The organism is Bacillus mesophilum (assembly GCF_008923265.1).
GTDB classification, from domain to species: domain Bacteria; phylum Bacillota; class Bacilli; order Bacillales; family Cytobacillaceae; genus Cytobacillus; species Cytobacillus mesophilum.
This window is the reverse complement of sequence record NZ_WBOT01000005.1, coordinates 1-230686: the sequence shown is the minus strand read 5'-3', so window position 1 is coordinate 230686 and position 230686 is coordinate 1. Positions and strand designations below refer to the sequence as shown.

At 36.9% G+C, this 230686-nt stretch carries 219 protein-coding genes, 2 pseudogenes and 1 riboswitch (1 of these 222 cut by a window edge); of the genes and pseudogenes, 157 read left to right on the top strand and 64 right to left on the bottom strand.

Features of this window, described 5'->3' with window-relative positions:
- On the top strand, positions 1-111 hold the 3' end of the coding sequence (locus tag F7732_RS16490; protein ID WP_151575096.1) for a putative quinol monooxygenase. The gene continues 183 nt to the left of window position 1, outside the view; 111 of the gene's 294 nt are visible here — the last part of the coding sequence; the start codon falls outside the window, past its left edge; its stop codon occupies positions 109-111.
- 51 nt (positions 112-162) lie between these two features.
- Here the strand turns inward: F7732_RS16490 and F7732_RS16485 are convergent, their stop codons facing one another.
- Both F7732_RS16485 and F7732_RS16480 read right to left on the bottom strand, forming a co-directional pair.
- On the bottom strand, positions 163-624 hold the full coding sequence (locus F7732_RS16485; RefSeq protein ID WP_161598905.1) for a DUF2628 domain-containing protein: 462 nt from the start codon (positions 622-624) through the stop codon (positions 163-165).
- Between the two features lie 308 nt (positions 625-932).
- Positions 933-1883: an arsenic resistance protein gene (locus tag F7732_RS16480; RefSeq protein ID WP_151575094.1), complete on the bottom strand. Its 951-nt coding sequence runs from the start codon at positions 1881-1883 to the stop codon at positions 933-935.
- A gap of 474 nt (positions 1884-2357) precedes the next feature.
- Between F7732_RS16480 and F7732_RS22695 the strand changes: the two genes are divergently transcribed.
- From F7732_RS22695 to F7732_RS16450, 7 genes are all read left to right on the top strand, one after another.
- Positions 2358-2519 (top strand): hypothetical protein, encoded by a 162-nt coding sequence (locus F7732_RS22695; protein WP_161598904.1) that lies wholly within the window; start codon positions 2358-2360, stop codon positions 2517-2519.
- Between the two features lie 346 nt (positions 2520-2865).
- On the top strand, positions 2866-3261 hold the full coding sequence (locus tag F7732_RS16475; protein WP_151575093.1) for a DUF4275 family protein: 396 nt from the start codon (positions 2866-2868) through the stop codon (positions 3259-3261).
- Between the two features lie 299 nt (positions 3262-3560).
- Positions 3561-4067, top strand: coding sequence for a CBO0543 family protein (locus F7732_RS16470; RefSeq protein ID WP_151575092.1), 507 nt, complete (start codon positions 3561-3563; stop codon positions 4065-4067).
- Positions 4068-4202: 135 nt separating this feature from the next.
- Positions 4203-4670, top strand: a complete 468-nt coding sequence (locus tag F7732_RS16465) for a hypothetical protein (RefSeq protein ID WP_151575091.1) — start codon at positions 4203-4205, stop codon at positions 4668-4670.
- Positions 4671-4883: 213 nt separating this feature from the next.
- Complete coding sequence (locus F7732_RS16460) at positions 4884-5066, top strand: hypothetical protein (protein ID WP_151575090.1); 183 nt, start codon at positions 4884-4886, stop codon at positions 5064-5066.
- A gap of 243 nt (positions 5067-5309) precedes the next feature.
- Positions 5310-5816, top strand: a complete 507-nt coding sequence (locus tag F7732_RS16455; RefSeq protein WP_151575089.1) for a DUF1648 domain-containing protein — start codon at positions 5310-5312, stop codon at positions 5814-5816.
- 107 nt (positions 5817-5923) lie between these two features.
- Positions 5924-6397: an SRPBCC family protein gene (locus F7732_RS16450; RefSeq protein WP_161598903.1), complete on the top strand. Its 474-nt coding sequence runs from the start codon at positions 5924-5926 to the stop codon at positions 6395-6397.
- A gap of 64 nt (positions 6398-6461) precedes the next feature.
- Here F7732_RS16450 and F7732_RS16445 read toward each other — a convergent pair whose 3' ends face one another.
- Entirely contained in the window at positions 6462-7541 is a 1080-nt protein-coding gene (locus tag F7732_RS16445) for an aldo/keto reductase (protein WP_151575087.1), read from the bottom strand.
- 195 nt (positions 7542-7736) lie between these two features.
- Positions 7737-8483, bottom strand: coding sequence for an SDR family oxidoreductase (locus tag F7732_RS16440; protein ID WP_066448846.1), 747 nt, complete (start codon positions 8481-8483; stop codon positions 7737-7739).
- 187 nt (positions 8484-8670) lie between these two features.
- On the opposite strand from F7732_RS16440, the gene F7732_RS16435 reads away from it, so the two are divergent.
- Entirely contained in the window at positions 8671-9216 is a 546-nt protein-coding gene (locus F7732_RS16435; RefSeq protein ID WP_151575086.1) for a TetR/AcrR family transcriptional regulator, read from the top strand.
- 176 nt (positions 9217-9392) lie between these two features.
- On the opposite strand, the gene F7732_RS16430 is transcribed toward F7732_RS16435, so the two are convergent.
- The gene (locus tag F7732_RS16430; RefSeq protein ID WP_151575085.1) at positions 9393-9875 is read right to left on the bottom strand and encodes a hypothetical protein; all 483 of its coding nucleotides are present in this window, start codon (positions 9873-9875) and stop codon (positions 9393-9395) included.
- A gap of 276 nt (positions 9876-10151) precedes the next feature.
- On the opposite strand from F7732_RS16430, the gene F7732_RS16425 reads away from it, so the two are divergent.
- The 3 genes from F7732_RS16425 to F7732_RS16415 all read left to right on the top strand — a co-directional run bounded on the left by F7732_RS16425 (position 10152) and on the right by F7732_RS16415 (position 11550).
- Positions 10152-10529: an SET domain-containing protein gene (locus F7732_RS16425; RefSeq protein WP_151575084.1), complete on the top strand. Its 378-nt coding sequence runs from the start codon at positions 10152-10154 to the stop codon at positions 10527-10529.
- Positions 10530-10866: 337 nt separating this feature from the next.
- Positions 10867-11130, top strand: coding sequence for a CPCC family cysteine-rich protein (locus F7732_RS16420; RefSeq protein ID WP_151575083.1), 264 nt, complete (start codon positions 10867-10869; stop codon positions 11128-11130).
- Between the two features lie 207 nt (positions 11131-11337).
- Positions 11338-11550 carry a hypothetical protein gene (locus F7732_RS16415; RefSeq protein ID WP_066448830.1) on the top strand — a complete coding sequence of 71 codons (213 nt, stop codon included), beginning with the start codon at positions 11338-11340 and terminating at the stop codon, positions 11548-11550.
- Positions 11551-11756: 206 nt separating this feature from the next.
- Here the strand turns inward: F7732_RS16415 and F7732_RS16410 are convergent, their stop codons facing one another.
- Positions 11757-12566, bottom strand: a complete 810-nt coding sequence (locus F7732_RS16410) for an AAA family ATPase (protein WP_151575082.1) — start codon at positions 12564-12566, stop codon at positions 11757-11759.
- A 187-nt stretch (positions 12567-12753) separates the two neighbouring features.
- Here F7732_RS16410 and F7732_RS16405 point away from each other — a divergent pair, with 187 nt between their 5' ends.
- A complete protein-coding gene (locus tag F7732_RS16405) occupies positions 12754-13191 on the top strand; it encodes a YfmQ family protein (RefSeq protein WP_151575081.1) in 438 nt (145 codons plus the stop codon).
- 337 nt (positions 13192-13528) lie between these two features.
- Here F7732_RS16405 and F7732_RS16400 read toward each other — a convergent pair whose 3' ends face one another.
- Positions 13529-14668 (bottom strand): zinc-dependent alcohol dehydrogenase, encoded by a 1140-nt coding sequence (locus F7732_RS16400; RefSeq protein ID WP_151575080.1) that lies wholly within the window; start codon positions 14666-14668, stop codon positions 13529-13531.
- 655 nt (positions 14669-15323) lie between these two features.
- Here F7732_RS16400 and F7732_RS16395 point away from each other — a divergent pair.
- Positions 15324-16196 (top strand): cation diffusion facilitator family transporter, encoded by an 873-nt coding sequence (locus F7732_RS16395; protein ID WP_066448809.1) that lies wholly within the window; start codon positions 15324-15326, stop codon positions 16194-16196.
- Positions 16197-16284: 88 nt separating this feature from the next.
- Here F7732_RS16395 and F7732_RS16390 read toward each other — a convergent pair whose 3' ends face one another.
- Positions 16285-16722, bottom strand: a complete 438-nt coding sequence (locus tag F7732_RS16390; RefSeq protein WP_066448807.1) for an Rrf2 family transcriptional regulator — start codon at positions 16720-16722, stop codon at positions 16285-16287.
- Positions 16723-16907: 185 nt separating this feature from the next.
- Here F7732_RS16390 and F7732_RS16385 point away from each other — a divergent pair, with 185 nt between their 5' ends.
- Positions 16908-17771, top strand: a complete 864-nt coding sequence (locus tag F7732_RS16385) for an SDR family oxidoreductase (RefSeq protein ID WP_151575079.1) — start codon at positions 16908-16910, stop codon at positions 17769-17771.
- Between the two features lie 118 nt (positions 17772-17889).
- Here F7732_RS16385 and F7732_RS16380 read toward each other — a convergent pair whose 3' ends face one another.
- Entirely contained in the window at positions 17890-18336 is a 447-nt protein-coding gene (locus F7732_RS16380) for a hypothetical protein (protein ID WP_151575137.1), read from the bottom strand.
- 345 nt (positions 18337-18681) lie between these two features.
- Between F7732_RS16380 and F7732_RS16375 the strand changes: the two genes are divergently transcribed.
- A complete protein-coding gene (locus tag F7732_RS16375) occupies positions 18682-18891 on the top strand; it encodes a hypothetical protein (RefSeq protein ID WP_151575078.1) in 210 nt (69 codons plus the stop codon).
- A gap of 155 nt (positions 18892-19046) precedes the next feature.
- Positions 19047-19685: a DUF1349 domain-containing protein gene (locus F7732_RS16370; RefSeq protein ID WP_151575077.1), complete on the top strand. Its 639-nt coding sequence runs from the start codon at positions 19047-19049 to the stop codon at positions 19683-19685.
- Positions 19686-19790: 105 nt separating this feature from the next.
- On the opposite strand, the gene F7732_RS16365 is transcribed toward F7732_RS16370, so the two are convergent.
- The gene (locus F7732_RS16365) at positions 19791-20669 is read right to left on the bottom strand and encodes a hydroxymethylglutaryl-CoA lyase (protein WP_151575076.1); all 879 of its coding nucleotides are present in this window, start codon (positions 20667-20669) and stop codon (positions 19791-19793) included.
- On the bottom strand, positions 20666-21319 hold the full coding sequence (locus F7732_RS16360; RefSeq protein ID WP_151575075.1) for a GntR family transcriptional regulator: 654 nt from the start codon (positions 21317-21319) through the stop codon (positions 20666-20668). The genes F7732_RS16365 and F7732_RS16360 overlap by 4 nt, the downstream gene beginning before the upstream one ends.
- Positions 21320-21521: 202 nt before the next feature.
- Here F7732_RS16360 and F7732_RS16355 point away from each other — a divergent pair, with 202 nt between their 5' ends.
- From F7732_RS16355 to F7732_RS16325, 7 genes are all read left to right on the top strand, one after another.
- Entirely contained in the window at positions 21522-22724 is a 1203-nt protein-coding gene (locus F7732_RS16355) for a CaiB/BaiF CoA transferase family protein (RefSeq protein WP_151575074.1), read from the top strand.
- A 13-nt stretch (positions 22725-22737) separates the two neighbouring features.
- Entirely contained in the window at positions 22738-24162 is a 1425-nt protein-coding gene (gene leuC, locus F7732_RS16350) for a 3-isopropylmalate dehydratase large subunit (RefSeq protein WP_151575073.1), read from the top strand.
- Positions 24162-24764: a 3-isopropylmalate dehydratase small subunit gene (gene leuD / locus F7732_RS16345; RefSeq protein WP_151575072.1), complete on the top strand. Its 603-nt coding sequence runs from the start codon at positions 24162-24164 to the stop codon at positions 24762-24764. The genes leuC and leuD overlap by 1 nt, the downstream gene beginning before the upstream one ends.
- Positions 24765-24793: 29 nt before the next feature.
- On the top strand, positions 24794-25042 hold the full coding sequence (locus tag F7732_RS16340; protein WP_151575071.1) for a hypothetical protein: 249 nt from the start codon (positions 24794-24796) through the stop codon (positions 25040-25042).
- 2 nt (positions 25043-25044) lie between these two features.
- A complete protein-coding gene (locus tag F7732_RS16335) occupies positions 25045-26556 on the top strand; it encodes a sodium:solute symporter family protein (protein WP_151575070.1) in 1512 nt (503 codons plus the stop codon).
- A 69-nt stretch (positions 26557-26625) separates the two neighbouring features.
- Complete coding sequence (locus F7732_RS16330) at positions 26626-27873, top strand: MFS transporter (protein ID WP_151575069.1); 1248 nt, start codon at positions 26626-26628, stop codon at positions 27871-27873.
- 19 nt (positions 27874-27892) lie between these two features.
- A complete protein-coding gene (locus tag F7732_RS16325; RefSeq protein WP_151575068.1) occupies positions 27893-28489 on the top strand; it encodes a flavin reductase family protein in 597 nt (198 codons plus the stop codon).
- A gap of 124 nt (positions 28490-28613) precedes the next feature.
- Here the strand turns inward: F7732_RS16325 and F7732_RS16320 are convergent, their stop codons facing one another.
- From F7732_RS16320 to F7732_RS16310, 3 genes are all read right to left on the bottom strand, one after another.
- Positions 28614-29228 carry a hypothetical protein gene (locus F7732_RS16320; protein WP_151575067.1) on the bottom strand — a complete coding sequence of 205 codons (615 nt, stop codon included), beginning with the start codon at positions 29226-29228 and terminating at the stop codon, positions 28614-28616.
- Positions 29229-29519: 291 nt separating this feature from the next.
- A complete protein-coding gene (locus F7732_RS16315) occupies positions 29520-30056 on the bottom strand; it encodes a GNAT family N-acetyltransferase (protein WP_151575066.1) in 537 nt (178 codons plus the stop codon).
- A gap of 156 nt (positions 30057-30212) precedes the next feature.
- Positions 30213-31460, bottom strand: a complete 1248-nt coding sequence (locus F7732_RS16310) for an AraC family transcriptional regulator (protein ID WP_161598902.1) — start codon at positions 31458-31460, stop codon at positions 30213-30215.
- A gap of 122 nt (positions 31461-31582) precedes the next feature.
- On the opposite strand from F7732_RS16310, the gene F7732_RS16305 reads away from it, so the two are divergent.
- From F7732_RS16305 to F7732_RS16285, 6 genes are all read left to right on the top strand, one after another.
- Positions 31583-33874 (top strand): glycoside hydrolase family 3 C-terminal domain-containing protein, encoded by a 2292-nt coding sequence (locus F7732_RS16305; RefSeq protein WP_151575064.1) that lies wholly within the window; start codon positions 31583-31585, stop codon positions 33872-33874.
- A gap of 506 nt (positions 33875-34380) precedes the next feature.
- Complete coding sequence (locus F7732_RS16300) at positions 34381-35061, top strand: response regulator transcription factor (protein WP_151575063.1); 681 nt, start codon at positions 34381-34383, stop codon at positions 35059-35061.
- Between the two features lie 302 nt (positions 35062-35363).
- Positions 35364-36281 (top strand): ATP-binding cassette domain-containing protein, encoded by a 918-nt coding sequence (locus F7732_RS16295; protein ID WP_151575062.1) that lies wholly within the window; start codon positions 35364-35366, stop codon positions 36279-36281.
- Positions 36274-37023 (top strand): ABC transporter permease, encoded by a 750-nt coding sequence (locus tag F7732_RS16290; protein WP_151575061.1) that lies wholly within the window; start codon positions 36274-36276, stop codon positions 37021-37023. Before F7732_RS16295 ends, F7732_RS16290 begins: the two co-directional genes overlap by 8 nt.
- Entirely contained in the window at positions 37001-37180 is a 180-nt protein-coding gene (locus F7732_RS23125) for a hypothetical protein (protein ID WP_240056662.1), read from the top strand. The genes F7732_RS16290 and F7732_RS23125 overlap by 23 nt, the downstream gene beginning before the upstream one ends.
- Positions 37134-37958: a sensor histidine kinase gene (locus F7732_RS16285; RefSeq protein WP_240056661.1), complete on the top strand. Its 825-nt coding sequence runs from the start codon at positions 37134-37136 to the stop codon at positions 37956-37958. Before F7732_RS23125 ends, F7732_RS16285 begins: the two co-directional genes overlap by 47 nt.
- A 518-nt stretch (positions 37959-38476) precedes the next feature.
- Here F7732_RS16285 and F7732_RS16280 read toward each other — a convergent pair.
- Complete coding sequence (locus tag F7732_RS16280; RefSeq protein ID WP_151575059.1) at positions 38477-39439, bottom strand: helix-turn-helix transcriptional regulator; 963 nt, start codon at positions 39437-39439, stop codon at positions 38477-38479.
- Positions 39440-39539: 100 nt separating this feature from the next.
- On the opposite strand from F7732_RS16280, the gene F7732_RS16275 reads away from it, so the two are divergent.
- Both F7732_RS16275 and F7732_RS16270 read left to right on the top strand, forming a co-directional pair.
- Positions 39540-40019: a GyrI-like domain-containing protein gene (locus tag F7732_RS16275; protein ID WP_151575058.1), complete on the top strand. Its 480-nt coding sequence runs from the start codon at positions 39540-39542 to the stop codon at positions 40017-40019.
- Positions 40020-40378: 359 nt separating this feature from the next.
- Entirely contained in the window at positions 40379-41293 is a 915-nt protein-coding gene (locus F7732_RS16270) for an Mph(B) family macrolide 2'-phosphotransferase (RefSeq protein ID WP_151575057.1), read from the top strand.
- Positions 41294-41517: 224 nt separating this feature from the next.
- Here F7732_RS16270 and F7732_RS16265 read toward each other — a convergent pair whose 3' ends face one another.
- The 3 genes from F7732_RS16265 to F7732_RS16255 form a co-directional block, all read right to left on the bottom strand.
- A complete protein-coding gene (locus F7732_RS16265) occupies positions 41518-41991 on the bottom strand; it encodes a DMT family transporter (RefSeq protein WP_066448771.1) in 474 nt (157 codons plus the stop codon).
- A 13-nt stretch (positions 41992-42004) separates the two neighbouring features.
- Complete coding sequence (locus F7732_RS16260; RefSeq protein ID WP_066448768.1) at positions 42005-42433, bottom strand: DMT family transporter; 429 nt, start codon at positions 42431-42433, stop codon at positions 42005-42007.
- Positions 42434-42511: 78 nt separating this feature from the next.
- Entirely contained in the window at positions 42512-42826 is a 315-nt protein-coding gene (locus F7732_RS16255) for an ArsR/SmtB family transcription factor (protein WP_066448763.1), read from the bottom strand.
- Between the two features lie 226 nt (positions 42827-43052).
- On the opposite strand from F7732_RS16255, the gene F7732_RS16250 reads away from it, so the two are divergent.
- The 14 genes from F7732_RS16250 (at position 43053) to F7732_RS16180 (ending at position 53347) form a co-directional block, all read left to right on the top strand.
- On the top strand, positions 43053-43331 hold the full coding sequence (locus F7732_RS16250) for an ArsR/SmtB family transcription factor (RefSeq protein ID WP_151575136.1): 279 nt from the start codon (positions 43053-43055) through the stop codon (positions 43329-43331).
- A 60-nt stretch (positions 43332-43391) separates the two neighbouring features.
- Positions 43392-43781: a VOC family protein gene (locus F7732_RS16245; protein WP_151575056.1), complete on the top strand. Its 390-nt coding sequence runs from the start codon at positions 43392-43394 to the stop codon at positions 43779-43781.
- Between the two features lie 11 nt (positions 43782-43792).
- Positions 43793-44338: a hypothetical protein gene (locus F7732_RS16240; RefSeq protein WP_151575055.1), complete on the top strand. Its 546-nt coding sequence runs from the start codon at positions 43793-43795 to the stop codon at positions 44336-44338.
- 294 nt (positions 44339-44632) lie between these two features.
- The gene (locus F7732_RS16235) at positions 44633-44980 is read left to right on the top strand and encodes a hypothetical protein (RefSeq protein WP_151575054.1); all 348 of its coding nucleotides are present in this window, start codon (positions 44633-44635) and stop codon (positions 44978-44980) included.
- Positions 44981-45031: 51 nt separating this feature from the next.
- Positions 45032-45262, top strand: coding sequence for a hypothetical protein (locus tag F7732_RS16230; RefSeq protein ID WP_151575053.1), 231 nt, complete (start codon positions 45032-45034; stop codon positions 45260-45262).
- Positions 45263-45403: 141 nt separating this feature from the next.
- Positions 45404-45679: a hypothetical protein gene (locus F7732_RS16225; protein ID WP_151575052.1), complete on the top strand. Its 276-nt coding sequence runs from the start codon at positions 45404-45406 to the stop codon at positions 45677-45679.
- A 179-nt stretch (positions 45680-45858) separates the two neighbouring features.
- Positions 45859-46143, top strand: a complete 285-nt coding sequence (locus F7732_RS16220; RefSeq protein ID WP_151575051.1) for a hypothetical protein — start codon at positions 45859-45861, stop codon at positions 46141-46143.
- Between the two features lie 440 nt (positions 46144-46583).
- Positions 46584-47309: a D-Ala-D-Ala carboxypeptidase family metallohydrolase gene (locus F7732_RS23285; protein ID WP_205068219.1), complete on the top strand. Its 726-nt coding sequence runs from the start codon at positions 46584-46586 to the stop codon at positions 47307-47309.
- A gap of 320 nt (positions 47310-47629) precedes the next feature.
- A complete protein-coding gene (locus F7732_RS16210) occupies positions 47630-48451 on the top strand; it encodes a nucleotidyltransferase domain-containing protein (RefSeq protein WP_240056660.1) in 822 nt (273 codons plus the stop codon).
- Between the two features lie 232 nt (positions 48452-48683).
- Positions 48684-49160: an SRPBCC domain-containing protein gene (locus tag F7732_RS16205; RefSeq protein WP_151575050.1), complete on the top strand. Its 477-nt coding sequence runs from the start codon at positions 48684-48686 to the stop codon at positions 49158-49160.
- A gap of 314 nt (positions 49161-49474) precedes the next feature.
- Positions 49475-49930 (top strand): GNAT family N-acetyltransferase, encoded by a 456-nt coding sequence (locus tag F7732_RS16200; protein ID WP_151575049.1) that lies wholly within the window; start codon positions 49475-49477, stop codon positions 49928-49930.
- Between the two features lie 128 nt (positions 49931-50058).
- Complete coding sequence (locus tag F7732_RS16195; protein WP_240056659.1) at positions 50059-51699, top strand: ATP-binding protein; 1641 nt, start codon at positions 50059-50061, stop codon at positions 51697-51699.
- A 200-nt stretch (positions 51700-51899) separates the two neighbouring features.
- Positions 51900-52553 carry a pyridoxine/pyridoxamine 5'-phosphate oxidase gene (locus tag F7732_RS16185; RefSeq protein ID WP_151575048.1) on the top strand — a complete coding sequence of 218 codons (654 nt, stop codon included), beginning with the start codon at positions 51900-51902 and terminating at the stop codon, positions 52551-52553.
- A 203-nt stretch (positions 52554-52756) separates the two neighbouring features.
- Positions 52757-53347, top strand: a complete 591-nt coding sequence (locus tag F7732_RS16180) for a sugar O-acetyltransferase (RefSeq protein WP_151575047.1) — start codon at positions 52757-52759, stop codon at positions 53345-53347.
- A gap of 811 nt (positions 53348-54158) precedes the next feature.
- Here F7732_RS16180 and F7732_RS16175 read toward each other — a convergent pair.
- From F7732_RS16175 to F7732_RS16165, 3 genes are read right to left on the bottom strand one after another with little or no spacing between them, the layout of a single operon-like run.
- The gene (locus F7732_RS16175) at positions 54159-55409 is read right to left on the bottom strand and encodes an FtsW/RodA/SpoVE family cell cycle protein (RefSeq protein ID WP_151575046.1); all 1251 of its coding nucleotides are present in this window, start codon (positions 55407-55409) and stop codon (positions 54159-54161) included.
- Complete coding sequence (locus tag F7732_RS16170) at positions 55406-55837, bottom strand: PadR family transcriptional regulator (protein ID WP_151575045.1); 432 nt, start codon at positions 55835-55837, stop codon at positions 55406-55408. Before F7732_RS16170 ends, F7732_RS16175 begins: the two co-directional genes overlap by 4 nt.
- A gap of 2 nt (positions 55838-55839) precedes the next feature.
- Positions 55840-56385, bottom strand: coding sequence for a sigma-70 family RNA polymerase sigma factor (locus F7732_RS16165; protein ID WP_151575044.1), 546 nt, complete (start codon positions 56383-56385; stop codon positions 55840-55842).
- A gap of 806 nt (positions 56386-57191) precedes the next feature.
- Here F7732_RS16165 and F7732_RS16160 point away from each other — a divergent pair.
- The 5 genes from F7732_RS16160 to F7732_RS16140 all read left to right on the top strand — a co-directional run bounded on the left by F7732_RS16160 (position 57192) and on the right by F7732_RS16140 (position 61469).
- Positions 57192-57743 (top strand): TetR/AcrR family transcriptional regulator, encoded by a 552-nt coding sequence (locus F7732_RS16160; protein WP_151575043.1) that lies wholly within the window; start codon positions 57192-57194, stop codon positions 57741-57743.
- 330 nt (positions 57744-58073) lie between these two features.
- The gene (locus F7732_RS16155; RefSeq protein ID WP_151575042.1) at positions 58074-58829 is read left to right on the top strand and encodes an SDR family NAD(P)-dependent oxidoreductase; all 756 of its coding nucleotides are present in this window, start codon (positions 58074-58076) and stop codon (positions 58827-58829) included.
- A 91-nt stretch (positions 58830-58920) separates the two neighbouring features.
- Positions 58921-59955: a zinc-binding dehydrogenase gene (locus F7732_RS16150; protein WP_151575041.1), complete on the top strand. Its 1035-nt coding sequence runs from the start codon at positions 58921-58923 to the stop codon at positions 59953-59955.
- A gap of 364 nt (positions 59956-60319) precedes the next feature.
- A complete protein-coding gene (locus F7732_RS16145; RefSeq protein ID WP_151575040.1) occupies positions 60320-60784 on the top strand; it encodes a GNAT family N-acetyltransferase in 465 nt (154 codons plus the stop codon).
- Positions 60785-60869: 85 nt separating this feature from the next.
- Complete coding sequence (locus tag F7732_RS16140) at positions 60870-61469, top strand: kinase (protein ID WP_151575039.1); 600 nt, start codon at positions 60870-60872, stop codon at positions 61467-61469.
- Positions 61470-61567: 98 nt separating this feature from the next.
- Here the strand turns inward: F7732_RS16140 and F7732_RS16135 are convergent, their stop codons facing one another.
- The gene (locus F7732_RS16135) at positions 61568-61891 is read right to left on the bottom strand and encodes an ATP-binding protein (RefSeq protein ID WP_151575038.1); all 324 of its coding nucleotides are present in this window, start codon (positions 61889-61891) and stop codon (positions 61568-61570) included.
- A 576-nt stretch (positions 61892-62467) separates the two neighbouring features.
- Between F7732_RS16135 and F7732_RS16130 the strand changes: the two genes are divergently transcribed.
- From F7732_RS16130 to F7732_RS16120, 3 genes are all read left to right on the top strand, one after another.
- The gene (locus F7732_RS16130) at positions 62468-63289 is read left to right on the top strand and encodes an alpha/beta fold hydrolase (protein ID WP_151575037.1); all 822 of its coding nucleotides are present in this window, start codon (positions 62468-62470) and stop codon (positions 63287-63289) included.
- A complete protein-coding gene (locus F7732_RS16125; protein WP_151575036.1) occupies positions 63286-64734 on the top strand; it encodes a PAS domain-containing sensor histidine kinase in 1449 nt (482 codons plus the stop codon). The genes F7732_RS16130 and F7732_RS16125 overlap by 4 nt, the downstream gene beginning before the upstream one ends.
- A 706-nt stretch (positions 64735-65440) precedes the next feature.
- Entirely contained in the window at positions 65441-66418 is a 978-nt protein-coding gene (locus F7732_RS16120; RefSeq protein WP_151575035.1) for a DUF3231 family protein, read from the top strand.
- A gap of 490 nt (positions 66419-66908) precedes the next feature.
- Here the strand turns inward: F7732_RS16120 and F7732_RS16115 are convergent, their stop codons facing one another.
- Positions 66909-68141 carry an MFS transporter gene (locus F7732_RS16115; RefSeq protein WP_151575034.1) on the bottom strand — a complete coding sequence of 411 codons (1233 nt, stop codon included), beginning with the start codon at positions 68139-68141 and terminating at the stop codon, positions 66909-66911.
- A gap of 560 nt (positions 68142-68701) precedes the next feature.
- Between F7732_RS16115 and F7732_RS16110 the strand changes: the two genes are divergently transcribed.
- The 7 genes and pseudogenes from F7732_RS16110 to F7732_RS23485 all read left to right on the top strand — a co-directional run bounded on the left by F7732_RS16110 (position 68702) and on the right by F7732_RS23485 (position 74281).
- A complete protein-coding gene (locus F7732_RS16110) occupies positions 68702-68920 on the top strand; it encodes a hypothetical protein (RefSeq protein WP_151575033.1) in 219 nt (72 codons plus the stop codon).
- A 293-nt stretch (positions 68921-69213) separates the two neighbouring features.
- Complete coding sequence (locus tag F7732_RS16105; RefSeq protein ID WP_151575032.1) at positions 69214-69792, top strand: sugar O-acetyltransferase; 579 nt, start codon at positions 69214-69216, stop codon at positions 69790-69792.
- Positions 69793-70502: 710 nt separating this feature from the next.
- Positions 70503-70868 carry a cyclophilin-like fold protein gene (locus F7732_RS16100; protein ID WP_151575031.1) on the top strand — a complete coding sequence of 122 codons (366 nt, stop codon included), beginning with the start codon at positions 70503-70505 and terminating at the stop codon, positions 70866-70868.
- 173 nt (positions 70869-71041) lie between these two features.
- The gene (locus F7732_RS16095) at positions 71042-72052 is read left to right on the top strand and encodes an ROK family transcriptional regulator (RefSeq protein ID WP_151575030.1); all 1011 of its coding nucleotides are present in this window, start codon (positions 71042-71044) and stop codon (positions 72050-72052) included.
- A gap of 63 nt (positions 72053-72115) precedes the next feature.
- Positions 72116-72496: a VOC family protein gene (locus F7732_RS16090; RefSeq protein WP_151575029.1), complete on the top strand. Its 381-nt coding sequence runs from the start codon at positions 72116-72118 to the stop codon at positions 72494-72496.
- Positions 72497-72627: 131 nt separating this feature from the next.
- Positions 72628-73833: an MFS transporter gene (locus F7732_RS16085; protein WP_151575028.1), complete on the top strand. Its 1206-nt coding sequence runs from the start codon at positions 72628-72630 to the stop codon at positions 73831-73833.
- A 161-nt stretch (positions 73834-73994) separates the two neighbouring features.
- A pseudogene (locus F7732_RS23485) lies at positions 73995-74281 on the top strand (PTS glucose transporter subunit IIA).
- A 370-nt stretch (positions 74282-74651) separates the two neighbouring features.
- Here the strand turns inward: F7732_RS23485 and F7732_RS16075 are convergent.
- Positions 74652-75560 carry a LysR family transcriptional regulator gene (locus F7732_RS16075; protein ID WP_151575027.1) on the bottom strand — a complete coding sequence of 303 codons (909 nt, stop codon included), beginning with the start codon at positions 75558-75560 and terminating at the stop codon, positions 74652-74654.
- A 145-nt stretch (positions 75561-75705) separates the two neighbouring features.
- Here F7732_RS16075 and F7732_RS16070 point away from each other — a divergent pair, with 145 nt between their 5' ends.
- Positions 75706-76728 carry an alpha/beta fold hydrolase gene (locus tag F7732_RS16070; protein ID WP_151575026.1) on the top strand — a complete coding sequence of 341 codons (1023 nt, stop codon included), beginning with the start codon at positions 75706-75708 and terminating at the stop codon, positions 76726-76728.
- An 824-nt stretch (positions 76729-77552) separates the two neighbouring features.
- Here the strand turns inward: F7732_RS16070 and F7732_RS16065 are convergent.
- The gene (locus F7732_RS16065; RefSeq protein WP_151575025.1) at positions 77553-78890 is read right to left on the bottom strand and encodes an S-layer homology domain-containing protein; all 1338 of its coding nucleotides are present in this window, start codon (positions 78888-78890) and stop codon (positions 77553-77555) included.
- A 688-nt stretch (positions 78891-79578) separates the two neighbouring features.
- Between F7732_RS16065 and F7732_RS16060 the strand changes: the two are divergent.
- From F7732_RS16060 to F7732_RS16045, 4 genes and pseudogenes are all read left to right on the top strand, one after another.
- Positions 79579-80348 (top strand): annotated as a pseudogene (locus tag F7732_RS16060) (serine hydrolase).
- 279 nt (positions 80349-80627) lie between these two features.
- A complete protein-coding gene (locus F7732_RS16055) occupies positions 80628-81575 on the top strand; it encodes a D-alanyl-D-alanine carboxypeptidase family protein (RefSeq protein ID WP_151575024.1) in 948 nt (315 codons plus the stop codon).
- A 203-nt stretch (positions 81576-81778) separates the two neighbouring features.
- Positions 81779-82447, top strand: a complete 669-nt coding sequence (locus F7732_RS16050; RefSeq protein WP_151575023.1) for a DNA alkylation repair protein — start codon at positions 81779-81781, stop codon at positions 82445-82447.
- 218 nt (positions 82448-82665) lie between these two features.
- Positions 82666-82896, top strand: a complete 231-nt coding sequence (locus tag F7732_RS16045; protein WP_151575022.1) for a hypothetical protein — start codon at positions 82666-82668, stop codon at positions 82894-82896.
- Positions 82897-83013: 117 nt separating this feature from the next.
- Here F7732_RS16045 and F7732_RS16040 read toward each other — a convergent pair whose 3' ends face one another.
- On the bottom strand, positions 83014-84234 hold the full coding sequence (locus tag F7732_RS16040) for an MFS transporter (protein WP_151575021.1): 1221 nt from the start codon (positions 84232-84234) through the stop codon (positions 83014-83016).
- Between the two features lie 155 nt (positions 84235-84389).
- On the opposite strand from F7732_RS16040, the gene F7732_RS16035 reads away from it, so the two are divergent.
- The 19 genes from F7732_RS16035 (at position 84390) to F7732_RS15950 (ending at position 100323) form a co-directional block, all read left to right on the top strand.
- Positions 84390-85160 (top strand): MerR family transcriptional regulator, encoded by a 771-nt coding sequence (locus F7732_RS16035; RefSeq protein WP_151575020.1) that lies wholly within the window; start codon positions 84390-84392, stop codon positions 85158-85160.
- Between the two features lie 131 nt (positions 85161-85291).
- Entirely contained in the window at positions 85292-85963 is a 672-nt protein-coding gene (locus tag F7732_RS16030; protein ID WP_151575019.1) for an AlkZ-related protein, read from the top strand.
- A 138-nt stretch (positions 85964-86101) separates the two neighbouring features.
- Positions 86102-86599 carry a P-loop nucleotide/nucleoside kinase family protein gene (locus F7732_RS16025; protein ID WP_151575018.1) on the top strand — a complete coding sequence of 166 codons (498 nt, stop codon included), beginning with the start codon at positions 86102-86104 and terminating at the stop codon, positions 86597-86599.
- A gap of 196 nt (positions 86600-86795) precedes the next feature.
- The gene (locus F7732_RS16020; RefSeq protein WP_151575017.1) at positions 86796-87341 is read left to right on the top strand and encodes a hypothetical protein; all 546 of its coding nucleotides are present in this window, start codon (positions 86796-86798) and stop codon (positions 87339-87341) included.
- 158 nt (positions 87342-87499) lie between these two features.
- A complete protein-coding gene (locus F7732_RS22690) occupies positions 87500-87847 on the top strand; it encodes a hypothetical protein (RefSeq protein ID WP_161598901.1) in 348 nt (115 codons plus the stop codon).
- A gap of 343 nt (positions 87848-88190) precedes the next feature.
- Positions 88191-88742, top strand: a complete 552-nt coding sequence (locus F7732_RS16010) for a short-chain dehydrogenase (RefSeq protein WP_151575016.1) — start codon at positions 88191-88193, stop codon at positions 88740-88742.
- 68 nt (positions 88743-88810) lie between these two features.
- Positions 88811-89131, top strand: a complete 321-nt coding sequence (locus F7732_RS16005) for a YqfO family protein (RefSeq protein WP_151575015.1) — start codon at positions 88811-88813, stop codon at positions 89129-89131.
- A 191-nt stretch (positions 89132-89322) separates the two neighbouring features.
- A complete protein-coding gene (locus F7732_RS16000; protein WP_151575014.1) occupies positions 89323-89766 on the top strand; it encodes a GNAT family N-acetyltransferase in 444 nt (147 codons plus the stop codon).
- A gap of 262 nt (positions 89767-90028) precedes the next feature.
- Positions 90029-90466: a PH domain-containing protein gene (locus tag F7732_RS15995; protein ID WP_151575013.1), complete on the top strand. Its 438-nt coding sequence runs from the start codon at positions 90029-90031 to the stop codon at positions 90464-90466.
- A 96-nt stretch (positions 90467-90562) separates the two neighbouring features.
- Positions 90563-90934, top strand: coding sequence for a VOC family protein (locus tag F7732_RS15990; RefSeq protein ID WP_151575012.1), 372 nt, complete (start codon positions 90563-90565; stop codon positions 90932-90934).
- Between the two features lie 258 nt (positions 90935-91192).
- On the top strand, positions 91193-91813 hold the full coding sequence (locus F7732_RS15985) for a nucleotidyltransferase domain-containing protein (protein WP_151575011.1): 621 nt from the start codon (positions 91193-91195) through the stop codon (positions 91811-91813).
- Between the two features lie 110 nt (positions 91814-91923).
- The gene (locus tag F7732_RS15980) at positions 91924-92430 is read left to right on the top strand and encodes a DNA topology modulation protein (protein WP_151575010.1); all 507 of its coding nucleotides are present in this window, start codon (positions 91924-91926) and stop codon (positions 92428-92430) included.
- Positions 92431-92627: 197 nt separating this feature from the next.
- Positions 92628-92780: a hypothetical protein gene (locus tag F7732_RS22685; protein ID WP_161598900.1), complete on the top strand. Its 153-nt coding sequence runs from the start codon at positions 92628-92630 to the stop codon at positions 92778-92780.
- A 311-nt stretch (positions 92781-93091) separates the two neighbouring features.
- The gene (locus F7732_RS15975; protein ID WP_066448645.1) at positions 93092-93292 is read left to right on the top strand and encodes a cold-shock protein; all 201 of its coding nucleotides are present in this window, start codon (positions 93092-93094) and stop codon (positions 93290-93292) included.
- A 371-nt stretch (positions 93293-93663) separates the two neighbouring features.
- Positions 93664-94161 carry a hypothetical protein gene (locus F7732_RS15970; RefSeq protein ID WP_151575009.1) on the top strand — a complete coding sequence of 166 codons (498 nt, stop codon included), beginning with the start codon at positions 93664-93666 and terminating at the stop codon, positions 94159-94161.
- Between the two features lie 690 nt (positions 94162-94851).
- A complete protein-coding gene (locus F7732_RS15965; RefSeq protein ID WP_151575008.1) occupies positions 94852-95736 on the top strand; it encodes a putative selenate ABC transporter substrate-binding protein in 885 nt (294 codons plus the stop codon).
- A gap of 12 nt (positions 95737-95748) precedes the next feature.
- Entirely contained in the window at positions 95749-96504 is a 756-nt protein-coding gene (locus F7732_RS15960; RefSeq protein ID WP_151575007.1) for a phosphonate ABC transporter ATP-binding protein, read from the top strand.
- A complete protein-coding gene (locus F7732_RS15955; RefSeq protein WP_151575006.1) occupies positions 96497-98110 on the top strand; it encodes a PhnE/PtxC family ABC transporter permease in 1614 nt (537 codons plus the stop codon). Before F7732_RS15960 ends, F7732_RS15955 begins: the two co-directional genes overlap by 8 nt.
- A gap of 821 nt (positions 98111-98931) precedes the next feature.
- Positions 98932-100323, top strand: a complete 1392-nt coding sequence (locus tag F7732_RS15950; protein ID WP_240056657.1) for an MFS transporter — start codon at positions 98932-98934, stop codon at positions 100321-100323.
- Between the two features lie 677 nt (positions 100324-101000).
- On the opposite strand, the gene F7732_RS15945 is transcribed toward F7732_RS15950, so the two are convergent.
- On the bottom strand, positions 101001-101990 hold the full coding sequence (locus tag F7732_RS15945) for a DUF3231 family protein (RefSeq protein ID WP_151575004.1): 990 nt from the start codon (positions 101988-101990) through the stop codon (positions 101001-101003).
- 842 nt (positions 101991-102832) lie between these two features.
- Here F7732_RS15945 and F7732_RS15940 point away from each other — a divergent pair.
- The 8 genes from F7732_RS15940 (at position 102833) to F7732_RS15905 (ending at position 111697) form a co-directional block, all read left to right on the top strand.
- Positions 102833-103333, top strand: coding sequence for an SRPBCC family protein (locus F7732_RS15940; RefSeq protein WP_151575003.1), 501 nt, complete (start codon positions 102833-102835; stop codon positions 103331-103333).
- A 457-nt stretch (positions 103334-103790) separates the two neighbouring features.
- Positions 103791-104819: a LacI family DNA-binding transcriptional regulator gene (locus F7732_RS15935; RefSeq protein ID WP_151575002.1), complete on the top strand. Its 1029-nt coding sequence runs from the start codon at positions 103791-103793 to the stop codon at positions 104817-104819.
- A 162-nt stretch (positions 104820-104981) separates the two neighbouring features.
- Entirely contained in the window at positions 104982-106244 is a 1263-nt protein-coding gene (locus F7732_RS15930; protein WP_240056656.1) for an extracellular solute-binding protein, read from the top strand.
- Positions 106245-106360: 116 nt separating this feature from the next.
- Positions 106361-107644, top strand: coding sequence for a carbohydrate ABC transporter permease (locus F7732_RS15925; RefSeq protein ID WP_151575000.1), 1284 nt, complete (start codon positions 106361-106363; stop codon positions 107642-107644).
- Positions 107644-108486 carry a sugar ABC transporter permease gene (locus F7732_RS15920; RefSeq protein ID WP_151574999.1) on the top strand — a complete coding sequence of 281 codons (843 nt, stop codon included), beginning with the start codon at positions 107644-107646 and terminating at the stop codon, positions 108484-108486. Before F7732_RS15925 ends, F7732_RS15920 begins: the two co-directional genes overlap by 1 nt.
- A gap of 48 nt (positions 108487-108534) precedes the next feature.
- A complete protein-coding gene (locus tag F7732_RS15915; protein WP_151574998.1) occupies positions 108535-110919 on the top strand; it encodes a glycoside hydrolase family 31 protein in 2385 nt (794 codons plus the stop codon).
- A 179-nt stretch (positions 110920-111098) separates the two neighbouring features.
- Positions 111099-111323 (top strand): hypothetical protein, encoded by a 225-nt coding sequence (locus F7732_RS15910; RefSeq protein WP_151574997.1) that lies wholly within the window; start codon positions 111099-111101, stop codon positions 111321-111323.
- On the top strand, positions 111320-111697 hold the full coding sequence (locus F7732_RS15905) for a hypothetical protein (RefSeq protein ID WP_151574996.1): 378 nt from the start codon (positions 111320-111322) through the stop codon (positions 111695-111697). The genes F7732_RS15910 and F7732_RS15905 overlap by 4 nt, the downstream gene beginning before the upstream one ends.
- A 407-nt stretch (positions 111698-112104) precedes the next feature.
- Here F7732_RS15905 and F7732_RS15900 read toward each other — a convergent pair whose 3' ends face one another.
- Positions 112105-112857 (bottom strand): alpha/beta fold hydrolase, encoded by a 753-nt coding sequence (locus tag F7732_RS15900; protein WP_151574995.1) that lies wholly within the window; start codon positions 112855-112857, stop codon positions 112105-112107.
- Positions 112858-113179: 322 nt separating this feature from the next.
- On the opposite strand from F7732_RS15900, the gene F7732_RS15895 reads away from it, so the two are divergent.
- The 3 genes from F7732_RS15895 to F7732_RS15885 all read left to right on the top strand — a co-directional run bounded on the left by F7732_RS15895 (position 113180) and on the right by F7732_RS15885 (position 114483).
- Positions 113180-113710 carry a PadR family transcriptional regulator gene (locus tag F7732_RS15895; protein ID WP_151574994.1) on the top strand — a complete coding sequence of 177 codons (531 nt, stop codon included), beginning with the start codon at positions 113180-113182 and terminating at the stop codon, positions 113708-113710.
- 111 nt (positions 113711-113821) lie between these two features.
- Positions 113822-114055 (top strand): hypothetical protein, encoded by a 234-nt coding sequence (locus tag F7732_RS15890; RefSeq protein WP_151574993.1) that lies wholly within the window; start codon positions 113822-113824, stop codon positions 114053-114055.
- A 149-nt stretch (positions 114056-114204) separates the two neighbouring features.
- Positions 114205-114483, top strand: a complete 279-nt coding sequence (locus tag F7732_RS15885) for a hypothetical protein (RefSeq protein WP_151574992.1) — start codon at positions 114205-114207, stop codon at positions 114481-114483.
- Between the two features lie 394 nt (positions 114484-114877).
- Here F7732_RS15885 and F7732_RS15880 read toward each other — a convergent pair whose 3' ends face one another.
- The 5 genes from F7732_RS15880 to F7732_RS15860 form a co-directional block, all read right to left on the bottom strand.
- On the bottom strand, positions 114878-115270 hold the full coding sequence (locus F7732_RS15880; RefSeq protein ID WP_151574991.1) for a RidA family protein: 393 nt from the start codon (positions 115268-115270) through the stop codon (positions 114878-114880).
- Between the two features lie 286 nt (positions 115271-115556).
- Positions 115557-116093: an MEDS domain-containing protein gene (locus F7732_RS15875; protein ID WP_151574990.1), complete on the bottom strand. Its 537-nt coding sequence runs from the start codon at positions 116091-116093 to the stop codon at positions 115557-115559.
- A 157-nt stretch (positions 116094-116250) separates the two neighbouring features.
- Positions 116251-116670, bottom strand: coding sequence for a DUF3139 domain-containing protein (locus F7732_RS15870; RefSeq protein ID WP_151574989.1), 420 nt, complete (start codon positions 116668-116670; stop codon positions 116251-116253).
- 231 nt (positions 116671-116901) lie between these two features.
- Entirely contained in the window at positions 116902-117804 is a 903-nt protein-coding gene (locus F7732_RS15865; RefSeq protein ID WP_151574988.1) for a sulfurtransferase, read from the bottom strand.
- A 230-nt stretch (positions 117805-118034) separates the two neighbouring features.
- Positions 118035-118877, bottom strand: coding sequence for an SDR family NAD(P)-dependent oxidoreductase (locus F7732_RS15860; protein ID WP_151574987.1), 843 nt, complete (start codon positions 118875-118877; stop codon positions 118035-118037).
- 132 nt (positions 118878-119009) lie between these two features.
- On the opposite strand from F7732_RS15860, the gene F7732_RS15855 reads away from it, so the two are divergent.
- The 5 genes from F7732_RS15855 (at position 119010) to F7732_RS15835 (ending at position 121787) form a co-directional block, all read left to right on the top strand.
- Positions 119010-119375 carry a MerR family transcriptional regulator gene (locus F7732_RS15855; RefSeq protein WP_161598899.1) on the top strand — a complete coding sequence of 122 codons (366 nt, stop codon included), beginning with the start codon at positions 119010-119012 and terminating at the stop codon, positions 119373-119375.
- Between the two features lie 167 nt (positions 119376-119542).
- Positions 119543-120136, top strand: coding sequence for a DJ-1/PfpI family protein (locus F7732_RS15850; protein WP_151574985.1), 594 nt, complete (start codon positions 119543-119545; stop codon positions 120134-120136).
- A gap of 93 nt (positions 120137-120229) precedes the next feature.
- On the top strand, positions 120230-120739 hold the full coding sequence (locus tag F7732_RS15845; RefSeq protein ID WP_151574984.1) for a GNAT family N-acetyltransferase: 510 nt from the start codon (positions 120230-120232) through the stop codon (positions 120737-120739).
- 180 nt (positions 120740-120919) lie between these two features.
- Complete coding sequence (locus F7732_RS23100; RefSeq protein ID WP_338024125.1) at positions 120920-121114, top strand: DUF3953 domain-containing protein; 195 nt, start codon at positions 120920-120922, stop codon at positions 121112-121114.
- Between the two features lie 223 nt (positions 121115-121337).
- Positions 121338-121787: a GNAT family N-acetyltransferase gene (locus F7732_RS15835; protein ID WP_240056655.1), complete on the top strand. Its 450-nt coding sequence runs from the start codon at positions 121338-121340 to the stop codon at positions 121785-121787.
- 353 nt (positions 121788-122140) lie between these two features.
- Here the strand turns inward: F7732_RS15835 and F7732_RS15830 are convergent, their stop codons facing one another.
- On the bottom strand, positions 122141-122470 hold the full coding sequence (locus F7732_RS15830; protein WP_151574982.1) for a tRNA-binding protein: 330 nt from the start codon (positions 122468-122470) through the stop codon (positions 122141-122143).
- A gap of 224 nt (positions 122471-122694) precedes the next feature.
- Between F7732_RS15830 and F7732_RS15825 the strand changes: the two genes are divergently transcribed.
- From F7732_RS15825 to F7732_RS15775, 11 genes are all read left to right on the top strand, one after another.
- Positions 122695-122901 carry a DUF5316 family protein gene (locus F7732_RS15825; protein ID WP_151574981.1) on the top strand — a complete coding sequence of 69 codons (207 nt, stop codon included), beginning with the start codon at positions 122695-122697 and terminating at the stop codon, positions 122899-122901.
- Positions 122902-122946: 45 nt separating this feature from the next.
- Positions 122947-123393: a GNAT family N-acetyltransferase gene (locus F7732_RS15820; RefSeq protein WP_151574980.1), complete on the top strand. Its 447-nt coding sequence runs from the start codon at positions 122947-122949 to the stop codon at positions 123391-123393.
- 252 nt (positions 123394-123645) lie between these two features.
- Positions 123646-124644, top strand: coding sequence for a DUF3231 family protein (locus F7732_RS15815; RefSeq protein WP_151574979.1), 999 nt, complete (start codon positions 123646-123648; stop codon positions 124642-124644).
- Positions 124645-124695: 51 nt separating this feature from the next.
- Positions 124696-125142 carry a hypothetical protein gene (locus F7732_RS15810; protein ID WP_151574978.1) on the top strand — a complete coding sequence of 149 codons (447 nt, stop codon included), beginning with the start codon at positions 124696-124698 and terminating at the stop codon, positions 125140-125142.
- Positions 125143-125462: 320 nt separating this feature from the next.
- On the top strand, positions 125463-125768 hold the full coding sequence (locus F7732_RS15805) for a hypothetical protein (RefSeq protein WP_151574977.1): 306 nt from the start codon (positions 125463-125465) through the stop codon (positions 125766-125768).
- Positions 125769-125953: 185 nt separating this feature from the next.
- Positions 125954-126424 carry a peptide-methionine (S)-S-oxide reductase gene (locus F7732_RS15800; protein WP_151574976.1) on the top strand — a complete coding sequence of 157 codons (471 nt, stop codon included), beginning with the start codon at positions 125954-125956 and terminating at the stop codon, positions 126422-126424.
- Between the two features lie 21 nt (positions 126425-126445).
- Positions 126446-127480 (top strand): threonine aldolase family protein, encoded by a 1035-nt coding sequence (locus F7732_RS15795; RefSeq protein WP_151574975.1) that lies wholly within the window; start codon positions 126446-126448, stop codon positions 127478-127480.
- Positions 127481-127888: 408 nt separating this feature from the next.
- Complete coding sequence (locus F7732_RS15790; RefSeq protein ID WP_151574974.1) at positions 127889-130393, top strand: GH39 family glycosyl hydrolase; 2505 nt, start codon at positions 127889-127891, stop codon at positions 130391-130393.
- Positions 130394-130862: 469 nt separating this feature from the next.
- Positions 130863-133610: a glycoside hydrolase family 3 N-terminal domain-containing protein gene (locus tag F7732_RS15785; RefSeq protein ID WP_161598898.1), complete on the top strand. Its 2748-nt coding sequence runs from the start codon at positions 130863-130865 to the stop codon at positions 133608-133610.
- A 73-nt stretch (positions 133611-133683) separates the two neighbouring features.
- The gene (locus F7732_RS15780) at positions 133684-136017 is read left to right on the top strand and encodes a glycoside hydrolase family 3 C-terminal domain-containing protein (protein WP_151574972.1); all 2334 of its coding nucleotides are present in this window, start codon (positions 133684-133686) and stop codon (positions 136015-136017) included.
- A gap of 606 nt (positions 136018-136623) precedes the next feature.
- A complete protein-coding gene (locus F7732_RS15775) occupies positions 136624-137151 on the top strand; it encodes a ribonuclease FAU-1 family protein (protein WP_240056654.1) in 528 nt (175 codons plus the stop codon).
- A gap of 279 nt (positions 137152-137430) precedes the next feature.
- Here F7732_RS15775 and cydC read toward each other — a convergent pair whose 3' ends face one another.
- From cydC to F7732_RS15755, 4 genes are read right to left on the bottom strand one after another with little or no spacing between them, the layout of a single operon-like run.
- Entirely contained in the window at positions 137431-139161 is a 1731-nt protein-coding gene (cydC, locus tag F7732_RS15770; protein WP_151574971.1) for a thiol reductant ABC exporter subunit CydC, read from the bottom strand.
- Positions 139158-140894 (bottom strand): thiol reductant ABC exporter subunit CydD, encoded by a 1737-nt coding sequence (cydD, locus tag F7732_RS15765; protein ID WP_151574970.1) that lies wholly within the window; start codon positions 140892-140894, stop codon positions 139158-139160. Before cydD ends, cydC begins: the two co-directional genes overlap by 4 nt.
- A 15-nt stretch (positions 140895-140909) precedes the next feature.
- Positions 140910-141950 (bottom strand): cytochrome d ubiquinol oxidase subunit II, encoded by a 1041-nt coding sequence (locus F7732_RS15760; protein WP_151574969.1) that lies wholly within the window; start codon positions 141948-141950, stop codon positions 140910-140912.
- Between the two features lie 17 nt (positions 141951-141967).
- Positions 141968-143305, bottom strand: a complete 1338-nt coding sequence (locus F7732_RS15755; protein ID WP_151574968.1) for a cytochrome ubiquinol oxidase subunit I — start codon at positions 143303-143305, stop codon at positions 141968-141970.
- A 348-nt stretch (positions 143306-143653) separates the two neighbouring features.
- Here F7732_RS15755 and F7732_RS15750 point away from each other — a divergent pair, with 348 nt between their 5' ends.
- Positions 143654-144316 (top strand): HAD family hydrolase, encoded by a 663-nt coding sequence (locus F7732_RS15750; RefSeq protein ID WP_151574967.1) that lies wholly within the window; start codon positions 143654-143656, stop codon positions 144314-144316.
- 578 nt (positions 144317-144894) lie between these two features.
- Here F7732_RS15750 and F7732_RS15740 read toward each other — a convergent pair.
- The 7 genes from F7732_RS15740 to F7732_RS15710 form a co-directional block, all read right to left on the bottom strand.
- Positions 144895-145923 (bottom strand): ion channel, encoded by a 1029-nt coding sequence (locus F7732_RS15740; protein WP_151574965.1) that lies wholly within the window; start codon positions 145921-145923, stop codon positions 144895-144897.
- Positions 145924-145926: 3 nt separating this feature from the next.
- Positions 145927-147153: a glutathionylspermidine synthase family protein gene (locus tag F7732_RS15735; RefSeq protein ID WP_151574964.1), complete on the bottom strand. Its 1227-nt coding sequence runs from the start codon at positions 147151-147153 to the stop codon at positions 145927-145929.
- The gene (locus F7732_RS15730) at positions 147147-147602 is read right to left on the bottom strand and encodes an RNA helicase (RefSeq protein WP_080847954.1); all 456 of its coding nucleotides are present in this window, start codon (positions 147600-147602) and stop codon (positions 147147-147149) included. The genes F7732_RS15735 and F7732_RS15730 overlap by 7 nt, the downstream gene beginning before the upstream one ends.
- 19 nt (positions 147603-147621) lie before the next feature.
- The gene (locus F7732_RS15725; protein WP_066448522.1) at positions 147622-148020 is read right to left on the bottom strand and encodes a DUF350 domain-containing protein; all 399 of its coding nucleotides are present in this window, start codon (positions 148018-148020) and stop codon (positions 147622-147624) included.
- Between the two features lie 28 nt (positions 148021-148048).
- A complete protein-coding gene (locus tag F7732_RS15720; protein WP_151574963.1) occupies positions 148049-148384 on the bottom strand; it encodes an aminotransferase yhxA in 336 nt (111 codons plus the stop codon).
- A gap of 153 nt (positions 148385-148537) precedes the next feature.
- Positions 148538-153385, bottom strand: coding sequence for an AAA domain-containing protein (locus tag F7732_RS15715; protein WP_151574962.1), 4848 nt, complete (start codon positions 153383-153385; stop codon positions 148538-148540).
- 409 nt (positions 153386-153794) lie between these two features.
- Positions 153795-154844 carry a thermonuclease family protein gene (locus F7732_RS15710; protein WP_240056653.1) on the bottom strand — a complete coding sequence of 350 codons (1050 nt, stop codon included), beginning with the start codon at positions 154842-154844 and terminating at the stop codon, positions 153795-153797.
- 642 nt (positions 154845-155486) lie between these two features.
- Here F7732_RS15710 and F7732_RS15705 point away from each other — a divergent pair.
- From F7732_RS15705 to F7732_RS15695, 3 genes are read left to right on the top strand one after another with little or no spacing between them, the layout of a single operon-like run.
- Entirely contained in the window at positions 155487-156353 is an 867-nt protein-coding gene (locus F7732_RS15705) for a DUF4007 family protein (protein ID WP_161598897.1), read from the top strand.
- Positions 156350-159763, top strand: a complete 3414-nt coding sequence (locus F7732_RS15700) for a hypothetical protein (RefSeq protein WP_151574960.1) — start codon at positions 156350-156352, stop codon at positions 159761-159763. The genes F7732_RS15705 and F7732_RS15700 overlap by 4 nt, the downstream gene beginning before the upstream one ends.
- A gap of 14 nt (positions 159764-159777) precedes the next feature.
- On the top strand, positions 159778-160593 hold the full coding sequence (locus tag F7732_RS15695; protein ID WP_151574959.1) for a phosphoadenosine phosphosulfate reductase domain-containing protein: 816 nt from the start codon (positions 159778-159780) through the stop codon (positions 160591-160593).
- Between the two features lie 83 nt (positions 160594-160676).
- On the opposite strand, the gene F7732_RS15690 is transcribed toward F7732_RS15695, so the two are convergent.
- Positions 160677-160979, bottom strand: a complete 303-nt coding sequence (locus F7732_RS15690; RefSeq protein ID WP_151574958.1) for a hypothetical protein — start codon at positions 160977-160979, stop codon at positions 160677-160679.
- Positions 160980-161297: 318 nt separating this feature from the next.
- On the opposite strand from F7732_RS15690, the gene F7732_RS15685 reads away from it, so the two are divergent.
- The 20 genes from F7732_RS15685 to F7732_RS15595 all read left to right on the top strand — a co-directional run bounded on the left by F7732_RS15685 (position 161298) and on the right by F7732_RS15595 (position 190767).
- Entirely contained in the window at positions 161298-163115 is a 1818-nt protein-coding gene (locus F7732_RS15685; RefSeq protein ID WP_151574957.1) for a hypothetical protein, read from the top strand.
- Positions 163115-164662, top strand: a complete 1548-nt coding sequence (locus tag F7732_RS15680; RefSeq protein ID WP_151574956.1) for a methylation-associated defense system protein MAD7 family protein — start codon at positions 163115-163117, stop codon at positions 164660-164662. The genes F7732_RS15685 and F7732_RS15680 overlap by 1 nt, the downstream gene beginning before the upstream one ends.
- Positions 164662-169968 carry an FtsK/SpoIIIE domain-containing protein gene (locus F7732_RS15675; RefSeq protein WP_151574955.1) on the top strand — a complete coding sequence of 1769 codons (5307 nt, stop codon included), beginning with the start codon at positions 164662-164664 and terminating at the stop codon, positions 169966-169968. The genes F7732_RS15680 and F7732_RS15675 overlap by 1 nt, the downstream gene beginning before the upstream one ends.
- 314 nt (positions 169969-170282) lie before the next feature.
- The gene (locus tag F7732_RS15670; protein ID WP_151574954.1) at positions 170283-170783 is read left to right on the top strand and encodes a GIY-YIG nuclease family protein; all 501 of its coding nucleotides are present in this window, start codon (positions 170283-170285) and stop codon (positions 170781-170783) included.
- A gap of 13 nt (positions 170784-170796) precedes the next feature.
- Positions 170797-172047, top strand: a complete 1251-nt coding sequence (locus F7732_RS15665; RefSeq protein WP_151574953.1) for a DNA sulfur modification protein DndB — start codon at positions 170797-170799, stop codon at positions 172045-172047.
- Positions 172048-172277: 230 nt separating this feature from the next.
- On the top strand, positions 172278-173996 hold the full coding sequence (locus tag F7732_RS15660; protein ID WP_151574952.1) for an MrcB family domain-containing protein: 1719 nt from the start codon (positions 172278-172280) through the stop codon (positions 173994-173996).
- A complete protein-coding gene (locus F7732_RS15655) occupies positions 173968-176448 on the top strand; it encodes a restriction endonuclease-like protein (protein WP_151574951.1) in 2481 nt (826 codons plus the stop codon). The genes F7732_RS15660 and F7732_RS15655 overlap by 29 nt, the downstream gene beginning before the upstream one ends.
- Positions 176449-176775: 327 nt before the next feature.
- A complete protein-coding gene (locus F7732_RS22870; RefSeq protein WP_192913044.1) occupies positions 176776-178653 on the top strand; it encodes a competence protein CoiA family protein in 1878 nt (625 codons plus the stop codon).
- Positions 178654-178700: 47 nt separating this feature from the next.
- Positions 178701-179663 (top strand): HNH endonuclease, encoded by a 963-nt coding sequence (locus F7732_RS15645; protein ID WP_151574950.1) that lies wholly within the window; start codon positions 178701-178703, stop codon positions 179661-179663.
- Positions 179664-179706: 43 nt separating this feature from the next.
- Entirely contained in the window at positions 179707-181839 is a 2133-nt protein-coding gene (locus F7732_RS23095) for an AAA family ATPase (protein ID WP_240056652.1), read from the top strand.
- 78 nt (positions 181840-181917) lie between these two features.
- The gene (locus tag F7732_RS23090) at positions 181918-182295 is read left to right on the top strand and encodes a hypothetical protein (RefSeq protein ID WP_240056651.1); all 378 of its coding nucleotides are present in this window, start codon (positions 181918-181920) and stop codon (positions 182293-182295) included.
- A complete protein-coding gene (locus tag F7732_RS15635) occupies positions 182279-183604 on the top strand; it encodes an McrC family protein (RefSeq protein WP_151574949.1) in 1326 nt (441 codons plus the stop codon). The genes F7732_RS23090 and F7732_RS15635 overlap by 17 nt, the downstream gene beginning before the upstream one ends.
- A 224-nt stretch (positions 183605-183828) precedes the next feature.
- Entirely contained in the window at positions 183829-185679 is a 1851-nt protein-coding gene (locus tag F7732_RS15630) for a PDDEXK-like family protein (RefSeq protein ID WP_151574948.1), read from the top strand.
- 340 nt (positions 185680-186019) lie between these two features.
- On the top strand, positions 186020-186688 hold the full coding sequence (gene queC / locus F7732_RS15625; RefSeq protein WP_151574947.1) for a 7-cyano-7-deazaguanine synthase QueC: 669 nt from the start codon (positions 186020-186022) through the stop codon (positions 186686-186688).
- The gene (gene queD / locus F7732_RS15620) at positions 186678-187163 is read left to right on the top strand and encodes a 6-carboxytetrahydropterin synthase QueD (RefSeq protein WP_151574946.1); all 486 of its coding nucleotides are present in this window, start codon (positions 186678-186680) and stop codon (positions 187161-187163) included. The genes queC and queD overlap by 11 nt, the downstream gene beginning before the upstream one ends.
- The gene (gene queE / locus F7732_RS15615; protein WP_151574945.1) at positions 187160-187876 is read left to right on the top strand and encodes a 7-carboxy-7-deazaguanine synthase QueE; all 717 of its coding nucleotides are present in this window, start codon (positions 187160-187162) and stop codon (positions 187874-187876) included. The genes queD and queE overlap by 4 nt, the downstream gene beginning before the upstream one ends.
- A gap of 66 nt (positions 187877-187942) precedes the next feature.
- Entirely contained in the window at positions 187943-188530 is a 588-nt protein-coding gene (locus tag F7732_RS15610; RefSeq protein WP_151574944.1) for a Crp/Fnr family transcriptional regulator, read from the top strand.
- 67 nt (positions 188531-188597) lie between these two features.
- Positions 188598-189572, top strand: a complete 975-nt coding sequence (locus F7732_RS15605) for an NAD(P)-dependent alcohol dehydrogenase (protein WP_151574943.1) — start codon at positions 188598-188600, stop codon at positions 189570-189572.
- Between the two features lie 119 nt (positions 189573-189691).
- The gene (locus F7732_RS15600; RefSeq protein ID WP_151574942.1) at positions 189692-189916 is read left to right on the top strand and encodes a hypothetical protein; all 225 of its coding nucleotides are present in this window, start codon (positions 189692-189694) and stop codon (positions 189914-189916) included.
- Positions 189917-190107: 191 nt separating this feature from the next.
- Positions 190108-190767, top strand: coding sequence for a suppressor of fused domain protein (locus F7732_RS15595; protein ID WP_151574941.1), 660 nt, complete (start codon positions 190108-190110; stop codon positions 190765-190767).
- 501 nt (positions 190768-191268) lie between these two features.
- Here F7732_RS15595 and F7732_RS15590 read toward each other — a convergent pair.
- The gene (locus F7732_RS15590) at positions 191269-193896 is read right to left on the bottom strand and encodes a cation-translocating P-type ATPase (RefSeq protein ID WP_151574940.1); all 2628 of its coding nucleotides are present in this window, start codon (positions 193894-193896) and stop codon (positions 191269-191271) included.
- Between the two features lie 393 nt (positions 193897-194289).
- On the bottom strand, positions 194290-194961 hold the full coding sequence (locus F7732_RS15585) for a hypothetical protein (RefSeq protein WP_151574939.1): 672 nt from the start codon (positions 194959-194961) through the stop codon (positions 194290-194292).
- A 257-nt stretch (positions 194962-195218) separates the two neighbouring features.
- Between F7732_RS15585 and F7732_RS15580 the strand changes: the two genes are divergently transcribed.
- The 3 genes from F7732_RS15580 (at position 195219) to F7732_RS15570 (ending at position 197385) form a co-directional block, all read left to right on the top strand.
- Positions 195219-196088: a helix-turn-helix transcriptional regulator gene (locus tag F7732_RS15580; RefSeq protein ID WP_151574938.1), complete on the top strand. Its 870-nt coding sequence runs from the start codon at positions 195219-195221 to the stop codon at positions 196086-196088.
- A gap of 172 nt (positions 196089-196260) precedes the next feature.
- On the top strand, positions 196261-196458 hold the full coding sequence (locus F7732_RS15575; protein ID WP_151574937.1) for a hypothetical protein: 198 nt from the start codon (positions 196261-196263) through the stop codon (positions 196456-196458).
- Between the two features lie 75 nt (positions 196459-196533).
- On the top strand, positions 196534-197385 hold the full coding sequence (locus F7732_RS15570; RefSeq protein ID WP_192913043.1) for an aldo/keto reductase: 852 nt from the start codon (positions 196534-196536) through the stop codon (positions 197383-197385).
- Positions 197386-197422: 37 nt separating this feature from the next.
- Here the strand turns inward: F7732_RS15570 and F7732_RS15565 are convergent, their stop codons facing one another.
- Positions 197423-199609, bottom strand: a complete 2187-nt coding sequence (locus F7732_RS15565) for a diguanylate cyclase (protein ID WP_161598896.1) — start codon at positions 199607-199609, stop codon at positions 197423-197425.
- 85 nt (positions 199610-199694) lie between these two features.
- Between F7732_RS15565 and F7732_RS15560 the strand changes: the two genes are divergently transcribed.
- The 4 genes from F7732_RS15560 to F7732_RS15545 all read left to right on the top strand — a co-directional run bounded on the left by F7732_RS15560 (position 199695) and on the right by F7732_RS15545 (position 202943).
- Positions 199695-200330, top strand: a complete 636-nt coding sequence (locus tag F7732_RS15560; RefSeq protein ID WP_151574934.1) for a C40 family peptidase — start codon at positions 199695-199697, stop codon at positions 200328-200330.
- A 60-nt stretch (positions 200331-200390) separates the two neighbouring features.
- Positions 200391-200437, top strand: a riboswitch (PreQ1 riboswitch).
- A 141-nt stretch (positions 200438-200578) separates the two neighbouring features.
- Entirely contained in the window at positions 200579-201115 is a 537-nt protein-coding gene (locus F7732_RS15555) for a VUT family protein (RefSeq protein WP_151574933.1), read from the top strand.
- Between the two features lie 110 nt (positions 201116-201225).
- On the top strand, positions 201226-202224 hold the full coding sequence (locus F7732_RS15550; RefSeq protein WP_151574932.1) for a macro domain-containing protein: 999 nt from the start codon (positions 201226-201228) through the stop codon (positions 202222-202224).
- Between the two features lie 77 nt (positions 202225-202301).
- Positions 202302-202943 (top strand): vWA domain-containing protein, encoded by a 642-nt coding sequence (locus F7732_RS15545; RefSeq protein ID WP_151574931.1) that lies wholly within the window; start codon positions 202302-202304, stop codon positions 202941-202943.
- A gap of 438 nt (positions 202944-203381) precedes the next feature.
- Here F7732_RS15545 and F7732_RS15540 read toward each other — a convergent pair whose 3' ends face one another.
- Entirely contained in the window at positions 203382-204224 is an 843-nt protein-coding gene (locus F7732_RS15540; protein WP_151574930.1) for a methyl-accepting chemotaxis protein, read from the bottom strand.
- 438 nt (positions 204225-204662) lie between these two features.
- Here F7732_RS15540 and F7732_RS15535 point away from each other — a divergent pair, with 438 nt between their 5' ends.
- Entirely contained in the window at positions 204663-205313 is a 651-nt protein-coding gene (locus tag F7732_RS15535; protein ID WP_151574929.1) for a YdeI/OmpD-associated family protein, read from the top strand.
- 48 nt (positions 205314-205361) lie between these two features.
- Here F7732_RS15535 and F7732_RS15530 read toward each other — a convergent pair whose 3' ends face one another.
- Positions 205362-206558, bottom strand: a complete 1197-nt coding sequence (locus F7732_RS15530; protein ID WP_151574928.1) for a DUF2812 domain-containing protein — start codon at positions 206556-206558, stop codon at positions 205362-205364.
- The gene (locus F7732_RS15525; RefSeq protein ID WP_151574927.1) at positions 206551-206871 is read right to left on the bottom strand and encodes a PadR family transcriptional regulator; all 321 of its coding nucleotides are present in this window, start codon (positions 206869-206871) and stop codon (positions 206551-206553) included. The genes F7732_RS15530 and F7732_RS15525 overlap by 8 nt, the downstream gene beginning before the upstream one ends.
- Before the next feature lie 291 nt (positions 206872-207162).
- Between F7732_RS15525 and F7732_RS15520 the strand changes: the two genes are divergently transcribed.
- Positions 207163-207924, top strand: coding sequence for an ABC transporter ATP-binding protein (locus F7732_RS15520; protein WP_151574926.1), 762 nt, complete (start codon positions 207163-207165; stop codon positions 207922-207924).
- Positions 207921-209843 (top strand): FtsX-like permease family protein, encoded by a 1923-nt coding sequence (locus F7732_RS15515; protein WP_151574925.1) that lies wholly within the window; start codon positions 207921-207923, stop codon positions 209841-209843. Before F7732_RS15520 ends, F7732_RS15515 begins: the two co-directional genes overlap by 4 nt.
- A gap of 150 nt (positions 209844-209993) precedes the next feature.
- Here F7732_RS15515 and F7732_RS15510 read toward each other — a convergent pair whose 3' ends face one another.
- The gene (locus tag F7732_RS15510) at positions 209994-210485 is read right to left on the bottom strand and encodes a pyridoxamine 5'-phosphate oxidase family protein (protein ID WP_151574924.1); all 492 of its coding nucleotides are present in this window, start codon (positions 210483-210485) and stop codon (positions 209994-209996) included.
- Between the two features lie 132 nt (positions 210486-210617).
- On the opposite strand from F7732_RS15510, the gene F7732_RS15505 reads away from it, so the two are divergent.
- Both F7732_RS15505 and F7732_RS15500 read left to right on the top strand, forming a co-directional pair.
- On the top strand, positions 210618-211088 hold the full coding sequence (locus F7732_RS15505; RefSeq protein WP_151574923.1) for an NUDIX hydrolase: 471 nt from the start codon (positions 210618-210620) through the stop codon (positions 211086-211088).
- A 28-nt stretch (positions 211089-211116) separates the two neighbouring features.
- A complete protein-coding gene (locus F7732_RS15500) occupies positions 211117-211659 on the top strand; it encodes an NUDIX hydrolase (protein ID WP_151574922.1) in 543 nt (180 codons plus the stop codon).
- A gap of 64 nt (positions 211660-211723) precedes the next feature.
- Here the strand turns inward: F7732_RS15500 and F7732_RS15495 are convergent, their stop codons facing one another.
- Entirely contained in the window at positions 211724-212722 is a 999-nt protein-coding gene (locus F7732_RS15495; RefSeq protein ID WP_151574921.1) for a DUF3231 family protein, read from the bottom strand.
- 78 nt (positions 212723-212800) lie between these two features.
- Complete coding sequence (locus tag F7732_RS15490) at positions 212801-213514, bottom strand: hypothetical protein (RefSeq protein WP_192913045.1); 714 nt, start codon at positions 213512-213514, stop codon at positions 212801-212803.
- A gap of 256 nt (positions 213515-213770) precedes the next feature.
- On the opposite strand from F7732_RS15490, the gene F7732_RS15485 reads away from it, so the two are divergent.
- A complete protein-coding gene (locus F7732_RS15485) occupies positions 213771-214241 on the top strand; it encodes a hypothetical protein (protein WP_240056650.1) in 471 nt (156 codons plus the stop codon).
- Positions 214242-214381: 140 nt separating this feature from the next.
- Here the strand turns inward: F7732_RS15485 and F7732_RS15480 are convergent, their stop codons facing one another.
- The 3 genes from F7732_RS15480 to F7732_RS15470 form a co-directional block, all read right to left on the bottom strand.
- Positions 214382-216094, bottom strand: coding sequence for a methyl-accepting chemotaxis protein (locus F7732_RS15480; protein WP_151574919.1), 1713 nt, complete (start codon positions 216092-216094; stop codon positions 214382-214384).
- Positions 216095-216391: 297 nt separating this feature from the next.
- Positions 216392-217594, bottom strand: a complete 1203-nt coding sequence (locus F7732_RS15475) for an MFS transporter (RefSeq protein ID WP_240056649.1) — start codon at positions 217592-217594, stop codon at positions 216392-216394.
- Positions 217579-218151 carry a non-canonical purine NTP pyrophosphatase gene (locus tag F7732_RS15470; RefSeq protein ID WP_161598895.1) on the bottom strand — a complete coding sequence of 191 codons (573 nt, stop codon included), beginning with the start codon at positions 218149-218151 and terminating at the stop codon, positions 217579-217581. Before F7732_RS15470 ends, F7732_RS15475 begins: the two co-directional genes overlap by 16 nt.
- 101 nt (positions 218152-218252) lie before the next feature.
- Here F7732_RS15470 and F7732_RS15465 point away from each other — a divergent pair, with 101 nt between their 5' ends.
- On the top strand, positions 218253-219977 hold the full coding sequence (locus F7732_RS15465; RefSeq protein WP_161598894.1) for an SgrR family transcriptional regulator: 1725 nt from the start codon (positions 218253-218255) through the stop codon (positions 219975-219977).
- A gap of 29 nt (positions 219978-220006) precedes the next feature.
- On the top strand, positions 220007-220354 hold the full coding sequence (locus tag F7732_RS15460; protein WP_151574916.1) for a short-chain dehydrogenase: 348 nt from the start codon (positions 220007-220009) through the stop codon (positions 220352-220354).
- 43 nt (positions 220355-220397) lie between these two features.
- On the opposite strand, the gene F7732_RS15455 is transcribed toward F7732_RS15460, so the two are convergent.
- Entirely contained in the window at positions 220398-220658 is a 261-nt protein-coding gene (locus F7732_RS15455; RefSeq protein ID WP_151574915.1) for a hypothetical protein, read from the bottom strand.
- Between the two features lie 364 nt (positions 220659-221022).
- Between F7732_RS15455 and F7732_RS15450 the strand changes: the two genes are divergently transcribed.
- The 6 genes from F7732_RS15450 to F7732_RS15425 all read left to right on the top strand — a co-directional run bounded on the left by F7732_RS15450 (position 221023) and on the right by F7732_RS15425 (position 224307).
- Positions 221023-221523 (top strand): hypothetical protein, encoded by a 501-nt coding sequence (locus tag F7732_RS15450; RefSeq protein ID WP_151574914.1) that lies wholly within the window; start codon positions 221023-221025, stop codon positions 221521-221523.
- Between the two features lie 227 nt (positions 221524-221750).
- A complete protein-coding gene (locus tag F7732_RS15445; protein ID WP_151574913.1) occupies positions 221751-222167 on the top strand; it encodes a GNAT family N-acetyltransferase in 417 nt (138 codons plus the stop codon).
- Entirely contained in the window at positions 222164-222508 is a 345-nt protein-coding gene (locus tag F7732_RS15440; RefSeq protein ID WP_151574912.1) for a DUF6176 family protein, read from the top strand. The genes F7732_RS15445 and F7732_RS15440 overlap by 4 nt, the downstream gene beginning before the upstream one ends.
- A gap of 73 nt (positions 222509-222581) precedes the next feature.
- Positions 222582-222803 carry a hypothetical protein gene (locus tag F7732_RS15435; RefSeq protein WP_151574911.1) on the top strand — a complete coding sequence of 74 codons (222 nt, stop codon included), beginning with the start codon at positions 222582-222584 and terminating at the stop codon, positions 222801-222803.
- 168 nt (positions 222804-222971) lie between these two features.
- Positions 222972-223322 (top strand): PadR family transcriptional regulator, encoded by a 351-nt coding sequence (locus tag F7732_RS15430; protein ID WP_080847829.1) that lies wholly within the window; start codon positions 222972-222974, stop codon positions 223320-223322.
- Complete coding sequence (locus tag F7732_RS15425; RefSeq protein ID WP_151574910.1) at positions 223306-224307, top strand: HAAS signaling domain-containing protein; 1002 nt, start codon at positions 223306-223308, stop codon at positions 224305-224307. The genes F7732_RS15430 and F7732_RS15425 overlap by 17 nt, the downstream gene beginning before the upstream one ends.
- Before the next feature lie 236 nt (positions 224308-224543).
- Here F7732_RS15425 and vanT read toward each other — a convergent pair whose 3' ends face one another.
- The 5 genes from vanT to vanR all read right to left on the bottom strand — a co-directional run bounded on the left by vanT (position 224544) and on the right by vanR (position 230399).
- Entirely contained in the window at positions 224544-226658 is a 2115-nt protein-coding gene (gene vanT, locus F7732_RS23085) for a serine racemase VanT catalytic subunit (protein ID WP_151574909.1), read from the bottom strand.
- Entirely contained in the window at positions 226655-227422 is a 768-nt protein-coding gene (locus F7732_RS15415) for a D-alanyl-D-alanine carboxypeptidase family protein (RefSeq protein WP_151574908.1), read from the bottom strand. Before F7732_RS15415 ends, vanT begins: the two co-directional genes overlap by 4 nt.
- Positions 227419-228474, bottom strand: a complete 1056-nt coding sequence (gene vanG / locus F7732_RS15410; protein ID WP_151574907.1) for a D-alanine--D-serine ligase VanG — start codon at positions 228472-228474, stop codon at positions 227419-227421. Before vanG ends, F7732_RS15415 begins: the two co-directional genes overlap by 4 nt.
- Positions 228475-228607: 133 nt before the next feature.
- Positions 228608-229702 carry a vancomycin resistance histidine kinase VanS gene (gene vanS, locus F7732_RS15405; RefSeq protein WP_420837698.1) on the bottom strand — a complete coding sequence of 365 codons (1095 nt, stop codon included), beginning with the start codon at positions 229700-229702 and terminating at the stop codon, positions 228608-228610.
- Positions 229695-230399 carry a VanR-ABDEGLN family response regulator transcription factor gene (gene vanR, locus F7732_RS15400; RefSeq protein ID WP_151574906.1) on the bottom strand — a complete coding sequence of 235 codons (705 nt, stop codon included), beginning with the start codon at positions 230397-230399 and terminating at the stop codon, positions 229695-229697. The genes vanS and vanR overlap by 8 nt, the downstream gene beginning before the upstream one ends.
- Positions 230400-230686: the final 287 nt, after the last annotated feature.

The following is a 230686-nucleotide window of genomic DNA, read 5'->3' as shown; positions in this document are numbered from 1 at the left end:
GTTCAAAGCCATAATACCAGCAGCCATTTCCAAAAATTCAGCACAGCTGCTAAAGAATTACTGGCTGCTCCACTTGCAGTAAATGTTTATCAAGGCGAGAAATTAAATTAATTGTTGGTGCCTGTCCCTAAGTGCGTTAATGCGATGAGGGTCAGGCTCCGTTTATATAACGATACTATATAGAACTAAACTTGCAAGAAAATAAAGGATATAAATACCAATTGAAGTGAAAATTCCACCTGAGCTTGCTCCGCCTTTTTTACTAATTTCATTCAATTCATCATCTTCGCTATAATTTAACCTAGAAATATGAGTTATTGTCTTTTCGGCTTTATTTTTATACATTTTATTACCAAGAAATCCATAGATAAAACTTACAATCAGACCTATAATAGCGCCAATTAAATCAATGGTATCTTCATCAGCAGTTAAGTAAAATATAGAATCAGTTACTAGATATAGTGCAACTATGGCAAAAATCTGACCGAACATTTTTCTGTATCCCAGCCAAGGAACTGTAAAGAAAAAGGCTACCCAATTCCATGAATATTCCTTCTGCCATTTATCTTTATAATAATCTTCATATCGATCATGCCCAACAAACGCTTTCAGTTTTTCATTCATAAGAAATTCTCCCTTTTTGCTCATAATAATTTTATGTATTTTATATAGAGTAAAGAAATATAAGTCATTTAATTCGTTCATTATATTTTATCATACAATACAAAACATTCAGATACACTACAAAAGCAGCAATGGAAATTGGTAAAGGTTTGAATATTGAGCTTGTAGGCGCCTGTGAATTGGTTGAAGTAAGGTAATCAGGTTTAGGAAATACAGAACAGGAAATAAAGCACATGATTCCTGGGTATACGTAAAGAAAGGGCCGTCCTAGTGTAGGAAGGCCGCTTTTTTATGTGCAACTTCTGCTCTTACAATCGTGCTCTCATTCTTAACAACATCTGTGCCACAACGGCCAAAACAGGCAATTCAATTAATGGACCGATAATAAGTGCAAGAGCAATTAAAGGCTGGTCTGGAAAAGCCGTCAAGACAATCGCGAGTGCAACAGGTGAATTGCGGGCAATGATCGTCATGCTTAAGCTCACCGTATCTTCATAACTATATCGAAAGACTTTTCCAGCTGTCTGCGCTGCAATAAAATTAATGATATAAAAGAGAGCAAGCGGGATGAGCATAATCCAGATGACTTCTATATTTTTTAAGAGGTAAGATCCTTGTGATGCAAACATGGCTACAATTGCTAGACATAAAAATAAAATTTGGGTGGAGGCAAAGAATGGGATGATTTTTTTCTCTAATCTTTCTTTTTGCTTCCGAAAGAAATAGCGGGTAAGGCTTGCCAGGAAAAAAGGAATCAGTAAGACCAATACGACACTTTCCAGCATGGCCGCCATTTCAACAGTTTCCGTTGTTCCAGCGAAGATGAATAAATAGATTGGCAGCAATACAACCTGTAAAATTAAATTAACAGGAAGGACAGAGGTTGAAAGTGAGATGTTGCCTCTGGCAATGGAAGTGAAAATCAAATACCAATCTGTACAAGGAGTCACTAATAATAGGATAAAACCGAGCCAAAGAGCTGGGTGCTCCCATAAGAAAATTGCTCCTAATCCCCATGCTAAAAAGGGAGTCCAGACAAAATTTAAAATAACATCTGTACTCAGAAACTTTATATTCCTAAAAGCCTTCTTTAGCCCTTTTAATGGAATCGTTAAAAAGAGCCCAAATAACATAAACAGCAGAAAGGGCAGAATGAACGATTCTGCGTGATTTTCAAAGACAGATAACTGCCCTAATAAAAGGCCAGATCCTACAGCAATTAAAATGATAAATGTTTGAAACTTTTCGATGAAATTCATTTTATAATTCCCCTTTAAAGAATGAGGGTAGATGTGCACAACGTACCGCTCTGTATTAATTTACAACAATTAAATTTTAAATGCATTATGAATATTGAGTTTGAATGTTTAAGAATCTGCTTTCAGCTAAAAAGCATTCAATAACAGATATTGCACTGGAAGTGGGGTAAAATGAAAGCACTAAATTTCCGGTGAAATTTATGGAATATACTGGGGTTTCTCTATCAAAATATAAACAGCTGCAATGAAACAGTTTAGTTATTAATAAATAGGAAAAGGGATGATCTTGCTTATTACTTTATAGGCAAAATCATCCTTTTTTGGTTTTAAACTAAAAATGTGAGGTATTGATGATTATAAAGAACTATAATTGCTCAGTTTAAAATCTTTATTTTACAAGTTATATCCATATAAATGCTGTCAGTTGAACCTGCTATAAACACCAAATCATAATTGAAAACAGGAGGTAAAAGAATGGAGAAGACAAGGAGAAAGTCACCTAAGAAGTTTTTCGCAATTGCAGGTATACTCGGTGCCATAATCCTTACTTTATACGCAGTTGAACAAGTCTTTCATGTAGATGCAGGACTTACAGCTTTTCTTGATCTGCTGGATTCCCTTTCATGGAGAACATAGCGGAGTTTCTATTTGCCTCATTCCAAATAAAGGAGGACCATTCGTGAAGGAGGAAAAGTATAAAACCCCAAAGCACTTATCACTGTCTTTTTAATATTGGGTGCTGTTCTCCTTACTGCATATGTGATTGAACAATTGTTTCATGTAGATGCTGGACTTACTTTTTTTCTGGATTTCTTAGATAAAGAAAAAACAATTTTTGATTTTCCTTCCATTTTTTCTTTTGTTGTCTGGGGTATTATCATATAGTTAATTTGAATGTATATTTACTTGCTTAGATGGCTTTTATATTCGTCTGCAAATTAGTTCAAATGAGAGAGGAAATAAATATAGAATGACAGTTAGGATGAAGAAAAGTGAAATTCCGAAGTGGGGCAATTATTTACGGAGAATATGGCGTGAACGCTTCGCAAATTCTCTTTCTAAAGAGGAACAAGACGAAATTTGGGTTGATGATTTTCTTTGGCATATATGCAGCTGGGAGAAAGTTAGTTGCCTGAAGAAAGAGAAGGCAATAACTGCATTTTTACAACAGAAGAAGCCTAAATGCACGATCTTTTATCAATTTAACGACGATGCTTTTCTACTTGAACATGCAGACACCCTTTCAATCAATGATCTGCCATACATCCAAGATAACATGGACTATAACGACCTTTATGTGATGGATTGGAAAGGAAAATGGACCTTTGTGATGACACATGAACCAGAGTGCGGTCCATATTTTATTCAGATTAATTAAATTACATATGCAAAAAAACTCGCTCTCTTGTGAAAAGGATAGCGAGTTTTTTTTATGCTGATGCTTATGTAAAGGTTTTTAATTTAACATGCTATGTACAGTAACTTACCTGGTATTGGAATTAATTCGAAATAGCGTTTTTAAGAAGTATAACTTACTTGAAGTAGTTGGAGAATAACCTTAAGGGCGTGGGTTACGAATGTGGTTCTTATGGCTAAGTAGTATTGTATTTAACTTATTATTTTTGCTGATGCCCAAAAAGTTGACCTTCATTGAAATTTTCTCTAGGGAATGATGTAATGTATATTTTGAGTAATATTTTATATATTGCGGCGGCTTTTAAATGGGGAGATTGGAAAAATTGGAAACAATATTATCCAACCATCCTTTTTTTTATCATTGGAGATTTTTTATATAACTTTCTCCTCTATGAAAAATCAATGTGGCTATTTCATGACATCATCCTGCCTAATCATACCCTTATTACAATTTTCACAATGGTTTTGTCTTATACAGCAACAGTATTAATATACATAGGAAGGCGGCCGGCAGGGATTATAAAACGTTTATTATGGTTCTTATTATGGGTTGGAGTTTACTTACTTGTAGAATATATTAACAGCGTTTTGGGGTTTATTACATATCATAATGGCTGGAACTTCTGGTGGTCTGCCGTGTTTACTCTCATGATCTTTTTTATCCTGCCTATACACCACAAGCGCCCTTTGCTGGCTTGGCTTATTTCAATAGTATTTATTGTAACGTTGTTAAGTATCTTCGATGTGAAGCTTAGTGAATTAAAATAGAAACAGAAGTAATAACAAAAATGAGACAGATCCCATTTAGGCAGCTTTTTTATGCTTAAGAGAAAGCATAATTAAAAAACAACGAATATTCAAACTGGGTTGCGGGTTATTCTAAGAAAAAAAGGATTGCTTAATATGATTGGACTAATAGCTGCAGTTATTACATTTAACCTCATAGCTTTTAAACTAAATAAAAGGCTTACACGTAATCAAATTGTTCACATATGGACATTTACCATTGCGTTTCAACAGGCCTTTGACATTATGATCGAATTTAAATATCATGGCTATTGGTATTTTGATAAGGATATTGAATGGATTGGCCTTATTCCTCATACAATGCTTATTCCTCCAGTTAATATGATGTTTCTTAATTGGTATCCTTTTCGGAAAAAAAGAAGTAAACAAATCTTATATATAGTTATGTGGAGTATAGGGATATTGATTTATGAGTCAATTACATTACTTCCTGAACCATGGGGATATTTCAATTACGGCTGGTGGACAATATGGCATGCTGCTGTAATTGATCCCATTCTTTTCTTAATATTGCTGCAATACTACAAGTGGATAACGAAACTGGAAGGTCGGCTGCAGCCTTAACCATTTATTAAAAAATGAAATGGAAACCTATGCAGAATTCTCTTTATTAAGTTACAAAATCAACACCCATATTAACTGATTAACATCTTCATCCCATTTTATTGAAAATAAAGGAGATGTAATATAAAAAATAGTCTCTCTTTTATGAATCTTTGTTGCTTATAAATCGTATTAGAAAGTAGAGATAATAAACAATAGAAGAGGGATGCAGAGATGGAGAACAGAGAATGTCTAAAATGCGGCAGCACTGAATTTGCAGAGGGTACAGATTATATGCCTATCAAAATCAGCAAAATGTCTATGAGCGGCGGTAATAAAATCTATACATTTTGTTTAGAATGCGGCGAGGTTGATTCGATTCGTATTGAAAATACAGAGATTTTTAGAAAGAAATAGAAAATGTACATATTGAGCTCCTCCAAACGGAAGGGCTCTTTTTTTAGAGGGAAAGCCTAATAATAACTGACCAACGGAATATTAAGTTAATTTGTAAAAGAAGATAATTATTCATTCCATCTAATTTTTTATATAAATGAATGCTGTAAAGCAAAAAATGAAACCCTTTCAAAGTTCAAACGTAATTAATTATATGCCATTATAAACTGATATAATTAAGTTTTTGATTGGGGGGGTATCAGAATGTTAAATTCGGGGAAAAGGCCAAAAATCAAATTACCAAAAACAAAGAGTGAATGGGTTTGGGATATTATTGGATATACTGTCTTCTTAGGTTCAATTATCTTTTTAATTTATCATTGGAGTGAGCTTCCAGACAGGGTCCCGGCGCATTATAACGCGGTTGGGGAAGTGGATCGCTGGGGTTCAAAAATGGAACTGTTGATTTTACCGGCAATTGGTGTGTTTATGGGTGTTATGATGCAAGTGCTGGAAAAGTTTCCAGAGGTTCATAATTATCCTGAAAGATTGAACGAGAACAATGCAAAAGCATTCTATCTGGTAAGCCGGAAACTTTTAAATCAAATTAAAAATATCTGTTTTATGATTTTTGCTTTTATTTTATTTGAATCCGCATCTATTGCACTAGAGAAAAGCGATGGATTTGGAGTTTGGTTTTTGCCGATCGTACTAGTGAGTACAATGATTCCGATTGTGATCGGGTTTATAAAACAGAGTAAAATTGAATAGAACTGCATCTTATTTCCACTTCCTAAAAACAGTAGATTATGTTATTTATAGGATAATGTTATTTATAGGATAATGTTATTTATACTATTATGATTAGGAGTAAGAACGTGAGAGAAATTGAGTGTTATACATTCGAAAATGAAATTGAAGCGGACATACAGTTAGTTTTTGAATGTTTAAATGATGATGAGCATGTTTTAAAGTGGAATTCACTTATCATTGAAAATATTTCAGAAGTTCCAAAAGATGAGATCAAAGTAGGCTCTACTTATATTTCAAGACAAAAATTTGAAAAAAAGGTATTTGAAGCAAAAGCCACCTATACAAAATACACCCCCCCATATAAGGTAGCTGTTGAAACGGATACGAAAGAAGGAATCAGCAGGACTGAATATACATTGAAGGAGTTTGATGAAGGAACCATTCTTCAGGTGAGAGTTACCCTTCTTCCTTCAAATTGGTACTATAAAATATTAACAAACCTAATGAAATGGTCTTTTAAGTTTATTTATGATGACCAATTTAAGAGCTTCATTGATTATGTTTACGACGTTCAATATGAAAGAGACGTAAGAGGTTAACCCCTATTAAAGGCAAAAAGACGAGCGATCTATTCAATGATCGTTCGTCTTTTTGCCTTTATTCTTATAGATGCCGTTTTTTGCTTTCCATTAATTTATCGTAATCCTCGAAGTACACTTTCTCTGCATTGGAAGCACGATCAGCTGTGTTCATCACGCGATGCCAGAGCGGGTATAGCGGTTCAGGTGCTGTTAAGTCATTAATTTGTCTGAAATCAACATCTGTTAGCTTAACATTATACGATGCAATGTTTTCATGCAGCTGTTCTTTGTTTCTGGCAGCAATTACAACAGAATCGACATTTGGGCGATCGCGGAGCCATGCCAAAACAACTTGCGGAACGGTTGCATTGTGTTTGGAAGCTACATCCTGCAGGGCATCGACCAGATCGTAAAATAAATCGAGATCTTTAATATATGGTTCCTGCCAGCCTTCACCTTGCCGTGTTCCTGGTTCGGCTCTCTTAGTTCTCGTAATTTTTCCGGTGAGAAGCCCTGAGCCAAGCGGAGACCAAATGCTGTTTGCCATGCCGAGTTCTTTGCCTGCCGGCAGAAGTTCATACTCTGCTTCTCGTGCCTCCGGCGTATAATAGATTTGCTGGGAAATTGGCGGGATCAGCTTGTTTTCCACTGCCATTGTATGTGTTTTCGCAAGAGCCCAGCCGCTGTAATTGGACACTCCCCAATAGCGGATTTTTCCTTTTTTAATCAGATCATTCATCACTTGGATTGTTTCGGAAACGGGTACTTGTCCATCCCAGAAATGAACATAGTATAAATCAATGAAGTCTGTACCGAGCCTTTTTAAGGATGCATCAATGGACGCTTCAATCTGGCTTCTGGTTGCACCAATATCATTTGGCTGATCGTTTATCTGAAAACCTGTTTTACTGCTGATGACTAACTTATGGCGCTTATCCTTAATGGCTTTTCCTAAGACAATCTCTGAATCGCCTTTTGCATAAAGGTTTGCGGTGTCAAAATGATTTATGCCTTGATCTAGCGCGTAATCTACCATATAATTGGCTGTTTCCTGATCCATATCAGCCGCTTTTTCAAATCCGTTTGTCCCGCTGAAGGGGATCGTTCCTAAAGCATATTTTGAAACTCTTAAACCTGAATGACCGAATAGATTATAATCCATCACCATTCCTCCTCATTTATAATGGATTGCGGTGTCATTGGGACTATACCCTGGAAAAAGAGCGTATAAAACGGCAAATTCTGTTTCGGTGTTTGGATTTCTGAAAATTATCCGAATTGTGAGCAAAAGAAAAGACTATCAAAGCTTCACTCTGATAGTCCTAATTTAAGCATGTATCTAAATGTTATGATGATATTACCAAGGTTGGCTTGTTGGTCCAATGGTAAATTCATTAATGTTTGTATCTTCTGGCTGATCTATTGCAAATGCTACTACATTGGCAACTCGGTCGGCAGTAATTCCATATTGTTCATATAAAGCGGTCATTCCATCCGAAGTTGTTTTATCAGTAATCGTTTCTAACAGTTCTGTGTTGATTGCTGCAGGATAGATCGTAGCTGTTCTGATATTCGTGCCTTCCTGAGCAGATTCCATGCGCAAGACCTCCATTAGATTCCTAACCGCCCACTTTGTTGCTCCATATACTGCACCGCCTGGATAAGCTTTTAGGCCAGCGACGGATGACGTCGTAATGATGTGCCCAGACTTTTGTGATGTAAAGGCGGGCAATATGGCAGCAATCCCATTCAATACACCTTTTATATTAACATCAATCATTTTGTTCCACTCATCTGTCTTTAATTCAGAAAGCGGTGAATTAGGCATGATTCCAGCGTTTAAGAAGATAACATCGACTCCGCCAAATGTGTCTAGTGCTAATTGAATAAGCTGCTGATTATCTTCTGGATTCACAACATCTGTAACACGATAAACGGCTTGACCGCCTTTTGATTTAATTTCTTCTACTAGTTTTGCTAACTGATCTTCTCGTCTTGCCCCAAGTACAACTTTTGCACCTTTCTCAGCCAGCAGCTTAGCAGAGGCTTCTCCAATACCTGAACTTGCGCCTGTAATAATAACAACTTTGTTTTCAATTGCCATGTTTCTTTCACCCTTTCAAATAAAATATTTTAATTACAAATGATGTTTTTACGACACCTGTCAATAATTTATAATATAAGGATATAGATAACAATACTTATAAATCGTTAATTTTCTTTAATCTGTCGTATACACAACAGATGAGTTAAAATTGTCGTTTTTTAATTAATGGGGGGCATCTTTAAACATGGCAAAAGTAGATAGAAGAATTGCTAGAACACAAGAAGCAATCAAAAAGGCATTTCTTGAATTAATGGCAGAAAAAAAGTTCGATTACATTACGATTCAGGATATAGCTGATAAGGCGGACATTAACCGTGCAACAGTATATCTTCATTATCTGGATAAATATGATCTGCTGGATAAAATCATAGAAGGGCATATTAATCATATGTCTAATCTCTGTGAACTGGAAGCTGATCTCGATTGGATTGAATCAACAGTGCACTGCATGGAATATCTTGAAAGCAATTATTTATTCTTTTCGACCATGCTGGCAAGTGAAGGGGCACCCTATTTTCGAAGCCGCTTTGTTCAGCATAATATCAAAGAGTTCAAAAAAGAGTTGGATGTATTATCAGGGAAAAACATTGGCCAAAATGAAGAAATCGTTGCCGAATTTGCTGCCAATGCATATGTAGGAGTTGTTGAGTGGTGGCTGAAAAATCAAATGCCATATACACCGAAGGAAATGGCAGAAAAGTTAGGAGACCTGTTAGATCGGATTATATAGATACCTAAAGGTGGGACACTTCATTCAATAATTATGTATTCCCTTATTAAAAGAAAGAATATTATCCAAAAGTCATATAGATAGTTAAAGCTTTAATATAGGATTTAAACGGTATAGAAGTGTTCACTTTATGATTAAAAACAACACTAAGCAAGAAAAAAATGACCATAAAATGATCATCTCTGCCTAATGATTTTTAATTGAAGAGGCAATAAGAAAGCAAAAGTAATCAGATAAAAAATCAGTGTTGCATATTTAAACCAGTTATTAGTATCCATATAACCAGCGGACTCCATTCCTACTTCAATAACAAAGGAGATAGCAGTGAACAAAACCATTAAAATCCATTTGTTTCTGCTGTCTAAAAAGCATAAAAATATGCATGCCAAGGATGGCGGAATGAATGTATAAGATAAAATGTCTCCTAAACCGGGTTTATCAGGGGCACCTAAATCAATTAAGTCGAAAACTCTTAAAACGATTCCATCTGAAAGCCATGTAAAAAACGCAACGATACAAAAAATGATATATATTTCTACAATGTTCATTTTCTGTTTGGGAATGAAGCAAAGAGTTAAAAATAGAGCTATGCTTATAATAATCGGAAACCATAACCCTTTTGCCCCAAGATCGAGATTTTCCAAAGCTGTAGAAAACATGCTGATTTCTCCTTTAATTCGTCCTAGCAATAGTTTAGACAATCTGTAGAAAAAAATGCAAAGATGAATATGGTGTCAATTTTTACGCTACCTCAAGTTTAGTTTCCGTGATCGTGACAAAGAATAAGATTTTACTGAAAATACTCTTGATAAAAGTTTACACCTTGCAGAAAACTACTGAGTGTTTTGCTTTAAAAGGGAACTTTTTAGAGTTCCATCTTGAATTTAATGTTAAGATAGAAAGATCAAGTCTTAAAATGCGAGTAGGTGAACAACATGATTGAAATTAAAACATCTCCACTGAGTAATGGGGAATTCAATAGAGGGGTATTTGCTACACGTGACATTCAAAAAGGTGAGCTTTTACATGAAGCACCTGTTATTGCTTATCCGAACGACCAGCACCAGCATATCGAGAAAACATTACTCGCTGATTACGCTTTTGAGTATGGGAAAAACCATTCAGCTATCCTTTTAGGTTATGGAATGTTATTTAACCATTCTTATGAACCTAATACCTTTTATGAAATTAATTTTGAAGGTCATACATTTGATTTCTATGCTTACACAGATATTAAAAAAGGCGACGAAATTCTAATCAATTATAATGGCGATGTGGATGACAAAGATCCACTTTGGTTTAATCAGGATTAAAAGAATAGGTAAGTGAATAATCATTGCTCTTAAAACAATAATCGTGCTTAGGCTGATTTAAAGATAATAAGGGAAATGCAATCGGATGAGGTTCTCGAATGATTGAGTAAGTAGATAAAGAGAAGTCATAAATATGTAACAACTTGCTGCATATTTTCCAAAAATATCGTGGATAAACGAGGTCACTGTCAGACGAAAACAGAGTCAGCACTACTGCTGACTCTGTTTTGTTTTCATTTGTTAAATCTCAATAATGATAGGAAGAAGCATTCACTTCCTCTTTGTTTCAGTATATGCATAGTCAGGTAGTAAGACGTTTTAATCATGAGGTGAGAAAATGAGATTTACTTGTCCCTGTTGTGGGTATAAAACATTAAATGAAGAACCGCCAGGAACATTTACTATATGTGAAATTTGCTATTGGGAAGATGATAACATTCAATTTGAAGATCCAGACTATGAAGGAGGAGCGAACGTAGTATCCTTAAGACAAGGTCAACGAAATTATATAAAATTTGGAGCGAGTGACTGTAGCTACTTAAAGTCAGTTAGGATCCCAAATAGTTCAGATCTAAAAGACCCTGCTTGGAAAAAACAATAATGTATAAAAAGTGGTGCGTCTATTTCCCAATAGCATTTGTAAATCACTTTTTATATTGGAAGGAATGTAGATAGTTAAGCTGATTTTTGGCTTCTTATGATGTAACCATGATATCCTAAAAAATATCATAATGATAGATTAGTACATCCCCTTTAATGGCATTTTAAACGGGACAATCTTCAGTTGACATAAGGGAGGTTAAATGAAATGCAAAGGTTCTTATTTGAGTACGAAATAATCTCAAGCGGTATTTCCAGGGAGCATAGCATAGTAGCAAAGGATGAAGCTGATGCAAAAAATGTAGCAGTGGAGCGAATAGCGGATATGGAATTTACCGATGTTGAGGATATTAAATTAGGAAGATTAGTAAAAGCGATTGAACTAAAAGACACCTATTATGAGTGTGAAGGCTGTACTTGATCGATAGACATTGAATTTATTGTAGCAGTTAAGGCAAAAGCAGTGAATGATACACAAAAAGAGGAGGATGGCGTTATCAAAACGTATTCTCCTCTTTTTTTTGCGAACTACTTAATATATTCAAATTTAAAACAATGACTTATTGGTGGCATTTTACAATAGACCTTAAATGCAATCAAATTGCACATAAATCAACCTTCCATCATTTATTCAAATTCACTTTTCCGGTCTCTGAAAAAGTCATAGAAATACCTTACATTTTCAAGTTCCGTCCATCTATAGGTTCTTAAAAACGGAGCGTCAAGGTTATAAATTTTAGTATCTAGCGTTCCCAGCATAAAAGGCGAATGTGTCGCTATAATAAACTGGCAGTTAAAAAATCTAGCCAGTTTATTGATTTCTTCAGCTAACAGAATTTGATTGGTCGGCGAAAGAGATGTTTCAGGTTCATCGAGCAGATATAATCCATCAGGAGTAAGATACTCATCAAATATTTGCATGGATGTCTCTCCGTTAGAATACTTCTCATTGGCAAACTTCATAATCTCGATTTCTTTGTACATTTTTGAAGAGTCTTTCAGCTTTTCCAAGTTTTCCTTCGTATACCCCAATTTAGAGTGCTGGTACAGGTAGCCTTCCTTAAGAACTGCTTCCTGCTGAATCTTCTTAATCTCATATAAAATATCTTCACTTTTGATGTACTGGCTATTACGCGGAATTTGATCTGATTCTCCGTCACTCATCACTTCGCCAAGGCTGTACGAACATTCCATCAAATAATCTGTCGGGTATGTATTGTAACCATTATTCGTAAGATCTTCCGCTCCAGCAATATTTAGCTTGTTTGCCATTAAATTTAAGAGTGTAGACTTACCAGAACCGTTGCTGCCATACAATACTGTAATATTATGAAAGACAAACACTTCTCCAGTAATTTTTTTAAACACATTGTACGGATAGGCATTTGGATTCCTGGCTGTATGAGGGGAAAGTTTAAAGCTTTTTAAATAGATCATTTTGGTAAACCTTCCTTTGGGAAAATGAATAGCTATCATCATTTTACCACATTTGCCCAAATATAAAGTGGAGTGTAAATGTTTGCTTGTTCTTCAAGTTCAGGATTAATTAGTTTATAAGGTATAATAAGTATGAAAAAAATTCACATCTATCATTATATACATCAAGAAAAAGAGGCTGATATAAATGACATGGTATGTAATGGCTATCATACTTGCCGGTATCCTTAAATTCGCAACAAATCCTCCGAGTGCTTTTGTTGCATGGATCTTAAGCAAATTCGAGCTCCAGCCAAAGTTAAGTGCGAACGATGTTCATGTCACATATAACGGTAAGTTATTAGCAGAAAGAGAGAAATTGGAGTTTATAGATGGTTTTAATAAAGCTACGTTTTTAAACAAGTATTTTATGATTACGGGTAGCGAAGAGGCATTTTTAAATCCAAAGACTCATATTATTCCGTTTATTATTCAAACAAAGAGCGGAAAAAATGATATAAAATTTACTGTTTATTGTTACAAGGAACATATTGATGTAGTGAAGTTATACAAAAAGAAAGTGACTCCATACCGTGTTAGTTCTAGTACCTTACAAATATATTCTATACAGAATAGTGACTATTAACATACAATACTTGTATTTCGTCGCATAGTGCTGCAAAATGGGTCAATGAAAACTAGAATGAATTGAATGGGGAATAGGCATGAAGTGGCTAAATAGTATATGGTTCAGCAAGTTTTTTTGACATTGTGCTGGCTGTTTTTAATCTGGTTGATTATAGGGTTTGCATTTGTAGGTGGCTACATTTTTCTATTATTTACTGGTGAACTTCTAAACTTATAGTAATGTAAAGCACGTAAAAGCGCCATGCTGCAATAATCGCAGCATGGCGTTTATCTTTTATTTATCGTGTTTGATCCCGCACGCGCAGGTGCAGCAAACATAATTGCATTAAAATCAATTAAGGCTTCAGCACCACTTTAATACACTCATCTTCATGATCATTAAATGTTTTATATGCTTCACTGGCCATGTGTAATGGAAGATTGTGCGTAATGATTTCAGTCGGGTCAATCTTGCCTTCCTTTATCATGTCAAATAGCATTGGCATGTAGTGAATGACAGGAGCCTGTCCCATTTTAAGGGTAATATTTCTTTCAAACAGATTGCCGAGCGGGAAATGATTATACATGGAACCATATACACCCGTAACCTGTAGGGTGCCAAACTTTTTGATGGCCTTCATTCCGATTCGAATCGCACTTGTTGTACCGCCTGAAAGTTTTAATTTTTGCTCAACGACTTCCAGTGGATTCTTTTTCCCGTCCATTCCTACGCAATCAATAACAACATCTGCTCCGCCCTTTGTGACTTCCGCAATATATGCACCAGTATCCTCATGATCATCAAAGTTGATGACTTCGACTTGGTTCATTTTCTTGGCATGATTTAAGCGATACGCTACGTTATCCACAGCAATGACACGTTTGGCGCCTTTCATCCAGGCAAATTTTTGCGTCATTAAACCGATTGGACCGCAGCCTAAAACAACGACTGTATCTCCTTTTTTGACTCCGCCGCTTTCAACACTCCAATAAGCTGTCGGTAATACATCCGACATAAAGAGCAGGGACTCATCTTCAAGTTCAACCGATTCAGGAATCACAAACGGCACAAAGTTACCGAATGGCACACGGAGCAATTCGGCTTGTCCGCCTTGATAGCCTCCGTATCGTTCTGTAAATCCAAAGTAACCGCCAGTATCCACATGTGGATTTGTGTTGGAGTTGTCACACTGACTTTCCATATCATTGGCACAATAATGGCAGTGACCACAGGAGATATTAAAAGGAAGTACGACACGATCGCCTTTTTTCACTTTCTCCACACTCGGTCCTACTTCTTCAACAATTCCCATCGGCTCATGACCAATCACATAATCTTTGGATGCCGGAAGAGCTCCTTGATAAATATGAAGATCTGATCCACAAATAGCCGTAGACGTTACTCGAATAATGAGATCGTCACTTTTTTCAATCTTTGGATTCGCTACCTCTTTAACCTGAATATCTTTTGCACCTTGGAAAGTAACAGCTTTCATATTAAAAATTCCTCCTGATGTAAGTGATTTTTAATAAAATAGAAACTTATAACTTTTACTTCCCTTATTTGCGCAAGGTAATCAGGTTAATGTTTATTTCTTTTGTGTGTTTTAAATAATTGGGATTTGTTAGCAGTATGATTTTTTGATGGAGTTAGGGGGAGCGTATTGTCTTTCCAGCCATTTTCAATGTGATGAATAAGCGAAGAAATTTCTTTTATTTTGGAAATAGCTCAAAAAATAGCTGAAACAGAGGGAGCAATTCCGGCTATTTGATCAAAAAACGAGAAAAAAGCCGGTTTTACTGAAGTAACCGGAAAACCTCCTCTTATTTCCTCCAGAAACAGCCCCAAAATGCAAATAAGCGGAAAAGCTCCGATTATTAACCTTAACCAGATTCTAAATGAATGGAATCGAGGAACCTGTATCTGAAACCCAAAAATGGGTCGAGGAACCTGTCCCCAAAACCCAAAACCCAAAACCCCAATCATAGTTGAATCTATTAAAATAATTCAGCCTAAGCAAGAAATTTTGACCTCAACCAACTTAGTTACCTCCTCCTATCTTTTATAAAAAAGGTCAAAAAGGTTTCTCTAGACCCACACGATCATGGCTTGTTACTATATAGTTCGATGGTTGACAGGGAGTTGATTGAATGGAAGAACAAAAATATAAAGATTTGAAATTAGGGGAAAGAGGAGCAATTATTAGTATAGTTGCTTATATTGTCCTTTCTATATTCAAGCTTCTGGTAGGATACATGAGTGATTCCGCTGCTTTAAGAGCAGATGGATTGAATAATACAACAGATATCATTGCTTCGATTGCAGTGTTAATTGGGTTAAGAGTTGCACAAAGACCGCCAGATGGGAATCATACATATGGCCATTGGAAAAGTGAAGGCATTGCTAGCATGGTTGCATCGTTTATTATGATGGCTGTTGGAATTCAGGTCCTGATCGATGCGGGAACTTCTGTGTTTGAAGGGGAAAGCGAATCACCCGATATCATAGCAGCATATGTAGGTTTAGTATCCGCGGTTGTCATGTATTTTGTGTACCGCTACAATAAAAAGCTGGCCGAAAAAATAAACAGTTCCGCTGTTATGTCAGCCGCGAAAGACAATATTTCAGATGCATGGGTAAGTATCGGAACCGCAATAGGCATATTTGGCTCCCAATTAAACATGCCCTGGTTAGATCCCATTACGGCATTTATTGTGGGACTTCTTATATGCAAAACAGCTTGGGACATATTCAAGCATGCGACACATGAATTGTCTGATGGATTTGATGAAGAAAAATTGAATGTATATAAAACAGAAATTTTAAATGTAGATGGTGTCAAAGGCATTAAGGAAATAAGAGGACGAAGCTATGGAAACAATGAAGTTGTAGACGTTGAAATCCTTGTAAACTCCACATTAGACATAAAAAAGGCGCATGACATCGCAGATATTATCGAACATACCCTAATGGATAAGCATGGTGTATATAATGTGCACATTCATATAGAGCCGAATAGCTAAAGAAAATAATTCTATAGATAAAAAAAGAAGCCGTTGCAGGAATACTCAATGTATTGTTCAACGGCTTTTTCGTTTTTGTACCTGGAATCTATTGAATCTGTTCTTTACGGTCAATGTCCCTAACAACATCTTCAATCGTCACATTTTTTAATACCTTTTCCATTGCCAGCTGTGCTGCTGTGAACAATGGTTCAATCGTATTTTGAATGTTTTTGCCGACAGGACAATCAGGAAGAGGACTTTCATGCATGCTGAACAATTCATTCTCCTGTACCACATCAACTGCTTTATAAATGTCAAAAAGAGTAATATCAGATAAGCTTTTTGCAAGTTTAGCCCCAGCAATACCTGGATGGACCTCAATCAGACCAGCTTTTTTGAGCATTCCCATGATTTTTCTGATCACAGCTGGGTTCGTGTTAACACTTGCGGCTATAAATTCAGAAGAGGTTACACCTTCTTCTCTTGTCATTTCAATTAAAGTTAATATATGAATACCAACAGCAAATCTGCTACTGATGGGCATCCTCAGTCACCGCCTTCATTATCATTCATCCATTTTTATCATGTAATAAACTTAATTACAAGTTTATTATACTAAATTATTTTTAAGATCAAAATCATACCTGTTGACAATACGGTTACATGTAACTAAAATGAATACATGTAATCAAGGTTGTTACAAAGTAAATTCTATTGGAGGCAATGAACATGAAAATTTTAGTTACTGGAGCAACAGGAAAATTAGGTTCAAAGATTGTAGAATCTTTATTAAATACAGTACCTGCAAGCAATTTGGCAGTCAGTGTCCGTGATCCTGAAAAAGCAGAAGGATTCCGCACCCGTGGAGTGGAAGTTCGTCATGGAAATTTTGATCACCCTGAAACCCTCGATGAAGCCTTTAAAGGCATTGACAGATTGCTGATTATTTCAGCTGATGGTGATAATGACACAAGAATCCAGCAGCATGCAAATGCGGTTGCAGCGGCTGAACGCGCAGGAGTAAAGTTTATTGCATACACTAGTTTAGCTAATGCAACCGAAAGCAAAAATTTAATGGCACCACCACATATTGCAACAGAAGCAGCCATTGTAAAAACAGGCATTCCTTATTCATTCTTACGCAACAACTGGTATTTGGAAAACGAAATGGGAAGTATTCAAGGTGCAATGGCAGGAGCTCCATGGGTAACATCTGCTGGAGAAGGGAAGGTAGGATGGGCACTGCAGCAGGATTACGCAGAAGCTGCAGCAGCAGTACTTACTGGGAACGGTCATGAAAATACAGTATACGAACTTTCTGGTCCTCTTTTAACGCAAGAAGAATTGGTATCTGCTCTTGGGAATGTCCTAGGAAAAGAAATCCCTGTGCAGCATGTTAGTGACGAACAATATGCAGAAGCAATGAAAGGAGCAGGTGTACCTGACTTTGCTATTCCGATTGTAGTAGGAATACAGGAAAGCATTCGCAGCGGTTCATTGGCTGTGGAAAGTCATGATTTTGAAAAAGTACTTGGCCGTCCAATTACTCCAATAAATGAAGCACTGAAACAGCTTGTTAAAGCAGGTTCATAAAAAATAATTGGTCTCCATATAAAAAAGTGAAATCATTTTCGATTTCACTTTTTATATGGAAAGGGCGGAGGAGAACCTGGTCATCATGCCTATTCGCAGGATAGACCCTTTAAAGAAGTCAGACGAAACTCCTTCTTTCGGATACCTTTAGAATAATTGCCCTTAGCGTAAATCCGATCACTAAACCAGGGATTACAAAGAGCATGGGGATAAATACAGGACCAATTAAAGTGCCGAATAATTTAAATTTCGTGCAATAAAAAACTCCCACTGTTACAAAATAGGCAGAGAAAACGAATGGGAGAAAAGATAACTTTTCTTCAGCAGGCATCGCCGTTCTGTAGCCATCCCACATCGCAAAAAAGTATAAACAGGCATAAAATAAAAGCCATTGAAAATCTGTAACAGAATATGCCCGATCAAATTCTCCAATAAAGCTAAACATAATAGCAAGGTTGAAATGGCTGTTCATATTTATAATGACTTCTGAAAGAACAAAAAAGATCCCTTTAATATAATGGCCAGTTAATAATTGACTAAATCCAGGAAAGGCAATACTCCACATAATTGACTCAAATTTTCCAATATGCAACCGTACTCAACTCCACCTTTTAGATATAAGGTTAGTTTGTTTAAGGAAAAGGAAATTCATTCATAGATTATTTACTGTCAAAGGTAATCCGAGCTGAGCTTGAAGCACATAATTAAATGTTGATTATATTTAGTGCAGATTCGGATTCGTAAAATTTTGGATATATAAGGTAAGAAAGAGAATGGATAAGATCCTTCCATCTGTTTTATTGTATGACAGTACATGATATAATGAGGAGCTTAAGAAGATTAAGACTTTTCCTTATACGGATCCCATTAAAAGCTTCCGCATAACGATCAACTATAGAGGTGTAAGAAAATGAATAAACGATGGACTATTAGTAAAATTAAAGAATTTGTTGAGAAAAATTCTGAAAGTAAGCTGCTGACGACGGAATATCATGGTTTTTCGCAAAAGCTTCAATTCCAATGTGCCTGTGGGAGCCAATTTGAAAAAACATTTACGAAATTTAAAAATAACCACCAGCGCAAGTGTGATACGTGTCAGCCTCCGAAAGTGTCACGTTAGATATGTGAAATCAAAGTGCCAGTTTCTTTTTTGAGAAGTTGGTGCTTTTTTTGTTTATAAATATATTTGATGGCACAAGGAAGCCTATCTCCATTTAATAACAGAGAATGTGTGATATAGTAATGAAAATCGAGGATAAAATGGGAGGCTAGCTGATGAGCAAAAGTTGGATATTATATGAGAACTTTAACAGTGAACAACTTAGTAAAGAGCTTGAGTGGCGCTGTGAACCAAAGAATTGGTTTTTGGACAGGGATTCTTCTCAACTTGTATTAAAAACAGATTTGGAAACGGATTTTTGGCAAAAAACGCATTACGGGTTTGAGGCTGATAATGGGCATTTTCTCTTTACGAAAACCAGCAAGAATTTCAGAATGACCACAAGAGTTAAGACACTGCCAAAATCAAAGTATGACCAAGCTGGACTAATGATACGATTCTCTGAAGATATATGGGTGAAAACTTCAATAGAGTACATACCAGATGATAGAAGCAAGTTAGGAGCAGTTGTTACAAATAGAGGCTATTCTGATTGGTCTACCCAATATGTAGACGTTAAGAATACCCAAATATATTATCGCATTTCTATTATTGGTCAAAATGTCTATGTCGATTTCTCTTGGGACGGAGAAGCATGGAACCAAATTAGAATTGCACATCTAGAGATACCAGAAAACTCAACCATATTAGCAGGGGTCTATGCCTGCAGTCCTCAAGGGAAAGATCAAGAAGTACGTTTTGATTTTTTAACCATTGAAGAGCTCAATCATGAACCATCAACTGCATACCTATAAATCATTAACAAGCGCAAACACAATAAGCAGCTCCATTTAATCCTTTATAAATAGAACTGCTTATTTGTGAGTTTGCATTAAAGGCAATTTTAAATAGTGACTTCTCTAATTTGCTTTCATCAGCATCCCATCCAGCGGCCGCTCCATATGATTCTCAAGCCATTTTGCCGTATCGATTAATTGGTCCAGCTCTGTGCCTGTGCTGATCCCCATTCCATGGAACATATTGACCATGTCTTCAGTACAGGCATTGCCAACAGCTTTTGGCGCGAAAGGGCAGCCGCCAAGACCAGCGATGGAAGAGTCGAAACGGCGGACGCCCGATTGGTAGCCAGCTAAAATATTGGCGAGTCCGAGACCACGAGTGTTGTGGAAGTGAAGTCCTAGTGATAAATCTTGGCCAAACTGATTATAAAATGCAGTAACCACACTTTGGACTTGAATAGGATTGGCCATTCCAGTTGTATCCGCCAATGTAATTTCGGAGCATCCGGCGCTCAAGAACTTTTCTGCAACCGTTAACACTTTTGCTAAGGGAACTTCTCCTTCAAATGGGCAGCCGAATGCAGTTCCAAGTACACCTGAAACACCTTTTGTCGTTTCAGCGCCTTCTTGAATAACCTTTGAAAGCTCATTAACCGCTTGATCGACCGTTCTTTTAGCATTGCGAAGATTAAAAGAATCACTGGTAGTTAGGGCAACATGCAGGAAATCTACGTCTGTTTGTATCGCTCGTTCCAGTCCAGATCGGCTAAGAACGAGCCCGCCATAGCGGACATCCTCACGTTTAGGAAGAAGCTTCAGCAGTTCTTCAGCATCAGCCATTTGCGGAACAACTTTTGGATTCACGAAAGAAACGGCTTCGATATTTCGTATGCCGGCATCAATTAATCTTGTAATTAATTCTGCCTTTACTTCAGTAGACAGAAGTTTTTTTTCATTTTGCAAACCATCACGGGGACCTACTTCACAAATGTCAATCATTTTACTGCCTCCTTGATCTCATCAAAATGTTTTAATACATTGTCTCGGCCGCTAAAAATATGCTCATGCATGGCTATGCGTGCGCGTTCTGGCTCTTTATTTTGAATGGCTCGAAAGATCGTTTTATGGACCTCCAGTGATTGCCTCAGCTGAAAGTCTGTATACCAATAGAACGAACGAAAGACCATCGGAACAACAACAACTTTTGAGATATGAAAATATAAGTGTTTGTTTTTAGCTGCAGTAACAACTCCATCATGAAATTTTGTATTCATATTGACGATATTGCTTATGCTCTGTAAATCGTCTTCGATATGGCGGTGAATCGCAGCCTCATACAACTGGTTGGCTGATAGCAGAAGCTCCAGATCTTCTTCTGTCCGATTGATCGCTGCCTGGCTGGCTGCATAGCTTTCCAGCAAACTTCTTAGATCATAGATTTCCTTAATATCTTCTTTTGTAAAATTGCGGACGCCAACGCCTCTTTTAAATGGGACAACCAGTCCTTCTGCTTCTAATTGTTTAATAGCCTCCCTTATAGGAGTTCTGCTCAAATTTAATTCTCTTGCTAAGGTTTCTTCTCCTAATCGCATCCCTGGTTCATATCTGCCAAGAATAATCGATTCTTTAATTGATTTGTATGCATCCATCGTAACACCTCACAGTTATTGTATACAAAAATAAATTTAACTACAATGAATTTTCTGAATAATACTATGTAAGCGGTTAAAATTAGGTAAAAAGTAACAAATACTTCTTTTGTTGAAAAAGGTGGTTGACACTTTGTATACAAACACATAGATTTGTATATATAATTTAAAAAATTCAAAATATATTAAAAGGTGGATGAACATGGCAGACCATAAACTACCATTAGAAGATTTACGAGTGATTGAATTGGGGACACTATTGGCTGGGCCGTTTACAGGCAGATTATTAGGAGATTTTGGTGCTGAAGTGATCAAAGTCGAGCCACCCGGAAAATCAGATCCGATGCGTTATTGGGGAAAATCAAAGGATGGCGTGGGATTATGGTGGCCGATTCAATCTCGAAACAAAAAGTCGATTACGCTGAACTTGCGTGAAGAAGAGGGTCAGAAAATCCTAAAAGAATTAGTGAAGGAAGCAGACATCGTCATTGAAAATTTTCGGCCAGGAACAATGGAAAAGTGGAATCTCTCCTATGAAGCGCTCGCAGAAATCAATCCCAAGTTAGTGATGGTTCGGACGTCTGGATTCGGCCAGACAGGTCCATATAAAAATCGGGCAGGATTTGGAAGTGTTGGGGAGGCCATGGGCGGGCTTAGAAATGTAACCGGTTTCAAAGATCGTCCGCCTTCCAGAATAGGTGTCTCGGTTGGTGATACGCTTGCGGCACTTTTTGCAGCCATTGGCTGTCTAGTTGCCATTCATGAACGGAAACAATCCGGCAAAGGGCAGGTTGTCGATACTGCTTTATATGAATCCGTTTTCTCCATAATGGAGAGTATCATTCCGGACTATCTATTATCAGGCTATATCCGTGAGCGGATGGGCAATATTCTTCCAGGTGTCGCACCATCCAATATTTATTTTACAGAAGATAAAACGTATATTGTCATTGGTGCCAATGCCGATGGGGTATTCCGCCGTCTTTGTAAGGCAATGGAACAGCCGGAGCTGGCAGATGATCCGCGCTTTGCAACACATGATGCAAGAGGGGAAAATATGAAACTTTTGGATTCAATGATTGAAGAGTGGACGAAAACACTGCCTGCAAAAGAAGCGCTTGCGATACTAGAGGAAAAGGGTGTTCCATCCGGATTGATCTATACGGCCAAAGATATCATGGAAGACCCGCATTATAAAGAGAGAGAAATGATTATTTACAAGGACCATCCGGACCTTGGTGAATTCCCTATGCCAGGAATTGTACCGAAATTAAGCAGAACACCAGGTGAGGTTAAGCATGTCGGTCCTGAAGTCATGGGCAAGCATAATGTAGAAATCTATCATGAGCTGCTGGGATATAATCTGGAGCAATTAAAAGCATTGGAGGAGAAGAAGATTATTTAAGGGGGGATTTACTGTGGGAAAAACCTTATACGAAAAAATCTGGAGGAAGCATGTGGTAATCGAAGATGATGATCAGCCTTCTCTTATCTATATTGATCTCCATCTAGTACATGAAGTCACTTCACCGCAAGCATTCGAAGGATTGCGAATGCAATACCGCAAAGTACGGCGGCCGGACTTAACGTTAGCTACAATGGATCACAGCATCCCAACAAGAAATCGTTCCCTTCCGATCCAAGATGAAATTGCCAGAAAACAGGTCAAAACCCTTGTGGACAATTGCAAGGATTTCGGGATAACACTATTTGATTTAAACAGCATCTATCAGGGGATTGTACATGTGATTGCGCCAGAACAGGGTATCACGCAGCCAGGACAGACGATTGTCTGCGGAGATAGTCATACATCCACACACGGCGCATTCGGTGCTCTTGCTTTTGGAATCGGCACAAGTGAAGTTGAGCATGTTCTTGCCACACAAACATTAAAGCAATATAAAGCAAATACGCTGGCACTCCATGTGAAAGGTGAATTGCCGACAGGAACAACCGCGAAGGATTTGATTCTTTCAATCATCGGGAAATACGGTCATGATTTTGCAACTGGCTACGTCGTCGAATACCGCGGGGAAGCCATCACCAGGCTCTCAATGGAAGAGCGCATGACCGTTTGCAATATGAGCATTGAGATGGGAGCACGTGCAGGCTTGATAGCACCAGATCAAACAACTTTTACGTACTTAAAAGGAAAAAAATATGCGCCGGCTGGAGCTGAGTGGGAAGCTGCTCTGACAGAATGGAAAAAGCTATCTACTGATGAAGATGCGGTATTTGATTTAGAGATTGAATTTGATGCAGGAGAGGTAGCGCCACAGGTCACATGGGGTACGAATCCTGGTCAGGTGGCAGCCATCAGCGAAAGAGTGCCAGATCCGGAGGAACTGCCACACGAGCAGAAGCGTTCAGCAGAAAAAGCCCTGCAATATATGGACCTCCCCCCTAAAACCTTAATGACAGAGATTGAAATTGACACCGTCTTTATCGGATCCTGCACTAATAGCCGAATCGAGGATTTACGTAAGGCGGCTAAGATTGTGAACGGATATCAGGTGGCAGACGGCGTCGAAGCTCTTGTTGTGCCTGGATCACAGCTTGTCAAAAAGCAGGCAGAAGAAGAAGGACTTCATACAATTTTTTTAAAGGCAGGGTTTCAGTGGCGTGAAGCAGGCTGCAGCATGTGTCTGGGTATGAATGATGACCTTGTTTTGCCTGAACAGCGCTGTGCCTCGACATCCAACCGAAACTTTGAGGGACGTCAGGGCAGAGGAGCCAGAACCCATTTGGTCAGTCCAGAAATGGCTGCAGCTGCAGCGATCAAAGGGCACTTTGTTGATGTCCGGGATTGGCATCTGAAAACGTTGAAAGGAGCGAGTCTATAATGAAATCCTTTACAATGGTCACTGGAGTGGCTGCCCCATTAGATGCAGCCAATGTGGATACTGACGCAATTATTCCGAAGCAATTTTTAAAAAGGGTTGAGCGCACTGGTTTCGGTCAATTCCTTTTTTACGAATGGCGTTATAAAAATGGCCAAGAAAACCCTGATTTTGTATTGAATAAAGAAGCATATCGGAAAGCTCCGATTCTTCTTTCGAGAAAGAATTTTGGATGCGGTTCCTCCAGGGAACATGCTCCGTGGGCATTAGCAGAGTTTGGAATCTCTGTCATTGTAGCTCCTTCATTTGCAGATATTTTTCATAATAATTGCTATAAAAATGGCATTCTGCCGATCACCTTATCAGAAGAAATCATTCAGTCATTGTTTGAAAAAACCGAAACGCAGCTTCATTATGAACTTTCAGTGGATTTAGAGACTCAGAGAATAACAGATCATGTAGGTTTTGAGGAATCTTTCGAAATTGCTCCGTACCGCAAGCAGCTTCTTTTAGAAGGCTTGGATGAAATCGGTGCTACCTTAAAGGAAGAAAACCACATTACAATGTTTGAAAAGCAGCATAAAGTGTTTTTTAGTATAAGTTGACTGAATATTTCTAAAAAGGAGATGTTGGAATGAAAAAAGAAATCAAAGAGCCGATTCGCAAAAAATGGATTTGGATTATTCTGGTTTTGATTACGCTTGGAAATGTTCCTTGGTATTTTTCTGATTCCATGGTGGAGCCGTATGTTTTTGGATTTCCGTTCTGGGGCTTTATTATTCTTATATTTTCGGTGATTCTAAGTGCTTATTTAAGCTGGTTATGCATGACACAGTGGAACATTGTTGAAAACGAGGAAGAAGCAGAAAGGGAGGAGGCCTAGATATGGAAGAGTTAGTGTTCGCCGGGAGTGATGGCATCATTATCTTAAGTGTTTTTGCATTGATCATGCTTGTAATTGGGTATTACTCGGGCAAGGGAGAAAAGAATATTCACAGCAGTTTGTCAGGCTATTACTTAGCTGGGAAAAATCTGGGGATTATTGCATTGTTCTTTACCCTATTCGCAACTCAATATAGCGGTAACACAATCGTAGGCTATGCTCCTACAGCCTATCGAACGGGGTTCTCCTGGCTGCAGTCGATTTCGTTTATGACGATTATTATTGGAGTATATCTGCTATTTGCACCAAGATTATATGTGATTGCAAAAAAGCGAAACTTTGTTACACCGACAGATTGGCTTCAGCACCGCTTTAACTCAAAAGGGGTCACTCTCTTGGCAATATTCTTAATGCTTTGGGGATTAGGAAATTACCTGCTCGAACAATTGGTTGCAATCGGTCAGGCAGTATCAGGCATGACAGGTGGAACCATCCCATATCAATATGCAGTGCTGGCATTCGTATTCGTTATGCTCGCTTATGAGTGGATGGGTGGAATGAAAGCGGTTGCTTTTACCGATGTCATGCAAGGAATTGTCCTTTTGATCGGAATCATTGCTTTTGTGATTGGTGGAATTTATTTAGCGGGCGGCAGCTTTGGAGAGATCACTCAGTATATCGCTGCAAATGAGCCAGCTAAAATCGCTGTGCCGGCAGCAGAAGTGAATATTAACTGGTTCAGTATGCTCATCCTTGTCGGGCTCGGTGCCAGTATTTATCCTCATGCAGTCCAAAGGATTTATGCAGCAAAAAGTGAAAAAACGTTAAAGAAGTCGTTTGCACGTATGGCATGGATGCCTTTGCTGACAACAGGGTTAGTCTTTATTGTTGGAATCATTGGAATTAGTCTTTATCCGGGATTATCTGGCGATAACTCCGAGCAGCTTGTCGGGTTAATGGCAAATGACATTGCTGCAATCAATCCGTTTTTCTATTGGATTATGATTATCTTTTTTGGAGGAATTGTCGCTGCGATTGTCTCAACGGCCGATTCTGTTTTATTGAGCTTTTCTTCTTTGATTTCCAATGATGTGTATGGCAAATTTATTAGACCTGATGCAAGTGAGCATCGGAAAGTAATGGTCGGAAAGGTCGTCGGTATTATTGCCATTTTTGGATTGCTGTGGATTGCCTGGAATCCGCCAGGGACACTATATGAAATCTTTGTGCTGAAGTTTGAGCTTCTTGTACAGGTTTTCCCTGCCTTTGTGCTTGGACTTTATTGGAAGCGCTTAAATGGGAAGGCTGTTTTCTGGGGAATGATTCTTGGAGCCATCCTTGCTGGGCTCCTCACCTTTACTGGCAATAAAACCATCTTTGGCATTCATGGAGGAGTTATCGGCCTTGCCCTGAATTTTGTCATTTGTATTGCAGGCTCGTACTTAACAGCTCCGTCGATAAAAAAGAATCCGATGCTTGAGGAAGATATGAATACAGCGAATTTACCTCAGTAAGGTGTGCGGGGAATACTGGAAAACACGGCTATATTAGAAGAGGCATGCAAATAAAAGAGGCGAAAAAACATGTCTAAACTGAAAGTGAAACAGGGAGCATCGATTCTTTCTGAGCAGTGGCGAATGCTTGTATATCTGCTGATGGCTCAGCTTCTAATTGCTTTTGTCGGACGCAGTATCGGACCGCTTGGAGCACTCATTGGCGAGGATCTTTCGTTAACAAAATCGCAAATTGGGATGCTGCCGGCGGCTCTTTTCTTCGGCCAGGCAATCATCTCCGTCCCAGCAGGATTTTTAACCGACCGTTATGGCTCAAGAAACTTATTGGTATTAGCAGCCATCTTTCTGGGAGCGGGATTCTTAGTAATGACGTTCACAGTCCATTTTTTGCTTATCCTTTTTCTTGTCATGATTGGCGGAATGGGGTACGGGGCAATGCATCCAATTACCAACAGAGGCATCATCGACTGGTTTTCCTTAAATCAGCGTGGAACAGCAATGGGCATTAAGCAAACAGGGGTAACGGCAGGGTCTGCTCTGGCGGGGTTTATCTTGCTTCCATTAAGTGTGGAATATGGCTGGAGGATTGTATTGATGTCAGGCTGTTTACTTTTGGTCTTCAGCGGATTTGTTTCTTATTGGTTATATCGGGATTCTCCTAAGCAAAGTCAACCTGCAGCAAATCAAGGTCTGACAGATTTTTATAAATCTATGTTTGGGCTGATGAGAAATAAATCTCTTATGCTGGTCAGCTTTAGTGCGATTGGTTTAAATGGTTCGCAAATGTGCTTAAACACCTATCTGGTCCTTTTTGTTTATGAAAAATTCAGCATTTCACTTGTGCTTGCCGGAGGTCTATTTGTTATCTCAGAGCTCAGCGGCACACTTGGACGAATAACTTGGGGAATAATTAGTGATATTGTATTTAAAGGTAATCGGATTATCATTTTACTCATCATTTCAGTCTTAACAGCTGTTTCAAGTACAATTGTGGCGCTGCTTCCGAGTGCAAGTTTTGCTTTGTTAGTTCCAATTATCATGCTGTTTGGTTTTTCTGTTTCAGGTTTTAATGGCATATGGATGAACCTGGCCAGTGAGATTGTTCCTCCACAGCAGGCCGGAATCGCAAGCGGTGTTAGCTTAATGTTTGGTTCTATGGGTGTGATGATTGTTCCCCCTCTATTTGGGTTTATGGTAGATGAGACAGGGAATTTTATGTTTGGCTGGCTGTTGATCACCGGATTGATGTTTGTCGTATTTTTTATGCTCTTTTACTTGTCTATACTAAATAAGAGGAATAGGGCCGAAGTGTTTTAATAGAAAGGAAGATGCGCAGATGGAGATAAACCCTTCAGAACTTGGAGAAAAAGAAGTCTATAAATTGTTGAGCGGATCAGTCGTTCCCAGGCCGATTGCCTGGGTTTCGACTATTTCAGAGTCCGGCATTCTAAACTTAGCTCCTTATAGTTTTTTTACAGTGGCGTCACGCAACCCGCCGATGCTTTGTATTTCCGTGGGTCCTGGTGTTGGTGAAAGGGAAGGCACTGAAAAGGATACACTGGCCAATATCCGTTCACAAAAAGAGTTTGTCATCAACGTGGTTAAAGCTGAGCTTGGAAACGGCATGCAAAAGAGCGCCGAGAATGTCCAGCCTGAAATAAACGAATTCGAAGCAGCCGGCTTAACACCGGTTGATAGCATTGCAGTAAAACCTAAAAGGGTAAAAGAAGCCCCCATACAAATGGAATGCAAACTCGATCAGATCATACCGCTTGGCACAGACCATCTCATTATTGGGCAAATGATTCATTATCATATTCAAGATGAATATTACCTAGGAAATTACAAAGTGAATCTTGAGAAGCTCAATCCGCTGGGAAGACTCGCTGGAACCTATAGTGAGATGAAGGGATTGTTTACGCTGCCGAGGTAGAAGAAAGCCACCTATTGATTAGGGGCTTTTTTTCGTTGAAAAATATAGCCAAAGAGTGAAACCTAATAAGGAAAGGAGGATTTATGGTTTAGGGGATGAGTTAATTAAGAAGAAGGGACAAACTTCATTTGCTTATCCCATTGATTTCTCTATCCACCACAGCAGGCAATTCAACAATCGATTTCAAATTAGGACCTTCTGCATATGGCAGAAAATCTATACTGCCAAGTTTCGTTGCAACATCATATTCTCCGACAATAAGATCTAATAAAATAAATGAAGCGGGTATCCAATCTTCCGAGTCTGCGTCATAACCTTGAATATACAAAACAATATCTAATGTATCCCCATTTTTTCTGTAAGTAAAAAAGACATGGTCAGGCGCTAAAGTAATGTCCTCAAATTCGATGGACGGTAAATCCTGTATATCCCCTTTTTGCCGGAAAGCAATGATTTTAAACCCATCAAGTGGAGGAGCCTGTTCAACAAGATTAATGACATCTTGAAAAGCCGATAGAATTCCATCTGCACTTATAATAAATTCTCTCTTTCCTTCCACAAGTTCAGCGCTAAATTCAAATGATAAATCCTCATTTATCTTAGAGATCTGCCTATTTAATTTTTGAAAAAGAGATTCTAAACGATCTTCCTCTAATTGAAAATAATCATCTGAATGTTTGCTGAACCAATTCCAAAAGTCTGCAGCGGTATAATGTTTACCAAAGAGTTTTCTTAACATAACTATCTCATCCTTAATATGTGATTGAGATTATTATACATAACAGAAAGATATGAAGATAACGTAAATTTTGGGAAAATATGAATAAGTGCATTTTGTAAAGTAGCGAAATGTCTTTCCAATTGCTTTTTCTAATATTAACATTTATAGAGCAGTCAAAATAAATAGGGATAGTTGAGGAAGAAGGGTTTTATAATTAAACAAGATTTTTGGATTATAAATAAATTGAACTTTACATTAGAGGCTGCTGAGCATAAAGATGAATTTTAATTATGCTTTTTGCTCCGTCACTTAATTATCGGCCAAATGTAAATCTGAAAGTAACATCCCATATACAACGCTATCGGTCCACTCATTCTTATTCCAAAAATCCTGAATAAAATGAGCTTCTTTTCTCATGCCAATTCGCTCACACAGTTTTTGCGATGCTATATTTCTTGCATCAAGGTTAGCTTGTATACGATGCACATCAAAGCGATCAAATAACTCCTTTACTAAACTACTTACTGCTTCTGTAGCATAACCTTTTCCTGAAGCTTCGTTAGAAAAGCTATAACCAATTTCAATGGTATCTTTCATATCTGTAAACCATACAGATAAATCACCAATGACTTTCGCGTTCTCTACAACTGCCAAACTTAAAGTTCTTTCCTTTGTAAGTTTCCTATTTTCTAGTTTTTTATTAAACTTTGCCTGCCTATCTTCATGTGCCCACTTATCATGCAATAGATATCTACAGGTATCATCATTGTTATAGATAGTAAAAACATCATCTAAGTCACTATTCTTAAATGGTCTAATGGTTAATCGTTTCGTTTTAAATTCCAAAAAAATGGTCCCCTTTTGAGTCCTAAAGTGAATGGCTGATATCTATTCCAAAATAGCGACAGGATCTATCACTCTGCTTGGAAAGGTATATATGTTAGGTGTTCAAATTACTAAAAATTTCTGTTCATTCTTATTTTTAGGCTCCTTTGTATAAAATTATGAGTCGATTCCTTTGTCGAGTTTTTTTATATAAAATTGTTTTGGCGTAATACCAGTTATTTTTTTGAAAACTTTTGAAAAATGGCTTTGGTCATGGAAGTTAAGTATTGTTGCAATTTCTGATATAGAATGATTTGTAAATCTCATAAGATTTTTAGCTTCTTCAACTTTTTCACGATGTATAAATTCACTAATCGAAATCCCAACCTCTTTTTTAAACAAAACAGATAAATAACTTGCATTCAATCCTGCCGTGTTCGCTAATTCGGAAAGGGAAATTTCTCTATATAGATGGCTGTTAATATAACTCTGGCATGCACTCACAGGTTTTGAGTATTTATTTTTTTTCTTATTTTCAACTAATTCTGCAAACTTAAGGAGGCACTTTTGTATAAACTCTCCAACACTTTTGTGGTCATTAAGATCCTCAAGCTGCTGTATTAAAGAATCACTAAGATTATAGGCAGTAATTTCGTTAAGCCCGCCATCCACTGCAGCTCTTGTTGCCAAAGTGATCGCTGCAATACCAGAATTTTTTAAACTCCTGAGATAACTCTTTTTGGAGAGTAGTCCTATTTCCATATCACTTTGTGTATGTAGTGCATGTAAAACTTGGTTTGTCTTCCCTGCTTTAATTAAGCTGAACAACTTTTTTTCGTCTAAAGTATTTACACTTGCCTGATCATTTTGTCGCTTTTCTGCTATTTGTGCAATGGGCTCTTCAATTTTACCCTGTTTGTTTTCCTCTAAATACTTCTTTTCATATATGTCTGAAACATCCAATTTCTTTTGATAAATCATATAATAAAGCGCACAACTAATATGAATAAAATCTATTTCTTTGATAACTGGAAGGGAGTGATAATACGTTAGGAATTCTTCCTTCTTTGTTTTCGGGTAATAGTCATTTCTTATAATCGTAATGGCTTCTTCGGATAATTTTTTATTTAGAACTGGTCCAACAAGTAAGAACCCAATATATACACCATTGGAATGAAGAGAAACTGAGAAATAATTTTCAAGGTATGGACTTTGGAAGAACATTGGCATACTTGGCTGATCATTGTTTCTGTAGACTTCTAATAGCTGGTGTTTTATAGGTACATAAAATGGACTTTCAATATTGTGATTTGGAACTTGATATAATAATGTTCCTTGAGGATCGAAAATAAGTAAGGGAACTTTAAATAAATCATAATAAAGATTAGTGATGTATTCTAAATCATCCAATAATAATGTTTTCAACTTTTTTCTCCTATATAAAAAGTTCCAAAAATCATACAATTTTTCTATAAAATATACCATAAAAAAGTAAATACAAACAATATAATGGCAGTAGTAAGCGTTTTCTAGAAAGGGGAATAAAAGTGAGCAGGAATATTAAAGCAATTATATCTCAAATGTCATTAGAGGAAAAAGCAAGTCTGTGTTCGGGATTAGATTTTTGGCATACAAGAGGGATTGAGCGGTTAGGAATTCCTTCAATTATGGTTACCGATGGACCGCACGGATTACGTAAACAAAAGGAAGGATCTGATCATTTAGGGATTTTTGACAGTGTTCCTGCAACATGTTTTCCGTCAGCTGTTGGATTAGCAAGTACTTGGAATAAAGAATTAATTAATCAGGTTGGGGTTGCATTAGGCGAAGAAAGCCAGGCAGAAGAGGTTGCAGTTCTGCTTGGACCAGGGGCAAATATCAAGCGTTCTCCACTTTGCGGCAGAAATTTTGAATATTTTTCAGAAGATCCCTACCTTTCCTCTGAAATGGCAGCAAGCCATATCAATGGTGTGCAAAGCCAAGGAGTTGGAACTTCCTTAAAGCACTTTGCAGCAAATAATCAAGAGCACCGGAGAATGTCTACCGATGCAATCATTGATGAAAGAACATTACGTGAGATTTATTTGGCGAGTTTTGAAGGTGCAGTTAAGAAGGCACAGCCTTGGACAGTAATGTCAGCTTACAATAAAGTTAATGGTGAATACGCTTCAGAAAATCATCATTTGCTAAATGATATTTTAAAAGATGAATGGGGATTTGAAGGGTTTGTGGTTTCTGACTGGGGAGGAGTTAATGAACGTGCAGATGCACTTTCCGCTGGGTTAGAACTAGAAATGCCAGCAAGCAATGGGATTGGTGAACAAAAGATTATAGAGGCTGTTAAAAACGGAAAGCTGTCTGAAGAAAAGCTGGATCGAGCTGTAGAAAGGTTTTTAAATATTATTTTTAAAGCTGTGGATAACAAAAAATCAAACGCTGTGTATGACATAGAAGCTCATCATCGCCTAGCTAGAGAAGTGGCAAGAGAAAGTATGGTTCTACTTAAAAATGAAGACAGTATCCTTCCTATGAAAAAAGAAGGCAAAATTGCTGTTATCGGTGAATTTGCAAAGATACCTAGATATCAAGGCGGCGGAAGTTCTCATATAAAACCTACAAAATTAGATAATATATTAGAAGAAATTGAGAAATCTGCAGGTAAGAATACGAATGTGTTATTTGCCAAGGGGTATGAGCTGGAAAGTGATGAAGTTAATAGCCACCTAATTAGTGAAGCAAAAGTGACAGCAGCTGGCGCAGATACAGTAATCCTTTTTGTTGGACTGCCAGATCGTTATGAATCAGAAGGGTATGACCGTCAGCATTTACACCTTCCGGAAAACCATGTCCAATTAATTGAAGACATTGCAGAGGTCAATAGCAATATTATCGTTGTATTAAGTAATGGTGCGCCAATTGAAATGCCTTGGATCTCAAAAGTACAAGGACTGTTAGAAGGATACCTAGGCGGACAAGCACTGGGAGGAGCCATTGCGGATTTATTATTCGGAGATGCGAACCCAAGTGGGAAATTAGCGGAAACATTTCCAATGCAGTTAAGTGATAATCCTTCTTTCTTAAACTTCCCTGGGGAAGAGGATCTAGTGGAGTATAAGGAAGGCATTTTCGTAGGGTATCGCTATTATGATAAGAAAAGGATTGAACCATTATTCCCATTTGGTTTTGGTTTAAGTTATACGCACTTTGAGTACAGCAAACTTTCCTTAAGCAAGAAGCAAATAGAAGAGAGCGAACATGTTACTGTGACGCTAAACGTAAAAAATGCTGGAAATGAAGCTGGGAAAGAAACGGTGCAACTTTATGTTCGTGATGTGGAGAGCAGTGTGATCAGACCGGAAAAAGAACTAAAAGGTTTTGAAAAAGTTGAATTGCAGCCTGGTGAGGAGAAAGTTGTGACTTTCCTCTTAGATAAACAAGCATTTGCTTATTACAGCGTGAAGCTGAAGGATTGGCATGTTGAAACAGGAGAATTCGAAATTTTAATTGGGAAATCATCCAAGGAGATTGTTCTAAAGGACAATGTTTTTGTTCAGTCAAGCGTAAGTATAAAAAAACCTGTTCATCGCAATACAACCATTGGTGATTTAATGACTGACCCAATACTGGCTCCATTTGCAAAGGAACTTCTGGAGAAGATGAACAATCCAGTTGGGGATGCGGCTCCAAGTGATGGTCTAGGTACAGAATTAATGGAAGCCATGATGAAATATATGCCGTTGCGAGCATTGGTTAATTTCAGTCAGGGGGCAATGACAGAAGAAATGCTATCAGGGATTATCCAACAATTAAATGAACAGCTGGATAAGGAAATGGAATAAACTTTTAAAATGCAATGATTCTTTCATCGGTTCGGCAGCTGAATCGATGGAAGGAAAAAAGTACGTTGACTAGTGTTTTAGAAGTTTAGGTTAATCTCTGCTAACAGGTGAATATGTATTAGTTCAGCCGCCAACTCAGGCGGCTTTTGTCTTTTTACTAAGGCGCAGGTTAGTGAGGCAGTACAGAAATAACACCGTTTTATGGGGGTTATTAATGATAGGAAGTATAGTCAAATCATTATTCATAGTCACTAAATTACGAAGAATTTAATGAGATTGGATTCATAAGACAACATCTAAATCTTTATTAAACTTGTTTTACAAATTCATAAAGCAGAAATGTTAGAATTAGTTTATCAAATGTTTGAAATCGTTGTTGTGGTTGTGTACATCGCTATATTTTTGCCTTTTTGTATTTTTTCATCCTTTAAAAAACATATTTTACTATAGAAGATATAAGGTTTAAAATCTATAGAAAAAAGTCTATCAAAAAAACAGGTGATCAAATGAATGCAGGCAAAAGAATTTTAATAATCGAAGACGATCAAGAGATCAGCAGGCTGCTCAGTGTGATTTTAACAAAATCACAGATGGCGCCGGTTGCAGCTTTTTCTGGAACAGAAGGACTGCTGCAGCTGCAGAATAATTCCTTCGATTTAATATTGCTCGATTTGATGCTTCCAGGCAAAAGCGGTGAGGAGCTGTTAACAGAAATCAGAGGGAAAAGTTCCATTCCAATTATCATTATTTCTGCAAAAGTTGATGTTGAGGATAAAGTGAAAGTTTTGAAAATGGGTGCAGATGATTACATAACGAAGCCATTTAATCAGGAAGAAGTGATGGCTCGAATTGAGGTTCAATTAAGAAAGGCTGGATTTTATCAGCAGAAATCAGTGGAAATGGACTGGCGCGAACTTAAAATTCATACAGAAAAAAGATTGGTAACATTAAATGAAAAGGAAATACAGCTTACGAATGCTGAATTTGATCTTTTAACATTTTTCATGAATAACCCAGAGCGTGCTCTTTCCAAAAAGGAAATTTACGAAAGCATCTGGAAAGGGACCTACTATGGCGACGATAATACTGTCAGCGTTCACGTTTCAAACCTGCGCAAGAAAATAGCGGAAGTGACGGATACAGAGTATATTAAAACCGTTTGGGGAGTTGGATTCATGTTCGTATGACCTGAAAGACTGAAAAAATCACTTCCGCTTTTCTTTATGCCAGCTAGTCTTAAGCTTGTCGTCCCTGGGCGAGCACCTTCCGCATTTCTTTATGTCTAGCTCCAGGCGCTAGGGACTCGAGGTCTTAAGCCAATCTGTCCTAAAGGTTAAAGAACAACCTTTAAGCCAGCTAGTCTTAAGCTTGTCGTCCCTGGGCGAGCGCCTTCCGCTTTTCTTTATGATTTCTTTATGTTTTGCTTAAAGGTTTTTAAAGATTTCTACGCTAAACTGAAAGTAGAACATTTAGCAAAGGAGTCAAAAAGATGGATGCTGTTATACAGACGTATCAATTAATGAAAAAATTTAAAAATGAAACCGTCCTTAAGCCTCTGGATTTCACATTAAAAAAAGGTGAAATTTGTGCACTGATCGGAAAAAACGGGGCAGGAAAATCGACGTTTTTTAAAATTCTGGCTGGTCAGCAAATGCCGTCATCCGGTGAGATTCATTTGTTTGGAAAATCGGGCAGAGAGCTGGAAAAAGCAAAAAGAAGAATTGCATTTATGGTAGAAACACCAGCATTCTTCCCGGACTTTACGGCAGTTCAAAACCTGGAGTATTTTCGGATTCAACGAGGAATCGTGGACAAAAGGCGCGTTTATGAAGTTTTAGAGATTGTTGGTTTAAAGCAAGAAAAGAAAAAAAGATTTAGAGACTATTCTATGGGCATGAAGCAGCGCCTAGGCATAGCTCTTTGTCTATTAGGCAATCCAGATTGTTTAGTGCTTGATGAACCGATCAATGGTTTGGATGTTGAAGGGATCATGGAAATCCGCCAATTATTGAAAAAGCTAAATCAGGAAAATCAAATAACAATCCTTATTTCCAGTCATATTTTAACCGAATTGAATTTGCTGGCAAACCGTTTTGTTTTTATCAAAAATGGCGTCATTGTTGAAGATTTAAGCAAAGTACTGCTTGAGGAGAAGAGTAAAAAGCAAATTCTGATCACAGTAGATGATTCAGCTAAAGCAGTCCAATTACTGGAGCGGGCCAATGCTGACATTCAATTGAAAGTCCTTCCTGATCACGAAATTGCGATTCAAAATCATGTGGAGAACAGTGGAAAACTTAATCGCTTGTTAGTCGAAAATGGTGTGATGGTGAAGCAGTTCAGCATCAAAACACTGGATCTCGAGGAATACTTCTTAGGGTTAGTGGGAGGCGATCAGCATGATTAATTATATGAAAAGTGAATATTACCGTTTGCTGCGCAAAAAAAGTCTGCATTTAACAGCAATACTTTGTTATATGCTGATTGCCTTTGCTGCTGCTGTCCTTTATTATTTCGGGGAATATGAAACCAACTTTCCATATGCAACAGATCAATTCTTCTATTCAAATGTTACGGCAGCAGGACTAGTAATTATCATTATTGGTCTGCTTTACAATATGGCTCTAACGGGGAAAGATCGATCCTTGATCAAGCAATCCATTTCTTTTGGGATCTCCCGCAGTATCATTTTTTGGTCAAAGCTGATTCTTACTCTAGGGTATTTTCTTTTGGTATGTGTGATTGGTATGTGTTTAATGCTTCTTCTAGGTGACTCCCTATTGACTCATGAACCTGAAGCACTGAGAAACTTTCTAATAGTGAGTGTGAATATGATTCCAATCGTGCTGAGTGGTTTTTTTCTGGGGCATACGCTGAAAATGCTAAAAGTTGGAGATGTTTATATCATTATCGTAATGTTATTGATTTTTGCTATATTAGGAGATTTGCTGCGCTTTCTGCTTCGTCCGTTTGCAGCCTTAGACGAGGTATATAAATACGCGCCAGATACACTGCTGAATGATAATTTAATGAGCTTCGTGAATGGTACACCTCAATTAGGCATCCAGTATTGGATTGTTGGCTTGATCCTATCAATGGCTGCATTACTGATTGGAGCAAGAATGTTTGCAAAACAAAACATCGATTGATGATGAAGGGATGAATGAAAGTGAGCAGCTGGCTGATTATAAGCATCTTGGTATTCCTTTTGATTGCTGCGGTCGTCATGCTTCTGCTTTTCCATTGGGATATCAGAAGGATGACGAGGCAATTAGAGGATATCAACGAACATTTTGGGACAAATGAGTTAGTCCGGACTAATACCCATAATAAAAACCTGGCGACATTTGCTGCGAAAATCAACCAGCTTATTCATCTATACAAACAGAACCAGCAGTCAGTCGAAAGAAGAGAATTGGAACTAAGACAAGAAATCACTAACATCTCTCATGATCTGCGAACCCCGATCACTTCAATCAAGGGGTTTTCAGAGTTATTAACAGACCCGTCTTTATCTGAAGAGGAGAGAAAGGAATTCTTAACCATTATTCAGAAAAAAATTGATAATCTCACCTTGATTGTGGATTTATTCTATGAACTTTCACAGCTGCATTCATCAGATAAAAAGCTGCACATGGAAAAGCAATTGCTGGACCAAACCCTCGTGGAAACCATGCTTTTATTCTATGATGATTTTGAAAAGAAAGAATTAAAGGTAGATATAAAGGAAGCCAGTGTCTCTCCAATTCTGGCTGACCAAAAAGCGACCGTCCGTATGATCACCAACATCATTCATAATGCATTAACCTATGCCAAAAGCCATTTTACCATTACATTAGCAGAAGACGAAGATTACGTGGTGTTAAAGGCTGTAAATGACGTTGACAAAATGAATAGTGCTGAGCTTGAAATGATCTTTAAACGAACATTCCGCTTAGACCAAAGCAGAACTGGCACTCATCTTGGATTGGGATTGCATATTGTTCAGGAACTTGCTGAACAGCAAGGCGGGAAAGTGGCAGCTGAAGTTCAGGAAAATGAATTTATTCTTTCAGTGTACTTTAAGAAATGGGATTTGGGTTAAGGGGACAGGTTCCTAGACCCAGTATTCATAAAAGATTGGACAAATGCGAGGCTGAGACATAAGTAACTAACATACCTATTGAACCGAATGGTAAGGAAGGCATCTTTCTAATCATTCGTTTTTTTATTTATAATTATAAAATATATTTTATTTACATGAGTGAAATGGAGCGGAGGGCCCTCGACTCCTGCGGGCTGCAGAGCAAAGGGTGAGACCCCGCAGGAACGAAGTGACGAGGAGGCTCAGCTTGCTCCCCGCGGAAAGCGAGGGTCCGCAGCGCAATGGAACGGTCTTGATTAAATACCGAAACTAAGATATTGAATATTCTTGTTTTAGAAATATTAATTTCGTTTTGTCCCAGCCTAATTTTAATTTTGGCAGGTTAAAATTGAAAACTGCTGCTTCCTCTTATGGGTATAAGCCCAATATGGCTTTGTGAATCCCTCCAAAAGCAGTCATAGCAAGCTTTGGCGCTGAATAAAAACCAGCAAATAACAAAACCATTAACTCGCAGCAGCTTATTTGAAGTATGCACATGATCTCTGTTGTAAACATTTTTTAATTTCATTTGGCACGATCTTGAACTTGATATCCTCACCAAGGAAAAGCAGCCAATTTGTTATATCTGACAATTCTTCGGGCATACTCACATTGATATGAGTTTTTAATATAGCTGTGGTTTGGTAGGGATTTGTATAAGCAAGTGAGAATTTTAGAGGGTGATATTTTCTAAACTGAGCAATTGCCTTTGGACCTAATTCAATGACAAGATTGTTTACTTCTTCCTGCTTCCTTAATTTTTCTAATACCTTTTTTTTATTTACTCTCTTTTTCATGGGACTTAATTCTACATTGGTGAGGTGGTCTACAAGAAAAATCTTCTTTCTCTCTTCTTTTAAGTCAAATCCCTCAATCTGCCAAAAATTCTTCTCACGATAGAGGTGCAAGAGATAAATCGGATACGAGCTTATTAAATTCCCTTCTTTGACGGTAACCAATAAATGCCGATCCAATAGCAGGATTTGGATGAGCTTTTCTAACATCGGATGAGGAAGGTCAGACAGGTCAAGCAGATCAGGATTATTTGGATTGGTGCCTTCAAAAAGCAAGATTTGATTTAAAAGGACAAGGTTCTCTTGTTGTGTCTCTGGAATGAGACCAAGTAATTTTTCAGCTAAAGACTGCCGGCTTTTTAGATAAGGAAGCTGTTGATTCCTTGATGCCATAAACGCAATAAAAAGAGCTTTAACCTCGTTATCAGTAAAACGAATAGAAGGAAGGACAAAATTGTTCATGACTGAATACCCTCCATCTCTTCCAACTTCAGCTTCAAGCGGCATTCCCATCTCTTCAATTTCTCTGATATCCCTAATTGCAGTCGAACGAGAAATGTTAAATTCCTGCATAATTTCAGAGATTGTAAAATAGGAGCGGTTATTGATATATCGCATGATGGTATTAATCCGTTCAACTTTCTTCATCGTGTCCTCCTAAACAGTATCATTTTTTGACATGATTTAACGCTATTATAAACGTAGCAAGACCAAATACAAATGGTTTATTTTAAAAGGAGGAATTATAATGGCAAATTATATTTTAGAAGAAAAGGACAGTTTTACCGTTTTAGGCATTGGTACAGAACTTAAGAGTGATTACACCGATTATGTAGGGATTAATAACGAAAAGGCAGAATTCTGGCAGTCAATCAATCAAGATGGAACGCTAGATAAACTAAAAAAGATCGCGGCAAATGATTACCTATTTGTCGTTAACGAAGCAGTGAATAACAAAATGATGCATTATGCTGGCGTGATGACAGAGGCGTCATTGCCAGAGGCATCCAGACTCATTGAATTTCCTAAAGGTGAGTACATTGTTGTTAAAGGCGAAGCAAATACAGACCAAGAGTTGAGTAATCTGCTCACTGGTATAGCGTTTGGGGAAGTTTTGATGGAAGTAACAGATGTATCCTATGTTGGTGGCCCGAATGCAGCGGTTGTGATGGGACAGAAAGATGGAGTAGTATTTGGTGAAATGTGGATTCCGGTTGTTAGGAAGTAGGATCTAGGGGACAGGTTCCTTGATCCAAATATTTTTTAAGGGACAGCTCCCTTGGCTCTCTCTGTTAAGATAGAATGAAATGCTAACCTGTTTTTTTACCATAAATAAATATAATCTAAATGAAGGTTTTCCTATTAATAGGGAGCCTTTTTTTTGCCGCTAAATTGGCAGGTTAAGGAAACAAGAAGGAATCATTTCCTGCATAACGAATTAAACTATTATGGCTAAGTTTCTAGGTGATCGTCCGAACCTAATAATAAATCTTATTGGTAGGGCGGTTTGTAAATGGTAATCTACCATATGAAGTCATCTAATTATAAGAATTTTTCCATTGAAAAAGCTTTAGGGAGTGATTTTAAATGACGATAGATATTAAACAAGTGATTGAAGTAACGAAAAAGCATCATCTTTTATTAAAGGAAGAAACGATGAAGGTTAATGAATCAGGGTTAGATTTTCAAGTGGTTTTTGCGCAAGATGAGAATGGGACGGAATGGGTCCTAAGATTGCCGAGGCGGGAAGATGTAATGCCTAGAACAAAGGCAGAAAAACAAGCATTAGATTTGGTGAATCAGTATGCTGATTCTTTCCAATCACCTAACTGGATTATTTACACAAATGAGCTAATTGCTTACAGGAAGCTGGAAGGGGTGCCAGCAGGAACGATTGATCATAATATCGGCAATTATGTTTGGGAGATTGATGTTAACAATGTTCCAGAATCCTTCCATCAATCTCTTGGCAGAGTATTAGCTGAGCTCCATAGCATACCGAGTGATAAAGCCAGAGAGCTTGACCTAATCGTGCACACACCCGAAGAAGCAAGAATGTCAATGAAGCAGCGAATGTTGAAGGTGAAAGAAACGTTTGGTGTGGGGGACGACTTATGGCACAGATGGCAGGCATGGTTGAATGATGACGATATGTGGCCGAAGAAGACTGGTCTAATCCATGGGGATGTGCATGCCGGCCATATGATGATTGATAAAGATGCGAATGTGACCGGATTGATCGATTGGACTGAAGCTAAAGTGACAGATATTTCAAATGACTTTGTTTTCAATTATAAAGCTTTTGGAGAAGAAGGGTTAGATGCACTAATTCTTGCCTATAAGGAAGCAGGCGGTTATTACTGGCCGAAGATGAAAGAGCATGTTATTGAACTTGACGCAGCTTATTCAGTTTCACTCGCTGAGTTTGCATTAGTTTCAGGCTTAGAGGAATATGAACAGATGGCAAAGGAAGCGCTAGGAGTGAAAAAAGACAGAGGCTGACACTTAAGTATTTAACACGATCGCAGAAGCAATGGTTTGGAAGTGAAACTAATCATTCGTTGTTTGATTTGTTAATTTAAAAACTTTTTGAAAAGGAGTATTTGCAGCGCAATGAAACGGGCTAGTATCCATGTAGTATTCACATAAAATGAAAAGAAGCCAATCTACCTAATTAGGAAGATTGGCTTCTTTTGCATTGACCAATGTTTGCAGTTTTATATTCATTAAATAGTTTTTGTATTGGTTTCTATGTTTAAGCGTTTATTCCCTTTATAAATAAAATACAGGGAAATCAACATAAATAATAGAGCAAAGGCACGTTTCAGATCAAATTCTATAACTAAACTATTGAACCATCCAAAATGATCGATAATAATTCCAATGATCAGCTGCCCAGCAATACCAGCAATATTGGCTGCAATTACGCCAATTTTAGGTACTGCCATTATAGTGAGAAGCAAATACATGGTGCCCAAGAAAGCTGCACTTAATTGCCATTTTGGCGCATCTAAAAGGGCCAAAATATTTCCGCTGCCAAAAAATAAAATGAGAATTGTAAGAAACATTGTACCTGTGAGGAATGTTAAGAATGTTGTTTCAATTGTTCCAGCTTTTTGACTAAGTGTTCCATTGATTGATGATTGAGCGCTTAAAGTAATACCGCCAATCAGGGTAAATAAAATCATAAAAAAGCCCATAATTGCAGACCTCCTAGTTTATTAATATAAGTGCGATAATCATTGAAATAACGGCGAAAACTTTTTCCTTATTTATCCTGTTTTTCTTGCTGCCAAGCCAGCCAAAATGCTCAATAATCATACTCATGGCTAATTGTCCGATAATAACAGCAACCATTGTGATCCCCACACCAACAAATGGAACACTCACAACAATGGAGGTTAAATATACGACACCTAAGGCACCTCCAAGTAATGACCATTTTGGTGCTTCAAGTGTGTAAGTAAGTCTTCCCTTACCAAAAAAAAGCCAGATCAGCCCCATGATAATTGAACCCATAAAGAAGTTATAAAAACTTGTTTCCAGTTTCCCAATGGTCTTGCCCAGTTCAGCATAAATGCCTCCTTCAAAGCTAAGTGCTGCTCCAGCTAATAGGGCCAGGAAGTAGAATATAATACGCATAAATAAATCTCCTTTTCTAAATAATTATATATCTAGAAATATAGATATATTACTTCAAAAAAAGAAATCCAACCTAAATTAGATCTCTGTTTTAAAATATTTAGCTAACTCTTGAATAAATTCTTCATTACGTCTGTAGTATGTCCATTGCCCATGTCGAATCGATTCAAGTAAACCAGCTTTTTGCATCATGTTTAGGTAACTGGATACTGTTGATTGAGATATTTGAGCTTTTTCTTGAATATCCCCAACACAAACTCCGCCTTTATAACTTACATCCTTTGGCAGATGAGCACCTTGTTTGGGAAAATTCTTCTCTGGTTCCTTTAACCATTCTAAGATCTTGAGCCTAGTTTCATTTGATAACGCCTTGAATACATTAATCGGTTCCATGTGTGTAATTATATATCTGGATTTTTCGATATGTCAAGTGAAGTCAAATCAAGTTAAAGGAAATGCTATCATGAGAAATCCATGCTGCCCCACGATGAGCTTACTCATTAGAAAATACAAAAAATACCGATTTTTGAGGTACAGCCGTTTTAATCCAGTTATTATTACGCAACTTTTTAGTTGCCTCTACTTGACGAGCAACTATAAGGTTGCATATAATACATCTATGAATTGGGATAAAGACGCTATATTTAAAGCACTAAGTGATCCGACTAGGCGAGTTATACTAGACGAGCTTTCTGAACGTGACGAATTAACTTTATATGACCTTACCACACGGCTTATTATGAAGCACAACCTTACCATTACACGACAGGCGATAGCAAAACACCTTTCTGCATTGGAAGCAGCTGGGCTTGTTATGTCAAAGCGAAATGGTAAATTTCGAGTGCTTATTTTTAACAGGGAACCACTCAAAGATTTGCTGAAAGGCTGGGTAGAATAAGTTTTAATTAATGATTATTGTTTAAGACTTTACTGTGGAAATACTAAGGGAGGATTCAAAATGTTAAACATCATTATTACCAGTATATTTGTAGAAGACCAGGACAAAGCATTAAAATTTTATACAGAAACTTTAGGATTTATGAAAAAGCATGATGTTCCTTCAGGAGCACATAGGTGGATCACTCTTGTTTCTTCAGATAAAGAAGAAGCAACTGAGCTTTTACTTGAACCGAATGTACACCCTGCCGCAAAAGAATATCAGCAGAAATTGATGGACGATGGCATACCAGTAACCATGTTCGGGGTTGCAGATATTCAAAAAGAGTATAACCGATTAGTGGAAAAAGGCGTGCGGTTTACGATGGCGCCAACAAAAATGGGCGAAATCCAAATAGCTGTCTTCAACGATACTTGCGGCAACCTTATTCAGATCATACAGCAAGTTTAGGCGGTGTGAAAATGGATAGTCAAATGAAGCTGGAGTTTGAAAAATCTAAATTAGGCGATAAAGATGAGCGTTATGAAGCTTATCACAACATTTTAAAGGCAACTGATCAAGTAGTGGATTGGGCGTATGATGTATGGAATCAACTAATAGAGGATCTGACGCATAAAGATCCTCATCAGCGCTCGCGTGCAGCACAATATCTAGCCAATCTGGCTAAAAGCGATCCAGAGATGAGAATATTGAAAGATCTCCCTAAGCTGTGGGAAGTAACAAAAGATGAAAAGTTCGTAACAGCTAGACATAGCCTCCAGTCGATCTGGAAGGTAGGGATTGCAGGTTCTCCCCAAAAAGAAATGGTTATGACATTTATGGTCGACCGTTTTAAAAATGGAACTGACGAAAAGAATTACACTTTAATTCGTAATGATATTCTTCAAAATATGAGATACCTATATGAACATTTTAATGACGAACAGATCAAACAAACCGCTATGGATTTAATTGATACAGTAGACGACAAAAAGTACAATAAAAAGTACAAGGATATATGGAAATAGAGTTGCGAATTTAGCTGAAGACGTGAATGTCTTCAGCTTTTTTATTTTTCACTTAAAACTATTATACTTTTTAAAACCAACAGGATGCATTTGATGCCCAGTATAAAGATAGGAGGATTTGACCCATAAAAAGGAGAATGTATATGGAAAATAAATGAAATAACACTTTGGTTTATTTTGTGTTTAAGGAATGTATTTTGAGATTGAAGAGTTTAAAGGAACTGAATTGACCCGTTCCTTTAAACTAAACTCAGATGTGTTTCGTATATAGTAATTCAATAAGAGGTGATCAATATGTACTGGGAGACACTGCCAAGTTGGATATGGGTTATTTACTACCTATTTTTACTTCTAACTTTAGGAACAGGCATTTTAAATGTAATTCGAAAAAGAATGATAAGTGTATCGATTTTGGCCATTTGCCTTGTTATTACTGTTCCGGTGATTAGTTTGGTGAATAGTATAGGCAGAGCGAAAGGAGTTAATGAACTTGAACACTTAGTTGCTCAACTTCAACAAGGTGCCATCTGGTCTATCTACACTGTTACAGGTACTCTATTCCTATTTGTATTTTGGATTTTGCTGTTCATTAAAAATAAAGAACGTAACCCCCGCAAAGGATCTAATTACAAATATAGCTAAAAGGAAATGACATAAATATAAGACGGAGAAATATTGTATGGAGGAGTTAAAATGTTTAATAAAAAGTATGATACTAAAGATAATGCTTATGCAGAAATTCTAATGGCCGGTCAATCTCTTTCATTTAAACTAGACAAAACAGAAACCATTAGACTGCTGAAAAACTTAGAAGAAGCCGCATACGATTTTAAGAAATTGGATTCTATAAAAATATTTCATGTTGATGGCAGATTAAAGTCGGTCATTAACCCATTACAAATCTCTCGGATTTGGTTTTCCTAGTTTTTTGCTTATCGTTCAAAAAGAATCCTCTCTGAGCAGAATTAAATAACAAAGGTTATCTCTGATTCATTCAGCTAAACTAGTTTGTATTTTCCATAAGTAGGGCCAATTAATTAAATAAATATGAAGGGTGTCTTAGAATTGGATTTTGTTATCCTGTCATTTTCTTTTATCGTTTCGACTATTGTGTCTGTTCTAATATTAAAAAATACAAAGAGTAAATGGAAAAGCAGGTTATCAGCATTTATTATAAATACATTCATCTTAGCGACATCAACATGGTTGTTATATATTACAGATGAGGAAGCAAAAATGTTTGGATACGTGCATGTTGTCTTGGTAGTTGCGATTCCAATCATATCCTGGATTAACTTTATAATCCTAGAGGTTAGTAAATATAAAAAATGGATTGCATGAAGATATGTCTATACTAAAGATATTCGCTATAATTCAGGCAAAATTGCAGCAAAGGAAACCTTTTCTTGAAAATTGAAACAAGATTAGAAAAATTAACGTCTAATATAATAATACCAATAATAGGATGAAGCAAATTGGTATGATCACAGGACATGAATAAAAATATATGGAGGTTACCTATGTGGATAATATTAGGCGTTATAGCTATAACAGCAACTTTTATAAACCTTTATCTATATAAAGCAGGAAAGGATTATAAACTTGCGATGGCTATGGGATTATCATTCACTGCATTAACGCTCTGTGCAGAATACAGTCTTGTATCTCGGTGGGTAAAAGTGGAAGATTGGGCAGCTTTAGCGGATGTTGTACCTGGTATGGAAAGGGCATTATGGTTTTTGACAGTTGTTTCTATTTTACTTAATATAGCACCTATATTTTTAGAATTAAGAAGGAAGAAATAAAATAATTAGAGTAAGCTGGCTAGTAGTTTTGGCTATATATGGAGATGGAAAAGCATTTAGATAGTCCTTATGGAGATTGGTCAAAGGATAAAATTTTGGCTTGTCTTCTAAAATCAGGACAGTTATCGAAAGTAAAATCTTTAAATCGTCAATAAGTAAGAGAGTTGAACCTATTCCTCTAGTAAAATAGTATTTTCTTCTAAATCAATATTTTCTACAAATGCTGATAAACTCCCGTATAAGGGATGAGTAATAATACACTAAAATAGTCTAATCTAATAGAGAAATGTCGAATGACTAGGGAGAAAAGCGCCAAATTGAAAAAGTAAAAACTGCTCATTCAGGTTTTGTTTTTTTCCTTTAATATAAATGATAGAAAGCAACTGCATCCTTTGATAGAAACCACCTACTTAAAATCTTATTAAAGGAGATTGATAGTGATGGTTAAGATGATGAAGAGGACGTTAGGGACATTAAGTTTGGCATTTGTATTATCATTGGCATTTTTAGTCGTTACTGAAACAGATGCACAGGCGTATTCATGGACAAGGACTTTAAGTGAAGGAACGAGTGGAGCAGATGTACGTGAATTGCAAATAAGAGTTGCAGGCTGGGCCGCTGATTCTGCCAGTCAAACGTATGTTGCAGTCGACGGTCAATTTGGTCCGGCAACAACTGCAGCAGTAAAAAGGTTTCAGCGAGCTTATGGATTGGGGGCAGATGGAATTGTTGGCCCGGCAACCCAAGCGAAACTGAATGATTTAGAAAGCTCAAATGGCACAAAGCATTTCAGCTACAGTGAATTTCATTCAAAAGACGGCAGCGGCTTTAAAGGCGGAAAGGTTTCAGAAGCAACGGTGAGGGAGAATGTCCGCCGCCTTATGTATAAGCTGGAAGCAATCCGAGTAAAAGCGGGTAATAAACCTATAACGATTAATTCAGGTTTCCGCAGCGTTTCTCATAACAGCAATGTTGGTGGAGCCTCAAATAGTCAGCATATGTACGGTATAGCAGCAGACATTAATATTTCAGGAGTATCTACAAATACAGCGAAAAATTATGCAAAAACGTCGGGTTTCAGCGGAATGTATAATGAAAGCAGCTTTGCCCATTTAGACAGCAGAGTTGAGTATTCATATGGATCTCAACAATGGTGGTGGAATTAATATGTATATCCGATCCGCATCTTTTAGGATGCGGGTCTTTTTGTGCGATGTGCAGTCGCATCGAATGCGGACTCAGCAGCACCCTTCATTTTCGGTATAGTATGTATGGGTAAGCCAAATGCCATAAAAATGTGCGTATGGTTTCATAAGGGGGAAACTAAAAGGCACCCATTACTGGTGCTGAATTGAACCTACTCGTATAGGAATGGTAAAACCTTCATAATGCATTATCTAAACTCTAATCACGTATTTATTTAACAAGTGGGCAAATGCCGCCCGCGTTTTCTTGATGTTAGAATTAGGGAAATACTGATGAAAAGGTGTTGATTGAAATTAAAATAAGGAATTTACATGCAGGATATGGACTAGATCCTAATGGATTTATTGTAAGCGATGTGAGCAAGGACAAAATTGATGAAGTCTATATGACTTGCATTCAAGAAGCTATCGTGAGTCTGAAGAGTTTTTTTCTTCAACAATTGCATAGTGTTTATGTGTACGGCAGTGTAGCAAGAGGAGAAGCGATATTAAAAAAATCAGATTTAGATCTTATTGCTATGTTTGACGGCAATCTGAGCTCCGCTAAGTTGGATGAATTAAAGAAAATCAATAATGAACTTTCTCAGAAGTATCGTTCCCTATTTCGTGATGTTGGTATAGCTGCAGCATATTACCACTATACGCTTGACCCTTCTAATTATTACGAAAATGCATTTCTTAAGGAAATCTGTGTTTGTGTGTATGGAGAGGATTTAGGAGAACGATTTGGTCCGTATAAGCTTACATCAGAGATAGCAATCCGTTTTAATGGTGATATTAATGAAGCTCTAAATCGGACGTTAAAAAGGTTAGAAACAGCTTCCAAAGATGAATTTAAAACTTATACACAAGGCTTCGCTCGTAAACTTATTCGAACATACTATTCAATGGTAATGGTACGTTCTCAGATTTGGACGACACGTCTTCACGAACAGTGTGAGGTCTTTATTCACCACTTCCCAGGAAAAGAATCAATTATTCGTACACTGCTAAATTGGATAGATGAACCTCCCACGGACCGAGAGGCTGTGTATGAGTTGTTTAAAAGTGAGGGGGAATGGGCTAGTGCAAACTTTTCTAATGAAGCGAAAATTCCTTATTAAAGAAACTGAGGCTTTCCTTAAATAATGGAAGTCTCTTTGTAAAGCTAAAGGGACAGGACTTTTGAAGAAGGAATTATTTAAACACATGTGGAAGTAATGGTAGAAACCCAGGTTAAATAAATAAGTCTATCTAAAAAATATCTGACAGTAAAAGAAAATTTAATTTAGTATTTTTATGTGTCGAAAATGAAAAATGTCGCTTCGATGACTAAAGGCCAAAGGAGGCTTTATTATGAGCAATGTGTTTAGTGATAATAGAACAGATACAGCTTCGAGAGTCATTATGGCAGAACCAAAAACTATCTATCAGGCATTTCTAAATCCAAAATCATTAGTATTATGGCTTCCACCTAAAGGCATGTCAGGTCAGATTTCCAATTTTGACCCACGTGAAGGTGAAACTTACAATATGACACTTATCTATGAAGAAGACCAGCTATCATCTGGAAAAACTTCGGAAAACACTGATATATACCAAGGGAAGTTTTTAGAGTTGGTCCCTTACAAACGGATTGTACAATTAGTAATATTTGATTCTGAATCCCCGGACTTCATGGGTGAAATGATACAGAAGTGGCTTTTAGAATCCATTCCAGGAGGCACAAGAGTGACTGTTATTTGTAAAAATGTTCCTAAAGGAATACGCAAAGAAGATCATGTCCTCGGTTTAAAATCAACACTGGAGAATCTGGCTATTTTTGTTGAATAATTGCTGTACTAATCATAAAGACAGCTTTTTCCTTTATGAGTCCTTCAATTATAATTAAACTAAACATATAGATAGAACTTTCACTATGTTTAAGGTAATGGATGAACACTCAAAAGATAAATTAGACTCGTTTAGCTTTAAGAGCGATTTAGTGATAAAACTTAAGAGCAAAATCTAGGCTGTCAATACGGCAGCTTATTCTTTTTGTGCAGACGGGCAGTTTAGTTAAATAAGGGCTGTTATTTTATTATTCATAATTTCAATTTCATGGTATTTTAATATAACGTTACCATACCGTTAATGGGGGAAAAAAGATGATAATTAGAGAATTTAAGGAAAAAGATAAATTGCATATAAAAGAGCTATCAAAGAGATTCAGTGATTTTAACTTTATGAATTATAGGGATAAAAATTTGATGGAAAAAAAGCAAGTTGAATTAGCTAATGCAGCTATTGAAAAAAACAAGGCAAATATTTTCGTTGCTGAGGAAAATGAAGAATTTATGGGTTATATTGAACTCGCTATACAAGAGGATTTCTTTACAGGTGAAAAGCAGGGCTATATATCCTCGATAGCGGTATTACCTGGTGGTGAAGGGAAGGGTATTGGAAAAAAATTAATGAAAAAAGCAGAAGAATGGACATCCGAACAAGGGTTAAAAGTGATCGTGTTAGACGTTTTTAAAAATAATCAAAGAGCTGTAGGTTTTTATGAAGTGCTTGGATATCAACAGGAAATTGTTAAAATGACAAAAGAAATAAGTAAGTAAAATTATAAACCTCTTGGGTTTAACCAATCATGTAGCTTAATCTAATTCTGCAAAAGGGGCAGAATGACCGATATCAGCCATATGGAAAAATTGAATGATGTACAATGTAATTGTAGATGGGGGTTTAGATGATAATAGAATCAATAAGTGAGCAGATATATAATTCACACCAAAGATGCCTTAATAATAAAATGAATCCTTATGACTTTCCGGATCTTAAAGATAGATTGCTTGATATTGAGCTGGAACAAAAGAAGAAGATACTTGATGAGACCATATCCGTCGCAAGAACATTTATGACGAGACTAATAGCTGAATTAAATGGAACAGCTGTTTTAATTGCTATCACTGATGATGAAGGATACCTAATAGAATTGTACGGAGATGAAATGATGAAGTCGCAAATCGAATCATTAGGTTTATCTCCCGGAATCAAATTAAAGGAAGAAGAGGCAGGTACAAATAGTATTGAAATGGCGTTAAAGATGGGGCAATCTGTCCAACTTATTGGTTCGGACCATTTCTTTCATTGTTTACATGAAAGTGCTTGTTTCTCTGTTCCCTTTTTTTCTTTAGGAAAGATAAGCGGTACTATTTCGGTAATGATGGCTGCTCAACAAGCAAGTTCTTTCCATTCTGGATTACTGCAGTCTGCCGTCGATTCTATAGAACGAGAGGTTAGAGTAAAGCAGCAGAATCAGAAATTACTAGTCTTGAATCAAGTGCTTATGGAAAACAGTCGAAACGGAGTCATTTTGGCCAATGAGAACGGAAAAATAGTTGAAATTAATCCTTTTGCTGAGAAAGTATTATCTTGTGAAAAAGAAGAAATATGTAATCGTCATATTACAGAATTAGAAGTGATCGGTGGCTATATGGAAAATGTTTTGAGAGGATATAAAAAATATGAAGATATTGAAGTGTCACTATCAAATAAAACATATTTATTTGATTCATTTCCAATTTATAATGAATCCAATCAACTAAATGGAGTATTTGGCCAGTTTAGAGATATTACAGAAAGACTCGTTTTAGAAAGACAACTTATGCTAAGTGAGAAATTATCCGCAATAGGAAAAATTAGTGCAGGAATTGCACATGAGATAAGAAATCCCCTTACCTCTATCATAGGATTGCTGCAAGTCCTTAAAGAGAATAGAAGAACAGATAACGATAAGCAGAACGAATATTTTAGAATCATCTTCAGTGAATTAGAAAGAATAAAAAACCTAGTTGAACAATTTGTGATGATGGCTAAACCTGATTCAAAAGAAGTCTCAAAAGCAAGAGTGAGCCTCCATGAACTTTTTAAAGATATCTTGACGTTAATGGATAATGATTTTAAAAATAAAAACATTAAGGTTCATTATCAAGCTTTTTATAAAGAAAAGATTAGTGGAGATAAGGATAAAATCAAACAAGTTTTCCTTAACATTCTGCAAAATTCCTTTGATGCCATCGATTATGATGGGAATATATCAATTGAGATCAATCAGAGTAAAACTGATAATGGGATTGAAATTACGGTCAGTGATGATGGAACGGGAATGGATAAAGATACTCTAAATAAACTATTTACTCCTTTTCATACAACGAAAAAAGACGGGTTAGGTTTAGGGTTATCGATGAGCTATGATATTATTGAGCTGCATAATGGTAGAATAAAAGTAGAAAGTGAGAATGGAGTTGGGACAACCTTTACAATATGGTTGCCACAAGCTAAACCTCAATTTGGTAATATGACTTTCAATATAAAGAGGACAAAATAACATGTAAAATGAAAAAGATACTTTGATTGTCTCTTCCTCGATGGCGGTGGTATAGAGATAGGAAACAATGTATTATTTGGTCCGAGGGTAGGGATATATACATCCAATCATGCTGTAGATTCTCAAGAAAGAGCTAATGGAGCTTGTTTTGCCAAGATACCTTTGTTTGAACACTAAAATTAGATAAAAGGAGTATACATATGAAGGATATCCAAAAGTTACTAAGAAACCTTAAATCTTTGGAGGGCCCATATCTCAAATTTGACCCTAAAAATGTACCTTCAAATCCCATTGAGCTCTTTCAAGAATGGTTTCATATTGCTATTAAAAATGGAGTTCATGAGCCTCACGCTATGACACTCTCTACCATCAACAAATTAGGACATCCTGACGCAAGAGTACTAATTTTAAAAGATATAGATGAAGATGGATGGTACTTTGCTTCAAGTTCAAACAGTATGAAGGGACAACAATTAAAGGTGACTCCAAATGTTTCTTTAACTTTTTATTGGTCTTTAATTGGCAGGCAGGTTCGAATAAGAGGAACATCATTGAAGGTAGGAAAAGAGCGAAGTGCAAAGGATTTTTTAGAAAGAGGCAAACTTGCTCGAGCCATTGCTCTTGTAGGAAAACAAAGTAAAGTTTTAGCCGATAGTAAAGAATTAGATGAATTATTAATAAAACAAATGGAGCGAATGAAAAGTGAAGCTGATATAGTAGACCCTCACTGGTGTTTATATAAAGTCACAGCAAGTGAGGTGGAGTTTTGGCAAGGAGATAGGGAAAGAAAGCATACACGCCTATTGTATCGAAAGGAAAATAACAAATGGATTCAAGAACTCTTATGGCCATAGTTTTTTAAAACGGGTTCTGATATTCAAGATCAGCTGCCGAATTAGGCGGCTTTTCTTCTGGAAAAAACAGCTCGCAGAGATGGTAAGCATCTATCGCATCTGTCTTTACTTTCTGAAGACTTGAACTTTTTGCCTTATGATCGTTAAGTTTTTAAAAAGGTGTTTATTATAAACGATATCACATTTTAATTGGGGGTAATCTAATGAACTTGGAAGAACAACGGAAATTTATTCTATCTGGTAAAATGTATAACGATCTGACTCCAGAATTAGTCAAAGCAAGAGAAAAAGCAGTTTTCCTTACAAATGAATACAATAATAGTTTCGGCAAACCACAGCAAGAAAGAGTAGACATATTAAAAAAGTTGTTTAAGAGTACGGGAAATCAAGTTCATCTTGAACCAACTTTTAGATGTGAATTTGGCTATAATATTTCAGTAGGCGATAATTTTTATGCCAATTTTGATTGTATCATGTTGGACGGTGAAGAGATTAATATTGGAAATAATGTGTTATTTGGACCTAGGGTAGGGATTTATACTGCTAACCATGCAATAGATTTTAAAGAAAGAATAGCTGGAGGTTGCTACGCTAAACCTGTGAACATCGGCAATAATGTTTGGATAGGTGCAGGGGTTCATATTAATCAAGGCGTTACAATAGGAGATAATACTATTATTGGTTCGGGTAGTGTAGTTACAAAAGATGTTCCACCTAATGTAATAGCAGCAGGTGTACCTTGTAAGGTAATAAGAGAAATTAATGAAAAGGATAGAACTGGGTTTGAAGTTTAGTCTTTAAATTTAAGCAGCAACAGTAAATTTACTAACCAATAGGATAAGTGTTAAAGGGATCGCTGCGGCGGTCTTTTTTCAATTTTATATTAAGAATGTAAATCACCACACTTAAACAAAAGGAGGGCTTATATTCGTTCAACTGCCAATTCAGGCTGCTTTTCTTATGTGACTAATGGGGCAGGTTTGGCAGGTTTGTTGAATAAGTAAAATGGAAATAAAGGTGTTTTTGTGTTGTAACTATTTTTAATAAAAAGGGAGCTTGTAATTTGAATTATATAAAAAACAATAACTTTCAATTTTCTCGATTTTATTATTACTAAAGAAAATATCATAAATAATTATTAACCTAAAGCAGGATCTTATACAGTTTTGAATTTTGATGGAAAGTAGCTACTTTGCTATAACAACTGGCGTAGACAATGGGAACTACCAGCTGTAGTTAGAAAAAGTAACGAAACACTGAAGGAATGTGTCATAAGAAATCTTAATGAGGAAACAGGACCATATGTAACTAATTTAGAATTCAAATGTTTATTAAAGTGTTTTAGCATAATAAAGTTGTTTAGAAATGACAATGCCAGATATGGATGTATTCAACCTAACTGTCAGGGGGATGCAACGGTTCAAATGAATATTGACCTAAGCAGTTAACTTGTTCCCATCCAAAGGAGAAATTCGAGATGTAATGATAGTTTTGTTTTTGTGGAAAAGTAAGGCTTAAATAGAAATCAGCCTGTATCAAAGATTATTTTAATCTAAGATACAAGCTTTCAATTTCCATATGTGCTGGTATCGGTTATACACTAAATTAATTTACCACTGTAGATTCTACAATATCTTTTCTTCGATAAACGTTCAGAATAAGGCCTAGTAGTGCAGAGTAAACTAGCAGCATGCTTCCTCCATAGCTAATAAATGGCAGGGGGACTACCATGATTGGGACTATACCAAGACCCATTAGAATGTTCCAACAAGCGGGAACAATAAATAATGCAGCCCCTCCGATTGCTAATAATCTGCCGAATAAATCCTTTGTTTTAAATGCATTTAATGAAATCCGCAAAATAAATACAAAGAGGAGTAGACAAAGGATAATTCCGAATGCCCAGCCAAGAGAATAAACGAGAAATGGGAATACAAAATCTGTATGTGCTTCAGGGAGCTTTAGATCATTGTAAAGTCCCTTGCCGAACCACCCAGCCTCTGAAAGGATATCTTTCAATGGTATGAGTGTATCAGAGAGAGAACTATGAGAGAAATTAAGGATCATCGTACTAATGAGAATGATACCTATAAGCAAATTACCCACGGCTACTTTATTGGCAAAATGTTTATGAACATTAGAAAAAACATGCATCACTAATACACAAAAAAAGTATATTATACTAAACATAAAGTGTGGGAGCATGATGTAGAGAAGGACCGGAGTCCAAATTAGGAATAATAGCATTCCTTGTTTCTTCCAACCCTTAAACTCATTGATTTTGGAAAAAATGCCTGCCAAAGCTAATATAAATAAAAATAAGGATATAGCTGGACCATCAATCGTAATACCCCCGAAAGAAATCCATCTTTTTGCTCCGGTAAGCTCAATGCCAGCTAAAAAAGTTGTGAAAAGCAGGATTAAGCCACCTCCATAAAAATACATCCATAAATTTTTCAGTTTCCTGTAATCAAAGAATAGAAATCCTATGAGAGCAAGAATAGCAAGGACAAGCCAGACTACTTGGTTTTTCATAAAAGAAAGGCTGGGTACTGATAAGCCACCAATCAGTGGCAAAAAACTAATGCCTGCAAGAATGACAAATAAAACAATAAGGAGCCAATCCATTCTCGGTTTATGAAGATGATTCATGTTTTTACCAACGGTAGAGGGATCTCCCATTTCCTGCATTGCCTTTTTATCCGCATCATTTATAGATAATCCTCTCTCTTGAAAGGATTGGCTTAGCTCCTCCATATGATTACTAAGCTCCTTTTTGATCATACTGTGAGCTTCCTTGGATTTCACTTTAGAGATTACTTTACTTAAATATTCCTCAAATTTAGAAGAACTCATAAAGAAGCCTCCTCAATTAGATCTTTCAGTGATGCGCATTGTTTAGAACCTATATGTTCCCAAGCAGCTACATATTTTTTTCCTTTCCTAGTTAGGGAATAGTATTTCCTATCTTCAATCCATTTTGAAGTAATGATTTTCTTATTTTCAAGTAAATGTAAAAGGATATAAAGCTGTCCTTCATTGCTTTTGAAGCTAAGCTCATTTTTTCGAAATAGTTTAGTGGAGATATCGTACCCATGCTTTGCTCCGTCTTGCAGTGAATCTAATATATTTTTAAGGGTTTCTTCTTTCCAATAATGAAGTTTTAGGTGAGATTGTTTCCTGCGGATCGTTTCTTTCACCGCATTTTTTCTATCCTCGGAAAAAGAAAGACCTGCAAAATCTTTTTTTATAGAATTTTTTAAGTTATAGAATGGATCGCCCATGATTAAACCTCCTTTTTCATCTTGTTCTTTAATAATTCTCTGGCATGCTTTAATCTAGTTTTTAATGTATTACTATTTACACCCGTAATCTTGCTGATATTTGCTATAGAAAGCTCCTCATAATAATGTAAAAAAGCAACTTCCCTATATTTTACTGGTAAATCCATAACAGCATTTGTTAAACTGTTTGCTACATTTCTTGAGATTATTTCCTCTTCAACATGTTTTAACTTGGATGGGATATGGTCCCAAATTTTATCGCTGAATTTTATTTTGCGATAATGCCAACTGCGCAAGTAATCCTTACAATGATTAATGGCAATTCGATATAGCCACGTTTTTATTGATGACTTATTATTAAACTGACCTAGTTTTTCATAGCACTTAATAAATATCTCTTGCGTTAAATCCTCAGCTGTCGTTCGATTCTTTACATATGAAAAAACAAGATGCAGTACATCATCGCTGTAGGTATCCATTAATTGGCCGATAATTTGTTCAGTATCTTCTATGCTGTTAACATTTATTGCTATTTCTTCATCAGCCATCTAAGTTTCACCCCTTTCAACATTTTAGACGGAGCAAGCATCATGTTGGTTTGGAAAAGTTTCAGGGAATATTTATGTTTATATTGGAATTGTATTTTAAAGATAATGTTAATATATAAGAAACTTCAGCTAAATCATCGCAGGTGTTATGTCTCTCAAATTATTATTAGTTCCATTCTTTTTTCAATAAAGTAAATAACGTATCCCTATCATTAGGAGATTTTGTCTAATTACAATTATTATAATTTTTTTAGGGATTTCCTATGCCGATCTTAAGATACGGAACTCATCAGGTATCGATTATTTATTTGTTATCACTTTGTTTAATAAAATGAATAGAAGAATCATCGGAAATAAAGCTATGGGACCTAATGAAGAAATCGGTTACATTGGTTAGGTAGATGTAAAAATTTTGACTATCTTTAAGATCGGTTGGAAAGAACTAAAGTATGTATCATTTAACGTAAACAAACGGCGGCTTATAATTAACCAGCTGCCATTGAGGGAGCTTATTTCTATTTCACTAACAGGGCAGAATAGTTTAAGTGCATTTTTTCACAAAGTAATCAGCATAGTTATGAAAAGGGAAATAGGCTTTTTCTATAAGTGTTTATTATAAATATGCAGTTCGCTTAACCATAAAATTCACATCCTACCTTATTAACGATGAATCTATAAATAAATTTATAATAATTTAACATTGATTGGTTAATCAACATCTGTTAATAATTATATAAGAAAAAGGATGCTTTCAATCGTTAACTGAAAGCCAATTGTTGATTATTAGGAAAGATTGGTGATTTCAGATGTCTAAAGTGGATAGAAGAGTTCTTAAAACACAAGAATTCTTAAAAAAAGCGGTCATTGAACTGATGGCTGAAAAAGGTTTCGATGATATTACCATTCAGGAACTTGCCGACAGGGCGAATGTTAATCGAGGAACCATTTATCTTCATTACTTGGATAAATTTGATTTACTAGATAGACTCATTGATGAACATATTAATGTACTAAGAGTAATGTGCGAGGAAGCAGCAGAAATGAAATTAGATTTTGTTGAATCGAATGTAGGCTGGTTTGAGTACTTTGAGAGCAATTATTCATTTTTTTCAACAATGTTAAGAAGTAGTCAAGCTTCTTATTTTCGCAGTCGATTTCAAGCACTTCTTATGGAAGAAATTAAAAATGATATCAACACAGCAAGAACGATAAATCGAGATTTGAATGAAGAGGTTATACTTCAATTTGTTGTGACATCTTTTGTAGGAACGGTGGAATGGTGGATCACAAAAGAAATGCCTTTTCCACCTCGTGTTATAGCAGAACAGTTAGGGATATTATTAGATAGGATATACTGAAGCCCTTAAGTAATAATTACCTTTATCTGGAAATACTTTGGAGCTGACTTCACTCTTTGAAACAACCGAACCTATGACTGAATTTATATTTTACCACAAGGTTAGCCAAATTTTTCTGGCTGACCTTTTTATTTGTTTCACAAAAGATAATCAACAATTTTATTGATTTGTTTGAATAAACAACGAATCAGTTTCTTTTAACCATTGAAAGTAATTAGGTTCCATTTATAATTATAAACAGCTGCTGATTAAACGAAAGTTGTTGATTTATGGAGCGAAACTCACTCCAAATTGTTAGGTTTATTTATAACATGATTTGGAGGAATCGTTATGACAAATATGAAAGATAAAGTAGTAATCGTAACAGGAGCAGGGTCAGGAATTGGGCTGGCAACTGCGCAACTATTTGCTAAAGAAGGGGCAAGTGTAGCTTTGGTTGACATAAATGAACCAAAGCAACAAGCTGAGGAGTTAGTAGTTGCAGGTTATAATGCAATATCGATTTGTTGCGATGTCTCAATTGAGAAAGATGTTGAGGCTATGGTAAAAAAAACAGTTGATACATTTGGAAGATTAGATTATGCATATAATAATGCTGGTATTCAAAACCCAGTGACAGATACGGTTGATTTGAAGGAAGCTGTTTACGATGATGTGATGAATGTTAATACGAAAGGTATTTGGCTTTGTATGAAGTATGAGTTGCTTCAATTAATAAAGCAAGGGACGGAAGGCGCTATTGTTAATTGTTCTTCAATGGGAGGATTAATTGGTGTTCCGGGACGTTCTGTATACCATGCTTTTAAGCATGGTGTATTGGGATTAACAAAAAGTACTGCTTTAGAGTACGCTTCAAAGGGAATTCGAATTAATGCAGTTTGTCCAGGAATTATCGAAACACCCATGGTTGAAAATATGCTAGCTACAGAAAGTGACGCAATGGACGAATTAATGAAACAAGTCCCAATTGCCCGTCTAGCTAAAGCAGAGGAAGTTGCATCTGTTGTACTTTGGTTATGCTCTTCTTCCGCAAGCTATGTAATTGGGCAAGCAATCTCAGTTGATGGTGGATATACGGTTCAATAATTGATTAGACACCCAGTATATTTTTAAGTGCAGGTTTAAAAGTTCGTTAAAATCTATAACAGAAACTAAATTTTAAAGGTGGAGTATTAATATGAAAGCAAATATTATGTACGCAGCTGGTGATGTACGCGTAGAAGAATTGCCAGTACCAAAAGTACAATTACAAACAGATGCAGTATTAAAAGTGGTTGCTTCCTGTATTTGCGGTAGTGACTTGCACCCTTATCGCAGCATGCATTCTCATGATCACCCTGAAGGCGAAGCAATGGGGCACGAAGTTATTGGAAGAATAGAGAAAATGGGTTCAGAAGTATCTGGATTTGAGAAAGGCGATTTGGTTATTGTACCTTTTGCTTTTGGAGATAACACTTGCCCATACTGTCAAGAAGGATTGATGACTTCTTGTGTTCATGGAGGCTTTATGACAGGCTGTCAAGCTGAATACGTTCGTGTACCTCAAGCACAGGGTAGTATGTTTAAATTACCAAAAGAGATTGATGAAAACTCTCCTCTTCTGCCATCCTTATTAACATTATCTGATGTTTATGGTACTGGATATCATGCAGCTGTAATGGGAAGCGTAAATGAGAACACAACAGTAGCAGTTATAGGTGACGGTGCAGTTGGTCTTCTTGCTGTTATGGCCGCAAAGAAACTTGGAGCGGAGAAAATAATTCTTATGGGTCGTCATAAAGAACGTACTGATCTTGGAATTGAATTTGGTGCTACACATGTTATACCAGAACGTGGAGAAGAAGGTGTAGCAAAAGTACGTGAGCTTACAAATGGTGAAGGAGTACATGTGGTTTTAGAATGTGTTGGTCTGAAGCCAGCTTACGAAATGAGTATTGGAGCTGTGCGGGCTGGTGGAGTAATCAGTCGCGTTGGAGTTCCGCAGTATGAAGAAGCTGCTGTTGGCTTTGAGAGTTTATTTGGCCGAAACATTACACTAACAGGAGGACCAGCACCTACACGTGCTTATATGGAAGAACTATTACCAGATATTTTAGACGGTACACTGGAACCTGGTAGAGTGTTTGATGTAACAGTTGACTTTGATGGTGTTCCGGAAGGTTATCGACTTATGAACAACCGAGAAGCACTTAAGGTATTGGTTAAGCCATAATTTACTCTAATAGTGCGAAATTTTAAAAGAAGCTAATCTTCTTTTAAGAGCTTCTTATTATTAAACGAATAGCAAACGGTGCTTTCCTAAGATTAGGAAAGCTCTTTTATATAGTTAAAAATGGAAAGATCCTGTAAATAATAACTGTTTGAAAAATAATAGTTTGTGAATATACACACTTACACTAACGGGTGCTTATATCCAAGATCAGCTGCCAAATCAGGCGGCTTTTCTAATTCTATAAACTGGGCAGCATTCCTGTAATAAGTGAAACCTTGCGTAAGATAGAAATGGTGCAGTTTACTTTAAGAAGGACGATTCAATATAATAAAGAAATATGCATATCAACAAAAGGGTGATTAGTATGGATATTGATTTTTTGTCAAACCATCCCGATAAAATAAATGAAGTTTCTGAAATGATTTTTAAGGAATTTGTAGTAAAAACGGGTAGTGGTTTGAAATATGAAGATGTTGTTAAACACTTTTCAAATACAAAGGATAATGCACTTCCGATAACACTTGTTGCTTTAGAGAACGGTGTATGTTTAGGAACCGTATCAATCTTTGAAAACGATTTAAAAATAAGAGATATGTATAAACCATGGCTTGCATCTCTATACACGAAACCTGAGTATCGTGGCAGGGGTGTTGGACAACACTTAGTAACAAAAACCGTAGATGTAGTCAAAGAATTAGGGTTTAATGAACTATATTTAAGAACAGAAGACGAAACTGAATATTATAGAAATAGAGGATGGACTTATCTTGAAACTGTTTCTGATGATAAATACGAAAAAATTGATGTATTAAAAATAAAGTGTATTTGAATTAATGAACATGTACTTTGTGAAAAATTGCACTTAAAGTAACGGGTTCTATAGTGCAACTAAGCATATTAAAATTTGGGTGGGAATGGACTTGGAAGATAAAATAACAAATTTATTTAGAAGAATTCCAAAAGTTGAACAAGGTCAAAAGGTTATTCTAGGAATAGATGGATTAAGTCGTTCTGGTAAAACAACAATAGTAAGATACATCGAACAGCATATTCAAAAAAAAAATATTTTGGCTTGTGTTTTGCATATAGACGATTACATTGTAGAGAGAGCAAAACGTTATAACACTGGTAATGAAGATTGGCATGAGTATTACAATTTACAATGGGATGTAGAATTGCTGAAAGAGAAGTTATTCAGGAAACTTAGAGAAGCTAATGAATTACAATTATTAACCTATGACAATACTTCTGATTCGCAAAAATTACAAACGGTTAAAATACCTGATACTTGTCTAATTATAATCGAAGGAGTTTTTTTACAAAGAAAAGAGTGGAGAGACTATTTTGATTTTATGGTTTTTCTGAATTGTGCACGAGAAGAGAGATTCAATCGTGAGAGTATTGATACACAAAATAAAATTGAGAAGTTTCAAAAGAGATACTGGAAAGCAGAAGATTATTATATGGAAACAGTTTCGCCAATCGAACAAGCTGATTTAGTTATTCAGAATTAAAAAAATTTAGAACATATAAACGTTGTGAGGGCTTACACTTAAACTAAAGGGTGCAATTCACTAAAAAAATTCTATTAAACTAGTATATTTTATAGTTTTCAGGCGAATAATGTTATTAATAGAACTATCAAATCATCTATGATAACTAAATCTGCTTCACTTATTCGTTTCATTTCATTCTGGTTTTCGATTTCCTCGTAATCTCTTCTGTTTTTAATGAATGGATTAGTCTCCCATGGTCGTGAAGCTGACTTTATATCCTTGATTAATGCCTCAATTCCGAGTCCTATCGAGAGGTGAGTTTTTCCTACACCTGGCGGTCCAATGAGAATTACATGATAGAGTTGCTCTATCCATGTTAAACCTTTTAACTGATTTAATTTTTTCTTGCTGCTTAAGAATTTCTGTTCACTCACTAACATCCAATTCTTCCACTGCACTATGAGAGGGAAATGTTGCACACTTATATCGTTTTACGAATTGCTTTCATCTCTGCGCTTTTGTTCATAGGATGCTACTTCAAGGAGAAACTGAGTAAAGGACAAGTCCTTTTTCTCAGCTTCTCTTATTAATTCAGGCAAACGATTAGCCGTTTCTGCTAACCGGAGAGTCCTCAATCAATCTTGTGCCTGCTCCATTTACATTTCCCACTTTTCCACCTTTGCATTGTCCCCCATATTTATGAGCTTATCATACAATGGAAAAGACATTTATCTTATTGGTATATTAGGGTAAATAAGTGTTTCAAATTGTTTAGCGAAAATTGTCTACTTTAGTTTTCATTAACATAGTAAGGTTTCGATCACATCTTAATCTCGTAAAGAAGCTCTATAGGTGCCCCAGGTTCGGTTGCGAAGTTTCAGTACTACTAAACTTATTGACTTGAAGTCGAATTACTTTGATAATTATAAATATAAAATTATGAAACTAGGTGAAATTTTTAAAATAATAATATTTATTGTGTGTTACCCATTCAATTTATCAAGGAGGCGCACTATGTGAACAGTGATATTGATATTATTAAGCGAAACGACGTGAAGATAACTGGTAATGGCGATAAGCCCATTATCTTCGCTCCAGGATTCGGTTGTGACCAGAGGATGTGGAGGTATGTAACTCCGGCTTTTAAAGAAGATTACCTCATTATTACTTTTGATTACGTAGGTGCAGGAAAGACTGATCTTCAGTTCTATGATCCTACACGATACAGTCAACTCACGGGTTATGCCCAAGACGTAATAGATGTTCTTTCTGCTCTCCAATTACAAGAAGCTATTTTTGTAGGACACTCCGTCAGCAGTATGATTGGACTGATTGCTTCTATACAGGATCCCAAGTATTTTGAACGTCTGATTATGATCGGACCTTCCCCTTGTTATATTAATGATCCTCCTGACTACGCTGGCGGTTTTGAATTAAGCGCTCTTGAAGGTCTCATTGATTTGATGGAGAAAAATTACATACATTGGGCAAACCAATTTGCACCAATGATTATAAAAAATGCTGATCGCCCCAATTTGTCCAATGAATTGGAGGAAAGTTTCTGTTCGACAGATCCAATAATCGCCGTCAACTTTGCAAGAGCAACCTTCTTCTCCGATAACCGGGAGGATCTCTTGAAGGCGACCGTTCCATCGCTTGTGTTGCAATGCGCTGATGATGCAATCGCCCCCAAAGAAGTAGGGGAATACATACATCGCCATACACCAGGTAGCGAAATACGATTTATGAATGCAACGGGACATTGTCCTCATTTGAGTCATCCTCGAGAAACAGTAGCAATAATTAAAGACTACCTTTCAAAGTTGCAAGATAAATGAACATAGATATAAATCAGATGCCTTGTGGGTTTTTATCACTGTCCAAAGACGGAGTCATTCAGTCGATTAATGATAAACTCTTGGATTGGATCAGTGCAGAGCGCAGCAATACTGAGGGTCGGCAAGTGAATGCAATTCTAACTGAGTCAAGTAAGCTTTTTTACCAACTTTATATTTATCCTATGATGAAAATGCAGGGCAAGGTGGAGGAGATGTACTTCTCTTTGAAATCTTGCGACGGGTCTGAAGTGCCAGTCCTTTTAAATGGAATATGCTACGAACGAGACGGAGAGATTGTTTTTAATTGTATCATTATCAGAACAGTAAATAGAAACAAACTAGAACATGAGCTACTTCTTGCGAAGAAAGCGGCACAGCAGGCTAAGCAATCAATAGTTGATACAGCTATTGACGCAATTATTTTGGCAAATCAAGATATGAAAATTATAGGGTGGAACAAAGCTGCAGAGGAGCTCTTCGGCTATTACGAACAAGAAACCATCGGGCAAGATATGGAGATCATTGTTCCAGAACATCACATAGAAAGGTACCGTCAAGTTGTGGAGCCTCTCTATGCCACAGGACTAACAACGGCGATTGGACGAATGGTTGAATTGAGCGGACTTCGAAAAGACGGCACGAAGTTCCCAGCGGAAATTACTCTTAACTGTTGGCAAACGAATGGGGAATATTACTGGAGTGCAATCATACGCGATATCTCAGAAAGGAAAAAGGCACAGGAACTTCTTTTGAATTCGGAAAAACTGAGCTTAGCGGGTCAGCTTGCTGCAAGCATCGCTCATGAAATTCGCAATCCATTAACAGCGATCAAGGGATTTCATCAATTGATGAAATCAGAGAATAACGGAAAGCCTTTCTATTTTGAAGTACTGACAGATGAAATGAATCGAATTGAACTCATTTTAAGTGAATTATTGCTACTTGCAAAACCGCAAGCTAAGCAATTATCGCAAGTGGATTTAAGAGCCTTGCTTGAGCGGGTCTGCATCCTTATGGAATCACAGATGCATTTACATAATATTGAAGTAGAATTAAAGTGCGAAGAAGATGTCGTGACACTCATTAATTGTAATGAAAATCAAATAAAGCAAATATTCATCAATTTTCTAAAAAACGCGATAGAAGCGATGCCAAATGGTGGACAAGTAATAATAATGGCTGACAACATTGATGAAGATAGTGTTCTCTTTCGCATTATTGACCAGGGAATAGGCATTCCCGAAGACAAACTTGAGAGAATTGGGGAACCATTTTATACAACAAAAGAAAGGGGAACAGGGTTAGGGCTTATGGTTTGTCGTAAAATCATTGAAGATCATCAAGGATCGTTAAACATCACAAGTAGATTGAATAAAGGAACCACGGTTGAGGTGCTTTTACCATTGGGGGAAAATACGCAAAAATATGTTTCATCGGGTCACTAGTTGCTTGGTGGGATTGCGGAAAGCTATTCATTATTCTTGGAAATTATATAACAATGCTGCGCAATATAACCATACTGTGAAGTAAAATGACATCTATTTAGCACTGATATTTTGGAAAGTTTCACTACAATTAACGGGGTGCTTTAATCCAATACGGATGAATGCCTTTTTATCTATTCAAGCACTAAACCAGCTAATAGTTTGCAAATTTTTTTCTAAAAAACTTCTAAAACCCGTGATATACTAAAAAAGTTCATGACAAAAAACCTTCCTTTAGATTACTGTTGGAAGGTTTTTCATTATTTAGTCAGATGTAGATTTTAAAAAAACCCCTCAAGAGTATGCTAAACTTTTAAAGCTCTTACGAAAAGTTTGCCATTATCAACAAAAGCTTGAACCTAGATTTTCCCCTTTTGAAATATCCAGACCAACGCTTGTTTTCACCCTCCATCATCTCCTATCTCTTTTATTTGCCGGTACCCTTATCCTTCTTGCAGTGTAACAGCTTCGGTTGTTATACGAGATCAATGTTCCATTCAGCCTCAATCATGTTTCTACTTCTATATCCACCCCTTCCGAAATAAATAATTTTTCTCCATTAAAACAATTCAGTGTGTTTTTTTTCCTAATTTATAAAGAATATATAGATATATCTAAGGGCTATAATAAAAACAATAGCTGGAAATAAGAGGAGGAAATAGTGTAAATGCATACTAAATTAAGTTCAGTTGAATTCGGAGCTTTATGGACAACTTTCCAAAAAAAAACAATGATTCTGCGAATATTGGATTACTTGATTAGTACAGCCGAAGATCAGGATGCCAGGGACTTAATGTCTGGGCTTTATGAAAAACTTCAACCAAAAGTCGAAGAAATCAAAACCTTAATTAAGAATGAGGGTGCCGCAATTCCAGAAGGATTTACTGATAAGGATGTCAATCTGAAAGCTCCAAGGCTATTTGAAAATGGTTTTGACATTATGTTCACTCGGATACTAAAGGAAGTAAGTATGGGGATGTATGTGCTTCACATGACAATATCTTACAGGCAGGATATTATCGAACTATATAAAAAACTTAGTGAGATTACCCAGGGTTATTACGACCAGTTTACTGCTTATCTGATTAAGCGAGACCTTCTTCCCCGTCCGAATTTTACTAACCTGCCTAACTCAATCACTTATATTGAAGATGAATCCTATATGACTGGATCTAATTTCTTTGGGAGTAGGAGGCCTATAAATACTGTTGAATTTGGATTAATGTACCACTCTGTTGAAGTGAATAACTTTGCTTTTCAATTGTTGAGAGGATTTTCACAATGCGCAACAGATATTGAGGCAAGAAAATACTTTACCAAAGGGGTTAATATCTCTAAAGAAATCCTACAAGGTATAGAAAAGGGCTTGTTACATGAGAACATAAAGGTTCCTGCTGCCTCGGGAGTTACAGTTACTAACTCAGAAATTGCTCCTTTTTCAGATAGGTTGATGATGTTTTGCACTTTTCTATTTGGCGGCTTTAGCTTAGGTGGACAAGGGTTTAGTTCAACATTCATATTAAGGGATGATGTGGTAGCAAAAAATGTTGTATATGGGAAGGATACTTTTGAATACACACGGGAAGGTGCCAAACTAATGATGAAAAAGGGCTGGCTAGAGGAGCCGCCTAAGATGGACCTTTAGGTTAGTTAATAGTTTGGAGGTAGTATTTTGGAGCATTATTAGTGGTAGAAATGGTCTTTACACACATTTAACAGTTTGAATTTTACACTATATTCAATTCTGGTCTTTTAGGGCTTTAAGAAAATTATTTTCTAGACACCAATCTAAACCCACAATAAAGAATCGAATTGAAAAGATTATAAGGGGAAGAGATTTTCGAGTATTGCTCTCCCAGGGTTTGGCCAGTTTAAATGGGCACTTAATAAAAGAGTTTATTCTTTATAGTTTGTGAACAATTGTACTTAAAATAGAGGGTACTTATCTTCAAGATCAGCTGGCAAAACCAGGCGGGTTTTTTATTCCATCAAAAGGACTGTTTAGCGAAAAAATCAGGAGGCAAACATGAACTAGTTATGAATAAAAATTGTTCAGGTTTGATTTTTGTTAACCGATGCTTTACATTTTTTATTTCTAGTCAGTCTAAGTCTTATTATTCTGAGGTGTTTTAGATTTAGTCATCTTCTATTCGAGCATTTCGCATCGATGAAAGACTGAACCATAGTCCGCATAAAGTTAGTCCAAATATCGAAATCCATAAAGCCGTTATGAAACCTAGTCCATCAGCGATGATACCTCCAAGTGGGGCGCCGATAACGACTGCACTACGGTTGATGGATCGCAGTGTGGCATTCATACGACCTTGCAGGTGAGATGGCGTGACATACTGTCGATATCCCATTTCAAGTGGACCCTCGATTCCCATGGCAAAGCCGTAAAAAAGCTGCCCTGCAATCACAAAAATGAGAGCTATGAACTGCGAGTCGGAACTGTTAGTTGCTAAAGGCAGAGCCATTAAGATAACTGCTGGACCATAGAGGATTCGTGAAAGAGACATTGCACGTCCGACACCCAAGCGCACACCGGCTAGAGGAGAAAGAGAGGTCCCTGCGACAGCACCGACACCTCCAGCGGCAAGGACAAACCCAAGCAGTGAGGCATGGAAGCCAAGTTCAATTAAAAAAATAGATACAAGGATCGTCATCGTCATGCTATGAAAGAGAAACCAGGCATGCGTGTTTAAAGCGAGGGTACGAAGGTATTGGTGTTGGTAGACCCATCGCAAACCTTCTTTGATTTGCTGACCAAGTGGACCCATTTTTACTTTCTCTGAGGGCTGGTGTTTAATCGATGCCATTAATACACCTGAAAACAGATATGAAATGGCATCAAAAAGAAGGGCAAATGGTGCACCGATCAACGAGACAAGTCCACCTCCAATGGCTGGACCGCTCGTCTCCGCAACAGCTGAGCTTTGTTCTAACCGTGCATTTGCACGTGTTAATAAAGGACGAGGAACTAATTGTGGCACAAAAGACTGGTAGGCAGTATCATTAAAAAGAGATAAAATACCAAAAAGTACCAGAAGAAACATGAGCCAGCCAATACTGATTACTCCTGTGATAGACATTAAGCATATGAAGGCAAGTATAAAACTGCGCCCTATATCTGTTGCCACCAATACAGTCTTTCGGTGAAAACGATCAACCAAAACCCCTGCTATTAATCCCAACAATACATACGGAAGCCATCTGGATGCTGAAATCCAGCCAACATCTACTGCACTGCCTTCCAAATTACCAACCACTAATACCTGAAGAGCCAGAGTTGTAATATATGTGCCAAAGCTTGAAGTTGTTGACGCAATCCAAAAACGAACAAAGCTTCTATTCTCCCTTAATTTCATCGGCCATCACCTCTTTTTTCCAATTTATTCACCTTATAAATATATTAATCTATTCTCGACTTTCAAAAAAGTTTAGACACAGTGTTTAGTATTTGACAGACCTAGGGAGAGTAGTGGAAGGCGTACATTGGTTATTTAAAAAATCTTAACAGATGTAAGTGAAAAAGAGATGGAAAGAGCAAAATTAAAGATTCAAGTCCTTAAGTGTGGAAACCACTGAAGCCTTTCCTCATCACGTTATAATTCTATATAGGAGTGAGTTTAGTTATCCTTTTTAATTCATATTATTATTTATAGAAAAACATACAGAGTTTGTGAAATGATGTACTTAAACTAACGATTGCAAGAGTTGAAGATCCAGTTAGGATAGGCAGAACACTTTTTTTATTCGACTAACGTGCAGGATAGTTTAATAAGTAGCCCAATTTATAATGATTTATGTCTATACAGAATTTTATTACATGCAATAGCTATATTTACAGTAGTTTTAATGAAAACGTTGTAATATTCGGTTATTTATGAAAATTCATGTTAATATAATGTCTAGGAGGTGCTTATTTGTGAATAAAAGGAAAAAAAACTTAATGTTAACATTTGTAATGGCTATTCTTGCTACAGCTATTGCATTACCGATGCTAAGTGCATTAGGTGTCCCTTCATTCAGTGTTGTATTGGTTTCTTTATTTGGAGGAGGAAATATTTTTGCTTTAATTTTTTCACTAATACTAATCCTTTCAATTGGTCTTAGTGTAGGGAAGCTTACTAAAAGTATTACCTGAAGAGCAGAATCAAAATAGACTGTAAAAAACGCTAAGGAGAAAATATCTTTAGCGTTTTTTATGTGTTAATTACAAAAAAAGAGAAGTTTGTGATTAAGTTTACTTAAACTATAGGATGCTTATATTCACATTCAGCTTCCAATTCAGGCGGCTTATCTTATGTAACAAACGGGGGAGTTTGTTTAAGGAGGAATATGTTGTTTATAAGAGAATTAAATAAGGAGTACCATAATTAATCTTTAAATTTAATAATTATTTATACTTTACAAGTCTAAACGTCAAGGAGGGTGTTCATGGATATCCATGATTTTTTAGCATATATGAATAGTGGAGAAGAGGTCGAGGGAAATTCGGAGATTCATCAGATGATGCACAAAGTCTCACAAGAAGCATTGAAGGTAACCGCCGAGTTAAACGGACGTTATCATACTCCCCAAGAAATCCAGGAACTGTTTTCTGTATTAATTGGTAAAAAGGTAGATGAATCATTTGCCATGTTCCCACCTTTTTATACGGATTGCGGGAAAAACATTCATGTTGGCAAGAATGTTTTTATCAACTCAGGCTGCTGTTTTCAGGACCAGGGCAAAATTAAAATTGGCGATGGTGTTCTCATAGGGCACAACGTCGTATTGGCAACTCTTAATCATGATATTAATCCTAAAAAGCGTAGTAACCTGCATCCAGCACCAATTTCAATTGGTAATGATGTCTGGGTTGGTTCAAATGCAACAATCCTTCCTGGTGTCACCATTGGTGATGGCGCAATAATCGCCGCAGGTGCAGTTATAACAAAAGACGTACCTCCCCTTGTTATCGTAGGTGGTGTGCCAGCGAAAGTGTTAAAGAAAATAGAATCCAGTGAGGAATAATACCCAAAATATTAGTAACTGATCTAGTTAAAAAGGGAGATTCTGAAAAAGGGAAATCGTTAGAAATATAGTTGATAACGAACCAGCATGAGTAAAGATTATTATTTTTTCTTTGTTCTGTTATCTAGAAGGCTTCATAAGCTCTTGAGATTTAACTATCCATATAGCAATTATAACCAAATAAGTACTAACCACATTTGACCTCCTGTCTTATACTTTGAATTTTATGTACTAACATATGGATTCATAAATAAAGGCAGTGGGTCATTTTAGTGGATGTAAGAATTTTCAAATTATGATAGAATGCATAGCGATTAAAAGAATTATGAATAGTAGACTTTTAATAAGGGGATAGATACCTTTCTACCCTGGGAATCTATGTTTGTGGGAGACATTATACTTTGTAATTCTATAGACATCTGGCATACGTTCAATGAGGAGGAGAAATGGTGAGAAAAGGGTTATAAATTTCACTTTTATTTTTATTGGGGGGATTTTAATGTTTATCACAGGTTGCGGAAGTAGTAGCAATGAAAGCGAAAATAACGGCGATACTACTCCAAATAACAATTCAAGTGGTGAAGACATAGTCAGAGTCGAAGATGTGAGTAATGTTCCAAACATTGAACACACTTGTTCATCATTTTTTCTAAATTCTAGAGGACAAACTGAATACTGAGAATTCGTCAGATAATGGAGATCTAGATAATATGGAAAATGTTAAAATTAAATTAACGTTTAATACCGAGGAAGTAATCGTGAACATGTATGATAATTCAGCAAGTAGAGATTTTTTAGCTCAATTGCCCTTAACGGTTACATTAGAAGATTATATAGAAAAAGAAAAAATTAGCATTCTAGGAGAAAAATTATCGGTAGATACAGTGACCGCTGAAAGCCAATCCCAAAGGGGGGATTTTGCTTATTATTCTCCTTGGGGAAATATCGCTATTTTTTATGAAGGTTTAGCCGATTCAACAAGTGATCTTATTATACTGGGTGAAATTGAAACCGGAAAAGAAACCTATGAAAGTATTCAGGCGGATTTCACTGTACATATTCTAGCGTTGTTTTAATAACAGGTTATTTCTATTGGTTTCCTTACTGTAACTTCATATGGTACAATATCAACATTACTTATTAAAAAGGTTTAATAAGTTTTTCTGGACACTTATTAAATGTAATTAATAAGTTGTATTATCACATGGTTTTTAGAGAAGTTTAATATGTTTTTTGGTGGTGGATCAACGTGAGTGAAATAATCTCTAATCCTAAAAATATAAAGAAGGTAATCCTTAGAGGGATTCGAACAACCCTTATAGAACGTGGAAGTGCTACAAAGGTTGAACTCAGCGAACAATTAGGAATTAGTTTCCCAACAATAAGTAAGTTTCTATCTCAGATGGAGAAGGATGGGGAAATTATTTCAGTTGGGTTAGATGATTCAAGTGGAGGAAGAAGAGCCAAAAGGTATTCTTACAATCCTGAGTATATGTTAGGTTTAGCCATTTTTTTAGAGGGAACAGGGACGAATTATTTGATTTTTAACTGCTTGGGGGAACAAAAGGAAGAAGGAGAGGCACCGAGTGTTTTAAAAGATGGTAACCTAGACTCGTTAACAAATTGCATTGAAAAACTAGTGATGAAATATCCCAAAATAAGTTCGATTGCAATTGGTGTTCCTGGAGCAGTTGATAAAGGTCGGATTTTTTATATACCAGGCTACCAGCAGTTTCAAAATTTTGATTTGAAAGGTTATTATGAAGATCATTTTTCTATTCCTGTAGTTGTTGAGAACGATATGAATGCTGCTGTTTTAGGGTACAACAATCGAGCAGTGAAGGACAAGGAATCTCTTATTTATTTGTATACAGGTCAAAATGGTCCTGGGGCGGGCATTATGATAAATGGAAATGTTGTAAGAGGAAGTACTTTTTTCTCTGGAGAGGTTCAATTCGTCCCTCAATATGATCATCGAAATTTCGGTCAAGCTTTGGTAAATGGAAGTGGACATATTACAGAGGAGCAAGAGATTGATGCAGTTAGCAGGTTAGTAGCTTCATTTGTTGCTATTATTAACCCTCATACCTTTATTTTTAGTAACAACGATGTAGATAAAGAGACATTAATTAAAATTACCAAAGGTAGCTCGAAATATATCCCTTTAGATCATCTTCCCGTGTTTACTGTAAGTGATTGGAAACAAGATTATTTATACGGATTACAAAGTCTGGGTCTTGATTTTATGATTAATGAATAAGTTATACTTTGAATTTCTTACTAGTTTTTGAATCTTTGATTATAAATATAGGAGTGGATATAAGTGAAAATTGAACATGTGGCTATTTGGGTCAATGATCTGGAAGGTATGAGGGAGTTTTATGAAACATATTTTAATTGTAAGTCAAACTCTAAATATCATAATAAGGAAAAGATGTTTGAGTCATACTTTTTAACATTTAAATCAGGTGCACGATTAGAGATTATGCGTAAAGAAGGTATTAACCAGCATGGTAATGTTGACCATTTGGGGTGGGCGCATATTGCGATCTCTTTGGGAAGCAGGGACTGTGTTAATCTAATGACAGAGAGATTAAAAAATGAAGGTTACTCTACTATTAATGGCCCTCGTGTTACGGGAGATGGGTATTATGAGAGTGTTATAGAAGACCCTGAAGGAAATCTTATAGAATTAACTGTATAGAGAAATAGGTATAACCATGAAGTTTGTTCAAACGACAACCATGGTTTTATCTAGTTACTTATTAAATGTATTTAATAAGCATTTGTTTTCGGAAAGAATAATTAAAAGAATTAATAAAATGAGGTGTTAACATGACAACAATCCTTTTAGTCATCATATATTTGGCGTTTATTAGCTTAGGTTTACCTGACTCATTGTTGGGGGCAGCTTGGCCCGTCATGCAATCGGACTTAGGGGCTTCGCTTGAGACTGCTGGATTCCTTTTTATGACCATTGCAGGTGGTACAATCATCTCCAGTTTATTTAGTGGGAAATTACTTAAACGGTTCGGAACAGGTAGAGTCACCTTTGTCAGCGTCTTAATGACTGCTGGTGCTTTACTAGGATTTCATTTTGCTCCATCTGTTGTTTGGTTAGTGATATGTGCGATCCCTCTTGGATTAGGAGCAGGAGCTGTTGATGCAGGATTAAACGATTATGTTGCTATTAACTATAAGGCGCATCATATGAGTTGGTTACATTGCTTTTGGGGGGTTGGAGCTACTCTTGGTCCTATAATTATGGCTCAGTTTATGATGGGAGAGAACTCTTGGAGAAGTGGATATTTTGTTATTTCTGGCATCCAGTTTGCTTTAGTCATTATTCTTCTCTTCACTTTGCCTTTATGGAACAGAGTGACAAAAAATAGAAATATTATTGTAAAAGAAGAGGCTACAGAATTAAATGGAGTTACAAATGATGAAGAGGAGAAGGTACATAAACCCTTACAAATTAAAGGAGTAAAACTAGCGCTTGCATCCTTCTTGTTTTATTGTGGAGTTGAAGCAACTATGGGACTCTGGGGAAGTAGTTTCTTGGTAAATGTCAAAGGGTTAAGTGCGGCAACTGCTGCTGGATGGGTTTCCTTATATTACGCGGGAATAACAGTAGGTCGATTTATTACAGGCTTTATTACTTTTAAACTGTCTAACCGCACTCTGATTCGCTCAGGACAAATCATTGCGTTAATTGGAGCCATTATTCTATTCCTGCCATTACCATCTATTTTCTCACTTGTTGGTTTTATTATTGTTGGGTTTGGATTAGCACCAATTTTTCCGTGTATGTTGCATGAAACGCCTACACGTTTTGGAAAAAAACATTCTCAGACCATTATGGGCTATCAAATGGCAGTTGCTTATACAGGTACTACATTCATGCCACCTCTCATTGGTTTCATTGCGTCTCATTCAACCATCGGAATTTTCCCGATGTGTCTACTGATTTTTGTTGCAGTGATGCTGCTAAGCTCAGAAAAATTAAATAGCTTACTAAATAAGAAAGTTTTAGCAAAGTAACGACTTAAGTTCGACTGTGATGTTATGATCAATTATTTAAATGATTATTAGAAAAGTAAAAGGAGAACTAGCATGTTTAAAAAAAGTGTAAAAGCAGAGAATGAAGAATTTATTCTCCCCTTGATGGAGAAGTTGTATCATTAGGAAATGTTCCTGATCCCGTGTTTTCACAAAAAATGATGGGTGAAGGTATTGCAATCATACCAAGGCATGGAAACCTTACTGCCCCTGTAAAAGGAGAAGTAGTGCAAGTTTTCCATACAAAACACGCACTTGGAATAAATCTGACAACGGGTTAGAGCTGTTAATCCATACCGGTATTGATACGGTTGAACTAAATGGAGAAGATTTTCAGGTTCATGTAAAACAAGGACAATCGGATAATATAGGAGATCCACTTGTAAACTTTGACATCCCATTTCTAAAAAGCAAAACAAAGAGATCATAACACCAATTATTATAACTAATACTAATGAAAGATTAGAAAACATTAATCAAAATGCTCAGAAAGATGTATCTAACGGCGACCTTCTTTTTACTTGTAAATTAGAATAATTAGAGTTTTGTTGGCATTCCTATTACGAGGAATGCTTCTATATGAAAAAGAAATAAGTATTTGGATGCTATAAATTAAAAAATTGTGAAGAGTTGTACTTAAAGAAATGGGTGCTTTCCTTAAGTAAAGGGAAGCCTTTTTCTTATGTCGCTAAAGGGTCAGGTTTGTTGAATAAGGATCGGCAATTCTTGTAACGGAGTAGACTCTTATTGTGCAGTAATTTGTTTCATGAATTTAAGACAATATGTCAAAATGGTTTACACTATTTTGACATATTGTCTTCCGTTAGAGGTAGAACTTCCCTTGCTGCTTCAATAAAAGATAATATAATCGGTGAAAGCCACTTATCTTTATGCCATGCCATATGTGTATACACATCCAAGTTTTGAAATCGCCAAGGAAGAGCAACAAGTTCGCCACGTTCAACTTCGACTGCAGTTACTATTTTAGGAAGAAAAGCAATACCGATTCCTGAAATTGCGCATTGTTTAATGGCTTCTGCACTCTGAAACTCTAATGATGAAATTCTATCAATGTCTCGCTTCTTAAACGTTCGGTCAAACATTGTTCGATAGGGACAACCCTTTTCGTTTATCAGGAACACCTCTCCGTGAAAATCGTCAAGCTGTAATGCCGTTTGATTAGCAAGTGGATGATCTGGAGCAACGAAAAAGTGAAAAGTTTCTTCTATCAATGGCTCTACTGCAAGTCCAGTTGATTGAATGGGTTCGTCGAGTATAAAGGTGACATCGGAGGTTCCCTCAAAGAGTGTTTGTTTGAGTTGTTGATTTGGAACCGAGCGAAAGATGAGACGAACGCCAGGATGCCGAGAACGAAAAAGCTTAAAGATATCTGGAAGTCGATAAGCGCAAACAACTTCGTTTGCACTGATCGTTAAGGTGCCACTTAGAATTTCATTGTCATGAACGACACTCCGAGCTTCGTCCACTTTGTTTAGAACTTCCTGGACGTGAGTTAAAAAACGTTTACCCGCAGTTGTGAGAACAAGCTGCTTTCCCAAACGATCAAAGAGACGAACATCTAGTTCTTCCTCCAATGCTTTTATTTGCATTGTAACATTGGAGGGTACGTAGTTTAGTGCTTCAGCAGCTCTACTGAAATTTAATGTTGTTGCCACTGTATTAAACGTATTCAGCTGGCGCAATTCCACCATAATCCCCCCTTTTGATTTTCATTATTATTGAACACTGCTTTTAATTCTCTTCACTTTTATTGAAATTAACACGACTTTATACTGAATACAAGAAATACATTCTAAAATGCTTGTGTTTCATTTAAAAAGGAGTGATAACTCGATGGATAATTACGAGATTTTCAATTTAGGTGATGTAACCTTACAATCAGGAGTGACGTTACCAAGCGCTTTTCTTGCTTATAAGACTTATGGGAAGTTGAATAAAACTAAAGATAATGTTGTCATTTATCCAACCGCTTTTGGCGACCAGCATGTTAATAATGAATGGTTGATTGGAGAAGGCATGGCACTAGATCCACAAAAATATTTCATTATCGTTCCGAATCTAATAGGGAACGGTTTATCTTCTTCACCAAGCAATACTCCTGCACCGTTCGACAAAGCTAATTTTCCGCAGGTAACCATCTATGACAATGTTCAGTTGCAGTTTCGACTTGTGACCGAACAATTCGGCATTCAGAAAGTCGCTCTTGTAGTTGGATGGTCAATGGGTGGTCTTCAATCTTTCCAATGGGCGGCTAGTTATCCTGACATGGTTGACCGAATTGCCTCTTTCTGCGGAAATGCAAAGACTTGGCCGCAAACCTATGTGGTTCTCGATGGACTTAAGGCTGCACTCCTGGCCTCAGTTAGCTCGGAATATACCAAAATAAACAAGTTGACTTCTAAAGATATGCGTGCAGTTGGTCGCGTCTATGCTGGATGGGGATTATCGCAAACCTTCTATAAAGAGGAACTTTTTCGTGAAATGGGATTTGAGGAATTAGAAGATTTTGCAGTTGGAGTTTGGGAAAATAGCTTTATGAGTATGGATCCCCACAATGTTCTAGCCATGTTATGGACGGGACAACATGCAGATATTAGTGCAAACACAGGATATAACGGAGCGTTTGATGAGGCACTCAAAAGCATTAAAGCAGTTACTTATATCATGCCAGGAAGTACTGACCTCTTCTGTACGGCAGAAAATAACAAATATGAAGCTAATCTTGTACCTAATGCTGAATATCATCCTATCAAATCAGTCTGGGGTCATTTTGCCGGTCGTGGAATTAACAGAACTGATAATAAATTTATTGATGAAAATTTAAAACGCTTATTAGGACTTCAAAAAAACAGGTGAACTGTTTTTGATATACTATTATCAAGAGACGATTATCCTAGAATTAATCGTCTCTTTCTTTTGCTCGAGGACTATTGCGTAGTAAAAGGATAATAGGCAGTAAAAGGACATCCACTTAGTGCTAATTTGGTGAGCATAAATACATAAACAAACGGATGCCATTCTTCAAGTGCGAAGGATCGCATTCGTTTGTTTATTCAAGTAACGGCACCGCATTCCTAATAAGTGAAACCTTGCTTATGGTAAAAATGGGGCAGCATTCCTGTAATAAGTGAAACCTTGCTTATGATAGAAACGGGGCAGTTTACTTTAAGATAATATCCAATTACGATTTGCCGCTGTCACTTTCGTTAGCAGTAACTTGATTTGTATTACACCCCACTAACAAAAGGACCATCATTATACATAATAATGGTAACAGCCTTTTCAAAATAATCATCTCCTATTTAATTGGACAAAGAGACATGTTCTTCTTTACCGATATCAACATAATTTGCCAAAGTCAATAAATGAAATCTCCCTCCTGCACCTCACTCTCCGTATGTAACACTTCTTCTTTAGTCATTTCAGATTTGCTGCCGTTACTAGAACTTTCTTTAGAACCGCAACCGGCCAAAAAAATAATCATCAAACTTAATAATAAAACCATTTTTTTACAGACCTATTTTCGACAGATTCCGAGTTCTTTCGGGGCGTCACTGTGACGCCCCGAACCGAAACGCCTCGAAGACCCTGAACAACAAAAAACGAACCCAGCATTTCCCTGAGTCCGTTTTTTATTCAATATTCATTTTAAGACATGTTTCTGGCTAAAATATGTTTTCCTAGTACTCCTGATACGTCTCTCCATCTGTGACTATGCTTAATACACCATGATATATGTCTGAGTCTGCATTTCTTAATCTTTCGAGCAGTTCAGGGTATGGGTCAATGCCTTGTTCATCGTTAATAAAGGTAATGTCTGGACCAACCGCATCAATAAATGCTTGTGAATTTGCTGAACTGTCTCGGTGATTGGCTATTTGCAGTATTTCTGCATCGACATTGTGATTCTCCAGTAATTTTTGTTCGGCGGCTCCATTTATTTCGCCAGTGAATACAGTGTCAAAGTCTCTATATGTCATCTTTAGAGCAATTGCACCTTCTTCAATGCTTTCGCCCTCATCGTAAGCATTTAATGCCTGAAGGGAAAAGTGGTCTTCTTTTACTAAAGTCTTTCCTTCTTCTGCTACTTGAACTGGAATATTATACTGTTCTATTAACGATAGAAACTCTTTATTAGCAGCATTTTGATCTGGCATTCCGCTATGGATAACCTTCCCAATATCACCTTTGTATGCTTTCAATACAGAATTTAATCCTGCTATATGATCCTCTTGAGGTGTAGTGGATACGATTAAATCAATTTTACCTGTTCCAAAATTCAGGTTGTTTACATCTTCCAATAGTGTGGAATTTATTCCTCCACTATCTATTAGAATCAGATTATTATTCGGTTTTCTAATCACCGCATAGTCAGTATCTCCACCACTGACAAAATAAACAGTCATTTTTCTATGTTCCTGAAATTCTTCATTTAAGGCTCTAGCTAAAAAGGCTGAGAAATCCGATCTTCTAAGCCTATTGTCAGGTCTAAACGTATTGTTAGGGTAACCTGTTGTAATACCTGCAGCTATGATCTTTTTGGCGGAGGAATAGGCTTTCATTCCCGGTTTCACATCTAAAAAGTCTGTTTGTGCTTCTTCCTTCAAGTCGAAAGCTCTGGCAATAAATATGGCCATTTGTCCTCTGGTTACAGTCTGGTTTGGACGAAATGTACCATCTGGATATCCTAATATGATCCCTGCTTCTACTGCATCATTAATATAACCGCTTCCAAAATTCCCTTTCTTTACATCCGAAAATTTCGTATCGGAAGGAGTACCATCAAATCCTTTTGCTCTTCCTAACATCACTGCAGCCTGTGCACGAGTTACTGCTGCCTCATACCTAAAGGTGTTATCTGTGTAGCCACTCACAATGCCTTTGTCCACTAAATACATAATCTCATTGTAAAATCTATGGCCTGTTTTCAAATCTTTAAATCCATTTGCACTAACGCTGCCTGCAAATCCTGAAAACACCAACAAAATTGCTACAATCCATACAGCTAGCTTTTTCATAACATCCTCCTTATTTTCCAGATATAGCAATTATATATGGAATAAACTAGATAATCTATTAATATGGTAAAAGAAATCCAATTATTCTAAATGACCCGGATAAGATTCCTTTAAGTATCTATACTTCGACATATACCGAGTAGTTTCGGGGCGTCACTGACGCATAGAAACGCATAAAAAAAGAACCCAGTATTAACTCAGGTTTGTTTTTGTGCGAATAGACTCTTATGAAAGTAGTTTAAAGCGCTAAGCGTCTATAATAAAATGATACAAAATCCTTGATACACCTTATATATTTCCCCAACTGTGGCGATCGTTACTGCACCATGGTGTATTCCCGAGCCTGATGCTTTTAATCTTTCAAACTAATAGGTTCTTCCTTCTCAAAACAATCTTATGGACAACTTCACAAACGCAGTAAGCTGTTCAATGGGTAGTGATCTCTCAGTAGTAGTAGAACTAATTGTCTTAGTTTTGCCCTTTTACCATAATGTTCTAATTCAAGTAACGGTAAAGTGTAGTTCAATAAGCATGAAGGAATTCGATAAAAATTAATGTGAGCATGGGTCCATAAAGGATTAATGCTTATTTTTGTTGAATTTCTTATTTGTAATTTAATTGGGAAACTATTAGTTTGAAGTGCTTATAAATATGAATGATTGACTAAAAATTGAAAGTAGGAATTTGATTGAACCATTTAATAGAGAAACTAAAAGAAGTTGAACCAGGAGAATTAGGAATCCTTATTTATTCAAGCTTAAATAGAAAAATTGAATGTTCATACCACAAGATTTGTCCGTACCGCTTGCTTCTGCTGCAAAGGTAGTGCATGGTTACTGGGTCGCACGTCAGGTTGAAGAAAATGTATATAAATGGACTGATGAAATTAAGGAGATAAGTTTTAATCCAAAAGAAGATAGTAAGGAGTTGTACCCTCATTTTCAAAATAGATATAGTCTTTCACTCGAAGATGCAGTTGAAGTAATGATTGCGTGTCATGATAGTTACATTGCGAATCATATTGTTGAGTTCTGTGGTGGTTGGAAAAATGTAAGCCAAGATATTAACTGCCATTTTCCAAAAATCAATGTTACTAAGAATCCAAGGGATTTTAAAAATAATGGTGAACTGAATCAATTGCTTGAAGTTTTAAAGTTGATTTTTGAAGGATACGAGACCAAACCTGAGATATGGAATCCTATTATTAACGGATTAGTTAGACAGCGCGGAGAAATAGAAGGGATCCCACATTACCATTTGAACCATATCACTGGTGGATTGGATACCGTGGTTGTCGATATTGGGATCATCGGGGAATTTTCAAAAAAACCATTCTTATATGTATTGGCTGCTAAGGAATTACCAAATCGTTTATATGAACAACATGCAGATGAAATAATCATGGAAGTGTTAAGGAATTTATATAAAGAATATTGTAAACAGGATTGTAATAATTGAAGATTATTAGGTTACTAAATAACTTATGACTAGCAGGACAGAATCGTTTAAGTGCAATTATTCCCCAAAGTCGTAGAAAGGAGTACATTCAAGATTTAAATATTTTTATTTTATTATAAAAAGACCATACACGATTATTCAATATACTCTCACGCTTACTTGCGTCACTGAGTCTTTTTTAAAATGTAAGAAAAAAGTAAGAATTTATACAGTAAATATTAATAAAAGCTCTTTGTTATAGTGGTTTACTTGTATTAGAGAGGAGAGTAAATAAATACTATGACAAAAAAGATCATTGTAAGCATCACAGGGCTAATTGTGTTATTTTTACTTATTAATCCTACTTTTCGATTAGAATCAATTCAACCGATCAAACACTCTGATAAAAAATTAATTGGAGTAGAAAAAGCTGCAGATAAAAATAATGGTTTATTAAATGAGAGAGAATTAGAAGAAAATATAGCTAGTAAAAATGTCTACTTACTTAGGTTAGATCAAAATAAAGTACTTTATCAAAAACAGCCTCAAAAAGAAATTTCCATTGCTTCATTAACAAAGATCATGACAACACTTGTTGCAATTGAACAGCTTGATGAAATTCATGAACCTATGACAGTTTCTCCGGAAATGTTTTCAAAACTGTATGAAGAAAATCTTTCTGTAGCTGGTTTTTTACCAAATGAATCTGTTCGCGCAATTGATTTGCTTTATGGGGTCATGCTGCCTTCAGGTGCAGATGCTGCTCTTGCATTAGCTCAACACTTAGCGGGTTCGGAAGATAACTTTGTTAAACTAATGAATGATAAAGCAAAAACTTTAAATATGAATCATACGTCTTTTTCAAATGTAACTGGTAACGATCAGGCAAATCATTACTCTACAGCAGAAGACATAGCTATTTTACTAAAAGAGGCATTACAGAATCATACTTTTAAAGAGATCTTTACAAGTGAGCGTCACTCTACTGCAAGTACTAGTTTAAGAACCGAAGGAATTACCATGCATAGTACGATGTTTCAAATGATGTCCGATCAAACGATTGATTCATCTATACAGATTTACGGAGGCAAAACTGGTTACACAAGTCAAGCAGGCTTATGTCTTGCTAGTTACGCAATTATCAATGATGTTGAGTATATTTTAATAACAGCTGGAGCGGACGGTTCAAATAAAACCCCTCCATACCATATAATAGATGCTATTCTTGTATATGAAAGCTTGCTATAACATCAACTGATTTAAAGTGAGAGCTGGTCAACAAGCGTTGGTCGGCTTTTTTTCTGTAAACAATTAAGCTTCTGTACCATTCTAAAGATCAAATGAATAGGAAAAAGCAGGGATTCTTATGACCAGAATGGAAGTTAATTGAATGAATCATTATAAACTAGAATTAAATTTTATAAAAAAACATAAGCAAGGAGTGACATAAAATGATTGAAAATAAAGGTACAGAAATAAAAACCCCTTCAAAAGCAGAAAACATTCTAGCTCAGATCAATAGTAAAACGAAGCTAGGAGATTTACGAAAAATCGCAAAGGACATTAAAAAAGATCATGAACTAGCTATGGAACTTTGGTCAACTGAAGCGTATTTGCCGAGGCTATTAGCTATTTTAATAATGGACAAAAAAAATCTTTCACAAGACGTGCTAAATAAGCTTGATCAGGATATGCAGACCCACACTTTTGATGAGCGAAACAACTTAATGGATTGGTTAATGGCTAATCAACTCAGCAAAGACAAGAAGACAATTGCTTTAATGGAGTCATGGGAGAATAGCTCTTCTGCGCTCCAAAGGCGAACTTTCTGGTACTATCAAGCACGTTTGAGATGGACTGGACAAACACCTCCTGATAATACCGAATACTTGCTATCTGCATTAGAAGCGAATATTACCCAGGAAGAACCGGAAGTTCAAAGGGCAATGAATTTCACCGCAGGCTGGATAGGCGTTTATGATGAAAAGCAACGTGCACGCTGCATTACACTTGGTGAGAAAACAGGTCTATATAAACATGAAAAAGTAGCAAAAGGATGTACACCAAGTTATTTGCCTAAGTTCATTGCCATTGAAGCGAACAAAAGGCAAAAAAATTAGTTGACCTTGAAAAAAATTATCTACAATAAAATGGAAAGTAAAAGGGTGTGTGGATATCTATATGATGCTGGTTATAACGCGGGGATCATTGTAATGGCAATTACTGGTTTATCCATTGAAGGGAAGCTAAGAAAGGAGATTGACCAAAATAAAGAAATTATAAATTTATTAAACAACAAATAGACAAATCGTTCTTGAATTTTAGGGGGATCATCATAATGGAGGATAAACAAAAAAGCGGCAAAGGAATACTCCTGACGATTGGTTGGTTAACGGTGGCTTTATTAATGTTAAATTTAATGCCGCCCGTGTTCTTATTTATCCCTATAGCTCTAGGAGTTGTATTAAAGCGAGATTACCAGGGAGGTTCGGCTCTGATTATTATCGGCAGTATTAGCGGGATTGTGGGCTGGCTTTTAGGGATGTTTGTCATTAATAATATATTGTAGAAAATGAAACTAGATTTAACCTATTTTAAAAAAAGGCGATACAAATAGTGATATAACAAGAAAGACCACTTCCTTATAAAAGTGGTCTTTCTTGCTATACTTCTGTAAGGTACTAGATTAATAAGCAGACTTATATTGTCTAAATGTCTTTCCTTTCCATAAAATGATCAGAGCGATCAGCAATCCAACTGTGGAAAAGGACAAAATAACGTGCTGAATATCAATTCCTTTGGACACAAGTAAGGTTACACTTGCATAAGCAAGCGGATCAAAGCCGTTCATTGCCAGAAAGACGATGCTCATAACTCTTCCCATGATACGGGGATCTGTATCTTCCTGTGCTGAGGTAAAAAATGGGATCGAAACAAAAGTCATAGTGAAGCCAATTAAGAACGCTAATGCCGTCAAAACATATAAATTAGGAATCTGGCTAAATGCGATAGCTGTGATTAATGTGGCAACTAATCCAATCATCGAGGTTAATCCTCTATGTCGTATTTTTACGATACCAATGATGACTGTACTTACAAGCATCCCTATCGCTAAAGCGGTCTCAATGTAACTAAGATTAATCGGTGACCCTCCATACTTTTCTACTAAAATAGGAATGGCAATCGATATCGCTCCAAAGGCAAAGAAGTTTAAGGTAATTAAGACCAGAATTCCCGTAATTAAAAATTTATTTGCTTTCACATAGGAAAATCCCTCGATCATATCTTTAAGCGGCGTTTGTTTGATTGTATTGTCTATTGGACCTTCTTTTAAGAAAGGAGGAAACATAAAGAAGGCTGACAAAAGAACAACAATAGCGGACACTAAATACCCAATTGTTACGCCTCCGTACTCCATGATACTTCCAGATATAATGGGCCCAACAACAAACCCGGCCTGACCCAGACCCTGAATAATGGCATTTGCCTGTTTGATCTGGCTTTGATGCACCAGCTTTGGAATTAATGATGTTCCAGCTGGTCCAGAAAAAGCATCTAATGTTCCAAACAGGAATCCAAGAATGACTAGATACATAAAGGTTAATTGACCTGCATGGTTTAACGAAAATAGGATAACGAGCAGAATTCCTTGAATGGAACTCGTACTAAACATAATCGTCGTCTTCTTGAATTTATCTGCGAGAACCCCGCCAAATGCCATCATCAAAATGCGTGGCACAGTAGTGGCAATAAGTATAATGCCCAACGAGCTGGCAGAACCTAAATCCGAAATGACAAACCAAGTAGTTGTCATAAAAAACATGCTAAAACCGATGATCGCCAAAAAAGCTCCAATAAATAGAAATATAAAAGGGCGATTACGGAATAGTGATTGCTGCTGTTCCATCTAACATCTTCCTCTCAAATTGAATATGTACCCAATCTTAGATGGTGACGTTATGTCGTAGGCAAGAGTTTTTCGTCAAAAATTTAATAGTGGAATTTGTGCTTTGCATGTGACGTTACGTAACAGGTTAAAATGAAACTAGGGGAGGGATCTGCATGGAAGTAACCATCGGGCCATTTGCAAAAATGGCAGGAACAACAGTTAGAACTTTACGGTACTACGATAAAATTGGTTTGCTTTGCCCGAAAAACTACAATGAGAATGGAAATAAAATATATACAGCAGCTGAGTGGGAAAAATTTCAGCAAATTAATATATATAAACATCTTGGATTGTCTTTAAGTGAAATTAAAGAACAAATGAAGAATGAGAGATCGAAGAATCGGGAGCTGCTGTTGATGCAAAAGCAATTAATTTTAAAAAAACAGGAGGAATTGAGTGAAATTCTAGACGTGATCACAAGAATGGAACGTCTTTACAATAGTAAAGGTATTTCTGATGAAGATCTAGATGAGTTCGCCTTTATCATGCTCGATTTATTTAGGAGAGAAAAATCACAAATTCAATCATTTGAAAAACATTTTAACGATGACGAACAGCTCATGCAGCAATTGAATTTACTGAAAGATCCTGAATTCAAAAAAAAGATGGATAGAGAAATATGGAACTTGCTGCAGGCCATAAAAAGCTCCATCCAGTTTAATGATTCTGAAAGCAGAAAAAAAGTACAAGAAATTCTAACTGAAATGGATGCTTTATTTCCAGGCACTGTAACCTTCTTAAATATGACGGATGACGATATATTTATCACCGAGCATATTCACGAATTTAATAATTATTTCCCTGAAGATATTGCTAATTATATTTATATAGAAATGAAGGCTTATTATGAGGAAAAGAAAAATCAGATAGAGGAGGATTACTGAATTGTAAATTGCATTCAGTAATAATCTAAAAGAACAGCTGCTATTGGGCAGCTTCTTTTCGTTTTAGAAGGAAAGCAGTGTATACATATCGAAATAACCTTTTAACTTTACTCTAATCAGGAGGGACATTTATGAATGATGAAGTGAAAACTTATGATCAGGCAGTACGTGTGATAGAAGAGATCGGTCTACTTCCTCTTGCTCCTCTATTTCCAGACTTTCCTTCGCTAGATAGCGTCACTGATTCCGATTCTTGGCATTCAGGAACAGAGTATGATCCTTGGTTATGGAGAACACAATTTTCAGCTGATGGAATCGCTGGATATGGCAAATTCATAAAGAAAAAATCTATATTGGTCTCTCGTGAACTTCTACCTTATGTAAAAAGCGTGCTAGGTTCTGCTGACTCAGTTGAGGAGCGTTACTACAATGGAAATGTCTCAAAAGAAGCTTTCGAAATCTATAATATAGTCAGCGAAGAGGCTGGAATAGATACAAGAACATTAAGAGCTAGAGCAGGACTAAAGGAAAAAGAGCAAAAAAGGATTTTTGAAAATGCATTGTTAGAATTGCAAGGTTCAATGGATATCGTGATCTCCGGCATCCAAGAAAAAATCAACGAAAAAGGAGAAAAAAGCGGCTGGAACAGTACTGCTTTTGAGACCTATGATTCTTGGGTGATTAGAAATGGGATTCAGACCTTAAAGATAGAGAGAGAAGATGCAAAACAATTTTTGATCAGTCATTTTCAAAAAAAGTGCAGCATTGAGGGAATGAAGAAGATTGAAAAAATATTTGCCTGAATATCGACATTGTTTAATGATACGGTGTTTTGATTTAAGGAACCTGTCTCTATAACCCATTTTCAGTTAAGAGAAGCTGAGATTAGTTATGCGACAATCGGTATAAAGGTTAAAAATAAATTAGTGTGGAGTGAAAATATGAAACAAGTGGGGACACTTTTCTTTTTCTGTGGGAAAATGGGAGCTGGAAAATCAACGAAATCAAAGCAGTTGGCCACAGAGAAACAGGCTGTACTGTTATCTGAGGATGAATGGCTTTCATCTCTTTATCCAAATCAGATTGCAGCATTTGATGATTATCTAAAATTTTCAGAGCAGATTAAGCCGCTGGTAAAAAAGCATGTGCAAAATATATTAAATGTCGGTACTAATGTAGTGATGGATTTTCCAGCAAACACTCAAAAACATCGAAAGTGGTTTTTGGATCTGGCAATAGAGGTTAATGCAAGTCATCAACTTGTATTTCTTAATCTAAATAACGAGCAATGCTTACGTCAAATTGCACAAAGACGCAGCGAACAACCCGATAGAGCAGCTTTTGACACGGAAGCGGTGTTTATTCATGTTACTAAATTTTTTGAAGCACCAGAGGCATCCGAGGGTTTAAATATTCTAGAGTTCAGCGGAAAAGAATAATAAGGAGTTCAATAATTAATGAGTTAAGAAAACTGTTTGTTCTATAGATCCCTATAGGTTTAAATCAATGTAACGCTTGTAAAGCTGAACTGTTTACATAGTTTATCCAATTTCCATGTTACATTAATACTTGAAAAAGGATAGTCAGGATCTAGGTGGGAAAAAATACCCTTAAAATAAACCGAGGATGATCCGGATGAATAGAAAAGCTTCTCATATATTGCTGGCACTTAGTTTCCTGTTAATTGGAAGCACTACCGAGAAAGTACATGCAACTGAGATTGATGATGCTCCATCTCCCGAAAAGTTCTTTGCCGATATTGGATATAAAACCCCTGGTGAAGCAATTAAGGAGTTTGAACAGCATTTTAAACAAGATTTAAAATTGCCGCTTAAAATACCACCGATTGCCTTTACTCATTATTTGGGGAGATTTTGTGATTTAGAAGGCGACTTAAACGATTCTTTAGATTTAACGTTTATCAATATCAAATCACCAGAAAATCATTACTCACTGGATGTAAGCCACGTGAATAACAAAATCATATTAAGAGATAGAGGCAATCAGAAAACCTATACCTTAAAGAATGGTCAAAAGGCTGTCTATGTATTTGAAACAAGCTCTAATATCCTTATTTTTGAAAAAGGGAATTGGCAATACATGCTTGGAATTGATAACCGGATAGCTGATATAGTTACACCTGAAATGTTAATAGACATTGCTAATTCTATTGAGTACTAACGAGAAGCTGCTGTGGAGGCAGCTTCTTTTATTAACTATAGATTTGGTTTGTGTGTAAATGAATTTGGCGGGAATCTGTCCCTATAACTCCTGAATGACTATATGGTAAAATTTGGGTAGTAGAGAATCTTACAAGGGCAAAGGTAAGGGGGAGACCTATGAATCAAGTGTTTTCAATATATATGAAAGCAGTCAGAAGAGATCTTTTTTTACTTCTGGCAATTATGGTTATTAGTATCCTCACCTATCCATTTTGGTTAGGGTTTCCTTTATTTTATTCAATCATCACGATGCCTTATTTTGCTCCTATTCTATTTCCATTCATTTCTTCATTTTTGCTCTCGTTAGGATTTTTATATACCAATATAAATGCAGCAAAGGAACTGCATAATAATAGCCAGCGCAGTATCTTTCATTGGACGTTATATTTTCAAATACGAATTTTTGGCATTATCTTTTTATTTATTTTTACGGGCTATATGGTGATTCTATATCTAAGCCAATAGTTTGCACCGAACAAGAATGGATAGATTTATTCCCAAATAACAAAGCGATTCAAGGGTTTTATGCGATGACTTTATACAATGTGAAACAGCATGAAAAGTTAATGGAGTTATTACTGAAAGTATTGATCCATACAACGCATGATGAAGAAATAATAGGTTATAAAAAAGCCATAGAATTTTATGCGGACAAAGTGGATGAGGTATGGGAATAGGCTGTGAATCATGCAATTAAAGGAGCGGAAGAACTATTTCAATGTGCTGTTTTTTTGGTTAAAACAGCAATTAATGGTACCTATCAATCTTTTTAACTAAGGAACCTGTCCCCAGAATGGAGGAAATACAAGTGAAGCATGCATTAGTTATTGGTGGGACTGGTATGTTATCAGGAGTTTCAATTTGGTTAATAGATAACGGTTATCATGTGTCGATCATTGCGAGAGACGCTGAAAAAATGAAGCAGCTTCAAAAAGAGGCCAGTTCTAGCAGCCAATTAACCCCGCTATTAGTTGATTATAGGAATAATGATAAATTAATAGAGAAACTAAAAGTAACAATCAAGCAAAATGGAGAGATAAATATAGTCGTGGCATGGATCCATTCAATTGCGGAAAATGCTCTTCAAAGTATTATTAGTGAGGTTTCAAAAGAAAGCAATTCTTGGGAGTTATTTCATATACTAGGCAGTCGTTCAAATTTAGAAGAAATAAAAAATAAGCTTGCTGCACCTTCCAGTATTGCATATTATCAAGTTCAATTAGGTTTTAAAACGGCAGGTTCTCAGTCAAGATGGTTAACGCATAGGGAAATTTCTGAGGGCGTAATTGAAAATATTAAGAAGAAAAAACAAGTGCTTATTGTTGGGCAGGTTGAGCCTTGGGGAAATCGTCCAAATTGACGATTTGATAAAACGAATGAGGAACAGTTTTTTGTTAGAGCATTAAAAATATGAATTGAGGAATTAACATGGAGTTTCAATACGTGAAAGTAGAAGTACTTTTGCCAGAAGAGTACATTGAAAAGGTAAGAAATGAGCTAAATAATATAGGTGTTCTAAAAGTTGGCGCTTATGATAATGTAGTGTCATATTCTTTTGTAAAGGGGTATTGGAGACCATTAGAAGAGGCCAATCCTTTTAACGGAACAAAAGGAGAGGTTTCTTCTGGAACAGAGTGTAAAATGGAATTTAGATGTTTATTTGAGAGAATCAAAGAAGCAGAAATGCTAATTAGAAGTATTCATCCTTATGAAGAACCTATAATAAATATAATACCAATACTAACCTAATAAGTGACTATGTTACCGGCATAATTTAAAGGAATCGACTGATCCTGGTGGACGGGAAATTATTTTAAACTTCTCCAAAGAGTGAGGGGAAAGGTAGAAATTGATCGGAATTAATTAGTAAGGAAGCAAAAGAAATTATTGATCCTATAAAGTTTATTTTCGATTGTAAAAAGAACAAGAGGTGTATTTGAATGGGATGGAAATTAAAGGCATTTGATGAGTTAACAAATATTGAACTATACAATCTTTTAAAAGAAAGAACTTTAGTTTTTGTGGTGGAACAAAATTGTCCTTACCTAGAAGTCGACGGTAAAGATCCTTCTTCATATCATCTTTTTAAAGAAGATAATGGAGAAATCATCGCATATTCAAGGATTTTACCTGCGGGAGTTTCCTATCAAGAAGCTTCAATTGGAAGAGTCTTTGTTAAGAAAGAATACAGGGGACAAGGAATTGCAGAGGAACTTCTAAAGAATAGCCTCGACTTTATTCAAAACGAATTAAAAGAAACAAATGTTAAAATCCAAGCTCAAGACTATTTAAAAAAATTCTATCGTTCTTTTGGTTTTCAAACTATATCCGAAACATATTTAGAGGATAATATCCCTCACGTCGATATGCTTTTACAAAGATAATACGGTCTTAAAGTTGTTAAAAGGTTGCCTTGGCCATTGTGTCCTTGTTTTTACGTGCAGCTAAAAATATAACACCGGAACATTACTTATTTCATTGAGTTTTAGCATATCAAAAAGAATCTGCTAAGGGTGCAGCTTCTTTTTTTACATAATACTTAGTTTTTGCGTGAATGAATTAATTCGAGGGAACTGTCCTCAAAGTTCTTAAGTCTATCTGAAACTAAACATACATTTGAATCGTAAAAAGTTCAGAGGTGATAAAATGTATTTTCCGTCGAAAAAAGACTTATGGATGACAATCGTTATTTGGCTATTTGCCGTTTTATTTATTGTTCCGCCTATATTATTTCCTGATTTTGGCGTATGGATGACTCCTGAGTTCTTAAATAAACAGTGGATAAAAGTGGTGATCTTATGTCCGATTGGTTTTGGCTTATTATGGATTTGGTTCAATACAGGATATTCAATAAAAGATAATATACTTAAAATCCAGTACGGGCCATTTAAGAAGGTAATCAAAATTGAAGAAATTCAAAGCATTAGGCAAACCACAAATCCATTTACAGCTCTCTCACTTTCAATAAACAGAATTGAAGTTAACTACAGAAAATATAATACGATACAGATCTCACCTAAGGATATGAATGGATTTTTAACACAGTTGATGAAGATAAATTCTGGTATATTAATAAAAAAGTAGGAATCAAACTGGGCAGGTTAATTCAAAAATTGGAAGGAAAAAGGTATATAGTAAGGGAATATTTGATATAGCGGATTAAATAAAGGAGAGAATGATATGAGTAAATCATTTATTGATCAAGTCCATTATATTAGAATTCCTGTAAAAGATTTAGACCTGTCTGCACAATGGTATAGTGATGTACTAGGGCTTCAGGTACTAAACACTACCGAGGAACGTGTAATATTGAAAGTAAATGAAGGCCCTTTTTTACTGATCTTAGTTCCTACCAAAGATGAAACATTTGCACATTTTACAATTGATAATAAACAAGAATTTAGCATTGGTTTTACAAGTCCTGAATTAGCTAAATTTCATCAGCACTTAATTGATCATCAAGTTAAGGTCGACGAGATACAAGAGGATAACGGTCATTCCTTTTTCCACTTTTATGACCCAAACGGCAATAAACTTCAAGTACACTGGTAAAATTATAACTAAATAAATCACCTTTATTACATGAACTAGTGCTTAAATTCTTCATCAGCTGCCAAAACAGGCGGCTTTTTCTCTTTTTTCATGATAATTGATTATTCTTTTACCATTGGACTTGGACCTCCTTATTTTAGATCAGGAAAGTATAACATAGTTTCAAATTTTTGTTTGCAAAATTCTGATTATTTATTGTTTTTAGCAATCTACTTTGAAATGACACCACATCTAATTTCTGAAAATGGAGTTGAAATCATGAGAGAAACGTTATTATTCGATAGAGTGACAAAGTATCTAATACAAAAATACAATTGCCACACAGTAATATTACATGGCTCATATAGTACTGGTGATTTTACTGAAGAAAGTGACTTAGATATTGTTTGTTTCTCAGATAATACAGAGGATAAGAATGATGTAGAAGTTTTTGAAGGTATACAGTTGGATGTTTGGATATACGATACAGAAAAAATGGCGAACCCTGAGCAATTTTTGCATATTAACAGTGGAAAGATATTGGAGGACAAAAAGGGTCTTGCCAAAAAGTTCCTGTTAAATATTGAGGATATATTTAAGAATGGTCCGGATCAACCATCGAATGAAGAAAAAGAGTTTTTGAAAGCATGGCTGAGAAAAATGTATCTGCGGTCTAATAAGAATGACATTGAAGGCAATTATCGGTTACATTGGATGCTTAAAGATAGCTTAGAAATCTACTTTGCTCTTAATGGTTTATGGTATTTAGGACCAAAAAAGTCATTGATTTGGCTTCGGGAGAATGATGAGGTGGCTTATAACCTTTTTAATAATGCTTTATCAAAAAGTGCTAAAAAGAATAATATTGAAGAATTACTTGATTACTTGAATAGAATGTAGAAGTTTTTTTCGCTACAGAATATATCAAATTAGTTCCAGCCCACCAATTAGGCAGCTTCTTCAGTTTCACAATAGGGGCAAGATTGTTATATAAGGGAGAGCATATGTATATGAGAAAGATTGTACTTATAGGCTCAGGGGGAGCAGGCAAGTCCATATTAGCAAGGCAATTAGGTGAAGTGCTTAAAATAGATGTTTATCATCTGGATGCTTTATTTTGGAAGCCTAATTGGGTAGGTGTTTCAAAGGATGATCAAAGGAAAATCCAAAATAAGCTAGTGGAAAAAGAAGAATGGATAATTGACGGGAATTATGGTGGCACAATGGAGATTAGATTGAATGCAGCAGATACAATCATTTTTCTCGATATTCATAGAACAATCTGTGTTTACCGTGTTTTCAAAAGAATATTACAATACCGAAACAAAACAAGACCTGATATGGGGGAGGGTTGCAAAGAAAGATTTGACTTAGACTTTTTAAAATGGATATGGAATTATCCCAAAACGAAAAGACCAGAAATTTTAAAGAGACTCAATCAAATGTCTAAAGGTCAACGAGTTATCATTTTAAAATCACCCAAAGAAGTTAAACAGTTTTTAAAAAAAGTTGAATGATTTTTTTCTTTTTATTTATTTTAGATTGATTTTATAGCATAAGAGCTGCCTAATGGCAGCTTCTTTCATTTTACTAACGGGTCAGGGGGTGGGAGAAGGATAACTTGATAATCTTAGAATTTAAAGGAAATAAGGGTTCTTAAAAGAATATTTTAAATAATTTAAATTCTCATAATCATGTCAGGAGATGAATTTATTTGTTTGAAACAGAAAGAAGTTTGATTAGAAGCCTGCAAAAATCAGATTATGTTGATGTGAAAAAAATATATGTTAATAAGGAAGTGAGAAAATATCTTGGTGGCATACGCCAGGACGATGCTATTCAAGCTGTAATTAGAAAGAACAACTAGCAGATTTGGAGCGGAGCGAGCGATTTATTGTATCAAATCATCCTAACTAAACCCAACGAAAACCTTCTTAACTAAAGGGTGTGTTGCTTGAATAAAATCTATATAAGATACTAACGCAAGTGCGAAATTTGAGTGTAGCAAAAATGTTTGAGTATATAGTTTCTTGCAAGTGTTTATATAAAGTGTTAAACTTTAGAAGAGTTATTTTTGTTCGGTGTAAAGGATAGTAAGTTTAGCTTTTCGTCTTGATGATCACTGAGTGCAAGGATAGTACCAAATTGTGTGCAAAGCACACAGCAGGAGGAAACATAATGGAACAAGGTAAAGTAAAATGGTTTAACGCAGAAAAAGGTTTCGGATTCATCGAGCGTGAAGGCGGAGAAGATGTATTCGTTCATTTCTCAGCAATCCAAGGCGAAGGGTTCAAATCTTTAGACGAAGGTCAAACAGTTACTTTCGACGTTGAGCAAGGTCAACGTGGAGCTCAAGCAGCAAACGTGCAAAAAGCTTAATAACAAGAAAAAAACAGACTCTTTATAGAGTCTGTTTTTTTATGTAAAATAAGGAGTCCTAAAAGGGCACATCTAAACAAATAAAATTAAAAAGTAATCAACGCGTATCACATAATTAAGCAAGAAAGCTCTAATTTAATTAAAAGAGTTGATGAATGACTAAAAGTGTTAACTGGAAAAACTTTCAAAATTTCCAACTCTTATTGGATAACCTAAGAATGTGAGCTAAGTTGATATTTTTTAAGAATGACTCAATATTTCAAGTAGTATTCTTGTTCAAGATCAGCTGCCAAATAAGGCGGCTTTTTATAGACGAATTTTACTCTCCAAGAGGGTGACAGATAAGTAAATGATATTTGGGGGAGTTTATAGTGCAGCTGTTCAAAGGTGGAAATGGTCAAAAGATTAGTAATTTTAATTCCAAAATACTTATTGGGATATTAATTGTTTTTGTCCTTATTACTTTAAAACTATTCATCAATTTTTTAGAATTTAAAGATATTAAGGAAAAGATAGTTGACGGGGAGCCAAAGGCTTTTGAATGGTTTCTAAAGTCCGTTGATGCACAGGTTGAGCTTGTAAATTCTTTAAATGTTGAAACAATAACTGAGGAAGAAAGAGAAATTTATTCATCTAATTTATCATCATTAAGAAATCATGTTCAAAGTATGTTGTTTTTATCTTCAGTAAACAATGATGATAGTATGAGATTTGACGGTACATGGATAGAGTTTTATCAATTGAATGGAAGGTTGATGCTTGAATATGATCCGGAAAAATTTAAACTCTTAATTAAGGAAATCACAGATAAACATGAAGAGCTTGAAGCATATCGAACTATATTTAAAGCTGAGAACCTTTCTATTTAATCTAAGAGATACTGTATAGAGGTTGTTGGTGAAAGATATTTTTTTACCAAACGAATACATTTTTTTGTTAACGCGTTTCTTATGAGAAACATTTTAAGTTAACTATTGATTCGAATGATAGAATTATGAATTTCTAAAAATTGGATTTTATTGTAGCTGCTAAATATAATTTCAGAACATGAGTGAAATGGAGCGGAGGACCCTCGACTCCTGCGGGCTGAAGAGCAAAGGGTGAGACCCCGCAGGAACGGAGTGACGAGGAGGCTCAGCTTGCTCCCCGCGGAAAGCGAGGGTCCGCAGCGCAATGGAACGGACTTGTTTTAACATTTTAGCAGAGCTCGGATTGATCGTGTTTTAAGAGGGTTATTTGTGTTTTGTCTTCTTCTCATCTTGGCACTTCTAATGAATAAATGAGTAATTGTGTTTAAATACAGGGTACTTTAGTTTAACAGACTTTAAAATAATCTACCTAATATATCAAATATTGAACCAAGCTAAAAACTCCATTTTGACCACTTTAAAATGGGGTTTTTATTCGTTATTATAAGGAGTTTGATTTTGCTCACACATCTCAGATCACTCCATGAATATAAATTTAAACAGAATCTATCGTATAATTGTTTTATGACAACAGTCGACAAGAGGAGTATAATAACTAGTTGTTTCAAGTACATAATAGGAGGTTTTCTAATGAAGGCTTTTAAGATTGGATTTATTTTATTGCTTATGGTGCTTATTACAGCTTGTGGACAAGACAATAGTGCGGATAACAGTGATACACAAGAACAGGAAACATTTAAAATCGGTGCAATTCCAGATCAGGATGCGGCTGAATTAAGCAGGAGTATGGATGGAATTGCGGATTACATAGCAGAGGAGACAGGGTTAAAGGTTGAATATGTTCCTTCGGTCGATTATTCTGCTCTTGTTACTGCATTTGATCGCGGAGAAATTCAATTAGCATGGTTTGGTGGTTTAACAGGTGTTCAAGCACGTAATTTAGTTCCAGAAGCTGAAGCAATTGCACAGCGTCCTCGGGATGAGGAGTTTACTTCTGTCTTTATTGCTCAGAGTGATGCTGGAATAGAAAGCTTAGAAGATTTAGAGGGAGCCTCATTTACTTTCGGGAGTGAAAGTTCAACTTCTGGTCATTTAATGCCAAGACACTTTTTAATGGAAGCAGGCATTACTCCAGAAGAAGATTTTGATGGAGTGCCTAATTATTCTGGATCACATGATAAAACCTATAAGCTTGTAGAATCAGGTGCTTTTACCGCTGGTGTTCTAAGTGAGGCTGTATGGGAAAGTGCAGTAATTGATGAAAAAGTCGATCCTTCAAAAGTGAAAGCTTTTTATACAACACCAGAATACTATGATTACAACTGGACAATTAATACGGTTGATGACACTTTCGGAGATGGAACAAAGGATAAGGTGAAAGAAGCGATTTTAAACATGGGAAGCGGACAAGCAGATTATCTAGACCTGTTCCAAACGGATTCTTTTATCGAAACACAAAATGATAACTATAAAGATATTGAAGAAGTAGCCAAACAGCTTGGCATCATTAAGTAGCAGGTGAAATAGATGAATGACAGCAGCATTGACGTTACAAATATGACGGTGGCATTTGGGCATAAACATGCTCTCTCCTCCATCTCTCTTTCTATAAAAAGCGGTGAACAAATCGCCTTAATAGGTCCTAGCGGAGCAGGCAAAACGACATTTCTTAATAGTTTAGCTGCACTGACTGTTCCAACTGAAGGAGAAATTGCTCTTATAGGTCAGAATGTACGCAATATGAAAGACCCGAAGCGGCGTGCTAAAACCATTGGTATGATTCGGCAGCAATTTGATTTAGTGAACGAGCTGCCTGTCATTCATAATGTACTAGCAGGGAGGCTTTCGGAGTGGGGCTTGCTTAAATCATTGCTGTCACTTGTTTTCCCTCAGGAAAAACAGGCAGCCATACAAGCCTTAAAAAAAGTTGGGCTGGCAGACAAACTATACACGAAAACAGGGCTTCTCTCTGGCGGAGAGCAGCAGCGGGTGGCAATGGCCCGCTTGCTTCTGCAAAATCCGGCCATTATTCTAGCAGATGAGCCTGTCGCTTCCCTTGACCCGGCACGATCAGAAGATCTTTTGCAAATGCTGATAAAGCTTGCTGCAGAGGGGAATCAAACCCTTATAGCCAGTCTCCATTCTGTTGATTTCGCTCTAACCTATTTTTCAAGAATTATCGCTTTGAAAAACGGAAAGTTATTTTTTGATTTAAAAAACAATGAAATTACGAAGGATAGGCTGTCTGAGTTGTATGCAATTGAGGAAGAGCAGAATGACTAAAATTTATGATGTTCATAAACGCTTATTTTTGACGCTCTTCCTAATTGGAATCTTTCTATGGTCGCTTTCTTCAGTCACATGGAACAGTGATCTTGTACACGGAAGCGGCATGGATACCCTAATGGAGATAGTATCAGCTCTTTTTATGCCGGATTTATCAGGAGAAATACTTACTGTAGCGCTGGAATCAATGATCATCACAGTGGTGTATGCTGTGGCAGGTATGTCACTGGCATTGGTTTTAGCTTTTTTCCTCGGTATTTTTGCTTCTGGGATACTAGCTGAAACAAAGGCTGGAAAGATAGTGTCTTCCAGCTTTTTCAGAGGCATTTTGAGTTTTTTGCGAGCAATTCATGAGCTGGTATGGGCATGGCTTTTTGTTGCGTCCTTCGGGTTATCTCCATATGCTGCGATCCTCGCGTTAGCACTTCCTTACGCAGGCATTTTGGGAAGAATATTTGCCGACCTGCTTGCTGATGTGCCCAAAGAACCTATCGAGAGTTTAAAATTGGCTGGTGCAAGCAAATGGCAAACCCTTCTATATGGATATTTGCCGCAGGTCAGAGCAGGCATTCTCAGCTATGTGATGTATCGTTTTGAATGTGCTATTAGATCTTCAGCTATTATGAGTTTTGTTGGGCTAGGGGGAATCGGTTATCAGATTCAGCTATCTTTAGATGACTTGGCGTACAATGAAGTGTGGACTTTTTTATATTTTTTAATCGCCATGGTTCTATTAATAGACCTCTGGAGCAGATACATACGCCATTCTGTTGCTGCTTCTGCAGCCAAGCAGTGGTTTAAGTTTCTTATCCCAGCTGCCCTTTTGTCAGGTTCATGGATTTATATTATTTTTGTACAGAAAGCTGAGTTTCTATCATTATTTTCTTCAGAGAATATACTGTATGTGAAAGAATTTTTCAGCGGATTAGCGGGATTAGAAGAGGAAGAACCAGCTTTTTTAAGCGGACAAGCCTGGATGGAGGCTCTTCAGCTCACCTGGGAAACACTGAAGATGAGCATTATGGCAATTGGAATATCGGCGGTTTTAATGATGATCACCGTCCTGCCTGCTGCCCGGAATATAGCCGATGGATCATTAATACTTCAAAAAAATTGGTATAGTCAATTGCTGTATGGTATTATTCGGATCATTTATATTTTTAGCAGAGCCATACCAGAACTGATATGGGCAATGATGATTATCTTTGTATTTAAACCTGGCATTCTTCCTGGCGCACTAGCTCTTGCACTGCATAACTTTGGTATTCTTGGCAAGCTGTGCGCAGAAACCATTGAGGATAGTGATGAACGGCCGATAAAAAATCTGGCTGTTGCCGGCGCACGAAAATACCAGTTATTATTCTATGGAATCCTACCGGCTGTTTTGCCTAAATTCCTTTCTTATATTCTGTATCGCTGGGAAGTGATCATGCGTACTACCATTGTCGTCGGATTTGTTGGTGCAGGGGGACTTGGCCAGCAATTTAAAATGAGTATGAGCTTTTTTCATTATTCAAGCATCACACAACTGCTATTATGCTATATTGTGCTTGTATTCATCGCGGACGCATTTTCTGAAGGAGCACGCAAGGCGGTAAAGTAATAAAGTTTCTTTTCTATATAGTAGTCATTACAGAAAAAAGCGGTCTTTTCTCAACATCCAGTTGGGAAGCGGCTGCTTTTTTTGGGTCATTCTTTGTAATTGTTGAATGAATTTAGGTTATGAGTTTCTTCAACTTTTGGTGGGTTAGTCCAGGAAGGGTGAAGCGAATAATAATGGATATCCAAATGAAACTAAAAGAGTTCCAATTCATCCAGCTTATAGTCCAAGAGTCTTAAAATATAGGGGAATACATTTTTATTGGGAGAGGTAGAGAAAAAGAGAAGCAAGTCAAAAAGATTTAAAAAATATTTTAAATCATTGATAATGACGATATTCTTAATAGTACTGCAGTATACACTTATCATTCTAAAACCCTTAAAAGTAAAAAAATACATGAAATTGAACTTTTTATGCCTGTGCTATAGACTAAAGTTATAGCAAATTAATAGAGTGGTTTATTAGGGACAGTGAGAATTTGGCCCTTCAACAATATCGATATATTGTTGAAAAGCTAAGCATAGCTCTATTATTAAAGCTGTGGCTGCCCTTTATGTGACAAGCCTAATATTAGTAAAGCAGTACGAGATATGAGATAGAATTAGGGAGTACTTTGTTAATTAGGACCAACAAAGGATAGTTTTCACTAAGAGGAAACAGAATTATTATTTTACACAAAAATGCTTTTCGAACAAATGGAGTCTATTAACAATCATTTTAAAAAATAACAAGTAACAGAAATAATGAAGTTTTCCTTCGTCTCAACATTATGGCTTCACTATTGAGCCGGATCCTGCAGAGAGGAAATGAAGGGAGGAATGGATTTGCCTAAATTCAGCTACAAAAGGAAAGAGGCTAATAAAAGCTTTTTCAATCGGAAGCTGATCGCCCCGATGGTGTTGGGGTCCATTTTAAACCCTATTAACTCTTCAATCATTTCGGTGGCATTAATTCCCATTGGGCAGGCTTTTGATGTGCCGCCTTCCCAGACAGCATGGCTGGTATCTTCCTTATATCTTGCTACGGCGATTGGACAGCCAATTGTCGGAAAGCTGATTGATTTATTCGGGCCAAGACTCCTCTTTTTAATTGCCACATCCTTAGTAGGTGTTTCAAGTTTAATCGCCGTATTTGCACCTAATTTTTGGTGGCTGGTGGCTGCCAGGGTTCTGCTCGGCTTTGGAACCTGTGCAGGTTATCCTGCTTCTATGTATTTAATCCGGAGTGAAGCAGAACGGACTGGTGAGGAAAGCTCGGGGAGTATCCTTACCTTGCTTGCGATAGCGAGCCAAACCATTGCAGTGGTTGGACCTGCCTTGGGGGGAGTACTCATTGAAGCTGGCGGCTGGCAAAGTACTTTTATCGTTAATATCCCACTGTCTTTGGCTTGTATAGTCTTGGGATACTTCCGTTTTCCGAGATCAAAAGCGAGAGAAGAGAAAAGCTCTTTTTCCATCGATTATATGGGTATCATACTCTTTGGGATCACTCTGATTTCGACTCTTCTTTTCTTAATGAATCCAGGGTTGCATAACGTCTATTTATTGATGATTGCCATCATTTCCGGTGCGCTCTTTACCTGTCTTGAGTTGAAAATAGACCATCCATTTATGGACTTGCGAATAATCGGCAGAAATGTTCCTTTGTTATTTAGTTATAGCAGAGGGCTGCTTTCGGCAACCGTGTCATACAGTTTCCTGTACGGCTACACTCAATGGCTGGATATAGGCAGGGGGCTGGCTCCTTCACATGCGGGCCTGCTGCTGCTGCCGATGTTTCTAACATCCATCATTGTAGCAAAGATGACCGGAAAAAATCGCGATATCCAAAGGAAATTGATTGTTGGGATCATCATTCAGCTAATCGCTACCGCACTGCTGCTATTTACAGATGCGTCCAGCAGTCTCATCTATCTTGTGATCATAGCGGTCCTATTCGGAATTCCCCAAGGCATCCTGAATTTATCTATCCAGAATGCCGTATATTTTCAGGCTTCTTCCCAACAGGTGGGTGCCTCTGCTGGATTATTAAGAACCTTTATGTATATGGGAGCCATGCTTGCTTCAGCGGCCATCGGCATGTTTTTAAACCCCGAAGAAATCACGAAGGGTCTCCATCACCTAGCCATGTTTAATCTGGTGATTTGTTGTATTTTACTTGTCACCCTGCTGGATCGCTCATTAAGTAAAATGGGAAAAACAAAGCATTTTATATAAATATTTACTATTGATTTTTATCTGGAGACGAATGTGGTTTTCAATATATTCTTCTTCTGTTTTACTGCTATTATGCTTCCAGTCAATAGATGCTTTTTAAGCGAGTAGTGAAGTGTCTAAGTTATCAGTTTTTTTCTATACTTGACTACCTGTAATAGCAGGTTAGTTGTAGAAGGTAGACACTATTATTGAGTTGATTAGATGAAATATACTTGTCCATGTAGTGGTTTAAAACATTAAATGGATAACCTCTGGAACCTTATGTGAAATCTACTTTTGGGAAGATGGTATAGTTCCATATGTTGACAATGGTTAAGGTGGTGCGAATAACCCTCTTTAAGGTAAGCACATTAAAACTATATTTTATTTGGGGTTTGTGAGGAACGCATCTAGAGTTGGTAAGAAAACCAAATGAAAAAGATGTAAAAGATCATAATTGGAAAATGATAAAGTTAATTAAGTAATGTTTGCTTTCCTTAAATAAAAGGAAAGCCTTTTTCTTATGTCGCTATATGAGCAGGTCAGTTGAGGGAAGGATAACAGATAATTCCATGAAATTATGTGTAAATATAGTTATCATTCACTATCTAACAATTGAAAAATACATGGTGTTGTAGCATATTACAACATACAATTTTACCGTTTTAAATGCTCGAAGCCTTATACCAGTGTTTTTCTCAATCGGAATTAGGTTGTTTTTCAAACCATCCGTGTTTAACCATAATATTGTATGAAAAGGCACCAGCCTCCATTGCATGAGTAAATACTTTAGAATAGTTTAAGATTATATCAGTTCTTAAGCTGGAACCTAAAGAAGCACCATAGTAGGTAAGAGCTGCATTTACTAAAAATCCCGCGTGAAACATGATCAATTTGTCAGAAAATGGGCTTACAGTAGAATTAGTAATCTCATCATCCCATTTCTCAGGGATTGGTAAATGTTCCTCTTGTAAGATTGCATCAAAACTTTCAGCATCTTTCCCTGCTAATTTCACGTTTTTTAACATAAAATTACGAACGTCTTCACGGACCGCGACCTGACTAAAAGCCAAACTTAAAGAGCTTATAAATCCAGTTTTCGTTGAATTAAAGAAAAGGGTGCTGATTTCCGAACTATTTAGTGGTCTTTTGTCTCCGATCAAATTAGAAATGAATCCTGGTGATTTTATAAATTCTACCCCATGGGGTGAAGAAATAGAAGGGACACTTCTATATTTTGACTGGTTTATTGCTAATTTTGTTATTTTTTGAAACAATTCCTTAGATGAAACCGTACAATCAAAAAAATAATTTTGAAGGTCTTGCCGTTCTACGTTTGTAACAGCTAAGCTATATGCAGTTAGCCCATGAATAGTCATAATATAGGAGTAAAAAAGTAAAAACTGGTCAGAAAACAAACGAGGGGCATTAACATTCACATCATCTTCAGTAAATCCAAGTGGGATTTGGAAATTAGCACTTTTTAAGAATTCAGTGATTTTTGTAATATGTCCTTCAGCTAACTGTAATGCGTTTTCTAATATGGGTTTTATCTCTTTGTCTTCAACAATATTAAGAAAATATTTGTAAACACAGATAGCCATACTATCACCCAAATATTGTAGCCAGAGAGCAGATACCTCTGCAGCAGTTAAATTGTTTGCTTTTGATTTGCCGAAGACACCCAAAGAAAATACCTCCAATGTTTCATTTTTTCTGAGAAGAAATGTACTTCAACTATCGGGTAACGTTAGTTGATTAAAGAGTTACCATATGCTCGTATTTTCCTTATAGAATTTATCAAAAAGATCGGACTAATTCCCAAGAACATGGTTATTAAGAGTTTTACCAATCAGAGATTAATTATGTGAGTGGAATCATTATTTCCTGCACATTAAGAAGAAATTGTGAATTACTAAAGAAACAGAGGATTATTGAAGAAGGAAGTCAGTCGTGTTAAGGGAGAAATTAAAATAAATTACTTAAGAAATTGGAAATGTGATATTTTAAAAGTTGTATCTTTATAAATACTTCCCCTGTACAAGCCATCTAAAGGAAACCAAACTGCCATTGTATTTCAGTAACCACTTTTGAAGCTAAGCTAACAATTTAACATTCAGAAATTTTTATTAAGAATGGGTAACATCCAAGAGACCTTTCGGATAAACATTGTCGATTGTTGGAAGTAATTGGAAAATGCTGATTTTGTATCTATTTTTTGAAAATCAACCCGTTCCGCTTTAATGATTTGAATAGAAGAATAGAAACTATTACCTTTAAACAGTGAGTTCCCAACTTAAAGATTGGAAGCAGATGGGATGGTTATATGGATTGTAGGGGAACATAAAAAACACCATTAGTCTATTGTTTATATGAATTGTTTTATCTCCTAACTATAATTCGAAAAGTATCCTATATCTGGTATACTGTTATTTTGAATGGCTACTATCCTTTTATTAAGAACAACGTTTAAATATGAAAATGTAAGAATGAATTAACAAAATAATAATCGATGAAGAGGATGGTTCGAATGACAAAAACATCAGTAACAACACTTATTATGAAACGCAAATTTGATGTTCCTGCAGAAAAAGTGTTTGAAGCGTGGACTTTCGCAGAAATACTTAAAAAATGGATGTTCACCATGGAACATACGAATAAAGTGGCAAAGAGTGATCTTCGTGTCGGTGGAACATGGGAAATTATTGATCACCGAAATGGGAAAGATTACAGAGCTGTTGGAGAATATAAAGTTGTGGAACCACCAACGAAACTTGTTTTCACATTCAAAATGCCTCAATTTAGTGATTTAGAAGATGACATTACAGTAGAAATCCAACCGCTTGTAACAGGCTGTGAAATGAGCTTCACACAAGAAATCAACGTAATCCATGAAGAAGGTTGGACCACACAAGATATTGAAAAAGCACATGAAGATTGGAAAAAAGAGACCGAGCAAGGTTGGCATTATATGTTTTTAGGTTTGAAGGAATTAGTAGAAACAGGAAAAATTACATATCCATCATTTTAATATAAATTAAAGGTCACAAAGTTTTTGCTTAAATTGGGTAAGCCTTTCAAATGAAAGGATGTTGGTAAAAACTTTTCTTAAATAAGAAGGGCTTTTTATACCCATACCAAATGATGTATGAAAATCTTTAGAAGAGATTGTGAAGTTTTCTACTTAGACTAACTTGTGCGTTAGTCTAAAAAGACTAGAATCTTAAGATTTTAAACTTCCAAATTATAGGAAGTTTAAATTTTTATCTGCATCAATATTAACTGTAACAGAGCCTTTATAAGAAGCTTATGTTTATGTGAATCTGAGTTGGGTCAAGGACCCAGCCCCCACAACCCTGCCAAAATCCACCCAAGAAATCCAAATAATCAAAAACCAGTCTGAAAACCCTTACAATTTTCTGTTGACATTCCAACAACTAAGGATTAAATTGATAGTAATAAGTTAATCGGTTAACCGGAGGTCGAAAATGAACAAAAAACCTACGATTAGAGACGTAGCGAAGCAAGCAGGAGTATCTCCAGCAACCGTTTCATATGTATTGAATGATGTGAAGAAAGTCTCTGATAAAACAAAAGCAGTAGTACTTGAAGCGATTGAACAATTGAATTATTTTCCTGACTTCACCGCAGTTAGTTTATCGAAGAAGAAGTCAAATTTAATTGGAATCATGCTTCCGATTATAGAAGATTCACCTGCATCGGTCTTTAAGAACAACCTTTATTATAATGAATTTGTTAGCGGCGTGGAGCTGGTAGCACGTAATCGGAAATTTGACACAATGATTACTGGTGTTGGAGATCTTGATGAATGCAAGAATTGGATTATGAAAAGGAATATCGATGGTTTGATTATTTTAGGGATGTTTCCTGAAAGTCTCTATAATGAATTGAAAAACATAAATATTCCTATTGCTCTTATTGATACATATGAAGATTATACGAATCTATTTAACAATGTAAAAGTAAACGATGAATATGGCGGATATTTAGCAGCAAAGCATTTAGTGGAATTAGGACACAGAAATATTGCATTTGTTGCAACGAATCTTGCAATGAGTCCAGTAGACAGAAAACGGTATCAGGGGTTTGAGGAAGCACTCAAGGAAGCGGGAATTCAGCCTAGCAGCAAATTCATATTCGAAACACATGATATTACATTTGAAGATGGAGCAAAGGTGGGGAAAGAACTTCTGAGCTCTGACCATGGTATAACAGGAATAGTTACAGTGTCTGATGTTCTGGCGATTGGGATTATTAAAGCGATTCAGCAAGAAGGTAAACAAGTTCCTGCGGATTATTCAATCGTTGGATTTGATGACCTAAGTATTTGTAAATACATCACACCGAGTTTAACAACCATCAGACAAGACATCTTTGAAAAAGGGAAACTAGCAGCTGATCAGCTGGTTAATGCAATAGAATCACTTAACTCTGAACAAAAAACAATTGAAATGCCGGTTGAACTTATTGTAAGAGAATCAACACGAAGCTTATAAAAACTTCATCTGAAAAGTGCTATTTATAAAAGTAGCACTTTGTTATTGGACTATAATTTAACCGGTTAACCAATAAAGGAGGTGGTAGGTACAAAAAAAGCGCAAGCGTTTTATGTCACAATGATTGTTTCACATTTCAACTAATTATAAGGGGGAATAGAAGTGAAGAAACGTTTTCTTGCATTAATATCGATATTACTGATTTTATTTTTAGCAGCGTGTGGACCTGATCGAACCAATACAAGTGAAGATCAAGAAGGAGATCAAAACGAAAATAATACTGAAGCAGAAAATCCTGAGAGTTTATTGATTTGGGCACCTGTTGATCAAGCACCTGATATAGAAGAGATTGCAGCAGGATATACAGAAGAGACAGGAATCAATGTAGAAGTTCTTCCATTTGCAATGGACGAACAAGAAGAAGCCATGTCACTTGATGGACCTTCAGGTAATGGTCCTGACTTGTTCTTCCAGCCTGGAATTGGAAGCTTATCAGTAAAAGGTTTAGTTCAGCCGATGACTGTGGATCAGGAAGTTCTTGATACGTATTCTGAAGGTTCTGTAGAAGCGTTAAGTTATGAAGGTGAAGTCTATGGTTTACCGGCTGTCGTAGAATCACTGGCTCTATACTACAATAAGGATCTTGTTCCAGAAGCACCAGAAACGATGGCAGACATCGAAAATATTGCAGCGAATTTAACAGATGCATCAAATGATGAATATGGTTTCCTTTATCCGGCAACAGATTTCTATTTCTCTTTCCCATTCATGGCAGGTTACGGTGCTGACATTTTTGGAAAAGACGGAGATGTTTTTAATATTGATGAGCTTGGATTGGCAAGTGAGAGCGCAGTAAAAGGTGGAGAATTAATTCAGGGTTGGTTTGAAAACGGATACATTCCGACTGGTATTACGATGGATGTTGTAGGCGGGTTATTTAATGATGGTAAAGTTGGTGCTGTTATAAATGGTCCTTGGGCTTTAGCTGAGCACAAGGAAGCCTTAGGAGATAAACTAGGGACGGCTCCAATTCCAAAACTTGAAAACGGTGAGCACCCAGTTACTTTCTTAGGGACGAAAGGATGGATGCTATCAGCATACTCAGAGTATCCAGATGCAGCTACTGACTTAGCAATCTATTTAACCAATGAAGCTTCATTAAAGGCTTATTTTGATAGTACGGGTGAAATGCCAGCAAACTCAGCTATTTTAAGCAGTGAAGAATTCCAAAACGATCCATTATTAAATGGATTTGCAACACAATTAGAAAATGCAAACCCATTCCCGCCAGTTCCTGCTCTATCTGCTGTTTGGGATCCTATGGCTGACGCATTAACCTTCATTACACAAGAAGATGATGTGAAGGGAAGCTTGGAAGCTGCTGTAGATACAATAAATCAGGATATTCAGCTTAACTATAAGTAATCATTCACAGCTTAAATGTTATCCTGCAAAATGGATAACATTTAAGCCCATTATGATGAGTAAAGACGAATATTTAAATCCATCAATGCCTTTTAAAGAAGAGGGAGGGGTGCGAAATGGCATCTGATCAAACTCGATCACATAGCGTGAAAATAGCCACCTTGCTGTCCATCATACCAGGCCTTGGACAATTATATAATAAACGTTTTATCAAGGGGACAATATTCCTTATACTTTCAGCAGCCTTTTTAATCGTCTTTTATGACATCTTGAACATAGGATACTGGGGACTGTTTACCTTAGGTGAAATCCCAGCAGTTGATGATTCGAGGCTGTTATTAAGTCAGGGGATTATCGCGTTAATATTAACAAGCTTTGGATTGACCTTCTATATTGCTAACCTTTTTGATGCGCGCAGAGACGCAAAAAAAATACAGGATGGTTCAGCTATTACTTCAATCAAAGAATCATTTTTAAATGCATGGGATTCATCTTTTCCATATTTACTAGTAGGTCCAGGTTTGTTTTTATTAGTATTTATCGTTATTTTCCCATTATTATTTATGGCGTTTCTGGCGTTTACAAATTATACGCTGATGAATTCGCCGCCAAAGAATCTATTAGATTGGGTAGCCTTTGATAATTTTACAGCTTTAGTAACGATTCCAATGTGGAGAAGTACATTTCTCTCGGTTTTGTCATGGACGCTCATTTGGACATTTGTAGCAACAACCATCCAGATTGCATTAGCTATGTTCCTTGCTGTTATCGTTAATGACCCAAGAGTAAAAATGAAAAGATTAATCCGAACCGTATTGATTTTACCGTGGGCAGTACCGGGCTTTGTCACGATTCTAATCTTTACAGCGCTATTTAATGATAACTTTGGTGCTATCAATAGAGATATTATTATGCCTCTATTCGGCGACGGAATTCCGTGGCTGAGCGATCCTTTCTGGACTCGAATTGCTTTAATCGGTATCCAAACCTGGCTGGGCTTTCCGTTTGTATTTGCTTTATTTACTGGTGTTCTTCAGAGTATTTCAAGTGAATGGTATGAAGCGGCAGATATGGATGGTGCCAGCCGTATGCAAAAATTCAGGTTCATTACATTTCCGCATTTAATGTTTGCAACTGCACCGCTGTTGATCATGCAATATGCAGGAAACTTTAATAATTTCAATTTAATTTACTTGTTTAATCAGGGTGGACCTGCCGTACAGGGGCAAAATGCCGGAGGAACGGATATTTTAATTTCATGGGTATACGATCTGACATTTCAATCAAGTCAATTCAGTATTGCAGCAGCCATCTCCTTAATACTCGGTCTAATCGTCGCGATATTTGCGTTTTTCCAATTTAGAAAAACATCCACATTTAAAGAAGGGGGAGAAATGTAATGAATCACAAACTAAAAAACGGCTTAGAATTAACCGGTATTTATGGGTTTTTACTGGTCATGTTTATTATCATTCTATATCCCCTGCTTTGGACATTTGGACTATCCCTCAATCCAGGGTCGAGTTTATATGGTGCAGATATCATTCCTGATAACTGGTCTTTTAAGCATTATATTTGGTTATTTACAAATCCGGATAGTGATTATTTAATTTGGTATAAAAATACGCTTATTGTCGCAACGGCGACTTCTATTGGATCCACGATTTTTGTTTCATTAGTAGCTTATGCTTTTTCAAGATATCGCTTCTTTGGCAGAAAGTATGGAATTTATACTTTTCTATTACTGCAAATGTTTCCTGTCTTAATGGCAATGGTAGCGATTTATATATTATTGAATCTAGTTGGTTTGCTGGACACTCTGTGGGGATTAATCCTGGTTTATATTGGCGGGTCCATTCCGATGAATGCTTTTCTAGTAAAAGGCTATTTCGATACGATCCCTAGAGAGCTGGATGAATCTGCAAAAATGGATGGAGCCGGTCATTTTAGAATTTTATTTACGATTATGCTTCCGCTGGCAAAACCAATTCTTGCAGTTGTCGCTTTATTCAATTTCATGGCTCCATTTATGGACTTCATCTTACCAAGAATTATTTTGCGCAGCCCGGAGAACTTCACTTTGGCATTAGGACTTTATAACTTTGTGAATGCACAGTTTGCCAATAACTTTACAAGGTTTGCTGCCGGATCCATATTAATTGCGATTCCGATTGCGCTCGTTTTCCTTATGCTTCAGCGTTATTTAATTAGCGGACTAACATCCGGAGCAACAAAAGGTTAATCATAACGAGTTATAAATAGTCAGAAAAAACAGCGAGGAGGTTACAAAATGCAAGATACTAGTTTTGCGATTTTACCAGAAAACGAAAAGAAATTAATAAATAAAGATTATAAAAATATGGGTGCACTTGTTTCCTATCATTCTAAAGAAAATAACTCAGTTGAGCTTCAGTGTGAAAACGGCTATGTTTCCATTCAATTTTATCGGGATGATATTGTCCGGATCATTATGAACCCTAAAGGGGTACCCATTCAAAAATCTACTCTAGCAGTTATAAAGGAACCTGAAGAAGTTAAGGTTACGATTGATGAAGATGAGAACGAGTTAACTCTTACGTCTCCAAAATTAAAGCTTGTCATCAATAAAGTTTCCGTTTTAGTATCGATCTATGATTCAGAGGGGCAGTTAATTGTCAGCGATGCAAAAGAAGGAATGGGTTATACCAGTAATCAAGAAGTGGTTTGCTATAAGAAAATGGATCAGGAAAATCATTTTTATGGATTTGGCGAAAAAACAAGCTTCTTGGATAAACGCGGCGAAAAAATGACGATGTGGAATACGGATGTTTATGCACCACATAACCCTGAAATTGATGCTCTGTATCAATCAATTCCTTACTTTATGAGTATTCGAAACGGTATTGCTTATGGAATTTTCTTTGATAATACATCGAAGACGGTTTTTGACATGAAATCATCGGCAGATATGTATTCATTTTCAGCTGAAGCTGGTCAATTGGATTATTACGTATTCGCTGGACCTTCCCCAAAGGATGTTCTGGAACAATACACAGACATCACAGGAAGAATGCCGCTTCCGCCCAAATGGTCATTAGGTTATCATCAGTCCCGTTATAGCTATAAGTCCGAGCAAGAGGTAAGGGATCTGGTAGCTGCATTTAAGGAAAAAGACATTCCGTTAGATGCTGTCTATCTGGACATTCATTACATGGATGGCTATCGGGTATTTACATTTGATGAAGACAGATTTCCTAATCCAAAAAAATTAATTCAGGAGCTGAAGGATGCAGGAATACAGGTGGTGCCAATTGTAGATCCGGGCGTAAAAGAAGATCCTGAATATTACATTTATCAAGAAGGCGTTAGAAACGATTACTTTTGTAAATATATTGAAGGAAATATTTATTTTGGACCTGTATGGCCTGGAAACAGCGCATTTCCTGACTTTACAAGCAGTGAGGTTCGAAAATGGTGGGGCGACAAATATCAATTTTATACCGAAATGGGAATCGAAGGTATCTGGAATGATATGAATGAGCCAGCCGTCTTTAATGAAACCAAAACAATGGATGTCAAAGTAATCCACGAAAATGATGGTGATCCTAAAACGCATCGTGAGCTGCATAATATTTATGGTCTTCTTATGGAAGAGTCAACGTATGAAGGGATGAAGAGGCAGCTTGATGGAAATCGTCCTTTCTTATTAACTCGTGCAGGGTATGCGGGTGTTCAGCGCTATGCATCAGTATGGACTGGGGATAATCGCAGCTTTTGGGAGCATTTGCAAATGGCCATTCCGATGTGTATGAACTTAGGGATGTCAGGTGTACCATTCTGCGGGCCGGATGTTGGAGGATTTGCACATGACTCTAATGGTCAATTACTGACTCGCTGGACACAATTTGGCACATTTACACCATACTTTAGAAACCATAGTGAACAAAGCACGATTTCTCAAGAGCCTTGGTCGTTTGGTGAAGAGTACGAAAAGGTAATTAGAAAGTATATTCAGGAACGATATGTATGGCTTCCATATTTATATACTCTATTCAAGGATGCTAGTGTTACAGGTGTGCCGGTTATGAGGCCGCTTGTATTGGAATATCCGACTGATAAAAATACTTTTAATTTATCAGATCAATTCATGATTGGATCTGACATGATTGTCGCCCCAATCCTTACACCTGATACGTATCATAGGGTCGTTTATTTACCTGAAGGGAGCTGGGTAAATTATTGGACAGATGAAAAGCTAGAAGGCGGAAAACATCATCTCGTTGAAGCGGACCTGTCTACACTGCCGATTTTTATACAGGAAGGTGCAATTCTAACACACGGGACAGTAAAAAGCTCAACAGAAACAAAAGAAAGTGAGCTGACTGTTCATATTTATCCAGCAGATGGCCATTCATCCTCTTTCACCTACTACGAAGATGATGGGAAGTCATTTAAGTATGAAGAAGGATCCTATTTTGAATGCAAATTTAATATCGAATTTAAGAATAATAGGTTGGAAATTACAACATCCTTAGCACAAGATAAATATGATCCGGACTGGGAGAAAGTTCAGGTTATTGTACATGGAATAAGCGATGAAGCCGTCATATTACTTAATGGCACAGAGCAGGGAAAGGTTGAATCCTTAGGCAGCAGCAGATATAAAATTTTGGCTGGAAAACAGGACTTTAAATAATTTCTTTACAAGAAGGGGGGCTATGATTAGCTCCTCTTTTTATTAGGTGTGAAATTGAACAAATACCATGACCTCAGATTTTTTCTTTTTACGAAAGAGACAGAGTTACGGAAGAAATGGTAAAATAACAAAAGGAAAAATTAGGAATTATTTAGCTGTTCTGAAAGGAAGTGTTTTCTTTGGATCAATTAGCGTTAGGGTCAATTGGAATCTGGTTAGGGGTATTCTCAGCGATTATGTTTACTGCATGTCTTTACTTCATCCTTACATACTTTGAGCATCTCAAAAAGAGTGATGACCGACTGACAAAACAATCAAAGCTATTTGCCGTTATTACTCTTTTCCTAGCTTTGGGAGCACCAGGGTTTTATCAACTTTATATTTTCAGCCAAATGATGTCATGAGTGAAAGAGAAAGAAAGATTAATACCTGGATCATCTACTCTATAATCACTCTCGTTACAGTTGGTGTACTTTATTACATGCACATTTATAAACCCAAAAATTCAATTGAATTGTATCAGGAATTGACTTTCTCAGACAGTTATGAGGAAATCCAAAACCTAATCTTAGACGGGTATGAAGAAAATTTTTCTGAAGAGGATTTCGAAAATATTCAAAATAATACTGCCATAAGAGTCGGGCAATTCTCACTTTTTGAGTATCACAATACATCTTATATCATTATGACTTCTCCAGGAACTGAAAAATTAAAAGTACTTGCTGTCGAAGAGTTACCTGAGGATATTCGGGAGTTTTTTATGGGAATAGCGAATTAGGTTTTCCCCTGAAACTAATGCTAAAAATGGATTCTCAAATACCATTATCTTCAAAATGAGTTGTTTGCTATCATAATAATCTAATTAAATGATAGTTTTGTGAAGACAGTGCCAATTTGCATGTATTGCAGAAAAAGGGGCTGGGACAAAACGAAATTAATATTTCTAAAACACGAATATTCAATATCTTGGTTTCGGTATCTAATCAAGTCCGCTCCATTTCACTCATGTAAAAAAAATATATTTTATAATTATAAATAAAAAACCGAATGATTAGAAAGATGACCTTCCTAACCATTCGGTTCAATAGGTGTGTTAAATACTTATGTCCCTGCCTCTTTCTTCTATTAAAATATATAATTTGTTTCGATTAATTTATCGAAATCAAACCGACCGGTTTTGATCTTTCAATCTTGGCTGGTAACTTCATCACTTTCAAGCCATTTCACAATGGATTCAATGATCGTGTCTTGTTGTTCTTTTACAGTTAATTGAGCTTCGTTGTCACCAGATTGGCTGCCATATACGCCGAAGTAAGCATGGTTTCCGCCTTCAATTTCAAAGAATGTAGTGTCTGCTGGCAAGTTGGGGCTATTATCTTTTATCTTTTCTGGCGTGCTTAAGCCATCCTCTGATCCGCTAATAGATAAAACGGGCAAGTTAGACTCATGTAAAAAATCGTTGCCGGCTGCATAAGCGCCAAGTAGTATCAGTCCATGAATTCGATCTAAGTTTTGATCTGCATACATCGCTGCTGCTGCGCCTCCCATTGAATGCCCGGCAATATACCATTCAGTGCTGTCATACTGATCTAGTATTTCATCTGCCTTCGCAACATCAAATATCGGCAAATTTAATCTAACGGAGGGAATAGCTACTGAAATATTTTGCTTAGATAATTCTTGAGCCAAAAAGGCATATGCTTCAGGCTCAACCTTGGCGCCAGGATAAAAAATAATGCCTCTCTCAGCATTTTCAACGGTATTGAGATACCAGCCATCTTCTAAATCTCTGACTTCCTCCACTGCGATTTGATTAGAATCAAGTGCCTTGTACGTATCTTGAGACCATATAAAAAAGGCAGACAAGCCCAAAATGACCAATATACATATAGTAGAAACGATGATGAGTAACTTTTTGCTCTTGAGTAATTTTTTCATTGTATGGTACCGAATTATTCCAAATTAAGGTGGCTTAAAATCGGTTGCTAGCCCACTAAATTAAGAATAATATTCCTTTCTTCTGTTTTTCTTGTGATGTAACTTTCGTTTGCTGCAGGGATAACACATGAATGGGTAAATAGCTGTGTGGCTCAAAAAGAATGCTCACATGGCAATGCGAACAAACAAAAGTGTGCTATTTTATTTTATATGTCATTTTAGACATATGAAACTATAGTTATAATAACCAATGATTATGAATATGGTCAAGTATCTATGCTATAATTTCAATATTGATAAAATAGTAAGGAATGGATCTAGTATGAGCATACGTTATGCTTTGTTAGGGATAATCTCTAAAAAACCAGTCACTGGTTATGATGTGGTGACTATTTTTAAGCAAACAATGATTTATTTTTGGAGTTCGACTCATAGCCAAATCTATAAAGAATTGCATAAAATGGAAGAGGAAGAGCTAATCACTCATCAATTAGTCATTCAAGGTACATCGCCAAATAAAAAAGTATATTCTTTAACCGATAAAGGGAAGAAAGACTTAATCCGCTGGGCCATTGAAGAACCTTTAAAACCAGCAAAGATCAAAGATGAATTTTTAATTAAGACAACGATCTTCCCTATTCTTTCTGCGGAAGAAATTAACCAATTGCTAGATGAGGTTATAGAGAGAGAACAAAGTATTTTAGCAAAAACAAAAGAGTGGAAAGAACACTTTAACAGTCAGGGAGACTCAGACATAGGCACGATCTTAACAGTCGAATACGGAATCAGATATTCGGAAATGTATCTGGAATGGTGCAAGTGGGCCAAACAAATGATTCAGGATAAAGCGTAAGGAATCATTGTTTTTCAGGATAAAGGGCTTTCTATTGGCAGGAAAGCTTTACTCTCTCATTCGTTCTATCAATATTTTGCGGTTGTTAACTATAATAGTGGAGGTCGCATGATGAAAAAAATACTCATTTTATTTACCGTCATTAGTGTATTATCAGCTGGCTGTTCTCAGCAGGAAGATAACAATTATTCTGTATGGATTGATGCATCAACTTCAACGCAAGCAAGTATCGATTCAGCACTAGATAGACTGACAAACTCAAACGTTGAATTTATTGTTGATGAGAATGGAGATATATTATTAAATGCTAAAGAGATGGAAAAGGCTGTTATGTGCTGCTCATAATTTTCGTTGCATTTATGGATCACGAAGACTTGTAAACGGCTGTTCACTAGAGAAGTTAAAGAGGTTCCGCAGAGTGAAACTTTTACTTCATAAAAACGTATAATACAATGAAGGCTATCCGAATGATATACATAGAGAGGTGAACGAATTTGGTTGTCTTTATTATTTTAGCGGTATTTTCTATCCCTTTTTTCATTTGGCTGTCATTAACGTATGTTGGATATAATAAGGCTGGTCAGGCAGACTCAAAGAGAAAAAGTATATATTTTGGATTCATGATTACGATCCTTCTCTTTAATTTTATTAGTAATAACTTATTTTCATTAAATGCCTCAAACGGGCTGCCGATCGTGGTTTCAATGATCTTTTTATTTAGTATTTATATGTTGATGGCTGTAGCAAAGGCTAGAAGAAAGGTTATCAGGTAAAGTTCAGGTATGAGCTGGATTTAAGCACCCTTTTTGTAAAATTTAGATGCTTAAAATGATACTAAAAAGGCTGGGACAAAACGAAATTAATATTTCTAAAACACGAATATTCAATATCTTGGTTTCGGTATTTAATCAAGACCGTTCCATTTCGCTGCGGACCCTCGCTTTCCGCGGGGAGCAAGCTGAGCCTCCTCGTCACTTCGTTCCTGCGGGGTCTCACCCTTTGCTCTGCAGCCCGCAGGAGTCGAGGGCCCTCCGCTCCATTTCACTCATGTAAATAAAATATATTTTATAATTATAAATAAAAAACCGAATGATTAGAAAGATGACCTTCCTTACCATTCGGTTCAATAGGTGTGTTAAATACTTATGTCCCAGCCTCTTTTTCTTACTAAACCTCTGCACACCATAATTCAATTTCAATTTTTAATTCAGGCCATCCTAATGCAGAGATATAGGCAACTGTCATAGATGGGTAGGCAGTACTGAAGATCTCATCCCACTGTGGATAGAAGTGATCCCAATCTATTTCCTCTGTTGCCCAGATGTTCACCTTTATAACATTTTCCTCAGTTAAACCTTCAGACTCAAGAACTTTTTTCATATTAAAGAAAGTATTTGTGATTTGCTCGTTTATGCTTACAGGCACATTGCCATCCATGTCCGTTCCTACTTGACCGGATGTAACTATTAATTCCGCACCCTTTGGTACTCTGGTAATATGGCTGTAGTTACCGACTGGTTTAGGCATAAACTCAGGATTTTTTCTCGTGATTTTTTTCATGCTATCCCTCACTCACTATAGATTTTCTGCTTATTTCTTCTGTTTTTTACAGACTAATCCAATTCTAGATTGATCTAAAAGAAAACAGCAGTTGAGTATCCATAGCCTGAAGATAAAAATAAAAGTATTTTCTTTTTCATGACCTGGACACTTCCTTTCTTATAGTGTGTGAATATATTTTATATTCGAAAATAGTTTTAGATTCTATTATTTATTACATTAACAAGTCTTATTTGTCAAAAATTAATTTTACCATATTGGAAAATATATATATGATCCTTAGCGTTTAGTCTTTCTCTTTCAAAAGGAAGTTATGGCAGGCAAGCAGCCCGTCTTTAAATTCTCTACTAACCCTTCTAGAATCATATGCACAAACGGAAAGAAGATTTGTTTGCGCTACAATGTCCTCTGCCTCATGTTCAGAATCCAGCAGTTTACTGACTTCGTGCTCATCCCGCCATTCCACATGTGCCCAGCTTCGAATGACTAAATCAAGTTCAGAGTAATCTCCAATGACGTTTGGAAGAAAATCAAATACAGAATTAATTTGAAAGTCTCCGCTGGCATAGTAGAAATCATAATTATTAACAAAAATCACTTTGTCTAGCTGACCATTACTCATTAGTGCTGTGAGTCTATTTTTAATCAAAGAAATATTGCGATCATTTTCCACAATGATACAATATTCATTCTTTTCTAATCCTGAAGTAATAAAGTCAGTCACATATTCAATATACTGATTTTGGTTTTCGTGAAAATATAAAACATGTCCCTTGGTAAGGGCTTTAATTTCATTAACTTCTATTATATGTCTACTTTCCACTTGTGCACCCCATTGATTTAAATGTATAAGAGCCTATTTAACAACTTTAACATACATTGGGTTTGAAAGGGGGCAGAGTATTTTAGTCTGCTAATGAACTAGAGTTGAAGGAGGGAAAGCCAAGCAAAATCGGTTGAGGATCATCCTCCTATTCCAGCTATTGATTATCATAAAGGTACACACAATCATTTTCCAAGTGCTTTGATTTATTTTTCTTATCATAATAATTAGTCGGTTTTTGTGTTGAATAAATCCAGTTCCGCTCACAAAACTGCTTCACTTCTTTCCCTTTTTTGGTTAAACCATAAAAATAAGTGAATTCTGGTTCATCTTTAAATTTAACCATGTAATGGCCATGATAAAAATCCTTATTGATCGAGATATTTGGATATACAGAGTGTGAAGAAGCTAATTCATCATCTGAATAACCTTGTTCCTCTAAATAAGCGGGAATATACTTGTCTGTTAAGTATTCATGAATCGGATTTCCATTGTTTAAAAAATATATAACTACTAAAGGGGGTAACAGCAGAGCAATACATACTACTGCTACTGTCCAAATGAAATATTTTAACAAGCGTAACACCTCTTCTTCTTTTATAGTGTAATATTACACTATAAATAACAAGTGTTACAAACTCCTTATTTTTCCAAATAAGACATGTCAGTTAAAGGTAATTGTTACTATGACTAGTGAATGGGATTTATACTCTAAGCTATAAAGGTGAATTATTAAAAAAGGGATAATAAATGATCCAAAAAAAAGAAGCACTAGCTACAGAGCCATGCTTCTAATTAAACGGTATATCTACTCTTTTGGATTGGTTTCTAATGGAAGTGACGGGTCTTTTGCCCATTCGGTCAGTGACCCGTCATAAACGGCTACATTTTTTTGTCCCAATTTATTTAGTACTAATCCTGTCCAAGTAGCTGCAATGGCACTGCCGCAATACGTGATGACTTTCTTATTTGGATCAAGCGCTCCAGTTTGTTCAAATATTGCACGCAACTTTTCATCATCATAAAGCTCCTTTGTATTCGGATCAGAAAGTGCACCAAAGAATACATTGACACTTCCAGGAATATGCCCAGGTCTGCCATAGGTATTTACATCACCATTATAATTTGCCTGTGATAAACTATCGAGGATTACTGTATTTTCATCGTCAATTGCATTTAGAACTTCCTCTTTTGCTGCAAATAATTCAGGTTTTCTCACTCCTGTAAAATCCCCTTTTGGATAGGAGCCAGGCTCGGTCGTAACCGGTCGGCCTTCTTCTTTCCATTTGGGAAACCCTCCATCCAGAACAGCAACGTTATAATATCCTTCATATTTCAATTGCCAAGCAAGGCGTGACGCCCAATCGGATGAGATAACTTCTGGTTTATTGACGATAGCTCCTTGATCATAAACAACTACATAAGTGCCTTCGCCAACACCAAGTTCACTAATTTTTTTTACAAATCTTTCGCGGGAAGGCAGTGTAAAGGCATATTTTGCATCAGGGTCCGAAAGCTCCTTGTGTAAATCAGCAAATACTGCACCAGGAATATGCCCCTTTTCATAAGCTTCATTTCCTGACCAGACATCGTAATATCCATCCTTTTCAGGATTTTTTAAAAATGTCGTTGCATCTAGTAATCTTAAGTTAGGATCATTTAATCTGCCTGCAAGCCATTCTGTTGTCACAAATAAAGGTACATTTTCCATTTTAACCACCTCTTTAACAATTTATATAAATACAATAATACCTATGCCTTTACTCGGAGTTAGGATCATAGTAACCCATCGTTTGTACTTTTTCAAATCATCTGAATTATATTTTTAATAGAATCTAATGCCATAAAAATAAAACATTGTATAACCCTGCTATACCAAATTTTATATGTTAACGATGTAAACAGACTGCCAAGAAAGATTTAGCAGTCTGTTTGTTTAAATCATCGTGATATGTACTCATTTTCATAGATTGTTTTTACCTGTGATAAAACGGTTGCTGCATGCTGTTTAAATTTAAAACTAGCTGGCTTTTTATTTGAAATATACACTCCAGCCTGGTCAGGAGAAATCTTCAATCCAGCATATAGCCGGTCTGCCCCCGTACTTGGATGAGGTCCAAATAATTGGATAAATGGCTGAATAATTAGTGGCAAACCACCGTTTCTGCCCTTGCGCATGGTGTTGTTATTGCCTGGATCAATGCTGATTAATGTAACATTCTCTTGCTTTAGCTCTGGCGCCAATGCATACGTCCATAAGGTAACCGCTAATTTTGATGTGGCATAGGGACCAATCAGTTTCTGAAATTTCTCTGGTTTCGCCAGCTCTTCTGGAACGAAAGATTGTTTAAATTTAAATGCATTTGTACTAGTCTGGATAACAATAGCCGGATTACCCCTTTTTAAAAGATCTAGAAATTCCATGGTAATGATAAAAGGAACAACAGTTTGAATTTCATAATGCAGTTCACGCCCTTGTGGTGAAAAGCTGAGTTCTGCGAAACTGCCTCCAGCATTATTGAAGAGAGCATCTAGCTTTGGTTCCTTTTCTTTTATTTGCCGCAATGCCAATTTAAGCTGTTTAAAATCAGACAAATCACAACGATAAATTCTGATATCCTTCAGGCGAATTCTTTCTTGGAGCTCAAGGTCTTCTTCTGGGAAATCAGACCGGATTAAAGCAGCAACCTGCCAGCCATTTTTAAGTAACTTCTTCGTCAGCTCCAGCCCAATTCCACTATTTGCTCCTGTAACTAGTGCTGTCTTGCTTTTTATTTGCAACATATAATTGTCCTCCTCATAAGTGAATGAGTGTAGTATAAAACCTGGAGTTAACTCCAGGTCAAGCGTAAAGAATCAGCTTTACATGCCGTGAAGACCATTTTTATAATGAAATAAATGAGAAGGAGGAAGAGGATGTATACAATCAAACAGGCAAGTAACCAAACCAATTTAAGCATTGATACGATACGATATTACGAAAAAGCGGGCTTGCTCCCTGAGGTAAAACGGCTTCCAAATGGACATCGAACCTTTTCTGCTGCTGATATTGAAAGAATACGACTAATACTCTGTATGAAAAAGGCAAACCTTAGTTTAGAAGAAATCAAATATTATCTTGATATTTCAAAAACAACCAATATGACTCCTGAAATGATAGCAGGAATGCAGCAGCAAAAAGAAAAAGTTAAAAATCAAATAGACCAGCTGCAGTCTGTTTTGAATTTTATTGATAAAAAATTAGTGGAAGGAAGCTGGCTAAATATAGAGCATAGTTCTTAAAATGTTTAACGGCCAATTCTATAAATGACATCAGAGCGAGTTGGGGATGAAAATTTTTGTAGATTAGTAAGCTATATAGAATTAAATGCATAAATCAATTAATGTCCTTTACTTACTTGCCTATTAGCCATTTAGAAAATTTTTAACTTAGTCATGGGGGAATCGAAATGGTGGAACGAACAGTGGGAATTTTATTATTTAATGAAGTGGAAGTTTTAGATTTTGCTGGACCATTTGAAGTTTTTTCTCTGGCGACTTTACCCGATTGTGATAGGAAAGCATTTAAAGTTAAAACAGTTTCTCAAGATGGAAAAATGATATCCGCGAGAAATGGTCTGAAGGTAACTCCAGATTATCATTTTGATAATCATCCTGTGTTTGATATCTTGATTGTGCCGGGAGGGTACGGTGCTGAAGAAGTTGAAATTTATAATACAGAAGTAATTCAATGGATAACAAAACAACAATCAAAAGTAGAATTTATGACTTCTGTTTGTACAGGGGCTCTGCTTCTTGCAAAAGCAGGTATTTTAGATGGAAAAAGGGCTACAACCCAGTGGATGGACATAGGGAGAATAGAAAAAGAGTTTCCCTCAGTATCAGTACAGCGTGATGTGAAATTTGTGGATGAAGGGTCAGTTATAACTTCGGGGGGTATTTCAGCAGGGATCAATATGTCCTTTCATTTAATTTCACGTCTATATGGAAAATCCGTATCAAAAGGAATAGCTAAGAGAATGGAATACGATATTGAAATATAATTTAATACTACATACAGCTGTGAAAACCAGGTAGCCTTTCTTATGCGATTAAAGGGCAGGCTAATGAAGATTAGATGGAAGAAGGTGCTGGTCGTGAAGATACTTGAAACAAAAAGGCTTTATTTAAGAGAATTCGTTTTGGATGACAAACTAGAATTATCAAAAGTTCTGTCTGATCCAGAATCCATGCAATATTATACAAAACCATTTCATTTGGAAGAGGTGGAAAGCTGGATTACATGGAATCTTGATAATTATAAAAAATATAATCACGGATTATGGGCAGTGATTTTAAAAGATGGTGAAAAATTCCTTGGAGATTGTGGGATTACCATGCAATTGATTGATAAAGAAACTGTTCCAGAGATTGGCTTTCATATTATTAAAGACTATTGCAATCAGGGTTATGCCACAGAAGCTGCAGATGCTTGTAAGGAGTATGCTTTTAACGTATTAAAATATCCGAAAGTGTTCTCCTACACGACACTCAAAAATATTCCATCCCAAAAAGTAGCAGAGAAAATAGGAATGCAGATATACAAGGAATTTGAAAAAAATGGAGAAAAACAAATTGCCCAGGTAATATATAATACGAATGAGTAACTAATTGTTTATTTTGTAACAAGCTGTTGTATATATTTTAGTTCAGCTGCTGAATTAGGCAGCTTCTTTTATTTCAATAACCAGGTTAGTTAATAATTAACCGGATAAATATGGTAAATTGGGTTGGAGGGGGGAGTTAGTTTGTTAAAGTTATTGCACATTATTTTAGCAATAATAGTTATGTTACTTGCAGGGTATGGACTGATTACTGAAGATTATAGGTTACAGCCATATATGCTTTTGTTTCTAGGATTAACGACATTGGTGATGAGCTTAAGGGAATTTCAAGAGGGAAAAAAAGGTTTCTTCTGGTTCAGTATAGTGGTATTTCTATTTATTTTATATGTAGTCATCCAAAGCTTCTTGTTGAATTGATTGGTGATTATATTTAACAGAATAGAGGGGCTTTATTAATGTTAATTAACAAAAAAATAGTGACATGAAAAATATAAAACTATCTATGTATTGAGCCTTTAGAAGAGTTGTATAGTGGGTTATGTGATTCTCTTTTTATATGATCTTCATGTCTTTACTTCGAGCTTCATACTGTGAACACCTATAAGCGGGACTGAGCTTTCAATCGAAAGGAGAAAAACATTTGAACTTTGAATACGTTATTTTTAATTCAATCCCTGATGATCATGTAGCAGATGGGATTTTAGAATTACATAAAGTTATTTTTAGTACTAACGATAATTTGTTAAGCAAGATGGAAAGGAAATCTAAACTGCTGGTTATTACTGCGGTGTATGATATGAAGGTGATTGGTTATAAAATCGGTTATGAAATTGATGCTAATATATTTTACAGTTGGCTAGGAGGGGTAGATTCTAATTACAGAAACTACGGCATTGCATCGAACTTAATGCAAAAACAGCATCAATATTTAAGAGAAAATGGATATCATATAGTTCAAACAAAAACAATGAATAAATGGCGTAATATGCTGATATTGAATATTAAAAATGGATTTGACGTTATAGATACTTATATTGACGAAAAAGGATTACATAAGATCATACTTGAAAAGAAATTACTTGGCGAATAGGTGGAAGGCTAGACAACTGATTTCACACAGATGTAGCGGGCAGGGAGAAAAAGGAACTTACATTCGGAGGGGGAGGATCATGGAAATGGCTGTTTATCTTACTTTCCTATTTTCGCTGATACTCCCCAGCTTATTTAGAAAAAGAACCTTAGAACACAAGCGGAGAGATTCCCCTTATTTACCTTAAAAAGAGCACAAAAATGAAAATAAGCGGAAAAGCTCCGTCTATTTGGAGGCAAGATGAATAACAAAATGAAGATTAGTGGATGTATTCAACGGCAAAATGAACTCCAAAATACATATAGCCTGAAACCGCCCTTTATTCCTTAAAGATCAAGACTTATCTCTTTTCCTTATCCTAATCGGTCGCCTTTTTTAACTTTTTGTTCAGGCTGTATTAGCACAACACCTTGGTCTGAGTAAGTCCCCATTACTAAAACCTCTGACTTAAAGTCAGCAATTTTCATAGGAGGAAAATTAACTACACCTAATACTTGCTTGCCAACTAGTTCATCTAGACGATAACGATCTGTTATTTGAGCACTGCTTTGTTTAACCCCAATTTCGTCACCGAAGTCAATCCATAATTTATAGGCTGGCTTTCTCGCTTTGGTAAACTCTTCTGCTCTAATAATCTCACCGACTCTCATATCAAGTTTTTGAAAATCTTCAAATGTTGCCATTTTTATTCCTCCTTAATGAAATTCTTTAAAGCAAAACGCCTTTAAAATGAGCAGCAATTCGAACGAAATAATACAAGTATAACATGTTATTTTTTGAAATAATAAAATATTCTGAGTGAAAAATGGAGCATTATGCCATTAGAGGAGTTATAGTATAGGTAGTGGAAAGACGGTAGATAAAATATACAATCCAATAAAGTAATGAAATGAAGGAGATGAATAAAATGGTTCAGCTCTTCCTAATTATGGGTATATTATGTATCTTAATATCCGGCATTTTTATCGGTGCATGGACCGATGGAAAACAGCAGCGAGCAAATTTTCATTCTGAAACAGAAGAGCATCGAGATTTCAGAACCAAGATTGCAATGTACGCTGGTCTTGCCGGAGTCATTTCATTAGCAATATCCGGTTTTATTTACCTTTTATAAAAATATTGTCATACAATTCTAATTTAATGGGGAGAGGAAAATCAAATGGAGATCTACCAAGCTGAACTGAAAGATTTAAAAGAAGTATCCGTGTTATTTAATAAATATCGTATGTTTTATCAGCAGCCATCAGATTTAGATGGTGCTTTAGCTTACATACAAGAACGCCTAGAAAACAAGGATTCTGTTATCTTTGTTGTGAAAAATGAACAAGGCTATGCAGGTTTTACTCAACTTTATCCCACATTTTCATCTGTCAGCATGAAAAGGGCATGGATTTTAAATGACTTATATGTAGATGCAGATACCAGAAAACAAGGGATAGGAGAAATGCTTTTGCAAAAAGCAAAAGACTTTGCTGTTGAAACAGGTGCGAAGAGCATTAGTCTGGAAACTGCGCCAGATAACATTGCTGCTCAAAGATTATATGAAAAAAATGGTTATATAAAGGAGTCACATTTTTATCGTTATGAATTGGGGTTAGCTAAATAGTTACCTTATTTAATTTTTTCAGATCAAGCTGCCAAATTTGGCAGCTTGTTTTGTTTGAGCAGAGGGATAAAAATGTACTAAGACCTAGTGAATACTGCCCGCCAGCACACAAAAAAGAGGGCTAAATAGAGAAAATCCAACCCTACATATAGCCAAGGATTTCTTGCTATAATTGAAAAAATTGGAGAAATATTCATAAGTATTTTTTAAAAAGGGGATACTATCCAGAGTTATAAATCTGGGGGGATTTCTATGGAAACTCATCATATTCGCTTAACTTCATCTGAAGTTGGCGGTCTATGGGCAAATTATATAGCGGATTCTATGTTTGTATGTGTTTATAAGTATTATTTAACAAAAGTTGAAGATCAGGAAATCAAAAAAGTTATAGAACATGCTTTAGATTTGTCTCAGCAGCATGTACAAGTGGTTACAAAAATTTTTAAAGAAGAAGGACACGCTATTCCTCTTGGCTTTACGGAAAACGATGTTCATGTGGATGCTCCAAGGCTTTTCTCTGATGAGTTCTTATTAATCTTTACGAAACAGATGACGAAAGGGGCTTTAGTTACATACGGGGCGGCTTTGCCACACGTTTTTCGCAATGATATTCGAGAGCATTTTATGTCTTGTATTTCTTCAACAATGGAGTTATTTAATGAGACAACAGACATGCTGCTTTCCAAGGGCCTCGAGGTTAGGTCTCCATATATACCATATCTGCAAGAAGTGGATATGGTTGAAAAACAGCATTTCTTAGCTGGTTGGTGGGGAAAACAAAGACCATTAACAGCCATAGAAATCACCCATCTATACTCTAATATTCAAACGAACCATATGGGAACAGCAACCATAACCGGTTTCGGACAAGTGGCAAAGAATAGTGATGTCCGGAATTATTTCAAAAGAGGCAAAGAAATTTCCAAGAATCAAATTCAAGTTATCATTAATTACTTACATGAAAATGACCTGCCAGCACCTGTAACCTGGGATGCAGAAGTTTACGATTCAACCGAATCCCCTTTTTCCGATAAATTAATGCTGTTTATGATTTCGATGATGACTGCTGCTGGCATGGGTAACTATGGTACCGCGCTTTCAGCAAGTCCAAGGCGCGACATTGCTGCTGATTATGTTCGATTTCAAGGTGAAATTGGACTCTATGCGGAGGATGGGCTAAATCTACAAATTAAGCATGCGTGGCTGGAAAGACCGCCTCATGCAGCAGACAGAGATCAGCTGATGAAATAAGGAGACATGACCGCTAATTATTATAAAATCCTAAAAAGAGGTTAGACAGATGTGAATCCAAAAGAAAAATTGTTATGGAGCATAGCTTTTCCAGGTTTTGGTCAATTGCTTAACGGTAAGTATCTGAAAGGATTTCTTTTTATTCTATTGGAATTTATCATCAATGTTCAATCCAATTTTAATCAGATTATTTTCTTTAGTTTTAATGGAGAAATCAATAAAGCAATTGAACAAACCGAATACCAATGGCTGATGTTTTATCCTTGTATTTACTTCTTTTCCATGTGGGACGCTTATAAGGATGCAGGTGGAGACAAGGAACAATATGCCTATTTGCCTTTTGTCGTTCCTGCATTTTTTGTTACGATTGGGCTTATGTATGCAGAGAGGGTAAGGTTATTTGGTGTATGTCTGGGGACCGTTTGGTTTCCGATGTTGTGTGCAATTCCAGGGGTTGTGGTAGGACTTCTGCTGAGGAAAATATTCAGGAATGTGTAGGAAACCCTAAATGCTGGTATATAAACTTAGAGCATTCGTATGGTAATAACGCTTCTAATACGGCTGCTCAGAGTGGATAAAAAAATGGCTGAAAAAGCACACATATTTGTATCTTTAAGGATTAAACATAATTGAATAGCCTTATTTTATATCAGCTGCTTATATTGATGATACATCAGTCAATGAAGCGGCTGTTCTTTGTCCGCAAAGGTACATTTAATGAAAAAAAATCCATTTATATATATAATAATTCCATTATATGGAGTATGGAATAGCATCTTGAATTTTATAAGGGTTGAAGATTAGGAGAGTGAGTGGAAATGGATTTATTTGCAATGTTTCTAATATGGGGGATTCCAGTATTATTGGTATGGAGCTTTATTTTAAGTATTCGCCATATGTTAAGAGAGCCTAAAGGGGAGCAATTTTTAGGGCGGACACTCACGTTTATTGGTTCCATTATTTCTTATACGATCCATTCACTGGCTGCGTGGTTTGGGATCATTTGTATCATTTTTGGCATTACCGGTTTTACAGTTGGCGGATTTATAATCCCGATCCTATTTATCCTATTTGGCGGATTTTTGGTGCGCAATTATTTTCCGCGCTTTAATATGCCAGAGTGAATGTTCATTAGCTATAGATTAAGTTGCCAAGTTAGGTAGCTTGTTTTTTGGGAATGGAAAGTTTACTAGATTGAGTCTAGGATAATCATTGAAAACAAGAGACTCAAATGTTTTTATTTATAGTGTCTTTCTAGCTTATAATATCTATTAAAAGTATATAATCTTCATTACCAAGGAGAATCACTATGGAAACAGTCTATTTTGCAGGCGGATGTTTATGGGGTGTGCAAGCTTTTATTAAAACTTTACCTGGAGTAAGGTTTACAGAAGCAGGACGAGCTAATGGAACAAGTCAAACACTACATGGAGATTATGACGGTTACGCAGAATGTGTAAAAACAGAATATGATCCCAACGTCGTATCAATCACAGAATTAATGGGCTATTTTTTCGAAATTATTGATCCATACAGTTTGAATAAACAAGGCCAGGATGTTGGGAAGAAATACAGAACAGGAGTATATAGTGAAAAGCCTGAACACTTAATCGAGGCGAAAGCTTTTCTTAGTAAGAGAAATGATTATGACCGTATTGTGGTGGAGGTACTGCCTCTTACTAACTATGTGAGAAGTGCAGAGGAACATCAAGATCGGTTAGCTCGATGTCCGGATGATTATTGTCATATTCCTGAAGAATTATTAAACAAATACAAGTAGGTTAAGCTGGAGGGGCTATACATGATACGTTTTGAAAATGATTACGCAGAAGGGGCGCATCCGCGGATTCTGCAGCGGCTCATCGATACGAATGAAGAACAGTCACCTGGATATGGAATGGACGAACATTGTGCAAAAGCCAGAGAGTATATTAGAAAAGCGTGTGACAGAGAGAATGCAGATGTGCATTTTTTAGTTGGAGGCACACAGACAAATACAACGATTATCTCTTCTATTTTGCGTCCGCATCAGGGAGCAGTGGCTGCCATTACTGGACATATCGCTGATCATGAAACGGGTGCCATAGAAGCCACCGGTCATAAAGTGCTAACTCTGCCTAGTGATAATGGAAAAATTAAAGCAGGGCAGGTAAAGGAATTATATGATGCTCATTGGAATGATGCCGCACATGAGCATATGGTTCAGCCAGGATTGGTATACATATCGCACCCTACTGAAAATGGGACGACCTACAGTAAATCCGAATTGGAGGAATTAAGTAAAGTTTGCCGGGAATGTGATTTACCTCTGTTTATAGATGGTGCCCGCCTAGGATATGGCCTTGTTTCAGAAGGCAGTGATTTATCCTTAGCGGATCTGGCTAAACTTTGTGATGTATTCTATATCGGCGGAACCAAATTAGGAGCAATGTTCGGGGAAGCGGTAGTGATCATGAATGATCATCTAAAAAAGGATTTTCGGTATATGATCAAGCAAAAAGGAGGAATGCTGGCTAAAGGGAGATTATTAGGCATTCAGTTTGAAACACTGTTTGAAGATAGCTTATATTATGACATATCTAAACATGCTGTTGAAATGGCGATGATGATTCGAGAGGCGTTTGTGGATAAAGGGTATTCATTGCGATATGATTCCAAAACCAATCAGCAGTTTCCGATTTTACCACATGAAGTGTTATCGAAATTAGGTGAAAAATATTCGTTTTCCTATTGGGGGAAAGTGGATGATGGGAAAAGTGTTGTGAGATTCTGCACCAGCTGGGCTACGAAGAAGGAAAATGTTGAGAGGCTGATTGAGGATATTAGGAATCTGTAATATTGTTGTGTAGGTAAAGGATACTTCATTTTGAGCGATTTTTTCTTCAAAGTGGAGTTTTTTTGCGGACGGGGACCAGTCCTCAGAAACCAAGTGGATCGAGGAACTTGCCATTGGCCCCCGTTTTGAGAACGAGCTTGTTCATAAGCGGAGAAACTTCCCTTATTTCTAAAATAACGCTAAAAATGGCCAAAATAGAGGGAGAAATTCCGGCTATTTGCTCAAAAAGTGTGAAAAAGAGCGATTTTCGAGGAAATAACAGGAAAATTTCCGCTTATTTAATCCAAAAATAGCGCTAAAATGAAAATAAGCGGAATATCTCCGCTTATTTGAATCCGGGTTGAGCGTCTAAAAAGAGGTTGGGTCGAGGAACCTGTCCCCAAAACCCATGTCCAAGGAGAGTAGATCATGCAATACCAATATGAACAGATTAATTATCAGGATGATCTGCCAGTTAATATATTCACTCAAACCGTTGAACGTTTTCCATATCATTGGCATGAAGATACAGAAATACTGCTGATTCTGGATGGAGAATTGGAGATTCGGATTGACAAGGATCGCTATAGACTTGAAAGCGGAGATATCTTTCTTGTTAATGGGAATGAGCTTCATTTTATTGATTCATATACAGGCTATGGAAAAACTCAGGTGTTAGCCATGCAGATGGATAGCCGGTATCTAAAAGAGTTAGGCATTGATATGGAGCAAAAGCGATTCTACCTAAATTCTAGAGATGAAAAGAATGCACCAAAAGGAATTATGGATGAACTAAAATATATTCTTGCCAATATGATGGATTTGATTATTAATAAAAAGAGTCATTTCCAGCTAAAGATGAAGAAGTGGCTATTGGAGCTTGCGGTAATTCTGCTGGAGCATTTTGAGGTAAAGACCAAAACCGACGATACGCAGGCCGATCATGACCAGAGACTATTAGAAATTTTAAAGTATATGAACAAGAACTGCATGAATGCTGGTTTAAGTTTACAGAATATAGCGGATGAATTCACGCTGAATCCTCAATATTTATCCAGGTATTTTAAGGCCAAGGTAGGCGTGTCCTTTAAAAAGAAATTAGATAATATGCGATTGAATAAGTCTTTAATAGCCCTGCAGACAACCGATCAAACAGTCACTGAAATAGCATTGCAATATGGGTTTCCAGATAGCAAAGCGTATTACCGTGTTTTCAAAGAAGTGATCGGGACAACACCTAAAGAGTTTCGCGATGCCTTTAAGGTGGAAGTCGAAAACAACATCGCTAAGGATTACCTCAGTATTAATAGCAGTGAATCACTGGCAAATTTGTTTAAATATCTTCAAAGAGAGCGAAATAACCAAGAGGTATATAAACAAAAGTCGAGGTCTGTTACGGTTGATTTAACACAATCAAAAAGACCAATCCATCATACATTTACGAATTTGCTGACGTTTGGCTATGCTCCACTTGCTTTAAGACATGATTTTAATCAGCAGCTTACACAGATTCAAAAGGAAATAGGCTTTAAATATGTTCGGTTTCATGGCATTTTTGCCGACCAGATGCACGTATACAATGAAAACTCCGATGGAAGCTATTATTTCAATTTTAATTATATTAATGTAATTTTAGATAACCTGCTTAAAGCAAATGTGAAACCTTTTATTGAAATAGGATTTATGCCAAAGGATTTAGCTTCGACTGAGCATACAATTTTTGTATGGGAAGCTCACGTCTCACCGCCAAAACTGATGGAGAGATGGAAAGAATTAATGGAAGAGTTTGTCCGGCATTTAATTAATCGGTATGGATTAGATGAAATTAGAACATGGTATTTTGAGTTTTGGAACGAGCCGGAAGTTCCATTCTTCTGGAGAGGAACCAGAGAGGAATTTTTCACCTTGTTTGCGGAGACATATGAGTCGATTAAATCCATTGATTCTAAAATTAAAATAGGCGGATTCAGCAGTATTAATTTTGTTAAATACCATTCATGGATTGACGACTTTCATTATGTCACTGCCAAAAAAAATATAGATTTAGACTTTTTCACTTTTCATGTTTACAACCTGGCTCGTAAACCAAACTTTGAACCACAAGCTCATAAAAAGACACCTGTTGAGAATATACAGAGTGTGACAGATTTTAAGTCCATCATGATTGGTGATGAGCATAATCTTTCGTCGAATATAGACTCTGTTTTGGAGAAAAGCAGCGCCTTACACAAGGATATAAAAGAAGTTTGGATTACTGAATGGAACGGAAACAGCGATAGCCAGGATTTACTTCATGATACATGTTATATGGCGGCGTTTATCGCTAAAACAGCAATTGAAAATTTTGAAAAAGTTAATGGAATGGGATACTGGACGTTTACTGATGTATTTGAAGAGTTTAGCCCAAAAATGTCTTTGTTTCATGGCGGGTTTGGTCTCATGACCTACAACGGCATCAAAAAGGCTGGATATCATGCTTTCTATTTTTTAAGTCAACTTGGAAATGAGCTAATAGTAAAAAGGGAAAATATGATCGTGACGAAAAGGGGCGAAGATTATCAGATTATAATCTACAACTACAGTCATCCTAACTACTTATATCGCTCTTTCGACTACTCGCAATTGTCACAGGAAAGTCGATACTCTGTTTTTGAAGATGAGAAAGTCCAAGCTTTTCAAGTCACCTTGAATGGTATGAATGGAGGGTATCGCATGAGGAAGCAATATGTTAATCGCGAGCAAGGGTCCTCCTACGATTCCTGGGTTAATATTGGTGCACCGATCGATCTGGACGATGAAACGGTTGGCTATTTAAAAGGAAAAGCAGAGCCCGGCATAAAGATCGAGGATATAAGTGCAAATCAGTCTTATACACTTATAACTGAACTGCTGCCCCATGAAATTCAATTTATAGAGTTTAAAAAACGTTATTAAATATGTAATCAGACCATTCGCAAGAAGATAAAGCGGATGGTTTTTTTTGTTCAATTGGATACCTGCATATTAGGTGTGTGTCAAAAATCGTAACAATTATTTATATATTCCACCTCCATTAAAAGAAATCTTTTACAGCTTGTTTATAAATAGGTCATTAATTGGAGCAAGAATTCTATTGTATTGGAATGAACTATATCCTAGGACTCTATATACTTGATTTACCTGCTTCAACAGGTGCTGCAATGATTTGATAACGTTTTCTAAGTACCGCTTTAATGTGCAAGGAGAAAATAAACTATGTAAGGTAGAGGTTTTTCGTAATAATGGAAGCGCTCACTTAAAGGGAAGTTCATTAGAGATGGTTCAATTGATGATGGTAGACTTTTAATTCAAAAGCATGCTTCAAAGTTACCATCGAGTTTGTATTGAAAAGAAATTAAAGAGCAAAAAGGCAGGAGGGGTCATTTTGTTAGAATATTTTAAAAAGAGAAAAGCCTGGAAGCAGGAAATATCGGAACAAGTGAAAAAGGATCGTGCAAAGCGCAAGGAAAGAAAGCAGGAAATTTCAGTGCTGCCTGAAGCAGAAAAGAAAGCAGCAATGAACAGCGATAAATTGTTGCGAAAAGAACAGAAGCAGCAAAGAAAAGAAGAACTTAAATCTTTAAGCCGTAAAGAAAGAAAAGCAAGGAAGAAAGAAATAAAGATGTACAAAAAAATTAAGAATAGACCTAGACGTATTGCTGGGTGGTCAGCTGCTGCGATCTTGCTGCTGATTGTTGGGGTAACGTTAGGACCGACAGCTTTAAGCGCAGTTGAAAATATGACTGGTAAGCATATTAACATTGATACTACAAGCGCAGAGGCAGTCAAAGCCAGAGAAGCGGCTGATGCCATTTCAGAAGAAATTGCCAATGAAGGGATTGTTTTATTAAAAAATGAAAATAATTCACTTCCATTAGCAGATAAAAAGCTTAACATATTTGGTTCCAATGCTTTTAGTTTTAAATATGGCGGAGGCGGGTCTGGTGGAGCGGACCAAACACGTGCTGTTCCTTTATTTGATGCCCTTGAGAGTGCAGGAATCCAATATAATCAGGAATTATATGATTATTATGCGAGCCTGCCGGAATTAGAAGGAGCAGCAGGTGAGGCAGATGCTGGTTTTGTTCAAGTCGTTAAAGGGATGTTAGGCGGTGCTGAGACAGCTGGTGAACCAGATGTTTCGGATGCTGCTTTAGCACAAGCGAAAGAGTACTCTGAAAATGCAATGATCATTATTCAAAGTGACTCTGTAGAAGCATCGGATGTAAGCAGTGATCAATTAAAGTTATCTGAGGAGATGCATGCTTTAATTGAGAAAGTAGCTGAAACCTTCAGTAATGTGACCATTGTTGTGAATGCCGGAAATACTCTGGAATTAGGAGTTGTTGAAGAATTTCCAAGCATTCAGTCCGTCCTATGGGTTGGAACACCGGGACCTTTTGGAACGGTTTCACTTGCAAAGGTACTATCAGGCGAACTGAATCCATCTGGGCGCATTACGGATACGTATGTGTATGATGTAGGATCTGCACCAGCAAGTGAAAACTTTGGCGATTATCGATATGAGAACTTAGACAAAGCTTACCTTAATTATGAAGAAGGAATTTATGTAGGCTACAGATTCTATGAAACTTACTATCAAGGCAATGAAGAGGGATACAAAGAAACCGTTCAATTTCCTTTCGGTTCAGGTTTAAGCTATACAACATTTGATTGGAATATAACAGAACAGCAATTAAACAATGAATCTATTCAATTGCAAGTAGAAGTGACAAATACTGGTGAAGTGACTGGAAAAGATGTCGTTCAAGTGTATTATTCTGCTCCTTATACGCAGGGAGGAATTGAGAAGTCTGCCATTAACTTAGCTTCATTTTCAAAAACTCAATTACTTGAGCCAGGAGAGACTGAAGTAGTAACGATCAATTTTGATACTAGAGATATGGCTTCTTATGATATGAAAAATGAGAATTATATTTTAGAAAGTGGAACATACCAAATTAAGCTGGGGAAAAATGTCCATGAAATTGACAGTACACTAGACTTTGAATTGGCTGATGACATTGTGTATGAAACAGATGCCGATACAGGAACAGAATACAAGAATCGCTTTACTGAATCAGAAAACGAATTAACGGTACTGTCCCGGAATGATTGGGAAGGAACATACCCTTCAGATGAAGATGATTCAAAAATCGCTTCAGACAAAGTGATTGAGAGAGTTCAAGGTCATGAGTTTCATGACGATGTGGAAATGCCTGTAACAGGGGCCGAAAATGGCCTTAAATTAGAAGATTTAAAGGAATTAGATCATGATGATCCTAAGTGGGATGAGTTCTTGGATCAGCTCACTGTCGATCAAATGATTGAATATGTAACAGAAGGGGCATATCATACAGGAGCCATTGATGAACTTGGAATACCAAATACCGTTTTAATGGACGGACCAGCCGGATTTAATTTCTTCTTTAAGAAGTTTGAAGCTGGTGCATATCCAAGTGAAATCGTGATCGCATCAACTTGGAATCATGAATTAGCCTACGAGATGGGTGAAGTAGTTGGAAAGGAAGCTAAAGCATACGGAATACACGGCTGGTACGCTCCGGCTCTGAATATTCACCGCTCAGCACAAGGTGGAAGAAACTTTGAGTATATGTCCGAAGATCCTGTATTAAATGGTATGATTGGTGCCAATTTATCAAAAGGTTCGGAAGATCAAGGGGTTATCGTCTTCATGAAACACTTTATTATGAATGAGCAAGAAACAAATGCACGCTCAGGGATGCTAGTATGGTCTAATGAGCAAGCCATGCGAGAATTACATCTGCGTCCTTTCGAAATAACGGTAAAAGAGGCTGGTGTAACAGGTGCCATGTCCAGTTTCTCTTATATCGATGGAAAATGGGCGAATCCAGCATTATTAAATGGAATGTTAAGAGAAGAGTGGGGATTTGAAGGCGTAGTATCTTCTGATGCAGTATTCGGGTTCATGGAACCACAAAAGGCTATTACTTCTGGCAATGATCTGATGCTGGATATTCTCTCGGTTCCAAACAATCAGAAACAGTTAGAAGAAGCATATGCTAACCATCCAGAAGCGATTACAGCAGGACTGCGAAATAGCATGCATAACTCACTATTTGCAACACTTCAAACTTATTTATTTGACTAAACTTATTTTGATATATAAGGAGAAGGCGGTCTAAGTTCGCCTTCTTACTATTTTTATAGAGTGGCGGTGCAATATGAAATATAAAAACTTAATTAAACAAATGACATTAGAAGAAAAAGCTTCACTCATGTCTGGAGAAAACTTTTGGAATACAAAGGCAATTGAACGCCTCGGCATTCCTTCCATTATGCTAACCGATGGACCACATGGACTGCGTAAACAAGGCGGTAAGGCTGATCACCTTGGCTTAAATAAAAGCTTGCCAGCCACATGTTATCCAACAGCAGCAACGCTGGCAAACAGCTGGGATAAATCACTTGTATACAAAGTAGGACAAGATATTGGCAAGGAAGCAAGCAGTGAAAAAGTAAGTGTCTTACTTGGCCCAGGTTTGAATATTAAACGTAATCCACTTTGTGGGCGTAATTTTGAATATTTTTCTGAAGATCCATACCTGACTGGTGAACTGGCCAGTGAAATGGTAAAGGGAATTCAGTCAAATGGGATTTCAGCTTGCCCGAAGCATTATGCAGTGAATAGCCAGGAACATATGCGAATGACCATTGACGAAATTGTAGATGAACGTTCGCTCCGGGAAATCTATTTAACTGGATTTGAGAAAGTAGTAAAAGAAAGTAATCCGTATACAATGATGTCTTCCTATAATAAAGTAAATGGTGATTATGCAAATGAAAATCAGAATTTAACTGACATTTTATATGATGAATGGGGATTTGATGGCGTTATTGTCACAGACTGGGGCGGGAATAATGACCGTGTTGCAGGGTTAAAGGCTCATAATCAGTTAGAAATGCCATCCACTAACGGCATCACAGATAAAGAAATTGTGGATGCCATACAGGCAGGAACACTTGATGAATTTATATTAGATGAAGCGGTCGATCAATTGCTGACCCTAATATTTAAAGTGGGTTTTGAAAATAAGGAACCAGTCCATGTTGATTATGAAGAACATCACAGTAAGGCAGTTGAAGCTGCCCGTCAATCAATCGTACTTTTGAAAAATGAAAATCGAATTCTTCCTCTTAAAGCGGGAACCAACGTAGCGGTGATTGGTGATTTTGCAAAAAATCCAAGATATCAAGGTGCAGGAAGCTCGTTAATAAATCCCTATAAATTAAGCAATTCACTTGATCATTTACAAAAGTCTTCTTTAAATATAACTGGATATGCGCAAGGATTTAAGCGGATGGGAGCGAGCAGCAGTAAATTGGTGCAAGAAGCAGTAAGTCTTGCTAAATCTGCTGAAGCAGTCCTTTTATTTATTGGTCTTGACGAAAGCAAAGAAGCAGAAGGAGTAGACAGAGAGGATTTAAAACTAGCTCAAAATCAATTAGAACTTGTGGAAGCTATAACAAAGGTAAATAAGAACGTAATCGTTGTACTAGCTGGCGGCGGAGCCCTTGAACTGCCATTTGCAGATCAGGTGCAAGGCATTATACACACGTACCTTGCTGGACAGGGCGGCGGTGAGGCAGTTGTGGATTTATTGCTTGGCAAATTCAATCCAAGCGGCAAACTAAGCGAAACATTCCCAATACAGTATACGGATGTTCCATCATCAGATTATTACCCTGGAAAACAAGCAAGTAGTGAACATAAAGAAGGACTATTTATCGGTTACCGTTATTTTGAAACAGCTAATGTACCTGTGCGTTATCCGTTTGGATATGGACTATCTTATACAACATTTGAGTATTCCGATATTGTGATAGATGGCCTTCATGTGTCGTTTAATTTGACCAATAGTGGTGATGTGGCGGGAGCCGAGATCGCACAATTGTATATTGAAAAGGCAGATTCGGTCATTTTCCGTTCTAAAAAAGAATTAAAAGCTTTTGATAAAGTCTACTTGGAACCAGGCGAAACGAAGCAGGTATCGTTAACATTAACAGATCGAGACTTCTCTTACTATAATCCTGAGATCAAAGATTGGGAGATTGAGTCGGGGAATTATATGATTCAGATTGGCAGCTCCATTCAAGAAATTCATTTAGAGGGCACGGTTGAAATGGCTGGTGCTTCACCATCTGTATTCTTAAAAAATAGTTACCCTTACTATGCATCAGCGAATGTAAAGCAAATCACTGATTCAGAATTCGAAAGTTTACTTGGGAGGGAGCTTCCTCCAAAAAGTTGGGATCCTCATAAAGAGCTCGGAATGAATGACACTATTAACCAGGCACAATATAAAAACTGGGTAGGCAAATTATTATATAACTCTATTATGTTCGTCCACCACTTCTTAAAAAAAATTGGAAAACCACTAACGGCAAACAACGTATACTTTGTGATTAACATGCCATTCAGGCAAATTGACCGCTTTTCAGGCGGGAAAGTAAGTAAAAACAATGTGGAGCGATTGCTGCGGTGGATTAATCGATAGAACCATAAACAAAAGAACTCTTTCATCCATGTTTTGGTGAAAGAGTTTTTTGTTTGGTTTATGAAGCTTATCTAAGAATCTGATATGCCTCATTAGATAGATAAAATAGTGTAGTATCGCACCCGCACGCTGCTCAGTCACCTTTGCCAATTTTGCCGCGTTAAAGAAAAGTATCTATATCCTGGGAGGAACTTCCTTAGGTGTATTTATCATCTCTACTGTGTTCATAGCGATAATGACGATGCCGGATTATATCTGGAGCTGGATGGTCAATTACGGACTCATCGTATACTTTATTCATCTGATAACGAAGTTTTTATCATTAACGGAGCGCAAATGATAGTTGATGAAATGGATGAATCCATTAAAAAAGGTACGCGCCGAATACCGGTTTGCGTACCTTTTTTGAGTTGAAAGCAAGTTTAATTACATAAAAATAGCATTCACTTTTTCTTTTTGATACTTTAAGGAGGAGGATCTTAAGAATGATTAGTGGCTTGGGAGATCTGAAAAGATTCATTTTCACCTCTAAATACAAAATAATAGTCAGAGTTAAATGGTGGGAGAATGGAAAATAATATATTTCATAAAGAAAGGTAGCTATAAGTGGATACAATAATTGAAAGAAAAATAAAATATGATTCTAAAAAAGTGGATTATCATTGCAAGCTGTTAGATATGGGAAAACAAAGCGCTGTCCTTTTTCACATTAACGAAGAGTCATTTACAATGACCGCTAACCAGAGAAGCTTAACCATTCCTAAAGGAAGTTACACAATTGCCTATTATTGGGAGGATCGTCCTTATAATTTGTATTTTTGGAGAGATCAGAAAGGAAAGTATTTAGGTTCCTATTTTAACATTGTTAAGAATACGGCAATAAATGCAGAAGTGGTATCTTTCGAAGATTTAATCATTGATATCCTGGTGCTTCCTAATGGGGAATATTTTGTTTTAGATGAGAATGAATTACCAGAAGCACTTGATCAATTTGAAAATGGTTTTGTCAAACAAGCTTTATTTGAGTTAACAGGGGCATTGGATGTGATTCTATTAGAAGTTATGTTTGAAGCTAATGGGATTTATAGGCATGAAAGGTTTATTCCTATATTAGAAAACATTTGTGAGAGATGAGAGAGGGGGGCAAATTCTATATTCCCTTAAATAAGCGGAAGAAGTTCCGTTATTTATAAAATTACGCAAAAAACAGCCAAAATAAAGGGAGAAATTCCGGCTATTTGATCAAAAAACGTAAAAAAGGCCGGTTTTGTGGGGTATAACCGGAAAATCTCCGCTTATTTAATCCCAAAATAGCGCTAAAATGAAAATAAGCGGAATATCTCCGCTTATTCAAATCCGAGTTGAACGTCAAATAGAGTGGGTCGAGGAACCTGTCCCCAGAAACCCAGTGGGTCAAAGAACCTGTCCCCAAATCCCATTCTCAATCATCTTCATCCGATAAAAATAGCCATGCTCTTTCATCAATTCCGAGAATGTTCCCTGTTCAATAATCCTGCCCTGGTCCATCACAATGATTTGGTCCATTTGTTCCAATCCTGTTAGGTTGTGGCTGATGAGCACAATGGTGTTGTCTATTGCTCCATTGAATAGTCTGTTCATCACGCGCTGTTGTGTGATGGGGTCAACAGACGAGGTTGGTTCATCCAGCAGCAAAAGACTGCCCTTTTTCAGTATCGCTCTGGCAATGGCAAGTCTCTGTTTTTCGCCGCCGGAAAGATTTGCTCCTTTCTCCAAAACAACAGAATCCACAGATAAATGGTCTAGTTTTACATAGGAAAGCACTTCATTCATTTCATTATCGGAAATATTGTCACCTGCAAGCTTTAGGTTATCTCGAACACTTCCATAAAAGAAGTGATTGCTTTGAAGAACAGGGGAGATGTTCTTCCAGAGCTGATCTTCATCCAGATGGGCTAGATCCTGCCACTGTATACTAATGGTCCCGCTGGATGGCGGATAGAGTTTTAATAAGAGATGCAGCAATGTCGATTTTCCGGACCCGCTTGGTCCAACAATCGCTGTTTTGGACCCGCTCGGTAATCGCAAAGAAACATCTGTTAGTGTAGGGCGGGCTTCACCTGGAAAACAAAAATGGACGTTTTTACATTCAATTTTCGGGGGACCATCTAGCTCTGTCAATCTGCCATTGCTTTTCAGTTCTTGTTGTTTCTCCGCTTCATTGATGATTGAAGACAGACGTTCTGCAGCATGTCTAGTATCTTCAAAATAACTCGGTACCTCGGTCATTGGAGTTGCCGTTTCAGATACCGTCAAGGAAACAAGAACAAGCATCGCCAAAAACACGCCATCAAGCTCCCCGGCAGAAATCAGATAAGCCCCTAAAGCCAGAACAGACCAGGCAGTTAGGAGAGAAAACCAGTGATTAATGGCAAAGTTGAATTGATCGTGTATTCCTTTATTTTCTTGCTCATTAATGTACACATCTGAGGTCTGAATCAATGCCTCTTCTTTAAATGATAGCCTCTGATAAAGCTTTAAATCTAAGAAACCATATAAAAATTCGGTTGCATCAGTAGATAGCTCAGTGCGCAGCTGCCTTATTTTAGCTTGGATGCCCCGCTGTTTTATAGCAAAAGTAAAGGGAATACAAAAGCCGGTTATAACCAGACCTAATAAGAGAACCAATGCAACAGGCAAGGAAAACATGGCTGTGAAAAGAACTGTTGTCAGGAAAACAACGAGCATCACAATCGGCGGATAATACACGCGAAGGAAAAAATTCTGCAGGCTCTCCACATCGCCCACAACCCTCGCCAACAAATCACCGCTGCGAAAACGCTGAAAAAGGGAAGGTGCAAGTGGTTCTAGTTTGGTAAAGAAATAGGTTCTTACATTACTTAGAATGGTAAAAGTAGCTCTGTGTGAGTAATAGCGTTCCGCATAGCGGGCAAAGGCCCGAATGACGGTGAATAATTTTAGCAGAGCAACGAAAATGGTAAGGATATAAAGCGGCGGAAGCAGTGCGGCCTTTGAAACGAGATAGCCGCTGTCTGCAAACACAGCAACCGTGGACAATCCAGCCAGTATGCCAAAGAAGATCGAAATGTACAAATCTTTCCGTTCGATGAACATTAATTTGATTACGAATCTTAACTCTGTCATCCGGCCGCGCCTCCTTGATGTTCTTCTACCATCGTCAAATAATCCTTCGTTTGTTCCAATAGCTCTTTATGAGTCCCTTTTCCAACTAACGTTCCTTTTTCGAGATACAAAATACAATCTGCTTGTTTAATGGTATGTAATCGGTGTGCGACGGTAATGATGGTTGCAGTTTGGGCCAGCTCTGCAATCGACTTTTGCAGAATGCTTTCTGTATAAAGATCCAGTCCGACAGTAGGTTCATCAAACAAGATAATGGATGGCCTTTTTAAAAAGGCACGTGCAAGAGCAATCCGCTGCTTTTCCCCGCCGGATAACCCTCGGCCAGCTTCCCCAATCGACGTATCAATGCCTGCTTCTAATTGATCTACAAGCTCTGTGAGTCCAGCTTTTTCCAATACATTGCTTAGCTCGTTTTCAGAGATCTTTTTCCCAGGGCATGCAATGAGTATATTGTCTTTAATGGTGCCGGAAAAAATGTAAGGATCCTGTGAGATATAAATGAGCTTGTTGAACCATTCGCGTTCATCATAGGTAAATAGCGGCTCATTATTTACTAATACTTCTCCAGTTGCGGGCCTGTATATCCCAGCTAGTAAGTGAAGTAAGCTTGTTTTACCAGCTCCGCTTGGCCCAACGATCGCAATTTGGCTATAGGGTTCAAATTCTGCGTTAATGCCATGTAAAGAAAAATGATCTTCACCATATGTAAAAGATAGATTGTTCAGCACGATGCTTGGAGGGCCAGCACTTTGAGACAACGGTTCGCGGCCCCATTGGATGATCTCGCTAGATTCCTCCAGCTCATCTATTATTTTCTCTGCAGCAGCCATACTGCCTTTTCCTGCATGAAAGGCACTGCCAACATCCTTCAGTGTTTTATAAAATTCAGGCGCAATCGCTAAGACAAAGAAGGCTGGGAAGAAAGAGATATTTTGATATATGACAAGGCGGAGTCCAACTTCCAAAGCGATTAACGCCGTTCCGAGCATTGAAATGAGCTCGAGCACAAGAGAAGAAAGGAAAGCGAATTTAAGGACATCCATTGTTGCAGTACGATAATCAATACTGCTTTTTTTAATAAGAGCTGCTTCTTCCTTCACTTTTCCAAAAAGCTTCAATGTGACTAATCCTTGCAGGCTATCTAGAAATTTCCCTGCAAGGACAGTGAGTTTTTCAACGTGCTGAAGGGCCTTTTTCTCTGTTTTTTTTCCAATGATAATCATAAAGACTGGAATGAGTGGAGCGGTTACAATCATAATGACGGCTGAAACCCAGTTTTGCCAAAGTACGGCTGCTAATAGAATGATTGATACAATGGAAGATAAAATCCGCTGTGGATAATATTTGCTGAAGTAAGGGTCAATTTCGTCCACAACATCCGTCACCAGCGTTACCTTTTGCCCTGATTGCCCTTTGATCGATGCCTGAACAGGGTTATTGGTATACTGGGTGATCAATGCTTGTCGAAACTGTCTTTTTGCTTGAGATGCCATCGTTATCCCGGTTTTTCCGTGAATATAGGCGCATAATCCTCTTACTGAAAACACAGCTAAAAGAGCTGCTAAATGTAAAATAACAGCTGAAAACGGCTTTTTTTCTAAAAAAATATTTGTAACGATTGATACAATTAATAATGCCTGCAGTACTGTCATGCAACCTATTACAAACGCCGTAAACGAAAGAGAATACATGGTCTTTTTCTGTTGTTTGGCAAGATCTTTTAGCTGCTTCACCTTTTGTCCTCCTAGCTACCGAACATCATCCACTTTTTTATCTGTAAGATACCGTTTATCTTTAAGAAATAACCGCCAGAACCAATAGAATAATGGCACAAGAATCGCCATACCGATTCCATACCCCCACAGAAGTGAAAGGTACATTTGCTTATTTGTCACTGCATCATAAATCGTCAGGTCCGGATAGACAATATAGGGCATATGGCCCCAGCCGTAAGCAAAGCTTGCTAAGCCAATCTGCGCCACCATAAATAGAACTGCAACCCGCGGCTGCCCAACCCGTCCTTTTTTCGATGGCCACCAAAGAGCACTATATCCTATGGAAAAAACAACGAGGCTTAAGGCGAACAGATGCCATTGTCTGGCCATATTTTCAACCATCCACATCGCTTCCGGCATCAGTGTCATCGTTGCCGCAACAGCCATACTAAGCATGATCGGCCCTAGGATAATCGCATTTTTTCGATACACCTCATATGTTTCCATTGCTTTGGCTTCTCTGGCATAATCGCTCAGGAAGAGGGAGGACAGAAACAGTTCCGCAGCTAATCCAAAACCGATATGTGCATAAAGGGTGGGACTGGAAAGCAGTCTGTCATAAAGAATATAATGATTGCCGCCAACAATCTCCACAAACCCGCCAATAATAATCGGAAGGATGCTTAGCATTAAGGCAGGAATAAGCAGACCGGTTATGCCAGAGATGTATGTAAATAGCTTTGTATACTTTTGCACTGAATAGGAATACACCATAAAGGCACTTCTGATGATCAGCAAAATAAGGACGAAGCTGACTGGAACAATCATAAACGATCCTAAAGCAAAAGCCGCGTGCGGAAAAAAGCCGACTAAAGCAACAACAAATAACACTAAGAAAACATTTGTTACTTTCCAGGAAGGATTTAAGTACAAGTTCGCTATGCTGGCTGCGGTCGTATCTTTCCGGCCAAAATAAAACATCGACCAAAAGCCGGCGCCAAAATCGATCGCTCCGCCTAATGCATATAGGAACAAAAACAGCCAGATCACTACGATGGCAACATTGGCTTCCATTGTATATTTCCTCCCTTCTAAACCGTTGTGGTTTGATTTTCAAATTCTTTTATAAGCGGATTCCGGCGGAAATAATAACGCATCACAAGTGCTGTCACGACTAATAGAAAACCATAGAGCGAAATAAAAATGATAAAGAAGGTTCCGAGATTTGCTGATTTGGTTGCAGCTTCTGCGGTCCGCTGAATGCCATAAATCGTCCAAGGCTGTCTTCCGATACAGGCAAAAATCCAGCCTGTTTCAATGCCGAGCATGGCTAAAGGTCCGCTTGCAACTAAAGGAATGAGCACCCAATTCGGATATTCTCGTTTTTTGAAAAAGATCCGATAAGCTAATGCGCCAAATGACAGTGCAATTAAAGCAGACCCAATGCCGACCATGATGTTAAATAAGGTATGAACAAAGAGTGGCGGCCACTCGTCCCGTGGATATTCATTTAGTCCAACTACAACTCCATCCGTAGAACCGGTCGCCAGATAGCTGAGCATGCCTGGCACTTCAATGCCCCCGACAACTCGATTCGCTTCCGGATCAGGTGTGCCAAAAATGGAGAGTGGAGCATTTGACTGAGTTTCAAATAAACCTTCAGCCGCTGCCAGCTTAACAGGTACGTTATGATGCAGCCCCACAGCAGAATGATGCCCATTCGTTGCCGTCCAAAGGGAAGTAATTGCTCCAAAGATAAGCGCCATCATTAACCCTTTGCGATGATATGTTTTTTCACTTTGCTTCAGGTTCGGTTTTAACAATTGATAAGCGGCATAGGAAGCAACGACAAATGCAGTCGCTGTATAAGCACTGCTTGCAACGTGTATAGCTGTATAACCAAAGGCTGGATTTAAGACCGCTTCCCATGGACGTACATCGGTAATATCTCCGTTCACGATACTGAATCCCGTTGGTGTATTCATCCATGACTGTACATTCGTAATTAAAACAGCAGATGCGGTAGCTCCAAGTGCGACGAAAAAGACACTGATAATCCGCATTGTCGAACTTAAGCGGCTCGCCGCATACACGTAAATGGAAAGAAATAAAGCCTCAAAAAAGAACGCAAAAATTTCTAACGTAAAAGGCAGGGCAATAACTTGTCCGACTACTTCAATTAAACCCGGCCACAACAAAGCAAGCATGACAGCTACAATGGTGCCAGATGGAATAGCTACCCCAAGTAAAATTGCAACTGCTTTAGTCCACCGCTTTGCAAGAATTCCATAATCATTATCTTTCCTAACGACCCTCAATATTTCAGCGATGAGAATCATCAGCGTAAGCCCAACTCCCAATGTCGCAAAAATAATATGAAAGATAAGGGATGACCCAAACAGCATTCTCGCAAGCAACACATTATCCATCGTTCTCATCCTTTCAAACTTCATTCATATGGTTATTCTTGTTCAGGATGGATATTTTATGCATTGGTTTTTTGCATGGGTTTTGGGAAAGGGGGAGATGATGGGCAGTGATTTTATTGGATGAGAGTTGGTTATGGAGGGGCGGAGCGGGTTATCTGGAGATTACAATAAAACCGCTGGGTTAAGAGTTGGGGCAAGGAACCTGTCCCCCTAACCCAAACGGAAAAATCTCCGCTTATTTTAAAAGCCCTATTTTCAGAGAGAAGGATGTCTCCTTATAGGTACAGAAGGATTATGAAAAAGAAATAGAGAAGATTTAGGAACCTGCATAAAGGAGTGGATCTAGAAGTGATAAAAGCTGTTTTATTCGATCTAGACGGGACTTTGTTAAATAGAGATGAGTCAGTAAAATGGTTTATACAAATTCAATACGACCGTTTAAATAAAGCGCTGGGACATATACCAAAAGAGAGGTATATAAGACGGTTTATTGAATTAGAACACCGTGGATATGTTTGGAAAGATATAGTATATCAGCAGTTAGTCAGTGAATTTGAGATTACTGATATAACCTGGGAAGAACTGCTTCAAGATTACATAAGTCATTTTAAAAATCATTGCATCGCTTTCCCAAATCTCATTCGTATGTTAGCAGAATTAAAGACTAAAAACCTTGCTTTAGGCCTGATTACCAATGGTAGAGGACAATTTCAGATGGATAACATCAAAGCTTTGGGCATAGGTGATTATTTTAATACAATCCTAATTTCTGAATGGGAAGGGATAAAGAAACCTGATCCTCAACTATTTAAGCGTGCATTGCACCAACTCAATGTAACACCTAATGAAAGTATATTTGTGGGGGACCATCCGGACAATGATATAAAAGCTGCCCGAAATATAGGAATGAAGGGTATTTGGAAAAGAGATTCTCAATGGAACCATGCTGCAGCAGACTTTATTATTGAAGATTTGGGAGAGGTACCTTTAATTATTGAAAATCTAAACTAAGCAGGATTATAAAATGTAGGAAAATAACTTTTGTAAAAATACCCTTTATGTTATAATTAGTGTAAAATTACACTTTAGTGAAAAGGGGAGTAATAAAATGAAGAAATTTCAAAGTGGTATCCTCATACTCATTCTATTTTGTTTTCCATATGTCTACTTTTCTATGTATCAGGATTTTGATAACAGATCAATGCTCGGTTATTTATTTATGATTATAGTGACCTCACTTCTTGCTTTCTTTAGCAAACGATCCAATAATTTGTTCTTTCTTGTATTAGGGAATATTTTGTCAGCTATTATTTCATATATTTATATAAGTGATATGGCAGGAAACGACCGGTGGGAGGGTTATTTTAAGCCGCTTGCTCCAAATGACTTTTTGATCTTGGTTAGTGTGTTGAATTTAATTCCTCAATTCTGTGCTATATGGTTAGCGAGAAGCCCCAAAAATAGAGAGCAGAAGTGAGCTGCCTTTTTTTGCTTGCTCTATCTATATATGGAGTTTAAAACTAAAGAAAGCGAGGTTTTTTGGGTCAAGGAACCTGTCCCCATGACCCATGTCTCGCCTGCCCCAAGCCCTACCCCACAACCCTCCGATACGTCTCCTCATCACACAAAATAAACAGCTGCGCATCACTTGGAATAGTTTCCTGATGTCTCCGCGCAATATCTAGAGAATTCCCATCCGAAAGCAGTACAGCTCCCATATCAAAAAGCTCCATAGCGGCATCACGGTAGGTTTTCCATTGTGGTTTTACAGAGATAGCATAGAGGTTTTCTCCGTCTTTGTTGCTGAGCATTTGTTTGAATAGTTTGCTTGAACCATGGTGGAGGGAGGCTTGTGCCATGAGGCGGGAGACAGAATCATTGGAAAGAATAAATTCATCCACATTGGCATGCTCGAAAAGGGCGATATGTTTATCTTTTTTTACTTCGACGATGGTATAGATATTGCGGTCGTACTTTTTGGAAATATGTTCGACGCGAGAGGCAGTGAGAAGGGTTTTGCCATCGGCATATTCTGCCTGATCGTTTCGGTCATCGGAAAAGATTGCGACCGATTTCGCTTCAAGAATATTGGCTTTCAGTAAAACTTCTTCTTCAGCAGGATTGCCACTGATAAAATGGACCTGATCGCCTTCAATTGGTGCGCGTTCCAGATGGTCAATGATGACGATTTCCTTTTTCGGGCCGCTGCTGGTGATTTCCTCTATGACATTAGCTAACTTTTCTTTCGTGCCGCCGATTAAAATATAATGATCTTTCCCGGAATACTGCAATTTTCCTTCCTCCTTCCATTTACGGTAAGTGCTGAAGCCTTCAAATAGTTTTCCAATAATAATCCCCATTCCGCCGATGCCAAACGTATAAACTAGCAGCATGGTGAAAACCCTGCCGAGATCACTTGTTGGATAATAATCGCCATATCCAACTGTGACGAGCGTTGTCATCGTCCACCATAGGGCATCGATATAGCGCGGAAAAGTTTCGGGCTCCACCAGCTTCATCGTGAGGCTGCTGATAATAATCATCGCAGCAGCCAGCAGAGCCGCATCAATCAGTCTAATTTTCGTTAGCTTCGAAAAGATTTTATGTAGAATATACATGCTCTACCTCCTGATTCCCGCAGGAAGATAATAAGATAGGTTATTGGTGATGGTTTCGCCAATCCGATAACCGATAGCTCCAGGCTTCCCATTTAGCAGAAAGCTGCCGAGAAGCAATTTGCCATTTTGTTTGCCTTTTTCACTCTGAAAATCCATGGACGGATGCTCGATATATTGCTGGTATACGGAGAGATAGTCGGTATAAGAGCTTTGCGCATCCGCTAAAACAAGATTTCCGCTACGATTAAAAATCTCAACCGTATCGCCTTCACGCCCAAAGATCGGCTTTTTCACAAAAGGAATGCCATTTTGGATGAAATAATCTGCTTCCAGATAGGTTGGAAGGAAGTACTCTCCAATCCAGCTATGCTCTTCCTCTGTAAAAAAAGGATGATCTTCTTCATGTAAGCCCCAAATAATTGCCTGAACCGCTTTGTTTTGCAGCAGAAAAGCGGAGGGAGGATTAATAACAGTAAGCTTTCCATCCTCAATCAGCTCTAGTAACCAAAGTCCGATCAGATTTCCTTTGTCATCCTCATCTTTAATCAGGTTTTCAATCGGAAACGTTTGGCGATAGAGAATATCGATTTGTTTCCCTCGCTCATCAAATAGCCCCACACCTTTTTCAATGTGAAGCTTATGGAGAGGGGTGAACTTGGAATCTATTCCTTTTTGCAGATATAGAACCGTTTCCCGATCCTCAATATTGTCTTCATGAGCGGTGAACACAATATGAGGTTCTTTCTTTTGCGAGCTTTTTTTAATGCTTTCCTGTACGGCATTTCTTAACTTTGCTTCCATGCCTTCATTCGGATCGATCATCCCAAACTCCCGGCAGATTTCACCGTTAATCGAAAAGAGCTCTTTAATGAAGGTAGGCGTATCTGCATTAATCTCAATGCATTTATAGCTGTCGCCGGAGGGTATCAAATCTAGCCTGGCGACCACGCTCTCAGAATCCATCGTTTTCAAACGAATATAGGAAAGGGTTTCAGCTGGAAACCCCATTTCAAGCAATGTTTCATTTGGAACTTTGCGAAGAAGGGAGGCGGTTTTAAAGAAAACGGCTCCGATTCGTTCGCTGATCAGACGTATGCGATCTGCTTCAGCCTGTTCCAGCGGCTTGATATCATAAAGGGCATATTCCTCCCCATAAAGATCGTGCCAGAAGCCTTCGATTTTTTCATAAAATTGTTTCCGTTTTGTCCGGTAGTCAGCAGTATTCACCATGCTTCAAATTCCTCGACATACAGAACATAGACGCCTCTGTCCTCATCGATCTCTGTCGAAGTCACTTTTCTTTTTCCGAGCTGCGGAATGTCGACAATGTCTTTCAGCAGATAGCGCAGAACGTCAAAGTGAGTATCACAGGGAATACGTGAAAGAAGGCGATAATTTTCCCGCTCATTTGGGCTTCGGAACTCGATATGTATTCCTTCTCCCCGAAAACTTTTTTCTTCATCCCCAGATAAATTTCGGCCAATTTCTTTCAAGACAAGAATCTCTTCCTTGCCGTCCATTTCATTCGAGATTAATTCATACTGTGACCCGCGCAGGATCAGGTATGTGCAAAGCTGTCTGGCGTAGAATTCGTCTTTTCCAACAGAGGAAGTTTTATATTCATAGAATGGATCATATCGTCCGTTGCCACGGTCAATATAGTAAGTTAATGCGTCCAACACAGGTCCCACCCTTAATTTAGTAAGATAAACACTTGGCGATAATCAGACCGATGGCCAAGGATAAGGAGAGAAGCATCACACCTACCGCCCGGTTATCTTCTTCAATCGCCTTAGTAATGCTAAAACGGATTGTCACCAATTCGGCAATCAGAAATACAAGAATCTGCGAAACTATGCCGATTGCTCCCCAAATCACCATATCCATCAGGTCAATAGAATATTCGGCTGCAGCGCCAAGCACAATCGCAAGCCCCAAAACCTTCCCGCCCAAAAACAAAGCAGCGGTTACATTCTTTTCACCAATCAGGCGAAATTCCTTTAACTTCGGGGTGCTCAGCGTAAAAATAATCATGCCTGCAATAAGAAGCAATAAAGCTACCCCTAAATAAGAAGCAAAATTTAAGTATAAATTCATCTTTTCATCCTCCTTTTTCTAAAAGCCATTATCCGCCAGAACTTGAAGACCCACTTCCAAACCCTGAACTCCTGTTTTTCGAATCTCCGGCAAACGAAGAACTGCTTTTATAACTTTTATAGGCAGAGCTGTTCAGCAATGCATTCTTTCCTTTGTAAAACGTCCCGCCATAAAAAAAGTGCCCATAATGCCGGGAATGATCATCATCACATTCATATACACCACCATCTTCATCCCATTCCCAGTCATCACAATCCGTATCAGTGGGAGGGGGAGGAGCTTCTGCCTGCGAGCTGCAGCCCGAAAGACCGATTGTCAGAGCAGTCGCCGTAATGCCCGCCATGACTAACTTCGTCTTACCCATACTTTCACCTCGTTTCATATTTCATATTATCTTACGGAGGAGGGCGGGAAAAGATTCGGTTTTTTAAGTTAATACAGAAATATTGCATAGGTAAAAAAATACCCCAAAAGGTAGAAGGACTCGCTCACTCTAACCTTTGGGGCAAATAACGTATTAATCTCGGTAAGAAGTAAACCAAGCAGGCTGTCTATTGGTTGATTTACTGCCATTATAAGCGTATGTGAAGGCAATTCCATCTTTACGCAGGTCGTCGATCATACTCGAAAGTTCCTGACCTCCAATTAACCAAAGAGCACCTTGTTTATCCCTCATATCAACAACCTCAAGTCCTTTGCTGATTAAGAATTGTTTAAGGTTGGCTTTTGGAGATAACTCGGCTTTCACTGTATCTTGCACAGGATTAATAACTGTACTATTTTCTTCGGTTGCAGATTCAATTGTAGTTGCTGGAATGCGCTCAACCACAGTGATAACTTCTTCCATTGAGGCAGCTATACTCGATTTTGTTTCTTCCATAGCGGCAATTGGATCAACATCAGAAAAACTTGCAGATGAAGATTCATTTTCTTCTATAGTAGCTGCTTCGCTTTCAGTTATAGAAGACTTAGTTTCCTTTTCATATCCAATTGGCTCAATTTCATAATATTTCAATGTATCCCATAAGGAAGACAGGGCTTTCTCTGGATCGTAATAGTAATCACTGCCTCTTACTCTCCAGAATTTCCAGCCGCATCTTTCAAGGATTCTTTGGCGATTCATATCATAATTGTATTGGTCTGGACCATGCCATTGATCTCCGTCACATTCAACAGCAATTCTGCCTTTATCTCCTTCAACAACCATATCAATTCGATAGTTGGCCACTTCATGCTGTGGGATAACTCTGTAGCCTCTTGCTGTAATTTGATCAAACACAGAACGTTCAAAGTCGCTTTCACAAAGAGCACGGTTGGATTCCAATATTTCTTTTGCTGGGTTTTCACAGTAAGAAATGAGTTGGTATCTTAAGCATTCTTTATTGCGGAAATCGTTGACACTTGGCGTATGGTAAAGCCAGAGTTGATCTTTGGCACGGCTGACTGCAACATTAAATCTTCTTTTATCCTTTTCCGTGGTGACAGCTCTCATAGCCGTTTGTCCAGGCGAAGCTACCATACTCAGGAACATAATATCTCGTTCGTCTCCTTGGAATGCATATGCATCACCGCAAATGATGTTTCTTTTCTCAATTTCTTCTGTTCCAATTTCGTCAACTAATAATCGTTCAATTAATTGTGCTTGTCCTTCACTCTGTAAAGAGATGACCCCAATGGATTTATCTTTATATAGTGGATTTTTGATACATGCTTTAATTTGAGAAACAATCGATTCTGCTTCAGGCTGATTATACACTTTTGATCCAGCACCTTCTCTGTAGCCGTTCGGTACATGCACGGTTCGGATCGGTTCCAAACGGTTTGGTGGGTATTGCCTTAATGGAATCAGCGGTGTATTGGTATAACTGATCCGGTTTGAGAATTCAATGATCTCCGGCATACACCTAAAATGTTCCCGTAAAGTAATACGGCCGCCAAAGAGTACGTTAGCAAGATCAAAAAAAGAGTTTTCGATGTCCAGCATGTCTGCCAATTTAAAGTCATTTAAATATTGGCTGCGTAAATATTGGATGTCTTCACGTTTGATCCCTACATATTCGGGACTAATTTGCTTATCATCTCCAACGACAATCAGCTTTTTAGCAATATATTGAAGAATAACTGCATCTGGACCAGACTGACTCGCCTCGTCGATAATAACTACATCAAATAAGTTTGGCTTCACATCAAAGGTTTCAAACACACGGTAAAGAGGCATGATCCAGGCTGGAATCGCATCACGGCATTCTGACATATGTTTTTGTGCATCGCGCAGATGAACATGTGCATTTTTACCTGTTCCTTTTCCAACTTTCCTCATCGAAGTTGTCCAGGCAAGCAAATGCTGACGCTGACCCTCAGTCATAGTGCTTAATGTGGAGTACCATGCTTTATGTGCACCTAATTGGGTAATGGTTTTGTGAATTTGTGCTTCTAACTCATTTAGATCCTTTAATAATTCTGCTTCACTGCTCTTAGAAAAATGAATGAGCCATGAATTCACTTTTGCCCAGTTCATTGTATTTTCTAAAACAGTAAATCTCTCAGTCCATGTTTGTGCATCAAATGAATGAAGAAGGTCTGCATAAACTTGAGGCAGAATGGCTTTTAATCTCTGTAAAAGCTTGTCACATCGCAAACTCATTTTTCCGTACTGATCAAGTTCATTCACTTTTGTAATGCTATCCTTGTAGTTTACAATATCTCGATTCAAAACTGCGTTTATTAGCTGATCGACCAGTACATGTTTTTCATTTTGATCAACGGAGCGCTGTACCTTTTCAATCAGCTGTTGGAATATATCTCGAATTGCCTTAAGCTCTTCATTTAATGAAATGGCTTTTAAAAGAGACAATATAGCCGTTACATTTTTCTCACGAAGAGGGTGATCCAAAATAAATGGTATGTCATTGTATTCTTGCTTGATTTGATCAATATGATCTTTCGCTGCCAGCAGCAGTTTAAAAGGTTCAATGATGTCTTCAATATTCACCACATTTAAAGAACGTGATTGAGCTGGAGTCATCTGAACCTTAAGATGATCAAGGATCATCATTTCCATCTTTTTAAGTGTATGATCCACTCTAACCGTTTCTTCTAATAGACTGACAGACTCGAGTGTGTCACACTTGCGTCCATCAATGCGAACATCTTTCACAATATACCATGCATCTTTTACTGCTTTTGGACGCATCATAGGCAGTCCCATACTTTTACCTTCTTTTAAGTGAGCATGCAGCATGGATACATCTGCAAATAATTGTGAAAGCGGGGTTTCACCAATTCCATGTATTTCAGCTAAGCTATGTTTGGCTGCCAAGTCTTTAACGGACCCAATTGACTGGATCATTTGATTATAAAACTCTTCCCATGGTCTGAATTTTGAATTCTCCAGGTCATCTAGAGCAGTAAATACCCACTCACCATTTAATCGATTAAGCCCTGTGTATACCGCTGATAATTCATGCAGTGTTTGACTTAATGATTCTCGTTTTTCTGAAGTTAAAATGGATAACTGATTATATTCATCGCTATGAACTTGTCCATATTCTTTTAATTCATCTAATATAACCTTTTCTCGGTTTGCATTTTGAGTAAAAACTTCTTCGTTTTCTAAAACCTCAACAGGTGGAAAAGAGGATTGAATCTGCTCTTGCACATTGTCATCCAAAACCTGCAGCAAGTTAAGCAGTTCAGTCAATTCAGCTTGCGATAGCGGGCACTGAGCATCCATTGCTAGCGTATCTCTTAACCAGCTATAGCGATCGCGCTCTCTCCTAATCTGGTCAGCGATTGTTTGGGCTGTACCCTTATATGCGCCATTTAGGAAATGGTGTTCAAATGTGTCCTTTTCGCGAATAGATCTGAGCTGATGGCGAGTGGATGCTTCCTTTTCTTTCAGTGATTTTAGTTGAGCCGTAAGTCTGGTAATTTCAGATTGAACAAAATCACTATCCCATGTATCCCGATTGTTTGAAATAATTTGCACAACCTTCTCTAAATCTTTGAACGATTTTGTATCGGCTCCTAACAAACTTACGCAAAGATCTTGCAGGTCACTTGGAATTTTATCTTTTAGTACTTTCAAAGCGCGTGCCGTTTCACTTGTAATTAGCACTCTTTGACCAGAGGAAAGAAGATGAGAAATCAAATTGGCTATCGTATGACTTTTCCCAGTTCCGGGAGGACCTTGAACAAGGACACCGTTTCGAGTTTCAAGATTAGAAATGATCTTTCGCTGCTCATCATTCGCTTCAAGCGGAAAATAAACAGTTTGATCCTTCATCTCAAAAGTGGCAGAACGTTCAGCTGATAAACCAGCAGAATCCTGATAATCATCCATTTCCTCGAAAATTCTCTTAATCCCGAATGGTATAGCCTCAGCAGACTCTTTCACATTTTCAATAATCTTTGTGCAAGCTTGCTGGAAGCCCTTTTCTGTTTTCTTTCTAAGAATCAGAGCTGGACTGTATAGAATGTCAGGCTGCTTTGGACTATCTTTTTTATTGTTTAATTCTGCTTCCTTATAAGTCCCATTAGCAGATAGGGAAAATACAAATGATCTGCAAATAGAATCAATCAGCTCTTTATTCCAGAAATCCATTTGTAATTCTTCAAGTATGTCCTGAATCGGCTTTAATGCAGTATTATCAAGGCGATTCTCGAGTTCAAGCATATCTTGCTCCAGTTCAGCCTTTACGCCTTCAGATGTTGGAAGCACCCTGATCAAGCCATTGTTTGAATCAAATTCAAATGAACAAGAAGTCGTTAAAATATGACGGTGCACAAGCTGGTCATCTGGCGCCTTCCAATTTAACAGACCAGCGCAAGCGATTAATTCATACTGTTCACCAAGCTTTTTTTGCTTTTGATAAACCGAGAACAGTTTCGTATAAATGCTTTGAATCTTCTCATACCGGATATATTCTTGCCTCCAAGGCTGCCATTGATCAGACATGTAAGATTCAAATTTTTGCTGAATATCTGGATTGTCATTCAAATAAAGATATTGAACCTCATTATCAGATATTTCATCATCCTCATAATCCGGATTCGTAATTCTATCTAGCAAGCTTGGTTCAGGATCAATGTTCTCAGGCTTATATGAAGGAGAGATCCAATCACTTAGTGAAATTGGAATAGAAGGAAATTCGGGTCTTACCGGTTTCTTAATTTCAATCCATATATCCTTAGCAGCACTAGTCAGTGGAGAAATACAATCTTTATCATCTGGAATTTCATTGAGGAATACATAATTTTCGTAGTTTTGAATATCCCGAATCAAAGGTGTCTTTAACAATGACAACTCTCTTAAGTAAGTAAATAGTCTAACCGTCTTATCTATCTGTAAAGCAGAAGAATCCACAATACCATCCTTCCTATAAATCGCTATATTTTTACAAAAACTGCCTAATACAAATGTATATTATATCATAGGAAAAATGAAATGAATTTATGGGATTGTTTCCAAATTTGTCTACTATATGTGAAGATTTACAGGGGAGTGAGGAATGGTGATGAAGGAAGGTATATGATTAAGTGGTTGAGATTATTTAGGAACTACAGTAATTTAATGTTAAAACAATATAAGAATTTAAAAACTTAAATTACACTGATCTTATTAATTTAAATATACACTTTTTAAAATTGCAATGTTATTAGCAGAGATAATCGCTACCATCATTAGCTGTTTAGAAAAATAGAGGCCAGAACAATAATTGGTCTGATAATACAAAAAATAGCCATTCCAATCGGAGTGGCTATTCCCTATTCTATTATCTTTTCGGAGCTCTATACCCAGCAGCTTCCGCTTCTTCAACCGAGCAAAACCATACTTCGGCTTTTGTTCGATCATAATAAGTACTTCCAGGCACATGGTAAATGCCGCTTTGATTCCCTTTAATATCACATGCTGGAGCTGGTTTAGATTCAGTTGTAGTCGTTTCTTGAGTTTTTGGTGGTTCTACAGTTTTAGTGGCAGCCACTTCTTTTTGATCCAAATCACCTTTCGTTGTTCCGCTCTCACCGTAAGCCCACAAACCAGTACCTTGATTCCGCGCTTCACGAGCAAACTTTACAAACTGTTCACTATATTTTACGTCTGGAGGATAGGTAGAAGGCTCTGCATATCCATTTAGAACTAAATCAGCATTGAACATTTTTGTTTTAATTTCATTTTCATCCATAACGTTAGAAGGAAGTTCCATCCAAATGATCCGTAATAAACGGTTATATCGATCTGCTTCAGAAACATCCTTTTGCAGCCAAACTTCTTTTCCTTCAAGCTTAGACTTTGTATAATCGCTAGCTTCCTTACCGTACTCTTCAGTTCGAGTTGTTGACTCAGGCGTGTTGACACCAATCAAACGAACCTTACTTCCGTCTGATAGCTCAACTGTATCTCCATCAACCACACGAGAAATGGTTGCAGCAACTAAACCCATTTCCTCTGCAGCTGCCAGTTTTTGTTCTTCAGCCTTCTTTAATGCTTCCTGTTCAGCTTTTTCCTCGGCTTTTTTCTGTTCTTCCAGTTTAGCCTTTTCTTCAGCTTCTTTTTGTGCTATAGCTTCTTCTTCCTGCGCTAATTTTTCTTCTTCTGTTAATCCAGCACTTTCTACTTCTTCGCTAGTTTCTTTCACAGGGGTTGAAGCTTGTTCTGTTGAACTAACTCCCATAGAAAGACCAACAATCATTAAAATAAATCCAGAAGCAATTAGAGTTAGGAAGTTTTTCTTAGCAAACCTCTTTTTAATAAGAGTAATAACTAAGTAAACGAACGAACCCAAAAACAAAAAAAGACCTAATAAAAATAACAGTATATCCACTGTTATAACCCCCTCAATATTATCAATGTAGCATATGAATTTTATATGATGTGTTAGGGTTTGACTATACATTCGACATAATTAGACATTTGGTATTTTTTTGATGGATAAATATATAAAGAGAAAGCATGTTTGGGTTAGGGGTAAGGGGTAATGCAATCTAAAGTAAATTATTTAGTTTTTAATCACTTTAATCGTTTAATGGTTCACTATTATACTCGAGAAAAATACTATTTTGGGAATTATAATGAAAATTTTAAAGGTGTAGAGAAAAGAGAAATAATTCAATAGAAGGCAATGTAATAAAAGATATTGAAATACGTGTTTATTACGGAAGAGAAGAAGGTGTAGGAAAAATATATACACTTTTAAATTGTGAATAAGTACCAATAAGATTCGTCAATTTTATATAGTTTTACTCAAGTAACTGTATCGAATACTGCTGAAAATGAAAAAATATATTTAAGTCAAGGAAATTATTGTTGGTAAATTTATTAATTTGATTGAATTTTCAGTCCTTATTATTTTTTTAAAAAGTAATGTTTGCGATTTAATTATAACTGTTAAGGTCAACAAGATATGATAAAATAAAGATAGATTATGTCTGGAGACAATTCTCCAGAAATAAAGGAGCGAACTAAATTGGGTTTTGGACAACATCAAAGTTTTTATCTCAGAACATATTGGTTAAGAAAAGCTATACAGCAATTAAATAATAATAGATTTTTTTACGAGAAAGATGCATCAGAATTAATTGGGTTAGGAACCAACATGGTTAAATCGTTGAAACATTGGATTGAGGCAACGGATATATGTGAAACTGATAAAAGGAATAGCGATAATAAAGCAATTCATAATATCTCACCATTTGGGCAAATCTTTAATGAGTATGATCCTTATATAGAAATTAATGACACTATTAGTATCATTCACTATCACATTGTGGACAGTAAAGAGCCATCAACTACTTGGTATTGGTTTTTTAATGAATATGAAAAAATTTCTTTTCTAAAAGAAGAAGCTATCAAGGATCTTATTACTTGGATAAATAGGAATTATGACTCTAAGAATTCGACAGATACATTAGAACGCGATATTGACTGTCTAATTAAGCAGTATTATTCCAAAAGTAAATCAGATGATCCGGAGGAAGTGATTCAGAGCCCCCTTGCGGCATTAAATCTAATAGTAGAAATAGATGGTAGGATTTACAAAAATAATCCTAAATTTGAAGATATCGGTTTAACAGCATTAATGTACGTGCTGTTGAAATATGGTCAAACAGAAATATCGATAGATGAGATTGAAACGAGTAAAAATCTATGGGGAAAGGTATTTAATTTACAAAGAAGTGAGATTGTAAAGGCAATTGAACAACTTGTAAATGCTAGTAAGTATCCACTTGTATTTGATAGGACGAATAGATTGGATTTAGTTAGAGTTACTCTTGTTGATCCTATTGAATTTTTAAAAGAAGAGTATGTTAGGAAAGAAAGGTCATTAAGATGATAATTACACAGAGTAAATTCAAATCAAGTGTTAATATAAAGCTCGATTTAGGTAGTGAATGGATAGCGGAAAGGTATATTCCAACTCCTACTCATTCAGAGAGTCTATCCGGAGTTCTAGAAGGCTTTTTAGATAAAGGAAACAAATCTCATATATTAATAGGTTCATATGGTTCAGGGAAGTCTATGGTTGGAACTTTAATAGCAAATGTAGTATCTAAAAATATTGAACAGAATACCTTCAATGAATTAGTTAGTAAATTTGATAAAGTAACTATTAAAGAGGCAGCTGTTGGTCATTTATTTAATCAAGTAAGGAATTTAGAAAAAATATATATACCTGTAGTGATAAATGGAAATCAAGGAAACTTCCGTGAAGCAATAATTTCATCAATACACAAGACAATAATTAAATATGGTTTTGATTTCTCTATACCTTCTTATGTTGATGAAATTAAAAATAAAATTTCTTTATGGGAAGAACTTTATCATGACACTTATTTTCAGTTTAAGGATTATTTAAATTCAAATAATTGGACTATAGAAAGCTTTATTCGAGATATTAATGAACATGAACCTGAGACAGTCGATTGGTTTAAAAAGCTTTATCCTATATTAACAGCAGGTGCCGAGTTAAGCCTCTCTTATAATCTTGACTTAATTGAGCATTTAACAAATATTTTAGATGAGCTTGATAAGGAGAACTTAGGAATATATTTAGTATATGATGAATTCGGAAGGTTTCTTCAAAGTTTAGATAAATATGAGACAGTTGAAGCGATGCAAGACATTCAAGATATAGCCGAAGTAGCTGACCATCATCAGAGTGCAAACTTTAATATTCTTTTAATAACTCATAGAAACTTAAATCAGTATTTCCTTAGTTATGGGGAAGATTTACAAAATGAATTTAAAAGAATTCAGGGACGTTTTAAGATCTATCATACCCATAGTGATTCAGCAACATTTATTAGACTTGCTAGTCAGGTTACGTCGGGCTATAGGAATAATTGGAATCAAGAATATAGGTTTGAAAATGAAATAATAAAATATGATTTATTTCCAGAATTAAATGGAAGAGAGAAGAAGACAATAGTAGTCGAGAATTCCTATCCTTTACATCCAGTTACACTTTATACCCTTCCGCGTCTAGCTAATGCTGTAGCTCAAAATGAAAGAACATTATTTACGTTCTTAGAAAGTAATGAAAAAGGTGGATTAGCAAATTACTTTCACACTGAAAAAACATGGTATCTTGTTAGTAGTTTATTTGATTACTTTGAACCAGCATTTCAAGAATTTATGAGTGATTCCTTAATTGGAAGTGCATACCTTAAATATTTGAGAGTAAAAAAAAGAGTAGAGAATACAGCTTCTGCACACAGTGAGTTACAGCTACTAAAACTATTCACACTGTGGGATATCGCAAACCTAAGTAGCAAAAGAAAATTAACAAATGATTTTATATCGTTTGCGCTTAATTGGGAGTTAAATAAAGTTAATAAAATAATTAATATACTTGAGAATAAAAAACTTTTAAGGTATAGACTATTCGATGAGAATTGGGAAGTATTTGAAGGCAGTTCTATTGATTTGAATACGAAAATCAATGAAAAAAAACTCTTAGGCATTAATAAACTTGATAGTATAAACATTATTAATAAGGTCTTAGATACTAAATATGCTTATCCTAAAAGATATAATGATAAAAAAAATATGATTAGGTTTGCAGCTATAAAGCCTATATATGCAAATGATGTATCTGATGAAAAATTGCAATCTATTAATCAAGATTCTAATTCAGATCTTAATATTTTGTATGTTATACCTGAAAAGGATTCAGTTATTGAAGAAATAAGAAGTCACATTGTTAAATTAAGCAATGGACATTCTCGGATGATATTTGCTTTACCAAAAAAGCCTCTCAATAATTTTGATGAAGAAATTTTAGAATTATCTTCAGTTGAGAAACTATTAGAGGATAAATATTTATTGAATGAAGATCCAATTGTAGAAGAAGAGTTATTGAAGATTAGACAAAATAAAATTCATAGATTAAGGCATCATCTTAAGCCAATATCACATTATAAAGGATCATTTTGGATACACGAAGGAATCAACATAAGCGTCAGAAGTAGAATAGCTCTAAGTGAACAGTTATCACAGATTGCATTTAAATATTATGGGCGTACTCCAATAATAAATAATGAGTCATTTAATAGAAGGAATATTTCAAAGCAACAGTTAAATGCCGCTAAAGAAGTCATAGACACTATTATTAGTGGTGATAATGATTACAATTTTAAGGGCCCTGCCAAGTTAATATATGCCTCTGTTGTAAAAAATAACAATATTAATGGTCAGAATGAAAGTGAAGAAATAACATTATTACGTCAAAAAGTAATGAACGAGATAAAATCAGAAAGCGGGAGTTTTTTAACTTTAATAAAGATCTTTAAAGGTAGAGATTTTGGTATTAGAGAACCGAATATTCCGGTATTACTGACAGCTATCTTAAAAAATGAATGGAAATATATAATGTTTTACCATAAAGACGGTTCATACATTAATGATGTAAATGGTGACATTTTATATGACAGAATGTTAGATAAACCAGAAAATTATACTTTTAGTCATCAAAAATTAGATAATAGGTATAAAAATATAATAGACGTAATAGACCAATGTTTTGAATCATATAGAACTGAGTTAGATTCTTCTTACCATCCTAGTGTACGATTAAATAGAATGCTATTAAGATGGCAAAATAGTCTCCCAAAGATAGCTCAAAAGACTAACAATGTGTCAACAAAAGCAAATATTTTTAAAAAGCTCATTACAAAGGGAGAGTTTGAACCAGATACCGCATTAAAAGAACTATTAAATCTAAAACTTGATGTAGAAATGGTAAACAAAATCAAGCAAGAGTGTGAAGAGTACTCGCAAAACCATAAAAAACAAATTGAAAAAACGGTTTTTGAATTAACAAATACCAATTCCTTTGAAGAATTGTTTGATTACATTCAAAATCAAAATGAGATATTAAAGGTTGATAATAAGTTATATAACTTGATTTTATCAAGTAATGAAAGTAATTGGATAAATAATTTGTCAAGCGAATTAGTAGGTGTAACCAGAGAAGATTGGTCTGATGCGACTAGTGAAGTATTCTTCAAAACAGTCAAATCACTCCTAGAAATTAATATTGAAAGCCTTAAAGATGAATATCATGAAGTGAAAGTTGATTCAAAGACCTTAGCAATTCCTAAACGAGAACTGTCTCCAAAGGGGAATATTATTTATTCTAATGTAAAAACAGATCTTGAGTTAATGGCCAGAAAACTACCAAAAGAAGAAATTACTGCACTGTTATATAAGTTATTGGTAGATTACTATGAAGAAAACAAATAAAAAGGATGATTAGGATGTATGGTAGAGAACCGATATATATCGCCATGTTTAGTGGTGGTGCTGCAAGTGCTTATGTTGCGTATTTAATGGTACAAAAACACGGTGAAGAAAAATCACAGTTATTTTTTACTGATACTCTTTGGGAACATAAAGATAATAAACGTTTCATGGTTGAAGTAGCTGAAAAAATTGGGATAGATATTAAGACTGTTAGAGATGGGAGAACACCAGAGGAGGTGTTTGAGGAAACACGTTTTCTTGGGAACTCAAGACTTGCAAAATGTTCTTCTGATTTAAAAGTTCACCAAACGATGATCTATCTTGAAGAAATGCGAGATAATGGATTTGAACCAATACTTTACTTTGGAATTGGAAAACATGAGAAACGAAGACGTGAAGGGATCGAGGCATTATATAATCATTTCCTACTTCCTCGTGATGGAGAGGAGCAGCCAGTAAAAACTGTATTCCCACTTTATGAAAGTAATATATCAGACGATGAAATAAAGAAGATAATTACAAAAGATTGGGATATTCAACTTCCAGAAATGTATCATTTAGGATTCTCTCATGCAAATTGTGGTGGTCGATGTGTTAGAGGTGGGTTTAATCATTATAAACATTTATATGAAACTTGGCCTAGTGTTTATATTGAACAAGAAGAAATGGAAAATAGATTAAGAGATCAATTAGGCGATGTTACTATTCTTAAAAGAAATGGAAAACCATTTACCTTACAGGAATATCGAAAAGAGTTGGACAAGGATTCTGATATTGCTAAAAAGTTAGTTGAAGAAAATGATGTACCTTGCGTTTGTCACTATGCCTAACTACTAAAGAGAGTAAATATTAATAGTCTAATATTAGGGAGCTTGGATTAAAAATTCCAAGCTCTTTAACATTTGGTTTGAAGTTAATCGTTAAATTGCTCTTTTAGTTCCCTAATAGCAGCAAGAACAGAGGGTAAATCGTCATCTAGGATATGGCAGGGATAATTCTCTCTGATTTCCCCTTTTTTTCTTGCTATATAAAAATTAGGATTAGTACCATATTGAACAAAAATATTACTAGCTTTATGGATATTATCCGGATCAGCTGTGTGCCAATGCACAGTACCATAAAATACACGATAATATCTTTTTTGACCTTTTAATTCTCCATAACTTGATGGAATTAGCTTAAAACCCCATTCTTGATAAAGTGGTTCATATAACATATTATCACCCTCTATTTAAAGTTAAGGTAATCATAATTCGGTAAGTAGAGATTGTAAAACCTTAAAATTCGCCGTTTTTTCTAAGGCTTCCCTATGCCTACGATATAATTAGCTTCTAATTCCTTTCTTTTTATTAGAATTTCAATACCCATATTTATAATTAATCGAAGTTAAAATTAAATAATTTTTTGTATGTATTTACTCCCTAAAATATTCAATCGTGCTATTAGTATTTAATTCATGGTGTAATAGACCCACTTATTAAAGTATAATTAGATTAGGGAAAATTTGTAACGTGAAAAGGAAGGGATTAAAAAGATGAGCGCAATAAGGTCGAATTGGGTAAACTTTTTAAGACAATATGGTCCTATTCCTCAAAATGACAATATGTATGATGAAACTATACAGTCGATTTTGAGGAAAAAGAAAGTTACACCAATCAAAATTGATATGGAATATCTTGAAGAACTGGTTGAAAACTTTAAAAGTGTAAATCCTTATTCTGTGATATTGACTGGTACAGCGGGAGACGGCAAAACCTATTACTGTCGTGAAATTTGGAAAAAACTTGGTGGGTCCGAAGCTAAGTGGGCGGAAAATAATAAGATAGAAGAGTTAATGGTAAATGATTATAAAATGATATTTATAAAAGATTTAAGTGAGTTATTGGAAGACGAACGGGAAATTCTGTCCACAATGGCTGACTCTATTATGGGGTTAGAAAATAATACAGTATTTTTAGTAGCTGCTAATGATGGACAACTGCTTGAAACGTGGAAGATGATAAAACAACCAACGTATAATGTTATAGATACAAAGAAGTGTATCGAAGACCTCTTAGTAGAAGGGAAAAAGGAGCAAACGGGCTTCTTAATAAAATTATACAATCTAAGTAAAACTAATTCAGCAAACCTCCTGCCTAAGATAATTAAAAAAGTATTAAATAATCCCGGATGGGAAGAATGTAACAACTGTCCACTTAATAATTCAAATGAAACTTTATGTCCGATAATTGAAAACAAGAAGAGATTAGAAGAAGAAAATAGTTTAATAACGAAGAGGTTAGTAGACTTATTAACTCTATGTGAAATTAATGAAATACATATGCCACTTAGGCAATTACTACTATTAGTTTCAAATATGTTACTAGGTCACCCAAATGCAAGGGATAAATTATTAAAGTGTAGTGATATCTCAAAAATAAATGAAAACAATACAACTTACTTAGCTAGTATTTACCGCAATATATTCGGAGAAAACCTGTCGGAGAGAAAGAGAAACTCGACAGATATATTTGTGACACTGAATAAATTCGGTATAGGTTCAGAAACGAATACGCTCGTAGATAATGTATTGATATTCGGAGAAGATGATCAGGAATACTATGAGCTTTATGAACAACTTGTTCTATTAGATAAACAATACGGAGCTGATAATGTCTTTATTTCTGAGAAAAAAGCCTACTTAGAAGGCGATGTTGAAGACAAAGATAATTTTCTAGAAATGTTAAAATCTCAACGGCAAAGGTTATTTTTCGTAATTCCTGAGAAGCTAGTAGATAGATTAAACCTGTGGAATTTAACAACATTTCAATATGCAGGAGAATTTTTAGACCAAGTTTATCGAGTCTTAAAAGAAAATCAAAGAGTGAAGCCTCAATACCTTACTAGATTAGTAAGAGGTTTAAATAGAATTACCACTGGTTTATTGGTGCAAAATAATGATCAATTAATCTTATCTACTTCCGGCAATTACTCTCAAGCCAAGATTAGTAGGGTTTTGGAGGAAATGGTTTCAGTTTCTCCAAAAAGAGGTGAATATATCAAGTTTGATATGGGAGAAGACAATCAAAGATTAAACTTAACTGTGAGTTTTGCGAGTGACCTAGAACCTGTACGACTTAACTTACAATTAGTAAGATATGAATTTATATCTAGAGTGGCCGAAGGAGCATTACCCGGTAGTTTTTCAAGAGAATGCTATGAGGATATATTAGCATTTAAGAGTAGATTATTAAAAAAATTAGATGATAGAAGAATAGCAGATGGTGAACTTGAAGAGGCTCAAACTTCCCTTAAACTATTAAAAGTAAATGATAAAGGTATAGTTGAGCATAAGACTTTGGAGGTGTTCTAATGCTAAAAACTCTTCCACGAACATCAAACAATATAAAGTCAGATTTTTGGGTAGATGAAGCAATTTGGGGTCATAGATTATACGATGAACAAACACCGTGGCTTTGTTTAATGGAATTCATGGGAGTATTAAACTCAGAGTGCGAAAGAGAAAGAGCGTTTAAGGAACAACAGTATAATACGTTAGCATATAGCCCATATACTAGGCTTTATTTAAGAAATATACTTTTTAATAATCCTTTTATGGAAATTGTATATCGGGACTATCAAGCAACCAATGATGAACAAAAAGCTTGGAATGATTGGTTAAAATTGGCGGAGCAGAATTTCGGTGGAAGTGATTACCCGAATCTGTCTTACTTAAAGGAAAACTTTGACACTTTTGACAAGTTCTACGAAACAGTTAAATTTCTTCAAAGTAATACTATTGAAGGAGAAAATAATAAAAGATGGAGTTCTCAATTTATCTTTCCCTATGGCAAAGAGTGCTTATATGAAGATTTAAGAGTGAATGGGAATAAAGTTCAAAATGATAGAAGGTTCTTTGGAAGAACTGGTGAGTTGTTATACTTAATGCTTTCCCGCTCAACCAAAGGGGAAGAGCTTCTGAGCTTTCTTGAACCAAATATAATCAATTCAAAGTCTATTTATAACAGATTAGCCCAACTATTGCAGCCGAATTATGGAAAAGCAGAAGTGGCAAGAGATTCAACAGGATCCTACCTACCTTATGAATATTTACAAGAGTACACTAATATGGCTGACGATTGGATAAATATATTTAATAATAAGATACCAGCATACGATACTATACCACATATAGTAAATATTACGGGCCTACACATGATTATTTATTTTCTTAATAGATCAAAAGATGTCCTTAATCAGAGCAATAAAACTCAGTTTATTTTAGAGATCTTGGCACCTAAAAAAACAATTATTAGGGATCTCGCATCAGATTCATATATTAACAATAATAACCTTTCTAGACAAGCTTTAGAGCATTATATAAGAAGTATTAAAGAAACAGTGGAATGGAAAAACTTACAAAGTTTTCCTGATCCATTTTTTGAAGCGCAAAAATTATTAAATAGACATTTCTTATGGCCATCAAATAGTGATGATTTATTATCAGAAAATATTGACTCATTGGTAGAAGAGTTAGTGGACAAAGCAATTGCAAGACATAAACAGCACGTTAACAACTTCCATAGGGTATGGGGAAGAGAAATAGGATTCTCTTCAAGCAGAAATAGTCAACGAATCAGATATGCACCAACTGACAGTCTCTTAAAGACTTTAGTATTAGCCAATGTACCTGAAAGAATGGAGTTTCAAGACTTTCTGAAAAGGCTTTTTGAAAAGTATGGATTTGTCATTGGCGATAAAGAGGCAACAGAGGTTATTAATTCTGGACAAGCTGATCAAGAAGCATTCTCGGATAATTCACAAAGGTTAGAACAAAGGCTTTCTAGTATGGGGTTACTAAGAAGGTTGTCTGATGCTTGTGCATATGTTGAGAATCCTTTTGCAAAGGATGGTGTATGATGAATCATTTAGAGTTAATTGGAAAAGTAGCCGTTGAATACTTAAAATCTAATATAGAAAATGAATCTTCCGATGGAACTGCTAGATTTTTATTGGATAGACTGTCCGGTCCGCAGGTATCCGTGATATGTAAAGAAATCTTAAATGATATCTATCTTAAAGATATAATTGATATAAAAATACCGGTAGAACTAGCGGTTGGTAACGATTTACCTGATAGTATTATTACTAGGGAAAGAACGACTAGGTTACGACATACCCATACCGATAAACCAGTACTCCTGTTGGCAAATAATAACGACGATCAAGGCCAATCGTTAAGGAATATTTATACTATAGGAGCTAATGATTTAAAAGCAAATACTAATCTTTGGATAAAAGTTGTATCGAAAGATTTACCTTCTATAAACGGAAGCGATAGGTTACTAAATATATGGGGAAAAGCCTTAACAGGATTACTTAGTATTAACGATTGTAGCTTAGAAATGTTTAGTAAGTTTATTGTTATTACTAGAGAAAGTATAGATAAAGATGGGACTTCTCTTATCGAAGCGTTAGGATGGGCATTACCTGCTTTAAAAATCCCTAGAGATTCCGGTTGTTTCTATAGTATCCCTGACAATCGGTTAACTTATAAAAATAAGTGGGCAGCAGCATTTAAAGAATTAAAAGAAAAGAGAAGTTATTTTCTTCATAAGTTAACCCCTTCTAGAGATGTAATAGAAAATGATCAACTTAAAAATTCGTTTGAAGATGCTAAAGAATATATTCCGGAAGATATACATCCTGCCATATTAAAGTTCATAGACTCTAAGACCGGTTGGAATGATGAATCTAAGGTATTAGCAAACTATGAATGGGAGCAAGACCATATTGGTACTTTTTTCTCAGGCATAAAAATCTCCAAAAAAACAACTTTAGCTGAGGAAACTAAAGAATTCCTAGAGGATGAGTATTCCGATTTAATTACTGAAGAAGATGAGAGCTACCTAGAGCTATTGAATAAGAGAAAAGCAAGGGAACCAAATGAGGAAGATTTAGCATTCTATGAAAAGCAAAGATATCAAATAGAAAACAATAAGAAATTAAAGGCAAAATGGGACAAGTTTATTTATGGAAAGCCTATAGAGTGTAATGACTTCTTAGTCGGATTTATGCAAGTAATAGAAAGGCTTTTTGCACAATCAGAAGCATCAAGTGGGAAAAAGATAATTAAAATCAAAACCCAAAAGAGGGATTCAAGAAGTGCTTGGCTAAATTTAAATACCGATTTAGGCTTGTATTTTTGTACTAGATATAAGGGATTAGAGAAATTAACAAAACCTTTAATAGAATGGGATACTTGTTATCTTTTCGAATACGATAAATTTATAGAAGAGGAAAAGAAAAGAGCAAAAGCGAAGGGAAGCCCTTTTAAGCCAAATAACTCCGTATCAAAAGGTTCAAGGCAAATAAAATTTTACTTTGAACTATTCTATCAAGATGAACATGGTATAGAGCAAGACTGTAAAGTTCAATTGGTTTGGGAAGGTGCAACAAATGCAATTGGGATGGAGCTATTTAATGATTTGAGAAGACTAAAGGAAAATCCTTTTCAACATACAAGTGTAGCAAAAAACCCAATAAGTAAAAAAGGGAAATTACAAGGAATATCGCTCAACGATATCTATACCTTACAGGCAGTATATAGGCAAGATAGAGGTTCTCTTGTAGGAGTATATGAGGTAGATAAAGATATATCAAAGCAGTTCCTTCAGGAATTAGAAAGTTCTAGGGCTGAGGGGAGAGTAAATGAAGCGGGTTATCAAGAAATACTAACCTCTTGGGAGAAGTTTTCTAAAGAGTACAATAATGCTCTCGATCACTGGGTAGAAGGAGGCTTAATAAATGAGTCACACACTCAACAGTCTATATTATATGGGGAACTATTAAGTAAAGTCGCCAAATATGCAAGAGGAGATATAAACCGAATTAATCTTTGGTATCCAATTATTAAAATAGGTGTCGTAGAGGTAAGAGACACGAAACCTTTAGCAATTATACCTCCTTGGAATCCTTTTAGGATGTCTGCCCTTGCGACGAAAATGCAACAAATCAACAATATTATTGTGTACTTACTATCATCGGAAGAAATAGACTTTGGAGATTCAAAGCTTTTCTTTAATGAACTAATTAATGATATTGAGCATTCTTATTACCCAGAGACTTGCTTAGGTTTTAATGGGGATGACATTCCTGAATTACTATCCCTTACAGATTCTCTTTATGATTATAGCTTAATGGAGATGCCAATTGTAAAGGTAACTGATCAGGAAACAAACGAAGATCCAAGAGATGCTAGTGAAAAGTTAACTGGTTTATTAGAACGTTATCTTGAGTTGCAGCCACATGAAGGTGCTAACTTAGGTGTTGTTTTATACAATTCCGATTCTACAAGATTACCACTGTCAATTGTGGACTCTATCTCGAAGTTAAACAGTAAAAATGACAATATTAGATGTCAAGTGGTACTAAGACATAGAGATACAAATAAATTAAACCAGATATATTCAAAGATGGTCGAAGGATCTGATTCAGATCCAGATATGTTTGTTGCAAGTGAAGTTACTAATGACTTTATGGCTAAGCTCCGTATTGGAGTAATGGCACATCAATCATCTGTTTCAGAAAAAGAAGAAGGAAAACCTTACGATATAGTGTTTTTACAGGATGTAATATCAAGACAATCAAATTTTGAGTGGACTAAGGTAGAAACAACTTATAATCCGAGCAATTTAGAGTTATTTCCAGCTAGATGGTCGCGACGTCGCCCATCGGCAAAAGATGAGTTAAAATCAACTACTTATCTGGTATGCCCTAGTCAGTTAACTGAGGGATGGCAGTATTTAGGTTTTATTAGAAGTATATCTGAAAGTGTGGATGAAGAAACAGAGGAGTACTTCTTACCAGCAAGGCAAATTACCTTCCAAAACAGTGAGACCAAAAATGTATTTGAAGAATCTCATAAGCTCGGCGAATGGGTAGCAAATTATGATGAGTTACTAGATAGAAGACTTTTAAAAAGCCAAGGCGTCAATGTTATAAAATATCAACATAATAAGACTAACGGCCCTAACTTAGTTGTTTCCACAACAACATCTCTTAAACTCTTAAAAATAATATTAAAAAGAAAATTTAAGGCTTTAAATTTAGGTATTAATGACGAAGATATCGATTGGTTAACTGATTATTTTATTAATGAAGCCAATGAGTTATCAGGTGATATTGTATTAAGAGCGGCAAAAATAGGACGTTATGCTAGTGAGTTAATGGGAGTAGTCCTTAGTAAGTTAATTACAAAGGAAGAAGCCGAAGAAGAAGGAAGCATAGGCTGGTATTTCCTTGATGATTATGCAAGTTGGTTAGGTAAAAAAGAAGAACAGATTGCCGATATACTTGCTCTTAGTCCATTTGAGAAGGATGGGAAATACTACTTAAAACTGTTGGTTACTGAGGCTAAGTTTGTAGATATAAAAAATCTATCGAATTCCAAGAAAACCTCAAAAAAACAACTTATTGATACAGTTTTAAGAATAAATGAGGCATTATTCGGTGTGCCTATTCGTCTTGATAGAGACTTATGGTTGTCCAAAATTAGTGATTTACTTGTCGAGGGTACGATTTTTATGCAAAACTCTACAATTTCTATTGAAAAATGGAGAGAATTGATTAGAACGGGTAAAGTAGAAATAGAAATAAAAGGATATTCACATGTTTTTGTACCAACAAGTGATGGCACAGATTCTATAGAGAGTGAGCAAGTAAAAATAACTGATATAGAGAACTGTTACCAAGAAGTATATTCAAGGGAGTCTGTAAGAGGACTAATCCTATCACTCTTAGAAAAGAAACCGTTATATACAGTAAGATCACAATTTTCAACTGAAGTAACATGGAAAAAATTCAGTCCTTCATTACCTACTGATAATCAGAATTCTGAACAAAATCAGTTTAATGAAACACAAGATGACACTGAGCGTATAACTAGTAATCAGAATAATGATACAACTAAAGGTAAAGAAGACAGTAATTCTAGTAACACAGAAGAAGAACAACAACCTAGTAAACCAAGTGTTATACGGAAAGAGGATAGCGGAGAAAGCAGTAATAGCCTTCAGGGGTGGATTGTTAATAATGTCAACGAAGAAAGTCATAGTTTAGCGGATCAAGAATGGCTAACTAGCGTTGTTAATTCTTTAAAATCAGCATTGGCCACATATAACCTTCAAGGGAAGGTTTTAGAATCTAGATTAACACCAAATGCTGCTATTATTAAGTTGAAAGGCTCTGATCGTTTAAGAGTAGAGGATTTTGAAAAAAAGAAATCCCAACTCTTAACCACACACGCTCTGAACATAATTAATGTACTACCTCAGCCCGGTGAAATAGTTGTGTTTGTAGAAAGACCAGAACGAGAAACTATATCATTAGCGAATGTTTGGAATAATAGAAAATTGAAAAATGTTGTACAAGATACCAATTTAAATTTTGTTATGGGTGTAAAAGAAGTAGATGGAGAGTTGCTCTATTTAAATCTAGGTGGACCATTTGGTGGCCTAGAACAACACGCCCCTCACACGCTAATTGCAGGTGAAACAGGTAGTGGTAAATCGGTATTAATCCAAACATTAATACTTGATATATGTGCCACAAACTCAGTTGAAACAGCCAAGATATACTTGATTGATCCGAAATACGGAGTTGATTATCAGAATCTTGAAGAACTCCCTCATTTAAGTGAAGGCATAGTTATAGATCAGCAACGAGCATCAGAGATTTTAGAAGAACTTGTAGATGAGATGGAAAATAGATATTTGAGGTTTAGAGAATATAAAGTACCAAACCTAAAAGAATACAACGAAAAAGTCCCTGAAGAGTCTAAATTACCTTTTATTTTTCTTATTCATGATGAGTTTGCAGATTGGATGTTAATTGATGAGTATAAGAGTACTGTATCTGCAACAGTCCAAAGGTTAGGGGTAAAAGCAAGGGCAGCAGGAATTCATCTAATATTCGCTGCACAAAGACCAGATAAAGATGCGTTACCAATGCAACTAAGAGATAATTTAGGTAATAGACTTATATTGAAAGTTGGAAGTTCAGGTACATCTGAGATTGCATTAGGTGAAAAAGGTGCTGAGAATTTATTAGGAAAAGGACATTTAGTAGCTAGGCTATCTGGAGAAGCTAATTTGATTTATGCACAAGTTCCATTTATATCAAGTAGTGGTATTTATGATGTAACCCAGATTATTAAAAATAAATAGTAAAATAAAAAAGATGGTATTAGTATTGGCCATCTTTTTTGTTTCTTAGATTATCGATCTATAAGATTTTTGTCTTATGCATATTTCCTTTTCCATACGGGGTTCAAGAATTTTACACGGCTTAATTAAAATTCAAATGAAAAATTTGTAACCTTCATTCCAAAATCTTTTCAAATCTAATAATCAAACTTATTACTAACTAATGAAATAAACATCAATTAAGTTAGTAAAATTAAAAAATAATACTAACCTACATTAACATTTAAATATAAAAATGGTAATATTTATATATATATATATAAGGAGTAAGGAAAATGGATTATCTCGAACTAGGTCATTTGATACAAAAATATGCTATTAAAAATGTATACGTCTGTCCTGATATTTTTCAAGAATGTAATATTGTAGATTTCTCAAAACTACAATGGGATGAGGTTAAATTTATGTCTGAGCCAGGAAAATTGCATAAAGACATGGAGAAACTTCCTAAAAAAGGTGGGATATATATTTTCTGTGCAAAACATCATCTATTGCCTTCCTTAACTGGACAAATTATGTATATAGGAAGGGCTCATATATCTAGTACTCAGAATTTAAAAAAAAGATGCAGGGAATACTTAAAGGAAGAGAAAAGACCTAAAATTGTACTTATGAGGGAAAATTGGTGGGATAAGCTTTCAATATTCTATACTGTTTTAGATGATAATAAAGTTATTGATGAAGTAGAAAGGCGATTAATTCAATCAGTTCAACCCCCTTTTTGCTCAGAAATTAAAGATGTAACATTAAGAAAAGCTAAAAAAGCTTTTAGTTAGGAAGTGAAATTTTATGAGGATACCAGCAATAAATGGAAAAATGGGTGACTGGAATTATTACATAACACTATTAACTTTTGACCAGGTAGACAAACATGTCTTAAGAATTGGTGATGAGTTACACAAGTCGAAAACACTATCAGATATGATCCAGAGAACGATTACAAATAATTATTTAAGTATTAAAAAATATTTATTAGAAAATAATGAACGCTTTTTTAATTCAGTGGTTTTAGCTTTATATGATGGTGATCCCAAATGGATTGAAGTCGACTTTGATTACGGGGAAAAAAGATATACATCAATGGGATTGTTAGAATTTAACGGTGAAGAAAAAATATTTCCTGTTGATGGACAACATCGAATTGAAGGAATAAAAAGTGCATTAGAGAAAAATAAAGAGTTAATTACCGAAGAAATCCCTGTCATAATTATTAGTCACAGGAAAAGTAATGAAGGTATGGAAAGAACTAGAAGACTTTTTAGTACCTTGAATAGGTATGCTAAGCCTGTAACGATGAGTGAAATTATTGCACTTGATGAGGATGATGTGGTTGCTATAAGTACTAGAAATTTAGTAGAAAACCATAGGTTATTTTATGGTAGAAGAACTAGTCTTGATAAAACAAAGGCAATTTCTGATAAAAATAAAACTGCATTTACCTCAATTGAGACACTATATAAGTGTAATTTGTTTTTGCTTAAGAGTTACTTAAAGAGAGCAAGGATTAAATACCACAGTGAATATTTAAGAAGAAGACCTGAGACTCAGGTGGTGAAACAGTTTATAAGTTATTGTGACGATTTTTGGAATGCCTTTGCTGAAAAACTAAATGTAATGAATACTTATCTCGAAAATAATTCAGAGAACGCTAGCTCTGAATATAGAAACAATAATACAGGTGGTTGTCTTCTATTTAGACCAATAGGATTACAACCCTTTGTGAATAGTGTAATTGAAATTCATAATAAAACTGATGAAGATTTTGGCACAATTCTTAAGAAAATGAATCATTCTGTTTTAGAATTAAATAAAATTCCTTGGAAGCAAGTGTTATGGAACGACTATGAAAAAGTTATGATGTTAAGGGCTGATAAATTAGTCTCTAATCTCTTTATATATATGTATAATTCTGACTTATTAACTCCTTCAAATCTAAATTATATAATTAAAAGCTATTCAGGAAAATTAAATATTTCAGAAAATGAAATAACTGAAGTTCTAGAGGATATTGAAAATATTGTAAAAAATAATGTGTTTTGACGATATTAGCTAGTTTGTCATAAGAACCATAATACTAATCTATTATAATTTAAGGTGACTTTGACTTTTATCTGAGATTTTCTATTCACAGAATCCCCTTGTATCAATAAACGGTTTATTGATATTAAGGAAAGGAATAGCTTTACTAAAAGGAAATGATAACGAATTGCATCTTTTCATGTGGTTATAAATTCTAGGTAATGACCTATGGAGGAAAAAGGAGCATAGTCATGTCTAGTAACTTTAGAGATAAATTAAATAGAATAATGAATCAATACCTCCCAGCAAAAAGAGAACCCTTCGGAGGGCATCCACTAGGATCTTTTGTACGAAACGAGGTCACTGCTGAGATTAATAATCTCCCTTTTACTGATCCTTCTAATTATGTGGTGACTGGATCTGTTGGACAAGGTAATTGGGCTTCTGTTCCTTGGATAGCGATTATGAATCGTAAAATAACCACTTCTACTCAACGCGGTTATTATATTGTTTATTTGTTTAGTGAGGATATGGAGAGTGTATATCTTACATTGGCTCAAGGAGTTACCGAAACTTCGAAGGAAGAAATGTTAAGAATTAATGCGCAGATTAGAAAGTCTATTCCAGCGTCTAGCAAGGTAAAGAAAGATGAGCATATTTTTCTTGGAGATAGTAAAAAGGCGAGGGATTATGCTTTATCAACTGCTGTTTACATCCATTATGCTGCAGACCAACTCCCAGAGGAAAGTGTAATCATTAGTGATTTACAGGAAATGATACATATTTATGAGAATTACATTTCAATTAATAATGCTAGAATACCTTATACCCCAAACGTTGAAAAAGAAAAAGTAGTGGAAAGAGAGAAAACATACTTACCATCAATACATTTAATTGAACACATTTACTCATACATAAAGAGCAAAGGCTTCTACTACCCAAAAGAAGAAGTTATCAACTTATTTTTATCATTAAAGACAAAACCTTTTGTCATCCTGTCAGGGATCTCTGGTACCGGGAAAACAAAAATGGTGCAATGGTTTGCTGAGAGTCTTGGAGCGAATGAGACTAATGGGCAGTTTACGTTGATCCCTGTTCGGCCTGATTGGAGTGACGGGTCTGACTTATTGGGATATGTAGATATCAAAGGAGAGTTTAAAGAGGGCCCTTTAACAAAAGCGATTAAAGCAGCTATAGACCATCCTGATTTACCGTACTTTGTTCTGTTGGATGAGATGAATTTGGCGCGAGTTGAATATTATTTTAGTGATATTCTCAGCGTGATGGAAAGCAGAAGGTGGGAGGATGGGAAGGTTGTTTCTTCTACATTGTTATTGAAAGAGGTAGCAAAAGAAGATATTGCGCTTCCTAATAATCTATATGTAATCGGAACGGTTAATATGGATGAAACGACACATCCATTTAGTAAGAAGGTGTTAGACCGAGCCAACACGATAGAGTTTAATCGGGTTGAATTAGATAATTTAACTTTTCTGCAGGATCTTCAGGATGTAGATCCAGTAGAAATCGGTCAAAGGCAGTTGTCTTCAAAGTACCTGCATTTGAAGGATCTCTACCTAGTTGACCCAAAGATCATTGAACAGGTTACTGGTGAGCTAGTAAAAATCAATCGTTCACTTCAACTGATTAATGCTCATATTGGTTATAGAGTTAGGGATGAGATATGTTTCTATCTTGCCTATAACAAAGAAGGAGAGTTAATGAGTTTTAAGAAAGCATTTGACCATTGTATCCTTCAGAAAATCCTGCCTCGACTATCAGGAAGTGACTCAAGAATTGATCAGCTGCTAAGGGAGTTATATGTCATTTTTACAAACACTGAGTATCAGGATGTTGAGGAGTCGCGAGTAGACGAGCAAAATGTTCTGTATCCTAAGAGTGCTCTAAAAGTGGTGGAGATGCTTAGGAGGTTAAGAGCAGATGGCTTTACATCCTTCTGGATCTCGTGATGAAGTTGAGTTAGTCAAGATAGAAACAGAGGATTTCTCTCTTGTTATTAAGGGAAAGCCTTATCATGGCAGGTATGAAGGGTTAAAGCAGTATCGTGACATGGATTATCTTGATGTCATGCAATTTGAAGTGAACGGAGATCAAATAGATCGAATTCTAATCTATAATATTGAAACACAGCTGCTGCAGGAATCCACTCAATTACGGCCGATCTTTTTTGAAAATGGTGTATATCAGGTTATCGTAATGCCTAAAGCAGGCAGAGAGTTAACTTTTTATCATGAACACCCAGGATTAAGGCAATCTGTTGCGCGGGTGGATATCGCCAATACCTATATGTTAATGGGAAATCTGCAGTTTCAGAATGAAGTTGGATTAACTACCTTTGAAATTCGAGATGGTAATAAAAAGATATTAGACGTAACTTTAGAGGTCTTTCCAGCTAAGCTTGATTACAAAAATGATTATAAAAAGCTATTAGAAGAAGTTAATGATGAGATCTATAATCTTGCCTTTCATTTTATTCGAAAAACCTACTTAGGGGCCAAGGTAAAACTAGAAGGCAAGCCTTCAAGAAGTGAATTTTACCGCTTAATTAGCAAGCATTTTGATCAGTTTTTGCAGGCTGTTAACCATATTGAACGACAGCCACATCATCTTCTTCAAAAAACGTATGAAAAGGTTCGGGGAGACCAGTTAACTAAGCTAGATACCAAGAGTAGGAACTATCTGCAAAAAAGAGGTCATCTCTTTGCAGAGGTTAAAAACGGTCTTAAAGTTCATAATCTAACTGTCATGCCAACAGAAGGTCTTCGTGTAAAAAAGGAATTAACCTTTGATACCTCGGAAAATCGCTATGTAAAATGGATGATGCAGCGATTAACTCATAAGCTCTATGATTTGCTGGAGACATTGAATAATAGAAGTTCAAGATGGGAAGTAGAGCCTGATAGTGATCTCTTAGATAAGATCATCGAGATGATTAAGCAATTGGAGGGTAAGCTTAAAAACCCTTTTTGGAAGAGCATAAAAAAATTAGATCGATCCATTCATAGTTTAGTCCTGCAAATGGCGCCAGGCTATCGAGATGCTTTTCAAATTTATCTGACCGTTTCTAAAGGCTTGATGCTTCAGGGGAAACTTTATCAAATGTCGGTTAAAGATGTAGCTACATTATATGAATACTGGACCTTCTTAAAGCTTGGGCAAATTCTTGATAAAAAATATGAGCTCGTAAGTCAGGACATTATTCAAGTGAACCGTGATGGATTATTTGTGAACCTGCAAACCAATCGTTCTGCGACAAGAAGATATAGGCATCCTTTTACAAAAGAACAAATCATTCTGACTTACCAAAAGAAAGAAAATAGTTTGCCTACAATCCCGCAAGTACCTGATACGATGCTCAGTATCGCCAAAAAGGGGAAGGATTTTACCTTCAATTATGTCTTTGATGCCAAGTATCGGATCGATTACGCTCAAGAAGGCAGCTACTATAAAAATCGTTATAAGTACCCTGGTCCACTTGAAGATGACATTAATACCATGCATCGTTATCGAGACTCCATTGTTGCATACAATGAGGGCCCATATGAAAGAACAGCTTTTGGTGCATATGTTCTTTTTCCATGGTTTAACGAAGAGCTTTACCAGGACCACCATTTTTACAATAGTATTGATAAAGTAAATATCGGAGGATTGCCTTTTTTACCGAATGCCACGGATCTGGTTGAAAGGTTTGTAGAAAGATTGATTGAAAAAAGTCCAGAGGAGATTCAACAGGAAGGAATAGTGCCAAGAGGAACTGTTGAAGAGTGGAACTCTAGCTTGGATGAAAAAGTACTTGTCGGTTTGGTAAGAGATCAAGAAGAATATCGTAATTGCAGACAAACTGGCCGCTACCGTATACTCACTCATAAACTCAAGAGTGGGTGGCAAGAGACGAAATACATCGCCCTTTATGTAAAAAATGGGGTTACAGAGCATAACGGAGTCATTTGCTATGGAAGGGTTAAGAATATCAATCATGAGAAGACTGGCGCTGATGATTACATGCAATTTGAAGTTGAACATTGGATTAATTGCAATCCAATCATTAAACCTGTCGGATATGGCATCGCTGAATATATGCATACGACTTTGAGTAATTTGAGAGAATCTAAAGAGCTTCCTGAACTTTTTATGAAATCAAAGGAAGAGAAAACCTTATGGAGAATGCTCAGAAGGGTTTCCGACAAAATCACCATTGAATTAGATTCAGAATTCCTAGATACAGCAACGGTTGTAGAAGAGTTTAGGATTAAAAACATCCTAATTCAAATTAATAAGGAAATGAGAGAAGTAACTTTAGTGGGAACAGATCATCAGACAACTGAATCATTAGATAGTATGCAAAGAAATCCTTCCACTGTATTTAGAGCGTTGATTGAGCTGTTGGAGTGTAAGAAGTGAAAACATTTTACTTTGAGATTAAGTTGAAAATGGTTATATACTAATAACCTAAGTTAACGCTAATATAAAGGTGGCAACATCCTTCACTGGAGATTTTCTGATTATACAATGATTTATATTTTTAATTTAAATAAAAACGTTTCTTCATGACGAAGAGACGTTTTTTTATATCTATCAATAAAAAAAACAATAAATGTGGGTATTAATACCTAATAATTGAAAAAAATGCTAAAATTACAATATTAGATAAGTTTAGACTTTGATTAGTAATTTTTCTTCCCATTAATTAATATTTCAAAATTATTAACAGTGAAGAAAGGAGAAACCATGCAATTTACTTATGTACCTTATTTTAATAACTGGGAGTCTGTCTTTCCAAGTGGTAAAGAAACCATAGCATTTGAGAAACGATTTATTGAATTAGACAGCATGAAGCTTGATAAGCAAACAGAAGGTAAGCTAATACAGGGGAAAAATTCCCCTTATAAGGCATTTTGTCCAGTTTGCGAAGAACAAATGTCCTTTAAAAGAGGTTATGACAAAAAAAGTCCACACTTCTTTCATATAAATCGAGATGAGTGTTTTTCGTTTGAATCATTGGCACATGGGTCAACGAAAAAATATTTATATAGGTTGTTTATGCATGCAGGTTACCATGTTAAGGAGGAATCCTTCCAAAAAGGGAATGAGAAAGGAGCTCGGGCGGATGTAGCAGTTTTACATCAAATAAACGGTGAAAAAGAAATAAAATTGGCGATTGAGGTTCAAGCTTCTGGAATTAGGATTGCTGAAGTAGTTAAACGTATCAATTTTTATTATGAAAAAGATGTTCCAACAGCATGGATATTAGTACTTGATTCCTTCTTTCCCCCTCGTAAAGTGCAACAAGCTGAAGGAGAAATCGAGATTTCTGGATATGAGGGGACAAGAATCAGTACGTTTAATACTGAAGAGAAAAAATATGATTTTACCTATATAGAACCTACTGAGGAACGTCCTTTCTTTGTAACAGGAAAGATAAATAAGGCTTTTGATTTTTTAATGGATCTGTATCATACTGTTGTAGCCGTTGATCATGAGGGTTACGTTTTTCTAATTCGACGAGAACCTGATAGTGCATATCAACGTGCACAAGCGATACTAGATGGTGAAAGTATTGAATCTTTAGAAGATAAATTTCTTATTAGTCGCATTGAAGAATCATATATTGTTCCATTGTTATTGGAAACAGAAGTTTTACCTGCAGAATTCGCTGGAGAGCAAGCAGACTATAGTTCTGAGAGAAATACAGTTTCATTTACAGGGTCAGAACATAGGAGCGAAATGTTAGAAAAGTTAAAGAGGGCAGATAATGTAATCGATTATAGAAAGCCAGGGACAATGGAAGAATCACTTAATAGTGTTAAATTAGCAAGAGAAAGTCGCGTTGCACAAAGAGAGGCACTAAAAAAGTTACAAAAAGAGAGAGAGGAACAAAGGAAACGAGACGAAGAGGAAAAAAGAAAAGAAGAGATAAGAAAGAAAGAGGAAGAATGGCGGAGAGAACAGAACTTTGCCCAAGAAAAAAGGGAAGTTGAACAACGGTTTATCCATGAATCTGCGATCTTTAGACAAAATTGGCAAGCGGACCTAAAGGCAAGAGAATTCATTGATTTTCAAGAATTTAGATACTGGATTAATGATATGGAACAATCTCTTTCTATATGGAAAAAAAGTTATGAAACCTTAGCTTTTACTCCTAATTTTTCTGAAGAAGTAGTAGCCTTTATGGAAGCAGCTCGTAGTAATTATGAGTACCATCAAGAAAAACAAAGGAGGAATAAGCGGTTACTGGCAGAAAAACAAAGAAAAGTATTAGAAGAAAATGAAGCAAGAGAGTCTTGGAGAAGAAAACTTGATATATTAAATAAGAATGAAGAAGAGTTTCCTGCAGAGATGGCTAATGAAATTATATCCGTCCGGCAAGACTTTTGGAACATTTATGTGAATTTACCTCCTAAAGAAAATAAAGTTCTCTTTGAAAAAAAACATTTTCCAAATGGGTTGGCACCATGGTTTCTTAAAAGAAAATTTAAGTGGCAGCAACAACAGACTGAAATACAAAAGAAAAAGTGGAAAGAGGAAGAGAAGAATAAAGCTAAATTAAATAAACAAAAAAGAGATAAGCTTGAAGAATATGAATGGGAACAGCTGAAATTATTCTAGATAGGATTTTTAACTTTACTTATTACTTAATCAAATGAGGTGATACTATGTACATCCTACAAAACTATAAATCACTTTTTAAAATGCCTAATCCAGTGAAAATCACTGGTCGCAGCTCTAGTATTACGAATGCCTTTGTTAATGGAATTATTCCATGTATTGAACCATCTGAAACAGAAATTAAGGAAGTTCTTAGTATGTTAGGTATGACGGACTCGATAAGGTGCTCATATTGTGGAGACTCTTATTCAGAGTGGGATCATTTTAGACCTTTAATACATAAGAGAAGGCCGACTGGGTATATATCCGAGATTAATAACCTGGTTCCTTCATGTGGTAAATGCAATCAATCCAAAGGAAATAAATATTGGAAAGATTGGATCCAAAGTAATGCCCCGCTATCCCCTAAAACCCGCAATGTCAGTCATTTAGATCTAATTATCGCTAGACTAGAAAATTATGAGGCTTGGAGTAAGCCGATATGTATTAACTTTGAGGAAGTTATTGATAAAGAATTATGGGAAGAACATTGGGCAAATTGGGAAAACCTCCTTAACTATATGAAAAAGAGTCAATTGTTATCAGATCGGATTCAAGAGACATTAAAACAAAGTGTACAGCAGGGTGCATCGACTATTGCATATATAAAGCCTCCAACTGAACAGAGAGACTTACCAATAATTGAAGAAAAAGTTGAAAGAAAAATAGGAGTAATTGTAAGAGATGAGTTAATAGATATTCTGGTTAGTAACCAGGTACCATTAGAAAAAATTCAGCTATTACAAACGTCGAAATACTCTAAACAACAATTAAATCTAAATTTCCCTATGTTATTAGAAGTAGACGAAACAAAAGATCTACATCTACAAAAACAAGATACAAGAGGATATAGTAGATACTATAAAAAGCCCATAAGAATTCATGGGAAGAAGTATTTCCTCTGTTCGCAATGGTTTGAAAACAGTCGACCTTACCTTTTGCGCTGGATTGAAATGAATAGATTAAGTTAGATATTAATGAAATAAAATTGACTATCCTGAGAGGGTTGATTTAGTGAAGAAAGTAGAAGCAGTTTGGCTTGCAACTGCAGTGTTAACTTTTGAGAATTTTCAAAGGAAGGGATACTTGAAATTTAAAGATATTTATTTTCGACAAATTGATATTATAAACAAAGCCTTTGAATTATTAGGAAATACTGTTCCAAGTGCATTGGCTTCTTCCCATTGTGTAGCCAATACAAATGGATCAATTTATAACTATCTTGTTGCGGGTGGGGATGATAAAAATAATGAGAAATATAGAAGAATTTCATACTTTAATGAGTTTAATGGAATTAAAGAAAGGCCCAATTTGGACGGGAATTTAACGATTACTACAAGTTCTGGTGACAAGGCCGTGTCTGAAATTTATAAATTTGTAAAAGAGGATTTTACGGATTTTTTATTAGATGAATCAAGTTCGGTAAATGAAGATTTTAATTATAGAGTGGTTTTTAATTTCTTGGAACAATACGCTGGTAAAGAGTATAAAGCTATAGAACGAGCTCAGGATGATAGAAAAGAGGAATTTAGAGAGATTAGAAGGGCTGGTAAAGAAGCAACAGCTGAACTTGAAAAAATCACAAACCTATGTAGAGAGAAGTTTGAATTTAAAAAATTTGGTAAATGTTCATGGTTAGATGCGTCTGGTCAACTTACTAAAAAATATTTATGGAGGCAGATGAAACGCCCAGGTAATGCAGAGTGTAAATCAAGCCTCTCAATATTTGCTGAAAATGATGCAGAAGACCAACCTATATTACGTTTAAGTATAGAATTGAATGAAGATCAGAGTTCAGTACAAGATTATGCTAAGCATCATCAACTATTGAGTAGGGCATTAGATGATGCGCTAGTTTATGTAGTCAAGAGCCCATCTGGAGAAATTTGGACAAAGGAAAGTCATGAAGTAGTTAAGGATAAAATAAAAAATGGAACTTATGAAAAAGTCCAAGTTTCGTATTCTTTAACTAAAAAGGAAATTGAAGAGAATAAATATAGCTCTCCTGAAATCATGAATATATTTTATAGAGCTATTAAGAAGTTAATCCCATATTATCTATTGATTATAGGTACAGAAACACAAGTAGAAAAAGATAAGGGGGAACAGGAGATGAATACACTTAATACAATTTTATATGGACCACCTGGAACTGGAAAGACATACAACACTGTGAATTATGCAGTAAGTATTATAGAAAATACGACACTTAAAGAAGTATGCGATGAAGATTATAAAAATGTTTTTGAGCGTTATCTTACATATAAAGAACAAGGACATATAGGCTTTGTTACATTCCATCAATCATACGGTTACGAAGAGTTTATCGAGGGGATTAAGCCCGTTTTGGATGATTCAAAAGAAGATGGTATCCAGTATAATATTGAATCGGGAATTTTTAAGGAATTTTGTGAGAGCGCGCAGCAGTTGACATTAACTGCTAATGATGAGGAAATAGAAGGAGATAAAAACGTCTGGAAGATTTCATTAGGTGGCAGTGGTTCTAATTGGTTAAAGACTGAATGTTTCAATCAAAATCAGATACGAATTGGGTGGGATTCAGAGGGTATTGAGTTTTTAGAAGACGGAAATTATCCTTCTGATACGCTCTATTATTTCTATGAAGAAATGAGTATTGGAGACTTTGTATTTTCTTTAGCTGATCAAAAACATATAGATGCAATCGGTATTATTACAGGAGAACCTGAATGGTTAGAGACTGAAGAGAATTATAAAAGAAGTATTAAGGTGAATTGGCTAGTAACAGATATTTATGAAAATATTTATGAATTAAATGGTAAAAAGAACTTAGTGCAGCAAACAATATACAGGCTTTCTAGATTATCTACTAGTGACGTAAATAATTTAATACTAAAATATTCAAAAGAGAAGCAAGTTGATGTAAAAGAGAATAATGATAATTATGTCTTTATTATAGATGAAATAAATCGTGGAAATATCTCGAAAATATTTGGAGAACTTATAACATTATTAGAACCAAACAAACGAATAGGTGCTGAAGAATCTATGCATTTAAAACTGCCCTATTCCCAAAAAGAATTTGGTGTGCCGCGGAATGTGTATATATTAGGAACAATGAATACTGCTGATCGCTCAATTGCCTTAATGGATACTGCCCTAAGATGACGTTTTAACTTTATTGAAATGATGCCGGATTTAAATGTGTTGCAGGGTATATTTGTAGAGGGAGTTGATATCCAACTTATGTTGGAGGTTATTAATGCACGAATCGAAGCACTTTATGATCGTGAACATACGATTGGTCATGCATACTTTATGAGCTTAAAACAGAAGCCAACCTTAGAAAATTTAGCAAACATATTTAAGAACTCGTTAATACCTCTCCTTCAAGAATACTTTTATGAGGATTATAATAAGATTCAGCTTGTATTAGGTGACCATTTAAAATCACGCGCTAATAAATTCATTGTAGATGAAAAGTTAAATTATATGAGTTTATTTGGAAGAGGAATAGAAATAGATCTACCCGAATTGAAATATCATATCCAACCTAGTGCGTTTGAAAATCCTAAAAGTTATATATTCATTTATGACAGGAATAAAAATGAAGAAAACGATTGAAATAAAAGAGTTCGATATCATCACAAGTAATAAAGAATATAAGGGTGTATATGAGTTTTTAGATAAAGAATCATTTACGCTGCTTGAAAATATGATTTTACAATTTAACCAAAATGAAGACGCAGACGCACTAGACTTTTTTTCGATAACAACAAAACGTCATATTGGAAAAGTAATCCGAGCAAAAAATTATGTAGGGAATATTCAGTTGAATAATGGTATACAAATACAAATTTTACCCAAAATTCATGGGAAATCAGCAAATGATCCAAAGAAAACTTTCTTAAAAATGCTGAGATCACTAAAGGATTTTCCGAATAAAACATTTAATGAAAATAGCTTACGTACAGATCGGATGACTTTATTTGAAGTCTTTATTAATATGTACATTCAGGAAGCTGAGGTTTTAGTAAAAAGAGGTCTAAAGTCTTCGTATTATACGGTGGAAGATAATTTAAATGTCTATAAAGGAAAAGTGTTATTCTCGGAGCAACTTAAATTTAATCATTCGCATAAAGAGCGTTTATACACACGCTATGATGAATATGGAAAAGATCGAGCAGAAAATCGCTTGATTAAATCTACTTTATTAAAGCTGTTAAAGCAGTCAGCAAACGCTGAAAATATTAACAAAATCCGCAAACTTTTAATACACTTTGAACTCATTAAACCATCTATTAACTACTTGAAAGACTTTTCAAAGGTTAAAGTTGATCGCAACACAAGAGACTATGAGGCGATTATGGTTTGGTCACGAGTTTTTCTAAATAATGAAAGTTTCACTACATTTTCGGGAAATACATTTGGAAAAGCTTTGTTATTTCCAATGGAGAAAGTATTTGAGGCATACATTGGACGTCATTTGAAAAAACTACTGTACAATTCAAATTGGGAAGTCGTTCTGCAGGATAAAGGCTATCATTTGTTTAAAGGTAAATTTGCACTTCGGCCTGATATCGTATTGAAAAATGGAAATCGTAAAATCATTATTGATACAAAGTGGAAAATATTAAATAATATACAGAGTAGTAATTATGGGATTTCCCAGTCTGATATGTATCAAATGTATGCGTATGCTAAAAAATATGGATCCAAAGAAATTTGGCTTATTTACCCAACAAGTGTTGAAGTCGAACATTTAAAGGATATCTGTTTTAGTACGAATGAAGGCGAACAAAGCGCAGAAGTAAAGGTGTTTTTTGTGGATTGCCATAATGTAGAAGAAAGTCTGGGGAGTTTTATAGAAAAAGTAAACTATAGAAATAAGCGAGCATTCGATTATATAGATACTTCTTTAGATAGTTGTTAGGAACACTATCAGAATAAATGGAAAGCGGAAATTATTCGATGAACAAATTTGGAAGATATTAAGATAAACATTGTTAATAAATTTTATTATAAATACTTTGGAGTTTATGAGGACTTAGAAGAAATATAGTGCGTCTCTGCTTGATTTTATTGGGATTGTCAGAATAGAATTTAAGGGAAGGTCAGCATATTGCCAAATAAATGATAGAAATCGGAGCTTAATTTATGAGTTACTCATTTGATTTAATAGCACAACTTGACCATTCAAAGGAATTTGCACATTTACATAAGAAATTTCATCAATTTAACCCTTTAAAAGTTTTAAGGGTTAATCATTATGAAATTCGTCATTCAAACGTTCTAGCTTGGTTACTAGATCCAGAAGAGAATCACCAGTTTGGTAGCTTCTTTATAAAAAAAGTATTCTCACGTCTATTAATAAAAAACGAGAATGAAGAAAAGTTAGTAAATATTGATTTTTTACAAATTCTCTCATCATCTTTAACAGATACACTAGTTAGTCGTGAGGTGAAAACATCAAATGGACGCTACATCGATCTATTATTAGAGGTTCCTTCGTTAAAGGTATTACTTGTAATAGAGAACAAGTTTCACGCTTCTGAGTCAGAGAATCAATTAATAGATTACCTTAAATATGTTTCAGAACAATATAAAGGCTACACAATAATTCCAGTATATCTAACATTAACAAGTGATATACCTTCACACCCAGAATATTGGTCACTAGATTACCATGATATACTAGATATAATATCTCAACATTTAGAGCTAAACCAAGAAGTTATAGCAGACAATATTCATGATTTTCTTACATATTATATCGCAATCTTACAAGAGGAACTTGTTGAAGATAACCAGGCCATACAAATGGCTCTTGAAGTTTATCAAAAGAATAAAGTGGCTATTGATATTTTATATATTAGTCAACACCCAGAATGCCGTAAACTACCTAGATTCAAAGATATATATACTCAAATTGATAAATTATCGCTAGGTCAACAGTTAGCACTAAAGCGACTCTATGATAAAAAGAAGAAGACCATAGATTATGTTTTTACGAATGGAAGTAATGTTTTACGTCAAGCCTTCATTTCCTTTTTAGAAAGAGAAGAGATCCCAGAAGAGTTTTATAGTGCACATGTAAGGGTACCTAACTTTATTCTGCCAGAATGGGCTGACTTTGAAGATATATTGGGAAAACCAGAACTAGGATATTGGTTAGGGCATGGTTTAATAATATGGTTTGAACGTACATGGGACGACTTTCTTAAGGTTAATGTTGAGGTAGGACCAGTCCCTTATGAAAATCGATTGAATTTATTAAATGCTCTTGAAACTCTTGGTGTTTCTTTCCGTACTTCTGCAAAATTAGAAGGAAAAAAGTATACTAAAATATATACTGAAACATCCATAATTAGTGATTGGGCAAACAAAGAAAGTATTGCAGAAGGTATGATAAGGTTATTTAACGATGACAAATTTAATAATTTGCTAAGATGTATCGCGATAGCTATAGAGCGATTAACTAAGCTAGATGATCAACAAGGTGAAGATGAACTTAATGAAGTAATTACTCTAGACATTAATAGTACTAAAAGTAGGATAATCTCTAAAAGCGCTTTTATAAAGTTTGCAAAGAATCATGGAATCACTAGTGATCTTTATAAAATAAAGAATCATGATGCATCTTTTATTATTCCAATTTTTAGGGCGCTTGAGAATAAATATGGAGTATCTCGTATTAAGTGGTGGTGGCATGATAGCACATTCACTTTTTGGTATGAGAGACTTAAAGATGATCGTTTAAAGTTAACCTTAGAATTAGGACCCTTAAATCCAGAAAAACGTTTATTGATTATAGAACAACTTGAAGAAATGGGAGTAGTTTTTTCTGTGAAATCAAAACTCCCTTCTGCGAGTTATACACGAATTTTTTCGAAAAGTGTAGTTATACAGAATTGGGAAGACGACGAGGAAGTCTATCACACAATGGAAATACTATATAATGACTCCAAAAATCAAAGACTTATTGAACTAATTTATAGTCTCGAATAGAAAGTTATGTAGATAAACGGATTTTATTTTGATCAATGGAAATTAATTCTTTTCTTTATGCTTTGCTTCATTGGTAAGATTTAATCATACAAGTACCATGATTGCACTTTTTTATATAGGATGTAATGTTGTTAGAAATACAGGATTTCAATTTGTAAAATCTCATAACTACATTTCTCCCCAATCTTATGTTACGATACCACTATAAAATTTAATCCAAATCCGCTTTTCAAACAGCGGTAGAGGTTCTAGCACCCCTCTCTAAAAAAACTAAGATGAAGCAGCACTTCGATCTTGGGGTGCTGTTTTTTCTTGTGTTTTAGGGAAGGGGAGTATTTACATGTTAAGAGATGAAAAAGCAATTGTCGTTTTTAGCGGCGGACAGGATAGCACGACTTGTTTGTTTTGGGCGTTGGAGACGTTTAAAGAGGTTGAGGTTGTTACGTTTAATTATAATCAGCGCCATAAGGAAGAGATTGAGTGTGCGAAGCGGATTGCAGAGGAGCTTCAGGTAAAGCATCATCTGTTAGATATGCAGCTGTTGAATCAATTGGCTCCGAATGCGCTGACTAGAGATGATATTGAGATCAAAGAGGGAGAAGATGGGGAGCTGCCATCGACGTTTGTTCCTGGGCGTAATTTGATTTTCCTTTCGTTTGCAGCGGTTTTGGCGAGTCAGGTGAAGGCGAAGCATATTATCACGGGTGTATGTGAAACGGATTTTAGCGGATATCCGGATTGCCGGGATGCGTTTGTTAAATCGCTGAATGTGACGATTAATTTGTCGATGGATCAGCAGTTTGTGATTCATACGCCGTTGATGTGGCTGGATAAGGCTGAAACATGGAAGCTTGCGGATGATTTAGGTGCTTTAGAGTTTGTTCGTGAGAAGACGCTCACTTGTTATGAAGGAGTTATTGGCGATGGCTGTGGTGAATGCCCGGCATGTAAGCTAAGAAGAAATGGTTTGGAGAAGTATTTAGAAGGAGCTGCTGCACATGACAGATAATTTTTTTGGCTTTCGAATTGTGGAGAAGCTTCAGAAGCTGGATGAAGATATAAAGAAAAGTGATTTAAAGTATCATCACAAGCGGGTTCTTGTCAGCAAGGAGTTTACGTTTGATGCGGCCCATCATCTTCATTGCTATGAAGGGAAATGCAAGAATCTGCACGGGCATACATATAGAGTTGTGTTTGGCATTAGCGGTTTTGTTGATGAAGTTGGTCTTGTGATTGATTTTGGGGATATCAAAGAGATCTGGAAAGAGGAGATAGAGATTTATCTGGATCACCGATATTTGAATGAGACGCTGCCTAAAATGAATACAACGGCAGAGAACATGGTTGTGTGGATTTATGAAAAAATGATGGAATCGTTGAATGACAGATGTAATCAATATAAGGATGCACAAGTTGAATTTGTTCGTTTATATGAAACACCTACGAGTTTTGCCGAGGTTAGACGGGAGTGGATGGAAGCTTGAGTAAGGTGCCAGTAATGGAGATTTTTGGACCGACGATTCAGGGAGAAGGCATGGTGATCGGCCAGAAGACGATGTTTGTAAGAACAGCCGGCTGTGATTATTCTTGTTCGTGGTGTGATTCTGCTTTTACATGGGATGGGTCGGGGAAAGATCTCATCAAGCAGATGGAGGCAGAGGAAATTTGGGAAGAGCTTGTAATGCATGGCGGAGATGGCTTTTCTTTTGTGACCATATCAGGCGGTAACCCTGCTTTGTTAAAAAATCTTAGTTATTTAATCCAGCTATTAAAATCGAAGAATATTAAAATTGGGCTGGAAACACAGGGAAGCAAATGGCAGGATTGGTTTCTGGAGATCGACGAGTTAACACTCTCCCCCAAGCCGCCGAGTTCTGGGATGACAACAGATTTTAATATGCTGGATACCATAATCGGAAAGCTTCAGGCAACAAACACAAGTTTAAAAGTGGTTGTGTTTGATGATGAGGATTATCTTTATGCCAAGAACGTGCATCTTCGTTATCCTGAAGTGCCGTTTTTCCTGCAGGTTGGCAACAGTGATAATCAAACAGCCGACAACCAGCAGCTGTTAGCTCAATTAATAGATAAATATGAATGGTTAATTGATAAAACAATGGCCGATGACGAGCTGAAGGACGTTAAGGTGCTTCCGCAGCTTCATACGTATATTTGGGGAAATAAGCGGGGCGTGTAGGAATAGTTATTTTTAACATAATTCTTCAGATGTACTCATAAATCATAAAGCAAAAGGAGATGAGTCATGAAGGAATTGCTTCTGAAATATATGGATCAATATACATCGTTAGCGGAAGCGGAGCAGCAAGCGGTGATCAACGACATCGTAATAGAATCTTTTTCAAAAGGGGCAAATCTGCTCAAACAGGGAGACAAGGCAAACAAGCAATGTTTCTTTGTGTTAGAAGGATGTGTCAGGCAGTATTATCTAGACATTGAAGGAAATGAGATAACAGCTAATTTTTATACTGAAGAGCAAGCGATTTTGCTTTCCAGTCCGAATGAGGTCGATCGTTATTCTCGTTATACATACACTTGTCTGGAAGATTGTGTGTTAGTTGTTGCTGATTTGGATTCTGAACAAGAGATGTATGCCAAATATTCGGAGCTGGCAGTCATGACTCGCCGTATGATGGAAAAGGATCTGCGGGCAGCACAAAATGAATTTACCGCATTTATTCAGTCTTCCCCAGAGGAACGATACAAAATGGTTTTGCGCAACCGGCCAGATCTCATTAAACGAGTACCTCAATATCAATTTGCCAGCTACCTTGGAATCACACCAGAGTCCTTGAGCAGGATAAAAAAGAGACTGCATAATGAATCATCTTAACTTAAGTCAATGCAGCATTTATTTTCTCCGACTAGAATAATGTAAAAAGGACTAGGAGGAGAGCGAGATGAAGGCGATTATTTCGGAAAGGTATGGCCAGGCAGATAGTCTTACATTAAGGGAAGTGGTAATTCCCAGTCTTGATCGCAATCAAGTGCTGGTAAAGGTTCATGCATCATCCATTAATTTTGGAAATCTTGTACTATTAACTGGAAAGCCGCTGCCTGCCCGCCTTGCTTTTGGACTTTTAAAACCGAAGTACTCTATACCAGGTGGAGATGTAGCAGGTATTGTTGAGGCTGTTGGTGAGAATGTGACTGGGTTTCAGATTGGTGATGAAGTGTTTGGGGATTTGTCCACCAGCGGCTGGGGTGCTTTTGCACAGTATACAGCTGCAAATGAAACATCCTTGGCTTTGAAGCCCAGCAATCTGACATTTGCCGAAGCGGCCGCTGTGCCGATGGCAGGGGCAACAGCACTGCAGGCGATCAGGGACAGCGGAAAGTTAGCTGCTGGCATGAAAGTGCTGCTTCATGGTGCTTCAGGAGGAGTTGGTACCTTTGCCATTCAAATCGCGAAGGTGTATGGTGCGGAAGTAACCGCAGTGGTGAGTACTCGAAATACAGAGATGGCAAGAGCCTTAGGTGCTGACCATGTCCTTGACTATCAAAAGGAAAACTTAGAGAATCATGAGCAAACCTATGATGTTATTTTTGGTGTGAATGGCGCTCAGCCTCTTTCCGTTTATAATAGGCTATTAAAAGAGAATGGTCAGTTTATCCACGTTGGAGGGGAAAGCAGCCAGATGTATCAAACGCTCCTAAAGGGCTCATGGTTATCCATGGTTGGGAAAAAGAAATACAGCACATTTTTGCACAGAACAAAGCAGGAGGATTTATTGTTTCTTAAAGAACAAATAGAAGCGGGAAAAATACGGCCCATCATTGATCGAGAGTATTCCCTGCAAGAGGTTCCAAAGGCCATTCAATACTTTGAAAAAGGTCGTTCTCAGGGGAAAGTCATTATTTCTGTTTTCAATTAGTGAGAAGCTATGTTTGGTTTGTTGTACTTAAAAAGCGCAAAGTATCTACGTTCACAACTAAACGATACAGGCACCCATTTTTTCGATTTCAATATGATGAATTTGAAGGAGTGATGAGGATGCCGTGGCAACAAAAAATTAGTTATTTGATCGGTCAGCCTGTGGGTATTTCAATGGCAAACGGACAAGGAGCATCAGGTGTTTTGTGCGGTACATCTAATGGAAAGCTGCTTGTCATTGAGTATTTGTATCAAGCACAATTTGCCTTAAAGCAATACGATTTTCAAATGATTCAGGATATAAATGGATTTCCAGCTTGTCAGAACCAGCAGCCGCTATATTAATGAACCGTCCCTTCTACAGAGGGTTTTTTTTTGTGCCAGAAAAAAGGGTCAAATCCTATTCGACTCATAAAAGCCACCTCAAAAACTAAACTTTTTATCTATGTAGTATCTCTTTTTAATATGCAAACAATTTTGTTATCCTTAAATGGAAAAGAACGGCCCAGAGGATATAGAAGGGAGATGGACAGTAGATGGATATAGAAGAATATAAAAGTCGCGCAGAGCAGCAGGAGGATTGGGCGCCAGGCTGGGAAGCAATTGATGTAGTGTTTGATCAGCTTTATGAAAATCAAAAGCCGGCTCATTATGGAACGGAATTACATAAACGGGCCATGTTTGGCGGAGATCAGTATTTGGACGGCTTTAGTATCTATGAATCTGGTAATGGATACAAGCACATTCTGACATATGGAATGAGTGAGCTGTATGTGAACGAGGAAGCGTTCGGAGGAGAATGGAGCGGCTGGGGATATGAGATGACATTCAAGCTGCAAGCTGAATCGGCGGAAGAGTGTTTGTGGGCATGTGATATGTTGGCCAATCTTGCCCGCTATACGTATACACAGCAGCGATTTTTTGAACCATTGCAGTTTGTGGCGGGAAATGGAACGTCTATTCATTACGGAGTGGAATCAGACATCACGGCATTGCTTGTGGTCAATGATACAGAGGCTAAGGGGATCGATTCGGTACATGGCAGAGTAGAGTTTCTGCAAGTTGTCGGCATTACAGAACGAGAATTAGAGCTGTTGAAAGAGGATGTTACATTGTCGGCAAAGCTTGTTGAAGAGATGAAGAAGGATAACCCGTTTTTGGTGACGGATATGGGGAGAAAGAGATCCTATTTGTAAAATCGGTTTCTAATCTCTGAGTTTGCGGACTAGGATTAGCAGAAGCTCTAATTAAAGGTAGAGGCACTAGAAGGCAAAAAAAAAGCTGGCAGCCACCAACTTATTATTTAAACCTTATAGCTTTCTAACATGCCATTGATGGGATTGGATTGTATTCTGATTGAGTCTTTTCGCAAAGTTGTCTGCGGCAGTGAACTCTTCAAAGGTTTTAATCAAATGGCTGTTTGAGACCTTTAAATTTTCAGTTTTGCCACTAATGTACCGTGTTAAAACAAACATAGGGCAAACTCCTTTTTATCCTTATAAATTTAAGGATACGTTAAGCCTAACATACTTGAAGTAAAACTTATACAAAGTTTGGGAAAAGTTATAAATATTTCGATAAAATTAGGTAGAATTAGTTGGTATAATCCATTTTACATTAGTACTATAGAAGTGGTTTGGTTGCCTCTTTAAATAAAAAAGAACAGATGCAGCAGATAGCATCTGTTCTTTGACTGTTTATGAACGAACTTCTTTTGGTCTGAAAAGTATCTTCAAAATCTCCATCAGCACAAGTGCTCCGAATGCAAGCCCCAATGCTGTCAGGAATTCCTGCAATCCAAATGTAGCTGGAATTGAGAAAATGTCACGCGTGAACGGTAACAGAGTAATTCCGTATAACACGAAACCTAATGCAACAGCACCAATTACATATTTGTTGCTGAAAAGTCCCGCGCCAATGGCTGTTTGTGTTGCCGAACGGGCAGCAAATGTCTGCAGGGTACGAGCTAGGATTAGTGTCGAGAATGCCAAAGCTACTCCCATTTCTTCTGAATGCTGCAATCCAAGGTAGTGTGCGATAATAACGGCGATTCCGATCAAAATACCTCTCGTTAATACAGCTCTCAAAGTGCCACCTGCAAAAATGCCTTCATCAATATTACGCGGCTTCTTCTTCATGACACCTGGTTCCGATTTTTCCATGCCAAGTGCAATAGCGGGCAGCGAGTCATTCACTAAGTTAATAAATAACAGCTGAATCGCTGTAAATGGGTTGGCCCAGCCAATGATCACTGCGAACAAGATCGCTATGATGGCGCCCAAGTTTCCGGCGAATAAATAGCCGATCGATTTTTTAATATTGTCAAATACTGTCCGACCTACACTAACGGCGTTCACAATCGATACAAAGTTGTCGTCTGTTAAAATCATGGAAGAGGCATCTTTTGCCACATCCGTACCGCTTCCCATCGCAATCCCGATATCTGCCTGCTTGAGAGCAGGGGCGTCATTAACGCCATCACCGGTCATAGCAGTAATGCGATTTTTCTTTTGCCATGCACGGACAATTCGGATTTTATTTTCCGGTGAAACACGTGCATAGACGGAGATGTCTTCTAATTTCCGGTCGAGCTCTTCGTCGGAAAGAGCATCTAATTCCTGACCTGTCAGAGCAATATCATCTTCATCCATCAGACCAATGTCTTTTCCGATTGCCTGTGCGGTCGTTTTATGATCACCTGTGATCATGATGGTGCGGATACCAGCCTGCTTTGCTTGCTCAATAGAACCATACACAGCTTCACGAGGCGGATCCATCATCGCCGTTAAGCCAACTAGTACTAAATCATTTTCATCTTCGTGTCCAATGCCGTGATGCTCCGGCAATTTTTTATAACCATAAGCGAGCACACGCAGTGCTTGTTTGGAATACTCTTCATTCATATCCTTAAACTGCTGCAGAAATTCATCTGTTAAAGCTTCTTCATTTCCATTGATCAGTACGTGGCTGACCCGATTAAACATCACATCTGGACCGCCCTTTGTTAAGATCATCCTTGAGCCATTAATCGTGTAGACGGTCGACATTAACTTTCGATCCGAATCAAACGGCAATTCTGCTTCGCGTTTGTTTTGATTTCTGATTTCCTCAAAATCATCTATATAGTTGATCAGTGCCACTTCGGTTGGATCTCCAACTTCTTTTCCTTCATTGTTAATATAGGAATCGTTACAGAGGACCATAATGTTGAATAGCATTTCCTCACTGCTGTTCGGGTTTTCGAGCGGTTTGTCTTTATTGCCTTCTCCCGGGATGTAATAGCTTGTCACTGTCATTTTGTTCTGTGTTAGTGTTCCTGTTTTATCTGTACAGATAACACTTGTGGATCCAAGTGTTTCGACTGCCGGCAGTTTTCGAATGATCGCATGCTGTCTCGCCATTTTGTTCGTTCCAACGGACAAAACAATCGTGACAATGGAGGACAGTGCTTCTGGAATCGCTGCAACGGCTACGGCTACTGCAAACATAAGTGACTCTAAGATAGCTGTTGTCATATCAGCTGTATTGCCGCCGAACCAGATTCGGCCAACCTCAACGGCGAAGATGAGGATACAGAGAATAAGGATCGCGATGCCAAGCTTTTTGCTGAACTCATCAAGCTTTCTCTGCAGTGGAGTTTGTTTCTCTTCTGCTGTGGCAATCATGTCAGCAATTTTACCGATTTCTGTTTTCTCCCCAGTGCCTGTCACCACAAAGGTGCCCCGTCCGTAAACGACTAACGAGCTGCTGAATACCATATTGCGGCGATCACCTAGTGGAGCATCCTCGCTGAGCGTGTCGGTGTTTTTCTCAACAGCTTCCGATTCACCTGTCAGCATGCCTTCATTGACCTTTAACGAGCCGCTTTCAAGAATTCTGCCGTCTGCAGGGATATGATCACCTGCTTCAAGGAAAACGATATCGCCCGAGACAAGCTCGCGAGCCGGAATCGTTTGTCTTTCACCGTTCCGGATGACCTTTGCATTCGGTGCCGACATATTCTGCAGGGCTTCAAGAGACCCTTCCGCCTTTTTCGTTTGAACGACACTTATAATCGAATTAATAATGAGCACAAGAAAAATAATTAAAGATTCAACCACTTCACCAAGAACGAGCTGAACACCAGCTGCAATTAAAAGAACGATCACCATCGAGTCTTTAAACGTTTCTAAAAATAATTTCCAGGTTGGGACTTTTTCCTTCCCTTTAATTTCGTTATACCCATCTCTTTCTAAGCGCTTATGTACTTCTTCCTGTGCAAGCCCATTTTCAGTCGCCTGCAACTGCTGCAGCACATCTTCCTGACTTTCACGATAAAATTGCATTATATGGCTCCTTTCCTTTCCACTATTATTCGTATCCTATTCCCTTTTCATGCTTTTATTTAAACAGAAAGGGAAGATGAGTTGAAACAAACAGTAAGATGCCGAATGAGTCATTCTGGTGTGTTGATTTCCAAGGGTGGGATGGAATTTTAATTGCGATTGATTCATTGAAGAAATTGAATTTAGTAAAATGCTTATTTTAGTGTTTGAATTCGTGGAGTAGAAGAGAGCTTAATATACCTTTAGAATATATTGTGAGATGTCAATTTTAAAAGGGTCATAATGATAAGTTTTTATTAAATTTTGTGTATTGCTTAAAAAATACAGGTGTGAAAACACATAAATAAACCAAGACAAGGAGAAGATTCCCTGACTTGGTTTTGAGACAGATGTTTATTGTATTAGAGATGGCTTCCCATTATTTCTTTTGCGGCTGTAACAAAGAGCAGTTCCCAGCCAAATGAATGCTATACCCATTGGAATGGCCAATAGTCGATCGAATGGATGAGGGATGACAGCGGCAGCAAGAGTAATGACTGCTGAAGAAGCAAGTAAGGCGCCAGCCATAGGAGGCAGGACTCCTGCACGAAATGTTGCAATTCCAAAGATAAGTCCGCCAACTGTATAAAGGATCCCTGCTATCGGTGCTAATATGGGGAAAATACCAAGGTTCACTTCACTTTGCAGCCCGCCAAAGATTCCTGTAATGCCCTCTACAAATCTTGGAGCATCGTGTGTTAGGAGAGGTAAAACGAATGCCTCAATAAAACTAAAATTCAAGGAAATAAACCAAAACAGGCTGAAGGTTACCCAGCCAATAAGGCCAAGCCATCTCGTTTCTTCCGCTTGCTTCAAGTAGATCCCCAGTATGCCAATTAAACTAAACAGCGAAAAGGAAATTGTAATGACAGCAGCGATCATCCATAAATTTGTGTTCACAGATGATAGCTGATCTGCTGGATGGAAAAACTGAATAGAGATATAAAGAAGCCCTGCTAAAATCGCACATAAACCAGCAAATTTAATGAAGCTTTCTGCTGTTGCATCCCAGTTGTTTTTTTTCATACGATACCCATCTCCCTGTAAGAAGGGGGCTGAAGTTTTGTTACCTCAATCCACTTCTTTGTATATTTGATAAATTAAAATTACCATTTCCATCTCCTTTTCACTGTCCGTATCTTGCTGTAATAGGAGCAGTCCAGTTTCCATTCTGCTGTATGCTAGTCCCGTTAGTAAGCTAGACACAGAACTATTTACGAAATAATCGGCATATAGTATTTTAGTAATAAATAGTCCAGAAAAATAAAAAATAAGGTGATCTCATGGAGCATTATGAAGTAATTGAAAAAGCTTTAATACATATTGAAGATAACCTGGACCAGCCCTTGTCATTAGATTCTGTTTCAAGCGCCTTCCATATGTCGAAGTACTATTTTCATAGACTGTTTTCTGCCATCATGGGCTGTTCTTTAAACGAATACATTCGAGCCAGAAGATTGAATACGTCTGTAAAATACATTCAAGATTCAAATTTGTCCTTAACAGATCTTGCCTATCAATTAAATTTTGGTACACCATCGTCCTTCTCCCGTGCTTTTAAAAAACAATACGGAATTTCCCCGAACACTCTAAGAAATAGTGAAAAAACAATCGATTTAGCTGACATTCCTCCAGTCATAAAAAGACCCATTAAACATATTAATGGAGACATTGTGACTGATTTTACCTTAACAAACTTCGATTCTATACAAATAAGCGGCCTTGCATTCGAAGTTGATTTATCCACAAACGATTTTAAGGAGGTCATCCGATTTCATTCTAAAATGCTGACAGACAGCATTAATCACACCATGAAAAGTCCCTGCTATGTCATATATTCAAACTGCCAGCCAGATTCGCCCAAGTTTAAAGCGCTTGTTGGGATTCCACATCATATAAAGATGGATAAGCCGTATTTTTTCACTGTAGATGTTCCCGATTTTTTTTGTTCAAAATTTAACTATTATGGCGATTTGCTAGAAATTGGGGATGTCTTTATTACTGACTTTGCGAGGTTTTTAAAAATTTCCAGACAAGAAGCCGAGGATGCTGATATAGAGCTTATTCAAGTATTTGAGGACGTTCACAATTTAGAATCGTCCTATCATATCGTTGTTCCAGTTAAAAAGCTGCCGATCGATTCAGATGTTTGATGTTATCTGCTTATGTCCGTATTTAATGCTATATAGCTGGATGTATCCATGAGGAAGAATGTTTTCCATCAGGAGGGGGAGGCACAAAGGAGCAGGTTAGAAAACGTAACGCTTCTCTTTTGCAGCAGATCATTTGTTTTAAACTGCCAGCTTAGTGAGTGGAGGTCTATTTATGAAAGAAAAAACAAAACTGTTTATAGGAACCGCGGGATGTTTAATTTTATGTCTATTTGGTGTTTACCGTTTATTGGTTGAGAACCCATCAGATTTTACCTCTATGATTATTCCCGTAATTTTTGCGGTTTCAGGTTTTCTTGGATTTGTGACAAATGTTTATAATTTGAGTAAGCGGAAAAGTGACAATATATGAACATTTTGGCAGAGAGCTGAAATTTTTATAATAAGATAATAGTGATATTCACGATAAAAAGAAAGGATGATTCAAATGAGCCGATACATCACTTTACCGGACGGAACATCACTGCCAAGTATTGGACAAGGCACATGGTATATGGGTGAAAATTCACAAATGAAATCAAAGGAAGTCAAAGCACTGCAGCTCGGCATTGATTTAGGCATGAATGTCATTGATACGGCAGAAATGTATGCTGAAGGAGGAGCAGAGCTGGTTGTTGGCGAAGCGCTCAAAGGAAGAAGAGAAGATGTTTTCTTAGTATCCAAAGTTTATCCGCATCATGCTGGATTGGATTCCATTGAAAGAGCATGTGAAAACAGTCTGAAACGGCTGGGAACAGATCATCTCGATTTATATCTATTACACTGGAGAGGCTCTGTGCCTTTAGCAGAAACCATTGAAGGAATGGAAAAGCTTCAAAAGGATGGAAAAATCGCAAGGTGGGGCGTATCGAATTTTGATACAGCAGATATGAAAGAGCTATGGAGGATAGAGAACGGCCAAAATTGTATGACCAATCAAGTGCTCTATCATTTAGGTTCTCGTGGAATTGACTATGACTTGGTTCCGTGGCAAGAGGAGCATAATATGCCGATTATGGCGTATAGTCCGCTCGCGCAAGGCGGTTCCTTAAGAAAACAGCTGTTAACAGATCCGATCATAAAGGAAATAGCTGAAAAAAATAATGCCGAGCCACTGCAAATAGCTTTAGCATGGACCATTCGAGCAGGCAACTGTCTGGCGATTCCTAAAGCAGTGCAGGAAGAACATGTACGGGCAAATGCGGAAGCAGCGGATATTGACTTAAGTGATGAAGATTTACATCAACTTGATGAGGTGTTTCCGAGACCCACACGAAAAATGCCTTTGGATATTATTTAAAAGAGAAAAGGTGGCTGAGATCTTCAGCCACCTAGCATTATCTGACCTTCATTTCCGTGTTTAATACAACTCGGTCACGTCCAGCATTTTTCGCACGATACAAACATTCATCCGCTTCCAGGATCATATCCTTGATGGAAGTAATGCTGTTTCCTTTGTGAATACTAACGCCAATGCTGACTGTTAAAGACAGAGCTTGATTTCGATTTAAGAAAAGCGGATGTGAATGGAGTGACTTCCTCAATTCATTGGTCACATTGAGAACTTTCTGTTCTTTGACATGGCTAGTGACTACTATAAATTCTTCGCCACCATATCTGCCGACAAATCCCAAATCCTTAAAAGTATCCACGATTCGATCGGCAACAAAGATAATCGCCTGATCTCCAACCGTATGACCGTATGTGTCATTGACACGTTTAAAGTGATCAATGTCAATTAGTAGAATACTAACTTCTTGCTCTGCTTCCTGTGCCTCTTTTACCAGCATATTTGCTTTTTCTAAGAAGTACTTGCGGTTTAATACATTTGTAAGATGGTCATACATAGCAGACTCTTTAATTGATGTATAATTCATAAGATTGTCCATTAGAACGGTAAATTGATCCTGGAAGTAAGGAATCATTTTCTCCTTCTGATAGGGATCAATTTGATCCTGATCCTCGCCATTGACAATAAGAAGACCTGTATGATTCTCACAAACAATCGGAATAGACAAGAACGTGCCAAAAGAATCTTGTATGCCAAAAGATCTTGGCGTGATGTCGGTTGCATAAATAATTCTTGTAAGATATTGATCATCTATATAAAAACTGTCATCAAGTGATAATTCGCCATGCTGTACAATCACTTCCCATGCTGCATCCTTTTTCTGCAAATAGAATCCTTTTTCCAGCTTTGTCAGGTATAAGAGCGTGAAAAGACCATTCTCCGCCAGCAGGGTATGTTCTTTCACACTTGACATTTGCTTAAAGAAATTCTGCATCAGTGTCTGCATGTAATATTTCTTTGACTCCATCTCTTTTTCAAGTGTGACTCGTTTAATCTTGTCAGCGAGCCCTAATGAAAGAACAAGTACTTCCGCCATCGCGCCAATCTTCGGCGCATATAAGGTTAATGCATTGAGCGGCAGGATCTGATAAGCAGCCATCAGATTGAGTAAGATGCCTATTAATAATAGCGACCATGCTGAAATATAAAATTTGGCTTCCCGTGTTCGCAGTCGCACTCTTATGACAATTAAGATGATAAGAAAAGCAATGATGGTAGCAACAATCGTACTGACCATAGTTGAAATTCCGATAAGTAAAACAAATGGAATAATTAATGTAAAAGCGCAAATGATTGTAAATATATGAACTATTTGAAAGAGCCTTGGTGCAATACCTTTCAGCTGCAGAAAATGCTTCGTAAACAGTAATCCAAACAGCGCAGCAAAAAGGATAAAAAAAGCATTGGATCGCAGTGCCCACCAAGGATAATCGCCCCAGAGCCACTCGAATGCATATCCATCCCAAATCGCCTGCAGGATCGTAAAACCAGCAATAAACAAGATATAATATAAGTAAGTTTTTTCTCTTAGGGAGAGAAATAGAAAGCTATTATAAATCATCATGGCAATCATAATGCCGTAAAAAAGGCCAAACATCATTTGCGAATCAGACTGGTAGGCTGAAAATGATCCATAATTCCAAAGTGTGATCGGTGCCTGAAAGAAACTATCTGTTTCAATTTTTAAATAATAAGTATGTATGGATTCAGATGAATCGAGGTGAAGCGGAAAAACGAGATTGCGGTGTTTTATAATTCTCTCATCAAATGGCAGGCTGTAGCCGATCGTTTCTTGTATTTGAAGGCTGTCATTATTTTCACTATACAAGGAAACCAAGCTTAAATGCGGCTTTTTAATTTCGAGCAGCAGGTCTTTCGCACGGTCACTTGTATTTTGCATGTCGATCTTGATCCAATAATCCAAATCGGCAATATCCCCATCGATATCCGCCTGACTGAAGGAAACAAATTGATCCTGCCTTTCGAGGATTTGATCTGGAGTCAGATCGTTTGAATCAACATACACAAGTATTTGGGAGGTCATATCCTTTTCCGTAAAATCATTGCTCACGTTCACTGGGTTTGCTTTGGCATAAGAAGCTGAAATAGGAAAGAACAGTGTAAAAAGGACGATGAGAACAAAGTAGTGATATTTTTTGAAAACTGGTTTCATTGAATAGACTCCCGTTTCATGAAATATTGGTATCATTATAACATGATAGTGTAAAATTTTAGCATATTATTTTAGGAGGAGTATTATGAAAACAGAAACGTATGATCAGCTTTTGCCATTATTAAAAACAGGAGATTTAATATTATTCAGCGGAAAATATGAGATGAGCAAGTTAGTAGAAAAACTGGAGCACAGCAAATGGTCACATGTGGGGATGGTGCTGCGTCCTGATCCAGATGGTGAGGTATTTTTCTTTGAATCAACAGCTCTCATCAATCTTGAGGATGAATGGTTTCATGATCACGAAACAGGGCCAAAGGTTGTCAAACTGCTGGATCGGCTGAAAACGTACGGCCAGGATGTTGAACCATACGTTGCGCCGGAATATGCCCTGCGCACCTTAAAAATGAAAAACAAATTGGATGATCAAAAGCTCTATGACTATATCAAAAGAGTACATGGAATCCCGAACCCTAGTGAATGGCCAATGATTGAAGAAGTAATTGAAGGCAGAATGTTTCATATTACTTCAAAAAGGAATGATTATACCTGCAGCAAACTGATCGCAGAAACCTACCAAACATTGGGGATCGCGTCGTTTTCTATACCATTGAACGGGCTGATGCCTAAAGATTTTTCTTCAGCAGGACATATAAAAATAAAAGCTGGAGAGTTAGAAGAAGAGATTTTGATTCAGTTAGAGGAAGAGGTTGTTTCTTGAAATTGTCATTGACAGATCTCTGTCCTTTACGATATTATTAATCTCAATTGCATAACCCGATCGGGAGAGGTTCCTAGCTTAAACCCTCTATAAAAAACTATGGATTGCTGTGTCCATGTGGTCACAGCTTTTTATTTTTTTGATAGAAAGATTGTCTAGGCCTCTTTTGTGGAGTTTTCTTAACTTCGCATGGGAGGTCTTTTTTCGTTCGGTTATCATATAAAACTGTAGCATCAGGAGGAGTATACATGAGAATTTTATTGTATTTATTATCTATTGTTATTGCCAATGTTGTAACGGCTAAATTTGCACCATTGGCTGTAGGGATTTTTATGATCCCAATGGGTACGCTGTTTATTGGAGCAACCTTTATTTTCCGTGATCTTGTCCAAAATAAATATGGAAGATCAAAGACGTACTTATTTATTTTTACAGCACTGATCCTGTCTGGAATCGTGTCATTCCTGCTTGGAGATACATTGATGATTGTGGTAGCATCTGCTATTTCGTTCTTAATTGCGGAAACAGCTGATACCGAAATTTATACGCGTTTAAAGCTTCCATTTGCATGGCGTGTTTTCTATAGCGGCATCGTCGGCGGCTTGCTGGATTCAGTAGTGTTTGTTGTAATCGGCTTAAGTCCGTTAGGTGCAAACATGCTCCCATGGGAAGCGGTGCCGGCAGCGATCGTTGGTCAAATATTGGCGAAAACGATTATTCAGATGATTGCAGCGATCATTATTCATCGTATTCATACTGGAAAAGAAAATAAGATGGCTTTTTAAGTTTCAGAGGAATCTATTGATCAAAATAGGTTCCTTTTTTGTGGATGCATTATGCTGTTGTCGCACAGCAGAGTCGATGCTATGCTTTTAGTAAAAAAGGAGTTTCATTTATGCCTTTGGAAATCGTTCGCCAGGATCTTACAGTCATGAAGGTTGATGCCATCGTCAATGCCGCCAATACAAAATTGCAAATGGGCGGAGGAGTTTGCGGTGCCATATTTCAAGCAGCCGGTGTTGAGGAGCTAACAGAAGCTTGCGGCAAAATCGGGGGATGTGCAGTCGGTGAAGCCGTGATAACAGATGGATTTAAGCTGCCTTCCAAATATATTATCCATACACCTGGTCCCATTTGGAAGGGCGGTACACAGCAGGAAGCAAATTTGCTGCGGAATTCTTATAAGCATTCATTAGAACTGGCACATACATATCAATGTGAGTCCATTGCATTTCCACTGATTTCAACAGGAATATACGGATTTCCTAAAGAAGAGGCTCTGCAAATTGCCATTTCGGCCATCAGCACCTTTTTAATGCAGCATGAAATGCATGTTTATTTAGTTGTTTTTGATCAGCAAACGTTTGGTCTGAGCCAGAAGCTATTTCATTCCATTCAGGAATATATTGATGAGCACTATGTGGAGGAAGCCAGTGCTTTATATGGTCGGGGCAGAGAGGCACGTTTTGTAACGGAACAACTTAGAGAGCATGAATATGTTAAGAAAAGTGAAGATATTGAAGAAAGCAGTTTAATGAAATTAATGGATGAACTCGATGAATCGTTTTCGGCACGCCTGCTTCGCCTCATTGACGAAAGAGAAATGAGCGATGTGGAGGCTTATAAAAGAGCGAATATAGATCGCCGTCTGTTTTCAAAAATTCGCAAGGAAGAGAGCTATAATCCGAAAAAGAAAACTGCTATCGCCTTTGCGATCGCTCTGGAGCTGGATGAAGATGAAACAAATGAACTGCTGTCAGCGGCAGGCTATACATTGTCGCACAGCAGTAAATTTGATGTGATCGTAAAATTCTTTATTACTCAGCAGAAGTATGATATCCATGAAATCAATGAAGCATTATTTCGGTTTGATCAGCCATTGCTTGGAGCTTAGAAAATGTCGCTTTTGAAGCGACCAATGTTTTTTGAAAACTTGATATCCTTCCATTATAGATAAGGAGGGTATTAAACATGAAAAACAAAGTAACTGAAGTAGTATTTATTTTAGACAAAAGCGGATCAATGGCCGGGCTCGAGGCAGACACGATTGGCGGCTATAATTCTATGCTGAAAAAGCAGAAAAAAGCTGAAGGAGTGGCGTTTGTAACCACCGTTTTATTCAACCATGGGTATGAATTATTACATGACCGCATTTCTGTAAAAGAAATAAAAGCTCTAACTGAAAGCGATTATGAAGTAAGCGGGACGACCGCTTTAATTGACGCTATCGGATTTTCGATTCAAAAAACCGTTCAAGAGCAGAAAAAGAAGAAGCGTGCAGAACACGTCCTGTTTGTCATTACCACGGATGGAATGGAGAATGCCAGCCGGGAATTCACCTCTGAACAAGTGAAAAAAATGATTCAGCATCAGAAAGAAAAATATGACTGGACCTTTATGTTCCTCGGTGCCAATATTGATGCAGTTGAAACAGCTGGGCGCTTTGGCATTGATAAAGAGTTTGCCGTGGATTACCATGCAGATGGTGAAGGTACAAAACTAAATTATGAAATCCTGAGTGAGGCGGTTTTAAGCGTCCGGTACGGTAAAGGGATTGACCCTGCCTGGAAAGAGGGAATTGAACGGGATTTTACTAAGCGGAATAAACGATAATAGGCTGTAAGGTGTCCTGAATCTTAAGTGATTTAGGGCATTTTTAAAAGATTAGGTTGTTTAGTTAGAACCAACCTTTTAATCTACTAAACATTCAAACACATATTAACATGTCATTTGATTAAAAAAATGCTTGGGACATAGTGTCGCCTCCAAGCATCACGGTTATTATCTGCCATTGAAGTTCGTGCTATAAACGGAAGAATTCCGCTTATTTTGGAAAACGGCTATATTCCTCGCAAAATAAGAGGAGTTTTTCCACTTAAATGACAAAATCATTTAAATTTAGGTGCGTATTTGAAGTTAACCGGAATTTCTCCCTTTATTTTTGCTGTTTGAGGCTTTTTTTCATTCATAACCGGAGTTTCTCCCCTTATGAATGAAGGCTTATACCGAGGAGAAAACGGCAATAGAAGCTAGTTTCATTAACTCTTCCTTTTATAGTTTGGCAGCATATTTGTTCAGTTCCTTGCTCATCTTTTCAATTTCATTCATGTATGTTGAAATCTGCTGGGTGGAGAGCGCCTGATTTTTTCCGACGGTTACCACCTTATCAATAGAGGCAGCCATTTCTTTCATTGACTCCTGCAGGCTGATTAACGTCTGCCGAATTTTTTCGGTGGAGACAACAGTTTCACTTGAAAGCTTGCGAATCTCTTGTGCCACAATATTAAATCCTCTTCCCATATCACCTGCTCGTGCCGCTTCAATGGAAGCATTTAATCCTAATAGATTTGTTTGGTCAGCAATTTTCTTAATAAGTTTTGTCACTTCGTCTGTTTTCTTCATCTCTCCTGCAGCCTGAATGGATTGCTCTAATAGCTGATTACTGATTGAGGCAAGTCCTTCTGCACCTTTTTCCACATTGGTTACGCTATCATTCGTATGTATTATTGAAGAAACAATTTGATCGGAAATACGGATGAGTTCCCGTTCGTTTTGCTCTTGGAGTTGGATTGCAATGGCTCCGATTACTTTTCCATTCATCATGATGGGGTTTGCTAATCCTGTAAAAGAAATGCCGAAAAACTCAGCAGGAACTTCTTCTTTAATGACTTTGTTATTTTTAATGCAATCAGCAAGCGGTTCTTCAGGATTGATTTTATGTCCTGGCTTCACACCAAGATTGATTTTCTGACTTGGATAGTAAACGAGCCATTCTTCTCTATTGGTGATCCCAACAGCCATATTTGGTAACATCGAGGTGATAACCGACATGACGTTTATGTATTGATTCAAAATTTCTTGTGCTAACTTTTCTTCTTCAAGGGATAACTGCATGGATTTATTTCCTCTCTTTGTAAGTGAATTTTATATAACATTTGCACTATTAATAATATAGTAATTAGGTATAATTAACTACTTATGTTAGTCGAAAAAGAGAAAAAAATCTTTTCGTCTGGTGTATTAGGGAGTGTTATAACTTAAAACACATTCGTTAATAGTGTGTGTTTATGAAAAGGTAAGCGGACACTATTCTCTCAATAAATGCATCCGAACATAGTGCTATTGAGTTATACATACGGAGTACTGTATAATCTTTAGCATAGAAGAGTTCGGGGAGAATTGTGCCCGTCAGCGGGAGAAAAGAGAGCTGGCGGGAACTAAAGAGCAGGTTAAGTGCCCATCAGGCAGCTAAAAGAGAGCCGGTGGGAACATTAGCGCCAACATCCTTACCTGTCAGTAACTACATAATTGTCTAAAAGGAGTAATATCATAATGTCAATCATTGATAAATTAAACCTAACTAAATACAACAATCTAGCGGTGCAAAGTCAGCCAGAAGACTACGATTTATTTAATGGCTATAAGACTGAGCTGTCCGGAGATCATGATGCAATTTTTATTTTTATTGAGAATATCAATCAAATGGTTGAGCATACGAAACGCATAATTCAAGAGGAGCAATTAGTTGAAAAAGGGTATTTGTTTTTTGCTTATCCGAAAAAAGGGAATAAGCGGTTTGATACGCACATACATCGAGATGAGATCTTTCCGGCTATGAAGGTGGACGAAGATGGTTATGTTGATGGAAGTGATATCAAATTTGCACGGATGGTGAGCATGGATGATGTCTTCACGGTGATAGGTTTGAAGCGTGAAAAGAAAAAAGCTAAAAAATCCTCCGCATCAAGCCAATGTGTAGCGGATTATGAGGATCAGATACCAGATGTAGAAAAACTGTTAACCGATCATCCTGAAGAGTTAGATTTTTATCAGTCGTTAACGCCGGGTTATAAAAGGGATTGGGCACGTTATATCTTTTCAGCAAAACAGCAGAAAACGCGTGACAGCCGACAGGCACAAATGGTCGAGATCTTATCTAAAGGATTTAAGACGGTTGATTTGTACAGGCAGGGCAAGAAATAATAGAAGAAAAAAGCTCACAGACCTTGATTCTGTAAGCTTTTTTAGTTTCTATTCGGAAATCAATTTAATCTTTTCAACAGTGTTTTCAATCAATACAGCTGTATTTGCATTGCCATAATAAGCAGCATACATAACCGCATTATCTTTATGTGCAAATACTATTTTTGTTTTAAATTCTTCATAAGTAATTAAAATGTCTAATTCGGGATGCTCGGTTCTGATAAAATCGTTTTTGTTTGCACGAAAGTGATTTTTTTTGATTAAATCTGAAATCAAATCTTCTGCCAAAGAAGGAAACTGCAGTTGATATACTTCTGTATCTAGAGAAGATGAGTATTCTTCACCATACTTCTGTATTTCACCCGGAATTAATCCGTGCTCAGAAGTTTCATATTGTAAGGGGGCAATAGGGCTCCAATTAAAAGAATATCGGTTCCCCCAATCAACACCGTCACTAAAATAGGTGGGCTCTTCTGGAATGTAATCTGGACTATTCTCAATATCTGCTAATCTGACAATCGGTAAGTCCGGGCTGGTTTCTGGCAACGTTTGAGTATCTGTTTTTACGAGCTGTATAAATGGAACAGAGGCAGCCAATGCAGCAATGATTGTATACAGCAATCCAATGATATGCTGATTTCGAAATCGTTTTTTCCAGGGTGCATGATGATCTATTGGTTTTCCTTCGATTAAATTTCTGCGCAGTTTGCGAATAGAGATTGCTGCTTGGAGTGTAACGTAAGTTGAATAAAGTAAGACGATCGTTAAGATCAATTGATTGATAGTGGTTGCTTCGACAAAAGCTAAAGTTGGCGTTTCTTCAGGAATCCAAATAGCAGCCTGCAATCCGATAAGTACTAGCATGCTTGTAATCATAATGATTGTATTAAAGGTAAACTTGTTGTCCAATGCTTCAAGCGTAAAAGCCTGCTCGGCCGGATCGGTATGCAGTTCTGATGCCTGCAGTTCTTCAGGGGATGAAAAGACATGAAATAAATTATAGCTCGTTACATATTCCCAGCCGCTTTCTGCATACATTTGTTTTTGTTCAGGAGTTATCCCGTCTCCCGAATTCACTTCAATCCGGTAGCGCATTTTCTTTGGTTCCCCTTTAACAAACTTGGCAAAAGGAATTCCCATCTTTTTAAGAAAAAGACCCTGGGCAGCCATATCTGCAAACCAGCTTTCATGTTCTCCAATTCTCCAATTGTCACTGGGACGCAGTTTGTAAATGGTTTTAGCCATTTTCATCACCATCCTCTAAAATCCTGCTATCTTCAATCACCGCTTTTAAACGGTTATGCTCCAGCCGAAGTGCTGTTTCTCCTTCTGATGTTATTTCATACGTTTTTCTTCTTTTGTCCTCTTCAGTCAGAGAAATGAGCCCATCTTTTTGCATCCTTGAGAGGACACCGTAAAGAGTGCCAGGACCCATGTTTACTCTGCCATTGGACACTTCTGCAATCGAATGCATGAGCTGATATCCATGATTGGGACGCATTAACGCCAGAAGAACATAATACATCGCTTCTGTCATCGGGCCGCCATTATAGGCCATTTCAATCATCCTTTTAAAGTTATTATGTTACACGTTATATCGTCTAACATAATAGTGAAGGAAGTTTTATCCAGTGTCAACAGTTATTGGATAAATTTAGGTTTGGAACATGGGGAAGTGATCGACAAAATTCGAGGAATTTCGGGGCGTCACTGTGACGCCATAAGAACTTCGTAAGATTTAAAGCAGAAAAAAAGAATAATTTTGTTATGTATTCCAAATAATGATTGACTTTGTTTTCAGTATGATAAAGGCACTGAGACAAAGGTTTTTTATTTGGAGGGATATGTAATGGGAATTTTGAAGGTTCAAAGTGTAAAAAAGGTATATCAATCTCGGAGAGGGGCAAAGGTAGAGGCACTTTCTGATATTAGTTTTACTGTGAATAAGGGCGAGTATATTGCCATAATGGGAGAGTCTGGTTCCGGGAAGTCAACGCTGCTGAATATTTTAGCATCTTTGGATGAAGTGACAGCTGGTGAGGTGCTGCTGGAAGGGATGAGTTACAAGGAAATCCCAAATGAGAAATTGGCTGCATTCAGGAGAGAGCATTTAGGATTTGTGTTTCAGGACTTTAACTTGTTAGATCAATTCACTTTGAAGGATAATATTTTCCTGCCGCTCGTAATGGCTAATCTTCGTGTAAAAGAAATGAATGCAAAGATTAAGCATTTGGGTGTTGCATTGGAGATTGAACATATTTTAGATAAATATCCTTACGAAGTTTCTGGAGGTCAGCAGCAGAGAGCTGCTGTTGCCAGAGCGTTAATCACATCACCAAGCCTGATTCTAGCAGATGAACCGACTGGTGCTCTTGATTCCCGTTCAGCACAGGAGTTATTGGACTTATTTGCAGCATTTCATCAAGCTGGTCAAACTATTATTATGGTCACACATAGTGTGTATGCCGCAAGTAAAGCAAGCCGGGTGTTATTTATTAAAGATGGAAAAATCAATAATGAAATTCAAAAAACGAATATGAATCAAGATATAACTCAGCAGGTTTTTGATATGCAGTCAGCAGCAGTTGCAAAAAGGAGAACTAGCTTATGAATAAGAAATTATATAGTAAATTAGCGCTGACAAATCTTAAAAAGAATAGCTTAATGTTGCTGCCATATATCATTACTTGCATTGTTACAATTGCATTATTTTATACAATGAACAGCTTGGTGAATGATACAGCTTTGAAGAACATTCCAGGAGGAAATTTTACGATCGATGTAATGAAGTTTGGCAGCTTATTGTTTACAAATCTTTCTCTGTTTTTTCTTCTATATGCGAATAGCTTTATTTTTAAGAGAAGAAAAAAGGAATTCGGTCTTTATCATTTGCTGGGAATGGAAAAAAAGCATGTTAGAAAATTATTGAGGATAGAAAATTTCCTGATTGCCCTGATGACTACTATAGGCGGCTTAACCATTGGTTTAATACTTAATCAAGTTGTAGGCATAGCAATGTCTATTACGATGAATGTGCCATTAACGTTAAAGATCTTTTCTATAATGGCTATTCTAAAGACATTGGTCACCTTCAGCATTATTTTCATTATTATTTACTTGTATAATTTAAAACAGTTGAACTCTGTTCGTATTACAGAATTAATGAAAGGTGGACAAATAGGGGAGAGAGAGCCAAAGGCGAAGTATGTGCTTGCTGTTCTGGGCGGCATTCTTTTGATCTCCGGATATCTTTTATCATTTATGGTTAGTGATCCCATACTGGATTTAAATGCGATAATCGCAGCGATCGTGTTTGTGGTTGCCGCAACTTACTTGTTATTTACTGCCGTTAGCATTGTACTGCTTAAAATGCTGCAAAAAAATGAAAGCTTCTATTATAACAAAGATCATTTTACACTCATATCAACTATGCTTTATCGGATGAAACAAAATGCAGTTGGCTTATCGAATATAGCTGTATTAAGCACAGCAACCATGATTGTTATGACAACCACGGTATCTTTATATTTAGGTGTCAATACGATGGTGAATAATACATTCCAGTTCGATGTGTCTATTACAAATGCAGCAGAGAATGTTGCAGAACAGCAGCAGCTGCAAACATTTATAGACAATCATAAAGAGAGATATGACGTTGAGATAACATCACTTTCATCTTACCGGGGCGGACAGTTTGCCGCAGATTTAACAGGAGATGGGAAGGAGGAATTCTTCCGTCTACTTCCCCTAGAAGATTTTAACTCGTTAACAAACGAAAACATATCGTTAGCTTCAGATGAAGTCCTGCTCTTAAAAGGTCAAGAAACTGCAGATTTACAAAGCATCACGTTAAATGATCAATCATTCAACGTAAAGGATACGGTGGAAGAACTGCCAATTGATACTTCCTTGGCGAAAAGTATAGAAGGTAATTGGGTTTATGTCGTTGCAGCGTTAACAGGTGAATTTGTGCAATCAGCAGATTTAGAAAATTCATTGATGATGTATCAAGACATTAACTTACAAGGAGAGTCAGATTCTGTAAATGAATTTTCTCATGCTATCGCAGATGAAGCCGAAACGATAGGTAATGTATATATAGAAGCAAAGTCAATTTATAGGGAAACAGTGTTAGGCACCTTTGGCGGATTGTTGTTTTTAGGTATTTTTATTAGTGTTGTTTTGTTTGCGGAAACTGCTTTAATGATCTATTTTAAGCAAATTTCCGAAGGGCATGATGATCGCCATCGTTTTACTATTATGAGGAAAGTTGGAATAGGTGATAAGGAAATTACTCAAACAATTAGAAGGCAAACTCTCATCATGTTTTTGGCTCCGCTAACAGTAGCCATCATCCATTTAGCGGCAATAATGCCTCTCGTGATGAAAATCATTGGAACCACCGCAGCGATGGATCATACACTTGTTGTGCTGGGAAGCGCACTTTTTGCAGCTTTCCTGTTTACTATTGTATATGGTGTAATATTTCGATTTACCGAGAAAAACTATCAGAGAATTATCATCCGTTAATGTTGAACACTGAAAAAAAGGTTGTTTTAATGAAGTTTTAGTTGCAGAAAAGAGAGTAAGAAAACTGGCAATGCTGCAAGTTTTATAATACTTATGAAGAATGAGGTTAAACGGAAAATGGATTGTCCAATTAGACAATCCATTTTGCTGCTAGTTATTATTCAATTCAATTGTTTCATTCACATCTGTGGATCGGGAACTTTGTCCTGTCATACGCTTATAAAGGAAAGCCACCTTTTTAGTGAAATTCCCGGTTTCCCAATATTCGGCTGCTTCTGCTTTTACTTTGATCAAGACAACGTTCGGATCATCGTAAGAAGTTTGCATAATCTTTTCTAGTGCTTTGTTCCACAGTTCTTTTTTCTTGTTTAAATCCTGAACGATTTCGGCTCTTCCGCGAACTGAAACATATGATTTGCCGGCATATGCCACATTCACATCTTGATCATGCATGATTTCTTCATATTTATCAGTCTCTTTTTTTGTGAAAAACCACAAGTCACCATCAAACTCAACTTCCTGTGTTTTCATCGGGCGTGAGACAAGACCATCTTCAGATACCGTTGTCAGCATAGCCGTATCGACGTCTTTGATTAATTCTCTTAACGTTTCCAATTCTTCTTGTTTTAACATGTTGAACATCTCCTTCACTACTTTATTCTCTATAGAGGTAAACTACCCTTTACACAAACTTTTATGCATAAATGGAAGATGATAAAAGGAACTCACTGAAAAGAAGAGAAGTAATAACCATTAAGTTTTTAGGAGGAGAATATGGGATATATTTCTGAGCTGCGGAAACAGATAGGCAGCAGGCCGATAATCAGCGTGGGTGCAACTATAAGTGTGATGAATCAAAATAATGAAGTACTTTTTCAGCATCGTTCAGATACGTTGGATTGGGGTTTGCCAGGCGGCTCCATGGAACTGGGTGAGACCTTAGAGGAAGTTGCTTTGCGTGAGTTAGCAGAAGAAACAGGATTAAATGCCAATAAGCTTAAATTGATAGGTGTCTTTTCTGGTCCCCGTTATTATTATCAATATCCAAATGGAGATGAAACCTATAATGTCATTAGTTTATTTCATGCCCAACATGTGACTGGAAGGTTGGTTATGAATGATGGAGAAAGCCTGGATTTGAAGTTTATTGGCAGAGATCAACTTCCGAATAAGATTGAAAAAAGAGCATGGGAACTGATGAATCAGATGGGCGACGCATTTTGGGAGTTAGGAGGTTCTTTTTAAGAAATTTAATATGTTCGGGAGGAGAGCGATGAATAAATGGAAAACGCTCAAAACAGAATACATACATAAAAGCCCATTTGGCCATATACGAAAAGATGCATGTCAGCTTCCTAATGGCCACATCATTCATGATTATTATGTTCATGAATATGCAAATTGGGTAAATGCTGTGGTCATTACAAAAGAAAAGCAGCTGGTGATGGTTGAACAGTACCGTTATGCTGGAGAGGGTTTTTTTCTGGAAGTGCCTGCAGGGAAAATAGAAGCACATGAAACTGACGAGGAAGGGATCATAAGGGAAGTGCAGGAAGAGACCGGTTTTACTTCACTGCGCCAGCCCATCTTATTGGGAGAATTTATGGTGAATCCAGCTATTCAGAATAATAAAATTAAAACATTTCTCCTTTTAGAAGCCTGCAGAACCTCAGAGCAAAAACTTGATGATACAGAGGAGATGAGTGTTCAACTAATTGACTTTGATCAATTTGAAGAGATGATTGTGTCAAATACCATTCAAACACAGTTATTTACTGCACATGCTTATTACATGGCAAAAAGTTATCTTAAATAGCATTATCTTTAATCATAAAGCACAAAAAAATACCCTATCTACCAGAAAGGGCTGGTAGTTAGGGTTATCTGGAAATTTCTTTTCTGTTCGGTGCAAGCGGAGGCTGTTCTAGCCATTTGTTTTTAACCATAATGTCAAACCAGTTTTTTGTAACTAAAAGATTTTGTAATATAGTTGATTCATATGTGGCGATTAGGTCGGTTCTCATGGATGATGCCAGACCTGCACCATGGTAGTTTTGTGCTGCCTGAAATAAAAATCCCGTATGATACATAATTAATTTATCTGAAAAGGGAGATTCGGTTGACTGAGTCACTTCCGTTTCCAAAGATTTTGGAACAGGCAGATTATCACCCTGCAGTATTTTGGCAAGTGTTTTTATTTGTCCATCAGCTGTTTTCTCAGAGCTTCTTAGGAATTTTTTCACTTCTTTTGAATGTGCAATTTGACTAAAGGCTATAGAAAGCGTTTTTGCCATTATGCTTTTTTTAAGGTTTAGTGAAATGCTGATAATCTCAATGGCGGAAAGAGTTCTGCCTTTACCAAAAAAACCATCTTTAAAATCTTTGCTGGAGATAAAGGTTGGCTGATCATAAGTGTAATATAGCGGGTCTCGCTGAAAAAGCCCTTTTTCAAGTAAAAGATCAATGGTTTTATGATACATTTCTTTAGCAGCATCATCACAGGAATCATAAAAAAGTCTTAAGTCTTTTCTGACTGAGACACCTAAAGAAGTGCTATGCCCTAATAAACCGTGCAGGGTCATAATGTTCAAGTAATTCAAGCAGAATGCATCTGAAAATAATCGTTGTTTTCCTAAGAATAAATCGGATTCATTAAATCCGATAGGAACGGGGAAACCTTCTTTCTCGAAAAAAGACTTAATTTGTTCCTTCTGTTTCTCGAATGTTTGGATCGCTTCATGAAAAATCGTCTTAATCGCTTCATCCTCAATAGTAGAGTACATATACTTATTTACTAGGTCTGTTGCTGTTCCATTTATGTACTCTCCCCACAATGAGCCGATTTCGGAGGATGTAAGCTTCATTTTTTCCATATCCATATATTCACCTCTCCGATAATATTTCCTTATGATGAAAAAATATAATCTTAGCAGAGAGTTTATTTTCAGCCGAATTTCTTAAACTAAGAGCAGTGCTGTATATCCAACAACACCTAAAAAGAAGGCAGCAAAGCTGCTTTTCCTTTCTTCAGGGAGCTCCTCTTTTAATACATTTAGCACAATGCCGCCAGCCAAAAATGCGGTAAGCAGGGAGATATAGACTTCTTCCAATTTTACAAAGGCGCCAACGGTCCAGCCGATCAAAATAGCGGCGGTTAATCCCCAGCGTCCATAATGGTCATAGATGTCCTGGTGATCTTTGCGCAAACTATGGTCATTCGTTACGAAATGCACAGCCAGGGCCAAAAAGTAAAAAAACATTCCCCACAGACTTTCGAATTCTTCTCTGACCAATAAGTATCCAATCAATGAATTGTATAAGAAAAAGGAAGTGATATGAATCCAAAATACACCTGGGCTTGTTTTGTCGTTTTGGCTCGACTTAGAGTTTTTAACCATTTTTTCAAGTCCGTAAAATAAGGCGAGTCCCAGTAATGCAATAATGTAGGCATGATTCTCAAGAAAACGAAACAATCCTGGACGTGCGGCTTCTTCAAGAACCTGCTGGTGCTTGCTTAAGTCCGGCAGAAGATGAATAAACACATAAGCAACAGCAACTCCGCCAGCGGCCGAAAGAAAACGGCTTCTTGGAATGGCTTTAATAAACCTCATATACTTTGAAAAATAGTGAATCAGCGTAAAGCCTAGTGCAAAAATAAAGCTAAGCATCATTTCCAAAAGAAGGACCTCCTTTGTTTGGTGCATTATATGTGCATTTCACTTAATAAGAGGAATTTAAACAAAGAAGAAGCAACTAACTGTTCCCCAGCTGCATCTTGGAATTTAACTGCATACAGTAGGGGTGCTGTTATAAGCTCATATAAAAGAAGATTACTGAACTACGGCTGCTGAATAATACATATCTTCCTTGAGGCTGGTTATTTTAATAATAGAATTGAATCAAGCTTTGGATAAGGAATGATTAAATGTGAAGAGGAAAGATCAGCTTTTTTTAAATGTAAGTATGGTTGTGGTGTCATGGATTATTATCTTTTTTTTTGGTAAGTTAAGCATAAAAAAGTATTTGCCAGCCTCTGTTCTTATTTTATTGGTAGAAAAGCTTCATGCTGCACATGGAAAAAAGAATAAATGGTGGATTTTTTACAACAAACCGAAATCATATCTCTATGGAGAATTCCCTTATCAGATTGGCCCATTTTTAATGCTGGCTCTATGGACATTGAAAAAAACATATGGAGATTTTAAACCTTTTATTTTACTCAACGCCGCTATAAGTGCTTTCTTTTCTTTTCCCCTTACGTATATGGCAAAACAAATAAAATACTATCGTTTACATCGGGTCAATCATATACAAATGTTTTTTTACTTTTTCTACAAGGCATTCCTATTATATGGTTTTCAATATGTGATTGAACGTGGGTTTTCGAAAGAAGAGTAAAAGTGGCATTTGTTCTCACTGTATAATGAATATAGAAACCAAAATGCTTCCTGGCAGAAGAGAGGATCTTGCTTCTGCCAAGAAGCGTATTTGTGTCGACAAAACCCGAGGATTTTCGGAATGTTCCAGTGACTGCTTAATCAAATTTTAAATTGCTTAATAATTACTTGCAGTTCGTCAGCTAATTTGGCAAGTGCTAGTGAGGATGAAGTGATTTCTTGCATGGATGCAAGTTGTTCTTCAGTGGCAGCTGAGATATTCTGAGTAACCATAGTAGTTTCTTGCGCTACCGAGCTCACATTTTTAATCGAGTTATTTACTGAAATCGTACCACTTGATAGGTTTTTAAGTGATTCTGAAATTTCTTCAATTTGTGTAACCACTCCGTTAACAGCATCTTCAATTTTCTCGAAAGAGCTTCCCGCAATATGAACAACATTAAGACCAGATTGAACTTCTTCAGCAGCTCTCTCCATTGTTTTTAAAGTCACATTCGTATCATTTTGGATTAATTGAATAAGGCCAGCAATTTGTTCAGTAGATCTAGTTGATTCTTCAGCAAGTTTTCTTACTTCATCTGCAACAACAGCAAAGCCCTTTCCATGTTCTCCAGCTCTTGCTGCTTCAATAGCAGCATTTAAAGCTAATAAGTTTGTTTGAGCAGAAATTCCTGTAATTACATTCGTTATCTGACTTATTTCATTTGATCTTGCATCCAGGCTTTCTACTGCCTTAGATAAGCTATTCACATTTTCATAAATAGAATTCATTTGTTCATTCACTTTTTGTATAGCCTGATTTCCTTCATTAGATAGGGTTGATGCATGAAGTACATCTTTCGTAATTTTCTCTGTATGATTCGTAATCGTTTTTGTATGTTCCGTAATATCTTCTATTACTCTAGCACTATTATCAACTGTATCAAGCTGCTTATCCGATCCGATCGCCAGTTCTTGAACAGTCATCGTGATATGCTCGCTTGCATTGCTATTTTGCTCCGCACTTGCACTTAATTGTTCAGAGGCAGACGCAACTTGCTGGGAAGAGTCTTGAACCGTACTAAATACAGCTTTAAGTGTATTTGTCATATTGTTAAAGGAAGCAGAGAGCTCACCAATTTCGTCTTTCGATTCATAGTTTCCTGTAACAGTAAAGTTTCCACTTTCAGCTTCCATCAGTAAGCTTTTAACCTCTTTAACCGGACGGATAATCATGCGGCTGATGATTATACTTAACACTATTAAAATAAGCAGTGCCAAAATCACAATACCTGTGACAAAAAAGAGTACCTCTTGTTTTCTGTCATTATTTTCGTTATTTATTGATTCTGCAATTTGAACATTTGATTTCTGTAATTGTTTTAAAGTTTCATTTAAAGCAGATCTGTTATCTTCAACTGCACCGAGGTATAGCGCGTAAGCCTCTTCATTTTGATTTTCTGCAGCAAGCTCCACTACCAGATTTCTATTCTTGGCAAGTTCTTGTGAAGTTTGTTTGTATTGCTCAATTAAATTTTGCTGTTCCTTCGTTAAATCTGTACTTTCAATTTCAGCAATAAGAGAAGCGGTCTCCTCCCATGCGGATGTGATTTCATTTATTAATTCCTGGTTTCTTTCAGGGTCTTCTGTTACTAAAAGTTCTAATGTATAAGCGTCACTGGCTCTTGCATTTACTCTTATTTGCATAACCATGTTGAGAGGAACTAAGTTATCTTTATACATTACATTTGAACCCTTTGCCATTTCATTAATGTAACTAATTCCTAGGGTTCCAACTGAGCTAAGTCCTAACGCACTTACAATGATAATAATGAGTAATTTCTTGCTGATGCTTAAATTTTTTATGAATTTCAAGTTAAAGGCTCCTCTGCATAAATATTCTCTCCTTATAACTATCGGTTAAAAATATCATATATCGAATTGTAATGATTACCATTTTAAATAAGATTATTGATCGTAATCAGACTTTTCAATTGCCAACAGAAACCATTTATTGGATACTTTTAGGAGTAATTAAATGCAAGTGTGGGGGCAGGAGATCCTTTCAAACTAGTAAATTAAGATGCAGCTGATAACTTTTTAAAATACGCCCTCTTGGATTCCTGCAAAAGGGCATGGGAACTTCATATTTATTCGACAAATTTCGGGACGTCACAGTGACTGCTTAAACCGCCAAACCCACCCAATCCCCAACATCATAAACATCAATCCTGCCAAATAATACACGTAGGCAAGCTCATATGTACCCAATAGCATAAAAGCAACTAGCGGTCCAAGTGCTGCTCCTACGTCAACGACTATGGTGTAGGCGGTCATCATTTTCACTTTATTTGTTTGACTGGCTGTTTTTACTGCCATAGTGTCAGCGGTTGTCACAAAGATGGTGGAAGTGAATTGAAATAATAATAATAACAAAAACAGTGGTACAATATTCTGCACAAAACCTAAGCCGAAGAGCAATATTGCTCCCAAAAGTACAGGAACAATGATGTATAATACCGGTGTTTTGCTTGAATCAATCATCTTGCCAATTTTCGGAGCGACAAAAGGGTCCCAGCCCCAGCGCAAGGCTTGGATAAAGCCTGCCAGCGTAGCCGCCCCAACCGTCACACCAGCAGCACTCCACTTATTGTCATAATGCGCTTCAATAGATGTACTGAGGGTAGAAGCAAAAAGCCCAAATATAATAAAACCAATCATCGCACCCGTCGCCAAAATAAATCCCCTATCAAAGGTAAGCCAGTTTTTTGATGTCTTCACTTGCGGAGGTTCCTCTTGTTCAACTTTAGAAAGTGGAATCAGAAAAAATACTGCAGGCACCATAACAAGACCTATAGCAGCAAATAAGGAAGTCACAAACAAAATAGAAGTTTGATCAACGAGTATACCGCCGCCAAGCATGCCAACAAGTCCACCGATTCCCCATAAACCATTATATAAGCCGACCAAATTGCCTGTATTCTCTTCTGTTGCAACCTCTGCGACAGTCAGGAATCCCCCAAGGCGCAGAAGGGACCAGGCAACTCCCCATAACAGCCGCATGAGGAACAGCAGCCAAAATTCATTGAAAAATCCATAGCCTGCCGTGGTGCTAACAGCAATCAGCAATGCAAGAAGTACACCCGTCCGCAGCTCAAACCTTTGGTAAAAAAAACCCACTAAAGGATTAATAGGCAGGCGAATAAATCGGTTGATTGAAAGCAGGAGACCAATTTGCCATAGGGAGGTTAGTCCAAACTCCTGCCAGTAGACAGGCAGCGCGATGATCAGCATGGAATCTCCCAGCAGTGCGGCACCTGTAATTGCGGCGATTCCAATTACTTTCTTTTTAGCTGCAATCATCGTTTTAGCCATTCGAGGATATGCTGCTTTGCTTGAAATAAAGCCTGGTGCTGGTGATTAAAGGGGCTATCATCAATTTCAGAAAGAACTTTCCCATTACTTAATAAAAATATATCCCCGTATCCACGAATTTCTGCATTATCACTATTGCTGATCCAGCCAGGCATGAATCCGTGACACTCTGCAGATTCGCCGTTCGGAAAAGAAACGATGACGCAGCTGTTGAATTGGGCACTGCTTTTGCTTAAAGGAACATGGGCTAGCATTTCTATCAGCACCTGTGCTCGTTCAGCATCACTGCCCGGTGAAAAACGTGCTGTTTTAACGCCGGGAAATCCTTCTAAAGCATCTATCGTTAAACCAGAATCTTCTCCTATGATAATGTCTTCTGGAAAATGGCATCTGACCGCTTCCACTTTTAATGCTGCGTTTCCTTCGAACGTAAGAGCTGTTTCTTCAATATCTTCTATTTCACGAGATAGTGAAGTGATCTCAATGGGTACCCCACTCAAAAAACGTTTGATTTTCTTCACCTTGGATGGATTCCAGGATGCAATCACTACTTTCATATGTATCAACCTCCTGCTATTCATTGTACTTTTTGAAAAGAGGAAAAAAAGTGTATAATAGTTCTAATTGTTTTTCCCCTTTTATCAGGAGGAGCTGGAATATGAAGCTATTAGAGCATTATGACATCCTTTTTCAAAGCTTAAAAGAAAATAATATGGAGATAAAAATCACCGTTCATGACGTTTCTGAGTTGTTGTCATGCACCTATCGAAATGCCAAAATCATTCTCCGAAAGTTAGAGGAGCAGAATTGGATTGAGTGGAAGCCAGGGAAGGGGAGAGGGAATCTTTCCAGTATAAAGCTTTTGAAAGATGTGGATCACCTTGTTGTGGACGAAGCGAAAAGCATGTTGACACCTACTTCCATTGATGCAGGAATCAGTCTGTTAAAAAAATATAGAGTAAAAGAATCCGTGCAGCGTGAATTCGTTGATTGGGTGTTTCATACTTACCTCGGCAAACAGCTTGGTCCTGAAGATGGTAAGCTTTCACGATTGCATTTCCCTTCTTATCGGCCGCTCCCTGTTCTTGATCCGGCAAAAGTCAACAGACGTTCCGAAAATCATATTATGCGCCATATTTTTAGTACGCTCGTTACGTATGATCCGGCAAAAGATGAGTTTCTGCCGTATCTGGCTCATCACTGGGAACATAATGAAGACTATACAAAATGGACCTTTTATCTGCAAAAAGCTGTCCTTTTTCATCATGGAAAAGAAATGACAGCAGAGGATGTCCGTTATAGTTTTATCCGCCATCGTGAAAATAAATCCGCTCATGAATGGATCCTAGATGGCCTGGAAGATATACAGGTTAAACATCGGTATACGATTCAATTTTTGTTTGCTGAAACTTGCCCATCCTTTCTGCATTTAGTTTCCTCATTAGGCGGAAGCATTTTGCCGGAGGATGTACCGGTAACTAGTGAGTTGCCAATAGGGACAGGACCATATAAAGTCAGTGAGAATACGGAAGATAAATTGGTCTTAACCGTTTTTTCAGACTATTTCTTAAGACGGCCTTTTCTTGACGAGATCACATTATACTTTTTCCCGCAGCTTTATGACAATGTTGCTGATCTCCAGTCGGTTTCCAATTATGAAGATATGAACTTTTACCATTATCCCTATCAAGGGAGAAAGGTTCAGGAATTTAAAAGGTATACGATGCTGGATAAAGGAAGCAAGCTGCTTACGTTAAATTTGCATAAAGGAATTCTTGCTGGAAATGCCTATGTTAGAGAAGCTATTTTTCATTTTTTGTCACCGGAAAAACTAATCGAGGAATTAGGCGGTTCACGTTTTAAAACGGCGTCTCGCATATTAAAAAAGTTTGAAGAAAAAGAGCAGGAACGATCTGTATCGGCCGGTAAAAAGGCTTTAGCATCGAGTGGTTACAAAGGGGAAACTCTTACATTGGTTAGTTATGTTGGAGCAGGGAATGAAGCAGATGCAAAGTGGATTCAGAAGGTTTTACGAAATGAAGGAATAGAATTAGAACTCAAATTTTACACGTATACTGAATTGCATAAGCGTCTATTACACAAAGAAGCAGATCTTCTCCTCGGTGAACAAATCGGTGATGAAAGTGATGTATATACCTATCTTTCAGCATTTATGGGAAACCACAGCTTGTTAAAACATCATCTCCCGGAAGCTGTGAATGATGAAGATATACTATCTTTAGAAAATAAAATACTGAAACAAAACGGGCATATTCATCTTTACCGGTTAAATCAATTCGCCTTTTATCACCATGATGTAAAAGGTGTATCATTTAATGCGCTAGGATGGATTGATTTTACGAAATTATGGTATGAAGCCTGAAATAGAACGAATAGAGAGGAAGACAAAGTATGCCCTTAGTACATGAATTCGGAATTCTGGATGAGTTTGACCAAGAAAAAAAATACATAAGCTACGAGCCGGAACAATATAACTGCGTCCCTATTGAAGATGATTTGATTCAATCGGTCGCAGCAGACCTATCTATCATGAGGACTTATTTTCAATCTATTAAGAGGCCAGAATTTGACCTTGCCATGTGGGGAATCACGCTGATCCCGCCTGAATCACTGCCGCTTTTTTATGAGAAGGTGACCTCTTCGAAAGACTTTAAGGAATCTGGTGATCTAGCTGATTTAGCAGCTAAAATTCTGCAGGCAATAGAAGATGAGAAATATATGATTCATTTTGGCGTTTGATGCATAAAGCTAAACAAGAGCAGGGAGATAACTACCTGCTCTTTCATTCATCTGCTTCTCTGAAATATTCCGAAAGCTGGCTTTCCAAACGTTCTAATTGCACTTTTTGCGAATGTGGAAATCCGTGTTTATTCGTCTTTTGCGCGCACATGCCGCAGGAACAATGAATCTTTCCTTTTGCAAAATAGCCGTGGTGGCGAGGCTGCCATCCAATCTGGTTTACAAACTTTGTCTTACGCCGGATAACTCTGTTTCGGTGGCGCCGATAATAGGCCAGATTTCGATTCTTTTGATGTGGTTTCATTTGCCATCACACTCCTTGGGAAAGGGCTCAGCCTGCAAACATCTCCCAAGAATGAATTAGATCCTTACAGGCTAAGCATGATGACAAGAAACGGAATGTAGAGAATCATTTTTTAACACCTCGTCATTTTTTTCTTATTTTAATATAGTCTTACTGACTGATACCACTAATTAGATTTGAAGTCAGTTCAAGTCAAATTGAACTGGATAAGGTTTTGGAAAAAGGATAGAGGATTTGAAGGCTCTATGAAGAATTTAAAAGACTGATGATTAAATCTTGTTTGTACCTAGTTAATGAAACAAATCAAATACTAAGACTATCCTGTTTTACCGTTTAACTTTAAATTTTTGTGGAGGTTTTTATTATGTTTATAGTCGATAAATATATTGGTTCTATTAAAACCAATCTGGAAAAGCAATCTGATTTGTTAGTGAGTAATCTCAAAAAAACCTTTGAATACAACTTCTCAAGTGATATAGATTTATTGGATTACTGTGCATTCATTGAACCTACGAGGTTCGAGTTATCAATAGTAATGTTCTCAATGGATAAAGAAGTTAATGAAGTTTTCTATGAGGGAAATGACAAAACGGTTTTTGCTGGCAGTGAAGAGATACTCTCAAACATTGAATATCATCTATTAAACGACAGTCAGTTAGAAAAATTTTTTGAATTTTATGAGCAAAATGAAGATACGTTAGTTTCGCAAGAGCAAAGAGTTTTTACAGAATGGTTTAGCCAATGTTGGGAAATAGCAGGAGGAGCTTCAATGAAGTTGCCATCGTATTTTATTTTTCACGATGATTCTAAATCGTTTGATTTAAAGAGTAATCAATGGATTGATGATCAAGAAAAATGGTCATAAAGATTTAAGAATGCCTATATCTCAAGGCATTCTTTTTTAGCTAAAAAATCAACATTAAAGATTAAAATTGCTTGTTTTATAAGGTGTAGATCAAATAAAGGAAATTGGATTTTCAATTCGAATAGGTTAATAGAATACTTACAAAATAGGAGGTCTCATTTTGCTGCTTTATTTTTAATAACTCCGCTCCGACAAATGTTTATAAACAAAATAGGAGTGGATTTAAGATGATGTTCAAAACCGATATTAATGGAATTACAGCTGAGATGTTAGGAGGGTTTTTCGTAGATTGGCCAAATCCGCCAAGCTCAGAAACCCATTTACAGCTCTTAAAAAATAGCACAAAAGTAGTTGTAGCTTTAGATGGAAATCAAGTCGTTGGTTTTATAACGGCGATTAGTGACGGAGTTCTATCTGCATACATTCCACTGCTTGAAATATTGCCTGAATACAAAAACAAAGGTGTTGGTACGAAATTAGTAAATATCATGCTTGAAGAGCTTAGTGATATTTATATGATCGATTTATGCTGCGATGATAATGTGGTACCTTTTTATAATCAATTCAAAATGATCAAAACAAACGGCATGATTGTAAGAAATTACGATCATCAATCCGGAAGTAAAAGGATGTTAATGAAATGAATGTAGAATTGACAAGATTCAGAGTGAAACAAGGCAAATCAGAACGTGTGGCTGAATGGCTTCAGTTTCTGAATGAGCATATGGATGACGTGCTCGTTACACTTGAAGGTGAAAAGATGTACGTCGAAACCATTTTCAGAGAGCTGCTCAATGGTGAGGAGTATTTGTACTGGTATTCTGTCCAAGGAAGCGGGGGAATAGCAGTAGAAAATTCTCAGCATTGGATTGACAAGAAGCATCTAGAGTTTTGGGAAGAATGCATAGATGAAACCTTTAAACCGATTGACCTAAAAACAGAAGTTGTCATGATACCAGAGAAGGTAAGAAATAGTATGAAATAACTGTGCCTATCATTTTGAAACAACATGGAGCTGTATTAGAATGGAGAATAGTTATTGTAAGGGGGACATTTTAATGAAGAAGAAAAAGCAATATGAAGTGACATTTATTTTAAATAACGGTGAGATCGGACATCTTATTGAAGCATCTTCTCTCGTGCGAGCAAGAGACAAAATTAAGAAACATTTCGTAGACGATTTAAACAGTCCCGTCATAGCAATTACGGACGATTTAGTCATTATTAAACAAAATATCCAATATTTCAAAGTAAAAGAATATGATTTCTTCGAGGAATAAGAAGTTTGAATATAAAACGTTTAAAAAGAACGCTATCCGATTCAGGGCAGCGTTCTTTTTTTCCTATATTTTCAAAAATGAATTGTTATCGTAACAACAATAGTGTATGATACATAGTATAAAGCATATAGTGTATAACATACAGCATAAAAGCATTGAGGTGAATGAATGAGCAATCTGTTACTTTCTTTAACAACCGAATTACGAAGAGGTACCTTGACATTAGCTGTCTTAAGTCAATTACAGACACCGCAATACGGTTATTCACTTGTCCAATTACTCGAAGAATCAGGTATCAATATTGATCAGAGTACGCTGTATCCGCTGCTCCGGCGTCTGGAGAAACAGGAACTGGTTACAAGCAGCTGGGATACTTCTGAAAGCAGACCGAGAAAATATTATGTTCTCAGTGATTATGGGCAGGAAATCTATACAGAGTTAAAAAAAGAATGGCTGAAAAGTTCAAAGGAGCTTTATGACTTGTTAAAAGGAGAGGAAGACGATGCAAAATCTGATTGAGATTTACATCCAGGAAGTCACAAGAAGATTGCCGGAAAAAAACCGCAGTGATATTGCCTTAGAGCTCCGTTCCACAATTGAGGATATGCTGCCTGATGAGTATAACGAAGAGGACGTAAAGGCAGCTCTTGAAAAATTGGGAAACCCAGTAGCATTGGCGGGCGGTTATCGGGATCAGCCTATGCATTTAATTGGTCCTCGGTATTATGATCTCTATATTTCCCTATTAAAAATGATTTTGCCAATTGCGGCCATTGTATCATTTATTTCGATGGTTTCCAGTTATTTTATTCAATATAATGGGGATGAAAACATTGTAAATATCATTGTTACCCTTACAACAAAAGGTATCATCACGTTATTGGAAGTTGGGGTTCAAGTCTTTTTCTGGCTGACGATCGTGTTTGCGGTAATTGAAAGAACTGACAAGAGCAAAGAGACAGACCCGTTAACAAACAGTATGACCAAATGGACTGCTGAGGATTTAAAGGCGGTCACATATATACCAAAGAAAAAAGCAATCTCAAAGAGTGAAGTTTTTGGCAGTTTCATATGGATTGCAATATGGGTTAGCTTCTATTTCAATGCAGACCACCTGGTTGGAATATATGAAAACAAGGGCAGTGGCTTAGAGTTTGTGCAGCCTGTCTTTCATCAAGATGTACTCATCGGTTACTGGCCGATTGTCGTTGCGGTTATTGTCCTCGAAGTGGCCCTGGCATTCTATAAATATGTAAAAGGGCAATGGACGAATCGCCTGGCGATTTTAAATTTGATCGTCGAAGCAGCAGCGACCATTGTTCTCTTTATCCTATTTATTGATCCAAACCTTTTCCAGACAGAATTCTTTGATTATATGGCCAACATATTTTCATACTCAAGCACACAGCTTCAATTTCTTTTCATTAGTATTACATTCCTTGTTGTTCTTGTATATGCTGTTATCAGTATTATTGATGGATTTCGGAAGGCGAGGATTAAATAAGAGGGGGATGCCCCTCTTATTTTCTTAATTAAATGGGATGTAATGCGCGAGAAACAGGTGAGACCCAGCAGGAGCGTCCGCGACGATGAGACTCGACTTCCCCCATGGAAAGCGAGGGTCCGTAGCTCAGGTGAAACGGGCTTGTTTGTCTAGTTGATTCATTGAATAGATCATTTATGTTTTAAGGTTATCAGTTTAGTTTTATCTAATATTATAAAGTACAGACTGCTATTAAATTATACTTTATAAACATACCCCAGCCGCTCCCCAAGTCTGCTCAATAAGTCATTCGTGATTGTCCCGCATGACTCCGCTACATCTTCAGCAGTAATTTGCTGTGATCCGTCTCTGCCAATCAATGTTGCAATATCGTCTGCTTGCACTCCTTCTATTCCTGAAACATCCACCAAGAGCTGATCCATGCAGATCCGGCCGATTACCTGTGCTTTTTGCGAACGGATGAGGACATGTCCGTTTGCCATATTTCTTGGAATGCCGTCACTATAGCCAATTGTGATGACCGCTGTTTTCATTGTGCTTGCTGCGGTGAAGGCTCGTCCATAGCCGAGCGCTTCCCCAGGGTGTAAAGTCTTTACCATTGCAACTCTAGCTTTAATAGATAGTACTGGTTTCAGTTCAACATTTGTGAGAACCCTATCATTTTGGCTTAGGACTCCATAAAGAGTGATTCCGGCACGAGCGTAATCATACTGTAAATGAGGATAATTCAAGATGCCATAGCTAGCTTGAATATGCTGGTGTCCGACAGGGAGCTGCTGCGTTTCCAGCCATTGAATCGTTTGATTGTATCTATCTATTTGTCTATTCGTAAATGCTATATCGTCTTTATCTAGGCTATCAGATACTGCTAAATGTGAAAAAACACCGACAACATTTAGATGTTGACACTGATAAATTTCTTTCAGCTCTGCAAGCTGTGAAGCATCTGTTCCTAAACGGTGCATCCCCGTATCTATCTTAATCTGCACGTTGATGGATACAGCATGTTTATTTAACTCCTTTGCATGCTCAAGTCCAATCACTGTCTGTGTAAAGTTGTATTTTTTGATAATCCTAATAGATTGAGCGGGGGTGTACCCTAAAATAAGAATATCGCATTTAATGCCGTTTCTCCGAAGTTCGATTGCTTCAGCTAAAGTAGCAACGGCTAATGAATTTATTCCAGAGTCCGATAGTTCTTTTGCTATTCTTACTGCGCCATGGCCGTAAGCATTTGCTTTCACTACTGCCATTAGTTTTGTCTTCTCCGGCAGTACTCCTTTCAGCTGTGTTGCATTTTTCCTTAGTGCCTGTAAATCAATTTCTGCCCACGCCCTGCCAGTTGGCGGCGGGGTTGCATTATTACGCCGTTTCCAGACAAGCGTTATTATTCTTGCTGCAGCTAACGAAAGAAAGCTGACTCCAATAAAGTGCATTAAGCTATTTTCAATAAACCATTTTTCCAGATTAACAACTTCTGCCGCAAAACGGACAAGCACAATTATCCACGGATGGATGATATACATAATTGTCGAGATCGAACGGAGATCTTTACTGCTTTTTCCGCGAATTTGCAGCAGGCTTATAAAGAGAAAATACATTGCTGGAATGAGCATGATATACATACTGTCATGCCGCTGCAGCTTAAGAGCATGCAGGAGAAGTCCTTCAAGAATCAGCAAAGAAAAAGAGATAACGAAAAACAGCAGATTTCGCTGAAAAGGAATCATATTATTCCCTTTATAAATCAGCATCCCCAATACTAAAAAGATCGGCACCATAAAAACGCCATTTCTTGTATAATCTGATAGAGTAAAAACCGCCTCATAAAATGCTTCTAAGCTGGAAAACGTCTCCGTCATTCCATAATAGCTATCACCGAATAATCCTATAACATAAAGAATAAGAGAGATGAAGAAAGTGAATTTTAATCCTATTTTACGAACTAGAAAAGCTACAATCATCACACCTAAAATCAGTCCGGGGAAATACCATAAATGATAGAAGGTACCATCAAAGAAAAGATCTTTTAGGAACTCCCTCCCCAAATTTACAGTCTCATAATGACCGGCATATAAATTCAGCGGGAGGTACAGCAAAATGGAAAGAGCATATAATAGGGCGATTTTTTTACAGAAAGAAAGAATATAAGCGTTATCGCCATTTTTAATATACTTATAGAGAAAGTAGCCGCTGACCATGAGGAAAAAGGGAACAGCGATCCTGGCAATAATGCGGGTTAAAATGAAATCCGCTGTCTCCCCGTAGGAAAGAAGCGGTGATGTATGGTTAGCAATTACAAGAAAAGCAGCTATTAACCTAAAGGTATCAAGCGATCCTGTTTTCTTCATAGAGAATTTCTCCAAACTGTCACAATAAACCCGTCCACATTGTTCCCGGAAATTTGGTATAAGCAATCCTCTGGTATTTGTATAATCGTCTCCCGATCTTTTGCTCTTACATAAAATATCTCGAAGTTTTTGCCCTTCTCAGTAAATGTATAATGCTGTCCATCTTGCGGAAAATCAGAAAGAAACTGAATGTATTCTTCCAAACAGAAATCGTGATGATTCATAATTCTTGCGTGCGGGTACCCGATATAGCGGAAATGCCAAGGTTCGTGTGAAATGCCTGTTATCTCTTCTTTGCCGCTGGAATAGCGCTCAATAAAACCATAGTCAGCCGCTAGTTTGCGAAACTTGCCGAAGACGCCTGTGTATGGAAAAGAAGGACGAATGAAATCAATTTCATCCGTATTTTCTCCTAAATCAATGGCAAGACCAGACTCATGCTCGCTGCAGCCTGGATAGGCAACATATTGCTCTGTAAAGGTTCTGCCATTTTCAGTGAGAGAATCTTGGAATAATTGTTCTTGTTCTTCTTTGCTTCGAAAACCGCTAACTGGCACAATGTTTCCCCGTGCTTCTACTTTTTCAAGAAGCTGTGTTAATGATGCAGCGGCCCTTCGTTCAAGTAAAATAGATTCAACGTTTTCAAGACAGGGCACAAGTGCCGGCGAATCGTGGGCTTGTCTTTGTTTTAGTCCGTTATGGCGATTTACGAGCAGTAAATAGCCTTTATACATATCGTCTTTCTGCAGCGTAATATGTCTCATCGCTCCAGCCCCAATTGGATCAGCTGATCAATGATTTCAGAAAACGTTAATCCAATGCCCTTCATCATATTTGGATAACGGCTGTGGTCTGTGAAACCTGGAAAAGTGTTCACTTCATTGAAAACAATCTCGCCGTTTGGGGTAATAAACATGTCCACCCGTGCCAAACCAGAGCAGCCAAGGGCATGATAGATTTTAATGCCTGTATCCTTTACTTTTGCTTTCAGTTCTTCGTCAATACGGGCTGGCATATGAATCTTTGAAGTAGTGAGACTGTATTTTTCTTTAAAATCAAAATAGCCAGTTTCCAACTCTATTTCGTCCACTTCACCGACAATGAGGTCATCATTGCCTAAAATAGCACAGCCAACTTCAAAACCATTAATAAACTCTTCGATAATAACGCGCTCATCATGAGAGAAAGCTTCGGCAACAGCACTAGGCAGTTCATCTCTTTCATTAACAAGCGTAATTCCGATGGAGGAGCCAGATTTAACGGGTTTAACAAAAAGCGGCAGCTTCAGCTGATCAGTTTCTGCAATGATTTCTTCTATGAGTGCAGACCTTGAAAATACTACGGAAGCTGGGGTGCGAATCCCTTCGAGTGCTGCTAATTTATGAGCGCGGTCTTTATCCATGCACAAGGCAGAAGACAAGGTATCGCAGCCTGCGTATGGAATTCCAGCTAGCTCTAAGTATCCTTGCAGTGTTCCGTCTTCGCCATTTTTACCATGTAGTACAGGGAATACTAGGTCAATCATCGTTTTGACAACTTGTCCATTTGTCTCTTCTTCCAATAAATGATTCTCGTAGCGATTTGGCGAAAAGATTGCAGGCGTACAGTTTGCTTCATCAGCACACCATGTATCATTTAATATGTTTTCTGCACTGCCGTAATATCGGTACCAGCGCCCTTCTTTTGTGATGCCAATTAAAACTATTTCATATTTTTGAGGATCCATATGTGTGATAACAGAGTAAGCGGATTGCAGAGATACTTCATATTCATTCGAACAGCCGCCAAACAGAACAGCAACGATCATTTTTTCCATATTAATTTCCTCCTTGTGAATAAAAAAACACTTTTTGTTTCTGTACATACATCGTACTAAAACAAAAAGTGTTATTTTTTCGTTTATTTTCAAGGAAATAATACGTTTTTCTTCTTTAATTCTTACGTTTTTCTTACGGCGTAAGCGGAAGTGTGACAATAAATTCAACTGTCTCATTCTCACTCTGTGCAGAGATCGTGCCGCCGTGCAGTTCAACGATTTCCTTGGCGATTGCAAGGCCAAGTCCTGCTCCACCTGATTTTGTTCCGCGGGAGGTATCCAATCGATAGAATTGTTCAAAGATGCGCTCCAGCTTATCTTTCGGAATGACAGGACCTTTGTTGATAAAATGAAGGTGTAAATGATTCTGATCCTGATGTGAACGAATGATAATGGCGCTGTTTTCATAGCTGTAATTAATTGCATTGCGGATTAAGTTATCAAAAACCCGTTCCATTTTATTAACGTCGCAGGAGATTTCCAGATTGTCTTCAATCTCTAATTGGCAGGTTAGGTTCTTTTCTGCAAGTAGGGGATTAAATTCAAAAGTAATTTGCTGCAGCATTCTAGTTAAGTGAATATGGCTCATTTCAGGACTTAACTGTGTTAAATTAAAACGGGTGATCTCAAAGAACTCATTGATTAAATCCTCAAGCCGTTCGGCTTTATCTAATGAAATTGATAAATATTTTCCCCGCAGCTCTTCTGAAATTTGCTGTTCATCCCGAAGCAATGTTAAATAGCCGATGACAGATGTTAATGGTGTTTTCAAATCATGAGCCAGATAGACGAGCAGGTCGTTTTTGCGCTGTTCAGCTTCCTTTGCCAGTTTCGCATTGCGGATTGAATCCTGCTTCGTATTATTCATCCGGTCTTCGACTTGTTTTAATTCTGCTGGCAAGCGGATGTATTCATTATTATCTGAAGCTAGCAGCCTGCTTGCTTCTACAATCTGATCTATGTACTTGAGCGTTTTTCTCCAAAAATACATAAAGATGCAGACAATTCCGATCATCCATGTGATTAAAATAAAAGGAATAGGGTTATTGCGAACAGGACTTAGCAGGAGGTATAGGAGATCATTTGCATGCCAGACAAAACTGCTTAATACAAAATAACCTGCTACAATAAAAGCCAGTAAGCTTACCGTAAAAATGAAGATGGTAAGAAAGAATTTTGTAAACATCCTGCCAGTTAATCCGCTGCTTGGAGCACTTTCTCTATTCAATGGTATAGCCAACCCCCCATACCGTTTTAATAAACTTTGGTTTTCTGGATGGCTCCTTCATTTTCTCCCTTAAACGGGCAATATGGGCCATCACAGTATTGTTGTTATCAATATATTTCTCGCCCCAGACAGCTTCAAACAGTTCCTCTGAGGAAACAACCTTGCCTTTGTTTTCACATAAATGCCACAGAATCGAGAACTCGATCGGTGTTAAAGAGAGTGATTTCCCATAAAGCGTGCATTTATGGGTGTCCTGATTAATGATTAAACCGGAGAAATCGTATTCCTTTGCAGCTGCTGCTGGCTCAGGAGTATTGCCGTTATTGGAATTATACCGTTTATAACGGCGCAGCTGCGCTTTTACTCTTGCCACCATTTCCAGCGGATTAAACGGCTTTGTTATGTAGTCATCGGCACCTAACGTAAGTCCGGTGATTTTATCGATATCTTCAATTTTTGCCGTCAGCATAATCACTGGATAATGGTGATACTCACGGATTTTCTGACAGATCGAAAATCCGTCAACATCCGGGAGCATTACGTCTAGAATCGCAAGCTCGAGCTCATGATTCTGTATAAATTCAAGTGCCGGCTTTCCTTCATAAAACACATGCACATCATAACCTTCATTCATCAAATAAAATTTCACTAAATCGGCAATTTCCTTTTCATCATCTACAACTAATATAGGATTCATTTTTTCACCTCAAACTGCTTACTGAACTACTATAGATTAAATCATTTTTAGGAGAATGAGAAGTGTGAGCACAAATTGTTAAAATAGAACTCTTTAAGCAAGCCCGTTCCATTGCGCTGCGGACTCTCGCTTTCCGAGGGGAGGAAGCTGAGCCTCCTCGGCACGCTGCACTGGACCCATAAAATTGGACACTTATATTTAAGCTTAAGCAGCTACTACTTCGGTACTAACCCGATAAGCTACTGGACTTTTCCGATTCAATCTTGATTTGATTCTCAAGTGATTGT

Bases quoted from the DNA above. Each gene is read 5' to 3' on its own strand.
- F7732_RS16175 (WP_151575046.1), bottom strand. From the start codon at position 55,409: ATGAGTTCTTCTAAATTTGAGGAATATTTAAGTAAAGTAATCTCTAAA.
- F7732_RS15935 (WP_151575002.1), top strand. From the start codon at position 103,791: ATGAACAAAAAACCTACGATTAGAGACGTAGCGAAGCAAGCAGGAGTA.
- F7732_RS16135 (WP_151575038.1), bottom strand. From the start codon at position 61,891: ATGTTAGTGAGTGAACAGAAATTCTTAAGCAGCAAGAAAAAATTAAAT.
- F7732_RS16470 (WP_151575092.1), top strand. From the start codon at position 3,561: ATGTATATTTTGAGTAATATTTTATATATTGCGGCGGCTTTTAAATGG.
- F7732_RS16250 (WP_151575136.1), top strand. From the start codon at position 43,053: ATGAATTGGGATAAAGACGCTATATTTAAAGCACTAAGTGATCCGACT.
- F7732_RS15455 (WP_151574915.1), bottom strand. From the start codon at position 220,658: ATGAAACCACATCAAAAGAATCGAAATCTGGCCTATTATCGGCGCCAC.
- F7732_RS16035 (WP_151575020.1), top strand. From the start codon at position 84,390: ATGGAAGTAACCATCGGGCCATTTGCAAAAATGGCAGGAACAACAGTT.
- F7732_RS16420 (WP_151575083.1), top strand. From the start codon at position 10,867: ATGAGATTTACTTGTCCCTGTTGTGGGTATAAAACATTAAATGAAGAA.
- F7732_RS16325 (WP_151575068.1), top strand. From the start codon at position 27,893: ATGGAGATAAACCCTTCAGAACTTGGAGAAAAAGAAGTCTATAAATTG.
- F7732_RS15965 (WP_151575008.1), top strand. From the start codon at position 94,852: ATGAAGGCTTTTAAGATTGGATTTATTTTATTGCTTATGGTGCTTATT.
- F7732_RS16390 (WP_066448807.1), bottom strand. From the start codon at position 16,722: ATGCCCATCAGTAGCAGATTTGCTGTTGGTATTCATATATTAACTTTA.
- F7732_RS16335 (WP_151575070.1), top strand. From the start codon at position 25,045: ATGGAAGAGTTAGTGTTCGCCGGGAGTGATGGCATCATTATCTTAAGT.
- F7732_RS15530 (WP_151574928.1), bottom strand. From the start codon at position 206,558: ATGGCTAAAACCATTTACAAACTGCGTCCCAGTGACAATTGGAGAATT.
- F7732_RS16280 (WP_151575059.1), bottom strand. From the start codon at position 39,439: ATGAAGAAAGTTGAACGGATTAATACCATCATGCGATATATCAATAAC.
- F7732_RS16125 (WP_151575036.1), top strand. From the start codon at position 63,286: ATGAACATAGATATAAATCAGATGCCTTGTGGGTTTTTATCACTGTCC.
- F7732_RS16235 (WP_151575054.1), top strand. From the start codon at position 44,633: ATGTACTGGGAGACACTGCCAAGTTGGATATGGGTTATTTACTACCTA.
- F7732_RS16100 (WP_151575031.1), top strand. From the start codon at position 70,503: ATGGAAAATGTTAAAATTAAATTAACGTTTAATACCGAGGAAGTAATC.
- F7732_RS15805 (WP_151574977.1), top strand. From the start codon at position 125,463: ATGGATTTATTTGCAATGTTTCTAATATGGGGGATTCCAGTATTATTG.
- F7732_RS15435 (WP_151574911.1), top strand. From the start codon at position 222,582: ATGAAGAAGAAAAAGCAATATGAAGTGACATTTATTTTAAATAACGGT.
- F7732_RS16120 (WP_151575035.1), top strand. From the start codon at position 65,441: ATGCATACTAAATTAAGTTCAGTTGAATTCGGAGCTTTATGGACAACT.
- F7732_RS15645 (WP_151574950.1), top strand. From the start codon at position 178,701: ATGTACATCCTACAAAACTATAAATCACTTTTTAAAATGCCTAATCCA.
- F7732_RS16290 (WP_151575061.1), top strand. From the start codon at position 36,274: ATGATTAATTATATGAAAAGTGAATATTACCGTTTGCTGCGCAAAAAA.
- F7732_RS15475 (WP_240056649.1), bottom strand. From the start codon at position 217,594: ATGGCTAAAACGATGATTGCAGCTAAAAAGAAAGTAATTGGAATCGCC.
- F7732_RS23285 (WP_205068219.1), top strand. From the start codon at position 46,584: ATGGTTAAGATGATGAAGAGGACGTTAGGGACATTAAGTTTGGCATTT.
- F7732_RS15760 (WP_151574969.1), bottom strand. From the start codon at position 141,950: ATGGAAGCCAATGTTGCCATCGTAGTGATCTGGCTGTTTTTGTTCCTA.
- F7732_RS15755 (WP_151574968.1), bottom strand. From the start codon at position 143,305: ATGGATAATGTGTTGCTTGCGAGAATGCTGTTTGGGTCATCCCTTATC.
- F7732_RS16220 (WP_151575051.1), top strand. From the start codon at position 45,859: ATGTGGATAATATTAGGCGTTATAGCTATAACAGCAACTTTTATAAAC.
- F7732_RS16145 (WP_151575040.1), top strand. From the start codon at position 60,320: ATGGATATTGATTTTTTGTCAAACCATCCCGATAAAATAAATGAAGTT.
- F7732_RS15850 (WP_151574985.1), top strand. From the start codon at position 119,543: ATGGTGGAACGAACAGTGGGAATTTTATTATTTAATGAAGTGGAAGTT.
- F7732_RS15415 (WP_151574908.1), bottom strand. From the start codon at position 227,422: ATGAGACATATTACGCTGCAGAAAGACGATATGTATAAAGGCTATTTA.
- F7732_RS16050 (WP_151575023.1), top strand. From the start codon at position 81,779: ATGATTGAAAATAAAGGTACAGAAATAAAAACCCCTTCAAAAGCAGAA.
- F7732_RS16260 (WP_066448768.1), bottom strand. From the start codon at position 42,433: ATGCGTATTATATTCTACTTCCTGGCCCTATTAGCTGGAGCAGCACTT.
- F7732_RS15980 (WP_151575010.1), top strand. From the start codon at position 91,924: ATGAGAAAGATTGTACTTATAGGCTCAGGGGGAGCAGGCAAGTCCATA.
- F7732_RS16255 (WP_066448763.1), bottom strand. From the start codon at position 42,826: ATGGAACCGATTAATGTATTCAAGGCGTTATCAAATGAAACTAGGCTC.
- F7732_RS16460 (WP_151575090.1), top strand. From the start codon at position 4,884: ATGGAGAACAGAGAATGTCTAAAATGCGGCAGCACTGAATTTGCAGAG.
- F7732_RS15585 (WP_151574939.1), bottom strand. From the start codon at position 194,961: ATGAAAAAAAACAACTGGGATGCAACAGCAGAAAGCTTCATTAAATTT.
- F7732_RS15565 (WP_161598896.1), bottom strand. From the start codon at position 199,609: ATGAAACCAGTTTTCAAAAAATATCACTACTTTGTTCTCATCGTCCTT.
- F7732_RS15605 (WP_151574943.1), top strand. From the start codon at position 188,598: ATGAAGGCGATTATTTCGGAAAGGTATGGCCAGGCAGATAGTCTTACA.
- F7732_RS16465 (WP_151575091.1), top strand. From the start codon at position 4,203: ATGATTGGACTAATAGCTGCAGTTATTACATTTAACCTCATAGCTTTT.
- F7732_RS15680 (WP_151574956.1), top strand. From the start codon at position 163,115: ATGCTAAAAACTCTTCCACGAACATCAAACAATATAAAGTCAGATTTT.
- F7732_RS16415 (WP_066448830.1), top strand. From the start codon at position 11,338: ATGCAAAGGTTCTTATTTGAGTACGAAATAATCTCAAGCGGTATTTCC.
- F7732_RS15660 (WP_151574952.1), top strand. From the start codon at position 172,278: ATGTCTAGTAACTTTAGAGATAAATTAAATAGAATAATGAATCAATAC.
- queC (WP_151574947.1), top strand. From the start codon at position 186,020: ATGTTAAGAGATGAAAAAGCAATTGTCGTTTTTAGCGGCGGACAGGAT.
- F7732_RS15580 (WP_151574938.1), top strand. From the start codon at position 195,219: ATGGAGCATTATGAAGTAATTGAAAAAGCTTTAATACATATTGAAGAT.
- F7732_RS16020 (WP_151575017.1), top strand. From the start codon at position 86,796: ATGAATAGAAAAGCTTCTCATATATTGCTGGCACTTAGTTTCCTGTTA.
- F7732_RS16270 (WP_151575057.1), top strand. From the start codon at position 40,379: ATGACGATAGATATTAAACAAGTGATTGAAGTAACGAAAAAGCATCAT.
- F7732_RS16195 (WP_240056659.1), top strand. From the start codon at position 50,059: ATGATAATAGAATCAATAAGTGAGCAGATATATAATTCACACCAAAGA.
- F7732_RS15915 (WP_151574998.1), top strand. From the start codon at position 108,535: ATGCAAGATACTAGTTTTGCGATTTTACCAGAAAACGAAAAGAAATTA.
- vanR (WP_151574906.1), bottom strand. From the start codon at position 230,399: ATGAATCCTATATTAGTTGTAGATGATGAAAAGGAAATTGCCGATTTA.
- F7732_RS15905 (WP_151574996.1), top strand. From the start codon at position 111,320: ATGAGTGAAAGAGAAAGAAAGATTAATACCTGGATCATCTACTCTATA.
- F7732_RS15695 (WP_151574959.1), top strand. From the start codon at position 159,778: ATGTATGGTAGAGAACCGATATATATCGCCATGTTTAGTGGTGGTGCT.
- F7732_RS16355 (WP_151575074.1), top strand. From the start codon at position 21,522: ATGGCAGACCATAAACTACCATTAGAAGATTTACGAGTGATTGAATTG.
- F7732_RS15590 (WP_151574940.1), bottom strand. From the start codon at position 193,896: ATGCAATTTTATCGTGAAAGTCAGGAAGATGTGCTGCAGCAGTTGCAG.
- F7732_RS23090 (WP_240056651.1), top strand. From the start codon at position 181,918: ATGTTGGAGGTTATTAATGCACGAATCGAAGCACTTTATGATCGTGAA.
- F7732_RS16425 (WP_151575084.1), top strand. From the start codon at position 10,152: ATGATTGAAATTAAAACATCTCCACTGAGTAATGGGGAATTCAATAGA.
- F7732_RS15985 (WP_151575011.1), top strand. From the start codon at position 91,193: ATGAGAGAAACGTTATTATTCGATAGAGTGACAAAGTATCTAATACAA.
- F7732_RS16240 (WP_151575055.1), top strand. From the start codon at position 43,793: ATGGATAGTCAAATGAAGCTGGAGTTTGAAAAATCTAAATTAGGCGAT.
- F7732_RS16340 (WP_151575071.1), top strand. From the start codon at position 24,794: ATGAAAAAAGAAATCAAAGAGCCGATTCGCAAAAAATGGATTTGGATT.
- F7732_RS16300 (WP_151575063.1), top strand. From the start codon at position 34,381: ATGAATGCAGGCAAAAGAATTTTAATAATCGAAGACGATCAAGAGATC.
- F7732_RS15465 (WP_161598894.1), top strand. From the start codon at position 218,253: ATGAAGCTATTAGAGCATTATGACATCCTTTTTCAAAGCTTAAAAGAA.
- F7732_RS15470 (WP_161598895.1), bottom strand. From the start codon at position 218,151: ATGAAAGTAGTGATTGCATCCTGGAATCCATCCAAGGTGAAGAAAATC.
- F7732_RS22690 (WP_161598901.1), top strand. From the start codon at position 87,500: ATGAATCAAGTGTTTTCAATATATATGAAAGCAGTCAGAAGAGATCTT.
- F7732_RS15975 (WP_066448645.1), top strand. From the start codon at position 93,092: ATGGAACAAGGTAAAGTAAAATGGTTTAACGCAGAAAAAGGTTTCGGA.
- F7732_RS16205 (WP_151575050.1), top strand. From the start codon at position 48,684: ATGAGCAATGTGTTTAGTGATAATAGAACAGATACAGCTTCGAGAGTC.
- F7732_RS16040 (WP_151575021.1), bottom strand. From the start codon at position 84,234: ATGGAACAGCAGCAATCACTATTCCGTAATCGCCCTTTTATATTTCTA.
- F7732_RS15525 (WP_151574927.1), bottom strand. From the start codon at position 206,871: ATGGCCTATAATGGCGGCCCGATGACAGAAGCGATGTATTATGTTCTT.
- F7732_RS16180 (WP_151575047.1), top strand. From the start codon at position 52,757: ATGAACTTGGAAGAACAACGGAAATTTATTCTATCTGGTAAAATGTAT.
- F7732_RS22870 (WP_192913044.1), top strand. From the start codon at position 176,776: ATGCAATTTACTTATGTACCTTATTTTAATAACTGGGAGTCTGTCTTT.
- F7732_RS15700 (WP_151574960.1), top strand. From the start codon at position 156,350: ATGATAATTACACAGAGTAAATTCAAATCAAGTGTTAATATAAAGCTC.
- F7732_RS16200 (WP_151575049.1), top strand. From the start codon at position 49,475: ATGATAATTAGAGAATTTAAGGAAAAAGATAAATTGCATATAAAAGAG.
- F7732_RS15555 (WP_151574933.1), top strand. From the start codon at position 200,579: ATGAGAATTTTATTGTATTTATTATCTATTGTTATTGCCAATGTTGTA.
- F7732_RS15560 (WP_151574934.1), top strand. From the start codon at position 199,695: ATGAAAACAGAAACGTATGATCAGCTTTTGCCATTATTAAAAACAGGA.
- F7732_RS16485 (WP_161598905.1), bottom strand. From the start codon at position 624: ATGAATGAAAAACTGAAAGCGTTTGTTGGGCATGATCGATATGAAGAT.
- F7732_RS16395 (WP_066448809.1), top strand. From the start codon at position 15,324: ATGGAAGAACAAAAATATAAAGATTTGAAATTAGGGGAAAGAGGAGCA.
- F7732_RS16105 (WP_151575032.1), top strand. From the start codon at position 69,214: ATGGATATCCATGATTTTTTAGCATATATGAATAGTGGAGAAGAGGTC.
- F7732_RS15600 (WP_151574942.1), top strand. From the start codon at position 189,692: ATGCCGTGGCAACAAAAAATTAGTTATTTGATCGGTCAGCCTGTGGGT.
- F7732_RS15865 (WP_151574988.1), bottom strand. From the start codon at position 117,804: ATGGAAAATGTACCTTTATTTGTGACAACAGAATGGCTTGCAGGCAGA.
- F7732_RS15440 (WP_151574912.1), top strand. From the start codon at position 222,164: ATGAATGTAGAATTGACAAGATTCAGAGTGAAACAAGGCAAATCAGAA.
- cydC (WP_151574971.1), bottom strand. From the start codon at position 139,161: ATGACAGAGTTAAGATTCGTAATCAAATTAATGTTCATCGAACGGAAA.
- F7732_RS15595 (WP_151574941.1), top strand. From the start codon at position 190,108: ATGGATATAGAAGAATATAAAAGTCGCGCAGAGCAGCAGGAGGATTGG.
- F7732_RS16265 (WP_066448771.1), bottom strand. From the start codon at position 41,991: ATGGGCTTTTTTATGATTTTATTTACCCTGATTGGCGGTATTACTTTA.
- F7732_RS16410 (WP_151575082.1), bottom strand. From the start codon at position 12,566: ATGATCTATTTAAAAAGCTTTAAACTTTCCCCTCATACAGCCAGGAAT.
- F7732_RS16360 (WP_151575075.1), bottom strand. From the start codon at position 21,319: ATGGATGCATACAAATCAATTAAAGAATCGATTATTCTTGGCAGATAT.
- F7732_RS16070 (WP_151575026.1), top strand. From the start codon at position 75,706: ATGGATAATTACGAGATTTTCAATTTAGGTGATGTAACCTTACAATCA.
- F7732_RS15780 (WP_151574972.1), top strand. From the start codon at position 133,684: ATGAAATATAAAAACTTAATTAAACAAATGACATTAGAAGAAAAAGCT.
- F7732_RS15430 (WP_080847829.1), top strand. From the start codon at position 222,972: ATGAGCAATCTGTTACTTTCTTTAACAACCGAATTACGAAGAGGTACC.
- F7732_RS15825 (WP_151574981.1), top strand. From the start codon at position 122,695: ATGGTTCAGCTCTTCCTAATTATGGGTATATTATGTATCTTAATATCC.
- F7732_RS16085 (WP_151575028.1), top strand. From the start codon at position 72,628: ATGACAACAATCCTTTTAGTCATCATATATTTGGCGTTTATTAGCTTA.
- vanG (WP_151574907.1), bottom strand. From the start codon at position 228,474: ATGGAAAAAATGATCGTTGCTGTTCTGTTTGGCGGCTGTTCGAATGAA.
- F7732_RS15815 (WP_151574979.1), top strand. From the start codon at position 123,646: ATGGAAACTCATCATATTCGCTTAACTTCATCTGAAGTTGGCGGTCTA.
- F7732_RS15550 (WP_151574932.1), top strand. From the start codon at position 201,226: ATGCCTTTGGAAATCGTTCGCCAGGATCTTACAGTCATGAAGGTTGAT.
- F7732_RS15545 (WP_151574931.1), top strand. From the start codon at position 202,302: ATGAAAAACAAAGTAACTGAAGTAGTATTTATTTTAGACAAAAGCGGA.
- F7732_RS16370 (WP_151575077.1), top strand. From the start codon at position 19,047: ATGAGCAAAAGTTGGATATTATATGAGAACTTTAACAGTGAACAACTT.
- F7732_RS16400 (WP_151575080.1), bottom strand. From the start codon at position 14,668: ATGAAAGCTGTTACTTTCCAAGGTGCAAAAGATATTCAGGTTAAAGAG.
- F7732_RS16405 (WP_151575081.1), top strand. From the start codon at position 12,754: ATGACATGGTATGTAATGGCTATCATACTTGCCGGTATCCTTAAATTC.
- F7732_RS16435 (WP_151575086.1), top strand. From the start codon at position 8,671: ATGGCAAAAGTAGATAGAAGAATTGCTAGAACACAAGAAGCAATCAAA.
- F7732_RS16000 (WP_151575014.1), top strand. From the start codon at position 89,323: ATGGGATGGAAATTAAAGGCATTTGATGAGTTAACAAATATTGAACTA.
- F7732_RS15955 (WP_151575006.1), top strand. From the start codon at position 96,497: ATGACTAAAATTTATGATGTTCATAAACGCTTATTTTTGACGCTCTTC.
- F7732_RS15860 (WP_151574987.1), bottom strand. From the start codon at position 118,877: ATGTTGCAAATAAAAAGCAAGACAGCACTAGTTACAGGAGCAAATAGT.
- F7732_RS16480 (WP_151575094.1), bottom strand. From the start codon at position 1,883: ATGAATTTCATCGAAAAGTTTCAAACATTTATCATTTTAATTGCTGTA.
- F7732_RS16030 (WP_151575019.1), top strand. From the start codon at position 85,292: ATGAATGATGAAGTGAAAACTTATGATCAGGCAGTACGTGTGATAGAA.
- F7732_RS16055 (WP_151575024.1), top strand. From the start codon at position 80,628: ATGACAAAAAAGATCATTGTAAGCATCACAGGGCTAATTGTGTTATTT.
- F7732_RS15830 (WP_151574982.1), bottom strand. From the start codon at position 122,470: ATGGCAACATTTGAAGATTTTCAAAAACTTGATATGAGAGTCGGTGAG.
- F7732_RS16440 (WP_066448846.1), bottom strand. From the start codon at position 8,483: ATGGCAATTGAAAACAAAGTTGTTATTATTACAGGCGCAAGTTCAGGT.
- F7732_RS15495 (WP_151574921.1), bottom strand. From the start codon at position 212,722: ATGGATATGGAAAAAATGAAGCTTACATCCTCCGAAATCGGCTCATTG.
- F7732_RS16245 (WP_151575056.1), top strand. From the start codon at position 43,392: ATGTTAAACATCATTATTACCAGTATATTTGTAGAAGACCAGGACAAA.
- F7732_RS16455 (WP_151575089.1), top strand. From the start codon at position 5,310: ATGTTAAATTCGGGGAAAAGGCCAAAAATCAAATTACCAAAAACAAAG.
- F7732_RS16445 (WP_151575087.1), bottom strand. From the start codon at position 7,541: ATGGATTATAATCTATTCGGTCATTCAGGTTTAAGAGTTTCAAAATAT.
- F7732_RS16115 (WP_151575034.1), bottom strand. From the start codon at position 68,141: ATGAAATTAAGGGAGAATAGAAGCTTTGTTCGTTTTTGGATTGCGTCA.
- F7732_RS15900 (WP_151574995.1), bottom strand. From the start codon at position 112,857: ATGAAAAAATTACTCAAGAGCAAAAAGTTACTCATCATCGTTTCTACT.
- F7732_RS15665 (WP_151574953.1), top strand. From the start codon at position 170,797: ATGAGGATACCAGCAATAAATGGAAAAATGGGTGACTGGAATTATTAC.
- F7732_RS16005 (WP_151575015.1), top strand. From the start codon at position 88,811: ATGGAGTTTCAATACGTGAAAGTAGAAGTACTTTTGCCAGAAGAGTAC.
- F7732_RS15685 (WP_151574957.1), top strand. From the start codon at position 161,298: ATGAGCGCAATAAGGTCGAATTGGGTAAACTTTTTAAGACAATATGGT.
- F7732_RS15895 (WP_151574994.1), top strand. From the start codon at position 113,180: ATGAGCATACGTTATGCTTTGTTAGGGATAATCTCTAAAAAACCAGTC.
- F7732_RS15855 (WP_161598899.1), top strand. From the start codon at position 119,010: ATGTATACAATCAAACAGGCAAGTAACCAAACCAATTTAAGCATTGAT.
- F7732_RS15800 (WP_151574976.1), top strand. From the start codon at position 125,954: ATGGAAACAGTCTATTTTGCAGGCGGATGTTTATGGGGTGTGCAAGCT.
- F7732_RS16275 (WP_151575058.1), top strand. From the start codon at position 39,540: ATGGCAAATTATATTTTAGAAGAAAAGGACAGTTTTACCGTTTTAGGC.
- F7732_RS15445 (WP_151574913.1), top strand. From the start codon at position 221,751: ATGATGTTCAAAACCGATATTAATGGAATTACAGCTGAGATGTTAGGA.
- F7732_RS15940 (WP_151575003.1), top strand. From the start codon at position 102,833: ATGACAAAAACATCAGTAACAACACTTATTATGAAACGCAAATTTGAT.
- F7732_RS15995 (WP_151575013.1), top strand. From the start codon at position 90,029: ATGTATTTTCCGTCGAAAAAAGACTTATGGATGACAATCGTTATTTGG.
- F7732_RS15990 (WP_151575012.1), top strand. From the start codon at position 90,563: ATGAGTAAATCATTTATTGATCAAGTCCATTATATTAGAATTCCTGTA.
- F7732_RS15725 (WP_066448522.1), bottom strand. From the start codon at position 148,020: ATGAATTTATACTTAAATTTTGCTTCTTATTTAGGGGTAGCTTTATTG.
- F7732_RS15515 (WP_151574925.1), top strand. From the start codon at position 207,921: ATGAATAAGAAATTATATAGTAAATTAGCGCTGACAAATCTTAAAAAG.
- F7732_RS15500 (WP_151574922.1), top strand. From the start codon at position 211,117: ATGAATAAATGGAAAACGCTCAAAACAGAATACATACATAAAAGCCCA.
- F7732_RS16295 (WP_151575062.1), top strand. From the start codon at position 35,364: ATGGATGCTGTTATACAGACGTATCAATTAATGAAAAAATTTAAAAAT.
- F7732_RS15535 (WP_151574929.1), top strand. From the start codon at position 204,663: ATGTCAATCATTGATAAATTAAACCTAACTAAATACAACAATCTAGCG.
- F7732_RS16375 (WP_151575078.1), top strand. From the start codon at position 18,682: ATGAATAAACGATGGACTATTAGTAAAATTAAAGAATTTGTTGAGAAA.
- F7732_RS16160 (WP_151575043.1), top strand. From the start codon at position 57,192: ATGTCTAAAGTGGATAGAAGAGTTCTTAAAACACAAGAATTCTTAAAA.
- F7732_RS15690 (WP_151574958.1), bottom strand. From the start codon at position 160,979: ATGTTATATGAACCACTTTATCAAGAATGGGGTTTTAAGCTAATTCCA.
- F7732_RS16170 (WP_151575045.1), bottom strand. From the start codon at position 55,837: ATGGGCGATCCATTCTATAACTTAAAAAATTCTATAAAAAAAGATTTT.
- F7732_RS16140 (WP_151575039.1), top strand. From the start codon at position 60,870: ATGGACTTGGAAGATAAAATAACAAATTTATTTAGAAGAATTCCAAAA.
- F7732_RS15720 (WP_151574963.1), bottom strand. From the start codon at position 148,384: ATGGGTAAGACGAAGTTAGTCATGGCGGGCATTACGGCGACTGCTCTG.
- F7732_RS15880 (WP_151574991.1), bottom strand. From the start codon at position 115,270: ATGAAAAAAATCACGAGAAAAAATCCTGAGTTTATGCCTAAACCAGTC.
- F7732_RS15820 (WP_151574980.1), top strand. From the start codon at position 122,947: ATGGAGATCTACCAAGCTGAACTGAAAGATTTAAAAGAAGTATCCGTG.
- F7732_RS15655 (WP_151574951.1), top strand. From the start codon at position 173,968: ATGGCTTTACATCCTTCTGGATCTCGTGATGAAGTTGAGTTAGTCAAG.
- F7732_RS15570 (WP_192913043.1), top strand. From the start codon at position 196,534: ATGAGCCGATACATCACTTTACCGGACGGAACATCACTGCCAAGTATT.
- F7732_RS15510 (WP_151574924.1), bottom strand. From the start codon at position 210,485: ATGTTCAACATGTTAAAACAAGAAGAATTGGAAACGTTAAGAGAATTA.
- F7732_RS16475 (WP_151575093.1), top strand. From the start codon at position 2,866: ATGAAGAAAAGTGAAATTCCGAAGTGGGGCAATTATTTACGGAGAATA.
- F7732_RS23100 (WP_338024125.1), top strand. From the start codon at position 120,920: ATGTTACTTGCAGGGTATGGACTGATTACTGAAGATTATAGGTTACAG.
- F7732_RS16065 (WP_151575025.1), bottom strand. From the start codon at position 78,890: ATGAAAAAGCTAGCTGTATGGATTGTAGCAATTTTGTTGGTGTTTTCA.
- F7732_RS15920 (WP_151574999.1), top strand. From the start codon at position 107,644: ATGAATCACAAACTAAAAAACGGCTTAGAATTAACCGGTATTTATGGG.
- F7732_RS16150 (WP_151575041.1), top strand. From the start codon at position 58,921: ATGAAAGCAAATATTATGTACGCAGCTGGTGATGTACGCGTAGAAGAA.
- F7732_RS15505 (WP_151574923.1), top strand. From the start codon at position 210,618: ATGGGATATATTTCTGAGCTGCGGAAACAGATAGGCAGCAGGCCGATA.
- F7732_RS16155 (WP_151575042.1), top strand. From the start codon at position 58,074: ATGACAAATATGAAAGATAAAGTAGTAATCGTAACAGGAGCAGGGTCA.
- F7732_RS15670 (WP_151574954.1), top strand. From the start codon at position 170,283: ATGGATTATCTCGAACTAGGTCATTTGATACAAAAATATGCTATTAAA.
- F7732_RS15490 (WP_192913045.1), bottom strand. From the start codon at position 213,514: ATGATGCTTAGCTTTATTTTTGCACTAGGCTTTACGCTGATTCACTAT.
- F7732_RS15610 (WP_151574944.1), top strand. From the start codon at position 187,943: ATGAAGGAATTGCTTCTGAAATATATGGATCAATATACATCGTTAGCG.
- F7732_RS15460 (WP_151574916.1), top strand. From the start codon at position 220,007: ATGCCCTTAGTACATGAATTCGGAATTCTGGATGAGTTTGACCAAGAA.
- F7732_RS16365 (WP_151575076.1), bottom strand. From the start codon at position 20,669: ATGATTGACATTTGTGAAGTAGGTCCCCGTGATGGTTTGCAAAATGAA.
- F7732_RS15740 (WP_151574965.1), bottom strand. From the start codon at position 145,923: ATGTATATTCTACATAAAATCTTTTCGAAGCTAACGAAAATTAGACTG.
- F7732_RS15635 (WP_151574949.1), top strand. From the start codon at position 182,279: ATGAAGAAAACGATTGAAATAAAAGAGTTCGATATCATCACAAGTAAT.
- F7732_RS15925 (WP_151575000.1), top strand. From the start codon at position 106,361: ATGGCATCTGATCAAACTCGATCACATAGCGTGAAAATAGCCACCTTG.
- F7732_RS16025 (WP_151575018.1), top strand. From the start codon at position 86,102: ATGAAACAAGTGGGGACACTTTTCTTTTTCTGTGGGAAAATGGGAGCT.
- F7732_RS15630 (WP_151574948.1), top strand. From the start codon at position 183,829: ATGAGTTACTCATTTGATTTAATAGCACAACTTGACCATTCAAAGGAA.
- F7732_RS22695 (WP_161598904.1), top strand. From the start codon at position 2,358: ATGGAGAAGACAAGGAGAAAGTCACCTAAGAAGTTTTTCGCAATTGCA.
- F7732_RS15520 (WP_151574926.1), top strand. From the start codon at position 207,163: ATGGGAATTTTGAAGGTTCAAAGTGTAAAAAAGGTATATCAATCTCGG.
- F7732_RS15450 (WP_151574914.1), top strand. From the start codon at position 221,023: ATGTTTATAGTCGATAAATATATTGGTTCTATTAAAACCAATCTGGAA.
- F7732_RS15795 (WP_151574975.1), top strand. From the start codon at position 126,446: ATGATACGTTTTGAAAATGATTACGCAGAAGGGGCGCATCCGCGGATT.
- leuD (WP_151575072.1), top strand. From the start codon at position 24,162: ATGAAATCCTTTACAATGGTCACTGGAGTGGCTGCCCCATTAGATGCA.
- F7732_RS15425 (WP_151574910.1), top strand. From the start codon at position 223,306: ATGCAAAATCTGATTGAGATTTACATCCAGGAAGTCACAAGAAGATTG.
- F7732_RS16045 (WP_151575022.1), top strand. From the start codon at position 82,666: ATGGAGGATAAACAAAAAAGCGGCAAAGGAATACTCCTGACGATTGGT.
- F7732_RS16385 (WP_151575079.1), top strand. From the start codon at position 16,908: ATGAAAATTTTAGTTACTGGAGCAACAGGAAAATTAGGTTCAAAGATT.
- F7732_RS15960 (WP_151575007.1), top strand. From the start codon at position 95,749: ATGAATGACAGCAGCATTGACGTTACAAATATGACGGTGGCATTTGGG.
- F7732_RS15735 (WP_151574964.1), bottom strand. From the start codon at position 147,153: ATGGTGAATACTGCTGACTACCGGACAAAACGGAAACAATTTTATGAA.
- F7732_RS16430 (WP_151575085.1), bottom strand. From the start codon at position 9,875: ATGTTTTCTACAGCTTTGGAAAATCTCGATCTTGGGGCAAAAGGGTTA.
- vanT (WP_151574909.1), bottom strand. From the start codon at position 226,658: ATGAAGAAAACAGGATCGCTTGATACCTTTAGGTTAATAGCTGCTTTT.
- F7732_RS15790 (WP_151574974.1), top strand. From the start codon at position 127,889: ATGCAATACCAATATGAACAGATTAATTATCAGGATGATCTGCCAGTT.
- F7732_RS16230 (WP_151575053.1), top strand. From the start codon at position 45,032: ATGTTTAATAAAAAGTATGATACTAAAGATAATGCTTATGCAGAAATT.
- F7732_RS15890 (WP_151574993.1), top strand. From the start codon at position 113,822: ATGAAAAAAATACTCATTTTATTTACCGTCATTAGTGTATTATCAGCT.
- F7732_RS16320 (WP_151575067.1), bottom strand. From the start codon at position 29,228: ATGTTAAGAAAACTCTTTGGTAAACATTATACCGCTGCAGACTTTTGG.
- F7732_RS15540 (WP_151574930.1), bottom strand. From the start codon at position 204,224: ATGCAGTTATCCCTTGAAGAAGAAAAGTTAGCACAAGAAATTTTGAAT.
- F7732_RS15575 (WP_151574937.1), top strand. From the start codon at position 196,261: ATGAAAGAAAAAACAAAACTGTTTATAGGAACCGCGGGATGTTTAATT.
- F7732_RS16285 (WP_240056661.1), top strand. From the start codon at position 37,134: ATGACGAGGCAATTAGAGGATATCAACGAACATTTTGGGACAAATGAG.
- F7732_RS15675 (WP_151574955.1), top strand. From the start codon at position 164,662: ATGAATCATTTAGAGTTAATTGGAAAAGTAGCCGTTGAATACTTAAAA.
- F7732_RS16185 (WP_151575048.1), top strand. From the start codon at position 51,900: ATGAAGGATATCCAAAAGTTACTAAGAAACCTTAAATCTTTGGAGGGC.
- F7732_RS16380 (WP_151575137.1), bottom strand. From the start codon at position 18,336: ATGTGGAGTATTGCCTTTCCTGGATTTAGTCAATTATTAACTGGCCAT.
- queD (WP_151574946.1), top strand. From the start codon at position 186,678: ATGACAGATAATTTTTTTGGCTTTCGAATTGTGGAGAAGCTTCAGAAG.
- F7732_RS16330 (WP_151575069.1), top strand. From the start codon at position 26,626: ATGTCTAAACTGAAAGTGAAACAGGGAGCATCGATTCTTTCTGAGCAG.
- F7732_RS16165 (WP_151575044.1), bottom strand. From the start codon at position 56,385: ATGGCTGATGAAGAAATAGCAATAAATGTTAACAGCATAGAAGATACT.